The sequence below is a fragment of the Collinsella sp. 1033st1_E11_1033SCRN_220408 genome (genome assembly GCF_039062465.1).
Lineage (GTDB): Bacteria > Actinomycetota > Coriobacteriia > Coriobacteriales > Atopobiaceae > Parolsenella.
Map to the genome: position 1 here is coordinate 7,169 of NZ_JBCLNF010000004.1, position 191,474 is coordinate 198,642.

Genomic DNA, 191,474 nt, shown 5'->3' on the forward strand with positions numbered 1-191,474 from the left:
ATGGAGCGGACAACGGGGTTCGAACCCGCGACCCCCACCTTGGCAAGGTGGTGCTCTACCAACTGAGCCATGTCCGCACGTGAAATGGATGCGGCCTGACGGGCAGGCCGCTCATTTCTTTGGAGGCGACGCCCAGATTCGAACTGGGGGTAGGGGCTTTGCAGGCCCATGCCTTACCACTTGGCCACGTCGCCGAAGAAAAAAGGGCCGGCCGGGCGGCCGGCCCCTCAATCTCATGGAGCGGACAACGGGGTTCGAACCCGCGACCCCCACCTTGGCAAGGTGGTGCTCTACCAACTGAGCCATGTCCGCGTGCGAGAAAATACTATACGCAAGACTGTGCATTCATGCAAGCGTGAATTTCAACTTTTTTCGAATTCGCTTGCTACCTGCAACTTTAGCAGAGACGAAGTTACAACCCAACGCTTTGTGCTCTGCATGCTCCAATCGCCCGCCTTTATGCCAGCAGCCCGGCCAAAGAAACGGGAACCCAGAATCGACAGCAGATCAATCGGGTCACCACGGCACCACGATTCCCAAAACGACGCCGCGTCCGCCCTAGACGGTGGCGGCCATTGGAGTGAATAGCTTCACGAGGCGTACCACGGTTCCCGTGCCGCTAGGCTTGCGGCAGATCTCAACGGAGTCGGAGAGCATGCGCATGAGCTTGATGCCGCGACCGCGTTCGAGGCAGTCGTCGCCCTCCCCCTGCGGGACCTCCCCGTCTTCATCCAGCTCGAAGCCGGAGCCGCAATCCGTCACTTCGACCACGGCGCGATCTGGATAGACCCACACGGTAAGCAGGACGCCTTCCGCACAGGTGTGGTCAACCGCGTTGCCCAACGCCTCGCCACCGGCAAGCGTGAGATCGAACACCTCGTCGTTCGTGAGGTCCGTGCGAGAGAGGAGTTGCTCGAGGCGGCGGCGCGCGGCACTCAGGTGGGTCTCATCCACCCGCATCGTACCGTGCCAAAGGGGCCTCACGGAGGGATCGAGCGCCGGAACTGGTGGCTTGGGGGCCCTTCCCATAACGGGAATGAAGTCAACGAGACGGCATATCGCAAGCGACCGGTACACGTTGTCGCCCACGTTCACGAGCGAGAGCAGGCCGCCCTTCTCCGCAAGGCGCCGCGCGTAGGCGAGGATCAACGCCATCCCAAGGCTGTCGACATAGTCTGTATCCGCAAGGCTGAGGATGACGCGACGGCAGCCGCCATCAATCGCGCGATCAAGGTAGGCGCGCACGCGCGGAACGCTCGCAACGTCCAGGTCGCCTCGCACGGGAAGTAAGAGTATGTCGCCAGTCGATGTCATGCCCCAATTTTGCCCAGACGCGCGGGGGTTGATACCTACGCGCGGCAAGGTTTCCGCAAACGTAAGGACCATGTCGCCGCAAGCTTAGGCCTTCCTCTGGCGCGAGCCACCGAGCTGATCAAACCTCAGCACAACCATCGCCACGTCGTCGTCGAGGCTGCGCTCGGTAAAGACATCGATTCGCTCGAGCAGGCGGTCAAGCATGTTGTCGAAGTCGCCCGCGGCCTCCTCCATCACGGCGTCACGCAGTCCCTGCTCTCCGAAGAAGGCGCCGCTCGGGTTACGAGCCTCCGTTGCGCCGTCCGTGTAGAGCAAGATGCGATCCCCCTCAGAGAGGGAGACGTGGCCATCGTGGTACGTCATGCCGCGGAAGGCGCCCACCACGCCAGACTGCTCGTCGAGCGTCTCCATCTCGCCAGTCTCCGCACGCAGGAGCAGCGCTGGGGGATGCCCGGCAGAGCAATAGGTCAGCGTGCCATGCTTGAGGTCCGCAACGCCCACAAATAGGGTGGCGAAAGTCTCCAGGCGTGAGAAGCCGAGGAGAAAATCGTTAAGCAGGCGCACCATGCGCGCGGGCGGCTGACCCTCCCAGGCATAGGCTCCAAGGGCCGTGCGCACAGCGGCGGAGACGCTCGCCGCCTCAACGCCCTTACCCGAGACATCACCCAGAATCACGCAGGCGCGACGGTTGGGCAGACGGATGAGGTCATAGAAATCGCCCCCGACAAGCGCGGCAGCAGTTGCAGACGAGTAGAGCGCATGGGCCGTGATGCCCTCGACCTCCTGGAGCTCGCTCTTCATTCCGCTCTGAAGCGCCTGTGCGATGCGCGTGTCCTTGTTCCTACGCTCGCCCGCCTCAACCTCTTGGCGGACGTCGATGGCAATGCGACGGAGCAAGTCGAACTCTGCGTCATCTATGGGCTCCTTGTCCGGGGTGCGCATAAGCAGCGCGGCCCAACGCTTGCCCGCGAGCATTCCGAGGTCGATAAGGACCGCAGAGCCCGTGAAGCCCTGCTCTTCGAGCCATCTTGCGAGCCTTGACCCCTTCGATGCCGCAACGACGGCTATGTCCGCATCGACGCGCCCGCGGACGAGGTCGTCTATCGAATATGGGAGCTCCACCTCCCCCACGCCAGGCAACGAGACGCGAGAGCCCTCCGAAAGGCCTGACGCGTGAATGCGGACGATTTGGACATTGAGCTCCTCCGTCAGGGCCCGAGAGAAGCTCTGGAGGTTTTCGTCGGTCGGGGCGTCGAACCCCTCGAGCATCGCATGAATACGAGTGGCGACAGCGTCGAGTTCCTGGGCCCTCTGGGCTCGCATGGTTGAGATGGCAGCAGCGAACTCTACCGAGAGGTACTGGGCCACCGTATCGAGAAGGCGCGCGTCGTCGCGGCGCGTTGGATGCACCTCGGTCCAACCTAGCTCAATGATGGCGATCACGCGCTCGCTAAACCACATGGGAACGCAGATGAAGCTCGAGAAGGGCGGCGTCTGTCGCGCAGGGATGCGGCAGCGAGCGCCAGTGTCCTCGTCCATGAGCTCACGTGACGTGAGCGCACCACCGCGAAGGCTCCTCTCGCTGGGAGGGAGCAAACGCAGCCGCATGGCGCCGCCGGATCGAGAGACGACGGTCTCGAGGCCTTCGCCATAGGTCATGAACTTCGGGACTCTCTTACCTTCAAGCGAGTGAGAACGGGCGCGTAGCCGATACCCGGTGTCATCCGCGAGGAAGAGCAGAGCACCCGAGGCCTCAAGGGTGTCGCACATCTGCTCGATCACCTCGCTGAAGAGGGTCTCCACGTCTTGGGAGTCAATCGTGTCGAGCACGATCTTGAGCGTACCCGAGAGACGGCGATTGGCAAGGGAGAGCTCGTCGAGCAGGCGATCGTGCTCTCGCTCGGCCGCAAGGGCAGAATCCGCAGGACGCATGACGATGACATAGGTCTCGCCGCCGCCACTCACGCGGTCAGCTCTGGCACCCACGATTGCCGCCCCGCCGCCAGCAAGCCTTAGGGAAAGACTCACGAGCGAGCCATCGGCGACAAGCGGGAGAACGGGCGCTGGCGCGTCCAGAGCGTGAGGACGTGACGGGTCCTCGAGGATATCCGACACAGGGGTACCTACAAGCTCATTGGCATCCAAGCCAGAAAGAGAGGCCAGCTGGGGATTGGCGGAGAGAATGCGACCGACGCCGTCGACCACCAGAATGGCATCGGTCGAAAGCGCCATAAGGGCCGCAAGGACACCGGGCATGGCGGCGCGACCGACGTGATCGACCTTGGCAAGCGCGCGCTTAGCCGGCATGACGCCTCCCGTCCGGGCGCGCGGGCGCGCTGCCCCTAGATAGCAAAAACGGGCCCGAAGGCCCGTAGATTTGCTGGTGTCGGAGGCGGGACTTGAACCCGCACGACCTTTTAGTCAGTCACTAGCACCTCAAGCTAGCGCGTCTGCCAATTCCGCCACTCCGACTTTTCAAGTGCGCGTTTCGCGCGTGAAAGAATATACCTCGATGCCCCTACGGACGCAAGCGTGAATTTGAACTTTTTTCTAAAAAAGTTGTCTGGCGTGCGTTACCGCAGGTGAAGGGCCAAATGGACGAGAAACAAAATTCACGTCTGCAAGTCTTGGTCTCGCTCCCCAAGAGGTTTCCCATCCGGAAGAGGCGACGCCAGCGCCCGGAAGGCTATCCCTTCCGGAGGAAACGGCGTCGGCGTCCGGGAGGGTATCACATCCGAAGGAGGCGACGTCAACGCCAGGGAGGCTATCCCTTCCGGAGGAGGCGACGTCGACGCCCAAGAAAAGATCCCGCCACCCAAACGGATGGCGGGATCCTAGAAACGCACCTTACACTCCCCTAGAGCTCGATCGAGGAGCCCTTGATGGGGTGCGGCTGCGCAAAGTGGCAAGCGCAATAGTGGCCAGGCGCGACCTCGCGAAGCTCGGGACGCTCCTGGGCGCACTTCTCGCAAGCGATCGGGCAACGCGTGTGGAAACGGCAGCCACTCGGCGGATCGATCGGAGAAGGCGGATCGCCCTTCAGGATGATGCGCTTACGCGAACGCTGCATATCCGGGTCGGGAACAGGCACAGCCGAAAGCAGCGACTGCGTATAGGGGTGGTACGGCTCGGCGTAGAGGGTCTTCCAGTCCGAGACCTCCATCATGTTGCCGAGGTACATAACGGCGACGCGATCGGAGATGTGCTGAACGACGGAAAGGTCGTGAGCGATGAACAGGTACGCGGTTCCGTACTGATTCTGAAGGTCCTTGAGAAGGTTGAGGACCTGGGCCTGAATCGAGACGTCAAGCGCGGAGACGGGCTCGTCGCAGATAATCAGCTTCGGCTTGAGCGCAAAGGCGCGGGCGATGCCAACGCGCTGACGCTGACCACCCGAGAACTCGTGCGGATAGCGGTTGATGTGCTCCGGATTGAGGCCGACGACATCAAGCAACTCACGCACATAGTTCATGCGCTCGGTCTTATCGGGCATCTCACCGTGAATGACAAGCGGCTCAGAGATGATCTCGCCGATGGTCATACGCGGGTTCAGGCTCGCATAGGGATCCTGGAAGATGAACTGCATGTCGTGACGCATGCGCTTCAGGTCCTTCTTGTGCATGGCGGAGACGTCCTCGCCATTGAAGAGGACCTTGCCACCCGTGGGGTGCGTGAGACGCATGATGCAGCGGCCAGTCGTGGACTTGCCACAGCCGGACTCACCAACGAGGCCGAAGGTCTCGCCGGGGAAGATGTCGAAGCTAATGTCGTCGACCGCCTTGACGCTCTTCTTCTCCTTGGAGAAGACGCTGGAGTCGACGGGGAACTCCTTGGAGAGGTGCTCGACGTGAAGCAGGGGCTCGGTCATCCTAAGCCTCGCCTCCCTTCGTGCGGGAGTTAACGGGCGCGTTCTTCGCGATGAACTCGGGGTCGCTGGCAAAGTGACAACGAGAGTAGTGTCCAGTCTCGGAGGTGTAGGTCTCCGGGCGCTCGTTGCGGCAGCGATCGGTCGCATACGGGCAGCGCGGCGCAAAGCTGCAGCCCTTCGGCAGGTTTACGAGAGAGGGCGGGTTGCCCTTGATCGGGGTAAGCGGCTTCTTCTCGTCAATGACCTGCTCGGGAATCGAGCGCATGAGGCCCCAGGTATACGGGTGCGTCGGGTGATAGAAGATCTCCTCGGCAGTGCCGAACTCGACCGGACGGCCGGCGTACATGACCATAATCTTGTCTGCCACGTCAGCCACGACACCGAGGTCGTGGGTGATCATGATGATCGCGTTGCCGTTCTTCTCCTGCATCTCCTGCATGAGCTCGATGATCTGCGCCTGAATCGTCACGTCGAGGGCCGTGGTCGGCTCGTCGGCAATGAGGATGTCGGGGTCGCAGGCGAGCGCCATGGCAATCATGACGCGCTGGCGCATGCCGCCGGAGAACTGGTGCGGATAGTCCTTGACGCGCTGCTCCGGGTTGGGAATGCCAACCATATCGAGGAGCTCAATCGCACGCTGGGTAGCCTGCTCCTTGGTATAGCCACGGTGCAGGCGGAGGCCCTCACCAAGCTGTCGGCCGATGGTGTAGACCGGGTTCAGCGATGTCATCGGGTCCTGGAAGACCATGGCGATGTCATTGCCGCGAATCTGCTGCATCTCAGCCTCAGACATCTCGAGCAGAGAGTGGCCGCGATAGCGGACGTCTCCCCCCTCGATCTTGCCCGGAGGCATCTCGATGAGGCCCATGATGGTCATGGCGGTGACGGACTTGCCCGAACCAGACTCGCCGACGACGCCGAGGGTCTCGCCACGGTCAAGGGTATAGCTCACGCCGTCGACGGCCTTGACCACGCCGTCGGCAGTGTGGAAGTACATCTTGAGGTCATCGACCTCGAGAAGGTGGCAACCCTCGGGAACGGGCTGGTTCTTGAGGTCGAGCGCGGGCTCGGCAGCCTTCTTCTTACCGAATGCCATTACTATCACGCGTCCTTCATCTTGACGTCGAGCGCATCGCGCAGACCATCACCGAGAAGGGTGAAGGCAAGCACGGTGGAGAGAATCGCCAGGCCGGGCATGATCATGAGCCAGGGCTGGGTCTGGAGGAACGTCTGACCGTCCTGAATCATGATGCCCCAGGAAGGGGTCGGCGGGGTGACGCCCATGCCAAGGTAGGACAGCGCGCTCTCGGTGAGGATGGCGCCGCCCACGTTCATCGTGGCGTAGACCACGATGGAGGCAACGGAGTTGGGGAAGATGTGACGCGCGACGATGCGCAGGTCAGAGGCGCCCATGGCACGCGCGGCGTCGACGTAGTCGTTCTCCTTGACGGAGAGGATCGCCGAACGGAAGACACGGGCGATGGACGGCCAGCCGAGGATGCCGATGGCGATGAACACGTTCTGGATGCCCTGGCCGATGACGGCGAGCATCGTGATGACGAACAGCGTGTACGGAATCGCCAGGAACATATCGGCGAGACGCATGATTATCGTGTCCCAAATCCCGCCATAGAACGCGGCAAGCGCACCCATGACGAGGCCGATGGCCGTGGAGATGAGCGTGGCGATAACGCCGACGGTCAGAGACACGCGAGCGCCATAGATGACGCGGCAAAGCTGGTCGCGGCCAGTGGCATCGGTGCCGAAGGGGTGCTCGGCCGAGGGCGGCAGCTTGGAAGTCTGCGCAACGGTCGTTGAGTCGATCTGCGTAGGCGAGCCAAGCCACTGGGGAGCCCAGAGGTCAGCCGTAAGCGCCACGACGATGACGAAAAGGATCCAGACGGCGCCGATGAGGGCGAGCTTGTTCTTCTTGAGGCGCTTCCAGGCGTCGCTCCAGAGGGTGCGGCTCTTCTCGGGAGCCTGAGCCGCGGACTCGATGGTCTCGTCAGCTGCGTTCTTCTGCTCTTCGATAGACATTCAGCGCACCTCCCTAGTTCTCAGACTTTGACGAGCCAAAGCGAATCCTGGGGTCCAGGAACGCATAGCTGACGTCAACCAACAGGTTGATAACCATCACCACGACGACGACCACCGTGACGCCGCCCAAAACGATGGGCCAGTCACGCTGGGTGACCGCACGGTAGATCTCGTAGCCGACACCAGGCCAGTTGAAGACCGTCTCGGTCAGGATGGCGCCGGCAAGCATGCCACCGAAGTCGATGCCAATGTAGGTCACGACAGGAATGAGGGCATTCTTCAGGGCGTGGTGCCAAATGATGTCGCGCCTCGAAAGACCCTTGGCCTTCGCGGTGCGGATGTAGTCCTGGTTCATAACCTCAAGCAGCTGCGAACGCATGATGCGCGCGGCATAGGCGGTGGAGACGGAAGCGAGGGTCACGGCAGGAAGGATGTAGTGAACCCAGCTCTCGAACTCGGAGTTCGCTCCGCCGGCGCCAGAGATAGGCAGGTAGAAGGCACCGCCGGTGGCCTTCTTCAGGAAGACGCCAAAGAAAAGCTGGAGCATCATGCCGAGCCAGAAGGCGGGCATCGCCACGAGGATCGAAGTGACGAGCGTGACAAGGACGTCCCAGAACGAATAGCGCTTGATTGCGGAGACCATTCCGGCGCCGATACCGACTATCGCCTCGAGGATGATGGCGACGATAGCAAGCTTCACGGTGTATGGGTACTTGTTCGCCAAGATGTCCGACACCTTCATGTTGCGGGTGTAGGACGTGCCGAGATCACCGTGCAGCAGGCCATTCATGTATGTGAGGTACTGCTTCCAGATCGGCGTAGGGATGGTGTTGCCATCCTCGTCATAGAGGGCGCGGCCGTTCTCGTCTGTCTCGATGAGGCCGTTGGTGATGCGGATCTGAAGCTCCGTCTCAGGCGTTACCTGCTTGCCACCGGTGATGATCTTGACCGGATCACCGGGGACGATGGTCTTCATGGCGAAAAGAATCATGGTCACGCCGATGAAGACCGGAATGAACTGCAGGACGCGCTTGAGTATGTACTTTCCCATGCGTACAACTCCTGTCGTAATGACGGGCCTTGCAAGAGGCGGCTTGAGGCTGCCACTTGCAAGGCCCCCTACCAGCGACGGGGCACCGCCACGGGTGCCCCGTCGCCCAAACGATCTCTATGATCGTGGGTACCTAAGAATAAAGGGACTAGGCCTCGAGTTCAACCTTATCCATCATGATCAGCTTCTGCGGATCGATGTGGAGGTACTTGACGCGGGAGGAACCGACCATCTGGTGCTTGTAGAAGAACAGCGGCACGACGGGCATGTCAGCAGCGATGATCTTGTCAATCTCCTGGTACTTGGCCTCGCGCTCCTTGTCATCAGCGATGGCGCGGGCCTCGCTGATACCGTTGTCGACGGCGGGGTTGGAGTACTTGCCGTAGTTGTTGTCAGCACCGGTAGCGAACAGCGGATACAGGAAGTTGTCCATGATCGGGTAATCGGCGATCCAGCCGAGGCGGCCGATCTGGAAGTCAGCGTTCGGGTAGGTGTTGGTGAGGATGGAGCTCCACTCGGCGGTGTTAGAGGTGGCATTGATGCCGATGGCCTTGAGGTCAGCCATGACCATCTCCATGACGGCCTTGTGGTCGCCATCGAGGTTGTAGGTCAGAGCGACGTTGATGTCACGCATGCCGTCAGCGTTGGCAGGATACTTGGCGTCAAGCAGGGCCTTGGCGGCGTCCGGATCGTACTTGGAGAACTCCCAGCTGTTCTCGACGTAGCCAGCGATTCCCGGAGGAACGATGCCACCGGCCGGCTCGCGGGTGCCCTCGAAGACGGTGTCGCAGATGGCCTGGCGGTTGATGGCCAGGGAGATGGCCTTGCGGATGTCGACGTCCTTCAGGGTCTCGTCGGTGACGTTGAGCATGAGGTAGTAGACGGAGAGCTCAGCGCCGGTCAGGACCTGGTGGCCAGGGGTGACGGTGGAGCCGTCCTCGGACTCACCGTACTGGGAGATGGCATCCTTGAGCTGCGTGGTGGGAACGGAAGCCATGTCGAGGTTGCCAGCCTGGAACTCGGTGTAAGCGGTCTGGACGTCCTTCTGGATGTTGAAGTGGACGCCATCGATGATCGCAGGGTCACCGTAGGAGTAATCGTCGAAGCGGACGATGTTGATCTGCTGGCCGTCCTCCCACTTGCCGTCCATCTTGAAGGGGCCGTTGCCCACGGGAGCGAAGAAGAAGGTGTCGAAGTCGTCCATGGCGCAGTCAGGCACGGGCGAGAGAGCCGGGTGCATGCAGACGAACGGGAAGTCAGCGTAGGACTGGACGAGCTTCACGACGAGGGTGTCGTCATCCGGGCAGGTGACACCGGTAAGCTCGGTGGCGTCGCCAACGGAGAGTTCGGAGTAGCCCTGGACCATGGCGAGGTGGTAGCCGATGCCGGAGGCGTGGGTCTCGGAGGTCTTCGGGCTAACGATGCGCTCCCAGCCCTGCTTGAAGGACTTGGAGGTAACGGTGGTGCCGTCGTGGAACTTGGCGCCCTTCACGAGGTGGAAGGTGAACTCATCAGCGGCGTCGTTAACATCCCAGGACTCAGCGGCAAGACCGATGAGCTCGCCCTTGTCAAAGTCATAGGTGGTAAGAGCGTCGAAGAGCTGGTAGCCGACCTGCATGCCCTGGTCTTCCTCGAGGTCATACGGATCGATGGCAACGGGGTTGTTGATGTAGTAGTTGAGCGTGCCACCAGTGGCCTCGCCGGAAGCGGCGGGGGCGCTGCCCTTCTTGCCGCAGGCGGCAAGAGCGGCCATAGCGCTGGCGGCAAGGCTGCCCTTGACAAACGTGCGACGGTTCATGGACGTGGTCATGAATCCCTCCCTTGTTTGCGACGCCTGCCAGAAGGCCCAATGCCTCCCGTAACGTGACGTCTCAGTTTTGCTTGCGGAACCTGTTGCCATAGGGCGGATACCGCAGGACGACCGCCCTGCGATCACAAACAAGTAGACTGCTTGCAAACTTAAGGAAGGATTATCCGTTTTATTTGCCAGGGCGGCAACCTCAAAACCCTCTTTACCAAGATAAAGCCGCCCTGCGTAACAATGTATTAACAAAGTGTATGCCGTTTCGGGCAGAAATGCATGAGGTTCATACTGATTTGCATCGAAACGGGCATTGCTCGGTATTGAACAAGAGAAGCTCTTGAGGAACGGATGGGCACTATATTCAAAAGCGATGCGCAGGACGAGATGCGTCTCGCGTAACGTTTTGCGCGCTCGGCCCCGTTGTGCGCCATGTTTTGCGCGCCGTCGCCCGCCGCGCGCCGCGTTCTGCGCGCAGTCGCCTCGGAACGAACCCGCGCTCGCACGCGCAAGACGCAGTCGCCGCGGAACGCATGCGCCGCGTGGCATATGCCACCGCATGGCTCACGCCGCGCAACATGCGGACGTCTCGTGAAGCACCCGCCGCTCACAGCAAACGGCCGCCGCGTCGGGAGACGCAGACGGCCGTTTGGTCAGTACGTTATAACTCGCAAATTAGGCGCCGATGGTGCCCAGCGGGTAGGTGAGCATGAAGATGACGATGGTCGCAAAGAAAACGACGGCGGCAATCACGGTGAGACGGTCGAGGTTCTTCTCCCAAACGCCGCTGCCAGCGTTGGCGTTGTACATAGAGGAGGCGATCATGTCAGAGACGCCGGTGCCCTTACCGGAGTGCATGAGCACGAGAATGATGAGGGCGACAGCGGAGATGGCCCAAGCCACCAGCAGAATCGTATTAAGAGGACCCACGTGATGCTCCTTAAGCAGACACAAACATACAGCAGAAGAGGATACCACAACTCTGCACCGCGACCTCGCTGTTGCTAGAGGCTATTCCCGCGGCACACTCTCGCCACGCGCTCGGACGCAGGCCGCGCGCAGCGGGCGGCACGGGCGGCACGGGCGGCACGGGCGGCAAAACCTACCTCTTGTAAGGTTTCGGGGCCAATTTCGGGGTCGAAACGTTACAAGAGGTAGGTTTTGGGAGGAGGAGCTCTCTCGAGACATGCAGTTATTCGAGCTATCGGGACGTTTTTGGGCGCACATCTCGAATACGTGCATGTTTCGGCGAAGGACGGGCCGCGAGGGTAGGCAACGCAAGGGCAGGCAGTGCGGCGGCCCGGAGCCGTAGCAAAGCGCCGCCCCTCCCCCGCACAAGCTCCGCATGAAAAAGGGCGCCCGCCGGCCGGATGGCTGACGGGCGCCCCTCTCAGAGACGTTTGGCGCGCTTATCCGCGCGTGTGCACAAGCTCGCGAATGGCGCGCATTCCCGCGCATGGCGCGCTTTCTCGCGCGCTGTCCAATCGCGGCCCAGTCTCACGCACGGCGCAAGGCGGGCGGCAGGCCCAAGCTACTCCTCGACGGCGAGCACGCGGCCCGTCATCTCCTTGGAGGGCTCGAGGCCGGCAAGGGTGAGAATCGTCGGGGCGATGTCAGACAGGCGACCGTCCTCGATGCCCACGAGCTTAGCCTTGTCGTCGACGACGATGAGGGGCACGCGGTTCGTGGTGTGAGCCGTGAACGGGTGCTTGTGGCCCTCGCCGTCAACGTCAAACATGTGGTCAGCGTTGCCGTGGTCAGCCGTGATGAGAGCGAAGCCGCCCTTGGCCTCGATGGCCGGGATAACCTTGGAAAGCGCAGTGTCAACAGCCTCGACGGCCTTGACCGCAGCCTCAAAGACGCCCGTGTGGCCAACCATGTCGCAGTTGGCGAAGTTCACGATGTAGAAGTCCGCGCGGTCCTCGTTGATGGCCTCGACGAGCTTCTCGGTGACCTCGGGAGCACTCATCTCGGGCTTGAGGTCATACGTGGCGACCTTCGGGCTTGGGACGAGCACGCGCTCTTCGCCCGGCTTCGGGTCCTCGATGCCACCGTTCAGGAAGAACGTCACGTGGGCGTACTTCTCGGTTTCGGCGGTGTGGAGCTGCTTCAGGCCGTTCTCGGCGATGACGTCGGCCAGGACCTCCTGCGGGAAGGACTTGGGGAACGCGACCTCGACGTCGAAGTTCGGGTCGTACTCGGTCATCGTGACGAAGTGCGAGAGCTTGATCTGCTCGCGCTCGAAGCCGTCGAACTCCTTGTCCGTGAACACGCGGGTCATCTGACGAGCGCGATCCGGGCGGAAGTTGAAGAAGATGACCGCGTCGCCAGCGTTGACGCCCTCGTTGTGGCAAGCGAACGGCTCGACGAACTCGTCGCCGCGCGGGTCCTTCTCGTAGTAGGCCTTGATGCCCTCGACCGGGCAGGTGTCGGCATCGGAGGCGTTGGCGATGACGTCATACGCGCGCTGGATGCGCTCCCAGCGGTTGTCGCGATCCATGGCCCAATAGCGGCCGGAGACCGTGGCAACGCGAGCGTCGACGCCGCAGCGCTCAGAGAGCTCCTTGAGGTAGTCGCAGAACTCGGCCATGTAGCCGGCACCGGACTGCGGGTCGACGTCGCGGCCGTCCATGAAGGCGTGCACGCGAATCGTCTTGACGCCACGCTCGGCGGCCATCTTGGCTAGAGCCTCGACGTGGTTCATGTGCGAGTGGACACCGCCGGGGCTCATGAGGCCCATGAGGTGGAGGGTCTTGCCCTCGGCCTTAACGTCGTCCATGGCGCGAACGAAGACCTCGTTCTCGGCGATGGAGCCGTCCCTGATGGCGTTGTTGATGCGCGAGAGCTCCTGGAACACGATGCGGCCGGCACCGATGTTCAGGTGGCCCACCTCGGAGTTGCCCATCTGGCCGTCGGGAAGGCCGACGTCCTCGCCGGAGGCACCCAGCGTGGTGTGCGGGTACTTGGCATAGAGGCTGTCGAGGAACGGGTGGCTGGCGCTCGTGACGGCGTTCTCATCGTTAGCAGGAGCCAGGCCACAGCCGTCCATGATGACGAGAAGGGCAGGAAGGTGACGCTCAGACATTGCTATTACTCCCCCGCCTTGATGACCATCTGGGAGAAGTCCTCGGCCTTGAGCGAGGCGCCGCCCACGAGGGCACCGTCGACGTCGGGCTTAGCGACGAGCTCGGCGATGTTGCCGGGCTTGGCGGAGCCGCCGTAGAGGACGCGGATGCCGTCAGCGGTCTCCTGGCCGAAGATCTCGGCGAGAGTCTTGCGGATGGCGCCGCAGACCTCCTGGGCGTCGTCGGCCGTGGCGGTCTTGCCGGTGCCGATGGCCCAGATGGGCTCGTAGGCGATGACGTACTTCGACGGATCGGTGATCTCGAGGTCCTCGGTGTCGGCCTTGATCTGATCGACGACGAACTCGACGTGCTTGCCAGCCTCGCGAACCTCGAGGGGCTCACCGCAGCAGCTGATGGGCACGATGCCGTGGGCCATGAGGGCCTTGGCCTTCTTGTTGATGTCCTCGTCGGTCTCGCCGAAGTAGCCGCGACGCTCGGAGTGGCCGATGATGCAGTAGGTGGCGTTCACGGCCTCGAGCATGGAGGGAGCGGTCTCGCCGGTGAAGGCGCCGGACTCCTCGAAGTAGACGTTCTGGGCACCCAGGGCGAACTGGGCGTTGGTCTGGTCTATGACCTCGGAGACACCCTTGAGGTCGACGGTCGGCGGGCAAACGACGACCTCCACACCGTTGAGGTCCTTGCCGGCGAGAGCGTCGGCGAGACCCTGGGCGAGCTCAACGCCCTCGGTGTAGTTCTTGTTCATCTTCCAGTTGCCAGCAATCATGAGGTTACGCATCGAGAAGAGCCTCCACTCCCGGAAGAGCCTTGCCCTCGACGAGCTCCATGGAAGCGCCACCGCCGGTGGAGATCCAGCTCATCTTGTCGGCCAGGCCGAACTTGTTGACGGCCGCAACGGAGTCGCCGCCACCGATGATGGACGTGCAGTCGGCGTCAGCCACGGCGCGGCAGACGGCCTCGGTGCCATGGGCGAAGTTGTCGAACTCGAAGACGCCCATGGGACCGTTCCAGAAGACGGTCTTGGCACCCTTGATGGCCTCGGCGTAGAGCTCCTCGGTCTTGGGACCGATGTCCATGCCCTCGCGGTCATCGGGGATGGCGTCGGAGGCGACGACCTCAGGCACGGCGTCCTCACCGAAGTGGTCGGCAACGCGGTTGTCGACGGGGAGAAGGATCTTGACGCCCTTGTCCTCGGCCTTCTTGAGCATCTCGGCCGCGCGCTCGACCCAGTCCTCCTCCTTGAGGGACTGGCCGACGGTCATGCCCTGAGCGAGGAAGAAGGTGTAGGCCATGCCGCCACCGATGATGAGGGTGTCGGCGGAGTCGATGAGGTGATCGAGGACGCCGATCTTGCTGGAGACCTTGGAGCCGCCGACGATGGCGACGAACGGACGCTCGGGCTCGGCGAAGATGCCGGTCAGGGTGTCGACCTCCTTCTCGAGGAGGAAGCCAGCGACGGCCGGGATGTAAGCGGCCGGGCCAACGACGGAACCCTGGGCGCGGTGGGCGGTGCCGAAGGCGTCGAGGACGAAGACGTCGCCGTAGGAGGCGAGGCGTTTGGCGATCTCCGGGTCATTCTTCTTCTCGCGCTTGTCGAAGCGGACGTTCTCGAGGACGAGGACGTGGCCCGGCTCGAGGGCGTCGACGGCGGCCTTGGCCTCGTCGCCGTAGGTGTCAGCGACGAAGGTGACGTCGAGGCCGCTCATCTCGGCGAGCTTCTCGGCGACCGGCTTGAGGGAGAGCTCGGGCTGGAAGCCGGTGCCCTCGGGGCGACCGAGGTGGCTCATGAGGATGACGCGAGCGTTGTGCTCGACGAGGTACTTGATCGTGGGAAGCGCGGCGGAGATGCGCGTGGTGTCGCCCACGACGCCGTCCTTGATGGGGACGTTGAAGTCGACGCGGCAAAGGACGCGCTTGCCGTCGACATCGATGTCACGGACGGTCTTCTTGGTGAAAGCCATGTCGTTCCTTTCAGGGTTGTGGCGGGCGGTGTGACCACCCCGCCTACGTGAAGAACGAAAGGGGCGCGGCGCGGCCCGAAAGCTGCGACCGCGCCCCAAAGCTACCTAGGGAAGCGTCACTTAGGCGACGAACTTCTCGAAGTACTTGATGGTGCGGACCATCTGGGAGGTGTAGGAGTTCTCGTTGTCGTACCAAGAGGTGACCTGGACGAGGGACTGGCCGTTGCCGAGGTCGGAGACCATGGTCTGCGTGGCGTCGAAGATGGAGCCGTGGGTCTCGCCGACGATGTCGCGGGAGACGATCTGGTCCTCGTTGTAGGCGAAGGTCTCGGGGATGGTCTCGGCGTAGGCCTTCATGGCAGCGTTGACCTCCTCGACGGTGACGACCTTGTCAACGACGGCGTAGAGGTTGGTGAGGGAGCCGGTCGGCGTCGGGACGCGCTGGGCGGCACCGATAAGCTTGCCGTTGAGCTCGGGGAGAACCAGGCCGATGGCCTTGGCAGCGCCCGTGGTGTTCGGGACGATGTTCTCGGAGCAGGCGCGGGAGCGACGGAAGTTGCCCTTGCGCTGCGGGCCGTCGAGCGGCATCTGGTCGCCGGTGAAGGCGTGGATGGTGGTCATGATGCCGGAGACGATGGGAGCGAAGTCGTTGAGACCCTTGGCCATCGGGGCGAGGCAGTTGGTGGTGCAGGAAGCAGCGGAGATGATGTTGTCATCAGCGGTGAGCTGCTCGTGGTTCACGTTGTAGACGATGGTCGGGAGGTCCTTGCCGGCCGGAGCGGAGATGACGACCTTCTTGGCGCCAGCGTTGATGTGGGCCTGAGCCTTCTCCTTGCTGGTGTAGAAGCCGGTGCACTCGAGGACGACGTCGACGTCGAGCTCGCCCCAAGGCAGGTTGTTGGCGTCGGCCTCCTTGTAGATCTTGATCTCCTTGCCGTCGACGATGATGGAGTCCTCGGTGGACTCAACCTTGTGGTCGCGGCTGTAGTTGCCCTGCGTGGAGTCGTACTTCAGAAGGTAGGCGAGCATATCCGGAGAGGTGAGGTCGTTGATGGCGACGATCTCGGAGCCCTCGTGGCCGAACATCTGACGGAAGGCCAGACGACCGATGCGACCAAAGCCATTAATAGCAACCTTAACTGCCATGCTTTCTCCTTTCGAAGACCCCACGGGCGCCCCTTGCGCCGTGCGGGCCACGTTGGAAACACCATTGGTGATAATACCGCTAAATCGCTCCGGCTATACGGTTAAGAGATGATTTGATTTCCTAAATTGTGCCGTTTACCTGCGAGTTGTCTATAGTTCTATGGACAACCACTTCGCCAAACGGACACACGCTCCAAGTCCTTGTCGCAGGTAGTCATAAGGTTATGGTCGATGTCCGCCAGAGGTGATACTCGTGTGGTCATCATGTTTCCATTTTGTTACGCGCCTCAGTAACTCGCCAATGGAGAACACACGTGCAAGCGGGTCGCGCCAACGCCGGGACACGCAGACACGAAGCCCGGACCGCGTGGCGAGAAAGCGAGGGCCCCGACACCTACTCGAGGAGCTTCTCCAGGCGAAGGACGCGGTGATAGAGCGCGCTCTTGGAGAGTGGCGGCATCATCTGGGCTCCAAGGTCACGGAGCGAGAGCTCCGGATGCTCGCGCCTCGCCACGCAGAACTGCATGAGCGCGGGCGGCAGGGCGTCGAAGCCAATCTCGCGCTCGACGCGGTCGATGAGGGCGAGCTGGTCTGCCGAGGCACCGGTCGAGCGAGCCTGGTTGGCGAGCTCCGCGTTGACGCGCCGGTTGACGTCATTCTTGACGGACTTCATGACGCGGATGTTCTTGACGGCGCGCGCCGTGCGCTCCGCCCCCACGACGCCGAGGAGGGCAGCGATGTCATCGAAGCTCTTGAGGTAGATGGCGTAGGAGCCGCGACGACGGTTCACGCGCGCAGTAATGCCCTCGTCATCGAGGAGCTCCAGGAGGTCATCGGCGAACTCGTCACCCGTGACCGCTATCTCGAGGTGGAAGTCTCCGCGCGGGTCAGCGATGAAGCCGCCGGCCATGAAGGCGCCGCGCAGGTACGCCGCGCGGCAGCACGGGCGGGCGACGACACGCGCCGCGATGCCGCTCGAGAGACCGCGGCCCAGAACGAGGACGCCCATGCGAATGAGCGCCTGCTCGAGGCCCTTCTGCTCCGGAATCTCAATCAGGTAGTTGCGCGACCTGTGGAGGTTCGAGCGGCGCACGGTAAGAGACGTGTCGAGATCGAACACCTCGTGCGCGAGGCGGATGACGGTGCGCGCCACGGCGCCCGTCTCCGTTGAGACGCGGATCGAGTAGGTGCCCGAGCCATGGAACGACAACGCGCCGCAAACGCGGACAAGCGCCGCGAGCTCCGCGACGGCGCACTCCGGGCACGAGCCGCCCACGCGAGCGAGCTCGTCTTTTACCTCGGCGGTGAATGACATTTAGCTATTCCTGACGTTGGCTAGGGCGAGGTCTCTATGGGAGAGGCTCACGTGGTAGCCGCCCCGCTCGAGGTAAGCGGCGGTGGCATTGGCAATCGCGACGCTCCTGTGCTGGCCGCCCGTGCAGCCGACAGCAATGGAGAGGTGGCTCTTGCCCTCCGCTACGTAACCTGGCATGGCGACGTCGAGCAGGTTGTACCAGGCGTCAAGAAACTTCTCCGTCACGGGGTTACCGAGGACGAAGTCACTCACGAGCTTGTCGTTGCCGGTGAGCGAGCGCATCTTCGGGTCATAGAAGGGGTTGGGCAGGAAGCGGACGTCGATCATGAGGTCCGCCTCGACGGGCATGCCGTGCTTGAAGCCAAAGGAGAAGACGGACACCTCCATGAGCTGCTGATCCGTCAGCTCCGAGAAGGCGCGGCGCAGGCGGACGCGCAGGTCGCGCACCTTGAGGTAGCTCGTGTCAATCACGAGGTCGCTCGCATCGCGGACCGAGGCAAGCTGGCGACGCTCGCGCGCGATAGCGCTGGTGAGCGACTCGCCGGGCTGTGCCAGCGGGTGGCGACGGCGATTCTCGTCATAACGGCGGATGAGGATGCTGTCCGCCGTGTCGAGGAAGAGCACCTTGCAGGAAATCTCATGCTCGCGAAGCTGGATGAGAGAATCAGAGATCTCATCGAAGAGGCCCTGGCTGCGCAGGTCGCACGTGACGGCAAGGTGGCGGCCGACGCCGGTATTGATGCCCACGAGCTGTGCGAGCTGCAGGATGAGGCGCGGAGGCAGGTTGTCGATGCAGAAGTAGCCCATGTCCTCGAAGACGTGCATGGCCTGCGTGCGGCCAGAGCCGGACATGCCCGTAATGACCACGACGTCCGGAACGCGCGCGGCAAGCTCGCGGGCGCGCATCTGCTGGCCACCGGTTGCCGCCGGCGCCGCCACCGAGCTCGCAGCACGAGCCTCGCTCACCTCTGCCGCCTGGAGCACGCGCGAACGCGTCTCGTCCGTGCGCACGGCTGCCTCAGGCTCGGACGCCCGATTCTGCTTTTCCTCCGCCGCCATGGTCTCCCCCTTCGTCGTTGCCCTCCGAGTATACAGGCTCTTCCGGACACTATCCGAGGCCCCAAGCCACCGTCGCGAAAGGGACATCCCGGGGCAGCAAACAGGCGAGAGGGACACACGCCGGACAGCCCCACGCCCCGGACCGCTTGCGATTTCACCCATCCCAAGCACGCGGTTCGCGTAATAATGGACAGGTGGACACGGAGACTGGAGGCAGCATGGCACGCACCATCGTTCTCGTCAGGCACGGCAAGGCGCAGGGGGCGAGGCCGGGTCTCTCGGACTCCGAGCGACCCCTCGTGCCGGGCGCCGCCGAGGCCCTGGCGGAGGCGTTGCCGCGCGCGTTCGCCCTTCTCGACGCCGGCGATGAGGCCGCGCGCGTCTGGGTGAGCCCGGCGCTCCGCACGCGCCAGACAGCGGAGGAGGTCGCGGCGGCGCTCGACGCGAACGGCGTCTCGTATGCCACGGAGGAGCGCGACTGCCTCTTCTACCAGGACCAGGAGGCCTTCTTTGACGATATCGAGGACACGCCGGACGGCTCGGTGATAGTCGCCGTCGGCCACATCCCCTTCATGGAGGACGTCCTCGAGCGCCTCACGGGCGAGTGCATCTCGTTCACCCCCGGGTCCGTCGCCGCCGTCACGTTGCCGGGCACCCCGCGTGCGCAAGTCCCCGAGGACGACGTGCTCTGGTATGTCCGCGGCCCCAAGGTCGCCAAGCCGCGCGGGTAGCCGCGCCCCGGCGACGCTCCCCCGCACCCGCCCCTTGCGGTAGAGTTAATCATTCGAAATTCCGCACGCGGCGACGCCGGCGCATCGGCGGCGTCGCCACTCCGCGATCACAGGGAGCAGCATGAGCGTCGAACCCACAGACATCGAGACCGCCGCGCCAGACGACCCGATCCTCGCCGAGGAGCAGGCACACCTGAGCGAGATCTACGCAAAGCTCCTCGCCATGCGCGACGAGCTCGCGGAGGAGCTCGAGCACGGCCACGAGGGCGCCGCGGCGGACCTGCGCGAGCTCTCCGACGAGATCCGCCCGGACTTCGGCGGCGCGGATGAGACGATGGAGACGCTCGCCGCCATCGAGACGCTCAACGCCGTCATCGACGCCTACAACCAGTACCACGACTTCTCCGTCGACAAGCTCCGCAGGCTCCTGCTCCTGCTGCGCCAGCCCTACTTCGCGAAGGTCCGCCTCAAGATGGCGCCGGACCGCCCCGCGCGCGACGTCTACATCGGCGCCGCCGGCATGACCGACGACCGCAGCCGTCCCCTCATCGTCGACTGGCGAAACCCCGTCGCCGAGACCTACTACAACCAGGACAACGGCCAGACCTCCTACACCGTCAACGGGCGCACCAAGACCGTTGAGCTCGAGCTTCGCCGCCAGTTCGACATCACGCGCGACCACCTCAATATGTACTTCGACACCACGGTCGCCATCGAGGACTCGCTTCTGCTCGGCGCGCTTCGCAGCCACCACTCCGAGAAGCTCCGCGACATCACGGCGACCATCCAGCGCGAGCAGAACCAGGTCGTGCGCCACGAGGACGTCCCCGTGCTGCTCGTGAACGGCATCGCGGGATCGGGCAAGACCTCCGTCATGCTCCAGCGCATCGCGTTTCTCCTCTACCGCGAGCGCGAGACGCTGAGCCCGAGCCAGGTCCACCTCTTCGGGCCCAACGCCGTGTTCGAGCACTACATCGACAACGTCCTGCCCTCCATGGGCGAGGCGAACCCACAGGTCTACACCTGGCGCGACTTCTGCGAGGCCCAGGGCGCGGGTGGCCGAGGCCTCGGCATCGACACGGACCCGGCGAACCTCAGGCGCCTCGAGGAGGGCCTGCCCGGCCTCGAGCTCACCGTGGCGGACCTGCGCGAGGTGCGCTGCGGAGATACGGTCATGCTCAAGGCGAACCAGGTGGAGGCGGCCGTCGCCAAGTTCGCGAAGTTCGGCGTGGGCCCGCGCCTCTGCGCCCTCGTCAAGGACGAGCTGCTCAAGGGCGTGAGCCGCCGCATCGCTAGCATGGCGCGCAACATGGAGTACCAGGAGGAGATGCTCGGCCTCGATGTCGACGACCAGGTGCGCTTCTTCGGGGAGACCGTGAGCCCCGACACCGAGGACGAGACCTTCGAGCTCACGCGCCGTTGGCTCGAGCAGCGCTACGCCGGCGTGGAGGACGAGATCGAGCACCTCTCGTGGCTGCGCCTCGACCGCATCGCTATGCGCCTGCTGGGGACCCAGAGTGTGAGCTCGAGCGAGTGGCTGTACCTGCGCCTGCTCGTGACCGGCCGCGGCGACACCAACGCGCGCTACGTCATGATCGACGAGGTCCAGGACTACTCGCTCGCGCAGCTCATGGTGCTCGCGCGCTTCTTCAGCCGCGCGCACTTCCTCATGCTGGGCGACGAGCACCAGGCCATCCGCGAGGGCACCGCGAGCTTCGACGAGATCCGCGAGCTGTTCGCGCAGAGCCACGGCAGCGTCGACGAGTGCCGCCTCCTCACGAGCTACCGCTCGAGCCCGGAGATCACGGCGCTATTCAGCGGCCTTGTCGAGCACGACTCCCCCGTCAAGCTCGCGAGCGTCCACCGTGCCGGCGTGGCCCCGCGCATCGAGGCCCTGCCCGGGCGCGACGAGTTCCTCGCCGCCCTCAAGGAGGTCGTTGCCGGCGCGAGCGAGGACGAGGGCCTCACCGCCATCGTCGCCGCGAACGACGGCGCCGTGAGTTGGCTCTCCAAGCAGCTGGGGGATGCCGCCGAGGTCATCAACCGCGACCGCGAGCTCCCGGCGACGGGCGTGGTCATCATGTCGCTACGCCTGGCGAAGGGCCTCGAGTTCGACCACGTGATCATCCCGGACGCGAGCGCCGAGACCTACCCCGACACGCCCCTCGCGCGCCGGCGCCTCTACACCGCGATCTCGCGCGCGATGCACAAGGCGACGCTCCTGGCCCAGGGCGAGCTCAGCCCGCTGCTGGGGTAGGGCGGACTGGCCCTCGGAGGTGCTGGCAAGCCCGAGCGATAAGGGCGGCCTAACCCAATTGTGGAGGTTTCTCCACATTCTTGACGGGCCTAGGGAAGCTGCGTATAGTTCTTTCTTGCGCTTGAAGCGCATCACATATTGCGGGGTGGAGCAGTCTGGTAGCTCGTCGGGCTCATAACCCGAAGGTCGTAGGTTCAAATCCTGCCCCCGCGACCAAACGTTCAGGGTCGGAAGCATCGCTTCCGGCCCTTTTTCGTGTATCAGATAGACGGGTATCAGATAGACGGGTTTCCCGATATCCCCGCAAGAATTCTGCGAAAGATGCGTGACGACAATAGGATTACCGATGCCGAGTACCAGAAGCTACGCAAGGGAAAAGGAAAGAGGAAGAAATAGCAGATATCGACGATTAAGCCTGCAGGCGAGCAAAACGCCGAGATGGTACGCAACGACATCGATAGCATCATAGGCAATCCGCCTGAGTTCGGCGTTGCTATAAGTTCCTTGGCAACAGCGGGCTCACCGTCCTCGCGCCATTCGCGAAGAACATAAACCCGTTGGGCCTCGCGGAGAACGGCAAGCATTACACAACCCGCCGGCCTCATCTCGAAGACCTCGTAGCCTGGCTTAAATCTTTTGCCCTCACTATGTGGGAAGATCCATACCCGCTCCAAATCGAAGGAGGGTTCGCGACGCAAAAAGACAGCAATGCCCGCGAATTCGATACCGATGGCATGCAGGAATTCGACGCCTATTCCTACTACGACTTGCTTGACCCATGGACATGGGAACACACCCGGAGTCATGAAAGCGGCGGAGCCGTCCTCTCCAACATCTATTTCGAGCTCAAAGATGGACCGATTGAGCTCTCGTGGGACAACCGCGGCTGCGACCCCCTGCACATTCGACTGCGGGTCCGGAGGTACGCGCGTAAACGCCGAAGTATTCAAGGCCGTCGTGCTCAAGTTTGTTGATACCTACGAGAGGCATTGGGGAATCAAGGTGAATGATGACAGCACTTGGATGCGAATGCCCACGCCAGGAAAGATGGATTAACCGCGCAAGCAAAACGATCTGGGCTTGTCTTGATCGAGACTATGGGAGCCTTTCTTTTCACTGAATGATGTCGACAATCATACGCATCGAACCATAGAGCTGTCTCAAATAACCGAAGGTCGCCGGTTCAAATCCTGCCCCCTGCGACCAAGAATTTGTAGCTCGTCGGCCTAGCCTGCGAGCTTTTTTTGTTATTCCGGGACTGTGTTATCGGCTCGGCCCTCAACTTCCCAAACAAAATCTCGATCTGTAACAGGTAGACCCGATTTTGCCGACCAGGTGTTACAGGACGAGACGTTTGGACAGGGCGGCATTGCATACCCAACCTGACACAAGCCAGCAGAGTGCAAACTGGGGAACTCTACTGGGGAACTAGGGAACTTTACTGTGGTACTAGGGAACTTTACTGGGGAACTAGGGAACTTTACTGGGGAACTAAGGAATGACTGAGGTATAGTGGGGACTAACTAATGATTCAATCGAAGGGCAGCTATGTTCATTACGAATGATATCGAGTTGGCCGCTGCGGTTGAGCATATGAGGGCCGCGGGGACGGATCTTGCCGAATACGAACTCAAAACGGCAGCAGGCGGTTTTCCCAAGACGATGCCGGATTCAATTTCTGCTTTTGCTAATGGAGCTGGCGGAACGATCGTTTTCGGTATCAGTGAAAGGGACGGCTTCCATTCGGTGGACATCGATGTGAAGGTGATTCAGGCACATAGCGCTCAGGCGGCGAGGGAGCTCATTGAGCCTCCTCAGATAGTAGACATCATGGTTTTGGAGTTTGAGTCAAAGCCTGTCGTTGTGGTCAATGTCCCCGAGGCTTCGCCGCGAGAGAAGCCGTGCTATGTCAAAAAGCTCGGTCAACGCCTTGGCTCATACATAAGAACGGGCGATGGCGATCACAAGATGTCATCTTATGAAATCGATCGATACATTGAGAATCAATACCGGAGCGCGCGCAACGATGCCGTTGTCGTTGAGGGTGCAACGATGGATGACTTTGACAAAGATTTGCTTGCGGGATGGCTCTCGCGTGTGAGAGCAACAACGCTGGGCAGGTCCGCTGCCTTAAGCGACGAGGAGCTTATGGCGAATCGACGCGTGGTATCTCCTGATACTGAAGGGGTCTTGAGGCCGACCGTCGCCGGCATTATGGCGTTGGGTTTTTGTCCGCAGCAGTTTTTCCCTCGAGCCAATGTTGTGTTCACAGTATATCCGACATCGAAGAAGGGCGAGGTGGGGAGAGTCGGGGAACGCTTCTCTGATTCGGTCGATATCGACGGGCCAATACCCATCATGGTGGTTGATGCGGTGCGGGCTGCATCGCGAAACATGAAGCATGGCGCAATCGTAAGAGGCGCATTGAGGGAAAACGTGCCGGACTACCCGTTGGCTGCAGTCCGTGAGGCTGTTGCCAACGCATTGATGCATAGGGATTATTCTCCCGACGCGTTAGGCACCCCCGTAATGGTCGACCTTTATCCCGATCGCATGGAGTTGTCCAACCCCGGTGGCTTGTTCGGCTCGTTGACGGTCGAGCGCTTGGGACAACGAGGCGCAACGGCTTCGAGGAACCAGTTTCTAGCTCGAATTCTCGAAGATGTGCCGTATTCCGATATTGATGGCAGGATCGGTCGTGTTGTCGAGAATCGAGGCTCAGGTTATCCGACAATTAATAGGGAGCTCGAACAAGCTTTGATGCCTGCGCCGATTGCCAAAAGCACTCTCGATGAGTTTGTTTTGATCATGAGGCATCGGCGTATGACGGATCAGGAAGACCGCTCATACACAAAGGAAAACGTGAAGACTGCCATTCTGGGTTACATCACTGATCGCGAGAGCGTAAGCACGTCGGAACTTGCGAAAGCGTCGGGGATGTCGGTAAAAACCGTGCGCAGATATTTGTCTGCGCTTATGGAAGAGGGAATTGTCGAGGGGATTGGGACGGCCAATAGCCCCAAGCGGCGCTACCGTCTGCGTCGGTAGGAGCAGTCTGGTAGCTCGTCGGGCTCATAACCCGAAGGTCGTAGGTTCAAATCCTGCCCCCGCGACCAAACGTTCAGGGTCGGGAGCATCGCTTCCGACCCTTTTTCGCATTGCTGGCCGCTCGCCCGCCATCAGCCACACAGAGCCCGCACCGGCCAGACGTCGCCCCACGCGGCGTCGCAACGGGCATTACGGCGAAGTGTCCCATTAAGCCCCAGGTCAGGCGTAGTGCAATTAGTGTCCGGAGGGACTGCGATGATGGTCCCGCCATGAGGAGATGGGAGCCGACCATAGCCAGCTCGGCGTTCGCGGTTCGAACGCAGGACGACGGTTTCAAGCCCGGAATCGCTTTTGGCGGCAGTAGGCACCAGCGGCGCAAGCGTAATGGAGCTCGATTCCATGATCGGCGAGACGTCGGGCCCCACCCGAATCATCCACAGCCAACAGCACCAGACAAGCCTGAAAGGGGACACCATGAATGAACTCACCTTCGACCAGGTAATGACGGAAATCGCAATGGGGCTCGAGCGCGACGCGAGCCATGACATCCCCTATCTCAAGAGCAAGGCGGAGGAGTATCGAGAGCACCCGCAGAGCAGGGAGATCCTTCGCGCGATCGGCAGGATGATCTTCGATGCCCTGCCTGATGACAAGAAGGATGAGTTTCAGAAGCTCGTCGACAACCATGCGGACGGAACAGAATCAGTCCTCAAGGAAGTTGTCTTCTGCCTGAAGACCGGCGATCCGGAGAAGGCCCTTCACCTCATCGAGCCCCTTGTTCAGAGCTTTGACGAAATGATTGCCGCAGGGTGCTACCGCGATGACAAGGAGAGCGTCTATTTCGACTTCACCTCGCCCATCGAGGAGATCGTCTGGAGGGTGCACACTGACGAGTCGCGGATCGTGCGCGTCTGCCCGGAACCCTTCAGCCATGTCTACGCTCTCTACAGCGCTTGCCTCTATGAGACCGGCCAGCACGAGGCCGCCATTGCCGCCGAGGAAAAGGCCATCAGGTGGAATCCCTCGGACGTCAACCTCCGCTTCGAGGTTGGCGAGAACTACAAGAAGCTCGGGGACATGGAGACTCTGAACGAGACCCTCGATACGGCCCATCCGTACGTTCGCGACGCCGCCGGCATGGCCAAGTTCCACAGGGAAAAGGCCTTCTACCTCGTCGAAGTGGGCAACTACGAGCTTGCCGCCGCGTACCTGGTCTTCAGCACGGTATTCGAGAACAGCAACCTCGTTGGCAGCGAGCTCATGTACCTCAAGAGAGAGTGCGGCGCTGATTTCACGGGCATGACCGTAGACGAGGCGGCGACAATCCTCGAGAGGTCCGGAGAAGCCTATCTCCCTGACGAGGGCACGCTCGCCGCGCTGTCATCGATCATCGGCATCGCCCTCGAGCACGATGACGCGCAAACGGCAACGCGGGCAGCCATAGGCCTCTACGAGCTAACCGGGGACGAGGACGCGAAGCAGCTCGCCATGCAGCTGATGGGAGAGGGCGAAGGCGAGCAGTGACAGGCGCGGGCGCTATGGGCAGGCTCGGCGGGCGGTAGCGAGTGCGCGGACGTCATGGGCAGGCTCGGCGGGCAGCGGCTCGACCGTCCACGCCCGCGCCTCGACTCTCGGCGGCGCGCGGCCGTTCAACGAATAGACCCGCCGCCTCAGTGTACGTGTAGGAGAATGGATGGTCCGCAATTAATGTCTTGAGATAGGGCTTTTGATGGCTAGAGGATTCACCAACAGCGAGGCAAGAGACTTGATCGAGCGTTCCAACGCCCTGCTGGAGGAGTTCAGCGCTGCCGCTCAGCTGTCAGAGACGCGTCACGCGGAGCTTGCCCAGATCGTGCGGGAGACACGTAGCAGAAAGGTCGATGCCCGCTTTTCGGATGTCGTGATTCGACAAACGGGAGAGAACACCTACGAAGTGCTCGACATCAACCCCTTGGGGGCCATCACCCTCGACCAGCTGAACGGCATCGAAAACCCCTCCCTCGTACATATTACAGACGGGCTTGAGACGCACACCCTCGCGGAGTGTCAGCAGCGAGCGTTCGAGGGAATGCGCATCAACCTCGACGGCCCCCACGACGCCGCTGCAAACGCGATGCTCCACGCCGCCTTTGTCTCCACAAACTCCTATCAGCCCGCAGCGATCTGCAAACACGCCGCAGATGCCTACGGGCCGCATGTTCAGACCCTCGTCGAGAAGATCGAGGCGGGCAGTGGCACGTTCAAGCGGCTGTTCGCCTCTCGCGACAAGAAGGACGAGGCCAAGAGATCCTACCTCGAGCTAAAAACCCTGATAGACCAGCGTCTCGACCCCACTGCGTCAACCGCCCTCGACACGCTCAACTCACTTCCCGCTATCTCGGAAGACGCCGCGTGGGCGTGGTTCTCCTCAAACCGGGAAGACGCGCTTCGCGAGGTCGGCACGGTCTCCCCGTCAGTGGTCGGGACTGACGACTGGCAGTTCCTCTCCTCAGATGCGAAGAAGCTTTCGGGCGAAGTCTCAGGCTACGGTGCGCGACTCTCGGAGAAGTCTGATGCCAGCCCGGCCTCCCTGGAAAGCATTATTCGCAGGGCCGTCAGCAAGAGCTTCGCGGGAGACGTGCTCAGCACCCTCAAGACCGTCCCCATCAAGGAGCTCGCCCGTACCGGGCGCGGCATTCGTGTCAAGTCGCTCAGGGACGCGGGCTTCGAGACCATCGCGGACGTCTACGCCGCGACAAAGACCGAGCTAGAGAGTGTGCATGGCATCTCCTACTCCGGCGCCTGCGACATCAAGAAGGCGGCGACAGAGTTTGCAGGCGAGGTTGAGAAGGGCCTCAAGCTCCGTCTCTCGGCAGACAACAAGACGCCCGAGGCGACCCGCATCCTCTGCGCCGCCTCCGCGCTCAAAGAGTGGAGGAAACTCTCCCATGAGTGTGGCGCCCTCCTAAACGCGGTCACCGAGGAGACCGGCACGCCACTCGCCGAGCTCAGTATCGCGAGGAAGCCGATGGCCTGGCTCTTCTCCACCCCGGAGGAGCGCGAGAAGGCAACGGACGCGTATAGCAGCCTCAACGCTTTCCTCGTGAGCGAAACCGCCCTGAAGGCCAACGCCACCCTCAAGCGTATGTATAAGCTCGAGCAAAACGCCGTGCCCGCAGACCGGGCCTGGGCGGAGTTCACCGCGAACCCCGTCGCGATCATCAACATCCTGGAAGACGTCGTGCCCGAGGCCCTTGGCAACGACGACACGCTCTTCGGCCTGCCAGAGGAACTCGCCCGCGAGATCCAAGACGAGGCCTTCTTCCCGGAGGGCTTGAACTGCACCCTGCGTCGCTATCAGGAGTGGGGCGTGAAATACATCCTCCATCAGGGAAAGACCCTGCTCGGCGACGAGATGGGCCTGGGAAAGACCGTCCAGGCCATCGCGGCGATGGTCTCGCTGAAGAACGTCGGCGAGACGAAGTTCCTCGTGGTTTGCCCCGCGAGCGTGCTCGAGAACTGGTGCAGGGAGGTCAAGAAGCACAGCAAGCTCCGCGTGACGAAGGTGCACGGACGCAACTGCCGCACAGCCTTCGAAGACTGGACCAGGACCGGCGGCGTCGCCGTCACCACCTACGAGACCACCGGAAAGCTGAAACTCGCCGAAGGCTCCACCTATGGCCTCGCCGTGGTCGACGAGGCTCATTACATCAAGAATCCCGAGGCAGCGCGCTCGAAGAACACCCTGAGGTTGCTCGAGAACGCCAACAGGGTCCTCCTCATGACGGGTACCGCGCTCGAGAACAAGGTCGACGAGATGCTCACCCTGATCGGCTATCTCCGCCCGGACGTCGCGAGGCGCGCCAGGCCCCTCGCCTTCATGTCTGGCGCGCGGCGATTCAGGGACGAAATCGCCCCCGTCTACTACCGCCGCAAGAGGGAGGACGTGCTCACGGAGCTCCCGGAGCTCATCGAGAGCGAGGAGTGGTGCACCCTCGGCGAAGTGGAGAAGGAAGCGTACGAGCGCGCCGTCCTCAGGAGGTCGATCATGGCGTCGCGCCAGGTCTCGTGGAACGTCGCCAACCTCGAGGAGGACTCCTCCAAAGCGAAGAGGCTGCTCGAGATCATCGACAGCGGCGCGGACGACGGCAGGAAGGTCCTCGTCTTCACGTTCTTCCTCAACACCGCCTATGGCATCGCAAACCTGCTGGGCGACAAGTGCGTCGGCATGATCAACGGCTCCGTCCCTCCCGCGAGAAGGCAGGAAATCGTCGAGGAGTTTGACGCCGCGGAGCCCGGATCGGTGCTGGTGGCGCAGATCCAGTCGGGCGGAACCGGCATGAACATCCAGTGCGCGAGCGTCGTCGTCTTCTGCGAGCCGCAGTACAAGCCCTCGATCGAGAACCAGGCGGTCTCGCGCGCGTATCGCATGGGGCAAACGCGCAGCGTGCTCGCCTTCCGCCTGCTGTGCGAGAACACGGTCGACGAGCACATCCTCGAGATCATCCGCAGCAAGCAGCAAATCTTCGACGCCTTCGCGGACAAGTCCTCCGCGGCAGCCGCTGCCGCCGAGCAGGACATCGCCGTGGACGACAAGGGTATGGGCAAGATCATCGAGGAGGAGATCGAGCGCATCAAGACGGAGAACCCTGAGCTCGCGGCCCAGGTGGAGCGCGAGATGGCAGAGGCTCGCGAGTCAGGGCTCGGCATCGATGACGAGGGCGCGGCTCGTGCCAGCACCCGCACGGAAGGCGTCGCGCATGTGCCCGCCTCAAGGTCCAGGCGCGTGACGGACGCGACGCGCCAGGCGAACACGAGGCCCGCATCGCGCCCGAAGCCCACGGTGGATACGTTGCTCGCGGTGAGCGTCGGCACCCACGAGGGTGGCGCGGTTCGGCCGGCAGCGGTCAAGATGGCGCCGCGGTTCTGCCCCAACTGCGGCAATGAGTTCTCCCCGGGCACCAAGTTCTGCTGCTACTGCGGCGCCAAGCTACCCAGCCCAGCGCCCTAGAAGGGGCTCGTCCAGTCATGATTGGAGTTGTCGGGGTCTCCCGCCTCGCGGCTCCAGTCGCGAGCGTCGCCGCTCATGTAGTCATCCATGGAGCCGTAGCCATAATGGGAGTGACCGTTGTCCCAGTTGCCGTCCTCGGCGTCGTAGTGGCTCATGCGGCCGTTGTCGTAGACCTCGGTGTAGCTCGTGTAATCGGAGTCGTTCTCGTGGCCCTCGTAGGGGTTGCCGTTCTCGTCACTCGCGTCAACGTCGTAAGAGGCCCATCCCCAGCACATCATGGCAGTTCCTTTCCTCGCATTCTCACGTTTCGCCAAATCCGGCGAAACCTTGGGCGAGTGGGCTTGTCCCCGCTCGTTGCCACACATTCAACCGCAGAGGCACCGCCGGCTCGAGGGGTCGCACAGGGTGGCGACGGGGATTGTTTGGGGTTTGACGGAAGCGGCGTCTAAGGCCTCGCCGAAAGCGCCCGGATCCGCCGGAAGCGTCGAACCTCTCCGGGGGCAGTGCCCGAGGGCCGTCCAAAGCAGGAGTGAGCTTCGTCAGCCACCGATTGATGATACGGGCACCGCGTTCGTCACCTCACGCAATCCCAGGTAGATGGCACTACTCAGCTCTTTGGGCGGCACTCCGTCGCCCTTGACACGCGTGTTACATTTGACTCTAGAGACCGCTCGCGGCCAAAGCCGCCCAAGGCAAGGCGCGGCGACTCTCGTGCAAGAAATCGCGGCGGCGATATGCTAGCCGCTGGTTCAAAACCACGCCCTCGCTATTGCGGCGGCAGACATCAGGAGGGCGCATGGCAGGCACGGCCTATTCGGCGGACATCCTTCTCAAGCTCCTCGCCATCGCTGCTGCGGGCACCCCCTACAACAACGACGCGATGCTGCGCCACCTCTTCGAGAACAAGGGCCGCCCCTTGCTCGACGCCTACGGAGAACCCGTCCGCAGCAAGGACGATTCCGTCAATCTCGACCGCAACACCGAACGTGACTATATGTGCCTCGTCGTCAACGAGGACCCCTTCAAATACGTGAAGCGAACGAAGACCCAGTACCTGCCACGCACGAAGACGCCCCGCCTGAGCTATGACGACGTCCTCGCCGAGCAAGACGCCTGGTTCAACGAGAACGCCTATGCAACCGCTTTCCAGACGGTGTTGGGCAGCTTTGCCGACCAACGCAACCGCGCGAGCCGCCTCGGCAAAATCGCCGCCGCACTGGCAGAGCGCGGCATCGAACGCGACGATATCAACGAGGCGATTCGCCGCTGCAAGAACGCTGACGAGAAGACTGCGGGCCTGACGACGCTCGCCTTGGGCAGGCTCCTCTTCGCGCACGCAGAGCGCAAGCCCTCCGAGGAGCTGGAGCCGCAGGCGAAAGGCGCCCCCGCAGCGAGCGATACCGGGAACGCAGATGCCAACGCCACGCCGCCAGACGCGCCCACGCTTCGCGCGTTGCTAGCCATGCTCGTAGACGGTCCCTCCTCCCCTCTCGGCATCCGTGCTTGGAGCGAGGAGGAAGCGCTCGACGCCCTCTTCCCGGCGGCGCTGATCAAGGCGCTGCCCGCCGACGAGGACGGCCGCGAGCGAACGCTCTCCGGGACCCTCTCGCCCATCGAACGCCAGGCGGCACGCGACGCGCTCACGGCATCGAATGGCCTCGGCATCGCCCGATGGCACGAGCAGCTCGCGACGCTTCCCGGGGTTGATCCCGACGCAACGTGTGCCATGCTCGCAGACCTTAAGTCATCAACGAATGGCGAGGTAAAGAGCGCTGTTTTTGCCATCGCACGCACGTCGTCGGGCGACGCTTCGCTCGCGCTCGCGCTTCTGCTCGCGCTCGCGCTTCTCGGCACGGCGGCGTTCGAGGGACTCCTAAGAATCGTCCAGACCAACCTCTAGCAAGCGCGCGCTTTGCTCCGCAGACCGCACGATCACACGCCCGCACGAACCGCGCCACAGACGCAACCCGCACCGCAAACGCACGGCCACGCTCCTCCCACCCGCGAAGAAGGGAACCACATGCTCGAAGAAGACAAGATGCCCTACGACGAGACCGACGTTGACAACCAGAACGCCGCCGAGCAGGACTGCGGGCCCGAGGAAGAAGATGACAGCTGGTACGGAGGGCTCCCCATCGTGTCGACCACGGAGGCCCTCGCCCTCGTCGAGGGGGCAGACTCCGGCGGGCTGAGGCGATCCATCGCCGATCTCGTCCTCAACTTCGACGACATCTCGGTTGACAGCGTCAGTCTGCACAACCTCACAAACGTCTTCCTCACGAGCCATGACTTCGAGTATGCCCTCAACCTCGCGAAGCTCGGCCTTGACCGTTTTCCGAAGTCCGTCACCCATCTGGCGGACGCCGTCCAGGCCTGCGCCAGGCTCGGCTACATCGAGGAGGGCATGGCGTTCGTCAATCAGGCGCTCGAGATTCGCATGGATCGCTGGGACTGGTACCTCGTCGTTTGGGTCGCGTCCTTCTTCAAGTTCGCGCTCGACTCCCTCCCCGACGACGAGTGCGAAGCGCTCGTCTCGAAGGCCGTCGACATCCTCAACTCCTACGAGGCATGCCACGCCTTCGACGAACGCGTGCGCAACCAGAAGGCGGAGGTCCTCGCTGCCGCCAACCACATGACCGAGGCGGCCGAGGAGCTCGAAGACGCGATCTTCTCGCCCCAGCGCACGCCCATCGACAAGAGCATGACCCTCATGCCCGCCTCCCAGTGCTGCATGACCTACCTGCAGCTCTTTGGCTCGACGGTTGCCGCGAGGAAGATCGGCGACGTCGCCAGGCGCGGATACGCCAGCCTCGCGCAGAACCATCAGAGCGCAAGCGCCAGCGCGTTTCTCCTCTACGAGGCCTTCGCGCTCGACTCCGAGATATCGAACCAGCGCGAATACGCCGACGGCTTTGGCAACGAGACCAAGGTGACGCAGCTGCTCGACGCCTACGAGATCGCCTATCGACAGGCTGACGACGAGGAGACGCGCGAGCTCATCCGCCAGCGTTTCGACGTCGCCTGCAGCAGGGCGCACCTGAAAAGCCGCACGCTCGAGTAGCGCGAAAAACCGAATCCCCAATCAATCCCTGAAGCGGCCCCCGGCATACCCCCGGGGGCCGTTGCCGTCTCGGTCATTGTGTTTGTCAGCAAGCGGGCAGCCGGCCCAGCAGGACGACGGCCCACCCAACCGGGCAGTCGACCCAACAGATGGCTGCCCATCCGAGAGAAGGGACAACACATGGACTTCGGCAAGATCGACGAGCTCTTCGGCACCGGCAACGACAACGACAACGAAAACGGCGAGCGTCCGGCATCCAACCCCGGCATCAGCCCCACGGAAGATCCCGTGGCCTGGGTTCGCAGCGTCCTTGCCGCCAACGACGACCTCACCTTCTATCCGGCGGGCGAGAACCGCTGGTGCGCCCGCGAGATCTACCTCAACAAGCCGGTGACCACGACCGTCTCGCTCGTGGACGGCATGGTCGAGGTCGAGGCGAGCGTGCCCATCGGCGTCAACGAGGAGAACGTCGCCGCTCTTCGCGCCTTCCAGATGCTCCGCCAGGCAAACTACAAGATTCGCGGCTTCAGGCGCGCCGTGCCCGGCGAGCCCTTCGCCTCCGTCACCCGTCACGCCGTCACTGACGACCTCGACCTGGACCGCCTCATCACCATCACGAACCACACCCTGTGCTCGTCCCTGCGCGACGCCATCGACATCCGCAACGGCGAGAAGAGCGTCCACGACGTCTGGCTCGAAAACACGAAGCGCCGCATGAAGTTCGCCTTCATGTCGGAGTACTTCTCCAGCGATAGCGACTAGCCGGTCGCAAGATCGTTCGCGAGACCTGCCACGACGCCAACAGCTCGGCGCAACACCCACAAGCATCCAAACGAAAGGACCACCATGCTCTGCGAGAATCCCAACTGCGGCCGCCTCGGCTTCGCCTTCAACTGCACCGACTATGCCTTCGTCCCTTACGACAACGACAGCATGGGCGCCCTGATCGAGATCGACGGCGAGACCTATCCCGTCACCGTCAACGCCTATGACGACGGCGACAAGAAGGGCCAGCTCCACGTAGTCATGAACTTCCCGCAGGTAGTTCCCGGCACCAGCGCCATCGACCTGCTCTTCGCCGTGCAGGAGATGCCAGAGAACTTCGACTTCTCCGCCGATCCGGTCGACGGCGAGGTCCTCCTCACCAGCGCTCTCGAATACGACAGCGCCGAAGAGCTCAAGTCCGTCATGGAGCGCCAGATCGCTGCCGCGCGCCGCCTCCTCCCCGTCATCAACCAGTACGTCGCCGTGGCGGCCAAGCGCGGCGAGAACGTCAACAACCCCTACAGCATCGACAACCTCATGGAGAAGGAGGACTAGCATGGCGGCCTACTACGGCGGCAGGCTCAGCTTCTCGGAGGAGCAGTTCGAGGCAGTCCTCGACGCCCTCAACCTGCTCGCCTCGAAAAACTGCCCGCTCGTGGTGGGCCACGCGAAGGTGGAGGGCGGACAAGCCGCCCTCCCGCTCGCCTTCAAGTGCCAGGGCAAGAAGAAGGGCCTCGTCCTTGGCGGCGATTGCCCCACCATCGAGGAGGTAGAGGAGGTATTCAAGGGCGCCACGCTCGAGACGCGCCCCATCAACCCCAACGTCAAGGACAAGACCTCCCTCGAGATCGCACGTGAGCTCGAGCTCGCGAACGAGTGCCGCCCCATCTCGATGTCCGAGATTACGCCGGAAAACGAAGTGTTCTCCAAGCCCTTCTCGCGCCTTACGGGCATGGAAGAGCAGGTTCGCCGCGCCGTCGAGTGCATGCGCGCCGCGCAGGCATACGGCCGCGACGCCGTCTGCCTCCACACGATGCTGCTCGGTAACCCCGGGTCCGGCAAGACCACCTTCGCCCGCGAGCTGCACGAGTTCGGCCGCGCCGCGAAGGTGCTCGACGGCGAGTTCGTCGAGGCGCGTGCCGACGACCTTGTGGCCCGCTACGTGGGCCACACGGCGGGCCTCGTCCGTGCGGCATGGCAGCGCGCCCGTGGCGGCACGCTCTTCATCGACGAGGCCTACAAGCTCGCGGACACCGCCGAGTTTGGCCTCGAAGCCATCAACGCCCTCGTCGAGCTCATGGAGGCGGGACGCGGCGAGGTCGTCGTGGTGGCGGCGGGCTACCCCGCCCAGATGTCTCGCTTCCTCGAGATCAACCCCGGTCTCACCTCGCGCTTCTCCCTGCGCCTCAACTTCGACGACTATGACGCCGAGACCCTCGAGCACATCCTCGTCGACATCTTCGCGCCCGAGCGCGGCGTGACGGTCGCGGAAGATGCCCGCGAGCGCCTCTCCGGAGCCTGCCTCGCTCTCACCCGCACGCCCGGCTACGCCAACGCCCGCAGCGCCAGGACCCTGTTCGAGCGCTGGCTCATCAAGCAGGCAACCCTCGGGGCTGGCGGCACGCTCACCGACGCCGCGCTCGAGGCGGCCCTCGCCGAGGACGATTTGGCAAGCCCGGCCAAGCACCCGATGGGTTTTGCGTAGCCGGGATGGCGAGACAGGCCGCGGGACGCCATCCCAAGCGGCCCACGCAGCGGTAATGGTTATCATTGAAGGTTGTTTGTCGCCATTCCGCCGATTGGACCTCCCTTGAAGTTCATCCCCTCTCGCGCAGCCCGCACGAGCCACTCCTCCGCCCGTCGTATGCCCGCCTCACGACGCGCCACCGTTGCCGCGTTCGACGTCTGCTTCGCACTCGCAGCATGCGCCCTCGTCTGGGTCGTGCTCGCGACCCCCGCACTCGCCTATGTCGACCCGAGTGTCATGACCTACACCATCCAGGCGCTCGCCGGTGTCGCCGTCGCGCTCTCCGCCGTTCTCGGTGTGGTGTGGCGTCGCGCCCGCCGCGCGCTGCTGCGAGCCCTCCACGTCGACGAGAACACGGGCAAGTGCGTCGAGGCCGAGGCGCGCGCCTGCTCGGACCAGGCATCCCTCGCCTCCGCTGACGAACGCGCCCGCGCCATGCTCTCCGCGCGCGTCGAGCATCCCGCGCCCACCCTCTCCTGGCGCGCTCGCCTCGTGCTCGCGCTCATCGTTTCACTCTCGCTCACGTACTGCCTCTTCTTCGTGTCGCCCCTCGAGGTGGTCATCCCCGGTTTCCAGTCGCTCTCGTTCACCCTGGCCAACGTCTGGCTGCCGCTCATCGCGCTCGTGGCGCTGACAGGCGCGGCGCTTGCGCTCGCCACCTCGCTTGCCCGCGGCCGCGCGTTCGATGTCGTCCTCGCCATCGTCGCGGCTATCTGTCTCTGTGCCCTGCTCCAGGAACTCGTGCTCAATAAGTCGCTTCCCGCGGCTGACGGCTCGCCCGTCGACTGGGCCGCCTATCACCGCAGGACGACGATCTCGAGTATCGCCTGGATCGTCATTCTCGCGGCAGCGGCACTCCTCGCCTGGAAGCGACCCCTCGCAAGCCGCGTCACCGCCGTGGCGTGTTGCCTCGTCATCGTCATCGCCCAGAGCGTCGCACTCTGCGCGCTCGGCTTCCAGAACGCCGAGGCCCTAACTCGCCCGACGGTGACCAAGGAGGGTCTCACCACCGTCTCGGCCAAGAGCAACGTCGTGGTGTTCGTACTCGACATGTTCGATACCAAGGACATGGACGATGTCATGGAGCAGTACCCCGACGCCGCGGATGACCTCGGCGGGTTCACCTGGTACCGCAACTCCCTCGGCTCTGTCATCCCCACGCGCTATGGCGTTCCCTTCATCGTCACCGGCCATGACTTCGACCCTTCGCTGGACGAGTTCACCACGGCGGACCTCGAGTCCTGGTTCTCGGACCGCAATCTCCTCGACGTCGCAGCCGAGCAGGGCTATTCCGTGGGCGTCTACTCGGACTCCGTGTCCTACGGCGCGAACGCCCTCGCGAGCAAGACGATGAACGTGCACACCGTCGAACCCTACATCGCCAACTTCCTGAGCTGCGCCAAGGCCCTTGGCGGATGCGGCCTCTACCGCGATCTCCCCTACGCCCTGAAGCCGTTCCTCTGGTTCACGACGGACCAGCTCAACGAGGCCATCGCGCCCACTGGCACCGAGTCCGCGGACAAGACGCCCTACGTCTTCGACGACAAGGGCATGCACGCGCTCTTCTCCGAGCCCTGCCTCACCGCCTCCGACGATTCCGCCGGCGGCGCCTACCGCGTCATCCACTGCCAGGGCACCCACTGGCCCTACACCATGGACGAGAACGGCAACACCGTCACGACCACGCAGGACCACGCGTCCATGATCGCGCAGGGTCGCGGCTCGCTCGACATCGTCGAGGAGTACATCGAGCAGCTCAAGGAGCTCGGCGTGTATGACCAGACCACCATCGTCATCACCGCGGACCACGGCGTCTGGCCCTGGGGACACGAGGAGCTCACGAAGACCACCTCGCCGATCCTGCTCGTGAAGCCCGCCGGCGCGGACGCCTCACAGCCGCTGACGATCAGCGAGGTCCCCACCGGCCACCTCGACCTGCCGGCCACGCTCGAGTGGGCCGTGGGTGCCTGGGACGGGATCGACACGGATGGTGCCTGCGGAAACTCCTCCGTCCTCGCCGGTAGCACGCCCGTCTTCATGGTCTCCGACGACCAGCGTCCCCGCTACTTCTTCTGGAACAACCATGACGGCAAACATGACCTGAACTTCCTCGAGTACGAGGTTGACGGCGACGCCAATGACTTCTCTGACTGGAGACTTACCGGCCGCAGATGGAACGTTGACGTCGACGGGTACAATTAGCCGTCGGACGCACGAACCCCGCGCCCGCAACAACACGCAACCTATGGAGCACCCATGCGCAAGCCGCCAGTCCTAGCCATCGTCATCCCCTGCTACAACGAGGAGGAGGTCCTGCCGATCACGAGCGGCCTGTTCAAGGCCGAGCTCGAGGACCTCGTCGCCAAGGGCAAGGTCGACCCCGCGAGCCACGTCCTGCTCGTCAACGACGGCTCGCGCGACCGCACCTGGGAGCTCATCGAGGGCCTGGCGGCGTCGGACCCGGCATTCCGGGGCTGCTCGCTCTCCCGCAACCGCGGCCACCAGAACGCCCTGCTCGGCGGCCTCATGGAGGCGCGCGGACATTGCGACGCCACCATCTCGATCGACTGCGACGGCCAGGACGACATCGCGACGATGGAGGCCATGGTCGACGCCTACCTCGACGGCTGCGACGTCGTCTACGGCGTCCGCTCGAGCCGCGAGACGGACACGTTCTTCAAGCGCTTCACCGCGCAGTCCTTCTACCGCCTGCTCTCCTCGATGGGCGTGGAGTGCGTCTACAACCACGCCGACTACCGCCTCCTGGGCGCCCGCGCCCTCGACGCGCTCGCCGAGTTCCGCGAGGTCAACCTGTTCCTGCGCGGCATGGTGCCGCTCGTGGGCTTCAGGAGCACGAGCGTCTACTACGAGCGCCACGAGCGCATGGCCGGCGAGTCGCACTACCCGCTCTCCAAGATGCTCGCGCTCGCCGTCAACGGCATCACGAGCCTTTCGGTCAAGCCCATCCGCCTGATCACGTGGACGGGCCTCGCCGTGGCCCTCGCGAGCCTCGTCGCCATCATCTGGGTGCTCGTCGCCCACGCGACCGGCGCCACCGTCACCGGCTGGGCGTCGACCACCGCCGCGGTGTGCTTCATGGGCGGCGTCCAGATGCTGTCGCTCGGCGTGATCGGCGAGTACGTCGGCAAGATCTACCTCGAGAGCAAGCACAGGCCCCGCTACGTCATCTCCGAGCGCACCTGGGAGGACGAGGAGGAGTAGCGGCGGACGCCAGGCAATCCAATAGCAGCAACGACACACAAAAAAACGCGCCCGCTGAACTCGGCTCTCCCATGAGAACAAGTTCAGCGGGCGCGTCACATCTTGCGCCTTAGCTCGGCCAAGACCGACTCGGGCAGACCCCTACTCCGCAGAGTCGCCGGCGTCGAGCCACTTCTTACGCGAGACGAAGTTCCAAACCATGACGATCGCCGTCGCGACAAGCTTGGTGATGGTAACCATAAGTGCAGAATCTCCCAGCACGTTCACGCCAATCACCATGATAATCTCGTTGATGACAAGGCCAATCGCGGAGAGGATCACGAAAATCGTGAACTCGCGGCGACGGCTGATGTCGTCTCGGCGCGTGAAGACGTAGCGCATGCTTGCCACGTAGTTGAACACCACGGATACGACGAACGAGATGCTCGCCGAAATGACCGGATCCATACCGATGACCTGGGAGAGCAGCATGAGCACACCGTAATCGATGAGGAACGCTAAGGCTCCCACCACACCGAACTTAAGGAACTGCTCGATAAGACCCTTCATGCCACACTCCCAAATACGCATATCACTCGGTTTTTCATTCAAGAGGATAGCCCCGCAGCTCGCCGGTTCACATAATCTGGAGAAAAGCACCGGGTCATTGCATCCGACGATCCGCCGTTCTGGGCTTCCGTAACTCTCGGCACCAACTGAAGCCCCAACAGGAGCATTCGAGCCGCCAATACCTGCCCTCAAGCTCCCCAAACAACGAAAAGGCGCGGAACGCCATGTTGACGTCCCGCGCCTTCTTGACAGTTCGCTCAACGAGCGGACGAATGGCAGCGTCTACGCAGGCTATGCCAGGAGCTGCGTCTTCGCGACCTCGGCGAGCTTGTCGTTAAGCGTCTGCGATTCCTCGCGCGTGGCGCCGTTGCTGAACAGGTACGCCTTGATCTTCGGCTCGGTGCCAGACGGGCGAACGATGACCTTGACGCCCTCGCCCAGCTGGAACTCGAGCACGTTGCTCTTGGGAAGCAGCTGCTTGGGGCAGCTACCATCGCCACCGGCAACAGCCATCTCGACGTCGGCCTTGTAGTCGACGAAGCCCTCGACGGGCATGCCGGCAATCTCCGCAGGCGGGTTCTCGCGCAGACCGCTCATGATGGCGGCCATCTTATCAGCACCGGCGGCACCCGGGAAGCTCACGTTCACGACGCCGTTCAGGTAGTAGCCATACTCCTGGTAGAGGGCCTCCATAGCCTCGTACAGGTCCATGCCACGTTCGGCGTACCAAGCGGCCATCTCACAGGTGAGCATGCTCGCCACGATGGCGTCCTTGTCGCGAGCGTGAAGGCCAACGAGGTAGCCATAGCTCTCCTCGAAGCCCATGAGGAAACGCTCGGGCTCGCCGGCCTCGACGAGCTGGTCCATCTGGCCGCCGATGTTCTTGAAGCCGGTCAGCACGCGACGGACCTCGAAGCCATAGTGCTTGGCCAGGGCGTCCGGCATGGCAGTGGAGACGATCGTGGTGACGACGACCTTGCGGCTCACGTCCTCGCCCGCCTCGGCCTTCATGCGTGCGAGCCAGTCGATGAGAAGGATGCCCATCTCGTTGCCCGTGAGCAGCTTGTAGTCGCCGTCGTGCGGCACGGCGACGCCCATGCGGTCCGCGTCAGGATCGGTCGCGAGCATAAGGTCAGGGTGGACCTTGTCGCATAGCTCAAGACCCTTCTCGAGCGCCTCGCGGAACTCGGGGTTGGGATAGGGGCAGGTCGGGAAGTTGCCGTCCGGCTCGGCCTGCTCGGGAACCACGGTGACGTTGGTGATGCCAACGCGCGCGAGGATCTTGTTCATGCACTCGATGCCCGTGCCGTTGAGCGGCGTGTAGACAACGGAGAAATCCGGGTTGGGCTTGGCGCCGATGGACTGGGACGCAACGGCGTCGATGAAACGGTCGAGGACCTCGTCCGGAGTCCACTCCACGAGTCCCTTGGCCACTGCCTCGTCGAAGTCCATGTGCTTCACACCAGTGAAGATGTCGGTCTCGTTGATGGTGTTCTGAATCTCGTCAGCAGCCTCGTTCGCGATCTGGCAGCCATCCTCGCCATAGACCTTGTAGCCGTTGTACGGCGCCGGGTTGTGGCTGGCGGTGACGCAGATGCCCGCGGAGCACTTGAGGTCGCGCGTAGCGAAGGAGAGCGTCGGCACCGGCTCGATGCGCGGATAGACGTAGGACTTGATGCCGTTGGCGGCGAGAACGCCGGCGGCGGCCTTCACGAAGTCCTCGCCCTTGTTGCGGGAATCACGCGCGATGGCGACGGTGGGGTTCTCGTAGTGGGCGTTGAGGTACGTGGCGAGGCCCTGGCTGGCCTGCGACACGGTGTAGACATTCATGCGGTTCGTGCCAACGCCCAGCGTGCCGCGCAGGCCCGCGGTGCCAAAGGCGAGGCTCCGGTAGAACGCGTCCGAGAGCTTCTCGGGATCGGGATCTGCCATGAGCTCGTCGAGCTCGGCTGCGAGATCAGGCTCAGTGACGTTGTCCTTCCAAAGCTGCGCGGCGGCAGCGATCTTGTCGTCCATTGCGTGCTCCCCCTTTTTCTCGGCACACGGCAGCGAAACTGTCGGGCGCTCGTTACTCATTTGTTCAAGTGTATCCCGGCGAACTCCGCGCAACCACACCTGTCGGCGGATGGGCGAAAAAGAGACCCGTAGCGCCGCCCTAGCGCCACGGGTCTCTCGTCTTACATTCTTCGACTGCGCCGTGCCGTCACGAAGCGAACGCCAGCCCTCACGCGGAGCCGCGTCTTACGCATCTGGGCACGAAAGCCGAATGTCGAGCTACTTGCCCTCGCGGATGGAAGCACCGAGGGATCCACCCGGGTGCCACTTCACATACTGCTTCGGGTCGAGGCCGAAGTCCTCCTGGAGCAGGATGGACAGGCTCTGGAGCATGAGGATCTCGACGATGATGGAGGCACGGGGCGGCTTGTTCATCGGGTCGCCCTCCTCCTTCACGCCGGCGATGAGGGTGACGTCGCCCTCCTTGGCAAGCCAGCTGTCGGGGTTGCCGGTGAGGGAGATGATCTTCACGCCGTTGCCCTTGAGGCAGGTGACGGTGGCCTTGAGCTCGGAGGTGTTACCCGAGTTGGAGATGGCGATGACAACGTCACCCGGCACGACCTGGCCAGCGGAGCCATGGACGCACTCGGTGCCGTGAAGCTCGTAGGTGGGGGTGCCAGTGGAGGAGAAGAGCGAGGCAGCATAGCCGGAGACGTGGCCGGGCTTGCCGATGCCGGTGACATGCAGGCGACCACCCTTGGCCTCGGCATCCTGGATCAGGCGCTTAGCAGCGGTGATGGAGTCATAGTCGATGCTGTCAATGAAGGCCTTGACCTGCTCCTGCATGATACCCAGGAAGACATCGACGCGGGCCTTGTCGTCGGCAGCGGAAGGCATGCCGTCATAGGCGTTGATGAACTCACCCATCTTCTGACCAATCTCCTCTTCGTTGGTGATATCAAAGATGCTCACGATGTGCGGGAACTTGCCCTCGATCTCCGAGGCGAGGTCACTCATCGTAACGATGACGTCGCCGTCGAAGCCGACGAGGTCGTCGAGCTTACCGTGGTTGACCTCAATCTTGTAGCCACGCTTGGCACAGATCTGCTCGATCTTGGTCTGGAGCAGCATGCTGGAACCAACGCCAGCACGACAGACAACCAATGCCTTGACCATGCGAAACACCTCTCTGTCGCGTCCGTTGTCGTTGCGAAAGCGGTCGTACCCGCTTACTTAACAACTTAACTAACGTGCATATGATACTCGCATTTCTCGTTTTCAAGACAGATGAGAAACGGATTTTTCACAATTGGAAAGCGCGTGCGGGTGGGCGTGCCCCGACATGGCGCGCGCCGACGAAGGCGGACAGGCCCCGTCGCAGCGACGTGGCGAGCGCAGATGAGCGCGAACGCGGCCCCGACTCGGCAACATGATGAGCGCGAGCGGATCCCGGCTCAGTTAGTTCCGCCGCGGCGACGCGACGAGGGCCAGACAGTTGTATCTTGGGCTGTAGCACGCACGATAGCACGCAAAACCCAAACGAAAGGGAATCGTATGAGGACGAGCATCGAAGGCGAGCGAGCGCTGGTCACGGGAGCGGGCACGGGCATTGGCGCCGCGATCGCCAAGAGGCTGGCGGCGCTCGGCTGCACCGTCACGGTCGTGGGCCGCACCGAGGCGCGCCTGGTCGAGACGGCGAGGGTGTGCGATAAGGCAGCGGCTGAGGCGGGCTTCGACACCCACGCCGTCGTCCACGCCTGCGACCTCAAGGACGAGGCGTCCATCCTCGCCCTCGTCGAAGCGCTCAAGGAACAAGGTGGCCTCGACATCCTCGTGAACAACGCGGCCGTCGTCCAGGCAGGCCCGCTCGAGGGCGTCGCCACGGACGAGTTTGACGCCGTCATGGCGACGAACGTCCGCGCGCCGTTCATCCTCATGCGCGAGACGCTCCCGCTCCTCCGCGACTCGAAGGCGGCGGAGATCGTGAACATCTGCTCGGTCGTCGCGCACGAGGGCTACCCCAACCAGAGTGCCTACGTCGCCAGCAAGCACGCGCTGTACGGCCTCTCCAAGTCCTTCGCGAACGAGGTGTACGACGACGGCGTCCGCGTCCACGTCATCGCGCCTGGCGGAGTCCTCACGGACATGGTCGCCATCACGCGCCCGGACCTCGTCGGCACGCCAATGATCGTGCCGGACGACATGGCGGACGCGGTCGAGTACCTGCTCTGCCACCGCACCGACGCCGTCTGCGATGAGATCCGCCTCCATCGCGTCACGAAGGCGCCGTTTTAGGCGATCGGACGCGGTAGCCAGTGCCACTCGCCGCGCTTCTCGCACAAGACAGCCACGGCCGCGCGAGACGGATGTTCGTTAATACGAACGATGTTCCATTTTGCTACCGCTCACCCAATTGATGCGCTAAAAGCGCTTGACGCTGGGTATCCTTTTTGCTTGAAAAGCACGGCATACGGCCGGGCGCGCTGACCCGCGGCAAGGGCTTGCTCCGGATCACCAACACCCTAGGAGGGTAAATATGGCAGTCAATCGCTTCGTCCTCAACAACATCTCCTATCACGGCGCCGGCGCCATCAAGGAGATTCCCGGCGAGATTCAGCGTCGCGGCTACAAGAAGGCCTTCGTTTGCTCCGACCCCGACCTCGTGAAGTTCGGCGTCACCGCCAAGGTCACCGACCAGCTCGATGCCGCCGGCATCCCCTGGACCCTCTACAGCGAGATCAAGCCCAACCCCACCATCCAGAACGTCAAGGACGGCGTCGAGGCCTTCAAGGCTTCCGGTGCTGACATGATGATCGCCATCGGCGGCGGCTCCTCCATGGACACCTGCAAGGGCATCGGCATCATCGTCGAGAACCCCGAGTTCGCCGATGTCGTCTCCCTCGAGGGCGTCGCTGACACCAAGAAGCACGCCACCTTCACCATCGCCGTTCCCACCACCGCCGGCACCGCTGCCGAGGTCACGATCAACTACGTCATCACTGACCCGGAGAAGGTCCGCAAGTTCGTCTGCGTCGACGTCAACGACATCCCCGACGTCGCCGTCGTCGACCCTGACATGATGGCCACCATGCCCGCCGGCCTCACCGCCGCCACCGGCATGGACGCCCTCACCCACGCCATCGAGGGCTATACCACCAAGGGTGCCTGGGAGCTCTCCGACATGTTCCACTTCAAGGCCATCCAGCTCATCTCCCAGAACCTCCGCGACGCCGTCGCCGAGGCCAAGAGCGGCAAGCCCGGCAGCGGCCGCGAGGGCATGGCCCTTGGCCAGTACGTCGCCGGCATGGGCTTCTCCAACGTGGGCCTGGGCATCGACCACTCCATGGCGCACACCCTCTCCGCGCACTATGACACCCCGCACGGCGTCGCCTGCGCCATGCTCCTCCCGATCGCGATGGAGTTCAACAAGCCCGTCGTGACCAAGCGCCTGGCCGAGGTCGCCGTCGCCATGGGCGTTGACACCACCGGCATGAGCGATGACGAGGCCGCCGACGCCGCCATCGCCGCCGTCAAGCAGCTCTCCGCCGACGTCAACATCCCGCACGTCTGCGAGGCCATGAAGGCCGACGAGATTGACCAGCTCGCCACCGATGCCATGGCTGACGCCTGCTTCCCGGGCAACCCGCGTGAGGCCAACCACGACGACGTCGTCGCCCTCTTCAAGAAGATCTGCCCGAGCGCCTAGTAGCCACTCGCAGACCCTGAGCACTCATGGGCTCGTCGCCATCCGGCGGCGGGCCCTTTTCTTGTAGCAAGGCGAGGCGACGGGCCAGCCACTGCGGCGAGGCTGGCCTGACGGCCCGCCCGGGCGAGAGGTTCGGTCCGAATGTCCCAAAGCACGGCGCTCGGTTGGCCGCGAGTCCCACGTCGGCGGTAGCGCGCCCCGCCCGCCGATGACCCGGCGCTCCGCCCACGGACGCGACGAAGCTGCCTGTATCCTTTTCGCAGAGGGCGGGCGCGGCGTTGGCCGCGCGAGGCCGCGCGCTCGCCATATCCCACATCAGGCCTACTCCCCCAGGGGAAGAGAGGAGCTCACCATGCAGTACAACATCATCGGAGGGACCTTCCCGGTCGTCACGTGCACCCTCGCGGACGGCGAGTCCATGATCACCGAGGGCGGCTCCATGGTCTGGATGACGCCCAACATGGAGATGAGCACCACAGGCGGCGGCATCGGCAAGATGTTCTCTAAGGCCGTTTCCGGCGAGAGCCTGTTCCAGAACATCTGGACCGCTCGCGGCAACGCGATGATCGCCTTCGGCTCGAGCTTCCCCGGCCGCATCATGCCGATCCAGATTACCCCCGGTCAGAGCTGGATCCTCCAGAAGCGGGCGTTCCTGGCCGCGGAGCGCGGCGTCGAGCTCAGCACCCACTTCAACAAGAGCGCCAAGACCGGCATTTTCGGCGGCGAGGGCTTCATCATGCAGAAGCTCACCGGCAACGGCATCGCCTTTGCGGAGATTGACGGCGACCTGGTCGAGTACCAGCTCGCGGCCGGCCAGCAGATGGTCGTCGACACCGGCAACGTCGCCGGCTTCGAGGAGAGCGTTTCCATCGAGGCCCAGATGGTTAAGGGTGCCAAGAACATCCTCCTCGGCGGCGAGGGCATGTTCAACACCGTGCTCACCGGCCCAGGCCGCATCTGGCTCCAGACGATGCCCATCTCAAGCCTCGCCGCGGCAATCGCTCCGATGGTCTCAAGCGGGAACTAGCGGACGGAACCGCTGTCGACGCGCGATGACAACGACAGCGTCAGCAACGGCACAGAGCACCACATAAAAGGGAGGGCCGACGCGGACACCACGTCGGCCCTCCTCATGTTTTAACGCGTCGCCTCGCATCTCGTCGCGCCATTCGTTCCGCGTTCTCTCGCGTTTCGACACCCTATTCGTTCCGTGCCTTCTCGAAGGCGGCGAGGAGCTTCTCCTCGAGTTCCGGCATGGACACGATATTGTCCAGCTCGATGACGCGGGGCTTGTCCTTCAGGAACGGCGCGAGATCGCTCCCCACCACATAGAGGTCGACCGGCACCATGGAGATCTCGGACACGGAGACGTGGTCGACGCTCACGCCCTCGATGCCGTGCTTCTTGAGCAGGCTCTGCACGTTGAGCTGCACCATGAAGGAGCTGCCCACGCCTCCGCCGCAGCAACACATGATCGACTTGATCTCCATGCCATCCTCCCTGAAAAAAGGCGCGCTAGTCCTATGGCCAGCGCGCCCAATCTTTCCTACGCGTCTTGGCGCCTAGTCAAGATAATAGTGGCCTAGCGCATCGGCACCGAGGATGGCATCGGCGACCATGTCAGGCGTCACGTCGAACGGCATGTTGCCCATGGTGTCGCCCGGCGCGCACGCAGCCTCGGCAACGGGCATGACCTTCTCGCGCGTGACTTCCTCGACGCCCAGCTCCTCGAGCGTCACAGGCAGGCCAACCTCAATGCAGAAACCGAGGACCTCCTCAAGCTGATCCATGTCGGCGTCGGCGAGGACGAGCTGCGCGAGCGTGCCGAAGGCGACCTTCTCGCCGTGGTACATGCCGTGGCACTCCGGCAGGAGCGTGAGGCCGTTGTGGATGGCATGCGCGGCAGCAAGACCCGAGCTCTCGAAGCCGATGCCGGAGAGCAGCGTGTTCGCCTCGATGATGTGCTCGACAGCGGGCGTGAGGGCACCGGCCTCGAGGGCGACCTTGGCCTTCACGCCGTCCTCCATGAGGGTGTCATAGCAAAGGCGCGCGAGGGAGAGGGCAGCGAGACCGCCCTTGCCGCCAGCACAGGTGTCGCCGTCGGCATCGTGCGTGGCCTGGGCCTCGAAGTAGGTTGCCAGCGCGTCGCCCATGCCAGAGACCGTGAGGCGCACGGGGCTCGCGGCGATGACCGTGGTGTCCATGAGGACGATGTTGGGGTTGGCCGGGAGGAACAGGTAGCGGTCGAACTGGCCGTCATCCGTGTAGAGGACGGAGAGTGCGCTGCACGGAGCGTCCGAGCTGGCGATCGTGGGGCAGATCACCACGGGAGCGCCGAGGTAGTAGGCCGTGGCCTTAGCGGTGTCGAGCGTCTTGCCACCGCCGATGCCCGCCACGACGTCACAGCCATTGGCACGGGCGACCTCGACGAGACGGTTGACCTCGCCCTCAGAGCACTCGCCGTTGAAGTCTTCGTAGACGGCCTCGGCGTCGACGCCCTCGAAGCTGCCGGCGACCTTGTCGCCCACGCGCTTGACGCCGGAGGGCGTGTTGATGACGAGAGCCTTCTTGCCAAGCGGCGCCACGTACGTGCCGAGCTTCGCGAGCTCGTTCGGACCCTGGATGTACTTGCTGGGACTATTGAAGATCTTGGACATGTATCCCCCTTTGTTTGCACTCACAATTCCTACTGACTTTACAGGAGATACCGACAGGAAAAGACAGGCCTTCGGTAAGCGTTGGGTACGCTCTCGATGGGTGCGCGGCTTACGCGCGACGCCCGCGAGCGACGGAGAGGCCCACGGCGGCGAAGGCCACCGCGAACAGCAGCGTGATCCCCACGCTCGTGAAATAGGAGCCCATAACGGCAGGCGTGAGCACCTCGGCGTCGAGCACGGCGGCAATCGCCTGGTTGGTCCAGAACGTCGGGGCGAAATGGGCTGCCGCGACAACGCCCGCACCCATGAACGACAGCGGGATCCAGGCGCCGCCCAAGAAGCTCATCACCATGCCAAAGATGTTGCCAACGGCGTTGAGCACTTCCTCGCGCGCGCCAAAGCTCGTGCAGAGGTACGCAATGGACAGGGGCACGAGGCCAAACGCGAAGTTGGCGACAAACGCAAGGGCCACGTGCGACGCAGGCAGAGAAGCGATGCAGGCGCGCAGAGCTATGGCGCCCACGAGACTGCTCAGACCGCACACCGCGAGCGTCAAGACAAGGCAGCTTGCAAACACGGCGGCATCACGCGCGGCGGGGCTCTGAGGGCCCGTCCCCAGGCGCCGCTCGAGCTCGGGCCGCGACATCGCCGAGAACACGAGCCCTACGCATACGATGACGGAGGATGTGATCGCATACGAGCCAAACTGCAGGTAGAGCTTGACGCTATCCGCCGCAAGACCGCCTGAGGACGGGGCAGCGTGAACCTCGACGTCGGCTCGCTCGGCAGCCGCGGAGAGCGCCATGGCGGCCACTTCCTCGAGCCCAGCTCCCCCGTCAAGCGCCGCAGCAGACCCCGCCAGCGTTGAGAAACGCGCCGCCTCGACGCCAGAGAGCGCAGAAGCCTGCGTGCTCACGCCATAGGCCTCCTCGATCTGGGGGAGGTCATCCCCGGCGCGAGCGGCACGGACGAGCTCGTCCCCAAAGCCTTGGGGCACGATGAAGACGCAATCCGCCCGGCCGGTCGCAACGGCATCCTGGAGCTCGCAGGGCTCGTCCGCAACGTCGACGAGCGTATATAGATCGCCCATGTGCCGGGCGAACGCCTGCGAGAGTGGAGAGCCATCGCGGTCCACAATGGCGACCTCGGCCGCATAGGGCTCGTACTCCGCAGGCTCCGAAGAGGCGGATGCCGAGCTCGCGAGCACGATGAAGGCGCCCATGAGCGAGATGACGAGGGCATATATCGTGAGGTAGAGCGGGTGAGCGGCAACTACGCGCAGCGCGGCCTTAAAGGTGCTCATAACGCTGCCTCCTAAAGACAAGGGTGGCGACGAGGAGAAGCGCGAGGGCAAACGCGACGCACGCGGCGGCGCGTGCAAAGAATGGCGTCAGGTCCTCGTAGAAATAGAGGCTCGTGAACATGTCCGATATGAGCTTGGAGGGATTGAGCCACGCCTCGGCGGGGAACGCGCGCGCCACCTCGTCCGCAAGGGCCATGGCAGGCATGCCGTAGAGGCCCGCAAACAAGGCGCCCAAGCATGTCAGCAAGGTGAGGAGCCCGTCTCGCGGGCCCTTTCCTCCGCGCAGGGGCAGTACCGCCACAAACATGCCAAGACCTATCGAGAGGAACGAAGCCGCGGCGATGCCGAGAAGAGCAAGTCCCTCTCGCCCGGCAAAGTCGACGCCCGCGACGAAGCGCACGAAGGCGAAGACCAGCGTCAGGTTGACAAGAGCCATGGTCCAACAGGCAACGAGCGTCGATGCGAGGGTGGCGAGGCGGCTCTGACCTCCCACGCAGCGTCTCGCACCCAATGGCGAGAGGTCGCCTGCGGCGTCGACCATCGCCCCCATCGCGACCTGCGCCGAAAACAGAGCCGCCATACCCAAGAGGGCATAATAGAAGCGCACCGTGTCGTCAGGTGTCGAGCGCGTGAGGGAGATGCGCTTGACCTCGCCCGATATGCCAAGGACGTCCTGGATGGCGCTTGAATCGGCAATCAGGCCCGGATCGTTCTCGAAGGCGGCTTCCACGAGCGCCGAGGTCTGGGTGTATGAGCTCGCGACCGTCTCCAGAATCGAGCGGTTGACGCTCTTCTCGGCGGTGCCGTCGGTGTTCGAAGACCCAGCACCCAGGATGACCTTGGGGCTTCCATAGGCCTCGAGGTCCGGGTCGGCCGAGTAGACGCCAAACACCTCGCCTGAATCGAGGAGGCGCTCGCCTTCCTCGACGGAGGAGACGGGACGGACATCGAGCAGGCGACCATCGCCCTCGGCATTCAGCGCGTCCACGACCTGCGAGAAGCCCGAGGTCTCCCAAGCATCGTCCTCGACCACGGCGACCGGCACGGGGTCAACGCTCTGGGAGTTCTTGAGGCTCGAGAACATGAAGATGAACATCGTCGAGAGGATGATGGGGAAGAGCAAGGTCCAGATCCACATGCTTGGCTTGCGGGCGTTCGCCAGGATGGTCGCTTTTATCGTCGATAGCATCACGGCCTCCTAATCGCGCAGCTCGCGGCCGGTGATTTCGAGGAAGACGTCGTTGAGCGTCGGGGGTTCGGAGTAGATACGGCCAAGCGCGACGCCCCGCGCCCGGAGCGCATCGAGGATATCCGTGAGATTGTGTGGGTACGCCTCGCAGGAGCAGGTGAGCGCGCCGGCGGCGTAGCTCGCGGAAAGCACGTGCGGCAGCGCGCGAACGCTGGCAAGGACGTCATCGGCGAGCTCGGCCGCATCGATCACGACCTTCTCCCCCATCGAGATCATGCGCTTGAGCTCGTCGTTCGTGCCCTCGGCGAGGGTACGGCCCCCGTCCATGATCATGATGCGGGAACAGATCTGCTCGACCTCCTCCATATAGTGGCTCGTGTAGACCACCGTGGCGCCCTCGTCGCGCAGGCGGCAGATGCCGTCGAGAATCGAGTTCCTGCTCTGGGGATCCACGGCGACCGTGGGCTCGTCGAAGAAGATGAGCTCGGGCTTATGGGCGATGCCGCAGGCGATGTTCAGACGCCTGGCAAGGCCGCCGGAGAGCTTGGCGGGGCGGAACTTGACGTAGTCGCCAAGGCCAACGAACTCGATCGCCTCGTCCACGAGGGCGCAGCGACGGGCGCGGTCGGCCACGTAGAGGCTGCAGAAGTAGTCGATGTTCTCTCGCACCGTAAGCTCGTCAAAAACGGCCACCTGCTGCGGCACCACGCCGATCCTGCGCTTGAGGTCATAGCGCGTGGGTTCCATGGGCTCGCCGAAGAGCTCGATATGGCCCTTGTCGTAGGTCAGCAGCTGCAGGATGCAGTTGATCGACGTGGTCTTGCCGCTTCCATTGGGGCCAAGGAGGCCAAATATCTCGCCTTTGGCGATGCGGAGGTTGAAGTGGTCGAGCGCGAGAAGGTCGCCATAGCGCTTGACGAGATTCTCGACGCGAACGATGTCGCTCATCAGTTCACCCTTCGGACGGTTTTTCCATTGCCTGCATCGTACGGCCAGCCCCGCCCGGGCAACAGTGATAATTGTCACCACCCGCAAGAGCTGACAAAGGGACAGTCCCTTTGTCAGGTTTTGCAGCCTTCCTCCCGCAGGAGTTTTGTCACGAGAGGCGCTTGGAGAGATGCGCGCTCTACGTACACGCATACAATGGCCCCATGAACAGACTATTCGACAAGCTCATTGTGCTCACCTGCTGCCTCGTCGGCGCTCGCGACTTCCAATCGACGCGGAGCTGGTGGCAGCGCTTTGCCTCTCCGTCGCCTTGAGCGCGTGTGTCGAAACGCTACGCGATAGCGCCCAGCTGCGCGGAAGCGGGATTGCATCGCTCGCATTCATTGCCGCCTCGATCTTCGTGCCCGCGCTCGTCCCCTTCGCCCCGCTCGCGCTCTACGATGCCGCGCGGGGGTTCGACCGCGAGAGTCCCTCGCCGTTGCTTGGACGCGCGGTGCTCTTCATGATCGCGCTCGCCGCACACCTTTGCTCAGGCAACCTATCGGCAGAGACGATCGCGCTCTCCACCGTGTTCGCGTTCGCCGCGACGTTGCTCTCCGTCCGCACCACGCAGGTCGAGCGCGAGTACGCTCGCAACGCCACCGTTCGCGACGACCTTCAGGAGCGCACGCTACTGCTGGAGGCGAAAAACCGCGACCTCCTCGAGCGACAGGACTACGAGGTGCAGGTGGCGACCCTCGCCGAGCGTGCCCGCATCGCCCGCGAGATCCACGACAACGTTGGTCACCAACTCACGCGCGCCAAACTCCAGACGGATGCGCTGGCCATCGTCCACGAGACGGACCCCGCCGCGGCAGCAGACTTCCAGAGCGTCGGCCGTACCGTAGACGAAGCCCTCTCGCTTGTCCGCGCGAGCGTGCATGACCTCCACGACGATTCGTCTGACCTCGGGCTTCAGGCCCATAAGGTAGCCGACGCCATCATGCGCGGCTCGAGCGTGAGAGTGGCGGTCGAGGTCTCCTGCGAACACGTGCCCGCAAACGTGGGGACTTGCCTTCTCGCCGTGATGCGCGAGGCCATGTCGAACGCGCTGCGCCATGGGCGCGCGGGAAGAATCGAGGTGCGTTGCCTCGAGCGCCCGGCGCTGTGGCAGCTGTCTGTGCTTAACGACGGAGGGACGAGAGGCGGTATGGTGGCGCCTGTCGCCGTGACAGGCGTTCCGGCAGATCGCGGGCATCGCGCGTCGGCAGGTGACGGATACGGCGTATCGGCAGATCAGACGGTGATTTCCGGCCAATTCCACACGAGCGGCGGCATGGGCCTCGCATCCATGCGCGAGCGCGTCGAGGCACTCGGCGGGTCCTTCTCGGCAGGACCGAGACGTGACTCAACCGGCTGGCGCGTGTTCGCATCGATTCCCAAGGAGAGGGTTAGCGCAACATGAGGATCATCATCGTCGACGACGACAAACTGGTCTGCGATTCGCTCAAGATCATCCTAGGCGCGCAGCCTGACATCGAAGTGGTGGGCCTTGGGTCATCCGGCAATGACGCCGTGAGGCTGTTCCGCGAGCTTGCGCCCGATGTGGCGCTGCTCGACATCCAGATGCCGGAACGCGACGGGCTCTCCGCCGCCCGAGAAATCCTTGTCGAGGACCCGGCGGCGCGCGTCGTGTTCCTCACGACCTTCTCGGATGACGAGTATATCGTCGCGGCTTTGAAGCTCGGCGCGCGCGGATACCTCATCAAGACGGACGTGCAGGCCATCCCGCCAGCGCTCGCCCAGGTCATGGAGGGCAAGCGCGTGCTCGAGGGAAAGCCCGCAGACAGCGTGGATTTCTCCGCTGGCGTCGAGGAGGCGGAGTCGCACGAACGGACCGGCGCCTTCGCCACACTCACTGACCGCGAGTTCGAGGTGGTTCGCCTGATTGCCGAGGGCCTCGACAACAAGGAGATCGCCGCCACCGCCTACATGGGCGAGGGCACGGTGCGCAACCACATCAGTTCGATCCTCGCCAAGCTGGGCCTGCGCAACCGCACGCAGATTGCGATCGCATACCTGAAGGCGTAGGCGCGGCGTCACTCGCCGGAACCCACCTCTCGTAAGGGATTGGCGGCAGAAACGGGCGGCGTCGCTTGCCGGAACCCACCTCTTGCCCGCCGGAGCCCACCTCTTGCCCGCCGGAGCCCACCTCTTGTAAGGGATTGGCGGCAGAAACGGGCGGCGCGTCCACCAGAACACACCTCTTGTAAGGGATTGGCGGCAGAAACGGGCCCAATTCCTTACAAGAGGTGGGTTTGGCGAAGGTGGACTTGGTGAGCAAAAGAAGGTGCAACGCAGGACGACAGGCTCTCGGGACGAGCCATTTCCCAGCGGCGAAAGACGCTACGAAGCAAAAGAAAACAGGCCGGAAGCTTATGGCCTCCGACCTGCATCTTTTCTGGTGGCGGGGAAGGGAATCGAACCCCTGACACGGGGATTTTCAGTCCCCTGCTCTACCAACTGAGCTACCCAGCCGAATATGTTGCTCTCCACTCGCGCTTCGAGCTCGTTAACTATATCAAATAGCAAACCTCGGTCAAGCGACTTTTTTGGAAAAGTTTGAAATTGGTCAGGCCACCGGCAAGCGCCCCGTCTCAGCCACACGCCTTCGGTCGCCTCTCGCCGTCCCCAAGAGGCTCCTGCCTGATAGTGACGTTGCTTCCGTCAACCTCTACGACGACCGTCGACACCGGGGTCTGGATCCTCACGCAAGGCACCCCGCGGACAAACGCGACAGGCTTCTGGGCGGCGTCGGATACCGACGGCACCACAACGTGCGAAGGAGCCGGAGAAGCAGGGGCAACGGATGCCGGAGAAGCAGGGGCAACGGATGCCGGAGAAGCTGGGACGACGGATGCCGAAAGCACCGGAGAAGCGGGGACCTCGGATGCCGGGGAGGCGGGGACGACGGATGCCGGGGAAGTGGCACCCGCAGGCGATCCGTGGCGAGACGAAACCCGGCGAACATAAGACGCGCCGGGAGTAGCGCCAGATGGCGGTTGAGCTCCCAGGGATTCGGAAGCCCCAGCTCGAGACTCCCCCTCGGCGCCTTCCTCGACGCCCGGCGCGACATCCGGCATACTCACGGGTTCCTCAAGCGCCGCATCGCGTTTGTCAGCACTTGGCGGCGCCCCACCACCGGCGGCCTCACCCTCAGCCCAAAGCCCGTCAAGCGACCCCCAAGGCTCGTCAACGTTCTCCCAAGGCTCGTCGAGCGTCATAAGGCCAACCTCGGGAGCCTGCTCCGGAAAGTCATAGAGACATCCGTAGCACCTGTTCATGTCCGAAAAGAGCACGGCCCCGCATCGTGGGCACGTCTTCGTAACACCTACCTCATCGTTCGCGCTTGAACGCCCAGTTGCACTCCCATACCCTCTCCCCTCGCCCATACCTGTCATCTGCATCCCAGACATCGCTTCTCCCCTCAAATCTCCTCATCAACGATTCGAATCCCCAGTTGCTGTCCCACGCAGGGCCAGGGCCCCGGCATACTCGGTCTCTCGAGCGCATGGCACGCGCCACGGACTCGCACGAGCCTCCCCGGCCGGAGCCCTCGCCACGAGCCGAGAACCTCGCCGGATTCGCCCACCAACGCCACGTCGATTGCATAACGCATCCCAAAGGTATGGACCGACGCGCACGGAGTGAGCAGCACGCACCTGGCGCCCGAGTCCAAACGCGTCCCCAATAGACCCCGAGCACGCCTCCACCAACTCCGGAGCACCTCCGCCCGAGCGACCACGACCTCGCGCTCGCCGCCCTCGAAAGCCACCTCGACTAATTCGCCCTTCACATCCGCCCTCCTCACGTGATGATCGCCGCGCGGTACCTATCTACGACGATCTCCCGTTCGTGTCTGACCAAAGCGGGAATCTGATATCCCACGCCCGCAATGGAGACGGACGAGGGCCACGGCCGGAACACGAGCGTGCAGGTAAAACGCGTCGTTCCCGCGGAAAGGTCGAGAAGCGCGCCGGAGGCGCCTTCCATCAGGTCCTCGACGGACACCTCCACCTCGCACGCCAAGGGACTCATGCCGCGCTCGATGGCGCTCCTCACCTCGTCAACGCCAGCAAACGAGCTCGTAGCCCCCGAAGGCGACACCCCGTGGGCAAGCACCGCATCCGGCGCAACTCTATCGAAGCGAGCGCAGAGCTCGGCATAGTGCATGACGTTCACCACCACGAGCGCGCAGGCGACAATGACGGGGATGAGAACGGCCAGCTCGACGGCCATCTGCCCGCTCGACTCGCGAAACACGAAGCTTCCGTACCGTCCAGCGCCCATGTGCAACGCCACGTCCGCCCGCTTACCGGAGCCGGCGCGCCGCGCTTGACTCACGTGTCTACCGGAACTCGCACGCTTACCAAAGACCGCGTGTCCCTTGGCACCCCCATGCCCCCTCATGACGAATCAGCTCCCAGAAGAGCGCCGACATCGATCGTGAGCGGCACCGTGATATCCGTCCCAGGTATTGGCAGCTCCGCAATCGCATAGGGACCACCACCAAGCTCGTTGACGATTACCTGACCGAGCGCCCTCGCAATCGAGGCGGGATCGCCAGCATCCGGCAGACGCTCGATGAGTTCTCGCGCGTTCGCTACCTGTCCAAAGCCCGCTCGGTCAAACACGTTCTGGGAGTTGGTAAGAACCGGCTTGCGAAGTCGCAGGTCTGCCGGCTCAAAACCCACGGCCCTTACGATTTCCGACAACCTATCGTTCAACCAGGAGGCAACCGGTCCAAGCAGCGTGCCGCTCAAGCCTGAGAGAGCCTCGCTCGCCGCGTCTGACAAACCATCCGCGCTCGAGCCATAGCCTCGCAAGAGCCCCGCCCACAACTCGCCGATCCCGCCGAGTACGCCAGCGCACCCCCAACCGATGTCATCGCCCAAAGCCTCGAGGAACCGCGTAAGGACATCATTACCATCGGCGTCAGAATCCGGCGCGAGCGTGGCTGCGGATATGGCGGCGCCGGTCGAAACGGCGAGGGGCGCGCTGAAACCGTTCGTTAGGGAATCCGGCAGGTCTCCCTCGCCCCTTCCTACCACGGCGACGCAGCCCCACGCTCCCGGCGGGCAGATCTTGAGACGCGGCGACGCGAGGGTCTCGAGCGCTTCCTCGAAGGCTGACGCGCCCTCGTCCGCATAGTCCCTCATCTCAGCTTCGGCGGCAGCAAGATCGTCGGCGGCGGCCTCGTAATCGAGCGAAGCCGCGACCACACGAGCCCAGTAGTACTCATAGCCGTTATCTATGCTCGTCGACGCGGCGGCAACCTTGCCCATATCCGCCGAGCTCATCTGGCAGGTGGGACACCGCGCAACGGTGCCCGCATCAAGTTGCGACAGAGACGCCTCGCCGGCGGACGCACCCTGAGCCCCGGGACACCGCAGGGTTGAGTGAAGTGTGGCGCGTCCCCCCTCCTGCGTGCAGGGCCAGCGGGCATCCGTGTAAAGACGCGTGCCTTGCATCTCGCCGGTGTTCTTGGGGAGGCTCGGGAGGTCGATATCGACTGATCCATCCGGAAGCTCCAGATAGTAGCCAGCCTCCATCTCAGACAACGCGTACTCATAGAACGCCAGCCTACACTCGGAGTCAGTGAGGTATCTGATTCCCTGTCCAGCGGGCACTTCGATGGCGGCACGCCTCGCGTAGTAACTGCGCGAACGCAAGAGCGGGACGCCAAACGTCCAGCTCTCCGGCGAGGGATAGTACGGGTTCTCCGTCACCAAGAGGCCGGCAAGACCATCCGCCCGCTCGCGCATGTTCATGGGCTCTCCGCCACAATCGGCAAGCCAACCCTCACGCAGAGCCTCGTCAAGACGGTCCTGAGCATCCTTGGCTCGGTCTGACGCATCCTGCAGATGATCCGCCACTTCGGCTATCTCGTCTCCCGTGACGTCAGATTCGAGCGCGGAGAAGTCGCTCTGAGATTCTTGGGGAAAGGGAATCGCGCAACCAACGTAAGAGGAACCCTCGCCCTCGTTCGCCTCCACGACAGCGGCAGAGCGGGCAGCGATCGCCAAAGGCAGCGTCTTCTCGACTGCCTCGAGGCCGCGTGCCGCCGACATGGCGAACCCCCTACGCGCATCAAGCATTTTCACGCCCGCCGCAACGGTCTCGGCGCCCACCGCGGAGAGGCCGGGAACGGCGGAGACCACGAGGCCGGCGCCCAACGTGACCATGCCCGCAAGACCCAGAGTGAGCACGCACGCATCAAGCGTCGTCGCCACAGTTGAATACGCTGCCACCACGTTCGCACCGGCAAGCGCGGCGGCATCCGCCGTAGACTGAACATCCGCAGAACGGTTCTGCACCCATGCGACCGAGACGAGCGAGCACACGAGAGACAGGCTCACGAGAAGGGCGAGCGCCACCGCGACGGAGGTGTAGCCGCCCTCGTCGTCGACAAAAGCACCGATGCCCAGCTCGAGGCTCGCAACGTCTCTCTTTGGCTCGCAGCAGGACGCGTGGGAATCTTCCCTCGCCGGAGCGTCTCCGTACTCGCTCCGCCCGTCAGTCCCACATCGTGACCCACTCACCGTAACCTCCCTCCAACCAATCCGGACGAGTCCCTCCCGTCACCTCGACGCGCAGCACCACCTCGTCGCCATCAGGCTCGCCGAGCATCTGGGCCAGCACGCCAAGCAACGGAAGCGGGCGCAAGCGGCCCTCAACGCCCACGCGCACCTCATGCGACATCGAATCTCCCGAGAGCTCGACCTCCCATTCGCCGGTATGGAACGCCGCGACGTCAGGTACCGCGCGAAGGCGTCTTTTGACATACGCCTCGCACGCGGCGTCGTCACCCGCACCTCCCACCTCTCTCGTGGCCAGCACACGCACCCCCTCAGCCGCCGCCTGCTGCATGACCGATCGCGTATAGAGCAAGAATGCCGGCTGCAGCAATAGCGCGAGGAGCAGCATGATCACCGGAATGAACGTTGCGGCCTCGACACTTGCCTGCCCTAACGCCTCAGAACAGAACGATGTCCCGCATGCCGCCGAGCATCCCCTCGCCCGAAACAGAATGCGACGAAGCAGACTCCCCAAGGCGCGCGAGGCCTCCCGCGCCCACGGCCTTCCAAACGGCACCAAGGACGAGCAACATCGCAAGGAAGGCCGAGAGCACGAGCACATACTCGACCGTCGACTGTCCTCGACACTCGTGCACGAGAGACGCCCGCTCGTGGCCGCTCTTGGGCGGTTCCGTCGGTTTCCTAGCCAGACCCCTCGCTCTCGCCCGCAGCCTCCTCCGTCTCCGCCTCTCCCTCCGTCGCCGTTGCCGCATGGGAATCCCTCCATTCCGCGACCTCCATCCGCACCGTCGTCACCCGGCTCCCCTCGCCCGCCTCGCAGACGAGGCACAGCTCGGACCAGCTCGGACCACGCACCACACAGCCCCACGTCCGACCAACCAGATCAATCCAACCGGCATGGGCAAGCACCACCTCGCCCTGAGAACAGTACTCTCCTAGAACCTCTCTTGCCGTCTCAGCCACGCCAAGGTCGACCTCGCGCACAGAGGTAGAAGAGGGAGCAGAGAAAGCGAGATCGCCGAGGCTCTCGAGACCAGAGGGGACACCCAAATTGGCGTCGCCCCCATCTGGCAGAGGCAGGGAGGACGCTCCGCCCGTCCAAGGCAGCGTCTCGACCGGTGAGGCCAAACCACCCCCTCCATCCGCACTTTCAGCCGAGCTTGGCCCGGCAACGCCCCCTCTCGCACCCAGGGCGAGGTACCCGCAGACCAAGACCACCAACAGAACGCCAAAGAGGCCGAGCAGCACCACCTTCATCCGACGTCGCAGCGAGCGCCTAAAGCGAGTTGATGCCATCGGTGATCTCGGTCCAGAGCTCTTGGAGCCTGCCTCTGAACGCTACGACGGCAACTATCGCCATCAGGACCAGCACGCCAACGAGAATCGCGTACTCCGTCGTCCCCTGACCCAGCTCCTCCCTAGCGAGCTCGCGCGATCGCACGGGCAAGCGCACCCTCAAGAACAAGCCCGTCTTCGCGCGGCAAACCGCATCTCGAATCCGCCCAACAGCCAGACCAGCAACCCCAATAGCCATCTCAGCCTCCAATCCGAGCGGCATCGCCGCTCAACCTGCCAGGGCCGCCGACAGCAACGGCCCCAATATCGCCAGCAACATCGCCGGAACCACGAGCGTCCCCAGGGGGACGAGCATCTTCACCGGAACCTTCTCGATGCGTTCCTGCACCCGCGACCTCTGCTCTTGCCTGATCGAGGCGGCCTGACGCTCGAGCACCTGCGCAAGCGGGGCGCCAAACGAAAGTGCCTCCGTCGCGGCCGAGCAGAACCCCTCGAAAGAGGGCGACCCCAAGCGGGCGGAGAGGGAGGAGAGCGCCTCAGAGCGCCCTTCCATGCCCATCTGCCACGAGAGCATCGCCGCCCGGACCTCCCTCGAGAGCTCGCAATCCCTGCGATCGCAGAACAGCGCGAGCGATGCATCGAAGGAAAGGCCCGCGGACAATCCCAGGCCAAGGATGTCGAGAAACTCCGGCATCTGCCTCTCGCAGGCACGCGTCACTCGCGCCGACCCCTCACGCTCGAGAGCCTTCCGGATCCTGGGCATGTGCCGCAGCAGCGCCTTGGCATCAAACTTCGGAGCGCCTTCGCCCCTCTCCCCGCCAAGCGCGAGCCATGCCGCCAGACAAGTTGCGACTCCCACCGCAAACCCGCCAGCCATCACATCACGCTCCTCATGAGCCGCCGGATAACAAGGAGGGCAATGGCGTCGAGAAGCACCGCCGCGCACACGCAACCACAACCCACCGGCGTTGCAAGACCGAGCCTAAAGTCCGGCGAAATCAGCGCCAGGGCACCAACCATGCAGGCCGGCAGCGCGCTCACCACCCTTGCAGAGAGCCTCACCTGTGCGGTCTTGGCGATGAGCTCCCGCTCGAGCTCGAAGCGCTCCTCCACGAGCCGAGCCGAGCGCGCGAAAAGCCCCTGGAGCGGAGCCCCTGTGCGCGAGGAGACTACGAGGGCGCAGACCATGAGCGACACACCCGGTGCCTGGGTGCGCTGGGCGATCTCCTCGACCGCCTCCGCCGCACCCACCCCACACGAAACCGCAAGCGAGGCTCGGGAGAACTCCCGATAAAGCGGGCCGTCACCTCGTGACCCCACGTAGGCGATGGCCTGCGATAGGGTCCTTCCCGCCGCCATCGCACCAGCGAGGGAGCGAAACGTCTCCGGAACCTGGCGGGCAAGCTCGCGCTCGCGCAGGCCCGTCCGCGAGCGCGCCCAAGCGGGCACGCCCGCAAGTGCGCAGCCAAGCCCCACGACAAGACCAACGACAGAGCGAGCGCAAACAAGCCCGGCAAGGGCGGACGAAGCAACGATGCAGACGAGGAGCGCGAGGCCCGCCTCGCGTCCGCGCACAATTCCCGCGAGAGCATCGTCAAGTGCGAGTTCGTCCGCCGCGATACGCCAGCTCTCGATTCGAGAGAGGAGCGTCACCGGCCGCGTGGCGCCCAGCGAGCCAAGCGCAGACGCCGCGACAGCCCGCACGTAGCCCTCTTCCCCGCCCGGACGCCTGGCAACGCCCCTCGCAGCGCATAGCAACCACGCAGCCAGGGCTGCGAGCATGCCGCACCCTACGGCACCTGCCCACGCCATTCGACCACCTCTCCCTCACCCAACAGGCCCTCACGCACGGCTCTCTCAACAAAGCGAGGCACCTCGACAAGCTGCCACGAACGCGTCGCCGAATCGAAGGACACAAGCTCGCGGAGGGCCACCCCTCCCGCCTCGTCGCGCCCGACCTCGCATGTCGAGGACACCACGCGCGAGCCGTCCGGCATGCGCCTCGACATCACAATCAGGTCGAGCGCCGTAGCAACCTGTTCCTCGATCAGCGCCGCCGGGAGGTCCATTCCAAAGCGCGCCATAAGGACGAGCCTGCTCACCGCCTCCCGCGCCGTGCCGGCGTGTAGCGTGGTAAGGCTTCCGTCATGGCCCGTGTTCATGGCCTGGAGCATGTCGATGCACTCCTCGCCGCGCACCTCTCCCACGACGATGCGATCCGGCCTCATTCGCAAGGCATTCGTGACAAGCGTTCGGATGCTCACGGCACCCGTCCCCTCGATAGAGGCATCCCTCGCCTCGAGCCTCACCACGTGAAGCCCCTCCTCGAAGTGGAGCTCGGCGGAGTCCTCAATCGTCACAATGCGTTCGCGTGGGTCGATCTCGGCAGACAGGGCATTCAGGAGCGTCGTTTTCCCCGAGCCCGTGCCTCCCGCCACGGCGATATCGCACCTGAGGCGCACGGCCCACCCGAGAAGGCGTGCGTACCAGGCGGGAAGAGACCCAAGCCCCACAAGACTCGGCAGGGAGCGAATCGCACCCGAGAACTTGCGAATCGTGAGCGCGGGACCCTCCATCGCCACGGGCGAGATCACAGCGTTTACGCGAAAGCCATTCGAGAGGCGCGCGTTCACGATGGGGTTCGCGTCATCGAGTCGCCTGCCAAGCGGTGCCAGGATGCGATCGATGGCGAGCATGATCTGCTCGGGCGAATCGAAGACTCGTTCAGCCTGCTCGAGCTTGCCGTCGCGCTCGAAGTAGAGCGAGCGGCATCCGTTCACCATGACCTCCGTGATCGAGTCGTCATCAAGCAGCGGCTGAAGCGGCCCGAGACCAAGGACCTCGTCAATCACTTCGCGGACGAGCGCCTCGACATCAAACGCCTCCGCACCGACAACCTCGCCGGCATTGATCGCCGCCACGCATGCCACGGAGAGCTCGTCGCGCGCTCGCACCACGTCTCCTGAGGAGACAAGCGAGGCCATCTCCCGCAAACCGAGCCTGTCCACGAGGGCACGCTTGAGCGCAGCACGAACCTCGACCGGGGCCGCCGCGGCAACTGAAACCTCGCCCCTGATAGGCGAAGCGACGGCTTCAGCATCCGTCGCGGACTCGCGAACGCGCTCGAGGACGCCCATCCCTAGCTCGCCTCCCGCACGCGGCCGAAGAGCCTACGCTGGCACTTCCCACCCGCAAGGGCGCGCGCCGGCGCGTCGCCCTCAGGAAGACGCCCAAGCTCCTTCAAGACCGCTGCAAGGCCATGGGCCACGGCACGAGGCATCGCGCCGTCGAGCGTCACTAGCTCGGATGACCCACCAGTTGCGAGCAGCTCAACGACCTCAAGACCGCCATCTGGCACGCGCACCTCGCGGGCGCATTCAAGCCCGACGGCCGCACGCGCGACGAACGACTCGTCTCGCATTTTTGGGTCGCAACCATTCATCAGGCGCACGATCCTCGTACGCGCGATACCGAGACGAACGGCAAGCCCGCCGCAGCGAGCAAGCGCCGCGATCGCGCCCGGTCGGTCATCAGAGACAATCACGAGCCTGTCAGCCGCCTGCGCGGCAGACGCCGTCGCATCTCCCCAGCTTGCCGAAGTGTCGACGAGCACGAGATCATGACTCTGGGTTAGCCTCGCGATGATATCCGCGGCAAGCGGCTGCACGCACTCCGCATACTCCGGCTCGCGGCAAGGACCCCAAACACGCACGCGGTCGCCCGCCACGGCTCCGAGAGACTCGAACGCCTCGTCATCAAGCGCACCCGTCGCCACCTGCGCCAGGTCAGCGGGCCTCTCGGCACCGGCAAGCGCGGAGAGGTTGCCAAAGGCGAGGTCGAGGTCGAGGCAGGCCACGTCGAGCCCCCATGACGCCGCCACGTGGGCGCAGGTCGCAACGATGGTCGACTTGCCCACGCCTCCCCTACCCGAGACGAACGTGACCACGGGCACGCCCTGCCGCCGCTCGCTTGCCGCCGCCCGACCCGCAGCCATAACGCCCGCGATCCCCATCGTCTTGCGTTCCACAGCCTCCCGCGAACGGGCGGCGGCAAGCTCTTCCTCAGTTATGACGCGATCTATGCCGGCACTCTTGGCGCGGGAACGCAGCGAGCCAGACGCGTGCGGCACGGCAAGCACCACCTGTGAGGCGCCCCCGTCCGCCGCGACGGCTGCCGCGACATTTACCGCAGCAGGTCCGCGCGCACCCTCGGCAACGAGGGCCGTAGCACCCCTCAAGTCACCGCGAAGCCGTTCTCTAAAGCCCACTGCGTCACCAACGCACGAGATGGTGGCACCGGCGTCACAAGTGCGTGCATACGCCTCGAGAGCGGCAGCCTCTCGCTTGCCAGAACAAATAGCCCAGTTCGCCATCACGCCTCATCCCCCGTCACGGGAGGGACGGAGGTCGGGGCAACGGGAGTCACACCATCCTCCTCAAACTCCACGTCATCGGCAGGAAGCGCTAGGCGCAGGCTGCCATCGGCGCCGGCGGAGAGAATCGTCGTGACATGCTCGGGATCGACCGCGAGGGTTACAAGCCCGTCCGTCCCTCCAAAGGCGGATGCACTGGATGCCCCGAGCACGATCACATCCGCCGAAACAAGCTTTACGCCCGAAGCCGAAGACACGTAGGCGAGCACGCGCGACCCCGCCGGCGTATCCGCCGCGACGCCAGACTTATCGCCGATCTTCACGCTGACGGCAACTCGCCCCTCTGGCACCTCGATGGCGCCCTCCGTGGCGGCGACGTCCAGCTCCGTCAAGGGCTCGCCGGCACTCACCGACGCGGCAAGACGGACTCCCACCACGTCATCAAAGCTCGTCACCGCCTTTGCGGGCGCGAGGTCTGCGAGCCACTCGCGCATCTCGAGGTCTGGCTCGGCAAGCACGCTTCCCGCTGGCAACTCCCTGCGAGCGACCACGAGCTGGGTGACCTCGCCGCCATAGCGCTCGAGCACCTCCGCGCGCTCGGACCTCACCTCCGCACGCGCAGCATCAGCCGCGGCTGCCGCAAGCAGCATCGCGAGCACGCCGCACGCCGCGGACGTCGCAAGCCTGACCCTTCGCTTCATGGTTCCTCCCGCCACTCGTTGAACGTGGCGGAATCATCGCCTGAAAGCGGTCCCGAAAATGGCTCGCTCGCGAGAAAGTCCCACGCGCTCAAACCCAAATCAGACACGTTCCCAACACGTTTTGCGCAAAACGTGTCATAGTGCGTCAAACAGACTGTTGATAACTATGGTTTTCGCAGGTAGAACGCTTATAAAAGCAAGCTGGCGAGCGCCCCAGAAAGACACTCGCCAGCTCAAAAATCTTTATTGTCTTGATTCCGCCGTCCGCTCGCCCGGGCCGCCCCGGCCGCCCGCTCGCACCGACCGCGCCGCTCGCCCGGACCGCGCCGCCCGCTCGCCCGGACCACGCCAGGCGCCCAGCGCCTACAGCGTCACGTCCGGATCGAGCGTGTCCGCGCTCCTGCGCATCTCCGCGGCAAGTGCGAGATACGCTTCGAGCCGTATCCCATCGAGCTCGCCCGCCGCCTCGGCCTCCCTCACGGCACAGCCCGGTTCTTCGCCGTGCGTGCAGTCGTGGAACCTGCACTCGCCCGCAAGCTCGGCAATCTCGGGGAACGCAAGCGCAAGGCCGCGCTCGTGACCCACAAGCGGTAGGCTCCTGAGGCCCGGCGCGTCGCAGATAACGCCCGCACCCGGAAGCTTCACCATCATGCGCGCGACCGTCGTGTGGCGGCCCATATCGTCGCGCTCGCGAACAGCAGCCGTGGCAAGAGCGTCCTGCCCGAGCAAGGCGTTCAGCAGCGTCGACTTGCCCGCGCCGCTCTCCCCCAGGATAAGGGCGATCGTTTGCTCCGGCACAAGGGCGCGCACGCCATCCAGGCCCTCACCCTCGGCAGAGGAGGTCACCACGACGTCGACGCCCTCGCCTGCGAGCCTGCGAACGCGCTCGACATCGCACTCGAGTTCCTCCGCCGTTCCCTTGCGATCCGCCTTGGTGAGCACCACGGACGCGCGGCAGCCGCAGTCACGGACGAGCACGAGCGAACGCGCGATGCGCGCAAGCGCGAGCTCCCCCTCGCCCAGGGCCGCCACGATGATGACCTCGTCGAGATTCGCCGCGAGCGTCTGGAACTCTCCGCGCTTGCCTCCGCGCCACCGCGCGAACGCACACCTGCGGGGAAGAACCTCGTGGATGACGCCCATGTCGTGCGTGGGGTCAACGGCGACCGCTACCCAATCGCCGACGGTCGGCATGATGCCCGCCTCGGCGGCAGCGCCCTTCGCGAAGTCCACGGCATGCTCCGCGCGAAGCGTCACGCCCTCGCACGCCACGAGCGGGAAGCTCCTGTCGAGGCGCACCACGCAGCCCAACGCGAGGGTTGCGGCGACGCCATCGCCCAGGCGCGAGGCCACGCGCTCCCGCGCGCCCTCGAACGCAGCAAGCTGCTCGTCGCTCGGTCGCACGTCACCAAAACCGGGCACGTTCGCCAGTTCATCCACGGCAGGCAGCCCCGCCAGGATCTCGTCGCGAGACGCGCGCGAGGCGCCGCCCCCGTGGGAGCGACGCCTCGGCTGCTTGGTTGACCTGCTCTTTGCCGGTCTCTTTCCCATGCGTTAGTCTTCCTTCTCCACAGAGCGCATGATGGCCTTGTAGATCTCGATGAACGGGATGATCAGGAAGGCGATGCCCAGCGCGGTGAGGGAGCCCTTGAGCTCGAGGCCCGGCACACCAAAGAACATCATCGAGAGCGGCTCAAACTCGACCACGATGAGGGTCAGCACGAGCGCGAGGGCAGAGGCGGCCCAGAGCCAGCCGTTCTGCTTCTTCATCGTGAAGATCGACTGACGACGGCTGCGCATGTTGAAGCAGTGGAAGATCTCGACCATGTTGAGCGTGATGAACGCCATCATGACGCCCTCTTCATCCGCGGTACCGGCAATCATGTCCGCGATGTTGATGTAGCCCATGTCGAAGTACACGCCCGCGAAGAAACTCGCGAGGACAAGCACCGTGATGATGATGCCCTGGACCACGCAGTCGAGACCCATGTGACCAGCGAAGACGCCGTCAGAGGCCTTGCGCGGCTTGCGGCGCATAATGTCGCCCTCGGCGTCCTCCATGCCCAGCGCCAGAGCCGGGAAGCAGTCCGTCACGAGGTTAACCCACAGCAGCTGGACCGGCTGGAACAGCGTGAAGCCAACGAGCGTGGCGACGAAGACCGAGAAGACCTCGGCGAGGTTCGCGGAGAGCAGGAACTGGATGACCTTGCGGATGTTGTCGTAGATGCGACGGCCCTCTTCGCACGCGGAGATGATCGTGGCGAAGTTGTCGTCCGCAAGCACCATGTCGGCGACGTTCTTGGTAACGTCGGTGCCGGTGATGCCCATGCCCACGCCGATGTTGGCGCGCTTGATGGAGGGAGCGTCGTTCACGCCGTCGCCGGTCATGGCGACGATCATGTCACGGCTCTTCCATGCCTCGACGATGCGCGTCTTGTGCTCGGGCTGGACGCGGGCGTAGACACCGTAGTCCTCGATGTGGGCGTCAAGCTCTTCGTCCGTCATGCGGTCAAGCTCGGCGCCGGTGATCGCCTGCGAGCGATCCTCGATGATGCCGAGGTTCTTGGCGATTGCCACGGCGGTGTCGATGTGGTCGCCCGTGATCATGACGGTGCGGATGCCGGCGGTGTGGGCCTCGTCGATGGCGGCGGCCACCTCGGGACGCTCAGGGTCGATCATGCCGGAGAGACCGCAGAACGTAAGGTCCTGCTCAAGGGCGTCAGCGGAGAAGTTCGTGGGCTTGGCCTCGTAGTGGCGGCAAGCAAGCGCGAGCACGCGCAGGGCCTGGTCTGCCATGGCCTTGTTGGCCGAGAGGAGCTCAGTGCGCTTCTCGTCAGTGAGGGGCACGATCTTGTCCCCATCGAAGATCGAGGTGCAGCGGCCAATCACGACGTCCGGGCCACCCTTGGTGTACTGCTCGAACTCATTGTCGAGAGTCTCCACCACGACGGACATCATCTTGCGGCCGGAGTCGAACGGAGCCTCGCCCACGCGCGGGTGCTCCTCGACAAGGCCCGTGAGGCCCGCCTTGCCCGCGTCGTTCACGAGAGCGCACTCGGTGGGCTCGCCCACGGCCTCGCCAGCCTCGGCATCCCACTTGGCATCAGAGCAAAGGGCCATGCCGGAGAGGAGCTTCTCCTCGGGGGCGGCGAGCAGGTGATCGACGACGGTCATCTTGTTCTGCGTGAGGGTGCCCGTCTTATCCGAGCAGATGACCTGGGTGCAGCCGAGGGTCTCGACCGCGGAAAGGTTGCGGATGATCGCCTGACGACGGGCCATTTTGGTGACGCCGAGCGACAGGACGATGGTCACGACGGCGACGAGGCCCTCGGGAATGGCGGCGACGGCGAGCGACACGGCCACCATGAAGGTGTTGAGCAGAAGCGTGGGCTCCTCGGCCATGTTGCCGAAGCCGTGACGGAGGACGTCGACCGCAAAGATGACGACGCAGATCACGATGACGAGCTTGGTGAGGATGTGAGACAGCTCGTCGAGCTTGACCTGGAGCGGGGTGAGCTCCTCCTTGGCGTCCGAGAGAGCGCCCGCGATCTTGCCCATCTCGGTGTCCATGCCCGTGGCAACGACAACGGCGCGGCCGCGGCCGTAGACCACGGTGGAGCCCATGTAGCACATGTTCTTGCGGTCACCCAGGGGCACGTCATCGGCATCGGCGGCGAGCTCGATGGCCCCGGCATGCTTCTCGACCGGGACAGACTCGCCGGTAAGCGCCGCCTCCTCGATCTTCATGGAGGCGCTCTCGATCACGCGGCAGTCCGCCGGGACGGAGTCACCGGCCTCGAGCAGGATGACGTCGCCGGGCACGAGCTCGGATGAGTGCAGCATGACGAGCTTGCCGTCGCGCATGACCTTGGACTGCGCGGCGCTCATCTCCTGCAGGGCCGCGAGGGCCTCCTCGCTCTTAGCCTCCTGGATGACGCCGAGGGCGGAGTTGATGATGACGACCGTCATGATGATGATGACGTCCGCGAAGTCGACCTCGCCCTGAATGGCGCCCGTCACCGCGCTGATGGCCGCCGCAGCGATGAGCATGATGACCATCGGATCGGCCATCTGCTGGAAGAAGCGGATCCACAGCGGGGTCTTCTCCTCTTCCTTAAGTTTGTTGGGGCCGAACTTCGCGGCACGGGACGCGGCCTCCGCGCTGGTGAGACCAGCGGTGGCGTCAGTCTCCTGAGCGCTCAGGACCTCGGCGGATGTAGATAGGTATTCTCTCAAGATTGCCCTCCTGGTTTTCAGGCGCGAGCCAGATTGATGCCCGATCATAATTCCCAGGAAGGGCAAGGGCTCATCAAGGTTGCCGTGGTTCGCGCGTTGTCAAATCTTTTCAATGATACCCAACTCGACGGGCTCTCACCAATCAAGCACGCCATGCTCTCAAACCACGCAACCAGACGCTAGGGAGCCTGCCGCCACCACGCAGACTCCGCGCGACTGAAAAAGGGACTGTCCCTTTTTCAGCTTCAACGGCTCGCCTCCCCTGCGCGCCGGCGCGGGCCGACAAAGGGACTGCCCCTTTGTCAACTTGCACGCAAAAGCTGGAGGCCAGGCCCCATCAAGGGCCATGTAAATGCCTATCGCATCGAAGTCAACCGTATCTAGCTGCGATTATTCATTCAGTCTTTACGTGTTGCTAGCACATTCGACCACGCTTCATGTTTTACAATTCCTCTTGGAGTATGGAATGGAAGGGCCATGTGCCCAACAACGATCCAGGAGGGAGTCAGGCAGCGTGAAAATCCTCTTCTACGACGCCCGTGACTACGACCGAGATTCTTTCGACGCCCAACTCAAGAACTATCCCAACATCAAGATCGACTACATCGAGGCCGACCTCTCGCCCGTCACCGCCTCGCTCGCTCGCGGCTATGACGCGGTCTGCGCCTTCGTCAACTCCGACGCCTCCGCCATGGCGCTCGAGATCCTTCGCGGCTTTGACGTGAAGCTCGTCCTCATGCGCTCCGCCGGCTTCGACGCCGTCAACGTGCCCGTCGCCAAGGACCTCGGCATGACGGTCCTGCGCGTCCCGGCCTATTCGCCGGAGGCCATCGCAGAGCAGGCCATCGGCCTGGGCCTCTGCGCAGCCCGCCGCATCCACAAGGGTTACGCCCGCGTCCGCGAGAATGACTTCTCCCTCCAGGGCCTCCTCGGCGTCAACCTCCACGGCAAGACCGCCGGCATCGTCGGCACCGGCAAGATCGGCGCCGCCATGGTCCGCATCTGCAACGGCTTTGGCATGAAGGTCCTCGGCTATGACGTCTACCAGAACCCCTCCCTCGAGGGCATGGTCGAGTACGTCGAGCTTGACGAGCTCCTCCGCAGGTCCGACCTCATCTCCCTGCACTGCCCGCTGTTCGACAGCAACCGCCACATGATCAACGCCGACGCCATCGACAAGATGAAGGACGGCGTGATCTTCATCAACACCGCCCGTGGCGGCCTCGTTGACACCAAGGCCCTCATTGAGGGCATCCGCTCCGGCAAGATCGGCGCGGCCGGCCTCGACGTCTACGAGGAGGAGGGCGACAACGTCTTCCGCAACCGCTCGAACACCATCATCGAGTCCGTCACCTCGACGCTGTGCTCCTTCCCCAACGTCGTCATGACGAGCCACCAGGCGTTCTTCACCAAGGAAGCCCTCGCCTCGATCGCCAAGACCACGCTCGACAACGCGACCGCGTTCATGAATGGCGAAGAGCTCCCCAAGCCCGCTGTCGTCTGCTAGCAAACCCGCGCTGCCCTCCCCGACGAGGCAGCGCTTTTAATATCTAGCCCCTTTGGGCAGCCAGGCGCGCGCAAAAGTCGCCCGCGCCGAGCAGGCGGAACCCCCATTCCGCCCCCGGGTGTCAGGCATGGGGTCCGGCACTCGTCACGCGAAAGGAAAGAAATGCAGTCCAAGAAGACCAAGATCGTCTGCACCATGGGTCCGGCCACCGAAGACGAGGCCGTCCTCGCCGAGCTCATCAAGGCCGGCATGAACGTCGCCCGCTTCAACTTCTCCCACGGCTCCCACGATTACCACCGTGCCGGCGTCGAGCGCGTCCGCAAGGTCTCTGCCGAGCTTGGCATCCCCGTCGCCATCATGCTCGACACCAAGGGCCCTGAGGTCCGCACCGGCGTGCTCGAGAACGGCGAGAAGGTCCACTTCGAGACCGGCGACAAGACCATCATCACCACTGATGATGACGTCATCGGCAACCACGAGCGTTTCTCCCTCGACTTCAAGAACCTCCCCAACGAGATCAAGCCGGGCGACCGTATCCTGATCGACGATGGCCTGCTTGAGTTCGACGTCGACTCCATCGACGGCACCGACATCCACTGCACCCTCGCCAACTCCGGCGACCTGGGCGAGCGCAAGGGTGTCAACATCCCCGGCGTCGACATCTCCCTCCCCGCGGTGACTGACCGCGACCGCGAGGACATCATCTTCGGCTGCGAGGTCGGCATCGACGCGATCGCCGCCTCCTTCATCCGCGACGGCAAGGGCGTCGAGGAGATCCGCCAGATCTGCCACGAGCACGGCCGCGACAACGTCTCGATCTACCCGAAGATCGAGTGCGCCCTCGGCATCGAGAACTTCGACGACATCCTGGCCCACGCCTCCGGCTGCATGGTCGCCCGCGGCGACCTCGGCATCGAGATTCCGCCCGAGAAGGTGCCGCACGCGCAGAAGGAAATGATCCGCAAGTGCAACGCCGCCTACAAGCCGGTCATCACCGCCACGCAGATGCTCGACTCCATGATCCGCAACCCGCGCCCGACGCGCGCCGAGGTCAACGACGTCGCCAACGCCGTCATGGACGGCACGGACTGCGTCATGCTCTCCGGCGAGACCGCCGCTGGCAAGTATCCGGTCGAGGCCGTGAAGATGATGGCCTCCATCTGCCGCGAGACCGAGCAGTTCCTGCCCGAGCGTCACAGCTACCACGAGCGCGGCGGCGTCCGTGACGTCAACGGCTCCATCGGCTTCGCCGCTGTGACCACCGCCAACCGCGTGGGTGCCAAGTGCATCGTCGCCCCCACCGAGAGCGGCCGCACTGCCCGCCTCATCTCCAACTTCCGCCCGAAGCTGCCGATCTTTGCTGTGTCCCCGCACGATGAGACCGTCCGTAAGTGCTGCTTCTACTGGGGCGTCACCGTCCTTCCCGGAACCGCCCAGGGTGCCATTGACGTGACCGTCCGCCAGGCCCTCGACCTCATCCACAAGAAGGGCCTCGTGAACGAGGGCGACCTCGTCTGCGTCACCGCCGGCGACCCGCACACCGCGCCGTCCCAGGGTGATTACATCACCTCGACGAACATGCTGCTCGTGGCGCAGGTCCCCTCTGGCGAAGCAGCTGTCGCTGGCAACAAGCACGAGCTGTAAGCCTCGCGCCAAAGAGCCATTGACGGCCGGCGCAAAGCCACTAGGCCATAAGTCGCGACGCAGGTCGCAACGCGAATCAGTCACTCCCAAGTGACAACAAGGCGCCCCGAGCCATCAGGTTCGGGGCGCCTTTCATGTGTCGAGCCAGCTGTTTGCGCGAACGCGCGTGTGCAAGCGGGGCCGAAGCCTCTAGAGCTTACGGGGCGTGGGCTCCACGCAACGATGCGCATGGACCGCCTCAAGCGCCCTGGCCTGGCCCGCGGCGTCCCCGGCAAGGAGGGCCCTGCCATACGCGTCCGCGTCGAGGATGGCGATCTTGAATCGCTCGGGAGTGAAGCCATAGGGAGCGCGGCCCCACTCGTTGGTCTTCTGAGCGCGCTCGACGATCCCCTCAAGCGCATCCTCACCGCACTCAAGCTCGCCAAGGGTCACCGGGAGACCAAGGGTGCGGTTAAGCGCCGCGTACTCGACGAGGCTCTCCGCCTGGTCATCAAACGCCTTGAGAACGAGCACGCCAAACGAGACGACCTCTCCGTGAAGATGGCGCTCCGCTGCCTTCCCCATGCCCGTATAGGCGTTATAGAAGGCATGCGCCGTGCTCGAATTGAAGTAGTAGGCGCCCTCGGCGGCACCGAGGTTCGTCGTCATGTTCGAGACGAGGCCCGTGGAGACGATGATGTCGAGGACGATCTGCTCGAACTCATAGCTCGACTCACCCGCGCGCTTATCCGCGAGGGCCTTCTCGGAATAGTCGAGCAGAGGGCGCTCGCACGACACCGCGAGCGCACGACCCATGAGCGGCGTGTGGGGCAGGTCGAGGTCTCGGCTCGAAAGCTCGACCTCAGGCTGCTTGGAGAGCGCGTCTCCGATGCCCGCCCAGAAGTAGTCGTCAGGGCTCTCCGAGATGACCTTCGTGTCGATGAAGGAGTGGATGGGCGGCTCCTTGGGCAGGAAGTAGTTATCGACCGAGCCATCCTCCTTGTAGAAGACGCCGATCGCCGTCACGGGAGCGCAGTTCGAGGCGACGGTGGGGAACGTGAAGAGGGGCTTGCCAGCGAGCTCCGCGATCTCCTTGCTCTCGTCGATGGCGCGGCCGCCGCCCATGCCAAAGACCATGTCAGCCTCGGCGACACGCGGATCCTGGGCGATTCGAGCAGCCGACGCGTGCGTGGACTGGCCGCCATACCAGATGAAGCCGAGTATCTCGACGTCTGTGCCCTCAAGAGCGTCCGAGAGGCGCGGGCCGGCCTTCTCCATAGCGGTCTTTCCGCCAATCACGACGGCCTTGCGCCCGAAGCGGCGCGTGACCTCGGGCACTGCCTTATAGGCATCAACACCCACGGTGTAGCTGGGCAGGTAGTTGATAGTCGTAAGCTCCATGCACGTCCTTCCCCCGATGGTGACAGTCAAGACAAGCCAAGCCCTCTTGGAGAAAGGCGTTGTTGGACATGAGAAATGTCGCCGTCAAGGATTAACAATCCCGACGGCGACATCAAAGAAGGGTCAAAAGAGAGCGCGGCAAACACACTGTTTAAAAGGCCATTACCTCGTACGAACGGAGCTGATCACGCAGCGGTTTGCGGGGAGCCAGACGCTACCCCACTCCACGGGTGTACCGTCCTCGAGGCGTACGAGCTGGTCAAGATCAAGCACCGGGGAACGCTCGCCGCACTCGAGCCAGCGACCACGCCTCTTACCCGCGGCGCGAGCGCTGTACGTCATCTCCGCATCCCCAACGGGCTGGCCACTCGTGCGCTCGACGGCATCGAACAGACCCTCGCGCTCAAAGTCGACGTTCTCGAGGCCAGGGCACGGCTCAAGGTTAATGCGGCTCTCGATGAGCATGACGGGCTGCTCCGCAACGGAGCGGACGCGCATGAGGTAGAGAAAAGTTGACCCCTCCGCAATGCCGAGGTTCTGCGCGCAGACGCGGTTGGCACGGTCAATGCGCTTCTCAACCACACGGGTCACGTACTCGATGCCCTGCTCGTTCATGGACTCCGCGAACGAGTGGAGCTTGTTGCCCGAGGGACGAGCCATGACCGGCTGGATCACGAAGGTGCCGCGACCACGCTGTTGAACGAGCAGGCCCTCCTCGACAAGTGAGCGAATGCCCTTCTGAACGGTACCGCGAGAGAGGTGGAGCATGGCCATTAGCTCGTGCTCGGACGGGATGCGTTCATCAACACCCCACTCCTTGGAGTAAATCTTCTCACGAACATAGTCTGCTACCTGCACGTAGAGCAGCGAGGTGTCCTTCTTCTCGAAGTCAGCCATTGCGTGCCTTCCCATGAGTGCCAAGTGCCCGGCGTCAGGAGCGCTCTACGGCCCCCAGCAACTTGACTAGTTCTGGCTGAAGTGTAACCCCGAAGTTGACTCCCAGGCAATCGTTAAGCCTAAAATTACACGACTAGTCAACCAAACTCTACCTGCGGTTTTAGTAGTAATTCTTTATTGAGCAAGTAAGCGTTTACGCAACAGGAGACGCAATACCCAAGCAATCAACGAATGGTCAACCTCGCAGGAAGCACGCCTTCAAATAGACAGGATGGTCAACTTCGTCGTGGACGGGATAGTCAACTTCGCCGTGGACGAGATGGTCAACTTCGCCGTGGAGACGCGCGGGACCGGGCCAATAGCCCTACGCCGAGACGCGCCTCGCGTAGTCACTCAGGCGCTCGACGAGCAGATCAGTCGCATGCTCAAACACCTCAAAGAAGAAATCGCTGGTAAACAGGCTGTACTCAGGTGTGCCATCAATATGGTTGCGCTGGTTATCCTCGACAATGCCGCGTGCCACGTCAACGGAACGCGTCACGTCCCGCTCACGGAGCGCATACTGCGGAAACTCCGCCGCCTGGGCAAGCACCGCGGCGGTCGCCTCGCAGGTCAGCGTGATGGGCAGGGTACGCCCAAACTTATCGAAATCTCCCTGCTTGCGAATGCGAGTCGCCTCGCCCGTTGGCACGTGATAGCGCTCGAGCCAAGCGTGCGTCGCCGTGTTATAGACACTGTCACAGAGCAGATGCGCCCAGGCACCCAGCACGACGTCGCTTGCCCGATAGCCAGGATGGGACAGGCGCTTCGCCACCTCATCGTGCGTCGGCTGACTAGCCGGAATGATGAAGGATCCACCCGCGCGAGAGATCCTCACGCCCTCCTCCACCGTAATGGCCGCGGGGCCAATGGGCACATCCGCAGGAATCTCGAGGGTAGGCTCTACGTAGAGATCCCAGAACTCGCGCTCGCGAGGAATGGGAATGGCACATGGGTCCGCAAAGTGGGTGAGCGCATACGGCAGAATGCCGGAAGGATGCGGCAGCATATAGCCCACGTATACGTCTGGCACATAGTTGCCAAACAGAAATGCATCGACGTCACGGATGCCAAAGGAGGAGGCCGGCCCCTCCTTGAGCAAGCGCTGAACATGGGCGGTATGTACGTTCCAACTAGGCATAGGCCCATGGTAGCACGCACGCGAAGGGGGCCGCCACAAATGTGACGACCCCCTAACGTTCAGGAAAACTAACGAGCAACGACGTCCGTGCCTATCGCAAGTCAAACGTCATCGAATCTCGGAGCTTGCCCCGTCGCTCTAGGAGCGCACCTCGCCGCCCGTAGAGGCGCAGACCTTCTTCACGACCTTCGCGTGCGCGCGCTCGACCTCCTCACTCGTAAGCGTGTGGTCGTTCGAGCGATAGGTGAGCTGGAAGGCCATCGACTTCTTGCCAAGGCCCACACGCACCGGGTCACGATAGACGTCAAAGAGACGGGCGCTCTCGAGCAGCTTACCGCCAGCACTGGTCAGACGCTGCATGAGGGTCTCGCACGTGACGCTCTCGTCAACGACGATCGCAAGGTCGTGCGTGATGGCGGGAAGCGTGGGCACGTCGACATACGGCAGCTCGCGCTGGGCAAGACGCAGGAGATGCGGCTCGGAGAGTTCGAAGGCAATGACGTCCGCGTCAATGCCAAAGGCATCGAGACTCACGGGGTGGACGTTGCCCACCCAGCCGATGAGCTCGCCGCCGGCATAGACCTCGGCCGCGCGGCCAGGCTGCAGCCAGGTGTACTCCTCGGCATCAGCCGGCTTGAAGCGAACCTTCGTGATACGAAGCGCGGAGAGCAGACGCTCGACGATGCCCTTCGCATCGAAGAAATCGAGCTTCTCGTGCTTCTGGTTCCAGCCGTCCTCGCCCCAAGCACCGGAAAGCACACCGCAGACGTAGCGGGGCTCGTCGGGAAGCGTGCGCTTCGCATGACCAAAGAACACGCGGCCCTGCTCGTAGAGGGCGACGTTCTCAACACCGTGGTCGAGGTTGTAGGCGACGGAGCGGAGAAGGCCCGGGAGAATCGAGCGACGCATCTCAGAGTTGTTAGCGAGCAGCGGGTTCATGATGCGAACGGGCACGCCACGGCCAGTCTCGGTGATCTTTGCGCGCTCGAGATCACCGTCTTCCGCGAAGCAGTAGGTGAAGGTCTCCGAGAGGCCGCAGGAGCGCAGCGTGCGACCGATGAGCTGCGTGCGCTGCTGGTCGACTGTGAGGCCACCGTGGTGGTTCTTGGCGCCGGGGAGCGTCGGCTCGACGCGGTCCATGCCCCACAGGCGAATGACCTCCTCGATGAGGTCGGCCTCACGGGTGAGGTCCGGGCGAGAGGTGGGCACCACGACCTCGAAGTCATTGCCGCCCTTCTGCGGAACAACGGCGCAGCCAAGGCGCTCAAGCAGGTGGGAGATCTCCTCGTTGGTGATGGGAGCCCCGCACACAGCGCGGACGCGATCGCCGCGAAGGGTGATGCAGACGGCCTCGACGGGAACGGGATAGACGTCAACGCGGCCACGGCAGACGGTGGCGCCGCAGCAGCTCTCGAAGAGGGCGGCTGCGATGTCAGAGACTTCCTCGCAGTTAGCAGCGTCGACCTGGCGCTCGTAGCGAATGGAGGCCTCGCTCATGAGGTTGAGATTGCGGCTCGTGCGGGAGATGTGGCTCTTGTCAAAGCAGGCACTCTCGAGAAGGACGTCAACGGTGGTGTCGTCAATCTCGGAGTTGAGACCACCCATGACGCCGGCAAGGGCGATGGGGCGCTCGCCGTCGTCGGTGATGACAGCCATGTCGCTCGTGAGCTTGCGCTCCTCGCTGTCGAGCGTGGTGAGCTCCTCGCCATCGCGAGCGGCGCGGACCACGACGTGACGACGGCCGTCGCGCTCAGAGAGCTTTCCGAGGTCGAAGGCGTGCAGCGGCTGGCCGGTGAGGTACATCACGTAGTTGGTGACGTCCACGACGTTGTTGATGGGACGGCTGCCAGCGGCGATAACGCGACGCGCGAGCCAGTCCGGGGACGGGCCGATCTTCACGCCACGGACGACGCGGGCCACGTAGCGAGAGCAGAGCTCGGGGGCGTCAATGCGCACGTCGACGAGGTCAGAGGACTTGGGGCCCTCCTCGTGCTGAATCGCAGGAAGCTCGATGTGCGTGTCCTCGTCGAGAACCGCGCCGACCTCGGTAGCCATGCCCACATAGGAGAGGCAGTCCGGGCGGTTGGGCGTGATCTCGCAGTCAAGGACGGTGTCGGACAGACCACGGTACTCGGCGAAGTCCATGCCCACGGGGGCGTCCTCGGGAAGGATCATGATGCCGGAGTGGTCGCCACCGAGACCGAGCTCGCGAGCAGAGCAGTTCATGCCACAGGACTCCACGCCGCGAAGCTTGCTCTTCTTGATCTTGAAGTCACCGGGGAGCACCGCGCCGATCATCGCGACGACGATCTTGTCGCCCTCCTCGAAGTTCTGGGCGCCGCAGACGATCTGCAGCGGAACGGGGTTGCCGTCCGCGTCGACGTTCCTGGCGCCAACGGAGACCTTGCAAAGCCACATGTGGTCAGAATCCGGGTGCGGTTGCTTCGAGACGACCTGGCCAACGACGACATGGTCGAGATCGGCGCCAACGCGCTCGATCGTCTCGACCTCGGTGCCGGTGCGGATGAGCTCGCGGTACAGGACCTTGGGATCGGCCGGGAGGTCGACCATGGAGCCGAGCCACTCATATGAGATGCGCATGTGAATACCTTTCTATAGCGCAGATACATCGGGATCAAACCAGGGTTTCTGCGGTGCGTCAGATGGGCCCGAAAGAGGAGCGCCGCGTGCCAAGGCACGCAAGCGACGGTTTGAGGGACCAGATGGCGTGCTGCGGAAAGCCTGGGGGTTAGAACTGGGAGAGGAAACGCATATCTCCCGTCATCAGCATGCGCAGGTCAGGCAGGTCGTAGCGGAGGGCGGCGACGCGCTCGGCGCCGATGCCGAAGGCGAAGCCGGTGTACTTCTCGTGGTCGATGCCGCAGTTGTCGAGAACGTTCGGATCGACCATGCCGCAGCCGAGGATCTCAAGCCAGCCGGTGTTCTTGCAGAAGCGGCAACCCTTGCCACCACAAACGCCGCAGGACACGTCAACCTCGCAGGAGGGCTCGGTGAACGGGAAGAAGTGGGGACGGTAGCGCGTGGCTCGGTCCTTGCCGAACATCTCGCGGCAGAAGTAGTCGAGGGTTCCCTTGAGGTCGCCGAAGGTAATGCCCTCGTCCACGACGAGGCCCTCGATCTGGTTGAACTGCGGGAGGTGGCACGCGTCGGGCGTGTCGGGACGGAAGACGGTGCCCGGGCAGATCATGTAGATGGGTGGCTTCTGGGCCTCCATCGTGTGAGCCTGGACGCCGGAGGTCTGCGTGCGCAGGAGGATGTCGGACTCGCCGTTGGCGTGGACCTCGGAGTGATCGAGGCTGCCAGGGTTGTTGTCCTCGACATAGAAGGTGTCACGGGCGCTACGGCTCGGGTGGTCGAGCGGCGCGTTCAGCGCGGTGAAGTTGTAATAGCTGGTCTCGATGTAGGGACCGTCCTCGACGGTGTAGCCCATGCCGCAGAAGATCTGCTCAATCTCCTCGATAATCTGCGAGATGAGGTGCTGCGTGCCCACGGACGGGACACGACCGGGAAGCGTCACGTCGACCGAGTCGGCGGCGATGCGCGCCTCGAGGGCCGCGTGCTCGAGCTCGTGCTTGCGCTCCTCGAGGGCGGCCTCGATGCGGGAGCGAACCTCGTTGGCGAGCTTGCCCACCTTCGGACGGTCCTCCGGAGAGAGCTGGCCCATCTGGCGGAGGACACCGGTGAGAGAACCCTTCTTGCCCGTCACCGCGACGCGAACGCGGTCGAGCTCCGCAAGGTCGGCGACGTTGCCGATGCCCTTGTGCGCCTCGGCCTCGATGGCCTTGAGGTCGTCAATGATCGTCATGCCTTTCATGCCCCTTTCGTTCGCGGGCTCGCGCCCGCCTTCCTTGGCGAGAGTGCGCGACAAAAAAAACCGCCCTTGCTCGCCTTCTTGCGAGCAAGGGCGGATGAGTCTCCGCGGTACCACCTTGCTTGGCCGTCGGATGTCTTGCCCGACGTACCCGCTCTTCTCCCCGTCTCGTGGGGCGGACGGCTCCCCTACTTGCGCGCGTTGACGCATGGCGCTTTCAGTTCGCGGCTGGTGGAGTGAACTCTGGCCGTCAACCTTGGAGGGACCTCTCAGCCGGTGGGCCCCATCTCTTATCCGCTGGCGACGCGACAGCCAAACCTCTCCGTCATTGCCTAAGGAGGAATATTAGCACAGCTACCAGCTCTACGCCCAGCTCGCAACAAAGGAGGGGTGCATGGCAAAAGCCATACACCCCTCCTCGCCTCGCTTTTAGCGAAGTTGTCTACTCTTCGTTGGAGACCGTCTCGGAATCCCCAGAGTTCTCGGGTTTGTCAGCCTCGTCACTGAAATCCGTCGGGTTCGCAGGAACAGCCCCAAACACAGACATCACGCGGTCGAGATGCTCCTTGGCTCGAGCCTCATCTCCCTTGTTCTCGTACTGGAGAGACAGGAAGTAGTTGAGTCTCGCCTTCTCGTCCGGCTCCGCATCCGCAAGCTGGTGCTCCATCTCGGCGATGTAGGCGAAGCTGTTCTTGAACACGATGGCGAACGTCTGGCGCGCGTCGCGGAGCAAATCCTTGTCCTCGAAGCTCTCCATGAGCTCAAGCACGTGCTCGGCACCCTCGCGATCCTTCTGCATCTCGTAGAAGTTCATCGCGCGAGCAAGCACCAACCGACGTTGCACGTCGGTGCAGCGCATACGCAACAGCACGTTGAGCTCGGTCTTCTCGCCCTCGACATCCTGCATTGCCTCAAAACCGTTGAGACGCATGTAGTGGAGGTTGAACGGCGGAAGGCCCGTCTTCGCCGCAGCGCCATCGAGGGTCTTGATCATTCCCTCGAAGTCCCCCGCCATGAATTGGTCTTGCGCCTTCGAGACGGCACGACCCCTGACGAGCCTCCCCGCAACGCTGCCAAGAAGGGCCACGATAACCAGAACGATCCCTAGCGTCCTCACATCCATAAGGGCAACCTACTCCGCGGCGTAGAACTCGCGCATGTCGTCGACCATCTGCATGAGGGTCGGGACATCGGTGTATGCCATGTGACCGCAGCCATAGCGGTGGTAGGTGATGCGGCTCTTGAGCTCTGCCGGGAGGAACAGCTGCGACATCGTGTGGTCCATGTTCCACCAGGGAGTCGCGGCGTCATAGCGGCCACCGAGGATGGCAAGCTTGGTCGTCGGGCTACGACGGAGTGCCGTGGCGATGTCGAACGCGAGGTTGGGAGCGGCGGTCTTGGTGTCGTCCATGCCGGGCTCGTCGTGGACCCAGTTCCAACCGATACCGATCTCGCTCCAGACGGACAAACGGTACTCGGCGGGGTTGACGTAACCAAGCGTGCTGCGGAGGAAGCTACGGAACGCGCCGTACCAGACCTTCTCGAGAGCGTGGGACGCCGGATCCTCGCAGGCGAAGTAGAAGGTGTTGCGCTGCACGGGCAGCGTCATGGTCTCGGTGTAGCGCATGTCGAGGCGACCACACATCAGGCCACGGTCGCGCACGATGTTCGCGCGGAAGTCCTCGAGCTCGATGCGGTTATTGTGAGCGAGCAGGAAGTCCGCGGGGATGCCGATGTAGTGCTCCATCTTCTCGGCGATGCGACGCTTCTCCTCCGGGTCGATGCGGTCGCCCTTCATGAGAGACGGGGCATACTCGTTCGCGGTGAACTCGCTCGCCTCATCGAACCACTCGTCGACATCGACGCCCTGGCCCGTGACGCCAAAGTGCTGGGCCGTCGAGGCGAAGCTCGGAAGCATGCCGAGGTAGTACAGGTCATTGCCCGGCAGGTTCTGCGACCAGTCAAAGTACGCAGAGAGCATCACGACGCCGGCCAGCGGCACGCCGGCCTCGCCGAGATAGCGCATAAGGACGGAGGAACGCATGGTGCCGTAGGACTCACCATAGATGTAGAGGGGGCTGTCCCAGCGGTTGTTCTCGTCAAGCCAACGAACGATGGCACGGCAGAACGTGCGAGCATCCTCCTCAAGGCCGTAGACGCGCTTCTTGTCATAGCCATCAGCGACGAAAGACCAGCCGGTGCCCAGAGCGTCCAGGAACACGAGGTCCGTCTCGCGCAGGAGCGTGCCGGGGTTGTCGACGACCTCATAGGAGGCGCTCGCGAACTTCTCGCCCTCGCTCACAACACGCTTCGGGCCAAGGCCACCAAAGTTGATGGGCACGGACGCAGAGCCCGGGCCGCCGTTGTAGGCAAACGTCACGGGGCGCTTGGAGGAGTCCACGGCCTCGCCGTTAACGCTGGAGGCAACGTAGTTCACATTGAACATCTTGCCCTCGAGCACGCGCGCGGGGTCATAGATGTCGAGGTGACCAGCGGCGGCGGCGTACTCGATGTGCTCGTCGCCATACTGCCAAACCAGGCCCTCGGTGCGCTTCGCCTCGGGAACGGCGTTGGCGTCAGTCGCAGCGTCCATGCCGCAGCAGCACTTCTCGTCAGTCATTTACTCCACCCCCAGCATGTCGCAGAGCGACAGCATGTAGATTTCCGCCGAGTGAACGATATCGATAACGTCGACATCCTCGTTGTAGCCATGGATGCCCTCGTTGTTGGCCGGGCCAAACTGGATCGTCGGGGCACCGAGCGCGCGGTAGTGCGCGGCGTCAGAGCTCGCCCACTGGTAAGCCGGCAGGCACTCCTCGTTCCAGACGTCCTCGATGTTCTTCTTGAGGCTCGTGACCAGCTTGGACTCATCGTCGGTGTAGTTGCCCTCGGCGATCCAGTTATAGCTGGCCTCGACGCCCTCGACGCCGCTCTTGGCGATCAGGGCATCGACCGCGGCAACGACTTCCTCGTGCTTGCAGCCATACGGCAGGCGAACGTCGACGCTGCAGGAAGCAAAGTCCGGCACCTGGTTGATCTTGCCGCCACCCTGAATGATGCCGACGTTGGTGGAGCAGTGGTCGATGACGTTGCCAACACCAGGAGTGCCGATCGTGCGCTCGGCGATGGTGCGAGAGTTCTTGACAGCGCGAGCCTGGGACTCGTCATAGTGACCGGGAACAGCGGTGATCTCGTCGATGAAGGGGATGACCTTCGCGAGCTTGTTGATGGCGTTATCGCCCTTGTAGTTGCCGGTCGAGCCGTGGCCGGGCACGCCATGAGCGGTGAACGTGAGGTGGAGGATGCCCTTCTGGCCAATCTCGATCGTGTCGTGGCCGGTGGGCTCGCCGATCATGACGGCATCAGCGCCGTCGGCATAGCCGTTCTCGCAGAACCACTTGGTGCCAGAGCCGGCAATCTCCTCATCGCAGACGACGTGCAGGCGGATATCGCCCTTGAGGTCAACGTCAGCCTCGTTCAGCATGGCCATAGAGAAGAGCAGAACCGCGAGGCCGCACTTCATATCAGAGGTACCACGGCCGAGCATCTTGCCGTCACGAATCTCGCCGCCGAAGGGATCAAAGTCCCAGCCATCAAGATTGCCAACGGGCACGACGTCAACGTGACCGTTCAGAACGACGCGGAAGCCGTCCTCGGATCCAATGTGAGCATAGACGACAGGATAGTCCTCGCCGCTGTCCGCAATAAGGCGCTCGGACTCGATGCCGTGCTCGGCAAGGTAGTCACGAACGAACTTGATAGCGGGCTCCTGGTCATCAATCGGGCTCTGGTTCTTGATCTGGATAAGCTGCTGGCAAAGCTTGAGCAGATCGTCCTGGTGAGCAAGTACAGCCTCGTGAAGCTGCTTCTTCGTAATCGACACTACGATTCCGCTTTCTCTCATGGCGCGCCGAATCCCGGACACGCCAGCCATTAGACAAACGCAAGACTTGCAGACAAAACAGAAAGGGACCAGCCGGAAACGACTGGCCCCAAAATAATAGACCTACTCCGCGACCTTATCGTGGTAGAGGAAGCACGCGACGCGGTGGTTGTCCTCCACCTCCATGAGCGCGGGACGCTCGTGGTGGCAGCGCTCCGTGGCGTTGGGACAACGGCCAGCCAGCGGGCAGCCGACCTGCTCGCCCACCGGGCTGGGAATCTCGCCCTCGAGCTTCATCTCGGGGTGACGCTCGAAGGGATTCTCGGGCGGAATAGCCGAGAGCAGAGCCTTCGTGTAGGGGTGCAGCGGGTTCTCATAGATGCTGTGGGCAGGCGAGATCTCCATGACGCGACCGAGGTACATGATGGCCACGCGGTCAGAGATGTGCTTGACCACCGAGAGGTCGTGGCTGATGAAGATGTACGTCAGGCCACGCTCGCGCTGGAGGCGACGGAAGAGGTTCAGGACCTGGGCCTGAATAGACACGTCAAGCGCGGAGACGGGCTCGTCGCACACGATGATCTTCGGATCGAGCGAGAGGGCGCGAGCAACGTTGATGCGCTGGCGCTGGCCACCGGAGAACTCATGCGGGTAGCGCTGCAGGTGCTGGATGTCGAGGCCGACTTCCTTCATAAGGTCGAGGACCTTCTGCTGGCGCTTCGCGGCATCAGGCTCGATACCATGGATGACCATCGGCTCCTCGATGGAAGCCGCCGCGGTGAAGCGAGGGTCAAGACTCGAATAGGAGTCCTGGAAGATCATCTGAAGATCCTTGTGCACGGGCTTGCGCGCGGCGCCCTTAAGCTTGGAAATATCCTGGCCGTTATAGATGATCTCGCCGCTCGTGGGCTCATGGAGACCAACGATGCAACGTCCAAGGGTCGACTTGCCACAACCGGACTCGCCGATGATGCCGAGGGTCTCACCCTCATAGACATCAAGCGAAACACCGGACAGTGCATGAAGCGTCTGAGGCTTGCCGAAGAGGCCGTCACCACGAAGACGGAACTCCTTGTTAAGGTTCTTGATGCCAAGAATCACATTATCGTTGGCCATTTAGTTCGCCTCCCCACGAACGAGGCTCTCCTCGCCGTTCTGCCTGTGGCACGCCACGAAGTGGCCAGGCTTGACCTCGACCAGCGGCGGGACCTCATGCTTGCACTTCTCACAGGCGTAGGGGCAACGGTTGTAGAAGTTACAGCAGGTGCCGGTGAGCCTCAGATCGGGCGGAACACCCGGAATGGTCTTGAGGTCGGTCTTCGCCTTATCCGAGAGCTTGGGCATGGAATCCAGCAGGCCCCAGGTATAGGGGTGCAGCGGATTGGCGTAGAGCTCCTCCATGGGGGCATACTCGCAGGTACGGCCCGCATACATGACCATAACGTCATCAGCCATCTGCCAGACGATACCGAGGTTGTGCGTGATAAGGAGGATGCCCGTGTTGAGCGTGTCCTGAAGGCCCTTGAGCAGGCTCAGGACCTGGGCCTGCACCGTCACGTCAAGGGCGGTGGTGGGCTCATCGGCGATGATGAACTTGGGGTGGCAGCTCATTGCCATGGCGATCATGACGCGCTGGCACATACCACCGGAGAGCTCGTACGGATACGAGTCCATACGCTTCTCGGGGTTGGGGATGCTCACGAGCTTGAGCATCTCGATGGCACGCTTGCGCGCGGCCTCCTTGTCGAGACCGTCATGCAGGCGGATGTTCTCGATCATCTGGGTGCCAACCTTGAACACCGGGTCCAGGGCCGTCATCGGGTCCTGGAAGATCATCGAGATATCCTTGCCACGAAGCTCACGGAGCTCAGCCTCGGTGGCATGCACGATGTCCTTGCCGTCGAACATGACGCTGCCGCCCTCGATCTTGCCGGTCTTGGGCAGAAGGTGCATCAGAGAGCTCGAGGTGACGGACTTGCCGGAGCCAGACTCACCCACGATGGCAAGGGTCTTACCGCGATCGAGCGTGAAGCTCACGCCATCGACGGCCTTGGCGACGCCGGCAGCCGTGTGGAAGTACGTCTTAAGGTCGTGGACCTCAACAAGATGCTCCGAGACCTGCTCGGTAGCTGCGTTGGTCTCGGTAGCCTGAGAGTTGTTCTCGCTCATAGGGCCTACCTCTTCTGCTTCGGGTCGAGAACGTCACGAATACCGTCACCAAACAGGTTGAAGCCAAGAACGGTGACGAGGATGAACATGCCAGAAATCGTGGCGATGTGAGGAGCGCCCTGCAGGCAGCTCTTGCCCTCGGAAAGAATCGAGCCCCAAGAAGCGGTGGGCGGCTGGATGCCAAGACCGAGGAAGGAAAGCGCGGCCTCAGAGATGATCGCGCTGGCGATGTTGAGCGTGAAGTAGACGATGACCGGGCTCATGGCATTGGCGAAGATGTGCTTGAAGAGGATGCGAGCGGGGCTGGCGCCAATGACGCGCTCGGCATTGCAGTACTCCTCGTTCTTCACGACATGGACCTGGCCGCGCACGACACGAGCGAAGTTAGGCACGTTGGCAACGCCAATCGCGATGATCACGTTGACGGTGCCCTGACCGAGGATGGTCATGAGGATAAGGGAGAGCAGGATGAACGGGAACGCCATCATGCCGTCCATGATACGCATGATCACAGAGTCAACGATGCCGCCGAAGAAGCCGGCGACGAGGCCGAGCAGGATGCCGACGATGGCACCGAGGATGGTGCCGCCGATGGCGATGAAGATCGAGATGCGCGCACCATAGATCACGCGGGAGAGAAGGTCGCGGCCATAGGCGTCAGTGCCAAACAGGTGGCCTCCCACTCCGGGAGCAACAAACATGTTGCCGGTATCCGTGGCGTTGGGATCACACGGAGCAAGCAGGGGCGCAAAGACGGCGAGAATCACCATCACGACGACGATCGCAAGGCCCACAAGTGCCATCTTGTTACGAGCGAGCTTGTGCCAGGCGTTGTTCGCCTTGCGCTCACGCTCGAGCATCTTGAGCGTTGCCTCGTCAGAAAGGCTAGCGCCAGTAGCGTTATCTGCCATTAGTTGCTACCCCCCTCAAAATTGACCTTGGGGTTGATGACCATGTAGACGATGTCAACAACGAGGTTAACGAAGACGAAGACGACGGCGGAGAACAGGACCACGCCCTGAATGAGCGAGTAGTCACGGCCGTTGACGGCGTTGACGATAAGCGTGCCAAGGCCAGGCCAGGAGAAGATGGTCTCCGTCAGGATGGCGCCGGCGAAGGCGCTGGCAAGCTGAAGGCCCAAGACGGTCACGATGGGCGGGAGCGCGTTCTTGAGCGCGTGCTTCCAGATGATCTTGGACTCCTTGATGCCGCGGGCGCGGAGGGCCTTGATGTACTCGCCGTTGATCGTCTCGAGCATGCTCGAACGCGTGATGCGGGCAAACGTCGCCGCGGGGATCGTCGCCAGGCAGAAGCACGGCAGGATCATGTGGCTAATGACGTCCCAGACGCCCTTCGACATCGCACCCATGCCCATGGCGGGCAGCCAGCCGAGGTTCACCGAGAAGGTGAGGACGAGCATAAGGCCCAGCCAGAAAATAGGCATAGACACGCCAACGAGGGCGAGCACCATGAAGACGTAGTCAAAGATGGTGTTCTGCCTCACGGCGGACACGACGCCAATGGGCACGCCGACGAGAAGCGCGAGCACGAGGCCCGTAAGGGTGATCGAAAGCGTGGAAGGAAGTCTGCTCAGAATGATGGGCATGACGGGACCACTGTAGGAGTACGAATAGCCGAAATTGCCGTGCAGGATACCAACCAAATAGTTGATGTACTGCGTCAGCATGGGCTCATCGAGGCCCATCTTTACTCTCATCGTCGCAATCGCATCGGGTGACGCCTGCGGACCCAGCATCTGCGCCGCTGGATCGCCCGGAATCATGCGCGTGAGGACGAAGGTGATGGTGACGACTACGAACAGAACCGGAATCGTCTGGAGAATCCTTTTGAGGATTGTCTTTGCCACCTTTGCAACACCCCCTGAGCGGAGTCTGGCGGGACCTTGTGCCCGCGTAACCATGTGATGGGGGCACGGCTCTGGGCCATGCCCCCATCATTCTTAACTGAATGAATAGCTCAAATTACGCCGTCTTGGAGATGTTGATCTCGCTGGAGACGATGGTCGTCTTGTTGTCAGCGCGGCTCTGGAAGCCCTCAACCTTCTTGGTAAGGCCGGTGTTCACGTACTCGGAGCCATAGACGATCATCGGGTCATAGGAGACGATCGTCTTCAGGGCCTCCTTGTAGTACTTGGCACGCTCGTTCTGATCCGTGACCTCGAGGGCCTTGTCGAGCAGCTCGTCGACCTCAGGGTGGCTGAAGCCAGCACCGTTGCCAAGCGCGCCAATCTCCGTGGAGCTGAACAGCTTGTTGAGGAAGAAGTAGGGGTCGGGGAACCAGGACCAGCTCATGCCGTACAGATCAGCCTTGCCGGAGGCGGCGGCGGCACTGAAGGTGCCCCAGTCGCTCGGGTTGATGACAAGGTCGATGTTCAGGTTCTCCTTGAGGGTCTGCTGGAGGATGGTGGCCATCTTCACGCGAGCCTCGGTGTTGGAGATGTACATGTTGAGGGTGAGACCGTCCGGATAGCCAGCCTCGGCGAGGAGCTTCTTGGCACCCTCGGGATCATAGGCCGGGACGTCAGCCTCGACGGACTCGTCATAGCCCCAAGAATCCTTGGGCAGGGGCAGCACGGCGGTCGTAGCCTCGCCATAGGGATAAACACCCTTGACCAGGTCATCGCGGTTGACAGCCATGAGAATGGCCTTGCGGACCTTCTGGTCGGCGGTGGGGCCGTTGACCTGGTTCATGTAGACGTAGGCAACGTGAAGTGCCGGCTTCTGGTCCAGCACGAGCTGGTCATTGTTCTTGATGGTCTGGGTGGCCTCGCCCGTGAGCGAAGTGGCGATGTCGATCTCACCCGTGGCCAGACCGTTGGCCGACTGGGTCATGTCGGTAACGACCTTCATGGTGACGCCATCGAGGTGCGGCTTCTCGCCCCAGTAGCAATCAGAGCGGGACATGTCAGCCTGCTGGTCCTTCACGAACTGGTCGAGCTTGAACGCACCAGAGCCCACGAGGTGGTCGCCGAAGGCATCGCCCCAGCCCTCGACCTCTTCCTTCGGGATGATGACGTTGCCGGCATCCGTAAGAGCGGTGAGGAACGAGGCGTTAGGGGCCTTCAGCACGCACTCGACCGTGTGGTCATCGACGACGTTGCAGTGGTCGAGCATGGCGAGGCGGTTCATCGAGGACTGAGTCGCGGAGCGCTCGAGGGAGTACTTGACGTCCTCGGCGACGACGGCGCGGCCCTCCTGGTACTGGCCAGCCTGGAACTTAGCATCATCACGGATGGTGAAGGTGTAGGTGAGACCGTCGTCGGAGACCTTCCAATCGGTGGCGAGCTGAGGAACGATCTCGGTGAGGTCGATGTTGTAGTCGACGAGGGTGTCGCACACACACCAGATGATCTGGGCCTCATAGGCGCCCGTGTACTTGATGGGGTCGAGGTACTTGGGCGAGGAGGGCTGGCTAACGACGAGCGTGCCGCCATCGGCGCCAGCACCGGTGGAAGTCGAGCCGCCATCAGAGCTGCAGCCGGAGAGCGCGGTACCCGCCATCGCTGCCGCAAAGATGGACACACCACCGACGAACGAACGACGAGAAATCTTGAGGTCAGACATGGTTCCTCCCATTTTGGTATCAGGACGCTAGCGCCCTCTTGAAAAACGCGGATATGCCTGGAAACTGCAAATTCCTTACCAGCCATGCAATTCGCTTCATAAAAGATATCTGAAACGGCATCACGTTGAGCTATCGATACGCGATGGTTTACTTAGGCGAAATACTGGACTGCTTTTGGATGTAGCAGTAACTTTCAATTTTACCGTATGATTGTCTCTAATTAGTGTATATTTTGAAGTGAACGGTTGTAAAAAAGCCGCAGACGGCAAACTACTGTTTGACCGCCTGCGGACAGTTCATCACGCATCTGTGAATAAGGCTCTTAGAGGCGACGTCGCCCTTGGGGAATTCCCGCCCTAAAGCCCTTAGCCGATCGCGAGCATGTTATCCCAATAGGCAACGTCCTCGAGCGGCAGGGTGTCCCAGAGGTCGAGGATGCGCTGCGGCAGGAAGCGGCGCTCCACCACGACGTCACCGCCATAGAGGCGGAACCAGTCCGCGTCCATGACGAGGTAGCCGTCAAAGCCGAAGTCGTCGCCCCAGCTGTTCTCGACGCGCCAAGCGACGGGCCTGCCGTCCTCGCCCAGCTCGACGCCCTGGAAGGCCATGCAGTGCGTCATGCCGCACTCACGGTCATCGATCATCTCGGCCTTGGTCTGGGAGAGGTCAACGCCAAAGGTGCCGTCGAGGTCCATGCCATCGAGCGCGAGCACGCCGGAGAAGTCCTCGTCCTTGCGCATGAGGTTCTTGTTGACGGCGCACATCATGAAGGCGGGGACGCCTGCCTTGAGCGACTCGACGGCAGCGTTCTCGAGGTCCTCCATCGGCATGTTGAGGAAGCGGAGGCGCTGACCGCCGATAACCGGATCGAAGTAGCGGATGCCATAGGCGTGTTCGTAGGGACGGGTCTCGCCCGGGAAGTTGACGAGCTCGACGCACTGCGAGAGGTCAAGCTTCACGTAGCGCTCGACAAACTCGACCGGGGTGATGCCCGCATCACGTAGGACGCGTCGCGGCTCGCCGCCGTTGGCGGAGACGACCTCCTCGACCTTGGAGGCGTCGACGTCGGCACCCTCGCCCACCTCAATCGCGAGGTCGAAGGTCACGGGCGGCTCGCCCAGGCAGCAGCAAAGAATCTGGTGGAACTCGGGCAGCATCTCCTGCTTCTTGGCACGAAGCTCCTCGAGCGTGGCACCCTTCGCAGCCATCTTGCGCAGGATCGTGGCGTCCTTACGAAGGAGGGTCGTGAGCAGGGCGTTCATCTGCGCGGTGTCCTTGTTGCAGGCGGTGTCCGGCATGAGGGCCTTGGGGATGGCACCCCACTTCTTCACGATGTTGCAGCAGAAGACGAACTGGCCGCCGTCATCGACCGGGGTGAGCATGAGCTGGGTGACCTCGCGGTCGTTCCAAGGCTGGTCTGCGGTGTCGATCACGTACTCGAGACGGGAGTTGCAACGCTCGAGCTTGTCATAGAACTGCACGTAGTTCTGGGAGAACTCGAAGTCATCGATGTCGAGGTTGGCGAGGACCTTGGAGCGCAGGACGTTGAGCGTCGAGAACATCCAGCAGCGACCCGAGTGGCGCTGGCCGGTCACGGTCTTGGCGGCCTTGAGCGACACGCCGAAGGTGTCCTGGTAGTTGCGTGCCTGCCTGCGGTCGACGCTGGCCTCGACCACGCCGAGCGCGGTGACGGAGTTGCGCGCCACGCGGTTGGCACGCACGCTCGCGAAGTTATTCGTGAGCTCATTGACGGTAGAGAAGTCGAGTTCCTCGGTTCCCATGCATCCTTCCTTGTATGAAGACGCCGCACGACGCGAACGCCCCCGCCCTTTATCGGTTGACTAGCATAGCGCTTGCACACGTAAGGCGTTTATTGCCGTATGATGGTGCGCGTTGCGAATAATCTCTAAGGAAAGGCGACCGTCCATGCTTCTTCGTCAGATGCTCGACATCTATGACCTCATCGACAAGCCCCAGGCCTCCGGTGAGGAGTGCGCCGCGCTCATCCGCAGCCACGGCATCACCGAGGTGACCGTCGAGCGCGTCAGTGGCGACCGCGGTGGCACTGACTGCATCAAGATCCTCATCCCCGGCTCCAACGGCAAGTCCTGCGGCGGCACCGCCCCCACGCTCGGCATCGTCGGCCGTCTCGGCGGCTGCGGCGCTCGTCCCGAGATGATTGGCGCCGTGTCCGACGGTGACGGTGCCGTCGCCGCCCTCACCGCCGCCCTCAAGCTCGCCGAGATGCACGAGAACGGCGACGTCCTCGAGGGCGACGTCATCGTTGCCACCCACATCTGCCCGGACGCCCCGACGCTCCCGCACGAGCCGGTTCCCTTCATGGACTCCCCGATCGACATGGCGACCATGAACCGCATGGAGGTCGACGAGCGCATGGACGCCATCATCTCCATCGACACCACCAAGGGCAACCGCATCATCAACGTGAACGGCATCGCCATCTCCCCCACCACCAAGATGGGCTACATCCTGTCCGTCTCCAATGACCTCATGGACGTCATGACCCGCGTCACCGGCAAGATGCCGCTGGTCTTCGCCCTCTCGCAGCAGGACATCACGCCCTACGGCAATGACCTCTACCACCTCAACTCGATCCTTCAGCCCACCACCTCCACCGACGCCCCCGTCGTCGGCGTCGCGATCGCGACCGAGCAGATGGTCGCCGGCTGCGCCACCGGCGCCACCCACGGTACCGACGTGGAGGAGGCCGCCCGCTTCGCCGTCGAGGTCGCCAAGGTCTTTGGCCCCGGCGCCTGCAAGTTCTATGACGAGGAGCAGTTCGCCCGTCTCCAGAAGCTCTACGGCGATATGAGCCACTTCCAGACCCCCGGCAAGTCCGAGTAGTCAGGCATACGCATCACTTGGCCCGTCGACCCAGCGTCGGCGGGCCTTTCTATGTGCCGAGCCCGAATCTGTCTCGGCAATCACTCTCTTGGAGGCATCATGGCACGTCATACGCGTATCGCAGGCATCACGGTGGGACAGAGTCCCCGCACGGACATGACCTGCGACCTCGTCCAGCGTCTTGCGGACAACCTCGAGCTCGTCGAGTACGGCGCGCTTGACGGTATGACGCTTGAGCAGGTCGAGAGCGAGCTTAAGCCCGAACCCGGCGAGGAGGTCCTCGTCTCGCGCATGAGCGACGGTCGCCAGGCCACCTTCTCGGGAGACAAGGTCGTCCCCCTCGTCCAGGCAAAGATCGATCAGGCCGAGGCGGACGGCTGCCGCGCCATCATCGTGCTCTGCACCGGTTCCTTCCCGGAGCTCCGTCACACGGTTCCCCTCATCTTCCCGCAGCCTCTCCTGCACTCGAACGCCCGCGCGCTCGCCGGCGGTCGCCGCGTCGCCGTCATGGTGCCCGATCCGTCGCAGATCGAGCAGGCGCGTGAGTGGTGGAGCATGAGCGGCGTCGAGGTCGATATCGTCTCCGCAAGCCCCTATCAGGGCATCGACGGCGTCACGCGCGCCGCGGCCACGCTCAAGGGCGCAGACGACGCGTTCCTCTGCCTCGACTGCATGGGCTTCACGCTCGCCATGCGCGACGCGGCGCGCCGTGCGAGCGGCCTCGACGTGCTACTCCCCCGCACGCTCGTCGCGAGTGTGGTATCCGAGCTGCTCGGCTAGGAGATCAAGCGACTCTCCACGCCACTCTTTCCGGCGTCGAGCGCTACGGTCACGAGCGAATCCGGCGTGGCGGACGCATCCGCGTTGCGAGTGAAGACCGTCTCGATGACCATCGGGAGGTTTGCGCCGGCAACGACACGCACGTCCGGCATCGTGGCGGACGCCGTCATCGACTGGTAATACGGCGTGCCGCCGATAAGATCGCACATCACGAGGACGCCGTCGGTACGCTCGCGCATAGTAGCGATGGCGGCGCTGATGAGGTGCGGATACTCGCCGGCACGCCTCACGTCAAACGGCACGACGTCAAAGTTCTCCTGGGGACCGGCAAAGAGGTCGAGGGCGCTCGCGAGACCAGGCGCGAACTCTCCGTGACCAGTGAGGACGAATCCAACCATGAAGAACCTCCTGCGGGGTAGCACGTGCCTGACGGGCGATTAGTTCGTCCCATCAAAGCACGCAACGCGCCCCGCAGGAGGTTTCGTTACGTACTGTTTCCAGAAGCGGCACACGCGCGTTATCGCAGCCGCATTGATACGGGTGCTACCAGCGAGGTCGCAGGCAGTCTCCAAGCTGTCGTCCACATCCTCGCCGCGCCCCGCGTCACCGCATCGCCGCTAATACTCGATCGGGGCTCCCACGGACTCGCCCGCGAGGAACGTCTCGCATAGGTTTAGCTCGTGGTCAAAGACCACGAAATCCGCGTCGCGGCCAGGCTTGATCGAGCCGCAGACGTCGTCGATGCGCGCGGAGCGAGCCGGGACCTCCGTCGCCATGCGAATCGCCTCGTCAGCGCTCGCAAAGCCCCAATCCACGATGTTCTTCACGCCCTTGGCGAGCGTGAGCACAGAACCGGCGATGTTGCCCCTCGTACCGTCCTCATTGCGCAGGTAACACAGGCCATCGGCGAGGACGACAGGCATGCCGCCGCTCATGTAGTTGCCCTCGGGAAGGCCACCGCAGCCCAGGCAATCCGTGATGAGCACCGTATGCTGCCAGCCCTTGGCGCGAAGCAGGGACTCGATCGCGGCAGTGCGCACGTGCTTGCCATCGCAGATGATCTCCGCATAGGTCTCAGGCGTCGACATGGCGCAGCCCACCACGCCCGGATCGCGATGGTGGAGGCCGCGTTGGCCGTTGTAGGTGTGGACGAAACAGGTCGCGCCAGCATTCACTGCGGCGAGCGCCTCGTCATAGGTGGCATCCGTATGGCCGATGCAGGTCACGACGCCCTCGGCATCGAGTGCGGCAATGTAGTCGACGGAACCGTCCCTCTCGGGAGCGAGCGCGCTCTTGCGGATCATGCCACCGGCGCGCTCCTGCCAGGCGGCGAAAACCTCGTAGCTGGGGTCGACGAGAAACGCCGGGTTCTGAGCTCCCACGTGCTTCATCGTGAAGAACGGACCCTCGAGGTAGATGCCCTGCATGTGGGCACGGCCGGAGCCAGCTTGGCAAGACTTTGCGGCCTCGGCAATCGCCGCGCAGCACTCGCCGATATGCTCGACGCCATCGGTGAAGGTGGTGGGCAGCCAGCTCGTCGTGCCAAACTTCGCGAGGTTCTCGCTCGCCTCGACCATGCCATCAGTATCAACGTCGATAGTGGCGTGGCCGAAGAAGCCGTGGATGTGCGTGTCTACCATACCGGGAGCGATCCACCTACCCGTGAAGTCACGGATCTCGACGTCCTCGGAAGCAGCAGGGGTCCACGCGCCAAACTTGCCATCAACGACCTTGAGGTAACCGCCCAGGGCAACTCCGCCGGGCAGGAAGAACTTGTCAGCTTTGATAAGATACGGAGCCATTGCAATCCCTTCTCACGCGAAAATGCGTAGAGCAGAGCTACGGATAAACGGTATTTGGCAGCCGTTCAACGATGAGGGATTAAGTTGTTGTGTACGCCTGTCATATACTTAGTATAGTAATTAACTAGCACGGCTTTTACCCTATTTTCCCGGCAAACGGCAGCCTTTTGCGACAGGCTGAGCCCCATGGCAGGTGAGACATGCGCACGCCCAAGTACGAGCTCATCAAGGAAGACCTCCGCAAGGAGATTGAGAGCAAGAAGTTCGAGAATGGCCAACGTTTCTACAGCGAGTCAGAGCTAATCGAGCGTTACGGTGTGAGCTCCATCACCATCGTCCGCGCCATCCGCGAGCTTGTGAACATGGGTTACCTTGTGCGCAGTCAGGGCAAGGGCACGTTCGTCTCGCGCACGCGCAAGCGTCGCCTCGTCGAACTCACCGACATGGAGCCGTGGAAGGGTTACACCGAGCGAGAGACCGTCGAGGTCCTGTCGTTCGAGCGCGGCGGGGATCCGGATGTCCGCCGTTCCATGCACCTCGGCCCCACGGAGGGCTACCAGCGCATCATGCGCATCCGTAGCTGCGAGGGCATCCCCATCGTCTATCAGCGCAGCTACATCGCGAGCCGCCTCATCAAGGAGGACGCGGAGCCGCAGGAGTACTCCTCCATCTACCGAAAGGTCCGCGAGGACTTCGGCATCTCGCTCAATGACGAGGCCGCGGTCGAGGTGGACGACATCATCTTCCCCGCACCACTCGAGGTGGCAGAGGCGCTCAAGCTCCAGGGCGACACGCCCGTCGTTCGCGAGCACAAGATCACGACGCTCGCCACGGGCGAGGTTGTCGAGGACGCGCTCTCCTATGTGCGCTGGGATTACTTCAAACTGAAGTTCTCCTCGCTCGATCGCTCTGGCGCCCGTAGCGTACTCGACTAGGGCGCCCCACCTCGTCCCGCTCCCCGCTCGCTCCGGTGCCCGTAGCGCACTCGACTAGGGCGTCCCACCTCGCCCCCGCTCCCTCTGGCACCCTTAGCGTATTCGGCTCGACCAGGGCACCTCGTCTCGCCCCCGCGCCTGCGAACCATCGCGCGCGTCCACCGAAGCGTTGGCGTAGGCCCCGTCCAAAGTGGTTACAACTTAACCAGCTGCCAATTGACGGCCAACCAACGGACATGCCGCTCGCGCGGCAGAAGGGACAACCCATGCTCAACGGAATCCCCAAGAACGTCTCGCCAGACCTGCTGAAGGTCCTGATGGAGATGGGCCACGGCGATGAAATCGTCCTCTCGGACGGCAACTATCCCGCCACCTCGAGTGGCAACCTGCTCGTCCGCTGCATCGGTCTCGGCGTACCCGAGCTGCTCGACTCCATCCTCACGCTCATGCCGCTCGATGATTACGTCGAGTCTCCCGTCGCGATGATGGAATCGCCCACTCCGGAGGAGCCTCCCATTTGGGCCACCTACCGCGAGATCATCAAGAAGCACGCCGGCGACGTGAAGATCTCCCACATGGAGCATGACGCCTTCATCGAGCGCGCCCGCAAGACCTACGCCATCGTGGCCACCTCTGAGGAGGCCACCTACGCGAACATCCTTCTCCGCAAGGGCGTCGTTAAGTAGACGGCGAAGATAGCGTCTTCGCCATCCAAGCAGGAATTCAAGCTTGGCGGGACTCTGGCACATTTTCACACACGATTTGACGCAGAACGGGAAGGCAAGTCCAGTCGCTTGCCTTCCCGTTTCAGTTAACTGACGAATCATACCGCATGCCGACGCAAGCGCAATGATCTCGTGCTTCCAACTTATAATATCAAGTATATGTTTACTCCCCCCAGCGAACGGAGACACGATGGGACTGTTCGATCGCTTCAAGAAGTCCGAGGACAAGCCGGCAAGCAACGTCACTGAGATTCTTGCTCCCGTCGACGGTGAACTCGTCCAACTTTCTGAGACCAACGAGCCCGTCTTTGGAAGCGAGATGATGGGCAAGGGCTGTGCCATCAATCCCACGAGCTCGACCGTCATCTCCCCCATCTCCGGCAAGGTCTCCGTCGTCATGCCGCACGCTGTGGGCATCATCGCCGATAACGGCGTTGAGGTCATGGTTCACGTGGGCATCGACACCGTCGAGATGAAGGGTGACGGCTTCGACGTCAAGGTTGCCCAGGGCGACTCCGTCACCTGCGGCCAGGAGCTCCTTACCTTCTCGCGCGAGAAGGTCGCCGAGGCGGGCCACCCTGACACCACCTTCGTCATCATCACCAACACCGCCGAGTGCGCCGAGGTCGCCCCCGTCGCCAACTGCACCGTCAAGGTTGGCGATGTCGTGGTGAGCGTCACGAAGTAGCTTCCGCGATTCTGCGGGCGCGCGCCCGCGCAAAGCACGTTGACTCGTACAGAGGGCCCGTCGACTCGATGTCGGCGGGCCCTCGTTTTGTGTCTGAAATAAGAAAAGGGCCGTTCCCCGCGGAGTGGGAACGGCCCTTCATGCTGTTACTTCAGCCTTCCGGCTTCAGGTAGCAGTCCTAGATGAGCTTCTGGAGCTCGTCGCAGACGGCCTGGACCTGCGTGCCGATGATGACCTGAGCGGACTCCTTGGAAGGAATCATGACACCCACGGCACCGGCCTTCTTGCAGGCGGCCTCGTCGACCTTGGCGGAGTCAGCGACCTCGAAGCGGAGGCGCGTGGCGCAGAAGTCAACGTTCTTGACGTTCTCCTTGCCGCCCACGGCAGCCAGGACACCAGCGGCGATAGCGGCGAACTTGTCGTCGCCAGAGGTAACGGAAGCGACGCTGGCCTCATCCTCGGAAACATCCTCGCGGCCCGGGGTCTTGAGGTCGAACTTCGTGATAGCGAAGTAGAAGACCGCGTAGAAGACCACGAAGGCGGCGATGCCCAGCGGGATGATCATCCAGGTGTTGGAAGCGGCGGGCAGGCTCGCGGAGAAGAGCAGGTCAGTCGCACCAGCGGAGAAGCAGAAGCCCGCGCGGAAGTTCACGTAGTAGACGACTATCGTGAAGATGCCGTACAGGGCGGCGTACACGACGTAGAGCGGGAAGCAGAGGAACATGAAGCCGAACTCGAACGGCTCGGTGACGCCGCAGACAAAGGCGCAGATGGCGGCGGAGAGAACCAGACCGATGGCGGCCTTCTTGTCCTTGGCGGTCTTGACCATGGCGAGGGCAGCACCCGGGATGCCGAACATCATGCAGGGGAAGAAGCCGGACATGTACATGCCGACGCTCCAGTTGGCGCCGTTCTGGCCCATGACGTCGCCGGCCCAGAAGTGGGAAAGGTCGCCGAGGCCGATGGTGTCGAACCAGAAGACGTTGTTGAGGGCGTGGTGCAGGCCGGTCGGGATGAGGAGGCGGTTCAGGAAGGCATAGATGCCAGCGCCGATGCCACCCATAGCGGCGACGCCGTTGCCAAGCGCGACGAGGCCGTCAAAGATGATGGGCCACACGAAGAGCAGGACAACAGAGGTGAGGATGGAGACGAGCGCGGTCATGATGGCGACGCAGCGCTTGCCGGAGAAGAAGGCCAGCCAATCCGGGAGACGGGTGTCCTTGAACTTGTTGTACATGGTGCCACCGATGACGGCGGAGAGGATGCCGATGAAGCAGTTGCCGGCGATCTTGGAGAAGGCGATGCCCTCGGCAGTGAGGAGCCAGGCAGCCTGAGCGTCAGCGTCCATGCCGCGAACGGTACCGACGACAGCCGGGTTGAGGAGCTGCTGGATCATCAGGAAGGCAACAAGGCCGGCGAGGCCGGCGGTGCCGTCATGATCGTCAGCCAGGCCAACGGCTGCGCCGATGGCGAAGAGCCAAGCCATGTTGTCGATAAGAGCGCCGCCCGCCTTGACGAGCAGGAAACCAACGGTGTAGGCCGCACCAGCGGTCTCAGCGCCAGGAACGCCCATGACGCCGGGGGCGAGCAGATAGCCAACGCCCATGAGGATGCCAGCGACGGGTAGCGCCGCGACGGGAAGCATCAGCGCTTTGCCGAGCTTCTGGAGATACTTCATCATTCGGTATCCCTCCAACCTTTCATTTGTACTGCTTTCCAAACAATACGTACGCGTCCCCGCGAATTCATCGGTTGGCCCTCCGCGAGCCAACCAGAAGCGGAAGCGAACTTGAGTGGTGGGAGTCCCTCTCTCCCTCCAACTCCGTATATTAAGCTATCACAGAATTTCCAAATTGCCCGTATCCGCAGCCGAACGGTATCTATTTGTTCGCTGAGCGGTAATCATTTGGTCGAGTCGATTTGAGCCGACATCGGGTCATGAGTTACCGTTTGCGCACATGCCTACCTGCGCTTTTAATGTTGTCAGAAAATGCTCTCGCATTATTTGGGTACAAGCACCAACGGATCGCCCGAACTTCCCCCATAGTGCCTCACTTGACATATCAAGCTGGGGACGTAAGAAAGAACCTGAAAAAGGGACAGTCCCTTTTTCAGGTCCCTTTGTCAACTTTCGGCTACTTGGTGAAGGGGAAGTCACCGGAGGCGAGGGCCTCGACGGCGTCGGCGACGGCGAAGTCCTCGCAGGCGCCGATGTGCCAACGCGCGGCAGCGGCGGCCTCGGGCGTGGCATTCGCCACGGCAACGGAGTTCTCCACAGCACGTAGCATCGAGAGGTCATTCTCCGCGTCACCAAAGACGAAGACGTCCTGCGACGCCACACCCAGGTAATCCGCAAGCCAAAGCACCGCGGCTCCCTTGTTCCATCCCGCAGGCATGATATTGACGAAGCCTTGCTGCGGCACGTCGAAGTCAAGCTCCGGAATCTCCCTCGTGAGAAGCTCCGCGAGCTCGCGCGTAGCCGCGTCGTCGCCCGCGACGAAGGCGTTCGCCTTGACCACGTCATGACCAGGCAGCGGCTCGTAGACGCCGCACGCCCCATAGCGCGGGAACGCGACCTTAAGGTCCTCCATATCACCCGCGACGACCTTCGGGGCAGCGCCATCAAACCAGACAAGACCCGCACGCGGCACCTCGGCGGTGAGGGCGGCCATGCGTGCGACCAGCTCGGCGGGGATATGGCGCTCGAGCACGAGCTCGCCACCATAGCTCACCTGTAGGCCGTTCGTGGCGATGCTCGTCTGGTAGCAGGGCTCGTCCCCGTCAAACAAGATGCTGATCCAGTCGCGGCCGCGCCCGCTGCAGGGACCCACGGCACAGCCCGCCTCGGCGGCGGCCCTAAACGCCTCGCGCACGCGGGTAGGTACCACGCTATCGCCAAAGGGCATGATCGTGCGGTCGATATCTGCAAGAATGAGCCTCATTCAACTACCCCCTCAAAGAAAAGGCCGGCGCACCCCATCCCCTGGAACGCACCGGCCATACGGTCCTATTGACGCACGAGCCTAGAGGCTCTCGATGACCTTGACCACCTGGTCGACGTACTGCTCGCAGATGGCGGGCGTCGCGGCTTCGACCATGACGCGCACCATCGGCTCGGTGCCACTCGCACGAACCAGGGCACGGCCCTCACCCTCGAGGGCGGTCTCGACACCAGCAACGGCAGCCTTGACGCGCTCGTCTGCCATGACGGCGTTCTTGTCCGCAACGACGACGTTCTTGAGCAGCTGCGGATAGATCTTGACGGGCTCCGTGAGCTCAGAGAGGGTCTTCTTGGAACCAAGCATGGCCTCGAGAATGCGCAGGCTCGTGTTGATGCCGTCGCCCGTAGCGCTGTACTTGGAGAAGATGACGTGGCCGCTCTGCTCGCCGCCGAGGGAGTAGCCGTGCTCGCTCATGCAGGCGGAAACGTACTTGTCGCCCACGGCAGTCTGCTCGTAGGAAATGCCCGCGCGCTCGAAGGCCTTGTAGAGGCCGAGATTGCTCATGACCGTGGTGACGACGGTATTATCCGCAAGCTGGCCCTTCTTGGCCATGTAGGTGCCGCAGGCGTACATGATGAGGTCACCGTCGACGACGTTGCCGTGCTCGTCGACCGCGATGCAACGGTCCGCGTCGCCGTCATAGGCAAAGCCCACATCGAGGCCCTTCTCGGCAACGAGGTTCTGAAGCTGCTCGATGTGAGTCGAGCCACAGCCGCGGTTGATGTTAAAGCCGTTGGGCTCGTTGGAGACGACGTAGGTCTTGGCGCCCAGGGCATCGAACACGCCCTTGGCGATTGGCGTGGAGGCGCCGTTCGCGCAGTCAAGGCCAACGCGCAGACCGTGCAGAGAGAAGCTGGCGGAGCTGATGAGGAAGCCGATATAGCGGTTGCGGCCCTCGACGTAGTCGATCGTGCGACCGATGTCCTCGCCGGTGGCAAGGGGCACCTCGGTCTTGCCGTCGATGTAGTCCTCGACCATCTCGAGGACCTCCGGCTCCATCTTGTAGCCACCGGAGTTGATGAGCTTGATGCCGTTGTCCGTATAGGGATTGTGGCTGGCGGTGATCATGATGCCGCAGTCGAAGTCCTCGCTACGAACGACGTAGCTCACGGAAGGCGTGGTGGTGACGTGGAGGAGGTAGGCGTCCGCGCCAGAGGCGACGAGGCCAGCGCCAAGCGCATACTCGAACATGTAGCTGGAACGGCGCGTGTCCTTGCCAATAACGACCTTGGCCTTGCGACCCTCGCGCAGGCCATAGTACCAACCGACGAAGCGGCCGATGGCAAAGGCATGGTCAACGGTAAGGCCCTCGTTAGCACGGCCACGGAAGCCGTCAGTGCCAAAGTACTTCATAGTCTGTTCTCCCAAGATCTTGGCGGGACACCCCTTGCGGCTGGCATCCCCGTCGTCGTGAGAATTGCCCTCTTATTATGCAACGCGAAGGGAAGCGCCATACGGTTTGAGCAGCGTTGAATTACCCGTCTCCATCGACTTTCTCGAACGCACCGGGGGCACCCGGCACGGCCCGGGCGGGCAGCGGTGCTTCGACATGCATGCCCGCCTTAAGCGTGCAGAATCGTACGCCGGAAGAGCCGCAAGGTCCGTTACGCGCGCGCTCGCCGTCCTGCGCCCGGCCGCGACGCCATGTCGGCGCTACACTTCAAATACCGGACCATAATCAAGGAGGAAGCATGCCCGCCATACCCCAGGACCTCGCCGCGCTCGACAAGCTCCAGCGCCACCTCTTCGCCCATCGCCACGCCCAGACCTCGATCGCCTTCGCCGGCGAGACGAGCGACCCCGCCAACGCCACGGCAGCCCGCGCGGAGGCGATGGCCACGCTCGAGGAGGAGGCCCACGACTACCTCTGTCGTCCCGAGACCGGCGAGCTGCTCGCGCGCCTCGGCGCCGCCGCCCTCGCGGGCGAGCTCGACGAGACCCGCGCCGCCGAGGTTCGCGTCCTAACCCGCGACCGCGCAGACGCCGTTGACGTTCCGGCGGATGTCGCCGCGGACTTCGCACGTCTCGCAAGCGAGGCCCAAGCGGTCTGGACTCGCGCCAAGGTCGCGAATGACTGGAACTCCTTCGCCCCCTACCTCGACCGACTCGTTGCCGCCAGGCGCGAGATGGCGCTCATGCGCGTGCCCGAGAAGGACCCCTACGAGACCCTCCTCGACGAGTACGAGCACGGCAGCTCGCGCGCGTTCTATGACGCCTTCTTCTCCGAGGTGAAGGGCTGTGTCATTCCGCTCGTCGCCGAGATTCGCGAGCGCGGGTGGCAGCCCAGCCGCGCCTGCGTCGAGGGGCACTACGACCACGACACGCAGATGGAGCTCTCTCGCGACCTTCTCCGCATCGAAGGGCTCGACCTCGACTCGATGACCTTCGCCGAGACCGAGCACCCCTTTAGCGACTCCGTCTCCAGCCGTCACACCTTCATCGCGACTCACGTCTACGAGGACGACGTCATGAGCAACGTCTTCTCGATGCTTCACGAGGGTGGCCACGCCATGTACGAGCAGAACATCGACGTCGCCTATGACCACGGCATCCTCAACGGCGGCATCTCGAGCGGCGTCCACGAGAGCCAGAGCCGTTTCTTCGAGAACTACGTGGGCAGGAGCGAGGCCTTCGCGCCCGTATTGCTCGAGGCGCTAAGGAAGCGCTTCCCCGGACGCTTCGACGACGTCACACCGCGTGAGCTTTACCTCGCCGTCAACCGCGCCGAGCCGAGCCTCGTTCGCACGGAGGCGGACGAGCTCACCTACTCGCTTCACATCGTAATTCGCTATGAAATCGAACAGCTCCTCATCGCCGGCGAAGCCACCGCGGCGGATGTCCCTGCCCTTTGGAACGAGCGTTACCGCAGCTATCTTGGCATCGACGTGCCCACCGACACCCTCGGCTGCCTCCAGGACATCCATTGGTCCTGCGGAGACTTCGGCTACTTCCCCACCTATGCACTGGGTGGCGCCTATGGCGCGCAGCTACTCGACACCATGCGTGCAGACGGCATCGATTTCGAGGGTAACGTTGGCGCTGGCGACCTCGCCCCGATCCGCGATTGGCTGCGCGAGCGCATCTGGCGCCACGGACGCGCCATCGAGCCCATGCCACTTATCGAGGCTGCGTGCGGTGGCAAATTCGACGCCTCCCACTACACTCGCTACCTCGCGGAGAAGTTCTCCGGCATCTACAACCTGTAGGGAGGCACGGATGCGAGCACTCATCCAGCGCGTGAGGCACGCGAGCGTCACCGTCAACGGCGAGATCACGGGCAGCTGCGGAAAGGGCCTGCTCGTGCTCCTCGGCATCGGACACGAGGACGACGAGGCCCTGGCGGAGAAGCTCTGGAACAAGATCTCTGGCCTGCGCATCTTCGAGGACGAGGACGGCAAGACCAATCTCTCGCTTGCCGATGTGAGAGGCGAGGCGCTCGTCGTGAGCCAGTTCACGCTCTATGCCAATTGCCGCCGTGGGCGCAGGCCATCCTTCACCGATGCCGCCGGGCCCGAGCTCGCCAACAGCCTCTACGAGCGCTTTTGCGAACTCGCAGAGGCAGACCTTGGCTCCGAGCACGTCGGGCGCGGCATCTTTGGCGCGATGATGGAGGTCTCCCTCGTCAACGACGGCCCCTTCACCATCTGGCTCGACACCGCCGAGCTGTAGGCGTCCAACCGCGCCGAGCATCGCGTGGGAGGGGTGCGGACGGCATGCCCATCCCCCGCTCAGACAGCTTTGCTGCGCAAAGAACTCGCGGGTGACGGGCATGCCGCCCGCCACCCGCGATGACGTTATCGCTGTAGATCCGCTAGCTACTCGACCGAGCGGGAGACGGGCACGGCGCCCGCCGCGCTATAACGTTAGATTCTGCAGCTACTCGGCCGCGGTGGCTCCGCCCTCGGACGAGCCGCCGCTGCGGTGACGACGGCGACGACGCTTCTTGGGAGCATCCCCAGACTGCTGAGGCTCGCCAGCCTGTCCGCCGCGCTGCTGCTTGCCCTCGCGCTGTTGGGAGTCCCCGGGCTGGCCAGCCTGCTGCTTGCGCACGCGCTTCTGGCGCGGCTGCTGCGTGCCAGCATCGGCCGCGGCGGCGCCACCCTTGTCGCCGGGACGGCGGCGACGGCGCTTGGGGGCGGCATTGCCCTGCTCGGCAGCATCCTCGCGCTGCGGCTTCTGCTCGCGCGGCTGCTGCTGGGCCTCGCCGGAAGCCACAGCCTCGCCCTCGGCATGGTGACGACGGCGACGAGACCTACGACCCTCGCCCGGAGCGCTCTGCTTGGCCTCGTTCATGTTGCCCTGGCCCGGAAGCTTCTCAGCGACATCGCCGGAAATCTCGACGGTCTTGCGACGACGACGCTTGCGCGTGCTCGTCTCGGCAGGCTGCTCAGGCGTGGCGGGCGCCTGCTGCGATGCACCAGAGCCGGAGCCACCCTTGTTGCCACCCTTGTTACGACGGCGACGACCGCGCTCCTCCGTCACGAAGAGGTCATCCTCGGAGAAGGTCTGGTCGGGCAGGAGGCAGTTCTTGCGATCCAGCTCCTCAAGCGCGGCACGGACCTCGGGGCTCGCCAGGCGGTCCATGGTCGAACGAACGACCGTGTCAGGACGACAGGGACAACCAAGCTCCTCGCTCTTCTTGCGCGCGGCATCCGAAGTCTCCATCTCGGCGAGCGGGATGCGGATCTGCTTGCCGTTCTCGAGGCGAAGCGCCAGCTGTTCCTTCGGGGTGTCATACTCGATGATCTTGGCGGTACCGAGCGGGGTCTGGATGACAGCGTTCTTCTTGGGCGCGCGCTGCTTGAAGTCACGGTACGCCTCGAACTCGTAGCGCAGGCAGCACATAAGGCGGCCGCAGGCGCCAGAGATCTTGTTCGAGTTCAGCGGAAGGTCCTGCTCCTTGGCCATGCGAATCGAGACGGGCTCGAAACCGCTGCCAAAGCGCGCGCAGCACAGCTCCTGGCCACAGTGGCCAAAGCCGCCCACGAGCGCCGCTTCCTCGCGCACGCCCACCTGGCGCATGTCGACGCGCTCATGGAGCTCACGCGAAAGATCGCGCACGAGCTGGCGGAAGTCGATTCGCTCATCCGCGGAGAAATAGCAGACGACCTTCTCTCCGCCAAAGATGTACTCGACACCCACGGGCTTCATGTCGAGACCGCTCTTGGAGACGAGCCTGCGGAAGGTGGGCATAGCCGCATCGCCACGCGCCGAAAGCTCGTCGGCGCGAACGAAATCCTCCTCCCCCGCAATACGAACGACGGGCTTCAGGGCCGCGCCGTCGGTCTTACGGTTGAGCTCCGCCTCGTCTATCTCCATTGGATCGCCCGTGGCGAGGCCCATCTCGGTGCCGCGCTCGGTCGAGCAGATGACGTGGTCACCCTCGACGGCGCCGGTCTCACGGGGATCGAACCAAAGTTCGCGCGTGGCATAAGCGAATTTCACCGGAATGACGGTGGGCATAGTGCCTCCTTGCAAGAGCACAGCATGACTTCAAGAGCCAGCTGGGGGGATACGTTGTGGGCGAGGTCGCTTTCCGCGTGGCTCACGGCATCGAGGGCGCGAAGGGCCCCCGCAACATCGGTGCGGGCGGAGAGGCGCGAGACGACGTCCTCGCAGCCGACGTTCACGATGGGGGCGTCCACACCGCTCACGCGCATGAGGACGTCCCGCAAAAGCGAGTCAGCTGCTGCTAGAAGTTCAATGATACCCGAACGCTCGCGGGCGGTAAGCTCGCGCTTGTTACGCTGCTCCACAAGCTTCTGGGCTTTCGAGGAAAGGTAGTCTGCGCTCTCCTCGGCAGCACGCTCCTGATCCGCGCGGACATCATCGAGTGGGACTTTGGCCGCGACGGCAAGATCGCGAGCGGCACAGAGCACGTCCCACGAGTCATCCGCGGCAAGGGCATCGAGCGTGCGGACCATGAGCCTACGAGCCTCACGACGCGCCGGGGAGCGAAGATAGTCACAGGCGCGTTCGGGCGTGCCCGTCACGGCAAGCGCAATCCTTGCGGCGGGGTCGTTCTCGGCCACACCGCAGGTAAGGGCGACGCGACGAGCCGCTTCGGCGGGGTCGCTCACGCGGAAGGGCACGAGCTGACAGCGAGACGAAATCGTGGGCAGCACGGCATCAGCCGTACGCGCCATGAGAATGAAGACCACTCCCTCTGGCGGCTCCTCGATGGTCTTGAGCAGGGCGTTCGCCGAGGCCTCGCGCAGCGTGTCGACACGGTCGAGAATGTAGACCTTCGCGTTAGCGCGCACCGGGGAGAGCGAGACGTCCGCGATGAGCTGGCGCACCTGCTCGACGACGTAGCCGCTCGCGCCCTCGGGCGAGAGCCAGTGGACATCCGGATGCGTGCGATGCGCCACGCGGATGCATTCGTCGCACGAGTCACAACCACCCTTGGGGCAGACGAGGCACTCCGCGAGCGCCATGGCCGCCTCCTGCTGGCCAGAGCCCGGAGCCCCCAGGAAGAGGTAGGCATGGCCCACGCGATGTTCACGCACGGCGGTAGCGAAGAAGTCACGCACGCGTGGCTGACCCTCGACGCGCGAGAACGCGGCGGGGATGTCCTTGCCAGCGTCATTAGCCATGATTGCTCTCCTGAGCCGCGGCGCCCTCAAACAGGCCTGGCAAGGCAGCCGTCAGGGTTTCCTCGAGGCGCGCATATACCTCGTCGGGCGCGCCATCCGCATCGACGAGTCGCACACGTGCCGGCTCTGCTTTCGCAAGCTGGCGATAGTCCTCGCGCACGCGACGCTGGAAGGCGAGGCCCTCCGCTTCCATGCGATCATGCTCGCCCCGCGCACCCGCGCGATTGAACGCTCGCCCTGGATCCATGTCGAGGACGAGCGTCACATCAGGATGAACGCCACAACAGCCGAGTTCGTTCGCGCGGCGCACGAGGGCATCATCGAAGCCGCGGCCGCCGGCCTGGTAGGCATGGGTCGAGTCATAGAAGCGGTCACACACCACGACGGCACCACGCGCGAGCGCAGGCTCGATCACCTCGCGCACGAGCTGGGCACGCGAAGCCTCGAAGAGCAGTAGCTCACACTCAGGGGCCATCTCGGAATTGCCGGGGTCAAGCAGAAGGGCGCGGATCCTCTCGGAGATCGCGGTACCGCCCGGCTCGCGTAGGCGGACGACGTCGCGGCCACACGCCTCGAGGCGCTCGACGAGTCGCGCCACCTGCGTGGTCTTGCCCGCGCCATCAACGCCCTCGAGGGTAACGAATACGCCAGGGCGAGCGGCCGCCGTCTCCGCACGCAGCATCTAGATCGCCTGCCTTGCAGCAACGACCTGGTCAATCACCTGGAGCACGCCGCGGTCCTCGTTGCTGGGCGCCACGAGGCTCGCATGGTTTGCCATGCAGGGCTGAGCGTTGGCCATCATGTAGCCAAAGCCAACGGTCTCGAGCATGTCCGCGTCGTTGGGGGCATCGCCAAAGGCGAGCATCTCGTCAAGGCCGACGCCACAGAGCTCGGAGATTCGGCACATGGCGTTACCTTTGCTCACGCCCTCGGGCATGACATCGAGCCACATGATGCCGCCGCAAGCGAAGGTGTAGTCTCCGCCGATGGCCGCGGCATACTCCGCCTGGCGCTCGGAGGCATCGTTGTTCGGGAAGTAGACCGTGTACTTATCGGCGGGAGCATCGACCTGGGCGAGGTCGTCCACATAGACCACGCGCGTGTAGAAGGTGCGGAAGTAGTCCTCGTACGGCTTCGCGTTAGGCTCGACATAGCAGGCATCAACGCCGCAGATGAGACCCACATCGCCCTTCTCATGCGTGATGCGCGCCATACGGCGGTACTCCTCCACCGGAAGATCCGCCTGATAGATGACCTTGCCATTTCGGCTGATAACGCCACCGTTATCGCCAATCAGCATGATCTTGTGACCAAGGTGGCCGAGATTGTCCTCGAGAGTATAGAGGGGCCTTCCGCTGGCGGCGGAGAAGAGCGTCCCCACGCTCGCGAGCGCGTCAACGCGCTCCTCGAAACCTTCGGGGAGAACGGAGGCGTTCGTGAGGAGGGACCCGTCCATGTCAGACGCGATGAAGCGAACGCGCGCCAAGCCTTCAGGAACCGGTGTCACCTCGAACATGCAGTTATTCCTTACTAGTCTTCTTGCGCGAGGAAGTCGCGCTCTTGGTCGTCTTTTTGGCGGATGCCTTCTTGGCGGGTGCCTTCTCAGCAGTCGTCTTCTTGGCAGACGCCTTTTTGGCGGATACCTTCTCAGAAGTCGCCTTCTTGGAGCTCGCAGCCTTGGTCGTGGTCTTCGCCGCGCCCTTGGTCTCCGTAGCTCGTGCGCCGCGACCACGGGCGAGCGTCTTGCGCTCGTTCGTGGGGCAGTCCATGTTCACGCACTTCTTCCACGGACCGCGCGCCGTCTCGACGATAATCATGGGCGCACCGCACTCGGGGCACGTTTCATCCGTCGCGGTGAGCTTGCCACGAGCCGGGAGCGGATAGCTCGTGCCGCACTCCTCGTAGTTGGTGCAACGGATAAAACGCTTGCCCGTGCGCTCGCTCTTGTGGGCGATGAGGTCGCCATGACGGCCGGCCTCGGCACAGGCGCGGCACTCGCCAACCTTGAGGTCAGGCTCGTAGTTGGTGGGGCACTTCGGGTTGATGCAAATCTCATACGCCTTGGCGCGGAAAGGCTTGCACTTGATACGCGGAGCGCCGCACTCGGGACACACGGCGCCCTCTCCCTCGATGGCCTCATAGCGCACGCCGGAGGGCAGCGGATAGGTGACATCACAGTCCGGCCAACCCATGCAGCCAACGAAGCTGCCACGGGTCTTGGCACTCGACTTGATAACGAGGTCCTTGCCGCACTTGGGGCAGGCACCCACGCGGGCATCCGCCGTGACGGCATCGGCAATCGCCTCGCCGAGGTCATCCTTGTGCTCGATAAGCGCGTCGAGCATGCCGGCGAGCAGCGCGCGCGAGTGGTAGACGACCTGATTCTGGGTGTCGGTGCCCTCGGCGACCTTCGTCATGTCCTGCTCGAGCTCACTCGTCATGTCCGACGTCGTGATGCGCGGAGCGAATTCGTGAAGGGCGTCGATGATGGCCATGCCGAGCTGGCTCGGCTCAACGGGATCGTTCTTGAGGTACTTGACCGTATAGAGGCGCTCAATGATGCTCGCGCGCGTCGACTTGGTACCAAGGCCGCGCTTCTCCATCTCCTGGATGAGCTTGCCCTGGCTGTAGCGCGCAGGAGGCTCCGTCTGCTTGGCCTCGAGGTTGATGCCGAAGACGTCGACGGTGTCACCTTCCGCAAGCTCGGGAAGCTGCTCGTCCTTCTTGAGACCAAAGGGATAGATGGCGCGGAAGCCCGGGTCCTTGAGGACGTCGCCGCTCGCCTGGAAGGGCTCGCCCGCAACGTCAATCGCAAGCTTAGTCCCCTCGATGGTCGCGGGATCAGAGAGCGTCGCGAGGAAACGGCGCGCGATGAGGTTGTAGAGCTTCCACGCGGCAGGCTCGAGCTTGCCGGGGTCAGCCACACCGGTGGGATAGATGGGCGGGTGGTCGGTGTCAAACTGCTTGCCACGCGTTGCATGCATCTCAGGCGCCGCCGTAAGCTTGGCCACGTAGGGCGCATACTGCGGAACGCCCGCGAGCATCTTGGCGGTGGCGCGCAGGTCGAGCGACGGCGGATAGACGGTGTTGTCAACGCGCGGATACGAGATGAGGCCGTCCATGTAGAGGCTCTCGGCAAGGCGCATGGTACGCGCCGGAGAAAGGCCCTCGGACGCGGCAGCAGCCTGAAGGCTCGTCGTGTTGAACGGCGCGGGCGGACGCTGCGTGCGGCTCTTCTTCGTCACCGAGGTGACGGTACCCGTGGTTGCGTTCTGCACGTGACCGAATGCCTCGGTCGCCTCAGCCTCGACCGAGAAGCGACCCTTGGCATGGGAAATCTTGAAGCGCTCGTCCTCCGAGGCGCCAACAGCAGAAGCCTGGCCGTTGATGACCCAGTAGTCCTCCGGAACGAAGGCGAGGCGCTCGCGCTCGCGCTCGACCACGAGGGCGAGCGTAGGCGTCTGCACACGACCAGCGCTACGGACGTTGCCGAAGCCGCCAAAGCGCGCCATCGTGAGATAGCGCGTGAGGGCGGCGCCCCAGATGAGGTCGATGTACTGACGGGACTCGCCGGCATCAGCGAGGTTCTGGTCAAGCTCCACGAGGTTAGCGAAGGCGTGCTCGATCTCCGCTCGCGTATAGGCCGAATAGCGAGCGCGCGTCACGGGAACGTCAGGGTTCACCTCGAGCACCTGAGAAAGGGCGTCAGACCCGATGAGCTCGCCCTCACGGTCAAAGTCCGTGCCGATGACGACGGAATCCGCCTTCTTGGCCAGGTTCTTGAGGGCGCGAATGATGCCCTTCTCCGCCGGAAGCTTCTCAACGGGGGCCCAGACGAGATAGGGCAGGCTCGGGACCTTCCAGCCCTTGATGTCAACGCCATCCTCGAGGAAGGGCTTCTTTTTCTTGAATGGCGGACGCGCGAGGCCATCCGGAACGTCAGCCGGCAGCACCTCTCCCTCCTGGGAGATGGCGTACCAGCCCTGGGCGTCAGAGAACTTGAGCTCAGCGGGGAAATCCGGAGCAAGGATGTGGCCTCGCAGGCCAATCGTCACCCACTCCTCGCCATCACGCTGGAAGCGATAGACAGGCGTGTCGTAGACCTTGTCCTTCTTGGGCTTACCGACCTCAGAAAGCAGGGCGGCGATCTTCTCGGCGGCGTCGTTCTTCTCTGTGATGACGAGCTTCATGGGTTAATCCTCGTTGAACTTGTGCTCGGCGTACTCGTCTCGCGTCCACTTGAGAGACTCCTTGCCATCGCGCGCGATCAGGACGCGACGCGCGACGAAGAGCGAGGCCTCGTACAGGACGATGACGGCTCCGAACATAAGGAACATCGTGACGGGGCTGGCGTCGGGCGTAACCATGGCGGAGGCAATAAGCAGGCCGACATAGATGGCACGCCAGTTGCCGCGCAGATCCTTATACGGGACAAGGTGGAAGATCGAGAGGTAGAAGATCACCAGTGGCAGCTCGAAGGCGGCACCAAAGCCAAGCTCGAGGAGCATGATGATGTTGATGTAGTCCTCGGCGTTGGCGAAGATGGCCGCGAAGTCGACCGTCTGGTCGAGCATCCAGCCAAAGGTCGCCTGCAGGATGATGAAGTAGCAGAACACCATGCCGAAGAAGAACAGGAAGACCATAGCGGCAACCGTGGGCATGACCCACTTCTGCTCGCTCGGCTTAAGCGCCGGCATGAAGAAGCCGAGCACCTGGAAGATGATGATCGGACAGCACGCGATGATGGCGAAGAACGCCGCGACCTTGAATCGCAGCGTGAAGCCACCAAGGGCGGTGGTCACGTAAAGCTTGCCCCCGTCCGGCATGAACTCGCGAACCGGGTCGATGAGCAGCTGGATGAGCGTCGGGGACGCCATGTAGATGACACAGGTGGTCACAAGCACGCACGCGACGATGATGGTGAGGCGCCGCCTCAGCTCGCTCAGGTGGTCGAGCAGCGGCATTCTTGCAGGTCCGACGGGCATTTAGGCGTCCTTTCCGTCATCAAGGTCAAGGTCATCGTCATCATCGTCGTCAAGGCCATAGAGGGCCTCGACGGAGGTGGGGGCAGGCTCGGGCTCGGGAGCAGGCTCGACCTCGGCGGAAGGCGTCTCGGGAGCGACCTCGGCGGGAGCATCGGCGTCAGCGGCAGAGGTGGCGGCCTTCTCGGCAGCGGCCTTCTCGGCGGCGAGACGGGCGCGGCGCTCGGCGAAGGTCTCCGCCGGCTTGGCGGCTGCAATCTCCTCCTCCGTCATGTCCTCGTCCTCGGCCTTGGCCTTCGCGGCGGCCTTGCCAGTCGAGGTCTCGGCAACGTTCTGGATCGGGTCGATGATCTCGGACTGGACGACCTTAGTCACGCCCTCTTGCGCGGTGCGGAACTGGCGCAGGGCACGGCCGATGGTGCGCCCCATGCCGGGCAGCTTGTCAGGCCCGAACAACAGGAACGCGAACAGGATGATGAGGAAGAGCTCTTGATCTCCGATGCCGAACACGAATGCCTCCTTGGGCGTCTAGACCCGAGAACGATGGGTGTGATTAGTCTTCCACGTTGAGCTGACGCTCGACGCCAAGAAGGCCGAGCACACGCTTGACGTTTGCCTGCGGATGAGCGACGGAGAAGGCCACTCCCGCCTCCTGCGCGCGATTGGCAGCGCCCACGAGCACGCCAATGCCGGTCGAGTCAATGTAGGAGACCTCCGCAAGATCGACGGAGACCTCCGCGGGAGCTGCCTCGAGCGCGGAATCCACCGCCTCGCGGAGCTCGCCCGCGTTCGACACGTCAACCTCGCCCACAACGGTGACGAGGGTCTTGCCCACCTTCTCGGCGCTTGTGATGGAAAGGTCCATGCCCTCCCCCTTCCTATTCCGCAGCCGACGTCGTGGCGGCAGAGGTAAGGGACTGGAGCTGCGACGTTGCGTAGCTCTGAAGTCCATAGGTGTTGTCAGGGTCGACCTCGAGCGCCTTGTTGAAGGCGTCCGTGGCCTTTTCAGTCTCTCCGGTCTCCTGGTACATCATTCCCAGATTGGTCCATGCCGGAGCAAAGTCACCCACGTTCTTGGTGAAGTCCTCAAGAGCCTTGATGGCACCGGCCTGGTCACCAAGATAGTACTGGCAAAGCGCTCTGTTCACACGCGCGGCGCTTGCGTCCTCGAGCTTAAGGTATGAATCGTAGTAGCCCTCAGCCGTGGTGAGCAGCTCCTTTATGTGGGCTTGGTCATCATCGGTTGAGGCATAGTTCCTGGCGGTGCTACCCCAGTTCAGGTAGTTGTTCGCAAGGTTGATGAGAGCGGCCTTGTCATCCGGAGAATCCTTGAGCTTCTCCTCGAGCGGGGAGACGATGGACTGGTAGTGCTCGTCCAGGTCATTCATATAAGTGTTGGTCGTCTCGGCGTCAGAGGTGGAGGCGTCGGTCGTCGCGGCAGAGGTGGCTGCCGCGGTTGTAGCAGTCGCGGCAGAAGCCTTGCTCTTCTGGATGCCGGAGATGATGGCGGAAAGGGACGGCAGCAGGATTGAACCCACCATAATGATGGAGACGAGCACGACACCAACAATCACGGCAGGACGGCGGTTCGACGGCGTCACCGTGCGCACGGGAGCTTGATCCTCGGCGGGCGACTCGCTGCGGCTACGGCCGCGGCCGGTCGTGCCTAGGCCCTTGCCCGCAGCTTCCTCGCCCTTGACGGTCGATACGCGCGTGGAAGCCTCGTCTGTCTTCTTTGGCTTCGATGCCATCGATGAGCGTCCTTCCTGCCCGCAATCGGGCAATTCCCCTTGATGCAGGTGCGCCCGGGCCGGGGCCTGGGCGCACACATTCTGCGTATTCTACCTCACACGCGCGCCGACGCCGCCTAGCGCGCCTCGCGAGCGAGCCGTGCCGACACGAGTCGCACACAGGTCACGAAGACGTCAAGCGCGGCGCCGAGATCCTCAAGGCTGGGATACGAAGGTGCGATACGAATGTTCGTGTCGTCCGGATCCTTGCCATAAGGCCAGGTAGCGCCTGCAGGCGTCATCTTGACGCCAAGCTCCTCGGCAAGGGCGACAATCTTCTTCGCGGAACCCTTGGGGCCATCGAAAGAAACGAAGTAGCCGCCACGCGGGTGAGACCAGGTGGCGCACTCGAGGTCGCCCAGGCCGCTCTCGAGCTTCTCGTCCACGAGCTCGAAGCGTGGGGCAAGAATCCTCGCGTGCTCGACCATGTGAGCGCGGACGCCATCCGCATCGCCAAACCAGCGAACGTGCGCAAGCTGCATGAGCTTGTCAGAGCAGACGCGCTCCACGTTGAAGGTCTTGCGGAGGTCAGCGATGTCGGCAGGACTGGCGACGACGCAGGCAATGCCGCTGCCCGGGAAGGTCACCTTACTCGTCGAGGCAAACTCGTAGACGAGGTTGTCGTGGTCCTCCGCAGCGACCGCACCGAAGATGTCGAGCAAGTAGTCCGGCTCCTCGTTGAGATCGTGGATCGCGTAGGCGTTGTCCCAGAAGATGCGGAAGTCCGGCGCGGCAGGCCTGAGGGCGGCGAAGCGACGGACGACTTCATCCGAGTAGGTGACGCCCGTGGGGTTCGAGTACTTGGGAACGCACCAGATACCCTTGACCGTCGGATCGTTCTCGACGAGGCGGACGACCTCGTCCATGTCGGGGCCCTCCGGCGTCATGCGAATGGGCACGTTCGTGTAGCCCACGGAGGCGCTGACTGCGAAGTGGCGATCATAGCCGGGCGACGGGCACAGGAACTTGAGCGGGCCGCGGGCGGCCTGAACCGCATGGGGCTCGCAGCCGCGAACGCCGTGAATCCAACCATGGACGATGACGTCGTGCATGATGTTCAGGCTCGAAGATCCACCGAGGATGAGATTGTCCGCGTCGACGCCAAGAAGGTCCGCCATGAGGCGGCGAGCCGCGGGAAGGCCATCAGGGCAACCATAGTTACCGGCATCTACACCCTCATCGACGAGGTCGGTGGACGAGGTGAGCACATCGAGCATGGGGCGAGAAAGGTCGACCTGCTCCGGACTCGGCTTGCCGCGGGCCATATCGAGCTTGAGGCCGCGAGCGCGGAGCTTTTCCGCCTCCGCCTCGAGTTGGGCGATTTGCTCGTCAAGCTCTTCGTTCGTCATCTGCTCGTAGACACTTGCCATGCTCGTCTCCATTCGTCGACGCCTGGTTCTGCCCGATCTAGCGCTTGAGCTCGCACAACGCCGATGCGCCGGGCGCGACCCTGTCCGCATGGCGATCGCGGACCAGCTGTGGGATAGCCGCTCGCAATCCGACTACTGGAGGCAGCGACGCATTCCCCCTTGAAATGCTCCGTGCTGGCGCTGTGCTTACGCTCATTCGAGTATAGAGAGAAATAATCGTTATGGAACGCGAAGTGGTGAAGCGCGCGTTACGAGAGAGCGAATGGCATCCGCGGCTGTTACCATAGTGTCCATGGAAAAGCCTCCCTACATACCAAACTCTGACGAGTACGGCGAGCTCCAACGCTTCGTTGATGCGTTGTTCATGAGCGAGCACTTCGTGGATAACCTCGACGTTCAAATCATGGCGGAGACATTTGACCTCCCGTATGACCTGCTTGAGGTCGTCGGCATGCTGCCGAGCGGCGTCTATGAGCGCCCCCGCCTCGCAGACCAACTCAACTCCGCCCTCGTCGCCCACGGTTGGACCCAGCGCTTCGGCACCGTGGAGTAGCGCGACGCCCCAAGAGCAGCGCAACCAACACCGCGGACGTCGCAGGCACACCACGAGCAACGCCAGCCGTCAGCTCAGACACGTTAACCCCATCGAGGGCGCATCGCACGCTACGAACACGTCGGTTCACCACATAAAAAGGCGGGTCCTCCGTGGTTGGAAGACCCGCCCGCACACCAAACTGAGTCATCTGGCGTTTAGCCGTTCGATATGTTCGCGGCGCTTAATCCTCGTCGGCCTCAGGCTCGACGGGCTTCTTGGTCGCAGCAAGGATGAAGGCGCTGCCCACGGCGGCACTCGCGATAGAACACGCGAGAATGGCGCACTTGGCCGCAAGTACCTCGGTCTCGCTCACAAACGCAAGGCCCGCGATGAGGATGGACATCGTAAAGCCAAGACCACCCATGAGACCCACGCCAATGATCTGCTTCCAGTCGACGCCCTTCGGCAGCTTGGCGAAACCAATCTTCACAAGCAGGAAGGTAACGCCGATGATGCCAATCGGCTTACCCAGGAACGCGCCCAGGAAGACACCGCGAGTCACAGGGTCGGCAAGGATGGCCGCCGGATCGGCGCCCACGAGGCAGACCTGCGCGTTCACGAAGGCGAACAGCGGGAGGATGCCAAAGTTGACGAACGTCGAAATGGCGCTCTCGACGCGGACCAGCGGCGGCGCAACGCGATGCATCACGCGCTCGACGCTGTGAGCCTTCTCCGTGAAATCGTGCTGGCCAAGGACGTGGGACTCCTCGTCATAGGCGTCTTCGAGAAGGTCTGCTTTGTCGCCAAGCCAGTCACGCAGCGCGTCGAGGCGGATGTCGGACTTGGCAGGCAGGAACAGGGCCAGGATGACACCAGCGAGCGTCGCGTGGATGCCGGAGTTGAACATGCATACCCACAGGACGAGACCCACAACGATGTACCAGCGAGCGGCGAACGCACGCATGCGGTGCAGCGCCGCGAGCACGACGATGCAGCCAAGCGACGCGGCAAGCCACGGGATGCTCGGGGCCTGCCCGTAGAAGACGGCGATCACGATGATGGCGAGGATGTCGTCAGCGATCGCGAGGGTCGAGAAGAAGACCTTGGTCGCCGGCTTCACGCGGTCGCCCAGCAGCGACATGATGCCGAGAGCGAAGGCGATGTCAGTCGCCATCGGAACGGCCCAGCCATGGGGCGCGCCACCCTTTCCGAGGTTCAGGGCGAGGTAGATGAGCGAGGGCACGGCCACGCCGCCCACGGCGGCGAGCATGGGAAGCGCCGCCTGTCGCGGTCGGCGCAGCTGGCCCACGGTCATCTCATATTTGAGTTCGATGCCCACGAGAAGGAAGAAGATGGCCATCAGGAAGTCGTTCACGAACTCCTCGAGCGCGAGGCTCGCGCTCACGCCGCCGATGGACACGCCGATCGACGTCTCGAAGAAGTGGTGGACCGCCTCGTAGGCGGGCGTGTTCGCGACGATAACGGCGAGGATGGCGGCGAGCACCATCACGGCGGCGGCGATGGTGCCGTTAGACGTGAACTCCTGACGCGCATCCCTACGCTCGAAGCGGCGAACCTGCACCTCCTCGGCAATGATCTCCTCGTTGATGATGGGCTCCGGGCTCTGGGTCATATCTTCTACTCCGCGGCGGCGAGAATCGGGGCAGCAACCTGCTTCTTACGGGAGAGCACGCCGGGCATCCAGACGCCGTCGTGCTCGTCGGCGATACCGAGGCCCTTCTGGGCAACGGCGGTCTCGCCCTCGAAGAGGACCTGGGAGCCCTCCTCCATGATGTCGGTCAGGCAAAGGACGATGCCCTCGGCGCCCTTGTCGGCCTGGTAGGCGCGCATGGCCTCGCGGATCTCGTCGATCATGCCGAGAGCGCGGCTCTTGTCGACCGTCTCGTACTGGCCGATGAGCAGCTTCTGGCCGGCGACCTCGAACATCTTGATGTCGTTGCCGACCATCTCGGCCGCGGTGAAGGAGCCGGACGGACGGGAGAGGAAGACCTCCATGCCGAACTTGACCGGATCAACGCCAAGCTGCTCGCCAAGCTTGGCGGCAATGGCACGGTCGACGTCGGTGGTCGTGGGGCTCTTGAGCATGAGGGTATCGGTCATCATGGCAGAGAGCAGGAGCTTCGCCTGGACGTCCGTGAGCTCCTGGCCGAGAACCTCGAAGAGCTTAGCGACGATGGTGCAGCTGGAGCCCCAGGGAAGCGCGATGTAGTGGAGCGGGGTGGCCGTCTCGAAGTCACCGATGCGGTGGTGGTCGATGACGCCCAGGACGGTGGCGTCCTTCAGGCCCTCGACGGACTGGCTGGACTCGTTGTGGTCAGTCAGAACGACAAGCTGGCCAGCCTCGACGCCCTTGATCTGCTCGGGCTCGGCGATACCGGCCTCAGCGAGGAGCTTGGCAGACTCAGCCGGAAGCGCACCGAGGGCGCAGGCCTTGTACTCGTTGCCCTCGTATCCAACCTGGTTAAGAAGCTGGGCGAGAACGACGGCGGACATGACGGCGTCGTTGTCAGGGTTCTGGTGACCAAAGACGTAGACCGTGCTCATTGCGCGTACCTCCAAATCTAAGCGGGCACCACGGCGGCACCCGGCAAGGCAGACGCCCCTGCGCCCACCGTTTTTGCAACTTTTTAATTGTACCCACCGAATTGTTCGCCCCGTCTGAGCGGGACGCTGTTCCACAAAGACGCTGAAATGTTGCCCTCACCTGGGAGGTAGCCAGTGCCTCGACAGTGCGTCCGCACGGAGGTGCAGCCTGGCGCGCGCAAGCCGTCGCATCTACTGTGTCACCGCGCGCCCGCACGGAGGCGCACCGGACCGCGCTCACGTCACGGCATGACCGGGAAAGCCACGCCCAGCGCCTCGACAGCGCCTACCTCACCTGGGAAAGAGTCTGCTCCACGTAGACCTTATCCGCCACAGCCTCGACGGCGGCGCTCATGAGGCGCGACAGGTCAGGGGCGACCTCGACATCGTTAACGTCCGTCAGCGGCACGTGCGGGGTTGCGGGAATGGCGTGCTCGACCTCGTCAACGGCAAAGCGGCGGGCGAGGGTCTCCTCGAGCGTAGCGACGAGTACGTCATACGTGCTGGCGACGTTCACGCCTCGGTCGACGCAGGCGTTATACAGGGTCTTGACCTCGCCTATGGAAAGCACGCGCTTCAGCGTGCACACGAAGATGAGCGAAGCGACATGGCGACGAGTGTAGCGACGGCGCTGCGGGGCTGGAATCACGCGCTGCTTCACGTAATTGTTGACCATAGAGCTCGTGATGAGCTCCTCGCCCGGAAGGGCCATGAACGAGAGGTTCTCGGACACGAAGGAGAGCACCTGGTCGAGATAGAGCTCTATGCGCGGCATCTCCTCGACTCGCGCGATATGGACGTGCGTCATACGCTCGCGCAGATCGCGAACGTCATCCTCGTGCAAAGTCATCGCCGGCCCCCTCTGCCCGAATAACCAATTCCCAAGGATTCAGTAGGTAAATGTACGCCAGGTTCAATTTGTGACGCAAGTTTACACATTATCAAAATGACGTTTCCTAGTATCCATAACTAGATACACTAATCTCGAAGATTCGACCGAGAGACTTTGCATCGCATGAGCAACAGTCGCACCGCACCTAACAGGGAGCCCCGCATGAACGAGCAGCGCATTGCCATCATCACGGATTCGGGCACTGACACCCCGGCGGACTTCGCCGCGGCTCATGACGTGCGCACTGTGTCGCTCGCAGTCAACTACTCCAACGGCGACAGCTTTCGCTCCGGCTCGGAGATTACCGCCGACGAGGTGATCGACCGCTTCGCCGAGGAAATTCCCACGACGAGCCTCCCCTCCCCCAAGGACATCCGGGAGGCTCTCGAGACCGCGCGCGCCGATGGCTACGAGGCAGCCGTCTTCGTGACGATCAGCTCTGGTCTTTCTGCCACCAACCACACCGTCCATCTCGTCGCCGGCCAAATGCCGGACTTCCCGGTGGCGGTCGTTGACACCAAGAACATAGGCGTCATAGCGGGACTCACCGTCATGGCCGCCGTCCGCATGGTCGAGGCGGGCATCCCCTTCGACGAGCTCCAGGGCAGGCTCGAGGCCCTCGCAGCGGAGACCCACGGCTACTTCACCGTGCGCGAGCTCTCCTACCTGCGCCACGGCGGCCGCATCAACGAGGCCACCTACCGCCTCGGCAGCGTCCTCAACCTCAAGCCCGTCTTCACCTGTGACGAAGAGGGCAAGTACATCACCGTCAAGAAGTGCCGCGGCTGGGAGAAGGCCCTCGCCAGCGAGCTTGCCATCGTTGCCGAGAAGGCGAAGGGATACGCGCAGGTCATCTGTGCCGTGTGCTGCACCAAGGCGGAGCCTCGCACGGAGGAGCTCTCCGAGAAGATTCGCGAGATGATTCCCAATTGCCGTGAGATCGTCAAGGTCGGCCTCTCACCGGACCTGGTCGTGCACACAGGCCCCAGCCTCATTGGCATGGCCGCCCAGCCCGTCCTGACGCTCTAGCGTCCGTCCTCGCCCCGGGCAAAAGCCAATCCACCCCGAGCTCATGCGGAGGCCGCCTCGAGCGGCTTTCTCCATATGCAGGGATTGCGAGGGCACTGGCCACAAAATGCCTCGGCACCGCAAAACGCTCCGCTGCCTGTAACAATCCAACGAACAGCGGCACCGTTCGGTATCGTCTCCCCTAGCACTCGTGCATAATGTGTAAATCGCACATTTGCGCGCATAAGCCCCACAAACACTGGGCCAGCGCGTCCGCAAGCGCATGCCGCACGTCCACGCCAAACGAAGGGGACATCGTGTCTATTACTGCAGAAGAGGTCGCCGAGACACTCAACATGGTGACCGAGCAGCACCTCGACATCCGCACTATCACCATGGGCATCTCGCTCATGAGCTGCGCGGACGAGAACCTCGGCCGCATGTGCACCAAGGTGTATGACCGCATCACCACCAAGGCCGAGCACCTCGTGGAGACCGCGGAGAACCTCGAGCGCGAGTATGGCATCCCCATCGTCAACAAGCGCGTCTCCGTAACGCCCATCGCCCAGATTGCCGCCGCCTGCCCGGACGTCGACCTCGTGCCGCTCGCGCACGCGCTCGACCGCGCAGCGGAGACCCTCGGCATCGATTACCTCGGCGGTTATTCCGCCCTCGTGCACAAGGGCATCGGCGACGCAGACCGCCGTCTCATCAACTGCATCCCCGAGGCGCTTGCCTCCACGAGCCGCGTGTGCTCGAGCGTGAACGTCGCGAGTCTGCGCGCCGGCATCAACATGGACGCCGTCCTCATGGCGGCCCAAACCATCATCGACGCCGCCAAGCTCACCGCGGACCAAGATTCCGTGGGCGCCTCCAAGTTCGTCTGCTTCGCCAACATGGTCGAGGACTCGCCGTTCATGGCGGGCGCCGTCCACGGCTCTGGCGAGGCCGACGCCGTCATCAACGTCGGCGTCTCCGGCCCCGGCGTCATGGCCGCAGCCCTCGCCGAGCTCCCCGAGACCGCCGACATGATGGAGGTCGCAGAGCGCATCAAGCAGACCGCCTTCAAGATCACCCGCGCCGGCGAGCTCATGAGCCGCCAGGCCGCGAGCCGCCTCGGCGTCGAGAAGGGCATCGTCGACCTCTCGCTCGCCCCCACCCCCGCCATCGGCGACTCCGTGGCGCGCATCCTCGAAATCATCGGCGTCGGCCAGTGCGGTGGCCCGGGCACCACGTGCGCCCTCGCCATGCTCAACGACGCCGTCAAGAAGGGCGGCGTCATGGCGAGCTCCAGCGTCGGCGGCCTGTCCGGCGCCTTCATCCCGGTCTCCGAGGACGCCGGCATGATCGACGCCGCCGAGGCCGGCGCGCTCTCCCTCGAGAAGCTCGAGGCCATGACCTGCGTGTGCTCCGTTGGCCTCGACATGATCGCCGTCCCGGGAGACACGCCGGTCGAGGCGATCGCCGGCATCATTGCCGACGAGATGGCCATCGGCGTCATCAACAACAAGACCACCGCCGTTCGCCTCATCCCCGCCATCGGCAAGGCCGAGGGCGACTGCGTCGAGTTCGGCGGCCTCTTTGGCCGCGCCCCCGTCATGCACGTGAACCCCAACGCGGGTCACGTCCTGGCACACCGCGGCGGCCGCTTCCCGGCCCCGCTCAACTCTCTCAAGAACTAGGCGGCAGCGAGGCAAGGCAAGATGTCAGACGAGCAGCGCGAGAGCGACCTGGACGAATCGTTCGAGTCGACCGATGCGCCCGAGTTGAACAACATTGCCGAGACGAACGAGAGGCTCGTCGAGGCGGAGATAGGCACCGAGACGGAAGCGCAGGCGGAAACGCCCGCGCTTCCGCGCGTGCTTAGGTGGATCCTCCTCGTGGACGCCCGCGCCTCCGTCATAGCCAGCGCGGTTGCCGTCGTCGCCGTCATCGCCCTCGTCTTTGGTATCGCACACACGAAGAACGATTCTGCAGCAGCTCGCCAGGGAGAACCCGTCGGTGTCCTCAGCGCTCGAGTGTCTGCGCCGCCCTCAAGCGGAGCCTCCTTCGCGAATAGCCTAATCTCGACGGGGTTATCCGTCCCCGAGGACCCAGCGGGCATCATCGTCTCAGATGCCAGCGTCACCAACGACATAATCGCTCCCCTTCGTCACGCGACCGATGCCATCGAAAACGCGGGCTACAAGGTTGGCTATGTCCTGCTAGACGTCAACACCGGTGCGACCATCAGCTACAACGCAGACACTGCCTTCTACTCCGCAAGCTCGCTCAAGGGGCCTTATGTCGCCGCGCTCGCGCACTATGGCCTGGGCGACGGCATCGAATCCCTCTCAGGTCTCGTCTCCGCGACGATCGAGCAGTCTGACAACGTCGCCTACGCCATCTTGCGCGGGAGCAACGGCAGCGACGTCATGCGACAGCTCATTGACGAGGCAGGCGCGGAAAACCTGCCGGCAACGGCGGCGACCAGCGACATCGACTCTGCCATGCAGACGCTGAGCGTCGCGAGCATCGCGGACAATAACTACGAGTTTGTGACGCCCAACCAGCTGCTTTCGATGTGGGCGCTCTGTGGGCAGTACCTTGCCAGTAACGAGCCGGGCGCCGCCTATCTCGCAACCGAATTCGCCATACCGGAGACCTCTGCGATCAGGTACGTGGGCAGGGCCTTTGGCGGCACCTGGTCAAAGGCTGGCTGGTACCCTGGCGAAGGTGGCCCCCTCTCGACCACGGTTGATGCCGGCGTGGTGCGCGAGGAGACCGGCGATGTGGTTCTCGTCGTAATGACCAACAAGGGCTCGGACTTCTCCGTTATCGACAGCATCGCGCTCGAGCTTCTTGAGCTCCACGAGCATATGGTGGGTTAACGAACCTAGAACTCGCCCACGAACCTGACCTCGGGCTCGAGCTCGACGTCGAACTGACGCTTGACCTCGTCCTGGACATGGGAGATGACGGCACGCACGTCGGCCGCCGTGGCACCGCCAAGGTTCACGACGAAGCCTGCATGCTTGGTCGAGACCGCAGCTCCCCCCACCTGGTAGCCCTTGAGGCCGGCATCGCTGATGAGCTTGCCGGCAAAGTGACCCTCGGGGCGCTTGAAGGTCGAGCCCGCGCTGCCATACTCAAGCGGCTGCTTGGACTGGCGTGCCTCCGTAAGCTCGGCCACGCGATCCGCAATCTGGGAGCGATCACCCGCCTCGAGCTTGAACGTGGCGGAGAGCACCACAAGGCCCTCGGTGCGCACGCGGCTCGTGCGATAGCCCATCTCGAGCTGATCGGCCGGAATCTCCTCGACATAGCCACTCGGCATGAGGCAGCGGACGCTCTCGAGGACATCGGCACAGCAGCCGTCATAGGCGCCGGCGTTCATGAAGACGGCACCGCCCACGCTACCAGGAATGCCGCAAGCGAACTCAAGGCCCGTAAGGCCAAGGGAAGCCGCGAGCTCGGATACATCCGCGATGGCAGCACCCGCCTCACAGAGGATCTCGCAGGTCTCGCGCGGATCACCCAGCAACAGGATGTCGTCGAGCGCGCCAGCGCAGTCGATCATGACGCCACGATAGCCCTTGTCGCCGACGAGCAGGTCAGAACCCAGGCCAAGCAGAAAGTGCGGCACACCCGTATCGACGCAGGCGCGCGTGACGCGCACGAGCTCGTCCTCCGTCGCGGGCGTCACGAACAGGTCCGCCGGGCCGCCGACACCAAACGTGGTATGGGCGCCCATCGGCTCGTCGCGGCGGACGGCATCCGCGCCCACCACGCTCTCGAGGGCGTGGGCAAGGGCGTTGAACTTCTCGGAATCCTGGGACATGGGTCCTCCTCGGGCTACGCGAGCTGCCGCGCGCCAATAGGCGATGGTGTCAGTGGCCGGCAATACAACCCCAGGCTGTCCGCACGGCAAGCATCTTGTTCTCTCCGCTGAAGTTTACCCGCCCTTTCGCGCGTCAATGCAAACTCCGCATTCGAGGCCGCCAGACCGGAGCGTCGCCGCCTCGCAAGGCATACTCCGTCGTACCTCGGCCCCGACGCCACGAACCCGCTCCCCGCTCGTCCCGCAGCGTCTCGAGCCCTCGCGCATAAATCCCCTTGCGCGCCATGGGCAATGTGCTAGCCTATCGGTGTCAGTTTCAGGGCGGGGCGAAATTCCCCACTGGCGGTAACTGGTGGCAAAGAGCCAGCCAGGAGCCCGCGACCCGCGGATACGCGGTCGATCCGGTGAGAATCCGGGGCCAACGGTCACAGTCCGGATGGAAGAAACGGAGGCCACTTATGGCTACTTCCACGCACGCAAACTCCCACGCAACCACCGGCACCACGTCGGGTGGCTGGTCGACCCAGCGCATCGCCATCTGCGCGCTGTTCGTCGCCGTCTCGATGATCGTCAGCTACATGGAGATTCCGGTTCCGCCGGTCGCGTGGCTGAAGTACGACCCGTCCGGCGCCGTCTGCCTCGTCGCGGGCCTCGCCTTCGGCACGGGCACGGGCGCCATCGTGAGCGTCCTGTCCTGGCTCCCCCACCTCTTCATGAATCCGTGGGGCGGCCTCATGGGCATCCTCTGCACGCTCGCGCTCGTCGTCCCCGCCTCGCTCGTGTACGAGCGCAAGCAGACCGTCGCTGGCGCTGCCGCCGGCATGGCGCTCGGCGCCGTTGCCACCCTCGTCGTCGCCTGCGGAGCCAACATCGTCATCACCCCGATCTACACCCCCACGATGACCTCGGCCGACGTCATGGCCATGATCGTGCCGGTACTGCTGCCCTTCAACATCATTAAGGTCGCGCTCAACTGTGCCGTGACCGCCGTGGTGTTCAAGCCCGTCTCCAAGCTCGTGAGCAGGTAATTGACCGCCTCGCCTAACAGCGCGCCCATGTCGAGGGCCCAGCTCGAGGACGTCCGTCTCTCCTATGACGGCGGCCTCACCTGGGCCCTCGATGGCGTTTCGCTGCGCATTGAGCCCGGCGAGCGCATTTGCGTGCTCGGTCCCAACGGCTCCGGTAAGTCGTCACTCGCTCAGGTGCTCGCAGGCCTGGTTGCGCCCGACGAGGGAACCGTCGAACTCGCGGGCCGTACCTGCTTCGACGGTTCGCCTGACCCGGACGCCTACCGTCACGCGCGCCGAGTCACGGGCCTCGTCTTCCAGAACCCCGAGGACCAGATCGTCACGAGCGTCGTCGCCGATGACGTGGCCTTTGGCCCAGAGAACCTCGGCATCGAGCGCATCGACATCGCCCACCGCGTCGACGAGGAGCTCGGGCGCGTGGCGATGTCCGCATACGCGCAGGCAGATCCGGCGCGCCTCTCCGGCGGCCAGCAGCAGCGCGTCGCCATCGCGAGTGCCCTCGCCATGCACCCAGACATGCTCGTGCTTGATGAGCCCGGCGCCATGCTCGACGTCCGCGGACGTCGTGGCGTCATGCACGTGCTCGACCTGCTTCAGGAGGCCGGCACCACCCTCGTCCACGTCACGCACTTCATGGACGAGGCACTCGCCGCAGACCGCGTCATCGTAATGCGCGGCGGCCGCGTCGTTCTCGAGGGAACCCCCGAAGAGGTCTTCGCGCACGCCCACGAGCTGCGTGAATGCGGCCTTGACCTTCCTCTCGCAACGCGCGTGTCGCTCGAGCTTGGCCTGGAGCCCTGCGCAAGCGCAAGCGAGCTCGCACATACCCTTGCCGAGAAGGGCGCAAGCCAGGGGGTCATCGCGTCTGCGGGCGAGGAACCGTCCCCGCACGCGACAAGCATCCCCACCAGCGAAAACGCGCCGGCGGCCCTTCGTTTCTCAAACGTCAGCTTCTCGTACGGCGCTGCCCCCACCCTTGACGGCCTCTCCTTCGAGCTTGCGCGCGGTGAGCTCGTCGCCCTCGTCGGCCAGACGGGTTCCGGCAAGTCCACGATCGCCCGTCTCGCATGCGCGCTCGCCAATCCACAATCCGGCGAAGTCAGCGTATGTGGCATCCCTGCCGCTGACCGCAAGCGCCGCCGCGAGCTTCGCGGCAAGATCGGCTTCGTGATGCAGCGCCCCGAGCGCCAACTCTTCGCCGAGACCGTGGCCGAGGACATCGCCTACGGTCCTCGCAACCTCGGTCTTTCCGAGGAAGAAGTCGCTCGCCGCGTGAACGAGCAGCTCGAATTCCTCGGCATCGTCGATAAGGCCAGTGCCTCCCCCTTCGACCTCTCGGGCGGACAACAGCGACTCGTTGCCCTGGGCGGCGTCCTCGCCATGGAGCCCGAGGTCCTCGTCCTCGACGAACCCATCGCCGGGCTCGACCCGCGCGGGGCGGCCCACCTGCGCGAGCACGTTCGCGCGCTCCATGCCCGCGGAGTGACCGTGCTCATGATCTCCCACTCGATGGAGGACGTCGCCGAGCTCGCGAATCGCGTCATCGTGCTTGACCACGGGCGCATCGCCCTCGCCGGCACACCCGCGGAGGTCTTCTCCCGTGGGGAAGCCCTTCGCGAGCTTGGTCTTGGCGTACCCGCCCCTCTCGAGCTCGCCCACAGCCTCGAGGACGCCGGCGTTTTCGCACCGGGCGAGCTTGGCCAGCCGCTCACAACCAGCGCGCTCGTCACCAACATCACCCGGCTCAGGGGAGGGGATCGACCTTGCTAGCCTCCTCAATCAGACGCTATCAGCCAGGCGCTTCGCTCGTGCACCGCCTCGACGCGCGCGTGAAGGTGATCTGCCTCATGGTCCTCGTCCTCCTCATGGTTACGGTGACCACACCGACAGGGCTCGCCCTCGCCACGACCGGCATCCTCGCGCTCATCGCCGCAAGCCACGTTGCGCCCAAGATCATCTGGGCAAGCGTTCGCCCCATCGTGCCCTTCGTGGCCTTCGTCGCCGTCTTTAACCTCTTCATGGCACGCGGTGGAATAACGCTCGCACAACTAGGGCCTCTCGCACTCACCACCGAGGGCATCTGGATCGCCGCGCTCTACGCGGTCCGTCTGCTCATGGCCGTAGCACTGGGCGCCCTGCTGCTGCTCACCACCACACCCACCGCCCTCACGGACGCATTCGAGTCCCTGCTCTCGCCCCTCGGCCACCTGGGCCTTCCCGCCCATGAGATCTCGATGGTGCTCTCACTCGCCCTTCGCTTTGTGCCGGTACTTGCGGACGAGGCCCAATCGATCATGGATGCCCAGGCAGCACGAGGCGCGTCCTTCGAGGAGGGTGGCCTCGCCAACCGCATCCGTGCCATTGGCGCCGTCCTCGTGCCGATGTTCGCCGGAGCGATTCGCCACGCCGACAATCTCTCCCGAGCGCTCGACGCCCGTTGCTTTGAAGGCGGCGCGGGTCGCACACATTACCATGAACAGCGCATTCGCCCGCGTGACATCGTGTTCACGGCGGCCTGTGGCCTCTGGAGCGCCTGCCTCATCGCACTTTCAGCTCTTGGAATCTAGTCCTCGCAAGCATTTTCCGCGGCCAATGGTCAAAAACACCTTCTTGGCGTACGGTCCAAGTCAATCACATCCTCAGTTGCTTGACTGGAGTCAAGCAACTGAGGACTTAAGGAGTCCTCTACCCAAGCCCAGCCACACCTTACGGGCCCAAATCGATCAATTAACCGTCTCACGCACCGCGCATCACACCACAAATTGTCTTCAGGCGTACGCCAAGATGGGTTTTTTGACCATCCTCTCGGAAAAAACCTCTGGCGACATTAGAGGGGCGAGCAGAAGGCGTTTACATGGCTTGGCATCAGCGGACTTCGACTCCGTAGATATGTCAACGACCCCACGGAACCACTTTGCATGGCTTGTTGCCCACGAGGTGCGATGCCCGCCCTCTCAGGCGCAGACCTGCCACGTGGGCTCGTAGCTAGAGCCGTTCGCCAGATGCCTCATCCGTCAAAGCCGTGTAATTCGGGCAACGGAGACTCGGTTGGTCTATCCTTTTCAAATCAGAGCCACCGACACGCAAACGTACACCACTTGGAGCACACATGTCGCGAAGCAACCTCCGCCCCACCGAGGGCGTTTCCTCATATGAAAAAGACGGGCTCAACACCCTTTCCCACCCGCAGAAGCTCATGACGCGCCGCACGGCTCTCAAGGCCATGTTTGGCCTTTCCGTTATCACCGCCGGTATGCTCGGCGCGCCTTCCTCGGCTTTTGCCGCAAAGGCCTCCCAACAGACGACCAACGCCCTCAACTCCGCCCAGGCAGAGCTTGACGCCGCCCAGGCCAAGCTCGACGCCATCGCCGCGGAGTACCAGGAGCTCAACCAGAAGCTCAACGAGACCGTCGGCAAGATCGAGGACGTCCAAGCCCAAATCGATGCCAAGCAGGCGGAAATCGACGCCAAGCAGGCGGAAATCGACGCTAAGCAAGATCAACTCGCCAACCGCATCTCGAGCAGCTACAAGACCGGCAACTCGGACATCCTCGCCCTCATCCTCAACTCCCAGAGCTTTGAGGAGTTCTCGAACAATCTGTTCTACATGGGCAAGATCAATGCCAGCGACGAGCAGCTGATCGACGACGTCAAGACCGCCAAGGCGGAGCTCGAACAGGCAAAGGGTGAGCTCGAACAGCAGAAGGCTGAGCTCGAGCAGCTCAAGGAGGAGCAGACCCAGCAGCTTCAGGCCGTTCAGGCCAAGCAGAACGAGGCTAGCTCCGTCGTCAACAGCCTCTCCGATGACGTGAAGGCCCTCATGGCGAAGCGCGACGCGGAGATCGCTGCCGCAGCCGAGGAGGAGCGCCGCCAGGCGGAAGCCGCGAAGGCGGCCGCGAGCGCTGCCGGCGGCGTCTCCGGCAACCTCAGCAATGCCTCCCCGACTGACAAGGGCGCCGCCATCGTCGCCGCCTGCCACCGAGTCGCCTCTCCGGGCGCGGGCCTCTGCGCCATGTGGGTAAGCCGCGTCTACCAGGCCGCCGGCCTTGGCTATCCCGGCGGCAACGCCAACAACATGTACTGGAACTACTGCACGAGCTCCAACAAAAGCGATTTGCAGGCGGGCATGATCGTTGCAGTTTCGACGCACGGCAGCACCGCAGCCGGCCGCATCTACGGCCACGTTGGCATCTACATCGGCGGTGGCATGGTCATGGAGAACGTGGGCTACATCAACACGCAGAGTCTCGACTCCTGGATTGCCTCCTACGGCGACATCGTCACGCCTCGTTGGGGATGGGCCGGCTAGGCCAACGCTCGGCAGCCCTTCCATTGCAGCATACGCTCGCTAAAGCAGCGGGGTCGCCCGGTTAATTCGAGCGATCCCGCTTTTGTCAGCATTCTGTTCTCGTCATTCGCACGGCACGAAAGCCGTTTGCTCGTTCGCGGCACCACAGCCGCTTGCTCGTTATTCCTTTGATCTGTCAGGAACGGCGATGGCAATAATGCCAAGTACAATGGGAGTGGTAAAAACGCCTATGAAGTAGAGCATCCATCTGTTCTCGACAGAAAACCCCTTCATCTGGATGATGTCCGCCAACAGACGTACCGCCAAGAGATACGCAGCGAACGCCGCAACGTAGAACAGAACCAAGACAATGGCGAAACCGTTTGCCAAATACATAAACCCTCATTTCTATCGATAGGGTATTTCGGTCGATATATACCCTGTAATATGGTGAGAACTCGCCCCCTATCGCCAAGCGGCAGGGTGCAGCACTGGCGTAGTTGCCAACTGCCGTTCGCACCGCGAGCACAACCATATCGGCACTATAATGGGAACCTGGTGTGGACAAGGTCCGCCCTGTCTACGTGTCACTGAACGCCTGGGCGAAAGGAACCCCATGAGCGAGAAGATCGATCCCAAAGACACCTGCGTTCTCGTCACCGGCGGCGCCGGCTTCATCGGCAGCCACACCGTGGTCGAGCTGCTTCAGAAGGATTACAAGGTCGTCATCGTCGATGATCTCTCCAACGCCTCCGCGAAGGTCGAGGACCGCATCAAGACCATCGTTGGCCCCGATGCAGCCAAGAACCTCGAGCTCGTCATCGCGGACGTGAATGATCGCGCCGCGCTCGAGCAGATCTTCGACACCCACACGATCGACCGCGTCATCCACTTCGCCGGCTTCAAGGCCGTGGGTGAGTCCGTCTCCAAGCCGATCGAGTACTACTCAAACAACCTCGGCAACACGCTCACGCTCGTCGACGTCATGCGCGAGCACGGCTGCAAGTCCATCATCTTCTCCAGCTCCGCCACCGTCTACGGCGACCCGGACTCCCTGCCCCTCACCGAGGCCAGCCCCAAGAAGAACGCCACCAACCCCTATGGTTGGACCAAGTGGATGATTGAGCAGATCCTGACCGACCTCCACACCGCTGACCCCGAGTGGAACGTCGTCCTTCTCCGCTACTTCAACCCCATCGGAGCCCACCCCTCCGGGCTCATGGGCGAGGACCCCAAGGGCATTCCCAACAACCTCGTGCCCTACGTCGCGCAGACCGCCATCGGCAAGCGCGAGGCCGTCCACGTCTTCGGCGATGACTACGACACGCCCGACGGCACCGGCGTCCGCGACTACATCCACGTCTGCGATCTCGCCACCGGCCACGCTGCCGCCCTCGCCTGGATGAACGGCAAGACCGGCGTCGAGATCTTCAACCTCGGCACCGGCAAGGGCACCTCTGTGCTCGAGATCATCAAGGCCTTCTCCCGCGCCTGCGGCAAGGACATCCCCTACGTCATCGACCCGCGCCGCCCCGGCGACGTCACCTCGAACTACGCGGACTGCTCCAAGGCCAAGGCCGAGATGGGCTGGGAGGCCAAGTACGACATCGACGACATGTGCCGCGACTCCTGGAACTGGCAGTCCAAGAACCCCAACGGCTACGAGGGCTAGGACGGCCGCGTGAGCAACACCTTCCCCGGATATCTGAAGGAGCGCCTGCCCCTCGTGGAGCAGGCGCTCTCCCGCGTCGCGGCAACCCCGCTTGACGGCACCTCCTGCGCGACGGCAGACCTCAGCCGCTACCTCTACGCGCCCCTCGCCCACTTCACCTCGGGCGGAGGCAAGCGCGTGAGGCCGGTCCTCTGCCTGCTCGGCGCCGAGGCCGTAGGCGCCGCGCCAGAGCGCGCCCTCTCCGCCGGCATTGCCATCGAGCTCTTCCAGAGCGCCGCGCTCGTCCACGACGACATCGCGGACGAGTCCGAGCTCCGCCGCGGCGAGCCGTGCCTCTACGTCACGGAGGGAACGGGCGTCGCCATCAACATGGGAGACCTCGCCCTCACGCAGGTGTTCGAGGTTGTCATGGAGGACGCCGCGCTTGACGCGCCCACCAAGCTGTCGCTTCTACGCAGCCTCGCCACGATGGAGCGCCACACCCTCGAGGGACAGGCGCTCGACCTCGGTTGGGCACGCGACGGGCGCTGGGACATCACGAGCGCGGACTACACTTTCATGGTCACGAGCAAGACGGCCTACTACACGGCCGCCTACCCGCTCTACCTCGGCGCCATCGCCGGTGGTGCCAGCGAGGACGTCGCACGCGAACTCTACGCGATTGGCATCGAGGCCGGCGTCGCCTTCCAGCTACAGGATGACCTGCTGAACCTCGTCGGCGACGCAGACGCCCAAGGCAAGGACTTCAGGAGCGACATCACGGAGGGCAAGCGCACGCTCGCCGTGGTCCACGCGCTCGAAAACCTTGGCACCGCAGAGCGCGACGAGCTCGTGTCGCTCCTGACCGCAAGCGTGACCGCGCCCGATGACCTCGCACGCGCCGTTGAGCTCATCGAAGCGGGTGGCGGCATCGAGCATTGCCGCTCGCTCGCCGAGAAGGGTGCGGAGGAGACCAAGCGCCTGGCAGCAGAGGCGGCGGAAAAGGGCCACATTACGTTTGGGGCTCGCGACCTACTCTGCTCTATGGCAGACTTCTTTGTAGAGCGCGCGGCCTAGCCGCGAGCAAGAACAGGGCCCACGGGGCCCACGAGATATCTAGAGGCGCGGCGCTCCCCCAGGCGGCCGCGCAGGCACACAAGGAGTACTTTGATGGATCCGATTCGCGAGGGCATGACCGGCTCGATGGTCGAGGACGTCCAGGATCGCCTGGCATCGCTCGACTACGAGATTGACGAGGCGGAGCGCTCCGCATCCGAGTTTGGCTCGTCCACCGCAAACGCCGTGGCTCGCTTCCGCATCGAACACGGCCTGTCCATCTCGGCGGAAGTTGACCTGCCCTGCTGGTCCGTCCTCGTCGACGAGTGCTACCAGATGGGTGATCGCACCCTCTACCTGCGTCTCCCCAACTTCCACGGCAACGATGTCCGCTGTCTGCAGAACGCGCTCAACGTCCTCGGCTTCTCCTGTGGCGAGGCCGATGGCTACTATGGGCCCCACACGGAGGGTGCCGTCAAGCTCTTCCAGGAGAACGTTGGCATGCTCGCAGACGGCATCGCCTTCGCTGACACCTTCGACGCCATCGAACGCCTTCGTCACGTCTGGGCCGGTAAGCCCGCTCAGGGTCCTCATCCCATGAGCGGCATGAGCTTCGCCCGTGCCGCGCTCGTTCTCGATGAGGTCGCCGTTGCACTCACCGCCGAAGACCCGATCTCGCGCAATGTCGCCGGCCGCATCTGGAACATCGCTCGCGCCATGTCCGATGACACCGGTCTTCGCCTCGTCGACTCGACCGCCGACGCCCTCCCGACCGACCGCGCCGTTATCGTCCTTGCCGTGACGCCGCGCCCCGCTGTCTCCTCCGTCGCCAACGTGACTATGGCAGACGACGGCGACCTCGCCCTGCGCCTGCGCACGGCCCTTGAGAGTTCGCGCACCAAGCCTCCCGTGGTTCGTATCGAGCTGCCCGCAGACCCCAATTTCGACGGCTCCTTCACCATCAACGACGCCCAGATGCTCGCCGTCTCGCTTGTCGACACGCTCTGCGCGGCGCTTTCCTAGCAGATAAGGCACTGCCACACATAGCTCTTCTGCCATCGACATTAAGGCTCGAGATCCGTTCAACGATTGGGTCTCGAGCCTTTTCCCTTACATATCTGTCACCTGTCGAGTTCTTAGCATCAGGCCAAGCACTGTCCGATATGCTTGCCTGGATTGCACGCTGCCCAAAATGACCCCGATCCCCACGGAGGCCACATGCAACCCGGCAACCATGAGCAGGAGACCCAGAAGCTGGACGTCATCTCCCCCAACCCTCTCGCTGCCCCTGATCCCAATGACCCCCTGGCAGACCTCGATCCCGAGGAGCGCGAGGCCTACGAGCAGCTGAAGCGCATGCGTGCCGAGCGTCGCCGCAAGAAGCTGATCAGGAGGGGCGTCGTCGTTGGCATCATCGCCGCACTCGTCGCGGGTTTCTTCGTCTTCCGCGCCGTCACGGCAAACAAACCGGATGACAGCATCCAGGTCGTCACCACCCCTGCCTACACCGGCCCCTTCACGACTGAGGTCACCGGATCCGGCTCCATCAAGCCCTCCTCCTCGTATGTGGTTCAGCCCCAGATCGACGGCACGATTGACTCCGTCAACGTCGTTGCCGGACAGACGGTCAAGGCGGGCGACGTCCTCTTCACCATCAAGAACGATGACCTTGACCGCGCCATCAACGAGGCAGGACGTGGCGTTCGCACCGCCAAGCAAGGCGTTGACGAGGCAAACCAAGGGGTCGAGCAGGCGAAGCAGACCGTCAGTGCCGCGGAGGAGGCCGTCGGCAAGGCGCAGAATCTGCTGAACGCGAATCCTGGCGACACGGATTTGCAGGCGGCCCTCGAAGAAGCCCAGGCCGAGCTCAAGAGCGCCCGCAATGCGCTCACCGAGGCCCAGCGCGCTCCCGAGTCCGCCCAGATCTCGCTCGAGGCAGCAAGCGACGCGTACAACCAGGCAGTCGAGCGCGCTGAGCAGCGCACCGTTAAGTCCCCCATCGACGGCACCATCGTCGAGCTCAACGCCCAGCCAGGCGCTACCGTGGGCCAGGCGGTCGCTAGCGCGGGCACCCAGGGCACCGGCTCGCTTTGCCTGGTCGCCAATCTCTCCCAGATGAACGTCACGCTCCAGATCAGTGAGGTCGACATCAACAAGCTTTCCCTTGACCAGACCGCGAACGTCACCTTCTCCGCCGTTCCAGACCTCACGCTCTCCGCGACCGTCAAGTCCATTGCCTCGACCTCCAGCGGCAACGATGGTGGTGGCTACGGCTATGGTGGAGGCAGCGGTGCCACCTACGCCGTCGAGCTCGTCATCCCCACGCCAGACCCGCGCCTCAAACCCGGCATGACGGCAGACGTCTCCATCATCACGAACTCCATAGACTCCGCCCTCATCGTTCCCTCCGCCGCCGTAACGGACTTCGGCGATGGAACCGGCGTCGTTTACGTCGAGGATGACGAGAAGACCCATGCCGCGCACACCGTCCACGTCGAGATTCTTGGCGACAACGGCTCAGAGACCGCCATCAAGCCCACGGAGGGCGCGATCCGCGACGGCGACCTCGTCATCATCTCCGGCATGGAAGCCGCGACCATAGACGATATTGATGCCGGCACCATGGGCGACGTTGCCGGAAACGCCGCAGACGTTGCCTCCGGCGACGCCTCCGAAAGCTCCCTCGACGCATCCGTCGAGGGCGAGACGACTGTGGCGCGATAACCATGCCCGTCATCGACGTCAAGAACATCCACCGCATCTTCGAGACGGGTGCCGGCTTCAACCACGTTCTTCGCGGAGTGTCCCTCACGGTCAACAAGGGCGAGTTCGTCGCCATCATGGGACCCTCGGGCTCGGGCAAGTCGACCCTCATGAACATTCTCGGCCTGCTCGACACGCCCACCACGGGCACGTATCGCCTCGAGGGAGTCGACATCTCGACCCTCTCTGACGACGACCTCTCCTTCGTGCGTGGCAGGCGCATCGGCTTCGTGTTTCAGAGCTTCAACCTCCTACCGCGTGCCACGGTGCTGCGCAACGTCATGTTGCCGCTCGCCTATGCCGAGGTAGACCGTCGCGAACGCGAACCACGCGCGATTCGCGCGCTCACGGCCGTCGACATCGCGCCGGACCACTTCGACCACCTGACCAACGAGCTCTCCGGCGGACAGATGCAACGCGTCGCCATCGCACGCGCCCTCGTCAGCGACCCGGCGATCATCCTCGCGGATGAGCCCACCGGCAACCTCGACTCCGCCACTGGCGAGATGGTCATGCAGACCTTCGAGCGCCTTCGCGACCGCGGTAAGACCATCGTCCTCATCACGCACGACCCAAACGTCGCCGCACGTGCGGACCGCGCCCTGCACATCCTCGACGGGCGCCTTGCAGACGGCGCCTTCGCGGGCGGCGGGCGCGTCGGTGGCACGCTCGGGACACTCGCGAGCGCTGAAGCCGCCGCCGCAACACGCCTCCAGCGCGTTACGACGCCCGACCCAGGCAGCGCCACGTCGCTCCCCAACCGCATTCCGGAGGTGTAAGAGATGACGCCCCGCGACCTCGCAACCGAGACAACGAGCGCGCTTGACGCCAACCGAGGGCGGAGTCTCCTCACGGTCCTCGGCATCGTGATTGGCATCGCCGCCGTCATCGCCATGACCTCGCTCATCGGAGGAGTCCGCAACTCGCTCGTTGGAGAACTCGGCCTCGACGCCGCACGGCGTGTCTCCATCTACGCACCCTACGGCCTCACGAAGTCGAACATCGACACGCTCGAGCAGACAATCCCCGAGTACGAATTCATCGCCGGCGGCGCCTCGACGGCGACAGACGTGACGACAGACAAGGGCTCCATATACATGCAGATATCCGGTGGTGATAACGATTATCTAACCGCCACCGGCATCAAACCCGCGAGGGGACGCACGTGGACGGCAGACGAGGAGAGCCGCGGCGCTCAGGTCTGCATCGTCACGCCCGACGTCATGCGCCAGCTCTTTGGCAATCCCGAGGCCGACTTCGCCGGCAAGACCATCAAGATCCAGAACTCCTCCTATACCATCGTGGGAGTCACGAGCCAGAGCTCGATGACCTCGATGGGCGACGGAAGCGGTTTCGCATGGGTGCCACTCAAGTGCGTACAGGCGCGCCTAGGTGCAGACTCGAGCGCGCTTCACGAGGTCGTTGGCTTCGCGAAGGAGGGTGTCGATATGAACGCCCTCGTCGAGAAGACGAAGGCACAGGTCGCACGCATCCAGCACATCGCCGATGAAGACATCGAGGACATGATCTACGTCTACTCCATGAAGGAGAGCATCGAGGCACTGGATAACTTCATGAACTCCTTCGCGCTCATCGCTGGCTCCATCGCGAGCATATCGTTGCTGGTAGGCGGCATTGGCATCATGAACATGATGCTCACCAACGTGACGGAGCGTATCCGCGAGATCGGCCTTCGCTGCGCCCTCGGCGCCACGCGCACGGACATCACGGCGCAGTTCCTCGCGGAGTCCATTGCCATCAGCCTGGCTGGCGGAATCATCGGCATCATCGCGGGCTACGCAGGCTCATGGGCACTCGCATGGATCGCCAGCTCAACCGGGCTCGTCGCAGAGATAGGCGGCTCCGGTAGCGCGATGCTCGTACCGGCCATCTCGCTCAGCGCCGTTGGTTTTGCCACTGGCGTGTGCGTGTTCATCGGCCTCGTGTTCGGCTACTACCCGGCACGTCGCGCTGCCCGCCTCGACCCGGTAGAGGCGCTGCGCTACCAGTAGCGCCCGGGGGCGCACGGCCGCCGGCGCGAAGCAGCCGTGGCACACCGCGCCGCGCGAGTTGCGCGCTGGAGTACCATACAGGACGCGCCGCGCGGCAGGCTATCACATATCGCAACCCAAACAAACGGGGCGCCGGTCATATGGCCGACGCCCCGCATTCGTCTCGTTAGTTGTCGCCATCCGCGACGCCTGCGCCCACTGCTCGCGGCACGTAGTCGCACAGGCACGCCCGAGCTAGTTGCCCGCGCTAGTTGCCCGCGGCAGCCAGGCCCGAACCGCTCGCAGGCGAGGACGGGCCGCCCGTAGGGGCGCCCCAACCCGCACCAGGAAGCTCGCGCGAGGCAAGGTGCTCGCGCTCCGTGCGCTCGGGAATCTCGCCCTTCGTCTTGGTGAAGGAGAGCTTACCGTCCTCCCCAACGTCGACGAGCACGATATCACCCGGAACCCAGCCTCCCTCGAGCAGACTCTCCGCAAGTGGGTCCTCGATGAGCGTCTGGATTGCGCGACGCAGCGGACGGGCGCCATAGATGGGATCGGTACCCTCCTTGGCGAGCAGATCCTTTGCAGCGTCCGTGAGCTCGATGGACATGCCATTGCCGATGAGGCGGTTGCGCAGGTCCGCGATCATGAGGTCGACGATGCCGCGAATCTCGGCGTTCGTAAGCGACTTGAAGACCACAATCTCATCGACACGGTTCAGGAACTCCGGACGGAAGAGCTTCTTGAGCTCGCCCATCGCACGGCTCTTGATCTCCGCGTCGGAGAGGGCGCCCGCATTCGCGCCAAAGCCCATAGAGCTCGGCTTGGCGATTTCGCGCGCACCGGCGTTGCTCGTCATGATGATGACGGTGTTGGAGAAGTCAACCTTGCGACCCTGGCCATCAGTCAGGCGGCCTTCGTCGAGAATCTGCAGCAGGATGTTGAAGACATCGGGGTGAGCCTTCTCGATCTCGTCAAACAGCACGACGGAGTAGGGCCTGCGACGGACGGCTTTGGTGAGCTCGCCGCCCTCGTCATAGCCCACATATCCCGGAGGCGCGCCCACGAGCTTGCTCACGGCGAACTTCTCCATGTACTCGCTCATGTCGAAGGTGATGAGCGCGTCCTCGGAACCAAAGAGGAACTCCGCGAGCGACTTGGCGAGCTCGGTCTTGCCCACGCCCGAGGGACCCAGGAAGATGAACGAACCACCAGGACGACGCGGGTCCTTGAGCGGCGAGCGGCTACGACGGATGGCACGGGCAACGGCGCTCACGGCCTCCTCCTGGCCAATGACACGCTGGTGGAGAACGCTTTCGCTGCGAAGGAGCTTCGATGCCTCGGCCTCGGAGAGGTTCGAGACGGGCACACCCGTGATCGAGGAGACGACGTCTGCGATGGCGGCCTCATCGACGGTTACGACGTTGGCGTCCATGCGCTTGTGCCATGCGTCCTCGAGCTCGACACGACGAGCGAGAAGCTCCTTCTCGCGGTCGCGCAGGCGAGCGGCGTCCTCGAACTCCTGCCTGTCAGCGGCAGCCTTCTTGTCAGCACGGACACGAGTGAGGTCCTCGTCCACCTCGGCGATCTCCGGCGGGAGCGTCATGTTGTGAACGCGCGTGCGAGCGCCTGCCTCGTCGAGGACATCAATAGCCTTGTCAGGCAGGAAGCGGTCCTGCACATAGCGGTTCGAGAGCGTGACTGCAGCAACCACCGCTTCGGGCGTGTAGCGCACGTGGTGGTGCGCCTCATAGGACGCCTGGAGGCCCTGGATGATCTTGATCGTATCCTCTGGGCTAGGCTCGTTGATGTTCACCGGCTGGAAGCGGCGCTCGAGCGCGGAGTCCTTCTCGATGTGCTTGCGGTACTCCTCTGCCGTGGTGGCGCCGATGACCTGGATCTCGCCGCGGGACAGCGGTGGCTTCAGGATGCTCGCCGCATCGATGGATCCCTCCGCAGAGCCCGCGCCGATGATGGTGTGCATCTCGTCGATGAAGAGGATGACCTTGCCGTCCTTTTCGACCTCGGCAATGACCTTCTTGAGGCGGTCCTCGAACTCGCCGCGGTACTTGGAGCCGGCGACGAGGGCGGAGACGTCGAGCGTCCAGATCTGCTTGCCGCGGAGCATGTCGGGCACGGTGCCGGCCGCGACGAGCTGCGCCAGGCCCTCGACGATGGCAGTCTTGCCGACGCCCGGATCGCCGAGAATGAGCGGGTTGTTCTTCTGACGACGCGCGAGCACCTGCATCACGCGCTCGATCTCGCGATCGCGGCCGATGACCGGGTCAAGCTTGCCCTCCGCGGCGAGCGCCGTGAGGTTGCGACCGTACTTCTCGAGCATTGAGGCGTCATCGCTCGAGGAGGGGCTGGTGCGCGCCGGGCCGACGGACACGCCATCCGGGCCAATGCGGACCTCCTGTGCCTGCGATGATGCGTCATCAGCCGGAGTGTTCTTCTCGATGAGCTCGTTGACGGCATTGCGGACAGCATCGCCCGAGATGCCAAGGCGGCTCAGCGTCTCCATCGCCACGCCGTTGCCCTCGCGCACGATGCCAAGCAGCAGGTGTTCGGTTGAGATGTAGGTGGCGCCGCGGCTCATGGTCTCGCGATAGGCGCCCTCGAGTACGCGCTTGGCGCGCGGCGTGAACGGGATGTGACCGCCAGGCACGGGCTCATACGCACGATCCGTGACCTGACGCACGGCCTCGAGCGCCTCGTCATACGTAACGTCGAGCTGGGCGAGGGCTTGGGCGGCAATGCCCTCCCCCTCCTTGATGAGGGCGAGAAGCAGGTGCTCCGTGCCAACGTACATCTGCCCCAGGGTACGAGCCTCTTCTTGAGCGAGGCTCATGACCTTGCGGGCCTTGTCTGTGAACTTGTCGAACATGCGAAGGTTCCCCCTCGGTCGTTCTTCCTGCAAAACCAACGTGCCCATGCGGCCTCATGGCAGCACGGGCACGTTGTTAGCTTATACCCTCGAGCCGGGTAGGCAAAACCGCGACGTCTATATCACTCGCCTATGGGCGGTGCCCACGCAGTGCCAACGCTTCGTTCGGCTAACACCACCCGACACCACCCGACAATTGGTCTTATGACGTATGGCGCCAGCGAGAATCCGTGAGGGTGCGCGCAATTCCAAGGCCAAGAGGCAAAAAGGTCACGATAAGAATTGCGCGAACGAGCCAGCCAAGCATATCCACCGTGTCGAAGATGCACATGTAGTACATCGCTCGATACAGATAAAGGCCCGGCACCATGATGACAATCGAGGGCACCGTAAGCGCGATGCGCGGAAACGTCAGAACTTCCTCAACGCCGCTTGCTAAAAGTCCCGAGATGAGAGCCCCGAGAAAAGCAGCCGCCTCAGGCGGAACGCCAGTGGCCAGGCCAAGCGATGGAACGAGTACGTTCAGGTCTACGAGGGACAAGCGGATTGTATTCGACACCGCACCGATGCAACCCGCAGTCGCAGCCATTCGTATTGGGCTGTTGAACATCACGGAGAAGCCGAAGACTCCCACGAAGCTCATCGCCATGCGTAGCGCTGTGAGCTGGAACATCCCAAGACCTTGCGGAGCAAAATCATCAGGAGAAAGGCCGACGCACTCCGCCACCATCCAGCCCACAAGTGTGGCAACCACGATAATCGAGACGGCATACGCCAAACGTTCCATACCACTACGCATGTCGAGCTTCGAGATGTCGAGTCCGGCGGTGATAAGCGGGAACCCCGGAATTACAAAGAGCATCGCCCCGATGTAGCCTTCCTTATGTGCCATCGCAGTCGGGTCGAAACCACTAAGCGCGAGCAGGGCAAAAAGATATGACACGCATGCAACGGCAACTCCCACCGCAAGCGAACTGAACTGCCCGAGGCGTTTGGCAAGCATGTTCGAGCGCACAAAGTTACCAATGCCTGCGCCCACGAGCGCACACAGCATCTCGACAGGGCCGCCGCCGAGCAGAAACACGAAGGCGCCACAGGCAGCGCCCGCAGCGAGCCCCTGTTGCCAGGGGCGATAGTCTGGCCTCGCGTGCTCGACGTCTTCTAGCATCTGGTGGTACTCATGAACCGTAAAGTTACGTCCATACGTCTCGATTTCGCGAAGAAAGCTCTCCATCATCCAGATGCGATGCGTATTAACGCCGGCGGAAGACAGGCTCACAACCTCATTGAAGATGTGATGCCCCTCGATGCATGTGCACTCGAAGGAGAGAAGCGATAGGTCGACGTGAATCGTGATGCCAAGCACGGCGGCGACACGGTTCATCGTGTCACGCACACGCCAGGCACCCGTGCCGCTCGCGAGCATAAGCATGCCCGTACGACACACGATCGTGGACTTATCAGCAATTGGCGCCTTCACTGCAAGCTCGTCGCCCGCCTCGACAACGTCCTTCCAAACCGTTTTCATATGCAGAGCGTTTGTTCGAACACCGTGGTGATGGACGACTGGAGACTGTATGGACCTTGTATGCTTGACCGTCCTCGCGGTAGCAGGGCGCGCCGTCGCAGCATCTGGCTCGTCATCGATAATGTCGAAGTCGTCTAGAGGCTCAAGGTCTCGATGCCCTGGGACGTCGTCCTCGTCAGCATCATCCGCCCCGTCGAACATGTTGATGCCCTCGAGAGCCGCTTCGCGCACGACCTCGCGTTCCGCGTCGCTCACGGCTTCGCGTTCTGCGTCACGCTCTCGTGCGACCCCGTGCTCCGCCTCGGATGCTCGCGTAAACACCCGTTCCGCCTCAGACTCGCATTCATCTTCGCGCCTAGTCATGGGCAACCTCCCAGTCAAAGGGGTGGCTCGGCTGGGGTCACTCCTGCCCGTTTTCCGCACGCAACAGTACCACTTTACATAGCTGAAAGTTCGCGAGGCATTACTCTCGATGACAGCACATGAGCAATCCCCCTGTGCAACGACACGCTTAAGACGCATGCGCATGCCGATTTGCAACGTCTACGACTCGTGAGACGCATCATATCGGCCCACGGCCAATCCCGCGCATCGGCACCACAGAGCAGCAAAGAGCCCGCCACTGCCGAAAGGGCAACGACGGGCTCAAAACATGCTATGAATCACAAATCACCCGCGATATCACAGCATCGCGCCGCAGCAAAAAGCCCGCCACTGCCGAGAGGCAACGACGGGCTCGGAAGCACGCTGTGGCATCGCGCGCTCAGCGCGGCGACGATCCTAGCACAGCTTGGCGCCGGCGGGAATGCGGTCGCTCACCATGAGGAGGTTGAGGCACTCCGTGCCATCCTCCTCGTGAACGGCGGAGATGAGCATGCCGCAGGAGTCGATGCCCATCATCTTGCGCGGGGGCAGGTTGGTAATCGCGATGAGCGTCTTGCCCACCAGCTCCTCGGGCTCGTAATACCCGTGAATGCCGGAGAGGATCACGCGATCGGTGCCAGAGCCGTCATCGAGCACGAAGCGCAGGAGCTTCTTGCTCTTCTTCACGGCGTCGCACTCCTTGACCTTCACAACACGGAAATCAGACCTGCTAAAGGTCTCGAAGTCGACGAAGTCCTCGAACAGCGGCTCGACCTTCACCTTGGAGAAGTCGATGGGCTCGGCCTCGGCAGCGGCTGCCAGCTCTGCGGCCTTGGCCTCGGCAGCGCCGTTCTTGGCACCCTTCTCGGGCTTCATGTGCGGGAAGAGGAGGACGTCGCGGATGGACGGCTGGTTGGTGAGCAGCATGACCACGCGGTCGATGCCGATGCCGATGCCGCCCGCCGGAGGCATGCCATACTCGAGGGCGCGCACGTAATCGGCGTCGAACTGCATGGCCTCGTCGTCGCCGGAATCACGCTCGGCAATCTCGGCACGGAAGCGCTCCGCCTGGTCAATCGGGTCATTGAGCTCGGAGAACGCATTGGCGTACTCGTGACCGGCAATGACGAGCTCGAAGCGGTGCGTGAGGCGCGGCTCGTCGTCGTAGCGCTTGGCAAGCGGGCTCACCTCGACGGGATAGTCCACGACGAACGTCGGGTTCACGAGCGAGGGCTCGCCAATCTCGTCGTAGAGCTCGGCAATGAGCTTGCCAGTGCCCCACTCGGGCTTGGTCTCGATCTTGTTGGCAGCGCAGAGCTCGCGTAGGTGCTCGATCGGGGTGTCGAGGTCGACATCCTCACCAAGGGCATTGGAGACGACCTTCGTCATCGGGATGGAGGGCCAGGTGCCGGAGAGGTCAATCGTGGTGCCCTGGTAATCGATTTGCTCGGGGTTGCCGATGGCAGCGTTCGCGGCCTTGATGACGCCCTCGGCAAGCTCCTTCATGCCCTCGAGGTCAGAGTAGGCGCGATAGGCCTCCATCGTGGTGAACTCGGGGTTGTGAGTCTGGTCCATGCCCTCGTTGCGGAAGATACGGCCAATCTCGTACACGCGCTCGAAACCGCCCACAAGCAGGCGCTTCAGCGGGAGCTCGGTCGCGATGCGCAGGAAGCACTCCTGGTTGAGGGCGTTGAAGTGCGTGATGAACGGCTTGGCCGTGGCACCGCCCTGGATGGTCTGGAGGATGGGGGTCTCCACCTCCATGTACTCATCGGCCTCCATGTAGCGACGGAAGGCGGAGACGATGGCGGAGCGCTTGCGGAAGGTCTCGCGGACGTCGTCGTTCACGATGAGGTCGACGTAACGCTGACGATAGCGGGTCTCCTTGTCAGAGAGACCATGGAACTTCTCGGGCAGCGGGCGGACGGACTTGCTGAGCAGACGCACCGACTTGGGCGAAAGCGAAAGCTCGCCGCGACGGGTGCGGACCACGTTGCCGGTAGCCTCGACGATATCGCCAAGGTCGAACTGACGAATGGCGGCCATACCCTCCTCGCCCAGGTTATCGATGCGGCAGAAGAGCTGCATGCGAGCAGTGGCATCCTGGAGGACGACGAAGGCGACCTTGCCCTGGCCACGCTTGGCGCGGATGCGGCCGGCGACGGTCCAGACAGTGTCGTCCTCACCCTCGGCCTCGAGTTGATCGTAACGCTCGAGAAGGTCCGCGACGTGAGCGGTTACGTCGCAGTGTTCAGGGTACGGATCGCCACCGGCATCGATGATGGCCTGCCTACGCGTGATGCGCATCGCGCGTTCGTCGGTAGCGGCGGGCTCGGCGGCCACGTTCTTGGTCTCGTCAGACATGCTCTTGTCTCCTTCTGCCCACGCTCTTCTGCGCAGGCACTCGCCGGACACAGGGTGCCGGCTGGCTGCAACAAACAAAACGCCCCTCCCGCGACGGGCACGGAAGGGGCGGCTACGTACTAGGCTCGGGCATCTGCCCGTGCGACCACTCGCCCTAGCGCGAGATTTTGGTGATCGTGTAGGAGCGCGTGATGCCAGTGGGGCTGGTGACCTCGACGACATCGCCCTTGGCGCGACCCATCAGCGCAGAGCCCACCGGGCTCTCGTTCGAGATCTTGTGCTCGAGAGAGTTGGTCTCGGTGGTGCCAACGATGGTGAAGGCGGCCTTCTTATCCTTGCCAGCCTCCTGAATCTCGACGGTGCAGCCGATGGAGACGGCGAGAACGTGACCGGCGTTCTCAGAGACCTTAGCGGTCGAAAGAATCTTGCGGATCTCGGCGATGCGGGAGGCGTTCTTGGACTGCTCCTCCTTGGCGTCATCGTACTCGGAGTTCTCGGAGAGGTCGCCGAAGTCGCGAGCGACCTTGATGCGCTCGATGATCTCAGCGTCGTGGTCTCCCTCACGCCAAGCGAGCTCTTCGAGGAGCTTCTGGCGGCCTTCGGGGGTAAGGATAATCTCGTTCTCAGCCATGGTTCGCTTTCTTGCCGAAGGGCGGTTGGTACAGTGGTGCGAAGGCTCGCATGCCTACACACGCGAGCCTAAAAGAAACTAGTTAGTCGAGCTTGGCACCGCAGCTCTTGCAGAACTTGTTGTCCGCCGGGTTCTTGGCGCCGCAAGCACCGCAGAACTTGCCGTCGTCAGCATCGACGTCAGCATCCTCAGCGTCAGCGGGCTTCTCAACGACGACATCGGCAGCCTCGGTAGCCTTGTCCTTGCCGGCCTCAGCCTCGGCCTCGTCCATGCCCTCGCGGATGCTCTTGGCGGTCTTGCCAAGGGACTTGCCGAGCTTCGGGAGGTTCTTCGGGCCAAAGATCACCAGGACGACGGCCAGGATGACGATCAGCTCGGGCATACCAAGACCAAAAATCATGTGTGGTTCCTCTCAACGACAGCCTTTGTGGCGTGGTCTGCAAGCAAGGCGGTTCCAGTGGAACCGTGCAACTGTGAAAGTATACTAGCCCCGACGCGATTCCGCAGCGACTACTTAGACAATGCGCGTTCGTGCCCGCAATTTCCACGTTGATTGGCGTGTACCCACTTTGGCAGCGCGCCAATCCCCAGATCCGTCGGAGACCCATGCCCACCGCCCTCATCGTCTTCATCGCCCTCACGATTGCCGGCTTCCTCATCCACCTCCTCTGCATGCGTCTGCTTGCGTGGCGCGGCGTCACCGTGAGGCGCACGCGCTTTGGCGTGACGTTCATCTTCGACACGGAAGATGCGGACGGCACTCCCGTGCGCATGCTTAATGTCAATGGGGCCTTCCAGAGCGTCGCCTATGCCACGGATGAGCTTTGGAGCGAACTTCCCGTCTCCTACCAGCGCGAACAGGCTCGCATCATCTCCGAGTTGCCGCGCCTGCGCCGCGTGGCGGTCGTTGGCGGCGGTGGGTTCTCGATGCCCAAATGGCTCGTGGACCATCTCCCTCCTGTCCGCGTGAGCGTGGCGGAGATTGACCCCAAGATCGTCGAGATTGCACGCGAGAGCTTTGGCCTCGATCGCCTCGAGCGAGAGCATGGGGAGGATGGGCGCTTCGAACTCGCCGTCGAGGACGGCTGGAGCTGGCTGAAGTCGCAGGAGGAGGGTTTCGACCTCATCATCAACGAGGCGTTCTCCGGCTCGAAGCCGCTTGGTCCGCTGACCGGGGAGGAGGGTGTCCGCGTCGTGCGCGACCACCTGAGCGAGGGCGGCACCTACCTTGCGACGCTGAGACTTCCGCTCGAGGGGCGCAAGGCGCGTCCGCTGGAGGAGACCTGCGACGCCTTCGCCGCAGGCTTCGCGCACGTGTGGCTCATCCCCGAGGCGGCAGAGGAGCCCACGAAGCCCGGCAACAACACGCTCGTCGCAAGCGACGTGGACCTTGTGGCCGCCGGCTGCGAGAGACTTGCCGGATTCGAGTGGCGCGGTGGCGCGAGGTAGGGAGCACGGCGAGCACACGCGTGTAGCGGGCCCCTCGCGACGGGTGCTCGCGACGAGGCGCTGACACAGGGGTGCAGCGGGGCACGGTAGGGCGAACGACAAGAGCGCGCGAGATAACAGACTCACCAGGCTCGCTCTCGTATCAGAGCAAGCACGGCGCTCTCACATTGAGGCGAACGCAAAAAGGCAAACGCAAACAAAAAAGCCAGGAGCCGAAGCCCCTGGCCTGCAATTTCGTGGTCGGGTTGACTGGATTCGAACCAGCGACCCCCGCGTCCCGAACGCGGTGCTCTACCAAACTGAGCCACAACCCGATGCGAGAGAGAAGTTTAGCACACTGTGCGCTTGATGCAACCGAGAAATTTCAACGGGATTAAATGAGCGATTTATGAGCCGAAAAGCTACTCCGCTCCACCGGCGACAGCAGCCCACGCTCGCCAACCATGATGCTCTCGCACGGCTTCGGCAATGCGCTCCGCCGCGTCCCCGCTCTCGCAGATCGCGAACGAACACGCACCAGAGCCCGTCACCATGGACGCCGCGACGCCCTCCTGCCCGGCAAGCCACTCACTCACTGCCCAGACATCGCCGCACAGGTGGCACGCCGCAGGAGCTAGGTTGTTGAAGAGGTTGGCCGCCATCGCGGCAACATCGCCGGCGGCGAGGGCCTCGCACACCACCTCGTAGCTCGCAGGATCCTCGCCCGCACGATCGAACTCGTCATACGCCTCCTTGGTGGAGACGCCACCGACGGCGGGCATGACGAGGGCAACAGGCATCGAGAACTCCGGGAAGGTGCGCTCGAGCACATCTCCTGCACCCAGATACAGGCCCGGGCGTGGATCGAGGAAGAACGCGACGTCGGCGCCGACGCGCCTCGCCACGGCCACAACACGCTCGTCGCACACGGAAACGCCCCAGCGCTCACAAAGAGCACGCAGAACGGCACCCGCATCCGCGGACGAGCCTCCCAGGCCCGCCTTCTCCGGAATGCGCGCCGTGACCTCGACGCGGACCTCGGGTCGCTCTCCCAGGGCCTCGGCGAGAAGCGTCGCCGCACGCCAGACCGTCGTCCTCTCGGGAGCGACCTCAAGAGCGGGCGCATGAACAACCTCGAGCTCAGGAGCATCGCTTACGACAACGGTGTCACAAAGCGCCACCGGCACCATCACAGAATCGACGCGATGATAACCGCGGTCGTCCTTCTCGTGATGGATGCCAAGATGGAGGTTGACCTTACAAGGGGTCTCGACGACCTGCCGCGACATAAGCGGACGCTACTCCTCGAGATCGGCAACGACGTAGTCGAAGAGGCGCTCGCCAGACTCGCTGTCAAACAGCTCGACAGTACCGGTGAGCACGTCAACGTACTGGTAGGACTGGCGGGCCTTGCGACCGCGGCGCTCCTCGACCTCGAGGACGAACAGCGACGGGTGCGCCTGGACGAGGGTGCCGGTGCGCTCGACGATGCGGGAGCGACCCATGTTGGCCTTGACCTTCAGGCGCTCGCCCTTGAGGCCCTCGAGCTTCTCGCGGATTTCATCAACCCTGTTGACAGAAGGGACTTCGTTCTCCATGCTACGCTCTCTATCCTGACCGCCTGAAATAACTCCATGTTTGGAAGGAGTTAACAAAGGTAGACTGCGGCCACTCTGATTCATGTGAATTGTTATCGTACTGTCTGCTTATCAACGCCTCAACATCCCGGGCGAAAGGAACGCAGAATGAACATGGAGCGTGCAGGTCGCGTACTCGACAACCTCGAAGACATGGGCATGAGCCAGGTGCTCGTCACCGACCCGATGTCCATCTGGTACCTCACTGGCTACTGGAACCTCCCCTACGAGCGCTTCTATGCCCTCTACCTCGCCCGCACGGACGGGGGCGTCAAGACGGTCATGTTCTGTAACCGCCTCTTCCCGGATGCCACCGCAACCGGCTGCGAGATCAAGGTCTTCGATGACACCGAGGACCCGATTCCGCTCGTCGTCGAAACCTGCGACGGGAGCTCGCCGCTCGGTGTCGACAAGGTGCTCGCCGCCCGCTGGCTGCTCCCCCTCATGGATGCCCACGCCGCGAGCGAGTTCCGCCTGGGCTCGCCCGCCGTCGACCTCGCGCGCTCCATCAAGGATGCCAGCGAGCTTGACCTCATGCGCGCCGCCTCCGCCACGAACGACAAGGCGATGGAGTGGCTGCGCTCCCAGCTGCGCGAGGGCGTGACCGAGCACGAAATCGCGAGCGGCCTTCTCGCCGAGTACCGTCGCCTTGGCGCCCAGGAGCACAGTTTCACGCCGATCGTGAGCTTTGGCGCCAACGCCGCAGACCCGCACCACGAGCCGGACGAGACGCAGCTCCACCGTGGCGACCTCGTGCTGTTCGACGTGGGCTGCAAGCGCGACTCGTACTGCTCCGACATGACGCGCACGTTCTTCTTTGGCGCCGAGCCCAGCGAACGCGACCGCGAGATCTACGAGACGGTGCGTCGCGCCAACGAGGCCGCCGAGGCCATCGTGCGCCCCGGCGTGACGTTCGCCGAGATTGATCTCACCGCCCGCCGCATCATCGAGGAGGCTGGCTACGGCGAGTACTTCACGCACCGCCTGGGTCACCAGATCGGCCTAGAAGACCACGAGCCCGGGGACGTCTCCTCGGCTCACGACGAGCCCGTGCGCGCCGGTCAGTGCTTCTCCATCGAGCCAGGCATCTATCTGCCGGGCGAGATGGGTGTGCGCATCGAAGACCTGCTCATCGTCACGGAGGATGGCTGCGAGGTCATGAACAGCTATCCCAAGGAGCTCACCGTCATCGAGTAGCGAGCCAAAGGGAAGGCCGAGCGGGCCGGGGCGCGAACGATTTCGCCCCGGCCCGTTCATTTGTGCTTCGCAAGGGAGCTAACGGCAGGACCGGTGCGCGACGCCGGCTAGCCCTCCAACACATACTTGTGGATTGCCCAGACCGCGCCATCCTCGTCCACGGACGGCGCGATTACGTCCGCCGCAGCCTTCACGTCATCGCTTGCCTGGCCCATGGCCACGCCGATGCCCGCATGGCGCAGCATGTGGACGTCATTGCCGCCATCGCCGATGGCCATGCACTCGGCCGGCGTGATGCCCAGGCGCGCGCAGAAGGCGTCGATCGCGTCGCCCTTGCCGCAGCCCGCGCTGACGATGTCGAGGAAGTTGGGGGACCAGCGCACGTTTTCGAGCCCGTCTATGCCGCCGAGGAGCTCCTCGTCCGCTTCGGGCGCGACGTCGGTCACGATCTGTAGAACGTTCGCGCAGTCAACATCGTCCCACGAGCGGACCTCGTGCCCAGGCTTGTAGCGAAGGGAGCGGGCGAGCTCATCCGGGTCGCCGCAAAAGTACAGGGCGTCCGGCTCCGTGAATGACGTGGAGAGGCCACGCTCGCGAAGACGCTCCACCAGGGCGGCCACGCACTTCTCGGGCATGGGCTTGCTCGAAATGACCTCGCCTGAGGCCATGAAGCAGTACTCGCCATTGGCGGTGGCATAGCCGTCGAAGTCGAAGCTCGCGTCCATGCCGATGCTGTCCTTATAGCGGCCGGTCACGATAAACGAGGCCACGCCGCGGCGATGGGCCTCCTCGAGAGCAGCTTTCGTACTAGGGCGCATATCGGGCGCGTCGAACGGGACGAGCGTGCCATCAATGTCCAGAAACAGCGCCTTGATTGCCATATGGTGCTCCGTCTCTCGTACGTATCCCCCCTGGTGGGCCGCCGAAAGTTGACAAAGGGACTGTCCCTTTGTCAACCCCGCCTGCCCGCCTGCGCCCATCCCGCGCAACGAAAAAGGCCCGAGGCGCACTGCCCCGGGCCCGGACTTGGCTCTTATCGGCTTGCTTTGACCGATTCTAGTACAGACCCTCGCACATCGAGAGCGCGGCGTCATCGGCAACGACAACGCAGTTGGGGTGAAGCTGCAGGATGGATGCCGGGCAGCTGGGCGCGATCGGACCGAAGCACATGTCGTGAACAGCCTGGGCCTTCTTCTCACCGTTAGCGACAACGAGAATCATGCGGGAGTACATGATGGTCTGCGTACCCATGGTGTAAGCCTGGCGCGGGACGTCCTCCTCCTTCTCGAAGAGGCGGCTGTTGGCCTGGATGGTGCTCTCCGTCAGGTCGACGCAGTGGGTGCCGGCGCTGAAGTGGTCATCGGGCTCGTTGAAGCCGATGTGACCGTTGTTGCCAATGCCCAGGAGCTGGAGGTCGGTATAGCCGGCCTCGGCGACGATCTTGTCGTACTCGGCGCAGGCAGCGGCGGCATCCGGGTTGGAGCCATCCGGCACGTGCGTGTTGGCGAGGTCGATGTTGACGTGATCGAACAGGTTGTCACGCATGAAGAAGTGATAGCTCTGCGGGTCATCATGGTCGAGGCCGCGGTACTCGTCCAGGTTGTAAGTGCTGACCTCGGAGAAATCGCAGTCGCCGTTTTTGCAAGCCTCAACGAGGTTCTGGTAGGTGCCGATGGGCGTGGTGCCGGTGGCGAGGCCGAGCACGCAGTTCGGCTTCAGGATGACCTGAGCGGCGATGATGTTCGCCGCTTTGCGGCTCATGTCCTCGTAATCCTTGGCGTGAATGATCTTCATGGCGCGTCCCTTCTCTAACGGGATGGGGTGCTATCCTTTGCGCCCCACCTGCGGCCCGCGTCGGCCGCAACCAACGTGAGACGCGGCCACCAGGGCGAGGTCGCGCAGCTATGAGGATTTCGCGCCACGTCGAGGCCCCTGCCCGTCCATGGCGGATTGGGGCGTTGCCCCAAGCGTTTCCATGATGAACCGACGTGTCCCAAGCCTCAAGCAATAATTCGGGGAATGGCAGGAGTTGCCGCTAAAGCCCACAAGAGTTGACAAAGGGACTGTCCCTTTGTCAACTCTTGCAACGCTACCTGAAAAAGGGACTGTCCCTTTTGCAGGTTTTTCTAGGCGAGCTGGCGGGCGAGATCGGCGAGGGCGTGGGCGCGGTGGGAGATGGCGTTCTTCTCCGCGGGCTCGAGCTCGGCCATGGTGCGGCCCGGGGTGTCGGCGGGCCAGAAGAGCGGGTCGTAGCCAAAGCCGTTGGTACCGCGCGGCTCGCGGCCAATCATGCCCTCGCAGTCGCCCTCACCGCAGATGACGGTGCCATCGGCCTGGATCAGCACCACGCTCGAATGGAAGCGCGCGGTGCGCTCCTCCTCCGGCACGTTCTCCATCTCGCGCATGAGCTTCTCGTTGTTGCGCTGGTCGTCGCCATGGACGCCAGCCCAGCGCGCGCTCATGATGCCCGGCTCGCCGGACAACGCATCGACGACGAGGCCGGAGTCGTCGGCCACGGCGGCAAAGCCCGTCTGCTCGAGCGCGGCCTCAGCCTTGATGATGGCGTTCTGCGTGAAGGTGTCCCCGTTCTCCACCGGGTCGGGGAAGTCGCCGAGCTCGCCGAGCGCGTAGAAGGAGACGCCGGGCATGAGCGGGGCGAGGATGGCCTCGATCTCGGTCACCTTGTGGGGGTTACCCGTGGCAACGACGACGGTCTTTGCGGAATCAAGCGTGGCGATGTCTACCTTGGCCATGGTTACTCCTTGTCTGAGATGCAGCAGGTGGGTGGGACGGCACGCGAGCGAACGGTTGTCGGCGCGCAAGCGAGCGGTTCCCAGCGCGCGGGACGCGCGAGGGTTACGCCGTGAAGCCCGTGACCTCGTTCTGGAGGTCGCACAGGCGCCTAATACCGGCCTCTCCCATGTCGAGCAGCTCGTTGAGCTGGGCGCGAGAAAGGGTCGAGCGCTCGCCGGTTCCTTGGATCTCGACGATGCCGCCGTCCGCGGTCCCCACGAGGTTGAGGTCGACATCGGCATGCGAGTCTTCGGGGTAATCGAGGTCGAGCATCGGCGTGCCGGCGACGACGCCCATGCTGATGGCGGCGACCTGGCCCGTGAGCGGCAGCCTCTTGATCTTGCCTTGCTCGACGAAGTTCATCAGCGCATCGTGCAGTGCCACCCAACCGCCAGTAATGCTCGCGGTACGCGTGCCACCGTCCGCCTGAAGAACGTCGCAGTCGACGGTGATGGTGAACTCGCCCAGGTGGTCGAGGTCGCACACGGCGCGAAGGCTACGACCGATAAGGCGCTCGATCTCCATCGAACGGCCCTTGCGGCCCTTGTACTCGCGCTTCGTGCGAGAGCTCGTGGAGGCGGGCAGCATCGCGTACTCCGCGGTGAGCCAGCCCTTACGGCTGGCCTTGCGCCACGCCGGCAACGCCTCCTCGATCGTGGCGGTGCACATGACGCGCGTGTCGCCAAACTCCGCGAGGCACGAGCCGTGGGCGTTCTTCATGACGTCACGCGTGAGCGTGATGGGGCGCAGCTGGTCGAGGGCGCGGCCCTCGGGCCTGCGCTGCGTGAAATCCTGCATGAGAGTCTCCTTGCTAGTCAACGAGCGACTCGAGCGTGTCTAGCTCGATGTGCTCGATCGAATCGAGCGAATGCCCAAAGATGAACTTACCCGCGACGGCAAACGACGTGATGTCATCCGAGGTGGTGGCAAAGCGATACTTGGGCTCGCCGCCAGCGCCGAGGTTGGGCGAGGCAGGATCTGCAAGCTCGCCACGACGGCCGAGAATCTCCGCCACCTCGCGAGCCGTTTCCTCCGCCGAGCTCACGGTGCGGACATCCGGGCCCAGGGCACTCGAGATCTCGTGAGCGAGCAGCGGGAAGTGCGTGCAGCCAAGAACGACCGTATCGATACCGCGGCCCAGAAGCGGGGCGACGTTTCTGCGCGCCAGCTCGCGAACCTCCGGCGTGTCGAAGACGCCAACGCTATCCATCCAGTCCTCGTGCAGATAGGTGCCCGTGGCAAGCTCGCGCTCGACGAAATCGACGAACGAACCGGCGGCGCTCTGCGTGACGCGCACGCCGGCATCGAGATTGTGGATGGCGCGCTCGTAGGCACCCGAGTCGACCGTGCCCTGCGTGGCAAGCACGCCAACGCGACGCGAACGGGTGGCCTGAATCGCGGCGCGAGCGCCCGGCTCAATCACGCCGATGACCGGAACCTTGAGCGCGCGCTGGATGACATCGAGGCCGGCGGCCGTGGCGGTGTTGCACGCGATGACGACGAGCTTGACGTCATGGCGCTCGAGCCAGCGGCCAACCTGGCGCACGAATAGGCGAACCTCCGCCTGGGGACGCGGGCCATAGGGGCATCGTTTGGTATCGCCAACGTAGTAAATCGACTCGGCCGGGAGAAGCGACGCGATGCAGCGGGCAACGGTGAGGCCGCCAATACCAGAGTCAAAGATGCCAATGGGCTTGTTGTTCTCAGATGCGATGGCCGCGCGAGGCGACGTCACGGCTGCGGGATCGAACCCGTCATCGAGAACGCTCATGGACTCGCTCCCCTCTCACCGGGACCGACGGGATCCGGAGCCGGTGGCGGCATATGAAAAAAGGCCGGAGACAATGCCTCCGGCCTGCGGTTACATGGTGGGCGATGAGGGATTCGAACCCCCGACCTTGTGCGTGTAAGGCACCTGCGCTAGCCACTGCGCCAATCGCCCGCAGGCATGGGAAGTGTAGCACAGGACAGCCCACGGCTCACTCCACCATGGCATGCCCACGACCCGTCGCTCCCCGCGACGCGCGTGCGGCACGGCTCGAGGCACGGCCCGCCACGCCCACGGCGCGCGACCGGCCTGGCTCACCGCACTCGTCGCCCTTCTACCTCGCCCACAACCGTCCCTCCATCGCGCGCCGCGTATACTTGGAATGTTGAATACGCGCCGGCACAGCCCGGCCGCACGTTAGGAGACGTCTCATGACCAGCGCCACCACCCTGCTCGAGCTCTGCGACCTGCTCGATGCCAACGATATTCTCGTAAGCGGCATTCCCGAGGAGGCAGACACGAATGTGACCGGAGCCGCCTGCGACTCGCGCTGCGTCCACGAGGGCAACGTCTTCTTCTGCAAGGGACGTGCCTTCAAGCCCGCCTTCCTCACCTCTGCCCTCGAGACGGGCGCCGTCGCCTACATCTGCGACCCGGACCACGCCGAGGAGCTCACTGCCACCGCGCCTTCCGCACCCGCGATTGTGACCAGCGACATGCGCCGCGCCATGGCCCTCGTCTCCGCCGCCGCCTTTGGCAGGCCCGACCTCGACGTCCCCCAGATTGGTATCACGGGAACCAAGGGCAAGTCGACCACCGCGTACATGCTGCGCTACATCATCGACGCCGAGAACGGCGAGAAGACCTGCGGCATCATCGGTTCAATCGACACCTATGACGGCGCGGAGGACATCGAGTCCACCAACACCACGCCCGAGGCACCCGACCTCTGGCGCCACCTCGCCAACGCCCGCGAGCATGACCTCTCCGCCATGGTGATGGAGATCTCGAGCCAGGCGCTCAAGTATGACCGCAGCCTCGGCCTCTCGCTCGACGTCGCGGCGTTCCTCAACATCGGCGCGGACCACATCTCCGCCGTCGAGCACCCCACCTTCGAGGATTACTTCGCCAGCAAGCTCAAGATCTTCTCCCAGTGCGACAACGCCGTGATCAACCTCGGCACCGCCCACCTCGAGCGCGTCCTCGACGCGGCGCGTGCCGCCGGCGTCGAGAGCATCGTCACCGTCTCGACCTCTGGCGCCGATCCCGTCGAGTGCGGCAGCTGCGACATGGTCTACCCGGACATCTGGGCGACCGACATCAAGCCCCTGGGCACCCAGCTCACCTTCGTCGCCCATGGCACGGATGCCCCCGAGGAAGACGGCGAGCGCGTCGAGTGGCAGCTCCCTGTCACCATCAACTTCCCCGGCCTCTTCAACGTGGAGAACGCCCTCGTCGCCATCGCCTGCGCCAAGCTGCTCGGCGTAAGCGACGCTGCCATCGTAGCGGGCCTCGCCGCCTGTCGCGTTCCCGGCCGCATGGAGCTCATCGGCAAGCCGGATTCCAAGGTGCTCTGCGTCGTCGACTATGCGCACAACACCCTCTCCTACCAGAAGTTCTTTGCGTCCATGACCGAGGAGTTCCCTGGCAGGCGCATCATCGCCCTCATCGGGGCGCCCGGCGGCAAGGCGTTCGAGCGCCGTGTCGAACTCCCGCGCGAGGCCGCTCGCTGGGCGTGCCACATCGTCACCACCGAGGAGGACCCGGCGCACGACTCGAACGAGGAGATCTGCCGCGAGATGGACGGCAACGTGCCCGAGGGCGCTACGCTCGCCGATGGCATTCCCGTGACGCACGAGTACGTGCTCGATCGCGAGGAGGCCGTCGCCCGCTGCCTCGACGTCGCGCTCGGCTATGAGGAGCCGTCGCTCGTCTGTCTGCTTGGCAAGGGCGATGAGACGCTCATCCACCGCGGCGACGAGTTCCAGACGATGGTGCCCGACGGCAAGGCATTCGAGAACGCAGCCGCTGCACGCGGCATCGAGCTCTAGGGGGATGGACATGGCTGGTTATCTCACGTTTCCGGAGCGCCCCACCGGCGAGCTCGCCGAGCGCCTGCGCAAGGTCCGCTACGTCATCACGGACGCGGACGGCACCATGTTCACGGGCGCCAAGGCCACGGTGAACTCCGCCGGGGAGCCCTGTGCAGACCTCGTTCAGACGTTGGTCGAGCTCACGCGCGCCGGCGTCTCCGTCATCCCGTGCACCGGCCGCAACCGCGCCATGATCATGGAAGATGCCCGCGTGCTGGGATTTCCCGGTTGGATTGCGGAGATGGGCGGCGTGGTGTGCACCAAGCAGGCCAGCCAGCCCGAGTGGCACTACTTCTGCGGACGTATGCCGTATGACGAGACCTGCGGCAAGACGCCGCACGACGTGATCTGGGAGACCGGCGTCATCGATGCGATGCTCGAGCGTTGGCCCGGCCATCTCGAGACCTACCACGACAACGGCATCGGCTTCGAGTACCGCGAGGTCACCATCGCCATGCGCGGCGACGCGCCCGAGGAGGAGATGCAGGATATGCTCGACCACTGCGGTCTGCCCCTGTACCTTTCCGACAACGGCATGGTCGACCACATCTCCGGCGAGACGACCCTCAATGTCGACCGCGCGAACCCGCAGGGCATCCACACGTACCACATCACACCTGCCGGCGTGAGCAAGGGCACCGGCATCCTGCGCTTTATCGAGCTCGCGGGCCTGGCTCCCGAGGAGGTTCTCGGCGCGGGCGACTCCCCGGCAGATTGCGTGATTGCAGACGCCGTGGGCACGTTCCTGTTCATGTGCAACGGCCTGAGCCACGATCGCGCGGAGGAGGAGATCTCCGCCCGCGACAACATCCTCGTCTCTACGAAGCGCTCGACCGATGGCTGGGTCGCTGCCATGCGCGGTCTGCTCGCCGCGAAGGAGTAGCTACCCGCGCGGGCGCGGGACCGCGCGCATCCATCCGGCCCTGCAACAGCCTGGCGCACGCAACAGCCCGGCGCGACGCGCCGCCAGCGAGCCCATAGCCCCCGTTCTGCCACGCCGGCCCTCCGCCATGCTTCTCAGTAGCCGCCGCTAGTTCGACCCCGTCTCGAGCAGAGCCTTCAGGTAGTCGCTCCTAGAACTAAGCACGCGATCGACGAAGACGCTGTCTCCCACCCGATAAAAGGCAAGATAGAAGCCAGCGATCACGAACCTGTACGGAGTAGAAATGGGGCTTATCGAAGACAGGGGCGTTCCTGATTCCGGGAAGTCCGCAAGCAACTCCACGCGGGACAGGATCGAATCAATCACCTTTGACGCCGCGCGCGGGTTCTCGCATTCTTCAGCGAGATAGCTCCATATGCTCTCGAGGTCGCGATTCGCAAGCGGAGAGAAGACGACCCTCTTAGGCATGGGTCACTTCTCGATTTGAGAAGCGCGAACGGATGTCGTCCATGGATAGCCAGCCGTCGCGCTCGCCAGACGCGCGACCCGCCTCGAGCTCGTTGAACAAGCTGCTCGCAGCGGACAGGCGATCGTAATCGGCAATATCAAGAATCGCATACCTGCCATGGCCGTTTCTCGTAAGAAAGACCGGCGAGCCCACCTGGACGTTCGAAAGGACGTCGTTGTAGCTTCTCAAGTCAGACACGGGTTGAATCTTTGGCATGAGATGCTCCTTCGCTAGATTTTACGAAGTATTCTACATTGAATTTTACAACAACCCATGCATATAAATCCTAGCTACGCGCAGGGCGACACACCCCGAAACGCCAACGCCTACCTCTTGTAAGGAATCCGGCCCGATTCTGGCCCCAAGCCCTTACAAGAGGTAGGCGTTGTGCTCTGTCGCGCCGCGCCGCCAGCGACCGCCAGCGAGCCCATAGCCCATAGCCCCGTTCTGCCGCGACTCGGCGTCGGCGAGCCCGCGGACCCACCCCGCGGTCCCCGCGGCGTGCCGGCGCGGTGCCGCAGCCGCGGCCGACACGGAGCGCCCGCGGCCGACACGGAGCGCACGCGGTCGGCAAGCGCCCCAGGACATGAGAAGGCCCGGGACGGGCATCGCGGGGCAAGCCATCCGCCGCGCATGGCGCGGGGAGCCTTGCGTGCGACGCCGTACCGGGCCTCACTCAAGCCAGTTCGCTAGGAAGCGAAATTAGAAATCGATGTCCGTGTCGTAGTAGCAGGCCTTCAGGATCTTCTCGAAGTCGGCGGCCTTCGTCTCACGCGGGTTCTCCGGCGTGCAGGCGTCCTGCTCGGCGTTCGCGGCGATCTCGGGGAGCTTCGCGAGGAACTCCTCCTCGGAGACCATCTGCGGGTGCTCGTCGTCGACCTTCACGCCGCCGTTGGCGTAGTCCTTGATGGACTGCGGGATGTTGAGCTGGTCGTTGAGATCGCGGATCTTCTGGACGAGCGCGGCGATGAGCTCCTCGTTCGTCTCGCCGGGAAGGTGCAGGACCTCCTTGGCAACGTAGGCGTAGCGCTCGGCGGCACGCGGGTCCTTGGAGTTCCACTGGATGACCTTGCCGAGGTACATGGCGTTGGCGGCACCGTGGATGATGTGGCCGTTCTCGAAGGCGGCACCGGTCTTGTGGGCCATGGAGTGCACGATGCCGAGCAGGCCAGAAGAGAAGGCGATGCCGGCGATGCACTGGGCCTCGTGCATGTGCTGACGGGCCTCCTTGTCGCCCTCATAGGACTTCGGGAGCCACTCGGCGATCTCGCGGATGCCGTGAAGGGCGTTGGCGTCGGTGAACATGGACGCGAACGTGGAGACATAGGCCTCCATGCAGTGCGTCAGGGCATCCATGCCGGTGTGGGCGCAGAGCTTGGCGGGCATGGAGTAGGTGAGCTCGGGGTCGACGATGGCGACGTCCGGGGTGATGTTGAAGTCGGCGAGCGGGTACTTGATGCCCTTGGCGTAGTCCGTGATGACGGAGAACGCGGTGACCTCGGTAGCGGTGCCGGAGGTCGAGGAGATGGCGCAGAAGTGGGCCTTCTGGCGCAGCTCGGGGAAGGAGAACGGCTGAATGATGTTGTCGAAGGACTCCTCGGGATACTCGTAGAAGACCCACATGGCCTTGGCGGCGTCAATCGGGGAGCCACCGCCGAGGGCGATAATCCAGTCAGGCTGGAACTCGCGCATGGCCTCGGCGCCCTTCATGACCGTCTCGATGGAAGGATCGGACTCGACGCCCTCGAACAGCTTGACCTCGAAGCCGGCGTCCTCAAGATCCTTCTGGATGTCCTGCAGGAAGCCGCCGCGACGCATGGAGCCGCCGCCGCTGACGATGATGGCCTTGGAGCCCTTGAGGTTCTTCACCTCGTGACGAGCGCCCTCGCCAAAGTAGAGGTCACGCGGATTGGTAAAACGACCAGCCATAACGATCCTCCAAATCAATCTCCGGTGGAATGCCACCGGTATCCGACGGCAAGAACCGCCGGCTTTCCCCAGAAGACAGGCGATATCCCCACGCCTGCCACGAATGCGGCGAACGCGAATCCCCTTCGCATGGACGCCACAGGGTTAGGTCCGTTCTGATCGAACGCGGCTCTCAATAGGCCACAGTTCGAAGGACTCAACCACGTGGAAGTTTATCCGGCGAGCGGTTTCTCCAAACGCTGTTTTCCGTAAGCGTGGAGTAATGACCGCCCGCGGAAATTCTCAATCCGTCGATTTACAAGACGGATTGACCTCGTTCCGGTAGACAATTAAATGCCAGCTCAAATGGGTTGTTCATTGATTCATGTACAACTTTGGACCTCGAACGGGGTCCAAGCGGGCTCGACGCTACAGGCCAGACTCAGCAATCGCAGAGACGGCCTCGCGGATGACCGCAGGCGGCTGCACGAGCGCCATACGCACGAAGCCCTCCCCCGCGGGACCGAAGCTGGCACCCGGCGTCACGATGACACCGGCCTTTTCCATAAGCTCTAGCACAAACTGCATCGAATCCGTGCGCCCATGCGGAAGACGCGCCCAGACGAACATCGAGCCATGCGCGTTGGGAGTTCCCAGCCGATTGATTCCAGGCCATCGCACAGGGCATCACGACGCTCCTGGTAGAGCAGCTCCTGGGTGCGAACGGAATCGCGAGGGCCGTTGAGCGCCGCGATGGCAGCGTATTGAATGGGCAGGAACATGCCGTAATCGCTCTGGCCACGGAGCTTTCTCGTAGCCGCGATGACATCGGCGCGGCCGATAAGGAAACTCACGCGAGCGCCCGTGACGTTGAAGGACTTGGAGAGACTGAAGAACTCGACGCCAACCTCGGCCGCACCGGGATTCTCAAAGAAGCTATGGCCCTCGCCGCCATCGAAGATGATGTCGCTATAAGCGTTGTCATGGACGATCAGGAGGTCATGGGCGCGGGCAAACTCGATGATCTGGGCATAGTTCTCCGGCGTGCCCACCGAACCAACGGGGTTTGCGGGCAGAGAAACCACCATGTACTTCGCACGGTCCGCGACGGCGGGGTCGATGGCGGAGACATCCGGCAGGAAGCCGTTCTCCTCCGCAAGCGGATAGAAGGCGAGGTCGGCGCCGGCAATAAGGGCAGAGGCGCGGAAGAGCGGATAGCAGGGGTCGGGCACAAGCACGAGGTCGCCCTCGTCGAGGAGGGCCTCCGCCATGCGACCCATGCCCTCCTGCGTTCCGTTCACACTCATAATCTGATCGGGGGTAAGCCCGGTAACGCCGAAGCGGTCTGCGTAGTAGTCGATGACGGCCTGGGTGAGCTCGGGAAGATCTGCCAGGGCATACTTCCAGTTCTCGGAATCCTTGGCAGCCTCGACAAGAGCGTTCTTCACGTGCGCGGGCGGCTCGAAGTCCGGCGTACCCACAGAAAGGTCGATAACCGTGCGGCCCGAAGCCTCGAGCTCGCGGCGGCGAGCGTTGAGCGAGGCAAAGACCTCGCTGCCGAACCGGTCGAGACGCTTCGAGAACTGCATGTGAACCTCCGTCGCTGGACACGACGCGCCTTGAGGCGCGTTTTTTGTGACCTGCGATTGTACGTCGGAGTTCGCCGGACGCTCGGCTTATTTCTCAAGACTTTCCAACATCGCAACACAAGCGGCGGAAACGTCGCGGTAGGTGTCATCGAAATTGTGAGTCCACCAGGGGTCGGCGACGTCGCGCACGGAACCATCGTGCATACGAGCACGAGGACGCAGCGGAGAATCCTCGGGAACGAAGGAGAGGAGCTTCACGCACTTGCCCTCCGGATCGCCCGAGAAGATGCGGTTAAGATCGCGGCCGTTGCTCGAGTCCATGTAGACGATGTAGTCCCAATCCGCGTATTCGCCGGCCCGAATGAGGCGAGCGCGGTGATGTCCCACGGGAACGCCAACCTCATTCAGCTTGTTGACCGTACCGTAGTGAGGCGGATTGCCAAGCTCCTCGTCACACGTGCCGGCGGAGTCAATCACGAACTCGCCCTCGCGTCCCGCGCGACGGACGAGGTCCTCCATAACGAACTGAGCCATGGTCGAGCGACAGATGTTACCGAGGCAGACAAACAGGATGCGATGCATGGAGGCACTCCGAGTCTCAGGGTGGGCGGACGGCTGAGCAACCATAGTAACGAAAAGGTGACAAAGGGACTGTCCCTTTGTCACCTTTGGCTAGGCGACGGCGCCCTCGATGTGAAGGGTGGACCCCGTACGGCCCGCCTCGACCACGATCTTGCGATCGATGCTGGTGCGAAGCTCGTCAACGTGGCTGATGATGCCCACGAGCTTGTTCGAGCCCGAGAGCTCGGTGAGCGTGCGCAGCGCGAGCTGCAGGGACTCCTCGTCAAGCGTGCCGAATCCCTCGTCCACAAACATCGTGTCGAGCTCGATGCCGCCAGCGTTCGCCTGCACCACGTCCGAGAGGCCAAGCGCAAGCGCGAGCGACGCCTTGAAAGACTCGCCGCCGGAGAGCGACGACGCCGCGCGCGGGCGCCCGGTAAAGGAGTCGCGAACGTCGAGGTCGAGACCCGATTGTGCCGCACCCGAACCGCTGCGCTGTCCGCTATGGCGGACAAGCTCGTAGCGTCCGTCCGTCATCACGAGCAGACGGCGGTTTGCCGCTGCAAGGACGCGATCGAACCAACGAGCTTGCAGGTACGTCTCGAACGTGATGCGCTCCTTGCCCACGAGGGTTCCGCCTGCGGTCTTGGCGAGAGAATCCAGCTCACCAAAGCGCGCATTTACCGTCGCAGCGCGATCGCCGAGCTCCTCAAGCTGGCGCTCGATCCCCCTGTTTGCCTCACGGCGCTGCTCTGCGGCCGCCTTCTGACGGGCAAGCTCGTTCGCTCTGGCTCGAGCCAGGTTGAGCTGCGACTCGAGCTCATCGGCGGATATGGAATCATCGACATCGAGCGCGGAGATCTGCGCCTCCAGCGTATTGGCTCGTTCCTCGAGTTTTGAGACCGCAAGCTCTCGATCCGAGAGGTTGCCTTGGGCCGCTTCGAACGCAGAGACAAGGTCCTCGAGTTCACTTCTCATGTCCTCAAGCCGTGCCGATGCCGTCGCCTCGTCCTCGAACGAAAGCCCTTCCGCGAGCGACTCGGCCTTAGCCGTCGCCTGGGTAAATGCCTGCCTTAGGGACTCCAGTCGAGAGCGAAGCTCGTTTGAGCGCCTCTCTGCCTTGGCAATCTCGGCCTCGAGACTCGTCGCCCTGTCGGCAGAGGCCACGCGAGCGTCCTCGTTTGCCTGGGCGGCGCGGCACCCCTCCTTCGTATCCTCAAGCACGAGCTTCGCCTGTTCGAGCCTCTCGCTAGCAACCGAAGCGTCAGCCGTAGACAGTGAGGCAATGAATTGGTCGAGGGCGGATTCCGCGGCGGCGTGCGCACGCGAAGCCTGTTCGGCGCTCGAACGCGCGTCATCAAGCGCCGCGGCACTATCCTTTTCTCGCTTTTCAGCCGACTTGATCAGTTCGCGCAGCTCAGCAAGCTCGTTGAGGGCCCGCTCTGCCTTCGATCTGTCCGCCTTGGCGGCATCGAGCTGAGTCGCGAGCTTCTTGCCAAGAGACGCGACTTCCTCCGCGGTTCCAACCTGCTCCTGGAGGCGCGCCAGCTCAGCCGCTGAGCCATCCGCCTTTTGACGGGCGGCAGACGCGGCGTTGGACCTAGCATTTGCGGCCTCGCTCGCCGCATTAAAGGCGGCCTCTGCGTTCTTCACGTCTTCCTCGGCCGGAGCTTCATCTGCGAGAACGGCGGGATTGGGGTGCTCGATGGAGCCGCAAACCGGGCACGGTGCCCCGTTCACGAGGTCTCGCGCGAGGATACCCGCTTGAGCATCCATAAAAGCTCGCTGCACACGAGAGTAGGCACCTCGAGCAGACTCGAGGGCCTCTCGCGCGGCACAGTATTCATCCTGCGCCTTAGCCAGCGCCCTTTCATCGGCCTGGGCAGCCTTCTCCCTCGCCTGGAGGTCGCGATGATCCTTGCGAGCCTGATCGACGCGTCGCTCGAGGTCTTCCACGAGCGCCCTCGCCCGCGCCGCGGCACCAGAGGCGTCCGAGAACGACGCCTCCCGAGACCTCAGCTCGGACAGCGCAGTCACCGCCGCCCTGGCAGCCTCATCCAAAGAGGAACGGTGCTTCTCGGCTTGTTCTGCACCCTTCTTGAGCTCGACCAAGGCATTCTTACGTCGCGCGAGCTCTGCGCATCCGGCAACAGCTTCTTCTGCATCCCTGACGCTCTGAGCAGCAGTTTCTTGGGCCACCTTAGCCTCAGCAAGCTCCGCGGGAGCTTGAGAGAGATCGGCCGCCTTCTTGCGAGCCTCCACGAGCTCGGACCGCATGGCCCCGAGATTACCCGCCGCCTCTTGCAAATCCCCCTCGGCATCGCGAACCCCCTGCGCTGCCTCGCGAACCTCCTCGCGCGCGCGACCAAGCTTCGCGTATGACTCGAGCTCACGCGAGAGAACGGTCACGGAATCTGAAAGCTCCTTGCGCCTGGGTCCAGTCTTCGAGCATTCATCGAGCTCCGCCCTCGCCGCCTCGACACTCTCGCGTGCGATGGCGAGCTTTGAGACCGTCTCCTCAAGGGAGGCTTTCGCCGCCCGCACCTGACCAGCACGCTCCGAGAGGGCCGTCAGAGTCTCAACCCGAACCGCGGCGGCAGAGGCTTCTTCCGCGAGCGCGCCGAGAATCGCCTCGTCGGCGGTGTCTTGCTCGGCAATGAGGGCAAGCATGTCCTCGGCATCCGGAGCCTCAGAGGCCCCAAGCGCATCACGTCGCTCGCGACGCGTAGACGTGGCGGCGTCTCCTGCCTCCTCGCCCTCCTCAGCAACCTCGGCCTCGTCAGAAATCGAAATCATGGGGGCAAGCGCCAGAAGGCGGTTGCGGACCGTCTTGCTGTCATCCTCAAGCTTGTCGCGGCGACGCTTGAGCGCCTTCTGGAACTCGTCATAGGGAGCAGTGCCAAATAGCTTGCGCAAAATGGCAGCACGTTCCTTTGTGCCCGCGGAAAGTAGGCGGCGGAAATCTCCCTGAGCAATCATCACGATCTGCGAGAACTGCGACCGATCGATGCCGATCAACTCCAAGATGGCGGCGTCTACGTCGCGCGTCCCCGTTATGGGAGCGGCCTCCGGCATACGAAGCTCCGCATCCGCGGTCTGTGTCGTCAGACCGTCGCCACGAAGCTTGGGGCGCTCGTACTCGGGATTGCGGCGAATCGTGTAACGCTGGCCACGATGCTCGAACTCGAGCTCGACGAACGTCGGGGTGGCAGCCGAGGCGAAATCGCTGCGCAGGCTACGTGCGGTGCGATCTTGGCCGCTGGGAGATCCGAACAGGGCAAACGAGACGGCATCGAAGATCGTGGTCTTGCCGGCGCCGGTATCTCCGCAGACGAGGTAGAGACCCGTGGACCCCAAACTCGCGAAATCAACCACGACCTCGCCAGAGTACGGACCGAACGCGCTCATCGTGAGCTTAATGGGCCTCATCTACATCACCTTGATTCGCTCGAGTTCCTCGGTCACGACGGCAAGCTGGCCGTCAGAAAGGGGTGCACCATTCTGGCGCTCATAAAACTCGTTAAAGAGTTCGAGGGGACTTGCTTCGTCAGTAGCGGGAGCGTCATGCATGGTCAGACCCTCCGCACGGGTGCGAGCGTTGTCATAGGCAACGCTCATGACGTTGGGGTAGACATCGCGAAGACGTGCCATCGCGTCAATCGCAGGGTTCTCGTCCGTAAGAAGCACATGCAGATAGTCATGCGAATCCGCCGCGCCAACCACCTCTGGCGAGACGAGACGATCGAGAGGTCCGCGAATACGCCGCAGGTCATGAAGGGGTCTGAGAGGAATAAGCTCTATCGCGGGAGAATCGCCTGCGGCGCCCAGCCCGACGAGCACGGCGGACTTCTGACCATCCGCCTCAGAGAGCGAATACTTGAGAATCGACCCCGAATACCTGAGACGCTCGCTTCCCACGCGCTGCGGACCATGGATGTGCCCCAGGGCCACGTAGTCGAAAGGCTCAAACACGCCGGCGTCAACGTTGTCCAAACCACCCACAGAGACCTCCGAGTCGCAACGCTCCGGCGTAAAGGCGCCCGCCGTCACAAACTGGTGAGCCACGGCGACGTTGCGCACGGCACCCGCACCCTCAATGCGCCCCAGGTCACAAGCCTCAACGACCACGCGCATGGCATCTGTGTAGTTCTCAACCGTTGCATCGGGGAAATAGTGGCGAACGGTCGCCGGACGCAGGAAGGGGATAGGCCAGATTCGCACCGGGCCCCACTCGTCCTCAAGCTCGACAGAATCAATCGAGCCGTTAAAGACGGGAGACACGTACACCCCACGACGTGCGAGCGAGGCCGCCGCATAGCCCACGCGCTCCGCGGAGTCATGGTTACCAGGAACAACCACGGCCGGCACGCCCGACTGCGCCACCCCATCAAAGAACCAGTCGACCATGGAGACCGCCTCCGAGCTGGGAGAGGGCTTGTCATATAGGTCTCCCGCAACGAGCAAGGCGTCAACGGTGCCCCCACGCAGCAGGTCTAGGACCTGCGTGAGAATATGGCGCTGATCATCCAACATGGAGAACTCGCACACACGCTTGCCGATGTGCAGGTCTGCGATGTGAAGAAGTCTCATGGTGTCTCCCGGTGTGAGCAGGGTGAATGTCATTGATTAGTGATTGTACGGTTACATGCGGACATTAAGGGCGCGCCTTACGGGACGTCCCATAAGGTCATTCGGCATCAACACCATCTTGGTATGGTGGCGCCGCGCACCATTGCCACACATATTTGAGGAATGGCTACCTGCACGCACCGCCTCACAAAAGAGAATTACTCAAGCGAGCTCTCGCGACGCATGCGCATGCTCCGATTCAAGAGTGGATATACGCAAGAAGAAGTGGCGCAACGAGCTGGCATCTCCACGTACACCTATCAAAAGTTTGAAAAGGGCGAGTCGCGTCCGGGCCATCCGATGAACCCGACGCTTTCGACCCTCATCGCCCTTTCAGACGTCTTTGACATCGACGTGCGCGATCTCTTTACTGTCGACTATGATGCCTTTAGTCCCGTTGACGGGGAGGAGACTCCCGCCGAGACTTCGGACACCTTGACGGATGCGCCTCAAAGCGACGCGCAAAATCACAGCTAATACGCCTGAGTGGCCCAAGCCCCAGGCAGCAAAGGGGCTCGCATGTACGGTCTTCAGGCCGAGGCGCACTTCGACGGCGCCCACTTCCTCACCAACTATTACGGCAAGTGCGAGAACCTCCACGGCCACCGCTGGCGTGTCGTAGCGACCATCGAGGTTGAGGATCTGCAAGATGGCACGAACGGCGAAGGCGCCCTGAGAGATAACGGCACCGTCACGAATGATGGCACCATGCGCGACATGGTCGTCGACTTTGGCGTGTTCAAGCGCATCGTCGCCGAAGTCGCCGACGAGCTTGACCACACCTTCCTTGTGGAGGAGGGCTCGCTTGCGCCCGCAACCGTCGCCGCCCTCGAAAGCGAAGGCTTCACGCTCACCATGCTGCCGTTCCGAACCACGGCCGAGAACCTAGCCCGCTGGTTCTTCGATCGCCTTGCCGAGCGCAACCTCCCCATCTCCCAAATCGAGGTTGACGAGACGCCCAACAATCGTGCCTTCTATGCCCGCGATGGGCATGTGGGAAGGTAACTACCTGCGGTTTATTCGCCTGCATCGAACAAGCCGTGGCATCATTGTGAGCTCCCCGTTCGCGGCTACTTAGTGTCCGCAATACGTTGCATCATGGGTTCGAGAGATACGAACAACTGTTTGCACGGAGGCGAGACATGAACACATTTTGCAGCACGGTGGGCATCGGCCCCTCGACCGCGCGCGACCCGTCGGATACGGGCCACGTCTACCTCTGCATCGACCTCAAGAGCTTCTACGCCTCTGTCGAATGCGCCGATCTAGGGCTTGACCCCTTTAAGGAGAACCTCGTCGTAGCAGACACGAGCCGCGGCCCCGGCACCATCTGCTTAGCCCTCTCCCCCGCCATCAAGGCCTGCGGTCTTTCGGGCAGGCCACGTCTTTTCGAGATACCGCCCAATATCCGCTACCGGGCAATTAGACCGCACATGCGTCGCTATATGGAGGTCTCGGCGCAAATCTATGGCATATACCTGCGCTTTATTGCCAAGGAAGACATTCATGTCTACTCGGTCGACGAGTGCTTCATAGATGCCACGCCCTACCTCTCCCTCTACGGGACGGATGCCATGGGCCTCGCCCGCATGCTAATGGACGCCGTCAGTGCCGAGACGCACATCTGCGCAACGGCGGGCATCGGCACCAACCTCTTTCTCGCGAAGGTCGCGCTCGACATCCTAGCCAAACACGAGGAGAGCCACATCGGCATGCTCGACGGTGAGCGCTTCCGTCGCCTGATCTGGTACCACCGTCCCATAACGGACATCTGGCAGATTGGTCCGGGCATCGCAAGACGCCTCGCGCGCTATGGCGTCTATGACCTCGCCGGCGTTGTACTCATGGACGAGCCTCTGCTCAGGCGCGAGTTTGGCGTCAACGCGCGCCACCTCATGGAGCATGCGCGAGGCATCGAGAACTGTTCGATCGAGCAAATCCAGGCCTATGAGCCAGAGCGGCACTCCATCAGTACGGGGCAAGTGCTCACGCGTCCCTACACAACGGATGAGGCCCTCACCATCGTCCGCGAGATGGTCGACGAGGCCGTGCTCGATCTCGTGGGCAGTCGCCTCGCCTGCGGGCACGTCTCGTTATGGGTTGGCTACGAGGTTGACCATGCGGAGTGGGAAATCGCGATGATGCGGCGCGGCCCCCATGCAGCCACCTCCCACAAGCTCTCGGCCCACACCTGCTCACGAGAGGCCCTCATGGGTGAGTTGGAGCGCATGTACAACGACGTGGTCGACCCTGCCCGCAAGGTAAAACGCCTCACCATCGGCTTTGGTGACCTCGTAAGCCAGGAAGAAGCAGAGGTCACGCTCTTCACAGACCTCGAGGCAGAGGCGGCAGAGCGGCGTCTCGCCGAGGCGGCGCTCGCGGTAAAGAGTAGATTCGGCAAGAACGCGCTCGTGCGTGGCAGGAGCCTGCGCGACGAGGCAACGGGCATGGAAAGGAATGCTCAGGTGGGAGGCCATCATGCATAGGATGTACGCGACAAATGACGCCACGCGCAATACGGACGCTGCACAGTTCATGCCATTTGCGGCCCTCACGGGCTTCGAGGAGCTGGCGGCCGAGCAGGCGAACGCGGGTGAGGCAAGACACACCCTCACGGAGGAGCGCACCGAAGAGATATCGCGGATGCTCGTGCGTCTACGCAAAGGTGACTTGGTAGAGGCCACCTACTACGGGCGCGACCGCTATCACACCACGATTGGCAAGGTTCGCCAGGTAGACAGCACATTCCGCATGCTCATACTAATTGGGGAAGGAGGCCAGCCCGACGCACGCATCCTATTCGAAGACATCTGGAACCTTCGCCCGGTGGCGAGCTAAGAATGATTCCGCCAGCTACAGCAGCGCGCGAATCTCCGCGAGCGAAGTGGCGAAGTGGATGCCGTTCTGGCGCTCATGGGTGGAGAGCCCCATCTCGATCATGAGGGCCAGCTGCGAGGCGAGAGAATCGTAGAAGCCGCCGAGGTTATAAAGGATGCACGGAGCGTCGAGGTGCCCCAGCGCGACCTCGCTCATGACCTCCGCGATCTCCTCAAGCGTGCCCGTACCACCGGGGAACGCCACGAACGCGTCGCCAAGCTCAATCATCGTGGCCTTACGCTCGGCCATCGTGTCGGTAACGATGAGACGCGTGAGCTCATCGTACTGGAACTCGCGCTCGATGAACTCGCGCGGCTCGACGCCCGTCGCCTCGCCGCCCGCCGCGATAACGCTCTGAGCAAGCTCGCCCATGAGTCCGCTCTTGGAGCCTCCGTAGACCAGCGCATTACCAGACTCGCCGATCCACGCACCAAACTCTCGCACCGCGGTCTTGAGCGCCGGGTCCCTGCCCTCGCTCGCACCCAGGTAGACCGTGATATTCATAAGCGTCCTTTCACAAAAGCAAAGCGGTGGCCGGCTAAAGCGCGCGGCCACCGCCTCATCGGAAATCAACGTCGCACCGGCACGCTTGCGCGGGCGATTCGCGCCGGGCCCTCGCACCGCGCCACCCCGGGCTCGCGCCCATCGAACGATGCCCGGTTCAAGGCGAGCGCGCAGGGCAACACCCTCGGCAACTCTGTCGAGCTAGAACGTAACGTTGCCAAACTCATTGAGCGTGAGGCCCTCGTTGTGGTCCACGGCATAGTCAAGGTTCCACTGGCTCGTGAAGAGCAGCAGCTTGCCCCCGCGCATGTCCTCGACGCGGCAGGTGTCGCGCGTGAGGTTGAGGGCGCGGACAGCCTTCTCGTCCATATCGCCATCAATCCAGCGAAGCATCTGGTACGGAAGGGCCTGACGATAGACCTCGACGTGGTACTCGCTCTTGAGGCGCTGCTCGAGGACCTCGAACTGCAGCACGCCCACGACGCCGACGATAACGCTCTCCATGCCGGCGCCAAGCTCGCGGAAGATCTGGATGGCGCCCTCCTGGGCGAGCTCCTCCATACCCTTCACGAACTGCTTGCGCTTGAGAGTGTCGACCTGCGAAATGCGTGCGAAGTGCTCGGGCGAGAAGGTGGGGATGCCGGAGAAGCGCACGGGAGGCTTGCCGGTGCACACCGTGTCGCCAATGGAGAAGATGCCCGGGTCAAACAGTCCGACGATATCGCCGGCATAGGCCTCGTCCACGATGGCGCGATCGTCGGCCATCATCGACGTACCCGTGGCGAGCTTGAGCGAGCGCTCGCCCTGCACGTGGTAGGCGGTCATGCCGCGCTCGAACTTACCCGAGCAAATGCGCACGAAGGCGATGCGGTCGCGGTGGTTCTTGTCCATGTTCGCCTGGATCTTGAACACGAAACCGCTGAAGTCATCACGCGTGGGAGGCACGGGCTCGCCCGTAAGGCAATCCGTATAGGCGCGTGGAGCCGAGGTAAGGCGCAGGAATTCCTTAAGGAACGGCTCGACACCAAAGTTGGTGAGGGCAGAGCCAAAGAACGCGGGCGACAGCTTGCCGCAGGCGACGGCATCGAGGTCCAGCTCGTCACCGGCGCCGTCGAGAAGCTCGATGTCATCCATCAGAGCACGGTGGTTCTCCTCGCCAATCAGCTCGTCCATGGAGGGGTCGCCGAGCTCGGCCTCAATCTCCGCAACCTTCTTGGTGGCATTGGCGCGACCCTCGCCCTCAAAGGCAATGACGTGACGGGTCTGGCGATCGAAGACGCCGCGGAAGTTGCGGCCACTACCGATGGGCCAGTTCATGGGATACGTATTGATGCCGAGAACGTTCTCGATCTCCTCCATGAGCTCAAAGGGATCGCGCGCGTCATGGTCAAGCTTGTTGACGAAGGTAAAGATGGGAATGTGACGCAGCGTGCAGACCTTGAAGAGCTTCTTGGTCTGAGCCTCGACGCCCTTCGCGCCGTCGATAACCATGACGGCAGCGTCGGCAGCCATGAGGGTTCGATAGGTGTCCTCGGAGAAGTCCTGGTGGCCAGGGGTGTCGAGGATGTTGACGCAGTGGCCCTCATAGGTGAACTGGAGCACCGAAGAGGTGACGGAAATGCCGCGCTCCTTCTCGATATCCATCCAGTCAGAGACCGCGTGCTTCGAGCTACTCTTGCCCTTGACCGAACCGGCGGTCTGAATGCTGCCGGTATACAGGAGGAGCTTCTCGGTAAGGGTGGTTTTGCCGGCGTCCGGGTGCGAAATAATCGCGAACGTGCGGCGCGAGGAAATCTGGTCTTCAAGGAAAGACATGCAATTGTTCCTTCATCGTGCGGTTTTGACTCGAACATTGTAGCGAGAAGCAGGGATAACGGCGTGCCGAATGCCGCGCGGCACCCGCAACGCGCCCGTTCGCCCCAGTATCTTCACGTGAGGCGAATCGGCTCGTCAGGCAAGTGCGGTTACCACCCCGTCAGGCGAACGGGGCATCTTCCTCAAATGCTATTCCTCGCCAGCGGTCGCCCCGGTGGCACGACGGGCGTAATCGAGATAGCCGGACACGCTGTAGTGGTCCGCCCCATCGCTGGCGGGATTGCCCGAGCCGCCAACAACCCCCAGGTAGCCACCGTCGACCTGACCACCATCAGAGTTGACCACAAGAGCATACCAGTGGCCAAACTCATGCTTGGGCTTACGAAGCTGGCAGGCAAGCGTCAGCTTCGTGTCGCCCTCCTGGCGATAGAAGGCGCCGGCGCGGCGAAGGGTCTCGAGGCGCTCTCCGTCCATCCAGAAGCACATGAACGGAGTCTCGAACGCATCCGTGAGGGTGCCCGCCATGCTGTTGTACACATAGCAAAAGAGCGCGCGTTCACGTCCTTGAGCAAGCAGGTCAACCTCGGATTCCTTGAGCTTGAACGTCACCGTAGTGATGGCTCCATGCTGGCCCTCCGCCTCGCAGACGTCCGTGACGGCGGTCTTGACCTGGAAGAAGAACGTCTCCGGCTCCACACCAGGATGCTCAAGCTGCTGCTTGAGGTTGAGGGATACGACGTCGATGCCCATGTCCGCCGGGGGACGTAGCGCATCGAGCCCATTGCGATAGAGCGAGCTCATCAGCTGGTACTCGCCGGTATAGCCGTTGTAGAGAAGGTCAAAGAAGTCTGACGACACGATAATTCCTCCGGTAAATCAAGAAACGGAACCAATACGGTGCTGGCGCGCCAGCACGACGACGGGACGATTCGGGGCCCATGGTGCTTGCGCATCAGCACGACGACAGGACGATTCGGGGGCCACGGTGCTTGCGCGCCAGCATGACGGCGCGACTCGGAGCCGGCGGATGACTGCGCGTGGCTGCCAACCAAACCCGCAGCTACAGGTCTTTGATAAAAAAGTGGTCCATCGCAACGTGCCCGGGACTGACCGGATCGATGGCGCGATAGCCAAGCTTCTCATAAAGGTTGATCGCCGCCTTAAGCTTCGAATGGGTCTCGAGATACAGAGACCTGTAGCCCAGCTCACGGGCGGCCTCCTCAACCAGCCCAACGAGGCGCGTACCCAAACCATGGCCCTTTGCCTCGTCTGCCAGATAAAGCTTCTGCAACTCAGCCGTGCCCTCGAGTGGCAAGAACTCAGCCAGGTCACAGCCGCCGAGCACACGCTCATCGTCATCTACGGCAACGTAGTAACGGCGGCGCGTAGGGTCTTCGTCGTAGAAGCCACTCAGGTGCATGATCTCGGGGTCAAAGAAGGCGGTACCCGGAATGTCGAGCCCGACCGCCGCGAGGTTACCGCGCGCGATGGTGCCCATCGCTTCGTCGTCATCCGCGGTTATGGGCCTGATCGTCATGCCACCCACAAAGCCTCCTAGCAACCAGATTCACTTAGGAACTGATGGTAGCCGATACGTGGCGATCGTTCATAGCCAACAAGTTAGGCACCGTCAGCACGGCCCTGGCCAGGTGTCACCTTGCCACCCATTGCGCCCGGCGTTACCGTGACCCTTACATGGGAATACCCATGGAAGGCTCTCCCCTCAGAACCCGAATTCGACCGAGGCAACGTATGGAACCCGAGCAACAGTCACGCAGCGACGAGATCCGCGAGCTCCTTATCGAGCTCCGCGCCCACCTCGCCGCCTTCCTCAAGCGAACGTTTAACATCCGCGAGGGCCGTGCGCCCTATGCCGTCATTCGCAAGCGCTTCGTAAATGGCGCCCGCCTCGATGGCACGCATCTCTGCATCCTCATCGTCGCCATGTTGATCGCCTGCATCGGCCTCGACACCAACTCGGACATCGCCATCGTCGGCGCCATGCTCATCTGCCCGCTCATGGGGTCCGTACTCGCCACGGCCTATGGCATCGCCACGCTTGACCGCCGCCTCACAATCGAGGCAGTTGCAGGCCTTGCCGTGCAGATGGCCCTCTGCCTCGTAACCTCCACCATCTATTTCAGGCTCTCGCCCATCGCCTCCACGACTGCCGCCCTGGTCGACAACTCGACACCCACCATCTGGGACCTCGCCGTAGCACTCGCAGGCGGCTTCGCCGGTGGCCTCGGCAACTCGAGAAACCAGGAGCCTGCGACCCTCATCTCGGGCGTTGCCGTGGCAACGGCTCTCATGCCTCCGCTTTGCGCCGCCGGCTACGGCATTGCCATGGTTGACGTCTCGTTCTTCCTCGCGGCGCTCTATGAGTTCGGCATCAACGTCGTCTTCATCGCGTTGGCGGCCGAGGCCGTACTCCTCGCCCTGCGCGTTCCCCTCCATCGCGACCTCAACGACGACGGCGTCGTCGACCCCGAGGAAGCCTGGCTTTCAGACATCCTTTCGCGCAAGGTCCGCCGCTACGTGGTCCTGGGCACCATCATCTTTGCCATCCCCTGCGTCATATTCACGGCGGGCTCGATTGGATCGGCGAGCGAAGGCGTCGAGGACGGCTACGGCGTCATGGAAACGACGCGCGAGCTCCAAGCCATTCTCCCGGGCTTCGAGAGCTACTCGGTCGGCGTAGACGTCTCCTCAGACGACGAGGCAAACTCGCAGGTCACGCGTGAGACCGTCGCCCACGTAGTCACGGACGACTCCCTTGACGAGCGCTCTCGCGAGACCGTCGAGAGGCTCATCCGCCTCAACGTGCCCCAACTCGACCGTGTGGAATTCACCTCGCAAACGGAGTAGCACGAACGTGACGAGCCGCGGCCACATGCCTCGCCGCCGACTACCCAGACGCGCGTACCAGCGAGCAACCATCCGCCGAGAAGAGCCACCTGGCCAAATTTGCACATCAGGCTCTCGAATATTCAAGCGCTTGCTAAAATAATGCAATTCTAGCGTCGGCCTCATTGGAGCCATCATGGATAGTAGCCAGACGAACACTGCTCTTACGCCCCGACAGTCGCTCGCCGTGGGCATTACCCTCTTCTCGATGTTCTTCGGCGCTGGCAACCTCATTCTGCCTTCGCCGCTGGCCCTCAAAGCGGGAACCAATTGCGTCCCCGCCATGATCGGATTCCTCATCGCGGGCATCGGCCTGCCCGTCCTTGGCATCGTAGCCGTGGCACTCGCGGGCACCGCCCGCGAGCTCGCCAATCGCGTTCACCCCATCTTCTCGAAGGTCTTCGTCGCCGCGATCTACCTCTCAATCGGCCCGTGCCTGGCCATTCCCCGCACCAGCTCGACCGCGTTCGAGATGCTTATCCCCCTGATCCCAGAGGGCATCTCAGTCGACACCACGCGTCTCGTCTTCTCCATCGCATTCTTTGCCGTCGCCTTCGGACTCGCCATGCACCCCGGCGCGCTCACGAAGCTGCTCGGCCGTATCACCGGTCCCGCGCTCATCGTCCTGCTCGTGATGGTCGTGGGATCCACGCTCATCGCCCCGGCCGGCACCACCCAGGCGCCGCAGCCGCCCTATGACAACGTTGCGCCCATCCAGGGTTTCCTCGCGGGCTACCAGACGATGGATCTGCTCGCGTCCCTCACCTTCGGCATCATCATCGCCGAGAACATCCAGGCCCTCGGCGTCACCGATTCGCACGGCATCATGCGTGAGGTCTCCCGCGCCGGCGTGGTCGCAGGCGTGCTCATGGCCCTCGTCTACTGCGGCCTTGCCTTCGTGGGCGTGACCTTCGGCTCGGTCATGCCCGACGCCACCAACGGTGCCGTCATCCTCACCGCCGCTGCCACGCTGCACTTTGGCTTTGCCGGCACCGTGATCATCGCTGCCATCTACCTGCTTGCCTGCCTCAACGTGTGCATTGGCCTCATCAGCTGCTGTGGCACCTACTTCTGCGAGAACTTCACCGGCTCCGCGAGTACCGGTGTCGACGAGAATGGCAGGCAGGCTAACCCGACCTATCGCATCTGGGCCGCCGGCTTCGCCATCTTCTCCTGCTTCGTCTCGAACTTTGGCCTCGATGCCATCCTGACGTTCTCCGTGCCGCTACTGAACGCCCTCTACCCCGTTTCGATCTTGCTCGTCCTCATGGGTATGGCGCACCGCGCGTGCGATCGCTTCCCACTCGTTTGGCCATGGGCCATCGGCGTGACAACCGTCGTGAGCGTCGCCACGTCCATCCGCGACGCTTTCTTCAAGGGTGCGTCGTTGGTTCTCGACTCTCTGCCGCTCGCAGACATCGGACTCGGCTGGATCCTGCCCGCCGCATGCGCCGCCGTCGTTGGCATCGTCGTCTCTGTGGTTAAGAACGGGGTGGCCGAGAAGAACTAGCGGGCTCGGCATCGCAGCCCTGGGCGCCACTGCAGATGGTCAAAGAAACAAAGCCCGGATCCATCGAACAAGGCACAACCAGCTCTCGCTGGCGTCATCGCTGGCGAGCTTGCCCCGCTGCTGTAGCATGGCAGCGCAAGGGATTACTTCCTAGGAGGAGTTCGAGATGAAGGTTCTTCTTGTCAACGGAAGCTCGCGTAAAGACGGCAACACCGCAACAGCCCTCGCGGAGGTTGCTCGCGCGCTTGAGGCGGAGGGCCTAGAGACCGAGACGCTATGGCTCGGCACCAAGCCCGTCAACGACTGCATTGCCTGCGGCAAGTGCTCCGAGCTCGATAATCGTTGCGTGTTCGATAACGACGTCGTGAACGAGCTCATCGAGAAGGCCGAGGGATCAGATGCCTTCGTCTTTGGCACGCCCGTCTACTACGCGCACCCCTCGGGCCGCATCCTGTGTGCTCTCGACCGCGCCTTCTACGCGGGCAAGAACGCCTTCTGCCACAAACCCGGCGCCGCCATCGCAATCGCTCGCCGCGGCGGCACCACAGCGTCGTTCGACGTGCTCAACAAGTACTTCACCATCAACCAGATGCCGGTCGTGGCCTCCACGTACTGGAACAACGTCCACGGATGCACGCCGGGTGAGGCCGTCCAGGACGATGAGGGCCTGCGCACCATGCGCAACCTCGCCCACAACATGGCCTGGATCCTGCGCTGCATAGAGGCGGGCAAGGCAGCTGGCATCGAAGCTCCCGATGCCGAGCGTGGCCCCGCAACCAACTTCATCCGTTAGGCGATTTGCCCGCCAGGGGAGTCACCCGCTAGACAAATTCCCAACAGACAGACGAAAGAGGGGGTGCCCGGGCATCCCCTCTTTCGTTAGGCAGCGAGGGCCATGTCGTCAGGATTGTTAGGCCGCTAGGCCATGTCGTCAGGAACGCACGCCCTAGGCACGAGCGCCGCCGCGCATGCGAAGAACCACGCCAATCGCCGCAGGTATGAGCACCGAGACGACCAGCGTCGCGGTATCACTCAGATGAATGGCGGGGATGCCGACCAGCAGACCAACGCAATACGGGACGAGCCAAATCAGCCACACGCCAACGCTGAGCTTGTGGAAGCCCTCGCGGCTCTTCTCGTCGCCACGGAGAAGGACGAAGGTCGCCCAGACGGCGTGGAAGAGCATGAGGACGATGGCGAGCGCACCGGTAATCGCGTGGAGCGGGGAACCCGCGCCATGCGAGGAATGCGCGATGGAAGTCATAATGGTTGTGCCCGTCGTGTCGCACGCAAGACCGATCCAAAACAGGATGAGATGCTTCTTCTGCAGCGAGCCGGCGCGAGCCTCTCCAAAAACGCCGATCGTGTAGAAGACGAGGGCGAGCGTGATTGCCGTGGATGCCGCCATAACCAGTGGATTCATAAGTTCTGAATGCCTCCCATAATCGATTATTGGCCGGTGAGAGTCTTTCTCTGCCGCCCAAAAAAAGATTGTGAGACCGCCGCAAATGAACATCCACCGTGTCTTGTTCATTCCGCCGCGTCATACAGCGCCCTGCGGAGAAGGCCGAAGAGCACCGGGCACCCCTCCGCATCAGCGTGAAGCGCGGCGAGCATGTTGTCGAGCGTGAAACGGCTCACGGCCATCGCGTCGAGGCCCTCGGGCAGATCAGGCACTATGGCATGATCCGCCGTGAACACCTCGGCAAGCCCATGAAGCGCGTGGTCGAGAATCTCGCGCTCGCGCAGGTGGGCGGCGGCTTTCTCGGAAGCGGGAAGTACCACGACGCCGCGCAACCAACGCTCCCTGAAGCGCTCGACCAGTTTGGCCAGCGACGCATAGAGGTCCTCGCAGTAGTCGACGAAGCCCTTGCCGGCATCCAGCGTGCAGAACTCGTCAAAGACGGCACGCTTGAAGTAGAGCTCGATGGTTGACGTCGTCAGCTCGTCCTTTGACGAGAAGTGGTTGTAAATCGTGCCGACGCTCACGTGGCTCGCCCGGGCGAGGGAGCGAATGGAAAGCGCCGAGACACCCTGGGTATCAGCGATGCGGTACGCCTCCTCAAGAAGCTCTTCTCGAGAGATGACGTTCGAGGTCATGTGACTCCTCCGCTCCGTCAGACAGACCCGTTACCAGCTCGAACACGACCTGACAAACCAATCAACTCGGCGTGTCGACGCCTCCGCCGACTCTCCCCGCATCAGCGTCCTGCTAGCCAATCCTATCCGTTACGAGTTCCTCCGTGCGGAAGATCTTGCCCACCGCAGCCTCGTACTCGTCAACACGCTTCAGCTTTCTCACCGCGCGCTGCACGGAGATGGGGCTGACGAAGAGCTCCTTGGCGTAGGACCACCACTCCTTCATGCGGAACACCGCGTTGCCGCCAATCCGCTCCTCATACGTGTGGAAGAGCACGTCATGGAAGCGCTCGAGCTCATCGGCCGTGGCTGCGGGGCCGCCCTTGATCATGCGCGGGAGAGCGGGATTGCCCACGACTCCCCTGCCGAGCATCACGTGGCGCGTCTCCGGATAGGCGGCAACCAAGCTCTCAACGTCCGCGACGCCGAAAATGTCTCCGTTGTAGGCAACGGGAAACGGCGCCTTCGCCAGCGCCTCGCCATAGGCTTTCCTACGCGGAGTGCCATCGTAGAAGTCCGCCCGCACGCGCGGGTGGACGATGAGTTCCGCAATGGGACAGCGACAGTACGTCTCGAGAATCTCCTCGAACTCGTTGTCGTTGGCAAAGCCAATCCTCGTCTTGACGGAGACGGGAAGCGCGGACCTCGCGCAGACATCCTGGAGAAACGCCTCGAGGGCGGCGAAATCGCACAGAAAACCCGCGCCCCGGCCCTTGTTGGCCACGGTTCCCGACGGACATCCGACATTGAGGTTGACCTCGGCATAGCCCATCTCCGACAGAAGCTTCGTCGCCCAAACGAACTCATCGGCGTTCTTGGTCAGGAGCTGGGGCACCACGTCAAGAGCCTCGTCACCCTCCTGACAGAGTTCCTTGGCGTAACGGTTGGCGAACGGGAAGTTAAGCCTGGGAGGAACGAGGAAGGGCGTGTAGTAGCGGTCAAGCTCGCCAAAGCACTCAGCGTGCGCCTTGCGAAACGCGTATCCCGTCACGCCTTCCATGGGTGCCAGCGACAAAATCACGTTGGTCCTCGTCTCCATTGCAGCCTAGTCACGAACGCCCCATTATATGCGCGACAGGGTTGACAAAGGGACAGTCCCTTTGTCAACCCTCGGACGGGCGACGAACCTGCAAAAGGGACTGTCCCTTTTTCTGGTTTGGCGGCGCAGCGGACAACGGCGACGTCACGCCGCCTGCTTTCGCTACTTTGCGGCAAGGCTCGCGCGAAGAATGTCGAGGACCTCGTTGCGGTTGAGAACGTGATAGCCGCCCTCCATGAAGAACGTCGCGTCGGCGATGGCATCGAGGTTGGACTCGTTGGCGCCCAGCTCGGCGATGCTCATGACGCAGCCGATCTCGCGCATCCAGGCCTCCATGGCGGCAAGACCGGCTGAGGCGAGCTCCTCCGTCGTCTTGTCGGATGCATCGACGCCCCACACGTTGACGGCAAAGCGCGCAAACTTCTCGAGGCCATAGGGCATGATCAGGCGGTAGTACGGCAGTGCCACCGCGGCGAGCGCCATGCCATGGGTGGCATCCGTCACGGCTCCCACGGCGTGGCCGAGCATGTGGACCTCCCAGTCCTCGGTCTTGCCGCGAGCCACGAGGCTGTTGAGCGCCCAGGTCGCCGTCCACATGATGTTCGAGCGAGCCTCGTAATCCTCGGGATTTGCCACGGCCGCGCGGCTCGAAACGATGAGACTGCGCATGAGGCCCTCGGACAGGTAATCACTCGTGTTGTCATCCGTGCCGGAGAAGTACTGTTCGCAGATGTGGCTCATGATGTCGAAGATGCCGGCAACCATCTGGTAGCGCGGCAGGCTGTAGGTGAACTCCGGGTTCAATACGGCAAAGCGCGGCCAGACGCGGTCATCCGAGTAGACGTGGCCGATCTTCATGCCGCACTCGCGGTTGGTGATGACCGATCCGCAATTCATCTCGGATCCGGTGCCCACCATGGTAAGGACGGAGCCCACGGGCACGACGTCCATATCCGGCGAGGGCTCCTCGGAGCGAGCATAGTAGACGTCCCACGGGTCCTCGCCCTCGGGCAGGTTCTTGGAGACGGCGACTGCCTTCGAGTAATCGATGCACGAGCCGCCACCCACCGCGAGGATGAAATCGACGTCGTTCTCGCGAGCGATGCGCGCACCCTCGCGAAGCTTCTGGGCCGTGGGGTTGGGCATGACGCCGGCATCCTCGACGACGGTCTTGTCCGCCGCCTCGAGTGCGGCGATGACCTGGTCATATATGCCGTTCTTCTTGATGGAGCCGCCGCCGTAGACGAGCTGGACGGTCTTGCCGTACTTCTCGAGCTCAGCGGCCAGGGCGGTCATGGCATCCTTGCCAAAGATGAGCTTGGTGGGATTGTAGTAGGTGAAGTCTCCGAGCATGATTACGCTCCTTCTCTCTGGGGCAATCTGGATAACTCTCGTGGTTGATTATCCCGCTTCGCATGGCGGGTACGCGATGGCGTGGAAGGGACATAGGGGAACGGCTCGGAGGGGGACGGCACGGTGCACCGCTTCGGTCAACGCCCGACACGATGGCCCGCGATGCGGGAATAATCAGCCGTAGACTTCCCGTCCCAACCCAATGATTGGAGCACCATGAACATGGCCCACGAGCTCGAGCTCTTCATGAAGCCCACCTGCCCCTACTGCATCAAGGTCATGAACTTCATGAGCGAGAACAACATCACCATACCGCTGCGAGACATCGTGGCCGATGAAAGCGCCGCGGAGACGCTGATCGCCATCGGCGGCAAGCGCCAAGTCCCCTGTCTCTTCATTGATGGCAAGACGCTCTACGAGTCCGGCGACATCATCGAGTGGCTTCGCGACAACGCCCTTTAGCGAGCACGGCGCACCTGAAAAAGGGACTGTCCCTTTTTCAGGTTGCCCGGCGGTCAGGCCAGCGGGAGTTGACAAAGGGACAGTCCCTTTGTCAACTCTACGGGTGACGATACTGACCGTGAGCTCGTGTTTTATGGCCGCGCTGGATGGCAAACTTGGGGCAGCTGTGTAGGCAACGCAAGCAGGCGGCACATGACGGCTTCACCCATACGGGCCTGCCTCCACGCATCTTGATCGCATCCGTGGGACAACGCCTCGCGCACAGGCCACAGCCCACGCACGCCTTTGCGTCAACGGTGAACTTACTCGTGTCCTCGCAGGTTGGAAGGCCAAAGCGGTAGTAGAGCCTCGCGGCAAAGGTGGGCACCGCGCGAAGCCCGTGGCTACCCTTGACGCGACCAGCCACCATATCGGCGCACTTGTCGATCCACTCGTCCGCGCGGGCATTGACCGCGGCAACCCGAGCGCCGTCTGACAGGTCAAACATCGGCGTCCACGTGTCCGGCATCTGAACGCCAAATTGCGCCCCGACATCTACGCCCTTCTCGTGCAACAGGTCTGCCGCAAAGCGCGTGGCCTGACCCGAGGTCGTGCCAAACGTCGTGGCGGTGAAGACGTAGGCGCTTGCAGGCACGTCGAAGCTCGCGCGCGCCAGGAAGTCAACCGCGGGCGAAGGCATGCCCCAGCAATAGGTTGGGCAAATAAACCCGAGGTAACAACCATCGTCAACAGCAATGCAAGGGTGCTGTTCGTCCTTATACGACTCAATCGAGACGGCCCTGTCGCCAACGCGTGTGGCGATGGCCTCCGCGACATGGCGGCTATTCCCCGTCGCACTGAAATACAGAATCATATGCCTCCTCGCGCCATGCGATCGATTTCGCGAGGCCTTCGCGCGGCGCCACGCGATGTCTTCGCGCTGCCCCTCGCGAGGCCTTCGTGCGGCCTCCTCGCCCCGCCTCCATCAGCAAAAGTTGACAAAGGGACTGTCCCTTTGTCAACTCCGCCACCTGAAAAAGGGACTGTCCCTTTTGCAGGTTTGTTCTGCGCGGGGCGTTCGTTTTTCTGATGATGAACGGCAGGGGAAGAACATGTGATACTTCCCCTTAGCTGGGTTTTATCTCCCGAGGTTATGCCACGATGGGCATAGCTGCACGCACCTTGCAGCCACATGTGGATAACGTCAACGGCCGATACGGCGCACTCCTTACACAACCCTGTCGCACGCGTTTCGCAGACCATAAACGCCGCGCGCATCATTGTGTTCCATCAGTGCGCACTACCAGGCAATACCCGAGATTAACAGGTGGGATACATGCCTCTTGCTGGCGATAAGAACAACCTGCCGCACTTTCGTCCCGACGGCACCTTCCGCGTCATGCAATTTGCCGACATCCAGGACGTGGCACCCGTAAGCCCAGACTCACTCGCGCTGATGGCAGCCGCGCTTGACGCAGAGCGACCCGACCTCGTCGTCCTGACCGGTGACCAGGTCAAGGGCTACGCTCCCGCATTCCGCCACAAGTCTCCGCAGGAGGTCGAGTCCCTCACGCGACGCACCGTCGAGCAGATGTGCGCGCCCATGGTCTCCCGCGGCATCCCCTTCGTCGCCACCTACGGCAACCATGATCGCCAGTGTGGCCTCGACAACGCCGCGCAAGAGGCGTTCTATCGCACCCAACCCGGTTGCCTCAACGCGACCGCATGGGCCGAGCTTTGTCCCGGCACGCTCTGCCTTCCCATCCTCGCCTCAAACGAGAGCAGCGACGCCCGTCTCGCCATCTGGCTCGCGGATTCTGGCGCGGGCGACATCGGCGGCGGCTACGAGGCCTTCCCGACAGAGACGCTCGACTGGCTCACTGGCACCGCAGACCGCCTGGCCGCGGAGAAGGGCCACCCCGTACCCGGCATCCTCTTCCAGCACATACCGCTCCCCCAGGTCTACGAATGCCTCCGCCCGGCCCGCACGGACGAGAAGGGCATCCCTGGCTACAGGACCCACTACACCCCACACCAGAAGCTCGTCTGTGCCGAGAATTACCTTGAGTCCGGCACCCTGCGCGAGCCCGTCTGCTGCCCGGACGCAGACTCCGGCGAGTTCGACGCGCTCTCCGAGCAGGGCAGCTTCCTCGGCGTCTTCTTCGGCCATGACCACAAGAACACGCTGGTCACGCGCTATAGAGGCATGCGCCTTGGCTACGCCCCAACGGCTGGCTTCGGAAGCTACGGCCCCTCCGTCGAGCGCGCCGCCCGCGTTTTCACCTTCACCGAAAATGACCCAGCCTCCTTCGAGACTCGCCTGCTCGACTACCGCACGCTCGTGAGCGCCGAGGCCCCTCATCCGCTTCGCGACAAGATCTCCTCGACGACGCCCGTCACCGCCGAGGAGGCTCGCGAGGCGTTCCGCACGCCTGCATTGATTGCGTGCGTGGCCGCCACCACGGCCCTCGCGTGCCGCCTCATCCACTCAATCACCAAACGACGCTAGCCAACAGGAGACAAACATGCAGGAAGCAGTTCAGACCAAGGCGTCGCGCGCCAAGAAGAGCCGCAGCCTGACCAGCCTCGACTGGAGGCGCACCATCCTCGTGACGCTCCCCTTCATGGGCGCCCTCACCTTCTGGCAGGCATATGACGGCCTCATCCCGCTGATGCTCAAGAACACGTTTGGCCTCGGCGACACCGCGACGGGCTTCTTCATGGCGCTCGACAACATCCTCGCGCTGTTCATGCTGCCGCTGACCGGCTACCTGTCTGACAAGCTCGATACCAAGTGGGGACGCAGGACGCCCTTCATCGTGGTCGGCTCGCTCATCGCGGCCCTCCTCATCCCGATGATTGCAATCGCCAACACCTGGAAGAACCTGCCGCTATTCATGGCGGTCCTCGTACTGACGCTGCTTGCGCTCTCCACCTACCGCGCGCCCTCCGTCGCCCTCATGCCCGACGTCACGCCGCGCCCCGTCCGCAGCAAGGCCGACGCCTTCAACTCCCTTATGGCGGCAGTCGGCGGAGTGTTCATCCTCGTGGCAATCTCGGTGCTGGTTCCCGCCGTCGACAACCCGGACTATCGCCCCGTCTACTTCGTCATCTCCGGTATGGTTATCCTGACAACCATCATCTTCGTCGTCTGCTTCAACGAGCCCAAGGAGGTCGCGGCCATGCACCGCGAAAGCGCCGAGCTGGGCATTCCCGAGGAGGAGATTGATGCGTCCGACGAAGGCGGCAAGGAGCGCGAGACCAATCCGGCGATTCGCAGGTCCCTTCTCTGCGTGCTCGTCTGCGTCTTCCTCTACTTCATGTCGCAGAACGCCATCTCCAGCGGCTTCTCTCGCTACGCTGACGCGGTCTGGGGCATGCAGGGCGGCAGCTACGCCATGATCCAGACGGCGGCAACCCTTGCCGCACTGGTTGCCTATATGCCGATGGCCTCGGTCGCCTGTCACATCGGCCGTAAGCGCACGACCTACATCGGCCTCGTCTTCATGGTCCTCGGTTGCGTACTGATCTCGCTCAGCACGACCTTCTCGCCCATCGTCTACCTCTGGACGATCCTCTTTGGCATCGGCACCGCAACCGTCTCGCTGACCATCTACCCGATGATTGTCGAGCTTGCGAGCACGCAGACCACCGGCAGATACACGGGCTACTACTACACCGCGAGCATGGCCGCCCAGGTCATCACGCCGATCCTCTCTGGCGCCGTCATGCAGTTCGTGGGTTACGCGCAGCTCTACCTCTACGGCGCCACTTTCGCCGCCCTCGCAATCGTTCCGGTGCTGTTCGTGCGCCACGGCGACACGCTCACCATGGGCGACGTCCGCGAGCGCCAGGCAAACTGGGAGGCCGAGCACGCGGAGAAGGGCGAGTAGGGCGCTGCTCGGCAGCCGAAGTCCCCCCATGGGTCAAACGAATTCGGGGCGTCACCCAACGGCGGGTGGCGCCCCGTTTTCTTACCTACGCTCGCAGATAGCGTCCGGTGACGCTGTCCGGATTCGCCGCCACCTCACCAGGCGTGCCGCAAGCGACGATACGGCCGCCCTGCTCGCCCCCTCCGGGACCCATGTCTATCACATAGTCCGCATTGGCAATAAAGTCCAGGTCATGCTCAATGACGACGACCGTGGCGCCCTGCTCCACCAGGCGCTGGAACACGCCGAGAAGGACTTCGACGTCGCACGGGTGCAGGCCGATCGTGGGCTCGTCAAACACGAAGACGGCATCCTCCTGGCCACGGCCCATCTCGCTCGCGAGCTTAAGGCGCTGGCCCTCTCCGCCAGAGAGCGCGGGCGTCGCCTCGCCAAGCGTGAGATAACCCAGCCCCAGGTCATGGAGGGTCTGGAGCTTCTCGTGGGCGCGCTTGATGTCCGCAACGTGCGGCAGGGCCTCGTCCACGGAGAGCGCCAGGAGTTCTGGCAGGCTGAGGCCGGCACCATCAACGCCCTTCTCCGCCCTGCGAATACCAGCAGCGCGGTCGCCATACCTGCGGCCACGGCAATCCGGGCAGGCGATGTCCACGTCCGGCAAGAACTGCACGTCAAGAGAGATCTGGCCCGTGCCGTCGCAGGTAGGGCAGCGGAGGCTACCCGTGTTATACGAGAAGTCGCCAGCCTTGAGGCCGAGCTCGCGCGCGGCGTCCGTGCGCGCGTAGGCACGGCGCAGGTCATCGAGCACGCCGCTGTAGGTGGCCACCGTCGAGCGCACATTGACACCGATCGGTGTGGCATCGATGAGGTTCGCCCGGCGGATCCCCTCGGCATCGAGCGCCGTCACGTGGGCGGGAAGCGTCTCTCCTGCCGCGGCCGCCGCGAGCGCCGGTATGAGCGTCTCGAGCACGAGCGTCGTCTTGCCGGAGCCCGACACGCCCGTCACGGCGACGAGGCGGCCACGCGGCACGTCCACCGACAAGGGCTTCACTGTATGGAGTCCAGTTGACTCAAGGTGAATGCGCCCCAGGTCAAACATGGTGTCCACACTTGCCTGACACCTCGCCGCAACGCGCTTTCCGCCCGCGAGATATGGTCCTATGAGCGACCTCGGGTCGCGGGCCACCTCGGCCACGCTTCCCTGCGCCACCACGCGACCTCCACCGGCGCCCGCCTCGGGACCCATCTCGACGATGTGGTCCGCCGCGGCGAGGATCCTCGTGTCGTGGTCGACCATCACGACGGAGTTGCCGTCGGCGATGAGGTCGCGCATCACGCCGAGAAGACCATCGACGTTCGCAGGATGCAGGCCAATCGAGGGCTCGTCCATCACGTAGAGCACGCCCGTGGTGCGGTTGCGCACGGATCGCGCGAGCTGCACGCGCTGGCGCTCGCCGGTGGAGAGCGTCGAGCCCGCGCGGTCGAGCGAGAGGTAGCCGAGGCCGAGCTCGAGCAGACGGCGTGCCGTGCTTTTGAACGAATCGCAGATAGATGCCGCCATCGGGCGCATCTCGGCGGGAAGGCTCTCCGGAACGCCCGCCACCCACTCGTCGAGTTCCGCGAGCGTCATGCGCGTGGCCTCGGCGAGGTTGATGCCACGCACAAGGGGTCCGCGCGCCGCAGCGGACAGGCGCGTTCCCCCGCACTCCGGGCAGGGTGCCTCCACGAGGTACTTTTCGACGCGCCTGAGGCCCTTCTCGTCCTTGGCCTTGGCAAGGGAGTTCTCGACCGTGCGCACGGCGTTGTAGTAGGTGAAATCAAGCTCGGCGAAGTCGTCGGTCTTCTTGGACTTATAGAGGATGTGGCGCTTCTCGGCAGGGCCGTCGAAGACCATCTCGCGCTCCGCGGGCGTGAGCTCGCAGAACGGCACGTCCGTGCGCACGCCCATGGCACCGCAGACCTGCTTCATGAGGTCCCACATGAGGCTACCCCACACCACCACGGCACCCTCGTCGATGGTCTTGGACTCGTCCGGGACGAGCGCCGCGCGGTTGACGGTGCGCACGATGCCCGTGCCGCTGCAGGCGGGGCAGGCTCCGCCGCTGTTGAACGCGAGGTCCTCCGCACCCGGGCCGAAGAAGCTCTCGCCGCACTCGGGACAGACGATGGGCAACTCGGCCGCGACGTTGAGCGACGGCGGCACGTGGGCGCCGCAGTGCGGGCAGGCATGGCTTCCCACGCGCGAGAAGAGCAAGCGCAGGCTGTTGAGCAGCTCGCTTGACGTACCAAACGTCGAACGAACCCCAGGTACGGCAGGTCGCTGATGGAGGGCGAGCGCCGCGGGCACATAGCGCACGTCATCGACGCTCGCCTTGCCCGCCTGCGAGATGCGCCGACGTGTGTAGGTCGAGAGCGCCTCGAGGTAGCGTCGCGAGCCCTCGGCATAGAGGACGCCGAGAGCCAGCGAACTCTTACCGGAGCCCGACACGCCCGCGATGCCCACGAGCTCGCCCAGCGGGATGTCGACGTCGACGTTCTTCAGGTTATGGACGCGGGCACCCCGCACCTCGATGTGGTCGATCTGGGTCACGCTGCCCCCCTCAGACGGCTTTTCCAACGGTTGACATTGTCCCCCACTCAGGAGAGCGGGGTGCGGGAAGCTGCCTCCCCACACCCCGCATCATCAAATCCGGAAATCATGTTCGCCGCCCTGCTGGCGGCAGTGACAGCAGGCCTAGTGGCAGCCGCAGCCACAGCTCTCGCAGCAGCGTCAGCGCCTAGTGGCAGCCGCAACCGCAGCCCTCGTGGTCATCAACATGACCGTGTCCGCCGCAGCCGCAGCCTTCGTGGCCGTGCTCGTGGCCCTCGTCGTGGCCATGGCCGTGGCAATCGCAGGTGGCACCCTCGACCTGCTCGACCTCGCCGGCGAGGAACGCCTCGACGAGTGCGTCGCAGTCGCCAGAGCCACCGGCATAGATGGTGATCCCAGCCTGGTTCAACGCGTTGATGGCACCGCCGCCGATGCCGCCGCAGATGAGCGTGTCGACGCCGCCCTCCGCCAAGACACCCGCGAGGGCACCGTGCCCGGCACCGTTGGAGCTAACGACCTCCGCGGAGACGACCTTGCCCTCCTCCACGTCATAGATCTTGAACTGCTGGGTCTTGCCAAAGTGCTGGAAGACGTTGCCGTTATCGTACGTGACCGCAATCCTCATGATGCCCTCTCCCTTTGCCGGCCAAGGCTCGGCGTCGTTGCAAGAAGCTGACGCATAGGCGACGTTGCCGCCCGCGATAACGAGGCGGCGGCCATTGACCAGGGCATCCGCGGTCTTCGCACGAGCACGCTCGCAAATGGCGGCGATTGTGGCGCGGGCAACGCCCATGCGCTGCGCAGCCTCCGCCTGACTCAGCCGCTCAAGATCAACGAGGCGAAGAACCTCGAGCTCATCGACGGTCAACGTGAGGTCATCACCGCTCGCCAGGCCGTCGGGAGAGAAGCCGAGGTACTCGGGTTCGATCCCAACACTCCTGACCTTCTGATGACGTCCTGCCATATGCTCCAGCTCCATTCCTGACATATGTCAGGAAATACAGTACGCCCGTCAGTGTGGATTGCAAGCTATTTCTGGCATACGACAGAAATAGCAGGACGCGCGGTCAAAAGGGCTGCACCAGGAATCGCTCGATTGCCTACGCAAGCCCCAGCAGCATGAACACCGTATGGAACAAGAACGCCACCAGCCAGGCAACCGTCACCTGCAGGGCGAAGACCGCAGCGGCGGAGCGCCCTCCCAGCTCGGAGCGGACTGTGCCGATCGCCGCCACGCACGGCGGATAGAGCAGCGTAAAGACGAGGAACACAAAGGCGGTCGCCGGTGTGAACAGCTCGGACAGTGTCGCGACCGAAGTCGAGCCAAGTAGCACCGTCAGCGTCGAGATCACGCTCTCCTTGGCGATGAGGCCGCAGACGAGCGCCGTGGAGACACGCCAGTCGCCAAACCCAAGCGGTGCGAGCGCGGGTGCGATCAGGCCGCCCAGCTTGGCAAGCATGCTGTGCGACTGGTCCGTGACCACGTTGAAGCGAATGTCGAACGTCTGGAGGAACCAAATCACGACAGACGCTGCGAAGATGATGGTGAACGCCTTGGTGATGAAGCCCTTCGCCTTGTCCCATGCGAGCATGAACGTCGTCTTGACGCTGGGGAGACGATAGTTGGGAAGCTCCATGATAAAGGGGACGGGCTCGCCCTTGAACGCGGTGTGGTTGAGGATCACCGCAACGACCATTCCAACGATGACGCCCAGCACGTAGAGCGCGACCATCGCGGCAACCGTCGCATTGGGGAAGAACGCCGCGCAAAGCAGGCCGTAGACCGGCAGCTTTGCGGAGCAACTCATGAAGGGCGTGAGCATGACCGTCATCTTGCGGTCGTGCTCGGACGGAAGGGTGCGCGTGGACATGATTGCCGGGACGCTGCAGCCAAAGCCCACGAGCATCGGCACGAAGCTGCGCCCGGACAGGCCAAAGCGACGCAGGAACTTATCCATAACGAAGGCCACGCGTGCCATATAGCCCGAGTCCTCAAGGATCGAGAGCAGGAGGAATAGAACCACGATGATGGGCAGGAACGAGATCACGCTGCCAACACCCGTGAGCACGCCATCAACCAGCATCGAGCGGACGACCTCATTCGTGCCAAACGCCGCAAGCGCCACGTCCGTGGCCTCGATACCCGCGTCAACGAGGTTCTCGAGCAGACCCTGCAGCGCCGCGCCGACCACGCCAAACGTAAGCCAAAACACGAGCGCCATGATGGCGAGAAACGCAGGGACCGCGGTATAGCGGCCCGTGAGCACGCGATCGATTGCCACGGAGCGCTTGTGCTCGCGGCTCTCCCGCGGCTTGACCACGCAGGCGCTGCACACGCTCTCGATGAAGGTAAAGCGCATATCCGCGAGGGCGGAGAAGCGGTCCGTGCCGGACTCCTCCTCCATCTGGCGAATGACGTGTCCGATACCCTGCAGCTCGTTCTCATCGAGGCCAAGGGCCTTGATTACGAGCTCGTCCCCTTCGACGAGCTTGGTTGCCGCGAAGCGAACGGGGATCGACGCGGCGCGCGCGTGGTCCTCGATCAGTTTGGCGATGCCGTGGATGCAGCGGTGGAGCGCGCCGTGGTCAGGCGCGTCCTCGGAGCTCGAGCAGAAGTCGACGCGGCCGGGGCGCTCGCCATAGCGCGCGACGTGCATCGCATGCTCCACGAGCTCGCCGATACCCTCGTTCTTGGCGGCGGAGATGGGAACCACAGGCACGCCGAGCAGGCTCTCGAGCAGGTTCACGTCGATGGTGCCGCCGTTGGCGGTGACCTCGTCCATCATGTTGAGCGCGATGACCATGGGACGGTCGAGCTCCATGAGCTGGAGCGTCAGATAGAGGTTACGCTCGATGTTCGTGGCATCGACGATGTCGATCACGGCGTCGGGGTTGGCATCGATGATGAACTGGCGGCTCACGACCTCCTCGCCCGTGTAGGGCGAGAGCGAGTAGATGCCCGGGAGGTCCGTGACCGTCGCCTCGGGGTGATTGCGAATCTGTCCGTCCTTGCGATCGACCGTCACGCCGGGAAAGTTGCCGACGTGTTGGTTCGAGCCGGTCAGACGGTTGAAGAGCGTGGTCTTGCCGCAGTTCTGGTTGCCGGCGAGCGCGAAGGTGAGGGGCTCGCCCTCCGGCACCGCCTTGGTCGCGCTGCGGGGATGCACGCCCTCACCCAATGCCGGGTGGGCCGTGGCGCCCGTCTTGGGCGCGACGCGCGGAGCGGTGTCCGTATCATGCACGCCAACGAGCTCGATCCTCGCGGCGGTGTCACGGCGAAGCGTGAGCTCATAGCCGCGCAGGCGGATCTCCATGGGGTCGCCCATGGGGGCGTACTTCATCATCGTGACCTCGGTACCGGGCGTAAGGCCCATATCGAGGATATGCTGACGGAGCGCCGCGTCATCCGCAGACACCGACGCGATCACCGCGTCCTTGCCAATTTCAAGCTCATCGAGTTTCATCTTCCAGCCTCCTGGCACAGCATGATAGCGCGAGCAAGGCCCGCCTAACCACAGGCAGCGACGGAGCCGCCTCCCTCGCCGCCATGCCTACCAGCGGCGGAGCCACTCCCCCATCGAGCGGCCCATCTCGGCCATGAAACCACTCGTGTGCTTACGCGTGTAGATGTCGCAGACGCGCTCTCCTGCCTCCGTTGCATGCGGGCGGAACATCGCGTCCATCTCCGCGACCTGCGCGTCCATCTCCTCCGGAGTCGCCCGGTGATAGCGCTCTCTCATCACGAGGTTCTTCACCGGATGTCCAATGGCGGGGCGCTCCTTGGCGGGAGTTCCCAGGATGAGCATGCTAAGGGGAAGCGTGTGCTGCGGCAGGCCAAGGAGCTCAGAGACCTCCTCCGCGTGCTCGAGGATATCGCCAACGTAGCAGCTACCGAGACCCACGGCCTCGGCAGCGATTACGGCGTTCTGTGCGGCGCACACGGTGTCCTGCAGCGCGATTCCCAGCTCGCCAAGGCCCGGCTCGCGACGCGGCGCCTTGCCCGTACGCTCCGCGAATTCATCCGTGAAGCAGCCCACGTGTTCGAACAGGTCGATCCACTTGACGTAGTCGGCAACGAACAAGAGTGCCCACGGAGCATGCGAGATCATGGGCTGGCCGTCGCACAGCACGCAGAGGCGGTCGAGCGTCGCCTGCTCGCGGACGTCGATGATCGAGTACATCATCATGGCGCCGGCGGAGGGCGCGCGGCTCGCGGCATGCAGCACGGCAAGCCTCTGCTCATCCGTCACGGGAATGGCGCGACCCTCGGCGTCCTTGGCGAACGAGCGTGTGGACGAACGTCGCTCGATTGCAGCGAGCACGGGATTCCCCGATACAGGCGCTTCGTCGTTACCCACCGGCATGCCACCGATGTCCATCGACCCGCTCAACGTCGCAGCAGCAGCATTGTCGTCCATAGCCATCACGCATTCGCCTCCGTATATCCGCGGGCGGCATCGCGGCCGCCTTGTATCATTACGTAGAGTACTCCCATAAATACCAAAAGGAGAGGCCGTGCGCATCGTCGAAATCATCTTTAGCCCCACCGGCGGCACCGCGAAGGTCGCCCGCGCCTTCGCCGAGGGCTGGAAGGGCGAAGTCAAGACCATCGACCTCGCCGATCCCGAGAAGGACTTCTCCGCTTGCGTCATCGACGGGGATGACCAGGTTCTTATCGCCCTACCCTCCTTTGGCGGCAGGGTTCCCACCATCGCCACGGAGCGCCTGAGCCGCATCCCCGGTAACGGCGCGGCGTGCACCCTCATCTGCGTCTATGGCAACCGCGCGTTCGAGGACACCCTGGCGGAGATGGAGGATACGGCCAGGGCTTGCGGCTTCAACGTCGTCGCCGCGGTGGCGGCCATCGCCGAGCACTCGATCTTCCCCCAGTTCGCCACCGGCAGGCCCGATGCTACGGATGCCGCGCAGCTCAGGGGCTTCGCCAGGCGCATCGCCGAGGAGGCGACGGACACACCGGCCATTCCCGGCAATCGTCCGTACAAGCAGGGAGGCCGTGGCGGCCTCGTCCCCCAGCCCACAGACGCATGCGTCGACTGCGGCCTCTGCGCGAGGGAGTGCCCCGCGCAGGCGATCGACACGGAGAGCTTCGCCGCCAACCCTGAGACTTGCATCGGTTGCATGCGCTGCCTGAGGATCTGCCCCGTCAACGCCAGGGAGGTTAACGCCGCGGCCGTTGCCGCCAAGGCCGAGGCCCTCAGCCCCGTCTGCACCCCGCGAAAGGAAAACGAGTTGTTCCTGTAGGAGCGACGGCCCTCGCGGCGAGGAGAGCAGGTGCCGTGGCATCTACGCTCGCGCCGTGTGGCGCCCAGTTCTTTGGGTAGACTCAATCCCGTGACCTGACCACCTGTGCCCACGACACAGAAAGGCATCTCATATGGATCGACGTCCCTCCCATCCCGTCATCAACTACGCGTTCCTCGCCCTTGGCTCCGCGATCGCGGCCTTCGCCGTGGAGGAGTTCCTCGTCCCCAATACCATCCTGGATGGCGGCGTCATCGGCGTGGGCATGATGATCTCGCACGTGACGGGCATTCCCCTCGCCCTACTCACGATCATCCTGAACGCACCCTTCGTCATCCTGGGCGGCATCAAGCTCGGCCGCAGCTTTACGGCGCGCGCCGTCTTCTCGATGGCGACGTTCTCCGCGTGCGTCGAGCTCTTCGACGGCTGGGCGAATGCCACCGGCGAGACCCTACTCGCGGTTTGCTTTGGCGGCGTGCTTCTCGGCCTTGGCGTGGGCATCGTGATTCGCGGGGGCGGCTGCCTCGACGGCACCGAGGCCGTGGCCATCCTCGTCAGCAGGAAGACCGACCTCGCCGTGGGACAGATGGTTCTCGGCATGAACATCGTCATCTATGGCATGGCCGGCATACTCTTTGGCGTCGACCGGGCGCTCTACTCGCTGCTCACCTACTTCATCACGTCGAAGGTGCTCGACATGGTCGAGTCCGAGATGGACCAGGTCAAGGCGGCCCTCATCGTCACGGACGACGCCACGGAGATTTGCAAGCAGATCTACAGCCGCATGGGCCGCACCGTCACCATCATGGATGGCGAGGGCATGCTGAGCGGCAAGAAGAAGGTCCTCTACTGCGTCATCACGAAGTACGAGGTCCGTGAGCTACGCGAAGTGATCGACTCGGTCGACCACTCCGCGTTCGTCTCCATCTCGGACGTTTCTGAGATTATCGGCAACCACGTCAAGAGCACGGGCGCCGCCCCGGCGGGCGCGTAGGAAGTTGACAAAGGGACAGTCCCTTTGTCAACTTTTGCGCTAGTTGTTATGTGCCAATAGGTTGTTTACACCCCGATAGTGACAAATAGGGAGGCCTCCCGCATGCTGTGGGTTGTCTAGGCGCACAGCGAGGAGGGGCCTCCCATGTCCCAGCA

The 191,474-nt window shown here is 63.4% G+C and carries 160 protein-coding genes, 8 tRNA genes, 1 pseudogene and 1 riboswitch; of the genes and pseudogenes, 57 read left to right on the plus strand and 112 right to left on the minus strand.

Features of this window, described 5'->3' with window-relative positions; genetic code table 11:
- Window position 1: 1 nt before the first annotated feature.
- The 18 genes from ABCN07_RS04605 to rapZ all read right to left on the minus strand — a co-directional run bounded on the left by ABCN07_RS04605 (window position 2) and on the right by rapZ (window position 18,482).
- Window positions 2-77: transfer RNA gene (locus tag ABCN07_RS04605), tRNA-Gly, on the minus strand.
- Window positions 78-120: 43 nt separating this feature from the next.
- Window positions 121-194, minus strand: a tRNA-Cys gene (locus tag ABCN07_RS04610).
- Between the two features lie 42 nt (window positions 195-236).
- A tRNA-Gly gene (locus ABCN07_RS04615) sits at window positions 237-312 on the minus strand.
- A gap of 246 nt (window positions 313-558) precedes the next feature.
- Complete coding sequence (locus ABCN07_RS04620; protein ID WP_343005588.1) at window positions 559-1,314, minus strand: anti-sigma factor antagonist; 756 nt, start codon at window positions 1,312-1,314, stop codon at window positions 559-561.
- A gap of 84 nt (window positions 1,315-1,398) precedes the next feature.
- Window positions 1,399-3,621 (minus strand): SpoIIE family protein phosphatase, encoded by a 2,223-nt coding sequence (locus tag ABCN07_RS04625; RefSeq protein WP_343005590.1) that lies wholly within the window; start codon window positions 3,619-3,621, stop codon window positions 1,399-1,401.
- Between the two features lie 74 nt (window positions 3,622-3,695).
- Window positions 3,696-3,786, minus strand: a tRNA-Leu gene (locus ABCN07_RS04630).
- A 385-nt stretch (window positions 3,787-4,171) separates the two neighbouring features.
- Window positions 4,172-5,182 carry a dipeptide ABC transporter ATP-binding protein gene (locus tag ABCN07_RS04635; RefSeq protein ID WP_293835439.1) on the minus strand — a complete coding sequence of 337 codons (1,011 nt, stop codon included), beginning with the start codon at window positions 5,180-5,182 and terminating at the stop codon, window positions 4,172-4,174.
- 1 nt (window position 5,183) lies between these two features.
- Window positions 5,184-6,278, minus strand: a complete 1,095-nt coding sequence (locus tag ABCN07_RS04640) for an ABC transporter ATP-binding protein (protein WP_293835442.1) — start codon at window positions 6,276-6,278, stop codon at window positions 5,184-5,186.
- Window positions 6,279-6,283: 5 nt separating this feature from the next.
- Window positions 6,284-7,219, minus strand: a complete 936-nt coding sequence (locus ABCN07_RS04645) for an ABC transporter permease (protein ID WP_293814220.1) — start codon at window positions 7,217-7,219, stop codon at window positions 6,284-6,286.
- Between the two features lie 13 nt (window positions 7,220-7,232).
- Complete coding sequence (locus ABCN07_RS04650; protein ID WP_343005593.1) at window positions 7,233-8,270, minus strand: ABC transporter permease; 1,038 nt, start codon at window positions 8,268-8,270, stop codon at window positions 7,233-7,235.
- A gap of 148 nt (window positions 8,271-8,418) precedes the next feature.
- The gene (locus ABCN07_RS04655; protein WP_343005595.1) at window positions 8,419-10,080 is read right to left on the minus strand and encodes an ABC transporter substrate-binding protein; all 1,662 of its coding nucleotides are present in this window, start codon (window positions 10,078-10,080) and stop codon (window positions 8,419-8,421) included.
- 666 nt (window positions 10,081-10,746) lie between these two features.
- Complete coding sequence (gene secG, locus ABCN07_RS04660; protein WP_293814223.1) at window positions 10,747-11,001, minus strand: preprotein translocase subunit SecG; 255 nt, start codon at window positions 10,999-11,001, stop codon at window positions 10,747-10,749.
- A 601-nt stretch (window positions 11,002-11,602) separates the two neighbouring features.
- Window positions 11,603-13,156, minus strand: coding sequence for a 2,3-bisphosphoglycerate-independent phosphoglycerate mutase (gene gpmI, locus ABCN07_RS04665; protein WP_343005597.1), 1,554 nt, complete (start codon window positions 13,154-13,156; stop codon window positions 11,603-11,605).
- Window positions 13,157-13,161: 5 nt separating this feature from the next.
- Window positions 13,162-13,932, minus strand: a complete 771-nt coding sequence (gene tpiA / locus ABCN07_RS04670; RefSeq protein ID WP_343005598.1) for a triose-phosphate isomerase — start codon at window positions 13,930-13,932, stop codon at window positions 13,162-13,164.
- The gene (locus tag ABCN07_RS04675) at window positions 13,925-15,115 is read right to left on the minus strand and encodes a phosphoglycerate kinase (RefSeq protein WP_293844556.1); all 1,191 of its coding nucleotides are present in this window, start codon (window positions 15,113-15,115) and stop codon (window positions 13,925-13,927) included. Before ABCN07_RS04675 ends, tpiA begins: the two co-directional genes overlap by 8 nt.
- A 120-nt stretch (window positions 15,116-15,235) precedes the next feature.
- Entirely contained in the window at window positions 15,236-16,261 is a 1,026-nt protein-coding gene (gene gap / locus ABCN07_RS04680; protein WP_343005602.1) for a type I glyceraldehyde-3-phosphate dehydrogenase, read from the minus strand.
- A gap of 394 nt (window positions 16,262-16,655) precedes the next feature.
- Window positions 16,656-17,576 (minus strand): DNA-binding protein WhiA, encoded by a 921-nt coding sequence (gene whiA, locus ABCN07_RS04685; protein WP_343005604.1) that lies wholly within the window; start codon window positions 17,574-17,576, stop codon window positions 16,656-16,658.
- Window positions 17,577-18,482 (minus strand): RNase adapter RapZ, encoded by a 906-nt coding sequence (gene rapZ, locus ABCN07_RS04690; protein WP_343005739.1) that lies wholly within the window; start codon window positions 18,480-18,482, stop codon window positions 17,577-17,579. It abuts the gene before it with no gap.
- Between the two features lie 371 nt (window positions 18,483-18,853).
- Here rapZ and ABCN07_RS04695 point away from each other — a divergent pair, with 371 nt between their 5' ends.
- The 3 genes from ABCN07_RS04695 to ABCN07_RS04705 all read left to right on the plus strand — a co-directional run bounded on the left by ABCN07_RS04695 (window position 18,854) and on the right by ABCN07_RS04705 (window position 21,839).
- Window positions 18,854-19,366, plus strand: a complete 513-nt coding sequence (locus ABCN07_RS04695; RefSeq protein ID WP_343005606.1) for a histidine phosphatase family protein — start codon at window positions 18,854-18,856, stop codon at window positions 19,364-19,366.
- Between the two features lie 121 nt (window positions 19,367-19,487).
- Complete coding sequence (locus tag ABCN07_RS04700; protein ID WP_343005608.1) at window positions 19,488-21,623, plus strand: ATP-binding domain-containing protein; 2,136 nt, start codon at window positions 19,488-19,490, stop codon at window positions 21,621-21,623.
- Between the two features lie 139 nt (window positions 21,624-21,762).
- Window positions 21,763-21,839, plus strand: a tRNA-Met gene (locus ABCN07_RS04705).
- Window positions 21,840-21,898: 59 nt separating this feature from the next.
- Here the strand turns inward: ABCN07_RS04705 and ABCN07_RS04710 are convergent.
- Window positions 21,899-22,588: a hypothetical protein gene (locus ABCN07_RS04710; protein WP_343005609.1), complete on the minus strand. Its 690-nt coding sequence runs from the start codon at window positions 22,586-22,588 to the stop codon at window positions 21,899-21,901.
- Window positions 22,589-23,171: 583 nt separating this feature from the next.
- On the opposite strand from ABCN07_RS04710, the gene ABCN07_RS04715 reads away from it, so the two are divergent.
- The 3 genes from ABCN07_RS04715 (at window position 23,172) to ABCN07_RS04725 (ending at window position 29,661) form a co-directional block, all read left to right on the plus strand.
- Window positions 23,172-24,671 (plus strand): ATP-binding protein, encoded by a 1,500-nt coding sequence (locus tag ABCN07_RS04715; RefSeq protein WP_343005611.1) that lies wholly within the window; start codon window positions 23,172-23,174, stop codon window positions 24,669-24,671.
- A 474-nt stretch (window positions 24,672-25,145) separates the two neighbouring features.
- Entirely contained in the window at window positions 25,146-26,195 is a 1,050-nt protein-coding gene (locus ABCN07_RS04720; protein ID WP_343005612.1) for a hypothetical protein, read from the plus strand.
- A 205-nt stretch (window positions 26,196-26,400) separates the two neighbouring features.
- Complete coding sequence (locus ABCN07_RS04725) at window positions 26,401-29,661, plus strand: SNF2-related protein (RefSeq protein ID WP_343005614.1); 3,261 nt, start codon at window positions 26,401-26,403, stop codon at window positions 29,659-29,661.
- On the opposite strand, the gene ABCN07_RS04730 is transcribed toward ABCN07_RS04725, so the two are convergent.
- Window positions 29,658-29,939 carry a hypothetical protein gene (locus ABCN07_RS04730; protein ID WP_343005615.1) on the minus strand — a complete coding sequence of 94 codons (282 nt, stop codon included), beginning with the start codon at window positions 29,937-29,939 and terminating at the stop codon, window positions 29,658-29,660. The genes ABCN07_RS04725 and ABCN07_RS04730 overlap by 4 nt on opposite strands.
- Before the next feature lie 518 nt (window positions 29,940-30,457).
- Here ABCN07_RS04730 and ABCN07_RS04735 point away from each other — a divergent pair.
- The 7 genes from ABCN07_RS04735 to ABCN07_RS04765 all read left to right on the plus strand — a co-directional run bounded on the left by ABCN07_RS04735 (window position 30,458) and on the right by ABCN07_RS04765 (window position 38,456).
- Window positions 30,458-31,561 (plus strand): hypothetical protein, encoded by a 1,104-nt coding sequence (locus tag ABCN07_RS04735; RefSeq protein ID WP_343005616.1) that lies wholly within the window; start codon window positions 30,458-30,460, stop codon window positions 31,559-31,561.
- A gap of 120 nt (window positions 31,562-31,681) precedes the next feature.
- The gene (locus tag ABCN07_RS04740) at window positions 31,682-32,722 is read left to right on the plus strand and encodes a hypothetical protein (protein ID WP_343005617.1); all 1,041 of its coding nucleotides are present in this window, start codon (window positions 31,682-31,684) and stop codon (window positions 32,720-32,722) included.
- A 180-nt stretch (window positions 32,723-32,902) separates the two neighbouring features.
- A complete protein-coding gene (locus tag ABCN07_RS04745; RefSeq protein WP_343005619.1) occupies window positions 32,903-33,484 on the plus strand; it encodes a hypothetical protein in 582 nt (193 codons plus the stop codon).
- 84 nt (window positions 33,485-33,568) lie between these two features.
- Window positions 33,569-34,042 carry a hypothetical protein gene (locus ABCN07_RS04750; protein WP_343005620.1) on the plus strand — a complete coding sequence of 158 codons (474 nt, stop codon included), beginning with the start codon at window positions 33,569-33,571 and terminating at the stop codon, window positions 34,040-34,042.
- A 1-nt stretch (window position 34,043) separates the two neighbouring features.
- Window positions 34,044-35,192, plus strand: coding sequence for an AAA family ATPase (locus ABCN07_RS04755; protein WP_343005621.1), 1,149 nt, complete (start codon window positions 34,044-34,046; stop codon window positions 35,190-35,192).
- A 105-nt stretch (window positions 35,193-35,297) separates the two neighbouring features.
- Window positions 35,298-37,436 (plus strand): hypothetical protein, encoded by a 2,139-nt coding sequence (locus ABCN07_RS04760; protein ID WP_343005623.1) that lies wholly within the window; start codon window positions 35,298-35,300, stop codon window positions 37,434-37,436.
- A 54-nt stretch (window positions 37,437-37,490) separates the two neighbouring features.
- Window positions 37,491-38,456 carry a glycosyltransferase family 2 protein gene (locus ABCN07_RS04765; RefSeq protein WP_343005625.1) on the plus strand — a complete coding sequence of 322 codons (966 nt, stop codon included), beginning with the start codon at window positions 37,491-37,493 and terminating at the stop codon, window positions 38,454-38,456.
- Between the two features lie 141 nt (window positions 38,457-38,597).
- On the opposite strand, the gene ABCN07_RS04770 is transcribed toward ABCN07_RS04765, so the two are convergent.
- The 3 genes from ABCN07_RS04770 to ABCN07_RS04780 form a co-directional block, all read right to left on the minus strand.
- A complete protein-coding gene (locus ABCN07_RS04770; RefSeq protein WP_343005626.1) occupies window positions 38,598-39,005 on the minus strand; it encodes a GtrA family protein in 408 nt (135 codons plus the stop codon).
- 291 nt (window positions 39,006-39,296) lie between these two features.
- A complete protein-coding gene (locus tag ABCN07_RS04775; protein ID WP_343005627.1) occupies window positions 39,297-41,021 on the minus strand; it encodes a phospho-sugar mutase in 1,725 nt (574 codons plus the stop codon).
- Between the two features lie 258 nt (window positions 41,022-41,279).
- Window positions 41,280-42,176 carry an SIS domain-containing protein gene (locus ABCN07_RS04780; RefSeq protein WP_293814246.1) on the minus strand — a complete coding sequence of 299 codons (897 nt, stop codon included), beginning with the start codon at window positions 42,174-42,176 and terminating at the stop codon, window positions 41,280-41,282.
- A 222-nt stretch (window positions 42,177-42,398) separates the two neighbouring features.
- Here ABCN07_RS04780 and ABCN07_RS04785 point away from each other — a divergent pair, with 222 nt between their 5' ends.
- From ABCN07_RS04785 to ABCN07_RS04795, 3 genes are all read left to right on the plus strand, one after another.
- Window positions 42,399-43,295, plus strand: a complete 897-nt coding sequence (locus ABCN07_RS04785; RefSeq protein ID WP_343005628.1) for an SDR family oxidoreductase — start codon at window positions 42,399-42,401, stop codon at window positions 43,293-43,295.
- A gap of 241 nt (window positions 43,296-43,536) precedes the next feature.
- Window positions 43,537-44,706, plus strand: coding sequence for a lactaldehyde reductase (fucO, locus tag ABCN07_RS04790; protein WP_343005629.1), 1,170 nt, complete (start codon window positions 43,537-43,539; stop codon window positions 44,704-44,706).
- A 352-nt stretch (window positions 44,707-45,058) separates the two neighbouring features.
- Entirely contained in the window at window positions 45,059-45,733 is a 675-nt protein-coding gene (locus tag ABCN07_RS04795; protein WP_343005630.1) for a TIGR00266 family protein, read from the plus strand.
- Window positions 45,734-45,905: 172 nt separating this feature from the next.
- On the opposite strand, the gene ABCN07_RS04800 is transcribed toward ABCN07_RS04795, so the two are convergent.
- The 5 genes from ABCN07_RS04800 to ABCN07_RS04820 form a co-directional block, all read right to left on the minus strand.
- Window positions 45,906-46,196, minus strand: a complete 291-nt coding sequence (locus ABCN07_RS04800; RefSeq protein ID WP_293835524.1) for a PTS sugar transporter subunit IIB — start codon at window positions 46,194-46,196, stop codon at window positions 45,906-45,908.
- Between the two features lie 72 nt (window positions 46,197-46,268).
- Window positions 46,269-47,363 (minus strand): glycerol dehydrogenase, encoded by a 1,095-nt coding sequence (locus tag ABCN07_RS04805; protein ID WP_343005631.1) that lies wholly within the window; start codon window positions 47,361-47,363, stop codon window positions 46,269-46,271.
- A gap of 109 nt (window positions 47,364-47,472) precedes the next feature.
- On the minus strand, window positions 47,473-48,666 hold the full coding sequence (locus ABCN07_RS04810; protein WP_343005632.1) for an ABC transporter permease: 1,194 nt from the start codon (window positions 48,664-48,666) through the stop codon (window positions 47,473-47,475).
- Window positions 48,653-49,855: an ABC transporter permease gene (locus ABCN07_RS04815; protein ID WP_343005633.1), complete on the minus strand. Its 1,203-nt coding sequence runs from the start codon at window positions 49,853-49,855 to the stop codon at window positions 48,653-48,655. Before ABCN07_RS04815 ends, ABCN07_RS04810 begins: the two co-directional genes overlap by 14 nt.
- A gap of 9 nt (window positions 49,856-49,864) precedes the next feature.
- A complete protein-coding gene (locus ABCN07_RS04820; protein WP_343005634.1) occupies window positions 49,865-50,803 on the minus strand; it encodes an ABC transporter ATP-binding protein in 939 nt (312 codons plus the stop codon).
- A 283-nt stretch (window positions 50,804-51,086) separates the two neighbouring features.
- Between ABCN07_RS04820 and ABCN07_RS04825 the strand changes: the two genes are divergently transcribed.
- Together ABCN07_RS04825 and ABCN07_RS04830 are read left to right on the plus strand one after the other, a co-directional pair.
- Window positions 51,087-52,247, plus strand: coding sequence for a histidine kinase (locus ABCN07_RS04825; protein WP_343005635.1), 1,161 nt, complete (start codon window positions 51,087-51,089; stop codon window positions 52,245-52,247).
- Window positions 52,244-52,873 (plus strand): response regulator transcription factor, encoded by a 630-nt coding sequence (locus tag ABCN07_RS04830; protein WP_343005636.1) that lies wholly within the window; start codon window positions 52,244-52,246, stop codon window positions 52,871-52,873. Before ABCN07_RS04825 ends, ABCN07_RS04830 begins: the two co-directional genes overlap by 4 nt.
- A 371-nt stretch (window positions 52,874-53,244) precedes the next feature.
- Here the strand turns inward: ABCN07_RS04830 and ABCN07_RS04835 are convergent.
- From ABCN07_RS04835 to ABCN07_RS04905, 15 genes and pseudogenes are all read right to left on the minus strand, one after another.
- Window positions 53,245-53,320: transfer RNA gene (locus tag ABCN07_RS04835), tRNA-Phe, on the minus strand.
- A 1,329-nt stretch (window positions 53,321-54,649) separates the two neighbouring features.
- Window positions 54,650-55,105: a hypothetical protein gene (locus ABCN07_RS04840; RefSeq protein WP_343005637.1), complete on the minus strand. Its 456-nt coding sequence runs from the start codon at window positions 55,103-55,105 to the stop codon at window positions 54,650-54,652.
- Between the two features lie 143 nt (window positions 55,106-55,248).
- Window positions 55,249-57,384 (minus strand): hypothetical protein, encoded by a 2,136-nt coding sequence (locus tag ABCN07_RS04845; protein ID WP_343005638.1) that lies wholly within the window; start codon window positions 57,382-57,384, stop codon window positions 55,249-55,251.
- Window positions 57,359-57,682 carry a hypothetical protein gene (locus ABCN07_RS04850; RefSeq protein ID WP_343005741.1) on the minus strand — a complete coding sequence of 108 codons (324 nt, stop codon included), beginning with the start codon at window positions 57,680-57,682 and terminating at the stop codon, window positions 57,359-57,361. The genes ABCN07_RS04845 and ABCN07_RS04850 overlap by 26 nt, the downstream gene beginning before the upstream one ends.
- A gap of 12 nt (window positions 57,683-57,694) precedes the next feature.
- Window positions 57,695-57,895: pseudogene (locus ABCN07_RS04855) on the minus strand (TadE/TadG family type IV pilus assembly protein); the annotation flags it as partial.
- Window positions 57,819-58,016 (minus strand): hypothetical protein, encoded by a 198-nt coding sequence (locus ABCN07_RS04860; RefSeq protein WP_343005742.1) that lies wholly within the window; start codon window positions 58,014-58,016, stop codon window positions 57,819-57,821. The pseudogene ABCN07_RS04855 and the gene ABCN07_RS04860, both read right to left, overlap by 77 nt.
- A 46-nt stretch (window positions 58,017-58,062) precedes the next feature.
- A complete protein-coding gene (locus tag ABCN07_RS04865) occupies window positions 58,063-58,509 on the minus strand; it encodes a hypothetical protein (RefSeq protein WP_343005639.1) in 447 nt (148 codons plus the stop codon).
- A 148-nt stretch (window positions 58,510-58,657) separates the two neighbouring features.
- The gene (locus tag ABCN07_RS04870) at window positions 58,658-58,846 is read right to left on the minus strand and encodes a hypothetical protein (RefSeq protein ID WP_330029049.1); all 189 of its coding nucleotides are present in this window, start codon (window positions 58,844-58,846) and stop codon (window positions 58,658-58,660) included.
- Between the two features lie 99 nt (window positions 58,847-58,945).
- The gene (locus ABCN07_RS04875; RefSeq protein ID WP_343005640.1) at window positions 58,946-59,440 is read right to left on the minus strand and encodes a type II secretion system F family protein; all 495 of its coding nucleotides are present in this window, start codon (window positions 59,438-59,440) and stop codon (window positions 58,946-58,948) included.
- A 113-nt stretch (window positions 59,441-59,553) separates the two neighbouring features.
- Window positions 59,554-60,489, minus strand: coding sequence for a type II secretion system F family protein (locus tag ABCN07_RS04880; protein ID WP_343005641.1), 936 nt, complete (start codon window positions 60,487-60,489; stop codon window positions 59,554-59,556).
- Window positions 60,468-61,814 carry an ATPase, T2SS/T4P/T4SS family gene (locus tag ABCN07_RS04885; RefSeq protein ID WP_343005642.1) on the minus strand — a complete coding sequence of 449 codons (1,347 nt, stop codon included), beginning with the start codon at window positions 61,812-61,814 and terminating at the stop codon, window positions 60,468-60,470. Before ABCN07_RS04885 ends, ABCN07_RS04880 begins: the two co-directional genes overlap by 22 nt.
- A 2-nt stretch (window positions 61,815-61,816) precedes the next feature.
- On the minus strand, window positions 61,817-63,049 hold the full coding sequence (locus tag ABCN07_RS04890) for a P-loop NTPase (protein ID WP_343005643.1): 1,233 nt from the start codon (window positions 63,047-63,049) through the stop codon (window positions 61,817-61,819).
- A complete protein-coding gene (locus tag ABCN07_RS04895; RefSeq protein ID WP_343005644.1) occupies window positions 63,049-63,750 on the minus strand; it encodes an SAF domain-containing protein in 702 nt (233 codons plus the stop codon). The genes ABCN07_RS04890 and ABCN07_RS04895 overlap by 1 nt, the downstream gene beginning before the upstream one ends.
- Before the next feature lie 363 nt (window positions 63,751-64,113).
- Complete coding sequence (gene rsgA / locus ABCN07_RS04900) at window positions 64,114-65,301, minus strand: ribosome small subunit-dependent GTPase A (protein WP_343005645.1); 1,188 nt, start codon at window positions 65,299-65,301, stop codon at window positions 64,114-64,116.
- Between the two features lie 3 nt (window positions 65,302-65,304).
- Window positions 65,305-67,986: a cation-translocating P-type ATPase gene (locus ABCN07_RS04905; protein WP_343005646.1), complete on the minus strand. Its 2,682-nt coding sequence runs from the start codon at window positions 67,984-67,986 to the stop codon at window positions 65,305-65,307.
- Between the two features lie 514 nt (window positions 67,987-68,500).
- Between ABCN07_RS04905 and ABCN07_RS04910 the strand changes: the two genes are divergently transcribed.
- Together ABCN07_RS04910 and pyk are read left to right on the plus strand one after the other, a co-directional pair.
- Window positions 68,501-69,493: a 2-hydroxyacid dehydrogenase gene (locus ABCN07_RS04910; protein ID WP_293814269.1), complete on the plus strand. Its 993-nt coding sequence runs from the start codon at window positions 68,501-68,503 to the stop codon at window positions 69,491-69,493.
- 162 nt (window positions 69,494-69,655) lie between these two features.
- Window positions 69,656-71,137 (plus strand): pyruvate kinase, encoded by a 1,482-nt coding sequence (gene pyk, locus ABCN07_RS04915; protein ID WP_343005647.1) that lies wholly within the window; start codon window positions 69,656-69,658, stop codon window positions 71,135-71,137.
- A 189-nt stretch (window positions 71,138-71,326) separates the two neighbouring features.
- On the opposite strand, the gene ABCN07_RS04920 is transcribed toward pyk, so the two are convergent.
- The 14 genes from ABCN07_RS04920 to ABCN07_RS04985 all read right to left on the minus strand — a co-directional run bounded on the left by ABCN07_RS04920 (window position 71,327) and on the right by ABCN07_RS04985 (window position 89,844).
- Entirely contained in the window at window positions 71,327-72,517 is a 1,191-nt protein-coding gene (locus ABCN07_RS04920; protein ID WP_343005648.1) for an iron-containing alcohol dehydrogenase family protein, read from the minus strand.
- 162 nt (window positions 72,518-72,679) lie between these two features.
- Complete coding sequence (locus ABCN07_RS04925) at window positions 72,680-73,414, minus strand: GntR family transcriptional regulator (RefSeq protein ID WP_317284978.1); 735 nt, start codon at window positions 73,412-73,414, stop codon at window positions 72,680-72,682.
- 364 nt (window positions 73,415-73,778) lie between these two features.
- Window positions 73,779-74,594, minus strand: coding sequence for a hypothetical protein (locus tag ABCN07_RS04930; RefSeq protein WP_343005649.1), 816 nt, complete (start codon window positions 74,592-74,594; stop codon window positions 73,779-73,781).
- Between the two features lie 138 nt (window positions 74,595-74,732).
- Complete coding sequence (pheT, locus tag ABCN07_RS04935; RefSeq protein WP_343005650.1) at window positions 74,733-77,195, minus strand: phenylalanine--tRNA ligase subunit beta; 2,463 nt, start codon at window positions 77,193-77,195, stop codon at window positions 74,733-74,735.
- Between the two features lie 148 nt (window positions 77,196-77,343).
- Window positions 77,344-78,420 (minus strand): phenylalanine--tRNA ligase subunit alpha, encoded by a 1,077-nt coding sequence (pheS, locus tag ABCN07_RS04940; protein ID WP_343005651.1) that lies wholly within the window; start codon window positions 78,418-78,420, stop codon window positions 77,344-77,346.
- Between the two features lie 448 nt (window positions 78,421-78,868).
- Complete coding sequence (locus tag ABCN07_RS04945; RefSeq protein WP_343005652.1) at window positions 78,869-79,549, minus strand: hypothetical protein; 681 nt, start codon at window positions 79,547-79,549, stop codon at window positions 78,869-78,871.
- Between the two features lie 9 nt (window positions 79,550-79,558).
- Window positions 79,559-81,046, minus strand: coding sequence for a peptidase S10 (locus ABCN07_RS04950; RefSeq protein WP_343005653.1), 1,488 nt, complete (start codon window positions 81,044-81,046; stop codon window positions 79,559-79,561).
- Complete coding sequence (locus ABCN07_RS04955) at window positions 81,047-82,309, minus strand: M20 family metallopeptidase (protein ID WP_343005654.1); 1,263 nt, start codon at window positions 82,307-82,309, stop codon at window positions 81,047-81,049.
- Between the two features lie 123 nt (window positions 82,310-82,432).
- On the minus strand, window positions 82,433-83,425 hold the full coding sequence (locus tag ABCN07_RS04960; protein WP_293814279.1) for an oligopeptide/dipeptide ABC transporter ATP-binding protein: 993 nt from the start codon (window positions 83,423-83,425) through the stop codon (window positions 82,433-82,435).
- Window positions 83,426-84,478, minus strand: coding sequence for an ABC transporter ATP-binding protein (locus ABCN07_RS04965; RefSeq protein ID WP_343005655.1), 1,053 nt, complete (start codon window positions 84,476-84,478; stop codon window positions 83,426-83,428).
- Between the two features lie 5 nt (window positions 84,479-84,483).
- Window positions 84,484-85,389, minus strand: coding sequence for an ABC transporter permease (locus ABCN07_RS04970; protein ID WP_343005656.1), 906 nt, complete (start codon window positions 85,387-85,389; stop codon window positions 84,484-84,486).
- Window positions 85,389-86,345: an ABC transporter permease gene (locus tag ABCN07_RS04975; protein WP_343005657.1), complete on the minus strand. Its 957-nt coding sequence runs from the start codon at window positions 86,343-86,345 to the stop codon at window positions 85,389-85,391. Before ABCN07_RS04975 ends, ABCN07_RS04970 begins: the two co-directional genes overlap by 1 nt.
- Before the next feature lie 115 nt (window positions 86,346-86,460).
- On the minus strand, window positions 86,461-88,062 hold the full coding sequence (locus ABCN07_RS04980) for an ABC transporter substrate-binding protein (protein WP_343005658.1): 1,602 nt from the start codon (window positions 88,060-88,062) through the stop codon (window positions 86,461-86,463).
- Window positions 88,063-88,428: 366 nt separating this feature from the next.
- Window positions 88,429-89,844: a C1 family peptidase gene (locus ABCN07_RS04985; protein ID WP_343005659.1), complete on the minus strand. Its 1,416-nt coding sequence runs from the start codon at window positions 89,842-89,844 to the stop codon at window positions 88,429-88,431.
- Window positions 89,845-89,989: 145 nt separating this feature from the next.
- Here ABCN07_RS04985 and ABCN07_RS04990 point away from each other — a divergent pair, with 145 nt between their 5' ends.
- Complete coding sequence (locus ABCN07_RS04990; RefSeq protein WP_317284992.1) at window positions 89,990-90,928, plus strand: DUF1177 domain-containing protein; 939 nt, start codon at window positions 89,990-89,992, stop codon at window positions 90,926-90,928.
- Window positions 90,929-91,027: 99 nt separating this feature from the next.
- Window positions 91,028-91,708: an AroM family protein gene (locus tag ABCN07_RS04995; protein WP_293814286.1), complete on the plus strand. Its 681-nt coding sequence runs from the start codon at window positions 91,028-91,030 to the stop codon at window positions 91,706-91,708.
- Here the strand turns inward: ABCN07_RS04995 and ABCN07_RS05000 are convergent.
- Window positions 91,705-92,106 (minus strand): PTS fructose transporter subunit IIA, encoded by a 402-nt coding sequence (locus ABCN07_RS05000; protein WP_343005660.1) that lies wholly within the window; start codon window positions 92,104-92,106, stop codon window positions 91,705-91,707. The genes ABCN07_RS04995 and ABCN07_RS05000 overlap by 4 nt on opposite strands.
- A 219-nt stretch (window positions 92,107-92,325) precedes the next feature.
- A complete protein-coding gene (gene nagA / locus ABCN07_RS05005) occupies window positions 92,326-93,510 on the minus strand; it encodes an N-acetylglucosamine-6-phosphate deacetylase (RefSeq protein ID WP_343005661.1) in 1,185 nt (394 codons plus the stop codon).
- A 200-nt stretch (window positions 93,511-93,710) separates the two neighbouring features.
- Between nagA and ABCN07_RS05010 the strand changes: the two genes are divergently transcribed.
- The 3 genes from ABCN07_RS05010 to ABCN07_RS05020 all read left to right on the plus strand — a co-directional run bounded on the left by ABCN07_RS05010 (window position 93,711) and on the right by ABCN07_RS05020 (window position 95,858).
- The gene (locus tag ABCN07_RS05010) at window positions 93,711-94,445 is read left to right on the plus strand and encodes a GntR family transcriptional regulator (protein ID WP_343005662.1); all 735 of its coding nucleotides are present in this window, start codon (window positions 93,711-93,713) and stop codon (window positions 94,443-94,445) included.
- Window positions 94,446-94,711: 266 nt separating this feature from the next.
- Complete coding sequence (locus tag ABCN07_RS05015) at window positions 94,712-95,131, plus strand: RbsD/FucU domain-containing protein (RefSeq protein WP_293814290.1); 420 nt, start codon at window positions 94,712-94,714, stop codon at window positions 95,129-95,131.
- Window positions 95,132-95,360: 229 nt separating this feature from the next.
- A complete protein-coding gene (locus ABCN07_RS05020; protein WP_343005663.1) occupies window positions 95,361-95,858 on the plus strand; it encodes a PTS glucose transporter subunit IIA in 498 nt (165 codons plus the stop codon).
- Between the two features lie 178 nt (window positions 95,859-96,036).
- Here ABCN07_RS05020 and ABCN07_RS05025 read toward each other — a convergent pair whose 3' ends face one another.
- The 3 genes from ABCN07_RS05025 to glmM form a co-directional block, all read right to left on the minus strand.
- Entirely contained in the window at window positions 96,037-97,539 is a 1,503-nt protein-coding gene (locus ABCN07_RS05025; protein WP_343005664.1) for a PTS transporter subunit EIIC, read from the minus strand.
- Window positions 97,540-97,993: 454 nt separating this feature from the next.
- Window positions 97,994-98,800, minus strand: a complete 807-nt coding sequence (locus ABCN07_RS05030) for an HAD family hydrolase (RefSeq protein WP_343005665.1) — start codon at window positions 98,798-98,800, stop codon at window positions 97,994-97,996.
- A gap of 81 nt (window positions 98,801-98,881) precedes the next feature.
- Complete coding sequence (gene glmM, locus ABCN07_RS05035) at window positions 98,882-100,213, minus strand: phosphoglucosamine mutase (protein ID WP_293835599.1); 1,332 nt, start codon at window positions 100,211-100,213, stop codon at window positions 98,882-98,884.
- 338 nt (window positions 100,214-100,551) lie between these two features.
- Between glmM and ABCN07_RS05040 the strand changes: the two genes are divergently transcribed.
- Both ABCN07_RS05040 and dtd read left to right on the plus strand, forming a co-directional pair.
- Entirely contained in the window at window positions 100,552-102,066 is a 1,515-nt protein-coding gene (locus tag ABCN07_RS05040) for a carboxypeptidase M32 (RefSeq protein ID WP_343005666.1), read from the plus strand.
- Between the two features lie 10 nt (window positions 102,067-102,076).
- Window positions 102,077-102,529, plus strand: coding sequence for a D-aminoacyl-tRNA deacylase (dtd, locus tag ABCN07_RS05045; RefSeq protein WP_343005667.1), 453 nt, complete (start codon window positions 102,077-102,079; stop codon window positions 102,527-102,529).
- 207 nt (window positions 102,530-102,736) lie between these two features.
- On the opposite strand, the gene ricT is transcribed toward dtd, so the two are convergent.
- The 10 genes from ricT to ABCN07_RS05095 all read right to left on the minus strand — a co-directional run bounded on the left by ricT (window position 102,737) and on the right by ABCN07_RS05095 (window position 113,598).
- Window positions 102,737-104,323 (minus strand): regulatory iron-sulfur-containing complex subunit RicT, encoded by a 1,587-nt coding sequence (ricT, locus tag ABCN07_RS05050; protein ID WP_343005668.1) that lies wholly within the window; start codon window positions 104,321-104,323, stop codon window positions 102,737-102,739.
- Window positions 104,302-105,456, minus strand: a complete 1,155-nt coding sequence (locus ABCN07_RS05055) for a DNA polymerase III subunit delta' C-terminal domain-containing protein (RefSeq protein WP_343005669.1) — start codon at window positions 105,454-105,456, stop codon at window positions 104,302-104,304. The genes ricT and ABCN07_RS05055 overlap by 22 nt, the downstream gene beginning before the upstream one ends.
- Window positions 105,449-106,138: a dTMP kinase gene (gene tmk, locus ABCN07_RS05060; protein WP_343005670.1), complete on the minus strand. Its 690-nt coding sequence runs from the start codon at window positions 106,136-106,138 to the stop codon at window positions 105,449-105,451. The genes ABCN07_RS05055 and tmk overlap by 8 nt, the downstream gene beginning before the upstream one ends.
- Window positions 106,139-106,972, minus strand: coding sequence for an HAD family hydrolase (locus ABCN07_RS05065; RefSeq protein ID WP_343005671.1), 834 nt, complete (start codon window positions 106,970-106,972; stop codon window positions 106,139-106,141).
- Between the two features lie 4 nt (window positions 106,973-106,976).
- A complete protein-coding gene (locus ABCN07_RS05070; protein ID WP_343005672.1) occupies window positions 106,977-109,646 on the minus strand; it encodes a DNA topoisomerase I in 2,670 nt (889 codons plus the stop codon).
- A gap of 3 nt (window positions 109,647-109,649) precedes the next feature.
- On the minus strand, window positions 109,650-110,441 hold the full coding sequence (gene tatC, locus ABCN07_RS05075; protein ID WP_293835620.1) for a twin-arginine translocase subunit TatC: 792 nt from the start codon (window positions 110,439-110,441) through the stop codon (window positions 109,650-109,652).
- The gene (locus ABCN07_RS05080) at window positions 110,442-110,948 is read right to left on the minus strand and encodes a twin-arginine translocase TatA/TatE family subunit (protein WP_343005673.1); all 507 of its coding nucleotides are present in this window, start codon (window positions 110,946-110,948) and stop codon (window positions 110,442-110,444) included.
- A gap of 43 nt (window positions 110,949-110,991) precedes the next feature.
- Window positions 110,992-111,303 (minus strand): STAS domain-containing protein, encoded by a 312-nt coding sequence (locus ABCN07_RS05085; protein ID WP_293835624.1) that lies wholly within the window; start codon window positions 111,301-111,303, stop codon window positions 110,992-110,994.
- Window positions 111,304-111,316: 13 nt separating this feature from the next.
- A complete protein-coding gene (locus tag ABCN07_RS05090; protein WP_343005674.1) occupies window positions 111,317-112,189 on the minus strand; it encodes a tetratricopeptide repeat protein in 873 nt (290 codons plus the stop codon).
- A 116-nt stretch (window positions 112,190-112,305) separates the two neighbouring features.
- A complete protein-coding gene (locus tag ABCN07_RS05095) occupies window positions 112,306-113,598 on the minus strand; it encodes an aminotransferase class I/II-fold pyridoxal phosphate-dependent enzyme (protein ID WP_343005675.1) in 1,293 nt (430 codons plus the stop codon).
- 262 nt (window positions 113,599-113,860) lie between these two features.
- Here ABCN07_RS05095 and ABCN07_RS05100 point away from each other — a divergent pair, with 262 nt between their 5' ends.
- The gene (locus tag ABCN07_RS05100) at window positions 113,861-114,151 is read left to right on the plus strand and encodes a hypothetical protein (RefSeq protein ID WP_343005676.1); all 291 of its coding nucleotides are present in this window, start codon (window positions 113,861-113,863) and stop codon (window positions 114,149-114,151) included.
- 223 nt (window positions 114,152-114,374) lie between these two features.
- On the opposite strand, the gene nhaA is transcribed toward ABCN07_RS05100, so the two are convergent.
- From nhaA to ABCN07_RS05115, 3 genes are all read right to left on the minus strand, one after another.
- Complete coding sequence (gene nhaA, locus ABCN07_RS05105) at window positions 114,375-115,766, minus strand: Na+/H+ antiporter NhaA (protein WP_343005677.1); 1,392 nt, start codon at window positions 115,764-115,766, stop codon at window positions 114,375-114,377.
- Between the two features lie 5 nt (window positions 115,767-115,771).
- Window positions 115,772-116,698: a manganese-dependent inorganic pyrophosphatase gene (locus ABCN07_RS05110; protein ID WP_343005678.1), complete on the minus strand. Its 927-nt coding sequence runs from the start codon at window positions 116,696-116,698 to the stop codon at window positions 115,772-115,774.
- A 325-nt stretch (window positions 116,699-117,023) separates the two neighbouring features.
- Window positions 117,024-117,587 (minus strand): DUF1836 domain-containing protein, encoded by a 564-nt coding sequence (locus ABCN07_RS05115; protein WP_343005679.1) that lies wholly within the window; start codon window positions 117,585-117,587, stop codon window positions 117,024-117,026.
- A gap of 204 nt (window positions 117,588-117,791) precedes the next feature.
- On the opposite strand from ABCN07_RS05115, the gene ABCN07_RS05120 reads away from it, so the two are divergent.
- From ABCN07_RS05120 to ABCN07_RS05130, 3 genes are all read left to right on the plus strand, one after another.
- The gene (locus tag ABCN07_RS05120; protein WP_343005680.1) at window positions 117,792-118,658 is read left to right on the plus strand and encodes a DegV family protein; all 867 of its coding nucleotides are present in this window, start codon (window positions 117,792-117,794) and stop codon (window positions 118,656-118,658) included.
- A 296-nt stretch (window positions 118,659-118,954) separates the two neighbouring features.
- The gene (locus tag ABCN07_RS05125; RefSeq protein WP_343005681.1) at window positions 118,955-120,319 is read left to right on the plus strand and encodes a PFL family protein; all 1,365 of its coding nucleotides are present in this window, start codon (window positions 118,955-118,957) and stop codon (window positions 120,317-120,319) included.
- 21 nt (window positions 120,320-120,340) lie between these two features.
- Window positions 120,341-121,507, plus strand: a complete 1,167-nt coding sequence (locus tag ABCN07_RS05130; RefSeq protein WP_343005682.1) for a hypothetical protein — start codon at window positions 120,341-120,343, stop codon at window positions 121,505-121,507.
- A gap of 5 nt (window positions 121,508-121,512) precedes the next feature.
- Here the strand turns inward: ABCN07_RS05130 and murB are convergent, their stop codons facing one another.
- On the minus strand, window positions 121,513-122,457 hold the full coding sequence (gene murB / locus ABCN07_RS05135; RefSeq protein WP_343005683.1) for a UDP-N-acetylmuramate dehydrogenase: 945 nt from the start codon (window positions 122,455-122,457) through the stop codon (window positions 121,513-121,515).
- 308 nt (window positions 122,458-122,765) lie between these two features.
- Window positions 122,766-122,909, plus strand: a riboswitch (FMN riboswitch).
- 6 nt (window positions 122,910-122,915) lie between these two features.
- Between murB and ABCN07_RS05140 the strand changes: the two genes are divergently transcribed.
- The 4 genes from ABCN07_RS05140 (at window position 122,916) to ABCN07_RS05155 (ending at window position 127,794) form a co-directional block, all read left to right on the plus strand.
- Window positions 122,916-123,485, plus strand: coding sequence for an ECF transporter S component (locus tag ABCN07_RS05140; RefSeq protein ID WP_343005684.1), 570 nt, complete (start codon window positions 122,916-122,918; stop codon window positions 123,483-123,485).
- A 27-nt stretch (window positions 123,486-123,512) separates the two neighbouring features.
- A complete protein-coding gene (locus ABCN07_RS05145; protein WP_343005685.1) occupies window positions 123,513-125,255 on the plus strand; it encodes an energy-coupling factor transporter ATPase in 1,743 nt (580 codons plus the stop codon).
- Entirely contained in the window at window positions 125,249-126,052 is an 804-nt protein-coding gene (locus ABCN07_RS05150; RefSeq protein WP_343005686.1) for an energy-coupling factor transporter transmembrane component T, read from the plus strand. Before ABCN07_RS05145 ends, ABCN07_RS05150 begins: the two co-directional genes overlap by 7 nt.
- 542 nt (window positions 126,053-126,594) lie before the next feature.
- Window positions 126,595-127,794 (plus strand): hypothetical protein, encoded by a 1,200-nt coding sequence (locus tag ABCN07_RS05155; protein WP_343005687.1) that lies wholly within the window; start codon window positions 126,595-126,597, stop codon window positions 127,792-127,794.
- A gap of 159 nt (window positions 127,795-127,953) precedes the next feature.
- On the opposite strand, the gene ABCN07_RS05160 is transcribed toward ABCN07_RS05155, so the two are convergent.
- Window positions 127,954-128,169, minus strand: a complete 216-nt coding sequence (locus ABCN07_RS05160) for a hypothetical protein (protein ID WP_343005688.1) — start codon at window positions 128,167-128,169, stop codon at window positions 127,954-127,956.
- A 220-nt stretch (window positions 128,170-128,389) separates the two neighbouring features.
- Here ABCN07_RS05160 and galE point away from each other — a divergent pair, with 220 nt between their 5' ends.
- The 6 genes from galE (at window position 128,390) to ABCN07_RS05190 (ending at window position 135,255) form a co-directional block, all read left to right on the plus strand.
- Window positions 128,390-129,445 (plus strand): UDP-glucose 4-epimerase GalE, encoded by a 1,056-nt coding sequence (galE, locus tag ABCN07_RS05165; protein WP_343005689.1) that lies wholly within the window; start codon window positions 128,390-128,392, stop codon window positions 129,443-129,445.
- A gap of 9 nt (window positions 129,446-129,454) precedes the next feature.
- Window positions 129,455-130,501: a polyprenyl synthetase family protein gene (locus tag ABCN07_RS05170; protein WP_343005690.1), complete on the plus strand. Its 1,047-nt coding sequence runs from the start codon at window positions 129,455-129,457 to the stop codon at window positions 130,499-130,501.
- Window positions 130,502-130,594: 93 nt separating this feature from the next.
- Window positions 130,595-131,503, plus strand: coding sequence for a peptidoglycan-binding domain-containing protein (locus ABCN07_RS05175; protein WP_343005691.1), 909 nt, complete (start codon window positions 130,595-130,597; stop codon window positions 131,501-131,503).
- Between the two features lie 195 nt (window positions 131,504-131,698).
- A complete protein-coding gene (locus ABCN07_RS05180) occupies window positions 131,699-133,204 on the plus strand; it encodes an efflux RND transporter periplasmic adaptor subunit (protein WP_343005692.1) in 1,506 nt (501 codons plus the stop codon).
- Between the two features lie 2 nt (window positions 133,205-133,206).
- Window positions 133,207-134,022: an ABC transporter ATP-binding protein gene (locus tag ABCN07_RS05185; RefSeq protein ID WP_343005693.1), complete on the plus strand. Its 816-nt coding sequence runs from the start codon at window positions 133,207-133,209 to the stop codon at window positions 134,020-134,022.
- Window positions 134,023-134,025: 3 nt separating this feature from the next.
- A complete protein-coding gene (locus tag ABCN07_RS05190) occupies window positions 134,026-135,255 on the plus strand; it encodes an ABC transporter permease (RefSeq protein WP_343005694.1) in 1,230 nt (409 codons plus the stop codon).
- A 247-nt stretch (window positions 135,256-135,502) separates the two neighbouring features.
- Here the strand turns inward: ABCN07_RS05190 and ABCN07_RS05195 are convergent, their stop codons facing one another.
- The 5 genes from ABCN07_RS05195 to tatA all read right to left on the minus strand — a co-directional run bounded on the left by ABCN07_RS05195 (window position 135,503) and on the right by tatA (window position 143,407).
- Window positions 135,503-138,121: an ATP-dependent Clp protease ATP-binding subunit gene (locus ABCN07_RS05195; RefSeq protein WP_343005695.1), complete on the minus strand. Its 2,619-nt coding sequence runs from the start codon at window positions 138,119-138,121 to the stop codon at window positions 135,503-135,505.
- A gap of 202 nt (window positions 138,122-138,323) precedes the next feature.
- Window positions 138,324-140,012 carry a threonine/serine exporter family protein gene (locus ABCN07_RS05200; RefSeq protein ID WP_343005696.1) on the minus strand — a complete coding sequence of 563 codons (1,689 nt, stop codon included), beginning with the start codon at window positions 140,010-140,012 and terminating at the stop codon, window positions 138,324-138,326.
- 417 nt (window positions 140,013-140,429) lie between these two features.
- Window positions 140,430-142,376: a lysine--tRNA ligase gene (lysS, locus tag ABCN07_RS05205; protein WP_343005697.1), complete on the minus strand. Its 1,947-nt coding sequence runs from the start codon at window positions 142,374-142,376 to the stop codon at window positions 140,430-140,432.
- Between the two features lie 154 nt (window positions 142,377-142,530).
- Window positions 142,531-143,007 (minus strand): transcription elongation factor GreA, encoded by a 477-nt coding sequence (gene greA / locus ABCN07_RS05210; protein ID WP_320679107.1) that lies wholly within the window; start codon window positions 143,005-143,007, stop codon window positions 142,531-142,533.
- A gap of 82 nt (window positions 143,008-143,089) precedes the next feature.
- Window positions 143,090-143,407: a twin-arginine translocase TatA/TatE family subunit gene (gene tatA / locus ABCN07_RS05215; protein WP_293814329.1), complete on the minus strand. Its 318-nt coding sequence runs from the start codon at window positions 143,405-143,407 to the stop codon at window positions 143,090-143,092.
- A 206-nt stretch (window positions 143,408-143,613) separates the two neighbouring features.
- Between tatA and ABCN07_RS05220 the strand changes: the two genes are divergently transcribed.
- A complete protein-coding gene (locus tag ABCN07_RS05220) occupies window positions 143,614-144,456 on the plus strand; it encodes a fused MFS/spermidine synthase (RefSeq protein WP_343005698.1) in 843 nt (280 codons plus the stop codon).
- A gap of 237 nt (window positions 144,457-144,693) precedes the next feature.
- Here the strand turns inward: ABCN07_RS05220 and ABCN07_RS05225 are convergent.
- The 3 genes from ABCN07_RS05225 to ABCN07_RS05235 all read right to left on the minus strand — a co-directional run bounded on the left by ABCN07_RS05225 (window position 144,694) and on the right by ABCN07_RS05235 (window position 146,033).
- A tRNA-Pro gene (locus ABCN07_RS05225) sits at window positions 144,694-144,770 on the minus strand.
- Window positions 144,771-144,857: 87 nt separating this feature from the next.
- The gene (locus ABCN07_RS05230) at window positions 144,858-145,724 is read right to left on the minus strand and encodes a 4-diphosphocytidyl-2C-methyl-D-erythritol kinase (protein WP_343005699.1); all 867 of its coding nucleotides are present in this window, start codon (window positions 145,722-145,724) and stop codon (window positions 144,858-144,860) included.
- Between the two features lie 9 nt (window positions 145,725-145,733).
- On the minus strand, window positions 145,734-146,033 hold the full coding sequence (locus tag ABCN07_RS05235) for a Veg family protein (protein ID WP_343005700.1): 300 nt from the start codon (window positions 146,031-146,033) through the stop codon (window positions 145,734-145,736).
- A gap of 147 nt (window positions 146,034-146,180) precedes the next feature.
- Between ABCN07_RS05235 and ABCN07_RS05240 the strand changes: the two genes are divergently transcribed.
- Window positions 146,181-147,269 carry an aminopeptidase P family protein gene (locus tag ABCN07_RS05240; protein ID WP_343005701.1) on the plus strand — a complete coding sequence of 363 codons (1,089 nt, stop codon included), beginning with the start codon at window positions 146,181-146,183 and terminating at the stop codon, window positions 147,267-147,269.
- Window positions 147,270-147,376: 107 nt separating this feature from the next.
- Here the strand turns inward: ABCN07_RS05240 and ABCN07_RS05245 are convergent, their stop codons facing one another.
- The 6 genes from ABCN07_RS05245 to ABCN07_RS05270 all read right to left on the minus strand — a co-directional run bounded on the left by ABCN07_RS05245 (window position 147,377) and on the right by ABCN07_RS05270 (window position 152,004).
- A complete protein-coding gene (locus ABCN07_RS05245; protein ID WP_343005702.1) occupies window positions 147,377-148,150 on the minus strand; it encodes an HAD family hydrolase in 774 nt (257 codons plus the stop codon).
- Between the two features lie 175 nt (window positions 148,151-148,325).
- Window positions 148,326-149,063: a glucosamine-6-phosphate deaminase gene (gene nagB / locus ABCN07_RS05250; protein WP_293814335.1), complete on the minus strand. Its 738-nt coding sequence runs from the start codon at window positions 149,061-149,063 to the stop codon at window positions 148,326-148,328.
- A gap of 332 nt (window positions 149,064-149,395) precedes the next feature.
- Window positions 149,396-150,022: an RdgB/HAM1 family non-canonical purine NTP pyrophosphatase gene (rdgB, locus tag ABCN07_RS05255; protein WP_343005703.1), complete on the minus strand. Its 627-nt coding sequence runs from the start codon at window positions 150,020-150,022 to the stop codon at window positions 149,396-149,398.
- 103 nt (window positions 150,023-150,125) lie between these two features.
- Window positions 150,126-150,860 carry a ribonuclease PH gene (rph, locus tag ABCN07_RS05260; RefSeq protein ID WP_343005704.1) on the minus strand — a complete coding sequence of 245 codons (735 nt, stop codon included), beginning with the start codon at window positions 150,858-150,860 and terminating at the stop codon, window positions 150,126-150,128.
- A 13-nt stretch (window positions 150,861-150,873) separates the two neighbouring features.
- Entirely contained in the window at window positions 150,874-151,833 is a 960-nt protein-coding gene (gene murI, locus ABCN07_RS05265; protein WP_343005705.1) for a glutamate racemase, read from the minus strand.
- 95 nt (window positions 151,834-151,928) lie between these two features.
- Window positions 151,929-152,004 (minus strand) — tRNA-Val (locus ABCN07_RS05270).
- A gap of 257 nt (window positions 152,005-152,261) precedes the next feature.
- Here ABCN07_RS05270 and ABCN07_RS05275 point away from each other — a divergent pair.
- Both ABCN07_RS05275 and ABCN07_RS05280 read left to right on the plus strand, forming a co-directional pair.
- The gene (locus ABCN07_RS05275) at window positions 152,262-153,881 is read left to right on the plus strand and encodes a Mur ligase family protein (RefSeq protein ID WP_343005706.1); all 1,620 of its coding nucleotides are present in this window, start codon (window positions 152,262-152,264) and stop codon (window positions 153,879-153,881) included.
- A gap of 10 nt (window positions 153,882-153,891) precedes the next feature.
- Window positions 153,892-154,806 carry an HAD family phosphatase gene (locus ABCN07_RS05280; RefSeq protein ID WP_343005707.1) on the plus strand — a complete coding sequence of 305 codons (915 nt, stop codon included), beginning with the start codon at window positions 153,892-153,894 and terminating at the stop codon, window positions 154,804-154,806.
- Window positions 154,807-154,953: 147 nt separating this feature from the next.
- Here the strand turns inward: ABCN07_RS05280 and ABCN07_RS05285 are convergent, their stop codons facing one another.
- The 8 genes from ABCN07_RS05285 to ABCN07_RS05320 form a co-directional block, all read right to left on the minus strand.
- Window positions 154,954-155,274: a type II toxin-antitoxin system RelE/ParE family toxin gene (locus tag ABCN07_RS05285; protein ID WP_343005708.1), complete on the minus strand. Its 321-nt coding sequence runs from the start codon at window positions 155,272-155,274 to the stop codon at window positions 154,954-154,956.
- Entirely contained in the window at window positions 155,267-155,530 is a 264-nt protein-coding gene (locus ABCN07_RS05290) for a prevent-host-death protein (RefSeq protein ID WP_343005709.1), read from the minus strand. The genes ABCN07_RS05285 and ABCN07_RS05290 overlap by 8 nt, the downstream gene beginning before the upstream one ends.
- A 486-nt stretch (window positions 155,531-156,016) precedes the next feature.
- Window positions 156,017-157,243, minus strand: a complete 1,227-nt coding sequence (locus ABCN07_RS05295) for an iron-containing alcohol dehydrogenase (protein ID WP_343005710.1) — start codon at window positions 157,241-157,243, stop codon at window positions 156,017-156,019.
- A 408-nt stretch (window positions 157,244-157,651) separates the two neighbouring features.
- On the minus strand, window positions 157,652-157,801 hold the full coding sequence (locus tag ABCN07_RS05300; protein WP_343005711.1) for a hypothetical protein: 150 nt from the start codon (window positions 157,799-157,801) through the stop codon (window positions 157,652-157,654).
- Window positions 157,795-158,811 (minus strand): aminotransferase class I/II-fold pyridoxal phosphate-dependent enzyme, encoded by a 1,017-nt coding sequence (locus ABCN07_RS05305; protein ID WP_343005712.1) that lies wholly within the window; start codon window positions 158,809-158,811, stop codon window positions 157,795-157,797. Before ABCN07_RS05305 ends, ABCN07_RS05300 begins: the two co-directional genes overlap by 7 nt.
- An 87-nt stretch (window positions 158,812-158,898) precedes the next feature.
- On the minus strand, window positions 158,899-159,393 hold the full coding sequence (locus ABCN07_RS05310; protein WP_343005713.1) for a low molecular weight protein-tyrosine-phosphatase: 495 nt from the start codon (window positions 159,391-159,393) through the stop codon (window positions 158,899-158,901).
- Window positions 159,394-159,483: 90 nt separating this feature from the next.
- Window positions 159,484-162,801: an SMC family ATPase gene (locus tag ABCN07_RS05315; protein WP_343005714.1), complete on the minus strand. Its 3,318-nt coding sequence runs from the start codon at window positions 162,799-162,801 to the stop codon at window positions 159,484-159,486.
- Window positions 162,802-163,962 (minus strand): exonuclease SbcCD subunit D, encoded by a 1,161-nt coding sequence (locus ABCN07_RS05320; RefSeq protein WP_343005715.1) that lies wholly within the window; start codon window positions 163,960-163,962, stop codon window positions 162,802-162,804. It lies immediately after the preceding gene.
- 162 nt (window positions 163,963-164,124) lie between these two features.
- Between ABCN07_RS05320 and ABCN07_RS05325 the strand changes: the two genes are divergently transcribed.
- The 4 genes from ABCN07_RS05325 to ABCN07_RS05340 all read left to right on the plus strand — a co-directional run bounded on the left by ABCN07_RS05325 (window position 164,125) and on the right by ABCN07_RS05340 (window position 166,839).
- Window positions 164,125-164,478, plus strand: coding sequence for a helix-turn-helix domain-containing protein (locus ABCN07_RS05325; protein ID WP_343005716.1), 354 nt, complete (start codon window positions 164,125-164,127; stop codon window positions 164,476-164,478).
- A gap of 42 nt (window positions 164,479-164,520) precedes the next feature.
- Entirely contained in the window at window positions 164,521-165,006 is a 486-nt protein-coding gene (locus ABCN07_RS05330) for a 6-carboxytetrahydropterin synthase (protein WP_343005717.1), read from the plus strand.
- Window positions 165,007-165,143: 137 nt separating this feature from the next.
- Complete coding sequence (locus ABCN07_RS05335; RefSeq protein WP_343005718.1) at window positions 165,144-166,487, plus strand: DNA repair protein; 1,344 nt, start codon at window positions 165,144-165,146, stop codon at window positions 166,485-166,487.
- Window positions 166,480-166,839, plus strand: coding sequence for a YolD-like family protein (locus tag ABCN07_RS05340; RefSeq protein ID WP_343005719.1), 360 nt, complete (start codon window positions 166,480-166,482; stop codon window positions 166,837-166,839). The genes ABCN07_RS05335 and ABCN07_RS05340 overlap by 8 nt, the downstream gene beginning before the upstream one ends.
- Before the next feature lie 15 nt (window positions 166,840-166,854).
- Here ABCN07_RS05340 and ABCN07_RS05345 read toward each other — a convergent pair whose 3' ends face one another.
- From ABCN07_RS05345 to ABCN07_RS05360, 4 genes are all read right to left on the minus strand, one after another.
- Complete coding sequence (locus ABCN07_RS05345; protein WP_343005720.1) at window positions 166,855-167,382, minus strand: TIGR00730 family Rossman fold protein; 528 nt, start codon at window positions 167,380-167,382, stop codon at window positions 166,855-166,857.
- Window positions 167,383-167,583: 201 nt separating this feature from the next.
- Window positions 167,584-169,197, minus strand: coding sequence for a peptide chain release factor 3 (locus ABCN07_RS05350; RefSeq protein ID WP_293814351.1), 1,614 nt, complete (start codon window positions 169,195-169,197; stop codon window positions 167,584-167,586).
- 189 nt (window positions 169,198-169,386) lie between these two features.
- Window positions 169,387-170,055 carry a hypothetical protein gene (locus ABCN07_RS05355; protein ID WP_343005721.1) on the minus strand — a complete coding sequence of 223 codons (669 nt, stop codon included), beginning with the start codon at window positions 170,053-170,055 and terminating at the stop codon, window positions 169,387-169,389.
- A 202-nt stretch (window positions 170,056-170,257) separates the two neighbouring features.
- On the minus strand, window positions 170,258-170,734 hold the full coding sequence (locus tag ABCN07_RS05360; RefSeq protein WP_343005740.1) for a GNAT family N-acetyltransferase: 477 nt from the start codon (window positions 170,732-170,734) through the stop codon (window positions 170,258-170,260).
- A gap of 215 nt (window positions 170,735-170,949) precedes the next feature.
- On the opposite strand from ABCN07_RS05360, the gene ABCN07_RS05365 reads away from it, so the two are divergent.
- The 3 genes from ABCN07_RS05365 (at window position 170,950) to ABCN07_RS05375 (ending at window position 174,407) form a co-directional block, all read left to right on the plus strand.
- Window positions 170,950-172,065, plus strand: a complete 1,116-nt coding sequence (locus tag ABCN07_RS05365) for a DUF389 domain-containing protein (protein WP_343005722.1) — start codon at window positions 170,950-170,952, stop codon at window positions 172,063-172,065.
- 175 nt (window positions 172,066-172,240) lie between these two features.
- Window positions 172,241-173,614 (plus strand): branched-chain amino acid transport system II carrier protein, encoded by a 1,374-nt coding sequence (gene brnQ, locus ABCN07_RS05370; protein ID WP_343005723.1) that lies wholly within the window; start codon window positions 172,241-172,243, stop codon window positions 173,612-173,614.
- 166 nt (window positions 173,615-173,780) lie between these two features.
- On the plus strand, window positions 173,781-174,407 hold the full coding sequence (locus tag ABCN07_RS05375) for a flavodoxin family protein (protein WP_343005724.1): 627 nt from the start codon (window positions 173,781-173,783) through the stop codon (window positions 174,405-174,407).
- 153 nt (window positions 174,408-174,560) lie between these two features.
- Here ABCN07_RS05375 and ABCN07_RS05380 read toward each other — a convergent pair whose 3' ends face one another.
- From ABCN07_RS05380 to ABCN07_RS05395, 4 genes are all read right to left on the minus strand, one after another.
- Window positions 174,561-175,037 carry an HsmA family protein gene (locus ABCN07_RS05380; protein ID WP_343005725.1) on the minus strand — a complete coding sequence of 159 codons (477 nt, stop codon included), beginning with the start codon at window positions 175,035-175,037 and terminating at the stop codon, window positions 174,561-174,563.
- A gap of 107 nt (window positions 175,038-175,144) precedes the next feature.
- A complete protein-coding gene (locus ABCN07_RS05385) occupies window positions 175,145-175,714 on the minus strand; it encodes a helix-turn-helix domain-containing protein (protein WP_343005726.1) in 570 nt (189 codons plus the stop codon).
- Window positions 175,715-175,826: 112 nt separating this feature from the next.
- Window positions 175,827-176,774 (minus strand): tRNA-dihydrouridine synthase family protein, encoded by a 948-nt coding sequence (locus ABCN07_RS05390; RefSeq protein WP_343005727.1) that lies wholly within the window; start codon window positions 176,772-176,774, stop codon window positions 175,827-175,829.
- 180 nt (window positions 176,775-176,954) lie between these two features.
- A complete protein-coding gene (locus tag ABCN07_RS05395) occupies window positions 176,955-178,145 on the minus strand; it encodes an iron-containing alcohol dehydrogenase (RefSeq protein WP_343005728.1) in 1,191 nt (396 codons plus the stop codon).
- 216 nt (window positions 178,146-178,361) lie between these two features.
- Here ABCN07_RS05395 and ABCN07_RS05400 point away from each other — a divergent pair, with 216 nt between their 5' ends.
- A complete protein-coding gene (locus ABCN07_RS05400; protein WP_343005729.1) occupies window positions 178,362-178,607 on the plus strand; it encodes a glutaredoxin in 246 nt (81 codons plus the stop codon).
- A gap of 97 nt (window positions 178,608-178,704) precedes the next feature.
- Here the strand turns inward: ABCN07_RS05400 and ABCN07_RS05405 are convergent, their stop codons facing one another.
- Complete coding sequence (locus ABCN07_RS05405) at window positions 178,705-179,460, minus strand: EFR1 family ferrodoxin (RefSeq protein WP_343005730.1); 756 nt, start codon at window positions 179,458-179,460, stop codon at window positions 178,705-178,707.
- A gap of 462 nt (window positions 179,461-179,922) precedes the next feature.
- Here ABCN07_RS05405 and ABCN07_RS05410 point away from each other — a divergent pair, with 462 nt between their 5' ends.
- The gene (locus ABCN07_RS05410) at window positions 179,923-181,095 is read left to right on the plus strand and encodes a metallophosphoesterase family protein (RefSeq protein ID WP_343005731.1); all 1,173 of its coding nucleotides are present in this window, start codon (window positions 179,923-179,925) and stop codon (window positions 181,093-181,095) included.
- 16 nt (window positions 181,096-181,111) lie between these two features.
- A complete protein-coding gene (locus ABCN07_RS05415) occupies window positions 181,112-182,479 on the plus strand; it encodes an MFS transporter (protein ID WP_343005732.1) in 1,368 nt (455 codons plus the stop codon).
- An 85-nt stretch (window positions 182,480-182,564) separates the two neighbouring features.
- Here ABCN07_RS05415 and ABCN07_RS05420 read toward each other — a convergent pair whose 3' ends face one another.
- From ABCN07_RS05420 to ABCN07_RS05435, 4 genes are all read right to left on the minus strand, one after another.
- On the minus strand, window positions 182,565-185,063 hold the full coding sequence (locus ABCN07_RS05420) for an excinuclease ABC subunit UvrA (protein WP_343005733.1): 2,499 nt from the start codon (window positions 185,061-185,063) through the stop codon (window positions 182,565-182,567).
- 187 nt (window positions 185,064-185,250) lie between these two features.
- Window positions 185,251-186,027 (minus strand): DUF134 domain-containing protein, encoded by a 777-nt coding sequence (locus tag ABCN07_RS05425; protein WP_343005734.1) that lies wholly within the window; start codon window positions 186,025-186,027, stop codon window positions 185,251-185,253.
- A 136-nt stretch (window positions 186,028-186,163) separates the two neighbouring features.
- Window positions 186,164-188,527, minus strand: a complete 2,364-nt coding sequence (feoB, locus tag ABCN07_RS05430; protein WP_343005735.1) for a ferrous iron transport protein B — start codon at window positions 188,525-188,527, stop codon at window positions 186,164-186,166.
- 87 nt (window positions 188,528-188,614) lie between these two features.
- Window positions 188,615-189,487 (minus strand): nitroreductase family protein, encoded by an 873-nt coding sequence (locus ABCN07_RS05435; protein WP_343005736.1) that lies wholly within the window; start codon window positions 189,485-189,487, stop codon window positions 188,615-188,617.
- A gap of 91 nt (window positions 189,488-189,578) precedes the next feature.
- Here ABCN07_RS05435 and ABCN07_RS05440 point away from each other — a divergent pair, with 91 nt between their 5' ends.
- Both ABCN07_RS05440 and ABCN07_RS05445 read left to right on the plus strand, forming a co-directional pair.
- A complete protein-coding gene (locus ABCN07_RS05440; protein WP_343005737.1) occupies window positions 189,579-190,325 on the plus strand; it encodes a 4Fe-4S binding protein in 747 nt (248 codons plus the stop codon).
- Window positions 190,326-190,458: 133 nt separating this feature from the next.
- Window positions 190,459-191,319 carry a YitT family protein gene (locus ABCN07_RS05445; RefSeq protein ID WP_343005738.1) on the plus strand — a complete coding sequence of 287 codons (861 nt, stop codon included), beginning with the start codon at window positions 190,459-190,461 and terminating at the stop codon, window positions 191,317-191,319.
- Window positions 191,320-191,474: the final 155 nt, after the last annotated feature.

What these genes read in the sequence shown, in the direction of transcription:
- ABCN07_RS04620 (WP_343005588.1), bottom strand. Translation starts at nt 1,314, where the DNA reads ATGACATCGACTGGCGACATACTCTTACTTCCCGTGCGAGGCGACCTG.
- ABCN07_RS04625 (WP_343005590.1), bottom strand. Translation starts at nt 3,621, where the DNA reads ATGCCGGCTAAGCGCGCGCTTGCCAAGGTCGATCACGTCGGTCGCGCC.
- ABCN07_RS04635 (WP_293835439.1), bottom strand. Translation starts at nt 5,182, where the DNA reads ATGACCGAGCCCCTGCTTCACGTCGAGCACCTCTCCAAGGAGTTCCCC.
- ABCN07_RS04640 (WP_293835442.1), bottom strand. Translation starts at nt 6,278, where the DNA reads ATGGCATTCGGTAAGAAGAAGGCTGCCGAGCCCGCGCTCGACCTCAAG.
- ABCN07_RS04645 (WP_293814220.1), bottom strand. Translation starts at nt 7,219, where the DNA reads ATGTCTATCGAAGAGCAGAAGAACGCAGCTGACGAGACCATCGAGTCC.
- ABCN07_RS04650 (WP_343005593.1), bottom strand. Translation starts at nt 8,270, where the DNA reads ATGGGAAAGTACATACTCAAGCGCGTCCTGCAGTTCATTCCGGTCTTC.
- ABCN07_RS04655 (WP_343005595.1), bottom strand. Translation starts at nt 10,080, where the DNA reads ATGACCACGTCCATGAACCGTCGCACGTTTGTCAAGGGCAGCCTTGCC.
- gpmI (WP_343005597.1), bottom strand. Translation starts at nt 13,156, where the DNA reads ATGTCTGAGCGTCACCTTCCTGCCCTTCTCGTCATCATGGACGGCTGT.
- tpiA (WP_343005598.1), bottom strand. Translation starts at nt 13,932, where the DNA reads ATGCGTAACCTCATGATTGCTGGCAACTGGAAGATGAACAAGAACTAC.
- ABCN07_RS04675 (WP_293844556.1), bottom strand. Translation starts at nt 15,115, where the DNA reads ATGGCTTTCACCAAGAAGACCGTCCGTGACATCGATGTCGACGGCAAG.
- gap (WP_343005602.1), bottom strand. Translation starts at nt 16,261, where the DNA reads ATGGCAGTTAAGGTTGCTATTAATGGCTTTGGTCGCATCGGTCGTCTG.
- whiA (WP_343005604.1), bottom strand. Translation starts at nt 17,576, where the DNA reads ATGTCATTCACCGCCGAGGTAAAAGACGAGCTCGCTCGCGTGGGCGGC.
- rapZ (WP_343005739.1), bottom strand. Translation starts at nt 18,482, where the DNA reads ATGCGCGCCCGCGAGCTTGCCGCGCGCGTTCCGGACGTCGTGGTCATT.
- ABCN07_RS04695 (WP_343005606.1), top strand. Translation starts at nt 18,854, where the DNA reads ATGGCACGCACCATCGTTCTCGTCAGGCACGGCAAGGCGCAGGGGGCG.
- ABCN07_RS04700 (WP_343005608.1), top strand. Translation starts at nt 19,488, where the DNA reads ATGAGCGTCGAACCCACAGACATCGAGACCGCCGCGCCAGACGACCCG.
- ABCN07_RS04715 (WP_343005611.1), top strand. Translation starts at nt 23,172, where the DNA reads ATGTTCATTACGAATGATATCGAGTTGGCCGCTGCGGTTGAGCATATG.
- ABCN07_RS04720 (WP_343005612.1), top strand. Translation starts at nt 25,146, where the DNA reads ATGAATGAACTCACCTTCGACCAGGTAATGACGGAAATCGCAATGGGG.
- ABCN07_RS04725 (WP_343005614.1), top strand. Translation starts at nt 26,401, where the DNA reads ATGGCTAGAGGATTCACCAACAGCGAGGCAAGAGACTTGATCGAGCGT.
- ABCN07_RS04730 (WP_343005615.1), bottom strand. Translation starts at nt 29,939, where the DNA reads ATGATGTGCTGGGGATGGGCCTCTTACGACGTTGACGCGAGTGACGAG.
- ABCN07_RS04735 (WP_343005616.1), top strand. Translation starts at nt 30,458, where the DNA reads ATGGCAGGCACGGCCTATTCGGCGGACATCCTTCTCAAGCTCCTCGCC.
- ABCN07_RS04740 (WP_343005617.1), top strand. Translation starts at nt 31,682, where the DNA reads ATGCTCGAAGAAGACAAGATGCCCTACGACGAGACCGACGTTGACAAC.
- ABCN07_RS04745 (WP_343005619.1), top strand. Translation starts at nt 32,903, where the DNA reads ATGGACTTCGGCAAGATCGACGAGCTCTTCGGCACCGGCAACGACAAC.
- ABCN07_RS04750 (WP_343005620.1), top strand. Translation starts at nt 33,569, where the DNA reads ATGCTCTGCGAGAATCCCAACTGCGGCCGCCTCGGCTTCGCCTTCAAC.
- ABCN07_RS04755 (WP_343005621.1), top strand. Translation starts at nt 34,044, where the DNA reads ATGGCGGCCTACTACGGCGGCAGGCTCAGCTTCTCGGAGGAGCAGTTC.
- ABCN07_RS04765 (WP_343005625.1), top strand. Translation starts at nt 37,491, where the DNA reads ATGCGCAAGCCGCCAGTCCTAGCCATCGTCATCCCCTGCTACAACGAG.
- ABCN07_RS04770 (WP_343005626.1), bottom strand. Translation starts at nt 39,005, where the DNA reads ATGAAGGGTCTTATCGAGCAGTTCCTTAAGTTCGGTGTGGTGGGAGCC.
- ABCN07_RS04775 (WP_343005627.1), bottom strand. Translation starts at nt 41,021, where the DNA reads ATGGACGACAAGATCGCTGCCGCCGCGCAGCTTTGGAAGGACAACGTC.
- ABCN07_RS04780 (WP_293814246.1), bottom strand. Translation starts at nt 42,176, where the DNA reads ATGGTCAAGGCATTGGTTGTCTGTCGTGCTGGCGTTGGTTCCAGCATG.
- ABCN07_RS04785 (WP_343005628.1), top strand. Translation starts at nt 42,399, where the DNA reads ATGAGCGCGAACGCGGCCCCGACTCGGCAACATGATGAGCGCGAGCGG.
- fucO (WP_343005629.1), top strand. Translation starts at nt 43,537, where the DNA reads ATGGCAGTCAATCGCTTCGTCCTCAACAACATCTCCTATCACGGCGCC.
- ABCN07_RS04795 (WP_343005630.1), top strand. Translation starts at nt 45,059, where the DNA reads ATGCAGTACAACATCATCGGAGGGACCTTCCCGGTCGTCACGTGCACC.
- ABCN07_RS04800 (WP_293835524.1), bottom strand. Translation starts at nt 46,196, where the DNA reads ATGGAGATCAAGTCGATCATGTGTTGCTGCGGCGGAGGCGTGGGCAGC.
- ABCN07_RS04805 (WP_343005631.1), bottom strand. Translation starts at nt 47,363, where the DNA reads ATGTCCAAGATCTTCAATAGTCCCAGCAAGTACATCCAGGGTCCGAAC.
- ABCN07_RS04810 (WP_343005632.1), bottom strand. Translation starts at nt 48,666, where the DNA reads ATGAGCACCTTTAAGGCCGCGCTGCGCGTAGTTGCCGCTCACCCGCTC.
- ABCN07_RS04815 (WP_343005633.1), bottom strand. Translation starts at nt 49,855, where the DNA reads ATGCTATCGACGATAAAAGCGACCATCCTGGCGAACGCCCGCAAGCCA.
- ABCN07_RS04820 (WP_343005634.1), bottom strand. Translation starts at nt 50,803, where the DNA reads ATGAGCGACATCGTTCGCGTCGAGAATCTCGTCAAGCGCTATGGCGAC.
- ABCN07_RS04830 (WP_343005636.1), top strand. Translation starts at nt 52,244, where the DNA reads ATGAGGATCATCATCGTCGACGACGACAAACTGGTCTGCGATTCGCTC.
- ABCN07_RS04875 (WP_343005640.1), bottom strand. Translation starts at nt 59,440, where the DNA reads ATGCCCAGGATCCGGAAGGCTCTCGAGCGTGAGGGGTCGGCGCGAGTG.
- ABCN07_RS04880 (WP_343005641.1), bottom strand. Translation starts at nt 60,489, where the DNA reads ATGGCGTGGGCAGGTGCCGTAGGGTGCGGCATGCTCGCAGCCCTGGCT.
- ABCN07_RS04885 (WP_343005642.1), bottom strand. Translation starts at nt 61,814, where the DNA reads ATGGGCGTCCTCGAGCGCGTTCGCGAGTCCGCGACGGATGCTGAAGCC.
- ABCN07_RS04890 (WP_343005643.1), bottom strand. Translation starts at nt 63,049, where the DNA reads ATGGCGAACTGGGCTATTTGTTCTGGCAAGCGAGAGGCTGCCGCTCTC.
- ABCN07_RS04895 (WP_343005644.1), bottom strand. Translation starts at nt 63,750, where the DNA reads ATGAAGCGAAGGGTCAGGCTTGCGACGTCCGCGGCGTGCGGCGTGCTC.
- rsgA (WP_343005645.1), bottom strand. Translation starts at nt 65,301, where the DNA reads ATGGGAAAGAGACCGGCAAAGAGCAGGTCAACCAAGCAGCCGAGGCGT.
- pyk (WP_343005647.1), top strand. Translation starts at nt 69,656, where the DNA reads ATGCAGTCCAAGAAGACCAAGATCGTCTGCACCATGGGTCCGGCCACC.
- ABCN07_RS04920 (WP_343005648.1), bottom strand. Translation starts at nt 72,517, where the DNA reads ATGGAGCTTACGACTATCAACTACCTGCCCAGCTACACCGTGGGTGTT.
- ABCN07_RS04925 (WP_317284978.1), bottom strand. Translation starts at nt 73,414, where the DNA reads ATGGCTGACTTCGAGAAGAAGGACACCTCGCTGCTCTACGTGCAGGTA.
- ABCN07_RS04930 (WP_343005649.1), bottom strand. Translation starts at nt 74,594, where the DNA reads ATGCCTAGTTGGAACGTACATACCGCCCATGTTCAGCGCTTGCTCAAG.
- pheT (WP_343005650.1), bottom strand. Translation starts at nt 77,195, where the DNA reads ATGCGCATCTCATATGAGTGGCTCGGCTCCATGGTCGACCTCCCGGCC.
- pheS (WP_343005651.1), bottom strand. Translation starts at nt 78,420, where the DNA reads ATGACGATCATTGACGACCTCAAGGCCATCGAGGCCGAGGCGCACAAG.
- ABCN07_RS04945 (WP_343005652.1), bottom strand. Translation starts at nt 79,549, where the DNA reads ATGGATGTGAGGACGCTAGGGATCGTTCTGGTTATCGTGGCCCTTCTT.
- ABCN07_RS04950 (WP_343005653.1), bottom strand. Translation starts at nt 81,046, where the DNA reads ATGACTGACGAGAAGTGCTGCTGCGGCATGGACGCTGCGACTGACGCC.
- ABCN07_RS04960 (WP_293814279.1), bottom strand. Translation starts at nt 83,425, where the DNA reads ATGGCCAACGATAATGTGATTCTTGGCATCAAGAACCTTAACAAGGAG.
- ABCN07_RS04965 (WP_343005655.1), bottom strand. Translation starts at nt 84,478, where the DNA reads ATGAGCGAGAACAACTCTCAGGCTACCGAGACCAACGCAGCTACCGAG.
- ABCN07_RS04970 (WP_343005656.1), bottom strand. Translation starts at nt 85,389, where the DNA reads ATGGCAGATAACGCTACTGGCGCTAGCCTTTCTGACGAGGCAACGCTC.
- ABCN07_RS04980 (WP_343005658.1), bottom strand. Translation starts at nt 88,062, where the DNA reads ATGTCTGACCTCAAGATTTCTCGTCGTTCGTTCGTCGGTGGTGTGTCC.
- ABCN07_RS04985 (WP_343005659.1), bottom strand. Translation starts at nt 89,844, where the DNA reads ATGGGAACCGAGGAACTCGACTTCTCTACCGTCAATGAGCTCACGAAT.
- ABCN07_RS04990 (WP_317284992.1), top strand. Translation starts at nt 89,990, where the DNA reads ATGCTTCTTCGTCAGATGCTCGACATCTATGACCTCATCGACAAGCCC.
- ABCN07_RS04995 (WP_293814286.1), top strand. Translation starts at nt 91,028, where the DNA reads ATGGCACGTCATACGCGTATCGCAGGCATCACGGTGGGACAGAGTCCC.
- ABCN07_RS05000 (WP_343005660.1), bottom strand. Translation starts at nt 92,106, where the DNA reads ATGGTTGGATTCGTCCTCACTGGTCACGGAGAGTTCGCGCCTGGTCTC.
- nagA (WP_343005661.1), bottom strand. Translation starts at nt 93,510, where the DNA reads ATGGCTCCGTATCTTATCAAAGCTGACAAGTTCTTCCTGCCCGGCGGA.
- ABCN07_RS05010 (WP_343005662.1), top strand. Translation starts at nt 93,711, where the DNA reads ATGCGCACGCCCAAGTACGAGCTCATCAAGGAAGACCTCCGCAAGGAG.
- ABCN07_RS05015 (WP_293814290.1), top strand. Translation starts at nt 94,712, where the DNA reads ATGCTCAACGGAATCCCCAAGAACGTCTCGCCAGACCTGCTGAAGGTC.
- ABCN07_RS05020 (WP_343005663.1), top strand. Translation starts at nt 95,361, where the DNA reads ATGGGACTGTTCGATCGCTTCAAGAAGTCCGAGGACAAGCCGGCAAGC.
- ABCN07_RS05025 (WP_343005664.1), bottom strand. Translation starts at nt 97,539, where the DNA reads ATGATGAAGTATCTCCAGAAGCTCGGCAAAGCGCTGATGCTTCCCGTC.
- ABCN07_RS05030 (WP_343005665.1), bottom strand. Translation starts at nt 98,800, where the DNA reads ATGAGGCTCATTCTTGCAGATATCGACCGCACGATCATGCCCTTTGGC.
- glmM (WP_293835599.1), bottom strand. Translation starts at nt 100,213, where the DNA reads ATGAAGTACTTTGGCACTGACGGCTTCCGTGGCCGTGCTAACGAGGGC.
- ABCN07_RS05040 (WP_343005666.1), top strand. Translation starts at nt 100,552, where the DNA reads ATGCCCGCCATACCCCAGGACCTCGCCGCGCTCGACAAGCTCCAGCGC.
- dtd (WP_343005667.1), top strand. Translation starts at nt 102,077, where the DNA reads ATGCGAGCACTCATCCAGCGCGTGAGGCACGCGAGCGTCACCGTCAAC.
- ricT (WP_343005668.1), bottom strand. Translation starts at nt 104,323, where the DNA reads ATGCCCACCGTCATTCCGGTGAAATTCGCTTATGCCACGCGCGAACTT.
- ABCN07_RS05055 (WP_343005669.1), bottom strand. Translation starts at nt 105,456, where the DNA reads ATGGCTAATGACGCTGGCAAGGACATCCCCGCCGCGTTCTCGCGCGTC.
- tmk (WP_343005670.1), bottom strand. Translation starts at nt 106,138, where the DNA reads ATGCTGCGTGCGGAGACGGCGGCCGCTCGCCCTGGCGTATTCGTTACC.
- ABCN07_RS05065 (WP_343005671.1), bottom strand. Translation starts at nt 106,972, where the DNA reads ATGTTCGAGGTGACACCGGTTCCTGAAGGCTTGGCGCGCGTTCGCTTC.
- ABCN07_RS05070 (WP_343005672.1), bottom strand. Translation starts at nt 109,646, where the DNA reads ATGAAGCTCGTCATCACAGAGAAGAACGACGCCGCCGAGAAGATCGCC.
- tatC (WP_293835620.1), bottom strand. Translation starts at nt 110,441, where the DNA reads ATGCCCGTCGGACCTGCAAGAATGCCGCTGCTCGACCACCTGAGCGAG.
- ABCN07_RS05085 (WP_293835624.1), bottom strand. Translation starts at nt 111,303, where the DNA reads ATGGACCTTTCCATCACAAGCGCCGAGAAGGTGGGCAAGACCCTCGTC.
- ABCN07_RS05090 (WP_343005674.1), bottom strand. Translation starts at nt 112,189, where the DNA reads ATGGCATCGAAGCCAAAGAAGACAGACGAGGCTTCCACGCGCGTATCG.
- ABCN07_RS05095 (WP_343005675.1), bottom strand. Translation starts at nt 113,598, where the DNA reads ATGGCAAGTGTCTACGAGCAGATGACGAACGAAGAGCTTGACGAGCAA.
- ABCN07_RS05100 (WP_343005676.1), top strand. Translation starts at nt 113,861, where the DNA reads ATGGCATCCGCGGCTGTTACCATAGTGTCCATGGAAAAGCCTCCCTAC.
- nhaA (WP_343005677.1), bottom strand. Translation starts at nt 115,766, where the DNA reads ATGACCCAGAGCCCGGAGCCCATCATCAACGAGGAGATCATTGCCGAG.
- ABCN07_RS05110 (WP_343005678.1), bottom strand. Translation starts at nt 116,698, where the DNA reads ATGAGCACGGTCTACGTCTTTGGTCACCAGAACCCTGACAACGACGCC.
- ABCN07_RS05115 (WP_343005679.1), bottom strand. Translation starts at nt 117,587, where the DNA reads ATGACTTTGCACGAGGATGACGTTCGCGATCTGCGCGAGCGTATGACG.
- ABCN07_RS05120 (WP_343005680.1), top strand. Translation starts at nt 117,792, where the DNA reads ATGAACGAGCAGCGCATTGCCATCATCACGGATTCGGGCACTGACACC.
- ABCN07_RS05130 (WP_343005682.1), top strand. Translation starts at nt 120,341, where the DNA reads ATGTCAGACGAGCAGCGCGAGAGCGACCTGGACGAATCGTTCGAGTCG.
- murB (WP_343005683.1), bottom strand. Translation starts at nt 122,457, where the DNA reads ATGTCCCAGGATTCCGAGAAGTTCAACGCCCTTGCCCACGCCCTCGAG.
- ABCN07_RS05140 (WP_343005684.1), top strand. Translation starts at nt 122,916, where the DNA reads ATGGCTACTTCCACGCACGCAAACTCCCACGCAACCACCGGCACCACG.
- ABCN07_RS05145 (WP_343005685.1), top strand. Translation starts at nt 123,513, where the DNA reads ATGTCGAGGGCCCAGCTCGAGGACGTCCGTCTCTCCTATGACGGCGGC.
- ABCN07_RS05155 (WP_343005687.1), top strand. Translation starts at nt 126,595, where the DNA reads ATGTCGCGAAGCAACCTCCGCCCCACCGAGGGCGTTTCCTCATATGAA.
- ABCN07_RS05160 (WP_343005688.1), bottom strand. Translation starts at nt 128,169, where the DNA reads ATGTATTTGGCAAACGGTTTCGCCATTGTCTTGGTTCTGTTCTACGTT.
- galE (WP_343005689.1), top strand. Translation starts at nt 128,390, where the DNA reads ATGAGCGAGAAGATCGATCCCAAAGACACCTGCGTTCTCGTCACCGGC.
- ABCN07_RS05175 (WP_343005691.1), top strand. Translation starts at nt 130,595, where the DNA reads ATGGATCCGATTCGCGAGGGCATGACCGGCTCGATGGTCGAGGACGTC.
- ABCN07_RS05180 (WP_343005692.1), top strand. Translation starts at nt 131,699, where the DNA reads ATGCAACCCGGCAACCATGAGCAGGAGACCCAGAAGCTGGACGTCATC.
- ABCN07_RS05185 (WP_343005693.1), top strand. Translation starts at nt 133,207, where the DNA reads ATGCCCGTCATCGACGTCAAGAACATCCACCGCATCTTCGAGACGGGT.
- ABCN07_RS05190 (WP_343005694.1), top strand. Translation starts at nt 134,026, where the DNA reads ATGACGCCCCGCGACCTCGCAACCGAGACAACGAGCGCGCTTGACGCC.
- ABCN07_RS05195 (WP_343005695.1), bottom strand. Translation starts at nt 138,121, where the DNA reads ATGTTCGACAAGTTCACAGACAAGGCCCGCAAGGTCATGAGCCTCGCT.
- ABCN07_RS05200 (WP_343005696.1), bottom strand. Translation starts at nt 140,012, where the DNA reads ATGACTAGGCGCGAAGATGAATGCGAGTCTGAGGCGGAACGGGTGTTT.
- lysS (WP_343005697.1), bottom strand. Translation starts at nt 142,376, where the DNA reads ATGTCTGACGAGACCAAGAACGTGGCCGCCGAGCCCGCCGCTACCGAC.
- greA (WP_320679107.1), bottom strand. Translation starts at nt 143,007, where the DNA reads ATGGCTGAGAACGAGATTATCCTTACCCCCGAAGGCCGCCAGAAGCTC.
- tatA (WP_293814329.1), bottom strand. Translation starts at nt 143,407, where the DNA reads ATGATTTTTGGTCTTGGTATGCCCGAGCTGATCGTCATCCTGGCCGTC.
- ABCN07_RS05220 (WP_343005698.1), top strand. Translation starts at nt 143,614, where the DNA reads ATGCCCACCGCCCTCATCGTCTTCATCGCCCTCACGATTGCCGGCTTC.
- ABCN07_RS05230 (WP_343005699.1), bottom strand. Translation starts at nt 145,724, where the DNA reads ATGTCGCGGCAGGTCGTCGAGACCCCTTGTAAGGTCAACCTCCATCTT.
- ABCN07_RS05235 (WP_343005700.1), bottom strand. Translation starts at nt 146,033, where the DNA reads ATGGAGAACGAAGTCCCTTCTGTCAACAGGGTTGATGAAATCCGCGAG.
- ABCN07_RS05240 (WP_343005701.1), top strand. Translation starts at nt 146,181, where the DNA reads ATGAACATGGAGCGTGCAGGTCGCGTACTCGACAACCTCGAAGACATG.
- ABCN07_RS05245 (WP_343005702.1), bottom strand. Translation starts at nt 148,150, where the DNA reads ATGGCAATCAAGGCGCTGTTTCTGGACATTGATGGCACGCTCGTCCCG.
- nagB (WP_293814335.1), bottom strand. Translation starts at nt 149,063, where the DNA reads ATGAAGATCATTCACGCCAAGGATTACGAGGACATGAGCCGCAAAGCG.
- rdgB (WP_343005703.1), bottom strand. Translation starts at nt 150,022, where the DNA reads ATGGCCAAGGTAGACATCGCCACGCTTGATTCCGCAAAGACCGTCGTC.
- rph (WP_343005704.1), bottom strand. Translation starts at nt 150,860, where the DNA reads ATGCAGGATTTCACGCAGCGCAGGCCCGAGGGCCGCGCCCTCGACCAG.
- murI (WP_343005705.1), bottom strand. Translation starts at nt 151,833, where the DNA reads ATGAGCGTTCTCGATGACGGGTTCGATCCCGCAGCCGTGACGTCGCCT.
- ABCN07_RS05275 (WP_343005706.1), top strand. Translation starts at nt 152,262, where the DNA reads ATGACCAGCGCCACCACCCTGCTCGAGCTCTGCGACCTGCTCGATGCC.
- ABCN07_RS05280 (WP_343005707.1), top strand. Translation starts at nt 153,892, where the DNA reads ATGGCTGGTTATCTCACGTTTCCGGAGCGCCCCACCGGCGAGCTCGCC.
- ABCN07_RS05285 (WP_343005708.1), bottom strand. Translation starts at nt 155,274, where the DNA reads ATGCCTAAGAGGGTCGTCTTCTCTCCGCTTGCGAATCGCGACCTCGAG.
- ABCN07_RS05290 (WP_343005709.1), bottom strand. Translation starts at nt 155,530, where the DNA reads ATGCCAAAGATTCAACCCGTGTCTGACTTGAGAAGCTACAACGACGTC.
- ABCN07_RS05295 (WP_343005710.1), bottom strand. Translation starts at nt 157,243, where the DNA reads ATGGCTGGTCGTTTTACCAATCCGCGTGACCTCTACTTTGGCGAGGGC.
- ABCN07_RS05305 (WP_343005712.1), bottom strand. Translation starts at nt 158,811, where the DNA reads ATGCAGTTCTCGAAGCGTCTCGACCGGTTCGGCAGCGAGGTCTTTGCC.
- ABCN07_RS05310 (WP_343005713.1), bottom strand. Translation starts at nt 159,393, where the DNA reads ATGCATCGCATCCTGTTTGTCTGCCTCGGTAACATCTGTCGCTCGACC.
- ABCN07_RS05315 (WP_343005714.1), bottom strand. Translation starts at nt 162,801, where the DNA reads ATGAGGCCCATTAAGCTCACGATGAGCGCGTTCGGTCCGTACTCTGGC.
- ABCN07_RS05320 (WP_343005715.1), bottom strand. Translation starts at nt 163,962, where the DNA reads ATGAGACTTCTTCACATCGCAGACCTGCACATCGGCAAGCGTGTGTGC.
- ABCN07_RS05325 (WP_343005716.1), top strand. Translation starts at nt 164,125, where the DNA reads ATGGCTACCTGCACGCACCGCCTCACAAAAGAGAATTACTCAAGCGAG.
- ABCN07_RS05330 (WP_343005717.1), top strand. Translation starts at nt 164,521, where the DNA reads ATGTACGGTCTTCAGGCCGAGGCGCACTTCGACGGCGCCCACTTCCTC.
- ABCN07_RS05335 (WP_343005718.1), top strand. Translation starts at nt 165,144, where the DNA reads ATGAACACATTTTGCAGCACGGTGGGCATCGGCCCCTCGACCGCGCGC.
- ABCN07_RS05340 (WP_343005719.1), top strand. Translation starts at nt 166,480, where the DNA reads ATGCATAGGATGTACGCGACAAATGACGCCACGCGCAATACGGACGCT.
- ABCN07_RS05345 (WP_343005720.1), bottom strand. Translation starts at nt 167,382, where the DNA reads ATGAATATCACGGTCTACCTGGGTGCGAGCGAGGGCAGGGACCCGGCG.
- ABCN07_RS05350 (WP_293814351.1), bottom strand. Translation starts at nt 169,197, where the DNA reads ATGTCTTTCCTTGAAGACCAGATTTCCTCGCGCCGCACGTTCGCGATT.
- ABCN07_RS05360 (WP_343005740.1), bottom strand. Translation starts at nt 170,734, where the DNA reads ATGACGATCAGGCCCATAACCGCGGATGACGACGAAGCGATGGGCACC.
- ABCN07_RS05365 (WP_343005722.1), top strand. Translation starts at nt 170,950, where the DNA reads ATGGAACCCGAGCAACAGTCACGCAGCGACGAGATCCGCGAGCTCCTT.
- brnQ (WP_343005723.1), top strand. Translation starts at nt 172,241, where the DNA reads ATGGATAGTAGCCAGACGAACACTGCTCTTACGCCCCGACAGTCGCTC.
- ABCN07_RS05375 (WP_343005724.1), top strand. Translation starts at nt 173,781, where the DNA reads ATGAAGGTTCTTCTTGTCAACGGAAGCTCGCGTAAAGACGGCAACACC.
- ABCN07_RS05380 (WP_343005725.1), bottom strand. Translation starts at nt 175,037, where the DNA reads ATGAATCCACTGGTTATGGCGGCATCCACGGCAATCACGCTCGCCCTC.
- ABCN07_RS05385 (WP_343005726.1), bottom strand. Translation starts at nt 175,714, where the DNA reads ATGACCTCGAACGTCATCTCTCGAGAAGAGCTTCTTGAGGAGGCGTAC.
- ABCN07_RS05395 (WP_343005728.1), bottom strand. Translation starts at nt 178,145, where the DNA reads ATGCTCGGAGACTTCACCTACTACAATCCCACCAAGCTCATCTTTGGC.
- ABCN07_RS05400 (WP_343005729.1), top strand. Translation starts at nt 178,362, where the DNA reads ATGAACATGGCCCACGAGCTCGAGCTCTTCATGAAGCCCACCTGCCCC.
- ABCN07_RS05405 (WP_343005730.1), bottom strand. Translation starts at nt 179,460, where the DNA reads ATGATTCTGTATTTCAGTGCGACGGGGAATAGCCGCCATGTCGCGGAG.
- ABCN07_RS05410 (WP_343005731.1), top strand. Translation starts at nt 179,923, where the DNA reads ATGCCTCTTGCTGGCGATAAGAACAACCTGCCGCACTTTCGTCCCGAC.
- ABCN07_RS05415 (WP_343005732.1), top strand. Translation starts at nt 181,112, where the DNA reads ATGCAGGAAGCAGTTCAGACCAAGGCGTCGCGCGCCAAGAAGAGCCGC.
- ABCN07_RS05425 (WP_343005734.1), bottom strand. Translation starts at nt 186,027, where the DNA reads ATGGCAGGACGTCATCAGAAGGTCAGGAGTGTTGGGATCGAACCCGAG.
- feoB (WP_343005735.1), bottom strand. Translation starts at nt 188,527, where the DNA reads ATGAAACTCGATGAGCTTGAAATTGGCAAGGACGCGGTGATCGCGTCG.
- ABCN07_RS05435 (WP_343005736.1), bottom strand. Translation starts at nt 189,487, where the DNA reads ATGGCTATGGACGACAATGCTGCTGCTGCGACGTTGAGCGGGTCGATG.
- ABCN07_RS05445 (WP_343005738.1), top strand. Translation starts at nt 190,459, where the DNA reads ATGGATCGACGTCCCTCCCATCCCGTCATCAACTACGCGTTCCTCGCC.